The organism is Paraburkholderia sp. BR14312 (assembly GCF_040948675.1).
GTDB lineage: Bacteria > Pseudomonadota > Gammaproteobacteria > Burkholderiales > Burkholderiaceae > Paraburkholderia > Paraburkholderia nodosa_A.
The window spans coordinates 110,771-335,913 of record NZ_JBFPKI010000004.1 but is presented as its reverse complement, the minus strand read 5'-3'; the positions used below and the strand labels follow the sequence as shown (position 1 = coordinate 335,913).

The 225,143-nt window shown below is 64.7% G+C and carries 205 protein-coding genes, 9 tRNA genes and 1 riboswitch (2 of these 215 running past the window's edge); of the genes, 86 read left to right on the top strand and 128 right to left on the bottom strand.

Annotated elements, in window-relative coordinates; all coding sequences use genetic code 11:
• A protein-coding gene (gene aceA / locus AB3X98_RS13625; RefSeq protein ID WP_342945852.1) for an isocitrate lyase crosses the window boundary here: on the top strand, positions 1–1,095 show its 3' portion. 213 nt of this gene lie to the left of the window's left edge; only the last 1,095 of its 1,308 coding nucleotides appear in the window; its start codon lies off the left edge, out of view; its stop codon occupies positions 1,093–1,095.
• Between the two features lie 244 nt (positions 1,096–1,339).
• Here aceA and AB3X98_RS13620 read toward each other — a convergent pair whose 3' ends face one another.
• Positions 1,340–1,774, bottom strand: a complete 435-nt coding sequence (locus tag AB3X98_RS13620; protein ID WP_069265593.1) for a universal stress protein — start codon at positions 1,772–1,774, stop codon at positions 1,340–1,342.
• A gap of 192 nt (positions 1,775–1,966) precedes the next feature.
• On the bottom strand, positions 1,967–2,869 hold the full coding sequence (locus tag AB3X98_RS13615) for a LysR family transcriptional regulator (protein ID WP_069265592.1): 903 nt from the start codon (positions 2,867–2,869) through the stop codon (positions 1,967–1,969).
• A gap of 165 nt (positions 2,870–3,034) precedes the next feature.
• Here AB3X98_RS13615 and AB3X98_RS13610 point away from each other — a divergent pair, with 165 nt between their 5' ends.
• On the top strand, positions 3,035–3,808 hold the full coding sequence (locus AB3X98_RS13610) for a haloacid dehalogenase type II (protein ID WP_368605055.1): 774 nt from the start codon (positions 3,035–3,037) through the stop codon (positions 3,806–3,808).
• A 68-nt stretch (positions 3,809–3,876) separates the two neighbouring features.
• Complete coding sequence (gene aceB / locus AB3X98_RS13605; RefSeq protein ID WP_368605054.1) at positions 3,877–5,469, top strand: malate synthase A; 1,593 nt, start codon at positions 3,877–3,879, stop codon at positions 5,467–5,469.
• Between the two features lie 94 nt (positions 5,470–5,563).
• Here the strand turns inward: aceB and AB3X98_RS13600 are convergent, their stop codons facing one another.
• Positions 5,564–5,971 (bottom strand): gamma-glutamylcyclotransferase, encoded by a 408-nt coding sequence (locus AB3X98_RS13600; protein ID WP_069265589.1) that lies wholly within the window; start codon positions 5,969–5,971, stop codon positions 5,564–5,566.
• 153 nt (positions 5,972–6,124) lie between these two features.
• Between AB3X98_RS13600 and AB3X98_RS13595 the strand changes: the two genes are divergently transcribed.
• Complete coding sequence (locus AB3X98_RS13595; RefSeq protein ID WP_368605053.1) at positions 6,125–7,018, top strand: helix-turn-helix domain-containing protein; 894 nt, start codon at positions 6,125–6,127, stop codon at positions 7,016–7,018.
• A gap of 18 nt (positions 7,019–7,036) precedes the next feature.
• Here AB3X98_RS13595 and AB3X98_RS13590 read toward each other — a convergent pair whose 3' ends face one another.
• The 9 genes from AB3X98_RS13590 to gltX form a co-directional block, all read right to left on the bottom strand.
• A complete protein-coding gene (locus AB3X98_RS13590) occupies positions 7,037–7,501 on the bottom strand; it encodes a GNAT family N-acetyltransferase (RefSeq protein WP_028204095.1) in 465 nt (154 codons plus the stop codon).
• Positions 7,502–7,667: 166 nt separating this feature from the next.
• A tRNA-Asp gene (locus AB3X98_RS13585) sits at positions 7,668–7,744 on the bottom strand.
• An 80-nt stretch (positions 7,745–7,824) separates the two neighbouring features.
• Positions 7,825–7,900, bottom strand: a tRNA-Glu gene (locus tag AB3X98_RS13580).
• A gap of 82 nt (positions 7,901–7,982) precedes the next feature.
• Positions 7,983–8,059, bottom strand: a tRNA-Asp gene (locus AB3X98_RS13575).
• 99 nt (positions 8,060–8,158) lie between these two features.
• Positions 8,159–8,234, bottom strand: a tRNA-Glu gene (locus tag AB3X98_RS13570).
• A gap of 71 nt (positions 8,235–8,305) precedes the next feature.
• A tRNA-Asp gene (locus AB3X98_RS13565) sits at positions 8,306–8,382 on the bottom strand.
• 75 nt (positions 8,383–8,457) lie between these two features.
• Positions 8,458–8,533: transfer RNA gene (locus AB3X98_RS13560), tRNA-Glu, on the bottom strand.
• A gap of 55 nt (positions 8,534–8,588) precedes the next feature.
• A tRNA-Ala gene (locus tag AB3X98_RS13555) sits at positions 8,589–8,664 on the bottom strand.
• A gap of 245 nt (positions 8,665–8,909) precedes the next feature.
• Positions 8,910–10,331, bottom strand: a complete 1,422-nt coding sequence (gltX, locus tag AB3X98_RS13550; RefSeq protein WP_368605052.1) for a glutamate--tRNA ligase — start codon at positions 10,329–10,331, stop codon at positions 8,910–8,912.
• 477 nt (positions 10,332–10,808) lie between these two features.
• Between gltX and AB3X98_RS13545 the strand changes: the two genes are divergently transcribed.
• A complete protein-coding gene (locus AB3X98_RS13545; RefSeq protein WP_368605051.1) occupies positions 10,809–11,753 on the top strand; it encodes a patatin-like phospholipase family protein in 945 nt (314 codons plus the stop codon).
• Between the two features lie 99 nt (positions 11,754–11,852).
• Here the strand turns inward: AB3X98_RS13545 and AB3X98_RS13540 are convergent, their stop codons facing one another.
• The 5 genes from AB3X98_RS13540 to AB3X98_RS13520 form a co-directional block, all read right to left on the bottom strand.
• Complete coding sequence (locus tag AB3X98_RS13540) at positions 11,853–12,563, bottom strand: C40 family peptidase (RefSeq protein ID WP_342945859.1); 711 nt, start codon at positions 12,561–12,563, stop codon at positions 11,853–11,855.
• A gap of 160 nt (positions 12,564–12,723) precedes the next feature.
• Positions 12,724–14,343, bottom strand: coding sequence for an ABC transporter ATP-binding protein (locus AB3X98_RS13535; protein ID WP_368605049.1), 1,620 nt, complete (start codon positions 14,341–14,343; stop codon positions 12,724–12,726).
• Positions 14,340–15,413, bottom strand: coding sequence for an ABC transporter permease (locus tag AB3X98_RS13530; RefSeq protein ID WP_368605066.1), 1,074 nt, complete (start codon positions 15,411–15,413; stop codon positions 14,340–14,342). Before AB3X98_RS13530 ends, AB3X98_RS13535 begins: the two co-directional genes overlap by 4 nt.
• Before the next feature lie 34 nt (positions 15,414–15,447).
• Positions 15,448–16,485 (bottom strand): microcin C ABC transporter permease YejB, encoded by a 1,038-nt coding sequence (locus AB3X98_RS13525; protein WP_028204101.1) that lies wholly within the window; start codon positions 16,483–16,485, stop codon positions 15,448–15,450.
• A 29-nt stretch (positions 16,486–16,514) separates the two neighbouring features.
• Positions 16,515–18,344 carry an extracellular solute-binding protein gene (locus AB3X98_RS13520; protein WP_368605048.1) on the bottom strand — a complete coding sequence of 610 codons (1,830 nt, stop codon included), beginning with the start codon at positions 18,342–18,344 and terminating at the stop codon, positions 16,515–16,517.
• A 201-nt stretch (positions 18,345–18,545) separates the two neighbouring features.
• On the opposite strand from AB3X98_RS13520, the gene fabI reads away from it, so the two are divergent.
• On the top strand, positions 18,546–19,334 hold the full coding sequence (gene fabI / locus AB3X98_RS13515; RefSeq protein WP_254339172.1) for an enoyl-ACP reductase FabI: 789 nt from the start codon (positions 18,546–18,548) through the stop codon (positions 19,332–19,334).
• A 147-nt stretch (positions 19,335–19,481) separates the two neighbouring features.
• Here the strand turns inward: fabI and AB3X98_RS13510 are convergent, their stop codons facing one another.
• The 7 genes from AB3X98_RS13510 to cysS all read right to left on the bottom strand — a co-directional run bounded on the left by AB3X98_RS13510 (position 19,482) and on the right by cysS (position 27,182).
• Entirely contained in the window at positions 19,482–19,859 is a 378-nt protein-coding gene (locus AB3X98_RS13510) for a hypothetical protein (RefSeq protein WP_368605047.1), read from the bottom strand.
• 415 nt (positions 19,860–20,274) lie between these two features.
• Positions 20,275–20,368, bottom strand: a tRNA-Ser gene (locus tag AB3X98_RS13505).
• Positions 20,369–20,592: 224 nt separating this feature from the next.
• Positions 20,593–21,843, bottom strand: a complete 1,251-nt coding sequence (locus AB3X98_RS13500; RefSeq protein ID WP_069265579.1) for an aspartate kinase — start codon at positions 21,841–21,843, stop codon at positions 20,593–20,595.
• Positions 21,844–22,280: 437 nt separating this feature from the next.
• On the bottom strand, positions 22,281–23,711 hold the full coding sequence (gene tilS, locus AB3X98_RS13495; RefSeq protein WP_368605046.1) for a tRNA lysidine(34) synthetase TilS: 1,431 nt from the start codon (positions 23,709–23,711) through the stop codon (positions 22,281–22,283).
• Between the two features lie 41 nt (positions 23,712–23,752).
• Positions 23,753–24,724 carry an acetyl-CoA carboxylase carboxyltransferase subunit alpha gene (locus AB3X98_RS13490; protein ID WP_028204107.1) on the bottom strand — a complete coding sequence of 324 codons (972 nt, stop codon included), beginning with the start codon at positions 24,722–24,724 and terminating at the stop codon, positions 23,753–23,755.
• A gap of 128 nt (positions 24,725–24,852) precedes the next feature.
• Positions 24,853–25,737 (bottom strand): DNA-3-methyladenine glycosylase, encoded by an 885-nt coding sequence (locus AB3X98_RS13485; RefSeq protein WP_368610263.1) that lies wholly within the window; start codon positions 25,735–25,737, stop codon positions 24,853–24,855.
• A 47-nt stretch (positions 25,738–25,784) separates the two neighbouring features.
• Positions 25,785–27,182, bottom strand: coding sequence for a cysteine--tRNA ligase (gene cysS / locus AB3X98_RS13480; RefSeq protein WP_069265576.1), 1,398 nt, complete (start codon positions 27,180–27,182; stop codon positions 25,785–25,787).
• A gap of 274 nt (positions 27,183–27,456) precedes the next feature.
• On the opposite strand from cysS, the gene AB3X98_RS13475 reads away from it, so the two are divergent.
• The 4 genes from AB3X98_RS13475 to AB3X98_RS13460 all read left to right on the top strand — a co-directional run bounded on the left by AB3X98_RS13475 (position 27,457) and on the right by AB3X98_RS13460 (position 30,296).
• On the top strand, positions 27,457–28,167 hold the full coding sequence (locus AB3X98_RS13475; RefSeq protein WP_069265575.1) for a M48 family metallopeptidase: 711 nt from the start codon (positions 27,457–27,459) through the stop codon (positions 28,165–28,167).
• A 58-nt stretch (positions 28,168–28,225) separates the two neighbouring features.
• Entirely contained in the window at positions 28,226–28,810 is a 585-nt protein-coding gene (locus tag AB3X98_RS13470; RefSeq protein ID WP_069265574.1) for a peptidylprolyl isomerase, read from the top strand.
• A gap of 160 nt (positions 28,811–28,970) precedes the next feature.
• Positions 28,971–29,465, top strand: a complete 495-nt coding sequence (locus tag AB3X98_RS13465) for a peptidylprolyl isomerase (protein WP_069265573.1) — start codon at positions 28,971–28,973, stop codon at positions 29,463–29,465.
• A gap of 33 nt (positions 29,466–29,498) precedes the next feature.
• Entirely contained in the window at positions 29,499–30,296 is a 798-nt protein-coding gene (locus AB3X98_RS13460; protein ID WP_069265572.1) for a UDP-2,3-diacylglucosamine diphosphatase, read from the top strand.
• Positions 30,297–30,351: 55 nt separating this feature from the next.
• Here AB3X98_RS13460 and cysE read toward each other — a convergent pair whose 3' ends face one another.
• Both cysE and AB3X98_RS13450 read right to left on the bottom strand, forming a co-directional pair.
• Positions 30,352–31,176 carry a serine O-acetyltransferase gene (cysE, locus tag AB3X98_RS13455; RefSeq protein ID WP_069265571.1) on the bottom strand — a complete coding sequence of 275 codons (825 nt, stop codon included), beginning with the start codon at positions 31,174–31,176 and terminating at the stop codon, positions 30,352–30,354.
• A 218-nt stretch (positions 31,177–31,394) separates the two neighbouring features.
• Positions 31,395–32,201 (bottom strand): RNA methyltransferase, encoded by an 807-nt coding sequence (locus tag AB3X98_RS13450; RefSeq protein ID WP_141710715.1) that lies wholly within the window; start codon positions 32,199–32,201, stop codon positions 31,395–31,397.
• Positions 32,202–32,683: 482 nt separating this feature from the next.
• Between AB3X98_RS13450 and AB3X98_RS13445 the strand changes: the two genes are divergently transcribed.
• The 4 genes from AB3X98_RS13445 (at position 32,684) to AB3X98_RS13430 (ending at position 39,169) form a co-directional block, all read left to right on the top strand.
• A complete protein-coding gene (locus AB3X98_RS13445; RefSeq protein WP_266227414.1) occupies positions 32,684–33,484 on the top strand; it encodes an inositol monophosphatase family protein in 801 nt (266 codons plus the stop codon).
• Between the two features lie 155 nt (positions 33,485–33,639).
• Positions 33,640–34,938, top strand: coding sequence for a lysophospholipid transporter LplT (gene lplT, locus AB3X98_RS13440; protein ID WP_368605044.1), 1,299 nt, complete (start codon positions 33,640–33,642; stop codon positions 34,936–34,938).
• Between the two features lie 96 nt (positions 34,939–35,034).
• The gene (gene mutS, locus AB3X98_RS13435) at positions 35,035–37,719 is read left to right on the top strand and encodes a DNA mismatch repair protein MutS (RefSeq protein ID WP_368605043.1); all 2,685 of its coding nucleotides are present in this window, start codon (positions 35,035–35,037) and stop codon (positions 37,717–37,719) included.
• Entirely contained in the window at positions 37,685–39,169 is a 1,485-nt protein-coding gene (locus AB3X98_RS13430) for a hypothetical protein (RefSeq protein ID WP_368605042.1), read from the top strand. The genes mutS and AB3X98_RS13430 overlap by 35 nt, the downstream gene beginning before the upstream one ends.
• A gap of 7 nt (positions 39,170–39,176) precedes the next feature.
• Here the strand turns inward: AB3X98_RS13430 and AB3X98_RS13425 are convergent, their stop codons facing one another.
• On the bottom strand, positions 39,177–39,722 hold the full coding sequence (locus tag AB3X98_RS13425; protein ID WP_069265565.1) for a peptidylprolyl isomerase: 546 nt from the start codon (positions 39,720–39,722) through the stop codon (positions 39,177–39,179).
• 32 nt (positions 39,723–39,754) lie between these two features.
• On the opposite strand from AB3X98_RS13425, the gene AB3X98_RS13420 reads away from it, so the two are divergent.
• Positions 39,755–40,987: a cupin domain-containing protein gene (locus tag AB3X98_RS13420; RefSeq protein ID WP_368605041.1), complete on the top strand. Its 1,233-nt coding sequence runs from the start codon at positions 39,755–39,757 to the stop codon at positions 40,985–40,987.
• A 674-nt stretch (positions 40,988–41,661) separates the two neighbouring features.
• On the opposite strand, the gene AB3X98_RS13415 is transcribed toward AB3X98_RS13420, so the two are convergent.
• The 3 genes from AB3X98_RS13415 to AB3X98_RS13405 all read right to left on the bottom strand — a co-directional run bounded on the left by AB3X98_RS13415 (position 41,662) and on the right by AB3X98_RS13405 (position 45,166).
• Entirely contained in the window at positions 41,662–43,932 is a 2,271-nt protein-coding gene (locus tag AB3X98_RS13415) for an ATP-dependent DNA helicase (RefSeq protein ID WP_069265563.1), read from the bottom strand.
• A 76-nt stretch (positions 43,933–44,008) separates the two neighbouring features.
• Positions 44,009–44,242 (bottom strand): DUF465 domain-containing protein, encoded by a 234-nt coding sequence (locus AB3X98_RS13410; protein ID WP_028204122.1) that lies wholly within the window; start codon positions 44,240–44,242, stop codon positions 44,009–44,011.
• A gap of 87 nt (positions 44,243–44,329) precedes the next feature.
• Positions 44,330–45,166, bottom strand: coding sequence for a colicin transporter (locus AB3X98_RS13405; protein ID WP_368605040.1), 837 nt, complete (start codon positions 45,164–45,166; stop codon positions 44,330–44,332).
• Positions 45,167–45,532: 366 nt separating this feature from the next.
• Between AB3X98_RS13405 and AB3X98_RS13400 the strand changes: the two genes are divergently transcribed.
• Positions 45,533–47,884, top strand: a complete 2,352-nt coding sequence (locus AB3X98_RS13400; protein WP_368605039.1) for a Tex family protein — start codon at positions 45,533–45,535, stop codon at positions 47,882–47,884.
• 65 nt (positions 47,885–47,949) lie between these two features.
• Here the strand turns inward: AB3X98_RS13400 and AB3X98_RS13395 are convergent, their stop codons facing one another.
• From AB3X98_RS13395 to ndk, 17 genes are all read right to left on the bottom strand, one after another.
• Positions 47,950–49,836, bottom strand: a complete 1,887-nt coding sequence (locus AB3X98_RS13395) for a potassium transporter Kup (RefSeq protein ID WP_342945873.1) — start codon at positions 49,834–49,836, stop codon at positions 47,950–47,952.
• Positions 49,837–50,098: 262 nt separating this feature from the next.
• Positions 50,099–50,668 carry a phosphoribosyltransferase gene (locus AB3X98_RS13390; protein WP_028204126.1) on the bottom strand — a complete coding sequence of 190 codons (570 nt, stop codon included), beginning with the start codon at positions 50,666–50,668 and terminating at the stop codon, positions 50,099–50,101.
• Positions 50,669–50,691: 23 nt separating this feature from the next.
• Positions 50,692–52,038: an adenylosuccinate synthase gene (locus AB3X98_RS13385; RefSeq protein ID WP_069265559.1), complete on the bottom strand. Its 1,347-nt coding sequence runs from the start codon at positions 52,036–52,038 to the stop codon at positions 50,692–50,694.
• Between the two features lie 180 nt (positions 52,039–52,218).
• The gene (locus AB3X98_RS13380) at positions 52,219–53,370 is read right to left on the bottom strand and encodes an ATP phosphoribosyltransferase regulatory subunit (protein WP_368605038.1); all 1,152 of its coding nucleotides are present in this window, start codon (positions 53,368–53,370) and stop codon (positions 52,219–52,221) included.
• A 121-nt stretch (positions 53,371–53,491) separates the two neighbouring features.
• Positions 53,492–53,683: a DUF2065 domain-containing protein gene (locus tag AB3X98_RS13375; protein WP_368605037.1), complete on the bottom strand. Its 192-nt coding sequence runs from the start codon at positions 53,681–53,683 to the stop codon at positions 53,492–53,494.
• A 47-nt stretch (positions 53,684–53,730) separates the two neighbouring features.
• On the bottom strand, positions 53,731–54,645 hold the full coding sequence (hflC, locus tag AB3X98_RS13370) for a protease modulator HflC (protein WP_368605036.1): 915 nt from the start codon (positions 54,643–54,645) through the stop codon (positions 53,731–53,733).
• Between the two features lie 13 nt (positions 54,646–54,658).
• Entirely contained in the window at positions 54,659–56,134 is a 1,476-nt protein-coding gene (hflK, locus tag AB3X98_RS13365; RefSeq protein WP_368605035.1) for an FtsH protease activity modulator HflK, read from the bottom strand.
• A 98-nt stretch (positions 56,135–56,232) separates the two neighbouring features.
• Complete coding sequence (gene hflX / locus AB3X98_RS13360; protein WP_083245311.1) at positions 56,233–57,417, bottom strand: GTPase HflX; 1,185 nt, start codon at positions 57,415–57,417, stop codon at positions 56,233–56,235.
• Positions 57,418–57,476: 59 nt separating this feature from the next.
• Positions 57,477–57,713: an RNA chaperone Hfq gene (gene hfq, locus AB3X98_RS13355; RefSeq protein WP_027793540.1), complete on the bottom strand. Its 237-nt coding sequence runs from the start codon at positions 57,711–57,713 to the stop codon at positions 57,477–57,479.
• Between the two features lie 162 nt (positions 57,714–57,875).
• Positions 57,876–59,213 carry a ribosome biogenesis GTPase Der gene (gene der / locus AB3X98_RS13350; protein ID WP_324160615.1) on the bottom strand — a complete coding sequence of 446 codons (1,338 nt, stop codon included), beginning with the start codon at positions 59,211–59,213 and terminating at the stop codon, positions 57,876–57,878.
• 332 nt (positions 59,214–59,545) lie between these two features.
• Complete coding sequence (bamB, locus tag AB3X98_RS13345) at positions 59,546–60,691, bottom strand: outer membrane protein assembly factor BamB (protein ID WP_368605034.1); 1,146 nt, start codon at positions 60,689–60,691, stop codon at positions 59,546–59,548.
• An 87-nt stretch (positions 60,692–60,778) separates the two neighbouring features.
• A complete protein-coding gene (locus AB3X98_RS13340; protein ID WP_028204134.1) occupies positions 60,779–61,408 on the bottom strand; it encodes a tetratricopeptide repeat protein in 630 nt (209 codons plus the stop codon).
• Positions 61,409–61,487: 79 nt separating this feature from the next.
• Complete coding sequence (gene hisS, locus AB3X98_RS13335; protein ID WP_342945877.1) at positions 61,488–62,825, bottom strand: histidine--tRNA ligase; 1,338 nt, start codon at positions 62,823–62,825, stop codon at positions 61,488–61,490.
• A gap of 96 nt (positions 62,826–62,921) precedes the next feature.
• Complete coding sequence (gene ispG, locus AB3X98_RS13330) at positions 62,922–64,241, bottom strand: flavodoxin-dependent (E)-4-hydroxy-3-methylbut-2-enyl-diphosphate synthase (protein ID WP_368605032.1); 1,320 nt, start codon at positions 64,239–64,241, stop codon at positions 62,922–62,924.
• Positions 64,242–64,353: 112 nt separating this feature from the next.
• Positions 64,354–65,544 carry a helix-turn-helix domain-containing protein gene (locus AB3X98_RS13325; protein WP_368605031.1) on the bottom strand — a complete coding sequence of 397 codons (1,191 nt, stop codon included), beginning with the start codon at positions 65,542–65,544 and terminating at the stop codon, positions 64,354–64,356.
• A gap of 200 nt (positions 65,545–65,744) precedes the next feature.
• Positions 65,745–66,908: a 23S rRNA (adenine(2503)-C(2))-methyltransferase RlmN gene (gene rlmN, locus AB3X98_RS13320; protein WP_368605030.1), complete on the bottom strand. Its 1,164-nt coding sequence runs from the start codon at positions 66,906–66,908 to the stop codon at positions 65,745–65,747.
• A gap of 147 nt (positions 66,909–67,055) precedes the next feature.
• Positions 67,056–67,481, bottom strand: coding sequence for a nucleoside-diphosphate kinase (gene ndk / locus AB3X98_RS13315; RefSeq protein ID WP_069265550.1), 426 nt, complete (start codon positions 67,479–67,481; stop codon positions 67,056–67,058).
• A 303-nt stretch (positions 67,482–67,784) separates the two neighbouring features.
• Here ndk and AB3X98_RS13310 point away from each other — a divergent pair, with 303 nt between their 5' ends.
• On the top strand, positions 67,785–68,483 hold the full coding sequence (locus AB3X98_RS13310) for a Bax inhibitor-1/YccA family protein (RefSeq protein WP_042264929.1): 699 nt from the start codon (positions 67,785–67,787) through the stop codon (positions 68,481–68,483).
• A 122-nt stretch (positions 68,484–68,605) separates the two neighbouring features.
• Here the strand turns inward: AB3X98_RS13310 and AB3X98_RS13305 are convergent, their stop codons facing one another.
• From AB3X98_RS13305 to AB3X98_RS13260, 10 genes are all read right to left on the bottom strand, one after another.
• Entirely contained in the window at positions 68,606–69,382 is a 777-nt protein-coding gene (locus AB3X98_RS13305; RefSeq protein WP_069265549.1) for an MBL fold metallo-hydrolase, read from the bottom strand.
• 11 nt (positions 69,383–69,393) lie between these two features.
• Positions 69,394–70,533, bottom strand: a complete 1,140-nt coding sequence (gene bamC / locus AB3X98_RS13300) for an outer membrane protein assembly factor BamC (RefSeq protein ID WP_069265548.1) — start codon at positions 70,531–70,533, stop codon at positions 69,394–69,396.
• A 135-nt stretch (positions 70,534–70,668) separates the two neighbouring features.
• Positions 70,669–71,574, bottom strand: coding sequence for a 4-hydroxy-tetrahydrodipicolinate synthase (gene dapA / locus AB3X98_RS13295; RefSeq protein WP_342945878.1), 906 nt, complete (start codon positions 71,572–71,574; stop codon positions 70,669–70,671).
• Between the two features lie 44 nt (positions 71,575–71,618).
• Complete coding sequence (locus AB3X98_RS13290) at positions 71,619–72,251, bottom strand: methyltransferase domain-containing protein (protein ID WP_342945879.1); 633 nt, start codon at positions 72,249–72,251, stop codon at positions 71,619–71,621.
• Between the two features lie 8 nt (positions 72,252–72,259).
• Complete coding sequence (locus AB3X98_RS13285; protein ID WP_069265546.1) at positions 72,260–73,462, bottom strand: tryptophan--tRNA ligase; 1,203 nt, start codon at positions 73,460–73,462, stop codon at positions 72,260–72,262.
• Between the two features lie 4 nt (positions 73,463–73,466).
• Positions 73,467–74,132, bottom strand: coding sequence for a site-2 protease family protein (locus AB3X98_RS13280; RefSeq protein ID WP_069265545.1), 666 nt, complete (start codon positions 74,130–74,132; stop codon positions 73,467–73,469).
• Positions 74,133–74,203: 71 nt separating this feature from the next.
• Complete coding sequence (locus AB3X98_RS13275; protein ID WP_254315176.1) at positions 74,204–74,842, bottom strand: L-threonylcarbamoyladenylate synthase; 639 nt, start codon at positions 74,840–74,842, stop codon at positions 74,204–74,206.
• 178 nt (positions 74,843–75,020) lie between these two features.
• Complete coding sequence (locus AB3X98_RS13270) at positions 75,021–75,851, bottom strand: 3',5'-nucleoside bisphosphate phosphatase (RefSeq protein WP_368605029.1); 831 nt, start codon at positions 75,849–75,851, stop codon at positions 75,021–75,023.
• A gap of 103 nt (positions 75,852–75,954) precedes the next feature.
• The gene (locus tag AB3X98_RS13265; RefSeq protein WP_368605028.1) at positions 75,955–76,854 is read right to left on the bottom strand and encodes an alpha/beta fold hydrolase; all 900 of its coding nucleotides are present in this window, start codon (positions 76,852–76,854) and stop codon (positions 75,955–75,957) included.
• Positions 76,855–76,915: 61 nt separating this feature from the next.
• Positions 76,916–77,836: a ferritin-like domain-containing protein gene (locus tag AB3X98_RS13260; protein ID WP_368605027.1), complete on the bottom strand. Its 921-nt coding sequence runs from the start codon at positions 77,834–77,836 to the stop codon at positions 76,916–76,918.
• Positions 77,837–78,024: 188 nt separating this feature from the next.
• Between AB3X98_RS13260 and AB3X98_RS13255 the strand changes: the two genes are divergently transcribed.
• The 3 genes from AB3X98_RS13255 (at position 78,025) to AB3X98_RS13245 (ending at position 80,134) form a co-directional block, all read left to right on the top strand.
• The gene (locus tag AB3X98_RS13255) at positions 78,025–78,549 is read left to right on the top strand and encodes a gamma carbonic anhydrase family protein (protein WP_069265541.1); all 525 of its coding nucleotides are present in this window, start codon (positions 78,025–78,027) and stop codon (positions 78,547–78,549) included.
• A gap of 66 nt (positions 78,550–78,615) precedes the next feature.
• Entirely contained in the window at positions 78,616–79,578 is a 963-nt protein-coding gene (gene hslO, locus AB3X98_RS13250) for an Hsp33 family molecular chaperone HslO (RefSeq protein ID WP_368605025.1), read from the top strand.
• 196 nt (positions 79,579–79,774) lie between these two features.
• Positions 79,775–80,134 (top strand): hypothetical protein, encoded by a 360-nt coding sequence (locus AB3X98_RS13245; RefSeq protein WP_368605065.1) that lies wholly within the window; start codon positions 79,775–79,777, stop codon positions 80,132–80,134.
• A gap of 96 nt (positions 80,135–80,230) precedes the next feature.
• On the opposite strand, the gene ftsB is transcribed toward AB3X98_RS13245, so the two are convergent.
• The 9 genes from ftsB to AB3X98_RS13200 all read right to left on the bottom strand — a co-directional run bounded on the left by ftsB (position 80,231) and on the right by AB3X98_RS13200 (position 91,341).
• Positions 80,231–80,653 (bottom strand): cell division protein FtsB, encoded by a 423-nt coding sequence (gene ftsB / locus AB3X98_RS13240; protein ID WP_069265540.1) that lies wholly within the window; start codon positions 80,651–80,653, stop codon positions 80,231–80,233.
• Positions 80,654–80,754: 101 nt separating this feature from the next.
• Positions 80,755–82,038 (bottom strand): phosphopyruvate hydratase, encoded by a 1,284-nt coding sequence (eno, locus tag AB3X98_RS13235; protein WP_368605024.1) that lies wholly within the window; start codon positions 82,036–82,038, stop codon positions 80,755–80,757.
• 279 nt (positions 82,039–82,317) lie between these two features.
• A complete protein-coding gene (gene kdsA / locus AB3X98_RS13230; RefSeq protein ID WP_069265539.1) occupies positions 82,318–83,172 on the bottom strand; it encodes a 3-deoxy-8-phosphooctulonate synthase in 855 nt (284 codons plus the stop codon).
• Positions 83,169–84,830, bottom strand: coding sequence for a CTP synthase (locus tag AB3X98_RS13225; RefSeq protein ID WP_069265538.1), 1,662 nt, complete (start codon positions 84,828–84,830; stop codon positions 83,169–83,171). The genes kdsA and AB3X98_RS13225 overlap by 4 nt, the downstream gene beginning before the upstream one ends.
• 139 nt (positions 84,831–84,969) lie before the next feature.
• Positions 84,970–85,773 carry an alpha/beta fold hydrolase gene (locus tag AB3X98_RS13220; RefSeq protein ID WP_069265537.1) on the bottom strand — a complete coding sequence of 268 codons (804 nt, stop codon included), beginning with the start codon at positions 85,771–85,773 and terminating at the stop codon, positions 84,970–84,972.
• Between the two features lie 71 nt (positions 85,774–85,844).
• Positions 85,845–88,463: a ComEC/Rec2 family competence protein gene (locus AB3X98_RS13215; RefSeq protein ID WP_368610262.1), complete on the bottom strand. Its 2,619-nt coding sequence runs from the start codon at positions 88,461–88,463 to the stop codon at positions 85,845–85,847.
• Between the two features lie 90 nt (positions 88,464–88,553).
• On the bottom strand, positions 88,554–89,342 hold the full coding sequence (locus tag AB3X98_RS13210; RefSeq protein WP_368605022.1) for a TatD family hydrolase: 789 nt from the start codon (positions 89,340–89,342) through the stop codon (positions 88,554–88,556).
• A gap of 21 nt (positions 89,343–89,363) precedes the next feature.
• On the bottom strand, positions 89,364–90,095 hold the full coding sequence (gene lolD, locus AB3X98_RS13205) for a lipoprotein-releasing ABC transporter ATP-binding protein LolD (RefSeq protein WP_069265534.1): 732 nt from the start codon (positions 90,093–90,095) through the stop codon (positions 89,364–89,366).
• A complete protein-coding gene (locus AB3X98_RS13200; protein WP_069265533.1) occupies positions 90,088–91,341 on the bottom strand; it encodes a lipoprotein-releasing ABC transporter permease subunit in 1,254 nt (417 codons plus the stop codon). Before AB3X98_RS13200 ends, lolD begins: the two co-directional genes overlap by 8 nt.
• Before the next feature lie 319 nt (positions 91,342–91,660).
• On the opposite strand from AB3X98_RS13200, the gene AB3X98_RS13195 reads away from it, so the two are divergent.
• The 5 genes from AB3X98_RS13195 to AB3X98_RS13175 all read left to right on the top strand — a co-directional run bounded on the left by AB3X98_RS13195 (position 91,661) and on the right by AB3X98_RS13175 (position 98,543).
• Positions 91,661–92,788 (top strand): regulator, encoded by a 1,128-nt coding sequence (locus AB3X98_RS13195; RefSeq protein ID WP_368610261.1) that lies wholly within the window; start codon positions 91,661–91,663, stop codon positions 92,786–92,788.
• Positions 92,789–92,821: 33 nt separating this feature from the next.
• The gene (gene recJ / locus AB3X98_RS13190) at positions 92,822–94,528 is read left to right on the top strand and encodes a single-stranded-DNA-specific exonuclease RecJ (RefSeq protein ID WP_368605020.1); all 1,707 of its coding nucleotides are present in this window, start codon (positions 92,822–92,824) and stop codon (positions 94,526–94,528) included.
• A 118-nt stretch (positions 94,529–94,646) separates the two neighbouring features.
• A protein-coding gene (gene prfB / locus AB3X98_RS13185; protein WP_342945887.1) for a peptide chain release factor 2 occupies positions 94,647–95,751 on the top strand; the annotation gives its coding sequence in 2 pieces (ribosomal slippage) (positions 94,647–94,727 and positions 94,729–95,751; 1,104 coding nt in all).
• Positions 95,752–95,962: 211 nt separating this feature from the next.
• Positions 95,963–97,498 (top strand): lysine--tRNA ligase, encoded by a 1,536-nt coding sequence (lysS, locus tag AB3X98_RS13180; RefSeq protein WP_069265728.1) that lies wholly within the window; start codon positions 95,963–95,965, stop codon positions 97,496–97,498.
• 304 nt (positions 97,499–97,802) lie between these two features.
• Positions 97,803–98,543 carry a glycine zipper 2TM domain-containing protein gene (locus tag AB3X98_RS13175; protein ID WP_368605019.1) on the top strand — a complete coding sequence of 247 codons (741 nt, stop codon included), beginning with the start codon at positions 97,803–97,805 and terminating at the stop codon, positions 98,541–98,543.
• Between the two features lie 90 nt (positions 98,544–98,633).
• On the opposite strand, the gene iscX is transcribed toward AB3X98_RS13175, so the two are convergent.
• The 12 genes from iscX to AB3X98_RS13115 form a co-directional block, all read right to left on the bottom strand.
• Entirely contained in the window at positions 98,634–98,831 is a 198-nt protein-coding gene (gene iscX, locus AB3X98_RS13170) for a Fe-S cluster assembly protein IscX (RefSeq protein WP_028204168.1), read from the bottom strand.
• Positions 98,832–98,861: 30 nt separating this feature from the next.
• A complete protein-coding gene (gene fdx, locus AB3X98_RS13165; protein WP_069265529.1) occupies positions 98,862–99,203 on the bottom strand; it encodes an ISC system 2Fe-2S type ferredoxin in 342 nt (113 codons plus the stop codon).
• 184 nt (positions 99,204–99,387) lie between these two features.
• Positions 99,388–101,259 carry a Fe-S protein assembly chaperone HscA gene (hscA, locus tag AB3X98_RS13160; RefSeq protein WP_368605018.1) on the bottom strand — a complete coding sequence of 624 codons (1,872 nt, stop codon included), beginning with the start codon at positions 101,257–101,259 and terminating at the stop codon, positions 99,388–99,390.
• A gap of 64 nt (positions 101,260–101,323) precedes the next feature.
• On the bottom strand, positions 101,324–101,872 hold the full coding sequence (hscB, locus tag AB3X98_RS13155) for a Fe-S protein assembly co-chaperone HscB (protein WP_342945891.1): 549 nt from the start codon (positions 101,870–101,872) through the stop codon (positions 101,324–101,326).
• A gap of 105 nt (positions 101,873–101,977) precedes the next feature.
• Positions 101,978–102,301, bottom strand: coding sequence for an iron-sulfur cluster assembly protein IscA (gene iscA, locus AB3X98_RS13150; protein WP_028210067.1), 324 nt, complete (start codon positions 102,299–102,301; stop codon positions 101,978–101,980).
• A 150-nt stretch (positions 102,302–102,451) separates the two neighbouring features.
• A complete protein-coding gene (gene iscU / locus AB3X98_RS13145) occupies positions 102,452–102,856 on the bottom strand; it encodes a Fe-S cluster assembly scaffold IscU (RefSeq protein WP_028216879.1) in 405 nt (134 codons plus the stop codon).
• A 109-nt stretch (positions 102,857–102,965) separates the two neighbouring features.
• On the bottom strand, positions 102,966–104,189 hold the full coding sequence (locus AB3X98_RS13140; protein ID WP_069265526.1) for an IscS subfamily cysteine desulfurase: 1,224 nt from the start codon (positions 104,187–104,189) through the stop codon (positions 102,966–102,968).
• Between the two features lie 78 nt (positions 104,190–104,267).
• Positions 104,268–104,801 carry a Fe-S cluster assembly transcriptional regulator IscR gene (gene iscR, locus AB3X98_RS13135; protein WP_069265525.1) on the bottom strand — a complete coding sequence of 178 codons (534 nt, stop codon included), beginning with the start codon at positions 104,799–104,801 and terminating at the stop codon, positions 104,268–104,270.
• A gap of 155 nt (positions 104,802–104,956) precedes the next feature.
• A complete protein-coding gene (locus tag AB3X98_RS13130; protein WP_069265524.1) occupies positions 104,957–105,439 on the bottom strand; it encodes a low molecular weight protein-tyrosine-phosphatase in 483 nt (160 codons plus the stop codon).
• Positions 105,440–105,546: 107 nt separating this feature from the next.
• Positions 105,547–105,777 carry a hypothetical protein gene (locus tag AB3X98_RS13125; protein WP_069265523.1) on the bottom strand — a complete coding sequence of 77 codons (231 nt, stop codon included), beginning with the start codon at positions 105,775–105,777 and terminating at the stop codon, positions 105,547–105,549.
• A gap of 159 nt (positions 105,778–105,936) precedes the next feature.
• A complete protein-coding gene (locus AB3X98_RS13120) occupies positions 105,937–107,373 on the bottom strand; it encodes a lactate utilization protein B (protein WP_368605017.1) in 1,437 nt (478 codons plus the stop codon).
• A gap of 102 nt (positions 107,374–107,475) precedes the next feature.
• Complete coding sequence (locus AB3X98_RS13115; protein WP_368605016.1) at positions 107,476–108,198, bottom strand: (Fe-S)-binding protein; 723 nt, start codon at positions 108,196–108,198, stop codon at positions 107,476–107,478.
• 190 nt (positions 108,199–108,388) lie between these two features.
• On the opposite strand from AB3X98_RS13115, the gene AB3X98_RS13110 reads away from it, so the two are divergent.
• Entirely contained in the window at positions 108,389–109,189 is an 801-nt protein-coding gene (locus tag AB3X98_RS13110) for an IclR family transcriptional regulator (RefSeq protein WP_028210073.1), read from the top strand.
• Between the two features lie 163 nt (positions 109,190–109,352).
• On the opposite strand, the gene pbpG is transcribed toward AB3X98_RS13110, so the two are convergent.
• Positions 109,353–110,537, bottom strand: a complete 1,185-nt coding sequence (gene pbpG, locus AB3X98_RS13105) for a D-alanyl-D-alanine endopeptidase (RefSeq protein WP_069265520.1) — start codon at positions 110,535–110,537, stop codon at positions 109,353–109,355.
• Between the two features lie 714 nt (positions 110,538–111,251).
• Here pbpG and AB3X98_RS13100 point away from each other — a divergent pair.
• Positions 111,252–111,830 carry a phasin family protein gene (locus tag AB3X98_RS13100; RefSeq protein WP_069265519.1) on the top strand — a complete coding sequence of 193 codons (579 nt, stop codon included), beginning with the start codon at positions 111,252–111,254 and terminating at the stop codon, positions 111,828–111,830.
• 231 nt (positions 111,831–112,061) lie between these two features.
• Here the strand turns inward: AB3X98_RS13100 and lpdA are convergent, their stop codons facing one another.
• The 3 genes from lpdA to aceE form a co-directional block, all read right to left on the bottom strand.
• The gene (gene lpdA, locus AB3X98_RS13095) at positions 112,062–113,858 is read right to left on the bottom strand and encodes a dihydrolipoyl dehydrogenase (RefSeq protein ID WP_368610260.1); all 1,797 of its coding nucleotides are present in this window, start codon (positions 113,856–113,858) and stop codon (positions 112,062–112,064) included.
• Between the two features lie 95 nt (positions 113,859–113,953).
• The gene (aceF, locus tag AB3X98_RS13090; protein WP_368610259.1) at positions 113,954–115,624 is read right to left on the bottom strand and encodes a dihydrolipoyllysine-residue acetyltransferase; all 1,671 of its coding nucleotides are present in this window, start codon (positions 115,622–115,624) and stop codon (positions 113,954–113,956) included.
• Positions 115,625–115,702: 78 nt separating this feature from the next.
• On the bottom strand, positions 115,703–118,399 hold the full coding sequence (gene aceE, locus AB3X98_RS13085) for a pyruvate dehydrogenase (acetyl-transferring), homodimeric type (RefSeq protein WP_368606273.1): 2,697 nt from the start codon (positions 118,397–118,399) through the stop codon (positions 115,703–115,705).
• Positions 118,400–118,694: 295 nt separating this feature from the next.
• Between aceE and fixL the strand changes: the two genes are divergently transcribed.
• From fixL to AB3X98_RS13065, 4 genes are all read left to right on the top strand, one after another.
• Positions 118,695–121,208 (top strand): oxygen sensor histidine kinase FixL, encoded by a 2,514-nt coding sequence (gene fixL, locus AB3X98_RS13080; protein ID WP_368606274.1) that lies wholly within the window; start codon positions 118,695–118,697, stop codon positions 121,206–121,208.
• Entirely contained in the window at positions 121,205–121,852 is a 648-nt protein-coding gene (gene fixJ / locus AB3X98_RS13075; RefSeq protein ID WP_042264842.1) for an oxygen response regulator transcription factor FixJ, read from the top strand. The genes fixL and fixJ overlap by 4 nt, the downstream gene beginning before the upstream one ends.
• 217 nt (positions 121,853–122,069) lie before the next feature.
• Positions 122,070–122,924: a bifunctional methylenetetrahydrofolate dehydrogenase/methenyltetrahydrofolate cyclohydrolase FolD gene (gene folD, locus AB3X98_RS13070; protein ID WP_342945898.1), complete on the top strand. Its 855-nt coding sequence runs from the start codon at positions 122,070–122,072 to the stop codon at positions 122,922–122,924.
• A gap of 246 nt (positions 122,925–123,170) precedes the next feature.
• Complete coding sequence (locus AB3X98_RS13065) at positions 123,171–125,270, top strand: M3 family metallopeptidase (RefSeq protein ID WP_368606275.1); 2,100 nt, start codon at positions 123,171–123,173, stop codon at positions 125,268–125,270.
• An 83-nt stretch (positions 125,271–125,353) separates the two neighbouring features.
• Here AB3X98_RS13065 and AB3X98_RS13060 read toward each other — a convergent pair whose 3' ends face one another.
• Together AB3X98_RS13060 and dinB are read right to left on the bottom strand one after the other, a co-directional pair.
• Positions 125,354–126,640, bottom strand: coding sequence for an amidohydrolase family protein (locus AB3X98_RS13060; protein ID WP_368606276.1), 1,287 nt, complete (start codon positions 126,638–126,640; stop codon positions 125,354–125,356).
• A gap of 112 nt (positions 126,641–126,752) precedes the next feature.
• On the bottom strand, positions 126,753–127,931 hold the full coding sequence (gene dinB / locus AB3X98_RS13055; RefSeq protein WP_368606277.1) for a DNA polymerase IV: 1,179 nt from the start codon (positions 127,929–127,931) through the stop codon (positions 126,753–126,755).
• A 165-nt stretch (positions 127,932–128,096) separates the two neighbouring features.
• On the opposite strand from dinB, the gene AB3X98_RS13050 reads away from it, so the two are divergent.
• Positions 128,097–128,804, top strand: coding sequence for an aspartate/glutamate racemase family protein (locus AB3X98_RS13050; RefSeq protein WP_368606278.1), 708 nt, complete (start codon positions 128,097–128,099; stop codon positions 128,802–128,804).
• A 97-nt stretch (positions 128,805–128,901) separates the two neighbouring features.
• Here AB3X98_RS13050 and AB3X98_RS13045 read toward each other — a convergent pair.
• Both AB3X98_RS13045 and AB3X98_RS13040 read right to left on the bottom strand, forming a co-directional pair.
• Positions 128,902–128,978: transfer RNA gene (locus AB3X98_RS13045), tRNA-Met, on the bottom strand.
• Between the two features lie 135 nt (positions 128,979–129,113).
• Complete coding sequence (locus AB3X98_RS13040; protein WP_368606279.1) at positions 129,114–129,656, bottom strand: PadR family transcriptional regulator; 543 nt, start codon at positions 129,654–129,656, stop codon at positions 129,114–129,116.
• A gap of 186 nt (positions 129,657–129,842) precedes the next feature.
• Between AB3X98_RS13040 and AB3X98_RS13035 the strand changes: the two genes are divergently transcribed.
• A complete protein-coding gene (locus AB3X98_RS13035) occupies positions 129,843–130,844 on the top strand; it encodes an NAD(P)H-dependent flavin oxidoreductase (RefSeq protein WP_368606280.1) in 1,002 nt (333 codons plus the stop codon).
• Between the two features lie 61 nt (positions 130,845–130,905).
• Here the strand turns inward: AB3X98_RS13035 and AB3X98_RS13030 are convergent, their stop codons facing one another.
• Positions 130,906–131,526, bottom strand: coding sequence for a 2-hydroxychromene-2-carboxylate isomerase (locus tag AB3X98_RS13030; RefSeq protein WP_368606281.1), 621 nt, complete (start codon positions 131,524–131,526; stop codon positions 130,906–130,908).
• 100 nt (positions 131,527–131,626) lie between these two features.
• On the opposite strand from AB3X98_RS13030, the gene AB3X98_RS13025 reads away from it, so the two are divergent.
• Together AB3X98_RS13025 and xth are read left to right on the top strand one after the other, a co-directional pair.
• The gene (locus AB3X98_RS13025) at positions 131,627–132,355 is read left to right on the top strand and encodes an SDR family oxidoreductase (RefSeq protein ID WP_368606282.1); all 729 of its coding nucleotides are present in this window, start codon (positions 131,627–131,629) and stop codon (positions 132,353–132,355) included.
• Between the two features lie 83 nt (positions 132,356–132,438).
• Complete coding sequence (gene xth / locus AB3X98_RS13020) at positions 132,439–133,224, top strand: exodeoxyribonuclease III (protein WP_368606283.1); 786 nt, start codon at positions 132,439–132,441, stop codon at positions 133,222–133,224.
• Positions 133,225–133,233: 9 nt separating this feature from the next.
• Here the strand turns inward: xth and AB3X98_RS13015 are convergent, their stop codons facing one another.
• The 4 genes from AB3X98_RS13015 to glnA all read right to left on the bottom strand — a co-directional run bounded on the left by AB3X98_RS13015 (position 133,234) and on the right by glnA (position 139,871).
• Positions 133,234–135,327 (bottom strand): prolyl oligopeptidase family protein, encoded by a 2,094-nt coding sequence (locus AB3X98_RS13015; protein ID WP_368606284.1) that lies wholly within the window; start codon positions 135,325–135,327, stop codon positions 133,234–133,236.
• A gap of 117 nt (positions 135,328–135,444) precedes the next feature.
• Entirely contained in the window at positions 135,445–137,016 is a 1,572-nt protein-coding gene (gene ntrC / locus AB3X98_RS13010; protein ID WP_368606285.1) for a nitrogen regulation protein NR(I), read from the bottom strand.
• Between the two features lie 66 nt (positions 137,017–137,082).
• The gene (gene glnL / locus AB3X98_RS13005; RefSeq protein WP_069268150.1) at positions 137,083–138,225 is read right to left on the bottom strand and encodes a nitrogen regulation protein NR(II); all 1,143 of its coding nucleotides are present in this window, start codon (positions 138,223–138,225) and stop codon (positions 137,083–137,085) included.
• Positions 138,226–138,455: 230 nt separating this feature from the next.
• Positions 138,456–139,871, bottom strand: coding sequence for a type I glutamate--ammonia ligase (gene glnA / locus AB3X98_RS13000; protein WP_042264808.1), 1,416 nt, complete (start codon positions 139,869–139,871; stop codon positions 138,456–138,458).
• Positions 139,872–140,336: 465 nt separating this feature from the next.
• Between glnA and AB3X98_RS12995 the strand changes: the two genes are divergently transcribed.
• Entirely contained in the window at positions 140,337–140,801 is a 465-nt protein-coding gene (locus AB3X98_RS12995) for a rhodanese-like domain-containing protein (RefSeq protein ID WP_133181498.1), read from the top strand.
• A gap of 114 nt (positions 140,802–140,915) precedes the next feature.
• On the opposite strand, the gene AB3X98_RS12990 is transcribed toward AB3X98_RS12995, so the two are convergent.
• From AB3X98_RS12990 to hrpA, 5 genes are all read right to left on the bottom strand, one after another.
• Positions 140,916–141,773 carry a molybdopterin-binding protein gene (locus AB3X98_RS12990; RefSeq protein ID WP_342945910.1) on the bottom strand — a complete coding sequence of 286 codons (858 nt, stop codon included), beginning with the start codon at positions 141,771–141,773 and terminating at the stop codon, positions 140,916–140,918.
• A gap of 35 nt (positions 141,774–141,808) precedes the next feature.
• Positions 141,809–142,642 (bottom strand): EI24 domain-containing protein, encoded by an 834-nt coding sequence (locus AB3X98_RS12985; protein ID WP_069268153.1) that lies wholly within the window; start codon positions 142,640–142,642, stop codon positions 141,809–141,811.
• Positions 142,643–142,780: 138 nt separating this feature from the next.
• Complete coding sequence (locus AB3X98_RS12980; RefSeq protein WP_342945911.1) at positions 142,781–143,839, bottom strand: sterol desaturase family protein; 1,059 nt, start codon at positions 143,837–143,839, stop codon at positions 142,781–142,783.
• A gap of 17 nt (positions 143,840–143,856) precedes the next feature.
• Positions 143,857–144,882: a beta-propeller fold lactonase family protein gene (locus AB3X98_RS12975; RefSeq protein ID WP_368606286.1), complete on the bottom strand. Its 1,026-nt coding sequence runs from the start codon at positions 144,880–144,882 to the stop codon at positions 143,857–143,859.
• Positions 144,883–145,028: 146 nt separating this feature from the next.
• A complete protein-coding gene (gene hrpA / locus AB3X98_RS12970) occupies positions 145,029–149,639 on the bottom strand; it encodes an ATP-dependent RNA helicase HrpA (RefSeq protein WP_368606287.1) in 4,611 nt (1,536 codons plus the stop codon).
• Between the two features lie 23 nt (positions 149,640–149,662).
• Here hrpA and argA point away from each other — a divergent pair, with 23 nt between their 5' ends.
• The 3 genes from argA (at position 149,663) to proP (ending at position 153,483) form a co-directional block, all read left to right on the top strand.
• Entirely contained in the window at positions 149,663–151,054 is a 1,392-nt protein-coding gene (gene argA, locus AB3X98_RS12965) for an amino-acid N-acetyltransferase (RefSeq protein WP_069268156.1), read from the top strand.
• A gap of 42 nt (positions 151,055–151,096) precedes the next feature.
• A complete protein-coding gene (locus AB3X98_RS12960) occupies positions 151,097–151,372 on the top strand; it encodes an oxidative damage protection protein (RefSeq protein ID WP_069268157.1) in 276 nt (91 codons plus the stop codon).
• A 644-nt stretch (positions 151,373–152,016) separates the two neighbouring features.
• Positions 152,017–153,483: a glycine betaine/L-proline transporter ProP gene (gene proP / locus AB3X98_RS12955; RefSeq protein WP_141710863.1), complete on the top strand. Its 1,467-nt coding sequence runs from the start codon at positions 152,017–152,019 to the stop codon at positions 153,481–153,483.
• A gap of 68 nt (positions 153,484–153,551) precedes the next feature.
• Here proP and AB3X98_RS12950 read toward each other — a convergent pair whose 3' ends face one another.
• The 5 genes from AB3X98_RS12950 to AB3X98_RS12930 all read right to left on the bottom strand — a co-directional run bounded on the left by AB3X98_RS12950 (position 153,552) and on the right by AB3X98_RS12930 (position 157,277).
• Positions 153,552–154,040, bottom strand: a complete 489-nt coding sequence (locus AB3X98_RS12950) for a metallophosphoesterase (RefSeq protein ID WP_368606288.1) — start codon at positions 154,038–154,040, stop codon at positions 153,552–153,554.
• A 41-nt stretch (positions 154,041–154,081) separates the two neighbouring features.
• Entirely contained in the window at positions 154,082–154,456 is a 375-nt protein-coding gene (locus AB3X98_RS12945; RefSeq protein WP_368606289.1) for a cupin domain-containing protein, read from the bottom strand.
• Between the two features lie 10 nt (positions 154,457–154,466).
• Positions 154,467–155,870 (bottom strand): FAD-containing oxidoreductase, encoded by a 1,404-nt coding sequence (locus AB3X98_RS12940; RefSeq protein WP_368606290.1) that lies wholly within the window; start codon positions 155,868–155,870, stop codon positions 154,467–154,469.
• Positions 155,871–156,213: 343 nt separating this feature from the next.
• Complete coding sequence (locus tag AB3X98_RS12935) at positions 156,214–156,423, bottom strand: hypothetical protein (RefSeq protein WP_069268200.1); 210 nt, start codon at positions 156,421–156,423, stop codon at positions 156,214–156,216.
• 239 nt (positions 156,424–156,662) lie between these two features.
• Positions 156,663–157,277, bottom strand: coding sequence for a glutathione S-transferase family protein (locus tag AB3X98_RS12930; protein WP_069268160.1), 615 nt, complete (start codon positions 157,275–157,277; stop codon positions 156,663–156,665).
• Positions 157,278–157,707: 430 nt separating this feature from the next.
• On the opposite strand from AB3X98_RS12930, the gene AB3X98_RS12925 reads away from it, so the two are divergent.
• The 10 genes from AB3X98_RS12925 (at position 157,708) to AB3X98_RS12880 (ending at position 167,059) form a co-directional block, all read left to right on the top strand.
• A complete protein-coding gene (locus AB3X98_RS12925) occupies positions 157,708–157,956 on the top strand; it encodes a hypothetical protein (protein ID WP_069268161.1) in 249 nt (82 codons plus the stop codon).
• A 486-nt stretch (positions 157,957–158,442) separates the two neighbouring features.
• Positions 158,443–158,715: a hypothetical protein gene (locus AB3X98_RS12920; protein ID WP_368610258.1), complete on the top strand. Its 273-nt coding sequence runs from the start codon at positions 158,443–158,445 to the stop codon at positions 158,713–158,715.
• Between the two features lie 423 nt (positions 158,716–159,138).
• Positions 159,139–159,381: a hypothetical protein gene (locus AB3X98_RS12915; protein ID WP_342945919.1), complete on the top strand. Its 243-nt coding sequence runs from the start codon at positions 159,139–159,141 to the stop codon at positions 159,379–159,381.
• Between the two features lie 346 nt (positions 159,382–159,727).
• Entirely contained in the window at positions 159,728–160,795 is a 1,068-nt protein-coding gene (locus AB3X98_RS12910; RefSeq protein ID WP_368606292.1) for a LacI family DNA-binding transcriptional regulator, read from the top strand.
• Between the two features lie 188 nt (positions 160,796–160,983).
• On the top strand, positions 160,984–162,027 hold the full coding sequence (locus AB3X98_RS12905; RefSeq protein WP_069268201.1) for an ABC transporter substrate-binding protein: 1,044 nt from the start codon (positions 160,984–160,986) through the stop codon (positions 162,025–162,027).
• Positions 162,028–162,047: 20 nt separating this feature from the next.
• Complete coding sequence (locus AB3X98_RS12900) at positions 162,048–162,872, top strand: ABC transporter permease (RefSeq protein ID WP_069268164.1); 825 nt, start codon at positions 162,048–162,050, stop codon at positions 162,870–162,872.
• Positions 162,873–162,942: 70 nt separating this feature from the next.
• Positions 162,943–163,845: an ABC transporter permease gene (locus tag AB3X98_RS12895; RefSeq protein ID WP_342946010.1), complete on the top strand. Its 903-nt coding sequence runs from the start codon at positions 162,943–162,945 to the stop codon at positions 163,843–163,845.
• Positions 163,842–164,882 carry an ABC transporter ATP-binding protein gene (locus AB3X98_RS12890; protein ID WP_368606293.1) on the top strand — a complete coding sequence of 347 codons (1,041 nt, stop codon included), beginning with the start codon at positions 163,842–163,844 and terminating at the stop codon, positions 164,880–164,882. Before AB3X98_RS12895 ends, AB3X98_RS12890 begins: the two co-directional genes overlap by 4 nt.
• A gap of 22 nt (positions 164,883–164,904) precedes the next feature.
• The gene (locus AB3X98_RS12885; RefSeq protein WP_368606294.1) at positions 164,905–165,732 is read left to right on the top strand and encodes a phosphodiesterase; all 828 of its coding nucleotides are present in this window, start codon (positions 164,905–164,907) and stop codon (positions 165,730–165,732) included.
• 112 nt (positions 165,733–165,844) lie between these two features.
• On the top strand, positions 165,845–167,059 hold the full coding sequence (locus AB3X98_RS12880) for an MFS transporter (RefSeq protein WP_368606295.1): 1,215 nt from the start codon (positions 165,845–165,847) through the stop codon (positions 167,057–167,059).
• 16 nt (positions 167,060–167,075) lie between these two features.
• Here the strand turns inward: AB3X98_RS12880 and AB3X98_RS12875 are convergent, their stop codons facing one another.
• Entirely contained in the window at positions 167,076–167,618 is a 543-nt protein-coding gene (locus tag AB3X98_RS12875; RefSeq protein WP_256094991.1) for a bacterioferritin, read from the bottom strand.
• A gap of 56 nt (positions 167,619–167,674) precedes the next feature.
• Complete coding sequence (locus tag AB3X98_RS12870; RefSeq protein ID WP_028204224.1) at positions 167,675–167,836, bottom strand: DUF1328 family protein; 162 nt, start codon at positions 167,834–167,836, stop codon at positions 167,675–167,677.
• Between the two features lie 170 nt (positions 167,837–168,006).
• Between AB3X98_RS12870 and AB3X98_RS12865 the strand changes: the two genes are divergently transcribed.
• Positions 168,007–168,144, top strand: coding sequence for an entericidin A/B family lipoprotein (locus AB3X98_RS12865; RefSeq protein WP_042264962.1), 138 nt, complete (start codon positions 168,007–168,009; stop codon positions 168,142–168,144).
• Between the two features lie 183 nt (positions 168,145–168,327).
• On the opposite strand, the gene AB3X98_RS12860 is transcribed toward AB3X98_RS12865, so the two are convergent.
• Entirely contained in the window at positions 168,328–169,206 is an 879-nt protein-coding gene (locus tag AB3X98_RS12860) for an EamA family transporter (protein ID WP_069268204.1), read from the bottom strand.
• Between the two features lie 798 nt (positions 169,207–170,004).
• On the opposite strand from AB3X98_RS12860, the gene AB3X98_RS12855 reads away from it, so the two are divergent.
• The 5 genes from AB3X98_RS12855 (at position 170,005) to AB3X98_RS12835 (ending at position 175,647) form a co-directional block, all read left to right on the top strand.
• Positions 170,005–170,412, top strand: a complete 408-nt coding sequence (locus tag AB3X98_RS12855) for a GreA/GreB family elongation factor (RefSeq protein WP_069268168.1) — start codon at positions 170,005–170,007, stop codon at positions 170,410–170,412.
• Positions 170,413–170,509: 97 nt separating this feature from the next.
• A riboswitch (TPP riboswitch) is annotated at positions 170,510–170,639 on the top strand.
• 104 nt (positions 170,640–170,743) lie between these two features.
• Positions 170,744–172,675 carry a phosphomethylpyrimidine synthase ThiC gene (gene thiC / locus AB3X98_RS12850; RefSeq protein ID WP_069268169.1) on the top strand — a complete coding sequence of 644 codons (1,932 nt, stop codon included), beginning with the start codon at positions 170,744–170,746 and terminating at the stop codon, positions 172,673–172,675.
• 212 nt (positions 172,676–172,887) lie between these two features.
• Positions 172,888–173,109: a glycine zipper 2TM domain-containing protein gene (locus AB3X98_RS12845; RefSeq protein ID WP_368606296.1), complete on the top strand. Its 222-nt coding sequence runs from the start codon at positions 172,888–172,890 to the stop codon at positions 173,107–173,109.
• Between the two features lie 318 nt (positions 173,110–173,427).
• Positions 173,428–173,817: a hypothetical protein gene (locus tag AB3X98_RS12840; RefSeq protein ID WP_342945926.1), complete on the top strand. Its 390-nt coding sequence runs from the start codon at positions 173,428–173,430 to the stop codon at positions 173,815–173,817.
• A 231-nt stretch (positions 173,818–174,048) separates the two neighbouring features.
• Positions 174,049–175,647, top strand: a complete 1,599-nt coding sequence (locus AB3X98_RS12835; protein WP_368606297.1) for an L-lactate permease — start codon at positions 174,049–174,051, stop codon at positions 175,645–175,647.
• A gap of 110 nt (positions 175,648–175,757) precedes the next feature.
• Here AB3X98_RS12835 and bamC (AB3X98_RS12830) read toward each other — a convergent pair whose 3' ends face one another.
• On the bottom strand, positions 175,758–176,996 hold the full coding sequence (gene bamC / locus AB3X98_RS12830; protein WP_069268172.1) for an outer membrane protein assembly factor BamC: 1,239 nt from the start codon (positions 176,994–176,996) through the stop codon (positions 175,758–175,760).
• 386 nt (positions 176,997–177,382) lie between these two features.
• On the opposite strand from bamC (AB3X98_RS12830), the gene AB3X98_RS12825 reads away from it, so the two are divergent.
• Entirely contained in the window at positions 177,383–177,856 is a 474-nt protein-coding gene (locus AB3X98_RS12825; RefSeq protein WP_342945928.1) for a DUF2844 domain-containing protein, read from the top strand.
• The gene (locus AB3X98_RS12820; RefSeq protein ID WP_368610257.1) at positions 177,853–179,133 is read left to right on the top strand and encodes a DUF3443 domain-containing protein; all 1,281 of its coding nucleotides are present in this window, start codon (positions 177,853–177,855) and stop codon (positions 179,131–179,133) included. Before AB3X98_RS12825 ends, AB3X98_RS12820 begins: the two co-directional genes overlap by 4 nt.
• A gap of 131 nt (positions 179,134–179,264) precedes the next feature.
• Here AB3X98_RS12820 and AB3X98_RS12815 read toward each other — a convergent pair whose 3' ends face one another.
• Entirely contained in the window at positions 179,265–179,843 is a 579-nt protein-coding gene (locus AB3X98_RS12815; RefSeq protein ID WP_368605957.1) for a hypothetical protein, read from the bottom strand.
• Between the two features lie 120 nt (positions 179,844–179,963).
• Here AB3X98_RS12815 and AB3X98_RS12810 point away from each other — a divergent pair, with 120 nt between their 5' ends.
• Together AB3X98_RS12810 and AB3X98_RS12805 are read left to right on the top strand one after the other, a co-directional pair.
• Entirely contained in the window at positions 179,964–181,697 is a 1,734-nt protein-coding gene (locus AB3X98_RS12810; protein WP_368605956.1) for a VRR-NUC domain-containing protein, read from the top strand.
• The gene (locus tag AB3X98_RS12805) at positions 181,694–183,985 is read left to right on the top strand and encodes an ATP-dependent DNA helicase (protein WP_368605955.1); all 2,292 of its coding nucleotides are present in this window, start codon (positions 181,694–181,696) and stop codon (positions 183,983–183,985) included. The genes AB3X98_RS12810 and AB3X98_RS12805 overlap by 4 nt, the downstream gene beginning before the upstream one ends.
• Positions 183,986–184,057: 72 nt before the next feature.
• Here AB3X98_RS12805 and AB3X98_RS12800 read toward each other — a convergent pair whose 3' ends face one another.
• The 6 genes from AB3X98_RS12800 to xylA all read right to left on the bottom strand — a co-directional run bounded on the left by AB3X98_RS12800 (position 184,058) and on the right by xylA (position 194,377).
• Positions 184,058–186,907 (bottom strand): AAA family ATPase, encoded by a 2,850-nt coding sequence (locus AB3X98_RS12800; protein WP_368605954.1) that lies wholly within the window; start codon positions 186,905–186,907, stop codon positions 184,058–184,060.
• Between the two features lie 487 nt (positions 186,908–187,394).
• Positions 187,395–188,594: a sugar ABC transporter permease gene (locus AB3X98_RS12795; RefSeq protein WP_069268179.1), complete on the bottom strand. Its 1,200-nt coding sequence runs from the start codon at positions 188,592–188,594 to the stop codon at positions 187,395–187,397.
• A complete protein-coding gene (gene xylG / locus AB3X98_RS12790; protein ID WP_368610256.1) occupies positions 188,591–190,144 on the bottom strand; it encodes a D-xylose ABC transporter ATP-binding protein in 1,554 nt (517 codons plus the stop codon). The genes AB3X98_RS12795 and xylG overlap by 4 nt, the downstream gene beginning before the upstream one ends.
• Before the next feature lie 93 nt (positions 190,145–190,237).
• On the bottom strand, positions 190,238–191,266 hold the full coding sequence (gene xylF / locus AB3X98_RS12785) for a D-xylose ABC transporter substrate-binding protein (protein ID WP_069268207.1): 1,029 nt from the start codon (positions 191,264–191,266) through the stop codon (positions 190,238–190,240).
• Between the two features lie 195 nt (positions 191,267–191,461).
• The gene (gene xylB, locus AB3X98_RS12780; protein ID WP_368605951.1) at positions 191,462–192,952 is read right to left on the bottom strand and encodes a xylulokinase; all 1,491 of its coding nucleotides are present in this window, start codon (positions 192,950–192,952) and stop codon (positions 191,462–191,464) included.
• Between the two features lie 102 nt (positions 192,953–193,054).
• Positions 193,055–194,377, bottom strand: coding sequence for a xylose isomerase (gene xylA / locus AB3X98_RS12775; RefSeq protein ID WP_368605950.1), 1,323 nt, complete (start codon positions 194,375–194,377; stop codon positions 193,055–193,057).
• Between the two features lie 310 nt (positions 194,378–194,687).
• Here xylA and AB3X98_RS12770 point away from each other — a divergent pair, with 310 nt between their 5' ends.
• Both AB3X98_RS12770 and AB3X98_RS12765 read left to right on the top strand, forming a co-directional pair.
• Complete coding sequence (locus AB3X98_RS12770) at positions 194,688–195,899, top strand: DNA-binding transcriptional regulator (RefSeq protein ID WP_069268209.1); 1,212 nt, start codon at positions 194,688–194,690, stop codon at positions 195,897–195,899.
• Between the two features lie 58 nt (positions 195,900–195,957).
• The gene (locus tag AB3X98_RS12765) at positions 195,958–197,058 is read left to right on the top strand and encodes an aldose epimerase family protein (protein WP_368605949.1); all 1,101 of its coding nucleotides are present in this window, start codon (positions 195,958–195,960) and stop codon (positions 197,056–197,058) included.
• A 16-nt stretch (positions 197,059–197,074) separates the two neighbouring features.
• On the opposite strand, the gene AB3X98_RS12760 is transcribed toward AB3X98_RS12765, so the two are convergent.
• From AB3X98_RS12760 to AB3X98_RS12750, 3 genes are all read right to left on the bottom strand, one after another.
• Complete coding sequence (locus tag AB3X98_RS12760; RefSeq protein ID WP_368605948.1) at positions 197,075–197,935, bottom strand: 3-hydroxybutyryl-CoA dehydrogenase; 861 nt, start codon at positions 197,933–197,935, stop codon at positions 197,075–197,077.
• A gap of 186 nt (positions 197,936–198,121) precedes the next feature.
• Complete coding sequence (locus AB3X98_RS12755; protein ID WP_069268183.1) at positions 198,122–198,442, bottom strand: DUF190 domain-containing protein; 321 nt, start codon at positions 198,440–198,442, stop codon at positions 198,122–198,124.
• A 108-nt stretch (positions 198,443–198,550) separates the two neighbouring features.
• Positions 198,551–199,120 carry an acyloxyacyl hydrolase gene (locus tag AB3X98_RS12750; RefSeq protein WP_069268184.1) on the bottom strand — a complete coding sequence of 190 codons (570 nt, stop codon included), beginning with the start codon at positions 199,118–199,120 and terminating at the stop codon, positions 198,551–198,553.
• Between the two features lie 636 nt (positions 199,121–199,756).
• Here AB3X98_RS12750 and AB3X98_RS12745 point away from each other — a divergent pair.
• A complete protein-coding gene (locus tag AB3X98_RS12745) occupies positions 199,757–201,160 on the top strand; it encodes an MFS transporter (protein WP_368605947.1) in 1,404 nt (467 codons plus the stop codon).
• Positions 201,161–201,251: 91 nt separating this feature from the next.
• Here the strand turns inward: AB3X98_RS12745 and AB3X98_RS12740 are convergent, their stop codons facing one another.
• Entirely contained in the window at positions 201,252–202,190 is a 939-nt protein-coding gene (locus AB3X98_RS12740) for a DMT family transporter (RefSeq protein WP_368605946.1), read from the bottom strand.
• Between the two features lie 464 nt (positions 202,191–202,654).
• On the opposite strand from AB3X98_RS12740, the gene AB3X98_RS12735 reads away from it, so the two are divergent.
• On the top strand, positions 202,655–204,013 hold the full coding sequence (locus tag AB3X98_RS12735) for a tyrosine-type recombinase/integrase (protein WP_368605945.1): 1,359 nt from the start codon (positions 202,655–202,657) through the stop codon (positions 204,011–204,013).
• Positions 204,014–204,225: 212 nt separating this feature from the next.
• A complete protein-coding gene (locus AB3X98_RS12730; protein ID WP_368605944.1) occupies positions 204,226–205,374 on the top strand; it encodes a hypothetical protein in 1,149 nt (382 codons plus the stop codon).
• A 22-nt stretch (positions 205,375–205,396) separates the two neighbouring features.
• Here the strand turns inward: AB3X98_RS12730 and AB3X98_RS12725 are convergent, their stop codons facing one another.
• The 11 genes from AB3X98_RS12725 to AB3X98_RS12675 form a co-directional block, all read right to left on the bottom strand.
• Entirely contained in the window at positions 205,397–206,104 is a 708-nt protein-coding gene (locus AB3X98_RS12725; RefSeq protein WP_368605943.1) for an HK97 family phage prohead protease, read from the bottom strand.
• Positions 206,101–206,637, bottom strand: a complete 537-nt coding sequence (locus AB3X98_RS12720) for a phage terminase small subunit P27 family (protein WP_368605942.1) — start codon at positions 206,635–206,637, stop codon at positions 206,101–206,103. The genes AB3X98_RS12725 and AB3X98_RS12720 overlap by 4 nt, the downstream gene beginning before the upstream one ends.
• A 118-nt stretch (positions 206,638–206,755) precedes the next feature.
• A complete protein-coding gene (locus AB3X98_RS12715) occupies positions 206,756–206,998 on the bottom strand; it encodes a hypothetical protein (protein ID WP_368605941.1) in 243 nt (80 codons plus the stop codon).
• A gap of 110 nt (positions 206,999–207,108) precedes the next feature.
• The gene (locus AB3X98_RS12710) at positions 207,109–207,417 is read right to left on the bottom strand and encodes a hypothetical protein (protein ID WP_368605940.1); all 309 of its coding nucleotides are present in this window, start codon (positions 207,415–207,417) and stop codon (positions 207,109–207,111) included.
• 26 nt (positions 207,418–207,443) lie between these two features.
• Positions 207,444–208,466 (bottom strand): phage major capsid protein, encoded by a 1,023-nt coding sequence (locus AB3X98_RS12705; protein WP_368605939.1) that lies wholly within the window; start codon positions 208,464–208,466, stop codon positions 207,444–207,446.
• A gap of 130 nt (positions 208,467–208,596) precedes the next feature.
• Entirely contained in the window at positions 208,597–208,917 is a 321-nt protein-coding gene (locus AB3X98_RS12700) for a hypothetical protein (RefSeq protein ID WP_368605938.1), read from the bottom strand.
• 289 nt (positions 208,918–209,206) lie between these two features.
• Positions 209,207–210,610, bottom strand: a complete 1,404-nt coding sequence (locus AB3X98_RS12695) for a VapE domain-containing protein (RefSeq protein WP_368605937.1) — start codon at positions 210,608–210,610, stop codon at positions 209,207–209,209.
• On the bottom strand, positions 210,603–210,818 hold the full coding sequence (locus tag AB3X98_RS12690; protein ID WP_368605936.1) for a KOW motif-containing protein: 216 nt from the start codon (positions 210,816–210,818) through the stop codon (positions 210,603–210,605). The genes AB3X98_RS12695 and AB3X98_RS12690 overlap by 8 nt, the downstream gene beginning before the upstream one ends.
• Positions 210,819–210,828: 10 nt before the next feature.
• Positions 210,829–211,068, bottom strand: coding sequence for a helix-turn-helix transcriptional regulator (locus AB3X98_RS12685; RefSeq protein WP_368605935.1), 240 nt, complete (start codon positions 211,066–211,068; stop codon positions 210,829–210,831).
• Positions 211,069–211,185: 117 nt separating this feature from the next.
• Positions 211,186–211,704 carry a hypothetical protein gene (locus AB3X98_RS12680; protein ID WP_368605934.1) on the bottom strand — a complete coding sequence of 173 codons (519 nt, stop codon included), beginning with the start codon at positions 211,702–211,704 and terminating at the stop codon, positions 211,186–211,188.
• 562 nt (positions 211,705–212,266) lie between these two features.
• Positions 212,267–212,806: a DNA-binding protein gene (locus AB3X98_RS12675; RefSeq protein WP_368605933.1), complete on the bottom strand. Its 540-nt coding sequence runs from the start codon at positions 212,804–212,806 to the stop codon at positions 212,267–212,269.
• Between the two features lie 166 nt (positions 212,807–212,972).
• On the opposite strand from AB3X98_RS12675, the gene AB3X98_RS12670 reads away from it, so the two are divergent.
• The 21 genes from AB3X98_RS12670 (at position 212,973) to AB3X98_RS12570 (ending at position 224,178) form a co-directional block, all read left to right on the top strand.
• Positions 212,973–213,311, top strand: coding sequence for a helix-turn-helix domain-containing protein (locus AB3X98_RS12670; protein ID WP_368605932.1), 339 nt, complete (start codon positions 212,973–212,975; stop codon positions 213,309–213,311).
• 118 nt (positions 213,312–213,429) lie between these two features.
• On the top strand, positions 213,430–213,906 hold the full coding sequence (locus AB3X98_RS12665) for a hypothetical protein (RefSeq protein ID WP_368610255.1): 477 nt from the start codon (positions 213,430–213,432) through the stop codon (positions 213,904–213,906).
• Positions 213,903–216,047, top strand: coding sequence for a Mu transposase C-terminal domain-containing protein (locus tag AB3X98_RS12660; protein WP_368605930.1), 2,145 nt, complete (start codon positions 213,903–213,905; stop codon positions 216,045–216,047). The genes AB3X98_RS12665 and AB3X98_RS12660 overlap by 4 nt, the downstream gene beginning before the upstream one ends.
• A gap of 17 nt (positions 216,048–216,064) precedes the next feature.
• A complete protein-coding gene (locus AB3X98_RS12655) occupies positions 216,065–216,811 on the top strand; it encodes an AAA family ATPase (protein ID WP_368605929.1) in 747 nt (248 codons plus the stop codon).
• A gap of 3 nt (positions 216,812–216,814) precedes the next feature.
• Complete coding sequence (locus AB3X98_RS12650; protein ID WP_368605928.1) at positions 216,815–217,441, top strand: hypothetical protein; 627 nt, start codon at positions 216,815–216,817, stop codon at positions 217,439–217,441.
• The gene (locus AB3X98_RS12645) at positions 217,428–217,763 is read left to right on the top strand and encodes a hypothetical protein (RefSeq protein WP_368605927.1); all 336 of its coding nucleotides are present in this window, start codon (positions 217,428–217,430) and stop codon (positions 217,761–217,763) included. Before AB3X98_RS12650 ends, AB3X98_RS12645 begins: the two co-directional genes overlap by 14 nt.
• Complete coding sequence (locus tag AB3X98_RS12640; RefSeq protein WP_368605926.1) at positions 217,753–218,061, top strand: hypothetical protein; 309 nt, start codon at positions 217,753–217,755, stop codon at positions 218,059–218,061. The genes AB3X98_RS12645 and AB3X98_RS12640 overlap by 11 nt, the downstream gene beginning before the upstream one ends.
• A 56-nt stretch (positions 218,062–218,117) precedes the next feature.
• Entirely contained in the window at positions 218,118–218,702 is a 585-nt protein-coding gene (locus AB3X98_RS12635; protein WP_368605925.1) for a hypothetical protein, read from the top strand.
• 27 nt (positions 218,703–218,729) lie between these two features.
• Positions 218,730–219,347: a DUF3164 family protein gene (locus AB3X98_RS12630; protein WP_368605924.1), complete on the top strand. Its 618-nt coding sequence runs from the start codon at positions 218,730–218,732 to the stop codon at positions 219,345–219,347.
• Positions 219,348–219,364: 17 nt separating this feature from the next.
• Positions 219,365–219,670: a hypothetical protein gene (locus AB3X98_RS12625; RefSeq protein WP_368605923.1), complete on the top strand. Its 306-nt coding sequence runs from the start codon at positions 219,365–219,367 to the stop codon at positions 219,668–219,670.
• Position 219,671: 1 nt separating this feature from the next.
• A complete protein-coding gene (locus AB3X98_RS12620) occupies positions 219,672–219,947 on the top strand; it encodes a hypothetical protein (RefSeq protein WP_368605922.1) in 276 nt (91 codons plus the stop codon).
• Between the two features lie 146 nt (positions 219,948–220,093).
• Positions 220,094–220,438 (top strand): phage protein GemA/Gp16 family protein, encoded by a 345-nt coding sequence (locus AB3X98_RS12615; protein ID WP_368610254.1) that lies wholly within the window; start codon positions 220,094–220,096, stop codon positions 220,436–220,438.
• The gene (locus AB3X98_RS12610) at positions 220,435–220,869 is read left to right on the top strand and encodes a Mor transcription activator family protein (RefSeq protein ID WP_368605920.1); all 435 of its coding nucleotides are present in this window, start codon (positions 220,435–220,437) and stop codon (positions 220,867–220,869) included. The genes AB3X98_RS12615 and AB3X98_RS12610 overlap by 4 nt, the downstream gene beginning before the upstream one ends.
• An 80-nt stretch (positions 220,870–220,949) precedes the next feature.
• The gene (locus AB3X98_RS12605) at positions 220,950–221,105 is read left to right on the top strand and encodes a hypothetical protein (protein ID WP_368605919.1); all 156 of its coding nucleotides are present in this window, start codon (positions 220,950–220,952) and stop codon (positions 221,103–221,105) included.
• A gap of 153 nt (positions 221,106–221,258) precedes the next feature.
• Positions 221,259–221,780, top strand: coding sequence for a glycoside hydrolase family 104 protein (locus AB3X98_RS12600; protein ID WP_368605918.1), 522 nt, complete (start codon positions 221,259–221,261; stop codon positions 221,778–221,780).
• Between the two features lie 13 nt (positions 221,781–221,793).
• Complete coding sequence (locus AB3X98_RS12595) at positions 221,794–222,012, top strand: hypothetical protein (protein ID WP_368605917.1); 219 nt, start codon at positions 221,794–221,796, stop codon at positions 222,010–222,012.
• A 60-nt stretch (positions 222,013–222,072) separates the two neighbouring features.
• Positions 222,073–222,672 carry a hypothetical protein gene (locus tag AB3X98_RS12590; protein WP_368605916.1) on the top strand — a complete coding sequence of 200 codons (600 nt, stop codon included), beginning with the start codon at positions 222,073–222,075 and terminating at the stop codon, positions 222,670–222,672.
• A gap of 11 nt (positions 222,673–222,683) precedes the next feature.
• On the top strand, positions 222,684–222,923 hold the full coding sequence (locus tag AB3X98_RS12585) for a TraR/DksA C4-type zinc finger protein (RefSeq protein WP_368605915.1): 240 nt from the start codon (positions 222,684–222,686) through the stop codon (positions 222,921–222,923).
• Positions 222,907–223,206 (top strand): hypothetical protein, encoded by a 300-nt coding sequence (locus AB3X98_RS12580; RefSeq protein ID WP_368605914.1) that lies wholly within the window; start codon positions 222,907–222,909, stop codon positions 223,204–223,206. Before AB3X98_RS12585 ends, AB3X98_RS12580 begins: the two co-directional genes overlap by 17 nt.
• A complete protein-coding gene (locus AB3X98_RS12575; protein ID WP_368605913.1) occupies positions 223,203–223,673 on the top strand; it encodes a hypothetical protein in 471 nt (156 codons plus the stop codon). Before AB3X98_RS12580 ends, AB3X98_RS12575 begins: the two co-directional genes overlap by 4 nt.
• A gap of 7 nt (positions 223,674–223,680) precedes the next feature.
• Entirely contained in the window at positions 223,681–224,178 is a 498-nt protein-coding gene (locus AB3X98_RS12570; protein ID WP_368605912.1) for a DUF1804 family protein, read from the top strand.
• A gap of 119 nt (positions 224,179–224,297) precedes the next feature.
• Here the strand turns inward: AB3X98_RS12570 and AB3X98_RS12565 are convergent, their stop codons facing one another.
• The gene (locus AB3X98_RS12565; RefSeq protein WP_368605911.1) at positions 224,298–224,534 is read right to left on the bottom strand and encodes a hypothetical protein; all 237 of its coding nucleotides are present in this window, start codon (positions 224,532–224,534) and stop codon (positions 224,298–224,300) included.
• 61 nt (positions 224,535–224,595) lie between these two features.
• Between AB3X98_RS12565 and AB3X98_RS12560 the strand changes: the two genes are divergently transcribed.
• Positions 224,596–225,143, top strand: partial view of a hypothetical protein gene (locus AB3X98_RS12560; protein ID WP_368605910.1) — the beginning only. Its footprint extends 1,225 nt past the window's final position; 548 of the gene's 1,773 nt are visible here — the first part of the coding sequence; its start codon is at positions 224,596–224,598; its stop codon lies beyond the right edge, outside the window.

Genomic DNA, 225,143 nt, shown 5'->3' with positions numbered 1-225,143 from the left:
GGCAACCAGGCCATGCAGCAAGTGAAGGCCGGTCTCAAGGCGATCTATCTCTCGGGCTGGCAGGTCGCGGGCGACGCCAACCTCGCCGGCGAAATGTACCCGGACCAGTCGCTCTACCCGGCCAACTCGGTGCCGCAGGTGGTCAAGCGCATCAACAACACGCTCACGCGCGCCGACCAGATCCAGTGGTCCGAAGGCAAGAATCCCGGCGACGAAGGCTACGTGGATTACTTCCAGCCGATCGTGGCCGACGCAGAAGCCGGCTTCGGCGGCGTGCTCAACGCGTTCGAACTGATGAAGGCGATGATCGAAGCGGGCGCCGCGGGCGTGCACTTCGAAGACCAGCTCGCCTCGGTGAAGAAGTGCGGCCACATGGGCGGCAAGGTGCTCGTGCCGACGCGCGAGAACGTCGCGAAGCTCACGGCCGCGCGTCTGGCCGCCGACGTCTGCGGCGTGCCGACCGTGCTGCTCGCCCGCACCGACGCGGAAGCCGCCGACCTCGTGACCTCGGACATCGACGATAACGACCGCCCGTTCCTCACCGGCGAGCGCACCGTCGAAGGCTTCTTCCGCACGAAGAACGGCCTCGAGCAGGCCATCTCGCGCGGTCTCGCCTACGCGCCGTACGCCGACATGATCTGGTGCGAAACGGGCAAGCCGGATCTGGAGTTCGCGAAGAAGTTCGCGGAAGCGATCCACAAGCAGTTCCCGGGCAAGCTGCTCTCGTACAACTGCTCGCCGTCGTTCAACTGGAAGAAGAACCTCGACGACGCGACGATCGCCCGCTTCCAGCGCGAGCTGGGCGCCATGGGCTACAAATTCCAGTTCATCACGCTCGCGGGCTTCCACTCGCTCAACTACTCGATGTTCAACCTTGCGCACGGCTACGCACGCCAGAACATGAGCGCGTTCGTGGAACTCCAGCAGGCGGAGTTCGCCGCCGCCGAGAAGGGCTTCACCGCCGTGAAGCATCAGCGCGAAGTGGGCACCGGCTACTTCGACGCCGTGACGCAGACGGTCGAGCGCGAAGCGTCGACCACGGCGCTGCACGGCTCGACGGAAGACGAACAGTTCTTCGACAAGAAGGTGGCGTAAGACCACCGGCAGCAACGGCGGCACGAGCCGCCGCGCTCGAACAGGCGGCCGGCACGCGTACCTTGGCGGGGCGCGCCGGCCGCCTGGCGACGCGGCACGAGCGCATGCCGCAGGGCGTTCAGGGAGGAAGCGGTCGAGGACACCGGCCGCGCGTGCTGGACAGAATCCGGCCCGTGGCTCGCTCAGCCAACGCAGCGGGCGAGCATGGCCTCGTGCTTCATCGCGAAACCTGGAAAAGCGCCAGCTAGCGATAAACGATCACCGGAATCTTCGTATGCGTAAGCACGCGCTGCGTCTCGCTGCCGATCAGCAGGCTGCCCAGCCCGCGACGCCCGTGCGAGGCCATGAAGATGACATCGCAGCCGCCCGCTTCGGCGGCTTCGATGATGCCGAGATACGGCGAGGGATGCACGCTCGTGCGGCTGTCGCAGACCACGCCCGCGCTACGCGCCGCCGCCTCGATTTCGTCCAGATGCACTCGCGCCTCTCGCTCACTGCGCGTCTGGAAGTCACCGGGCGGTTCGATCACCACGTCGGCGTAAGGCGAGTACGGATATTGCGGCAGGCATGCGTAGGCCGTGACGCGCGCGCCCACTGTGCGCGCGAGATCGATCGCGCCGTTGATCGCTTTCTTCGACAGTTCCGAGCCGTCCGTCGGAACGAGGATGTGCTTGAACATGGCGCCCTCCGTGGTCTATCGGATTACGGGCAAGGCTAGAATCAAAGTCAAGGTTCGAAACGGGGGGCAAAGACTCAGCAGGCGTCTCGCGCGGGCGAGCGCCTGGGCCCTCAGGGTCGATTGTAGTGCGCGATAAATCGCTGCAAGCCATGCGTGCGGGTCATCCCGGATATCGGAAACGCGCACTGCGCCCTATCCCCAGTAACCGGGTTGACCGTAGGTATGCTTGAGATAGTCGAGAAAGAGGCGCACGCGCAGCGGCAGATGGCGGCGCTGCGGAAACACGGCGTGAATGCCGATGGGCGGCGCGGCGAATGCGTCGAGCACGCTCACGAGCCGGCCCGCCGCGATGTCCTCGCCGACTTCCCACCACGAGCGCCACGCCAGACCGTGGCCCGCGAGACACCACTCATGCAGCACGGCGCCGTCCGAGCATTCCATCGTGCCCGCCACGCGGATCGACACCACTTTGCCGTCCTGCTGGAACGCCCAGCCGCGCTGCTGGTTCAGGCTCGCGCCGAAAGCGAGACAGTTATGGCGCGCGAGGTCGGCGGGCGTTTCGGGCTCGCCGCGGCGCGACAGATACGCGGGCGCCGCCACGCACACGCGGCGGTTCTCGCCGAGCTTGAGCGACACGAGAGACGAATCGGGCAATTCGCCGAGGCGCACGGCGCAGTCGAAACCTTCGTTGACGAGATCGACGAGCCGGTCCGAAAGATCGAGCGCGATGCTCACGTCCGGATGCGCAACCGTGAAATCGGGCACGAGCGGCGCGACATGGCGACGCCCAAAACCAGCCGGCGCGGACACGCGCAGGTGCCCGCTCGCCTTCACGCCGCCCTCGGACACACTCGCCTCGGCGTTCTGCATGTCGTGAATGATGCGCTGGCAGTCCTCGAGAAACGCCGATCCTTCGAACGTGAGCGTAATGCGCCGCGTGGTGCGCACGAGCAGTTTCACGCCGAGGCGCTCTTCCAGCGCATCGATGCGCCGGCCGATGATGGCGGGCGCCACGCCCTCGGCCTGGGCGGCGGCGGACAGGCTACCCTTGGCGGCCACGGTGACGAAAGTCTCGATCTGTTTGAAGCGGTCCATCGGTGGAGGCTGCGCGCACTGGGCGACAGAAACAGTGGAAAAGAGAAGGCAGGTCGACAGATTAGGTGGGTAAAAGTAAAAGATCAAGTGATCAATCCCGTCTTTTTCAGTGATACGACTCATGAATACAATCGACCTCGACCTCTGAAGATGGAGTGCAAGGCTATGTCGGCCACAACGACACCCTCAACGACACGATTTCCCAAGGCAGTTGTTTTCGACGCGTACGGCACGCTTTTCGACGTGCATTCGGTCGTCGCTGCCGCCGAGCAGATGTTCCCCGGCCAGGGCGAGGCGCTCTCGCAGCTGTGGCGCCTGAAGCAGATCGAGTACACGCAGTTGCGCACGCTCTCCGACCCGGCCGGCGCGCGCTATCGCCCGTTCTGGGACATCACGCTCGACGCCCTGCGCTACGCCGCGCGCCGCCTGAACCTGTCGCTCACGGGCGCGGGCGAAAAGCGTCTCATGGACGAATACGCCTGCCTGTCGGCTTTCCCCGACGTGCTGCCCGTGCTGCGCCGCCTGCGTGAGCCACGCGAAGACGGCACGCGCATGGGCCTGGCGATCCTCTCGAATGGCAACCCGCAGATGCTCGACATCGCGGTGAAGAGCGCCGGCATGAGCGGCCTCTTCGACCACGTGCTGTCGGTCGATGCCGTGCGCGCCTACAAGCCGGCCGCCGCCGCGTATGCGCTCGGCTCGGCCGCCTTCGACGCCGCGCCACGCGACCTCGTGTTCGTGTCGTCGAACGGCTGGGACGCCGCGGGCGCCGGCTGGTTCGGCTACACCACGTTCTGGATCAATCGCCAGCGCTTGCCCGCCGAAGAGCTCGGCGTGGCGCCGCATGGCACCGGCAGCGGCATGACAGAACTCGCCGCCTTTCTCGAAACCGCTGCGCCCGAGCCGCAAAGCCGCCCTCGCCCCAGCCCGGGCGCGTGACAGACACGCCGCTCGCCGCAGCCACAACAACCACACATTCACAATCTGACCGACCAAGGAGCAAGCAAATGGCGAACACGTTGCAACTGCCGCAAGGCATGCAGATCACGGCTGACATCCGGCCCGGCTTCGAAACGATCCTCACGCCCGAAGCGCTCGAACTCGTCGCGAAGCTGCACCGCGCATTCGAGCCGCGCCGCCAGGAACTGCTGAAGGCACGCGTCGAGCGCACCAAGCGCCTCGACGCCGGCGAGCGCCCCGACTTTCTTGCCGACACGAAATCGATCCGCGAAGGCGACTGGAAGATCGCGGCGCTGCCGAAGGATCTCGAATGCCGCCGCGTGGAAATCACGGGCCCGGTCGAGCGCAAGATGATCATCAACGCGCTGAACTCGGGCGCCGACTCGTACATGACTGACTTCGAGGACTCGAACGCGCCGAACTGGGAAAACCAGATCGTCGGCCAGCTCAACCTGAAGGACGCAGTGCGCCGCACGATTTCGCTCGAACAGAACGGCAAGACCTACCAGCTCAACGACAAGACCGCCACGCTGATCGTGCGTCCGCGCGGCTGGCACCTCGACGAGAAGCACGTGACGGTGGACGGTCAGCGTGTGTCGGGCGGCATCTTCGACTTCGCGCTCTATCTCTTCCACAACGCGAAGGAACTGATTTCGCGCGGCAGCGGCCCGTACTTCTATCTGCCGAAGATGGAAAGCCACCTCGAAGCGCGTCTGTGGAACGACATCTTCGTCGCGGCGCAGGAAGGTGTGGGCATCCCGCGCGGCACGATCCGGGCGACGGTGCTGGTCGAGACGATCCTCGCCGCGTTCGAGATGGACGAAATCCTCTATGAACTGCGCGAGCACAGCTCGGGCCTGAACGCCGGCCGCTGGGACTACATCTTCTCGGCGATCAAGAAGTTCAAGAACGACAAGGACTTCTGTCTTGCCGACCGCGCGCAGATCACGATGACTGTGCCGTTCATGCGCGCCTACGCGCTCGAACTGCTCAAGACCTGCCATAAGCGCAACGCACCGGCGATCGGCGGCATGAGCGCACTCATCCCGATCAAGAACGACGCGGCCGCCAACGACAAGGCCATGGGCGGCGTGCGTTCGGACAAGGCGCGTGACGCGACCGATGGCTACGACGGCGGCTGGGTTGCGCACCCGGGCCTCGTGCCCATCGCGATGGAAGAGTTCGTGAAGGTGCTCGGCGACAAGCCGAACCAGATCGGCAAGCAGCGCGCGGACGTGAACGTCACGGGCAAGGATCTGCTCGACTTCCGTCCGGAAGCGCCGATCACCGAGACGGGCCTGCGCAACAACATCAACGTGGGCATCCACTACCTCGGCTCGTGGCTCGCGGGCAATGGCTGCGTGCCGATCCACAACCTGATGGAAGACGCCGCGACCGCCGAAATCTCGCGCTCGCAGGTGTGGCAGTGGATCCGCTCGCCCAAGGGCAAGCTCGAAGACGGCCGCAAGGTCACGGCCGAACTCGTGCGCGAACTGATCCCGCAGGAGCTGGACAAGGTGAAGGCGTCGGTCGGCGGCGACACGAAGCCGTATGAGCGCGCAGCGCAGATCTTCGAACAGATGTCGACGTCGGAAAGCTTCGTCGAGTTCCTGACGCTGCCGCTGTACGAAGAGATCTAATCGTTCGGTACGTCTAACGAATCGCCGACGAATAAGGCCCGGCGGGTGTGAGCCCGCCGGGCCTTGGTGTTTTCACGCGCCGCGTCTTGAGTTGTCAGCGCCCGCGCCGATGCGCGACCCAGTCGCCGCCTGCGATCTCGGGGCGTCCGGCAATGGCGGCCGACGCGACCGGATAGTAGAGGCAAGCGATGCGTTCGCCCTGCACCTCGATATCCACTTCCTGCGAAACGAACAAGTTGTCGACGCCCGGATACACCTGCTCGATTTCGTCGAGCACGGCGAGGAGCGCGTCGTCAATCTCGTAGACGTCGCCGACGACCGTCGATTGCGCATTCGCCGACCCGGCCACCATCCCGGGATAACTGCCGAAGTCGAAGAGCCGGCCGGCGAGCGTGGCGAGACCGAGGTGACGCGGGCGCGCGATCGCGTTGCGATCGGCCGCGAGGTTGATGTCGTTGATCTCGCCCGCGCGCAGCGTGCCGTAGACGAACACGTATTTCATGGCTTTTCTCTCCTTCAGGGCGGCTCGCGCCACACGAGCACGCTGTCGATTCGTCCACATTATGCCCGGCCGCGAATGGCGTGCGGTCAAGGCCCTCGAGCGCGAGACGTCTACAATGGGCGCACAGTTGCCAAACCCGTCGCCCTGCCCGTCATGCCCGAGGATCTGCCCCGCTTCGCATCCAGCGATGCACGCAACGATTCGCTGCCGCGCGCCGAACTCGTCGATATCCCGCCCGAGTTCGCGCCGACGCCCACGCATCCGATCCGCGTACGCTCGCGTCCCATGCCGTCGGGTGTGTGCATCGCGCAGCACACGCATGCGTGGGCGCAGCTTGCCTACTCGTCGCGCGGCGTGCTGCGTATGGCGACGCCCGGCACGACGTGGATGGTGCCGCCCTCGCGCGCGATCTGGGTGCCGCCTCACATCACACACGAAGTGGCGATCGTCGAGGACGCGTTCCTGCGCACGCTCTACGTAGACGAATCGGTGATTCCGCCCGGCCTCGACGCGTGTCGCGTGGTCGAAGTCTCAGGCCTGCTGCGCGAGACGATCGCAGCACTCGACGAGCGCGGCATTCCCACCGCGCGTGAGCGCCTGCTCGGCGCGCTGGCGCTCGACGAGATCACGCGCTCGGCGCCGCTGCCGCTCGACGTGCCGATGCCCGACGAAAAGCGCCTGCGCGCGTTATGCGAAGCGCTGATCGCCGATCCGGCGGGACCCGGCTCGCTCGAATACTGGGCCGCACACGTGGGCGCGAGCACGCGCACGATCGCGCGGCTCTTCCGGCAGGAACTGGGGGTGAGCTTTTCGCAGTGGCGCCAGCAGGCGATTCTCGCGCGCGCGATCCCGCTGCTCAATCAGGGACGCCCGATGGCCGTCGTGGCGCAGGAACTCGGCTACCGGAGCCAGAGTGCGTTTTCGGCGATGTTTCGCCGTGCCTTCGGCGAGAGCCCGCGCGCCTTCATCGCGCGCGGCACGGGTGACCGCGATGCGGACGAACCGGAAGATTCCGTGGCCGCCGGGCGCGACGACGACACGCGTTAAGTGGGAAAGCGGCCAGGCTCAGACGAGCCGCGTCATATGGCGAATCGAGCCCAGGCGCGCAAGCCTCGGACCCGCCACGCGATAACCCATGCGCAAGTAAAGTCGCGCGGCCGGATTGTCGACGAACACGCGCAGTTGCAGCTCGCGCAGGCCGCGCTCGCGGGCCCACTGGTGCGAGATATCGAGCAGGAACGTGCCGGCGCCATTGCCGCGATACCCCTGGGCGATCTGCACATCGCGAATGTGCAGCGAGTCGCCCTCCTGCGTCACGCGCAGCACGCCAATCGCCTCGCCATCGAGTTCGAGAATGAAGTTCTCCGACTCGCGATAGCTCGCCAGAAAGAGATCGCCGCGCCAGACGAGGTGATGCCGCAGATAGTAGCCACCCATGTTATTGCGCGTGAGCGTCTCCGCGAACTCGAAATCGTCCATGGTGGCGCGGCGCAGCTGAAACGGCGACGGGATGTCGTTCGGTGCGAACATGTCGGCAAGCGAGGAAACCAGGTTTCGACAACGCTACGATAACGCGCGGCCGCCGGCAATCGCAGATTGTCCGTACGGCAAACGAAATGAAGGATGGGGATGGAAGCGCGAGAAACGTCTGTGGAAAAAGAAAAAGCCCGTTGGACGTATCCAACGGGCTTCGTTCTGGCGGAGCGGACGGGACTCGAACCCGCGACCCCCGGCGTGACAGGCCGGTATTCTAACCGACTGAACTACCGCTCCAGCTTGCTGCTCACCGGCGGGCGTCGGTCGATTCCCGCTGGCGGCGTCGCCGCATGACTCTTTGGCGCCGCATTTTGATTTGGCGTCCCCTAGGGGATTCGAACCCCTGTACTCACCGTGAAAGGGTGATGTCCTAGGCCTCTAGACGAAGGGGACAACACGGGTATAAGCGCAGGCTTACACCTTTGAACTGCAGCGGTTCGCCATTGCCGAAGCAACGACGGAACAGCTTTGAAACTGGCGGAGCGGACGGGACTCGAACCCGCGACCCCCGGCGTGACAGGCCGGTATTCTAACCGACTGAACTACCGCTCCAGCTTACTGCTCACACCGGCGGGCGTCGGTCGATTCCCGCTGGCGGCGTCGCCACACTGCTCGCTCGCAGTGCTACTTCTTTGGCGCCGCATTTTGATTTGGCGTCCCCTAGGGGATTCGAACCCCTGTACTCACCGTGAAAGGGTGATGTCCTAGGCCTCTAGACGAAGGGGACAACACGGGCTTTCGCCTGTAATCGTCACTTTAACTAAAAAGCCCGCTCACAGTTTCTGAACGGGCTCGATCTGGCGGAGCGGACGGGACTCGAACCCGCGACCCCCGGCGTGACAGGCCGGTATTCTAACCGACTGAACTACCGCTCCAGTTCGACACAGTCAGATGGATGTCGGTTGATTTCCACCTGATGCTACGCCAATCTCATTGACGACGCTCATGTCTGGCGTCCCCTAGGGGATTCGAACCCCTGTACTCACCGTGAAAGGGTGATGTCCTAGGCCTCTAGACGAAGGGGACATGATCTTTTCAGATAATGCCTTTACCGCACTCTACTGCTTACTGCATGTTCTGTTGGTGGAGGTAAGCGGGATCGAACCGCTGACCTCTTGCATGCCATGCAAGCGCTCTCCCAGCTGAGCTATACCCCCTTGCAGAACAGAAGCGAGATTTTAAACATCAATTTCGCTTTCGTCAAGAGCTTTTGAATCGTTTTTTGAAGCGCTTCGAGGTTTCCTTGAAACATCGTTGCCCGATTCTGCGGCTCTTTGCGTGAGATTTGCTGCTTATTTGCCGCTTGTTTGCGACTCTCTCGCGCTCCGTATTCAACGGAGCCCGAATACTACAAGAACTGCCGCCCGGGCGCTAGGGTCCGGGCGAATATTCTTCAAAATTTTTAGTTTGCAGCCGAAATGCCCTTCTCGAGGCGGCTCACCACCGCATCGCGGCCGAACAGCACGAGCACCGCTTCGACCGAAGGCGTATGCGTCGTCCCTGCCACGAGCAGGCGGGCCGGCATCGCGAGCTGGGGCATCTTGAGCTTGTGTGTGGCAAGCGTCGCCTTCAGCGCTGCCGAGACGCCCTCCTTCGTCCACTCCGCGCCCTTGAGCGCGACGACGAGATCGGCGAGCGCGGGGCGTACGGCTTCCGTGATGTGCTGTGCGAGCGCTTCGGCTTCCGGCTGCGGCTCGCGGTAGAACATCATCGCGCTCTCGGCGATCTCCTTGATCGTGTTCGCACGGTCCTTGAAAAGCGCGACCACGCCTTCGAGCGACGGCCCCTTGGCGAGCGCCGCCTCGTCCACGCCGAGGGCAGCGAAGAACGGCTTCGAGAGCGCGGCGAGGCGCGCGTTGTCCACTTCCTTCAGGTAGTGGTTGTTGAGCCAGTTGAGCTTGTTGTGGTCGTATTGCGCGGGCGACTTGCCGAGATGCTCGAGATCGAACCACTCCACGAACTGCTCGCACGTGAACACTTCGGCGTCGCCGTGCGACCAACCCAGACGTGCGAGATAGTTGAGGACCGCTTCCGGCAGATAGCCCGCATCGCGATAACCCATCACGCTCATCGCGCCGTGGCGCTTGCTCATCTTTTCGCCCTGCTCGTTGAGCACGGTAGGCAGGTGCGCGTAGACCGGCGGCTCGCCGCCGAGCGCGCGCAGGATGTTGATCTGGCGCGGCGTGTTATTCACGTGATCGTCGCCGCGAATCACGTGCGTGATCTTCATGTCGAGATCGTCCACGACCACGCAGAAGTTGTAGGTCGGCGTGCCGTCCGGGCGCGCGATCACGAGGTCGTCGAGCTCTTCGTTCGAGATCTCCACGCGGCCCTTGACGGCGTCGTCCCATGCCACCACGCCCGTGAGCGGGTTGCGAAAGCGCAGCACCGGCTGCACCCCCGCCGGCGGCGTGGGCAGCACCTTGCCCGGCTCCGGGCGCCACGTGCCGTCGTAGCGCGGCTTCTCGCCGGCCGCGCGCTGACGCTCGCGCAGCGCGTCGAGCTCTTCGGTCGACATGTAGCACGGGTACACGAGGCCCTGCTCCTGCATCTGCCTGAGCACTTCGCGATAACGGTCCATGCGCTGCATCTGGTAGAACGGACCTTCGTCGAAATTCAGGCCGAGCCATTCCATGCCTTCGAGGATCGCATCGACCGATTCCGACGTCGAACGCTCGAGATCGGTATCTTCGATCCGCAGCACGAAGACGCCCTTGTTGTGGCGCGCGAACGCCCACGGGTAGAGCGCGGAACGGATATTGCCGAGATGGATGAAGCCGGTCGGGCTCGGCGCGAAGCGGGTACGGACGACAGAGGTAGTCATGGGCGATTACTCGAAGACGATGCCATCCGGAGCGCGGCGCTGGCAACAAAAGCAGCGACGGCGGCGGACGGCCGGGGTTCGCGGCGCGTTCGGCCCGCGCGGCTAGCGCGGGAGCGCCGGGGGCGCGCGCAGCCTCGCGCACACGAACGGGAATCCGGAAAATTAGAGACGGGATTATACCCGCCATGCACCGCTTCGGCCTGGGGGGCGAGGCCCGGGGTGCGCGTGCGGGCGCCCGTTTCTCTCATGCAAACGTGCATGCGCTCGCAAACCGTCGAGCGCGTTGTCATCTGGCGTCACATCGCGTTACATGCACGCCTGCTAAACCGGCCGCGCTTTGCCTTATGATGTCGGCGCGCCGCCACCACGATGCGGCGTCGCGCGCGCAAACACAGCTACTCGGCCGCCCGCGCGAGCAGACCGGGGTACCGCGTCGTTCCTTGCCGGACACGCACGCGGACCGCATGGAGAACCTTCTTGAAGCAGTCATCGCCCTCATTGAGCCGCCGGCACTTTTCGCTTGCGGCCGCCTCCTCCGTCCTGGCCGCCTGCACGACCGCGGGCACGCAAACCGCCAGTGTCCCGCCGCCCGTCACCACCGTGCCCCCGCCGCCCGTCGCCAGGCCGCAGCGCCCGGTTCGCGTGGGCCTCGCGCTCGGCGGCGGCGCGGCGCGTGGCTTTGCGCATATCGGCGTGATCAAGGCGCTCGAGGCGCGCAACGTGCAAGTCGACTTCGTGGTCGGCACGAGCGCGGGCTCAGTCGTCGCGGCGCTCTACGCCTCGGGCATGAACGGTTTCGCGCTCAACAAGCTCGCGCTGACGATGGACGAAGCCTCGATCAGCGACTGGGCGATGCCGTTTCGCACGCGCGGCCTCCTGCAGGGCGTGGCGCTCCAGAACTATCTGAACACCACGCTGCACGACCGGCCCATCGAGAAGATGGCGAAGCCGCTCGGCGTCGTCTCGACCGACCTGCGCACGGGCCAGCCTATCCTGTTCCAGCGCGGCAACACGGGCATTGCCGTGCGCGCATCGTGCAGCATTCCGTCGATTTTCGAGCCGGTGAAGATTGCGGGCCACGAATACGTGGACGGCGGCCTCGTGAGCCCGGTGCCGGCCTCGTTCGCACGCAAGATGGGCGCCGACTTCGTGATCGCCGTGGACATCTCGGCGCGCCCTGAAACGGCCTCGACGCTGAGCCAGTTCGACGTGCTGATGCAGACCTTCACGATCATGGGCCAGACGATCAAGTCCTACGAACTCGACAAGTATGCCGACATCGTGATCCGCCCGAATCTCAACGCGATGTCGTCCAGCGACTTCACTCAGCGCAACGCGGCGATTCTCGCGGGCGAGGAAGCGGCGGCGCGCATTATGCCGGAACTCGAGCGCAAGCTCGCTGCAGCGCGCCTGACGGCCTGATCGCTTGACCTGAGCGCCCCTTCAGCGGGCGCACGGGCGCAAAAAACGCAAAAGCCTGCTTCGCAAGAAGCAGGCTTTTTGTTCGCTACAAAACCCCGATCAGTTGCCGCCGTTGCCCTCGAACTGCGCGCTCACGCGCTTGAGGTTTTGCTGCTGATCCGCCGTGAACGACGTTTCGATGCGGCGTGCACCGGTGAAGCGCTTTTCCCAGTATCCGTCGTCGAGGTCGTCGACGCGGATCGTGCTGCCGGTAGACGGCGAATGCACGAACTTGTTGTCGCCGATGTAGATGCCGACGTGGGAGAACGTGCGGCGCATCGTGTTGAAGAACACGAGGTCGCCCGGCTTCAGGTTGCTCATGCTGACCTTCTCGCCCACGCGGCTCATTTCCTCGGCGCGGCGCGGCAGCGACATGCCGAGCGTGTCCTGGAACACGTAGCGCACGAAGCCGCTGCAGTCGAGGCCGGAGTCGGGCGTGTTGCCGCCCCAGCGGTAACGCACACCAATCATGTTAAGTGCGCCGACAACGACGTCGCCGGCTTTGCCGGCCATGCCGGACAGGAACGCCTTGGCGCCGCCTTCGGTCGGGGCCGGAGCCGCCGCCGGGGTCGCCTGGTTGGCATTCTGGAGGGCGTTCTGAACTGCTGGGATGGACTGCGGATTCGCCGAATTGCTCGGCGAAAATGAGGCATTCTGGCTAAAGCTGCTTACTTCGTCGGCGAACGCGCCGGGAGCTGCGGCCATCAGTACGCCGATGAACATCCCGGCGACGACGCGCGTGCAAGCCTGGGTCAAGTATCGGTGCTGCATTGGTCGGTAGAAATTGCCCGTAAATCAGGGAGTTAGTGGAAAAGTTTGGACGATACTAGCCAGTAAGTATTTGTGTGTCAAAACAAATAGAAAAATTCAATCGCGACATTCACCTCATTGGTGAATTTCACCGAAATTCGCTCTAAAGTTCCGCCAAAGCCTAGCGATCGAATGCAGCTTTCAACAATTTTCGGGTGTAAGGATGGGCGGGTCTGTCGAAGAGATTCGCGACCTCTCCCGACTCGACGATCGCCCCGTCCTGCATCACCACCACCCGGTGCGCCATTGCGCCGATCACCGCCAGGTCGTGGCTGATGAACACGTAGCCCAGGTTGTACTTGCGTTGCAAATCCGTCAACAATCTCAACACCTGTTGCTGGATTGACACGTCGAGCGCGCTGGTCGGTTCGTCGAGCACGATCACGCGAGGCTCCAGCACCAGCGTGCGCGCGATGGCGATACGCTGGCGTTGGCCACCCGAAAACTCGTGCGGGTATCGGTGCAAAGCGGTGCGATCGAGGCCCACTTCGCGCAGCACGCCGACAACGCGCTTGCGCCGCTCCTCGATAGAAAGATCGGGCCGATGCAGCGCGAGCCCCTCCCCCACGATGCGCTCGATGGTTTGACGCGGAGAAAGCGAACTGAACGGGTCCTGAAAGACAACCTGCAGATGCGAGCGCAACGACAGCCTGTCGCGGCCCGTGTAGCTCGCGATGGGCCGCCCCTGGAACTCGACGATACCGCCCGCCGTTCGCTGCAGCCCCAACATCGCCATCGCAAGCGTCGTTTTTCCCGATCCGGACTCGCCGACGATGCCAAGCGTCTCACCCTGGCGCACCGCAAGGTTCGCGTCGTTCACGGCGCGATAACGCCCCTTTTGCCACCAGCCGCGAAAACCCGGCAACTTCGTTGCGAAGTCGACGACCACGTCCTTCGCCTGCAGGAGAACCGGCGCGATCGGCAGGACGGGCAGCACGTGGCGCTCGGGACGGCTCGCGATGAGCCGTTGCGTGTACGGATGTTGCGGCGCCTCGAAAATCTGCTCGACGCTGCCCGACTCCACGAGCCTGCCCTTCTCCATCACGGCCACGCGCTGCGCGAAGCGGCGCACGAGGTTCAGGTCGTGCGTGATGAGCAAGACCGACATGCCGCGCCGTGCCGCCTCCTCGCGCTGCAGCTCGAGCAGCAGATCGACGATCTGGCCGCGGATCGTCACGTCGAGCGCCGTGGTCGGCTCGTCGGCGAGCAACAGACGCGGACGGCACGCGAGCGCCATCGCGATCATCACGCGCTGGCGCTGGCCGCCCGAGAGCTGATGCGGATAACTCGACACGCGCCGCCGCGCCTCGGTAATGCCCGTGCGCTCGAGCAGTCCCACCGCCTGCTCGTAGGCCGCTTTCTTCGAGACGCCGTCGTGCAGCACGATGGTTTCCGCGATCTGTTCGCCGATCGTGTAGAGCGGATTGAGCGCCGTCATCGGTTCCTGGAAGATCATCGCGACGTCGTTGCCGCGCAGACCGCGCATCGCGCGTTCGCTCTTCGCGAGCAGATCGTCGCCGTCGAGGCGGATGCTTCCACTGATCTGCGCGTCCTGCAGCAGGCGCAGTACCGCGAGCGCGGTGACGGTCTTGCCCGAGCCCGACTCGCCGACGAGCGCCACGCGCTCGCCGCGCCCGATCGCGAGCGTGACATCATCGACGGCGAGCGTCTCGTCGAAGCGCACGCTCAGGTGCTCGATCGAGAGGAGCGGCGCGGCGGCGTCCTGAGGCACGGCGCTCACTGGTTGCCTCCGGCCTTCATGGCGTCGGAAATACGCGTATCGAGCGCGTTGCGTAGCGCGTCGCCGATGAACGTGAGCAGCAGCAGCGTCGCCACGAGCACACCGAAAGTCGAGAGCGCGATCCACCATGCGTCGAGATTGCGCTTGCCCTGTGCGAGCAACTCGCCGAGGCTCGGCGTGGGTGCGGGCACGCCAAGGCCCAGGAAGTCGAGACTCGTGAGTGCGAGAATCGCGCCGCTCATGCGAAACGGCAGGAACGTGATGACCGGCGTGAGGCTGTTGGGCAGCACGTGATGCCAGATGATCTGCCAGTTCGACAGGCCCATTGCGCGCGCGGCGAGCACATAGTCCTGGTTGCGATTGCGCAGGAATTCCGCGCGCACATAGTCGGACAAACCGATCCAGCCGAACAGCGAAAGCAGCACGATCAGCAGCACGAAGCCCGGCTCGAAGATCGCCGCGAAAATGATCAGCAGATAAAGCTCGGGTAGCGAACTCCAGATCTCGATGAGACGCTGTCCGAAGATATCGACCTTGCCGCCGAAGTACCCTTGCACCGCGCCCGCCAGCACGCCGAGCAGCGTGCCGATGGCAGTCAGCACGAGCGCGAACTCCACCGACACGCGAAAGCCGTACAGCAAGCGGGCGAACAGGTCGCGGCCGCTCTCGTCGGTGCCGAGCCAGTTCTGGCGCGACGGCGGCGCGGGGTTCGGCACTTTCGCGAAGTAGTTGAGTGTGTCGTAGTAGTACGGATTCGGCGGATAGATCGCGAAGTTGCCCGGCGCGTCGAAGCGGTGGCGAATGTACGGATCGAGGTAGTCGGCAGGCGTCGGGAAATCGCCGCCGAACGCGGTTTCCGGATGGTCCTTGAACAGCGGGAAATACAGGTGCCCGTCGTAGCGCACGACAAGCGGCTTGTCGTTGCACCAGAGCGGACCCGCGAGACTCGCCGCAAACGCGACAAGAAACACGATCAGGCTCCAGTAGCCCAGGCGCTGCTGCTTGAAGCGCAGCCACACGCGACGGGCGGGCGTGGGCGACTTGAAGGCGCGCACGCTCTCGGTACGCAGTTCGGGTTCAGCGCCAGCGCGGACTCGGTTCAACTCAGCGCTCCAGTTGTTCGAATTGGATGCGGGGATCGACCCACACGTAGCACAGATCGGAAATCAGTTTGGTTAGCAGTCCGATCAACGTGAAGAGGTACAGCGTGCCGAGCACGACCGGATAGTCGCGCCGCACGACGGATTCGTACGAAAGCAGGCCGAGCCCGTCGAGCGAGAAAAGCGTTTCGATCAGCAGGCTGCCGGTGAAGAACGCGCCGATGAACGCCGCCGGGAACCCCACCACGAGCGGCAGCAGCGCGTTGCGAAAGACGTGCTTCCAGAGCACGGTGCGCTCCGAGAGCCCTTTCGCGCGCGCGGTCAGCACGTATTGGCGGCGAATCTCTTCGAGAAAGGCGTTCTTGGTCAGCATGGTCGTGACGGCGAAACTGCCCACGACCGACGCCGTCACGGGCAGCGTGATGTGCCAGAGATAGTCGAGAATCTTGCCGCCGAGCGAGAGCGTGTCCCAGTTGTCAGACGTGAGATTGCGCAGCGGGAAAAGCTGCAGGAACGAGCCGCCGCCGAACAGCACGAGCAACAGCACGCCCAGCACGAAGCCCGGAATGGCGTAACCGACGAGCACGACGAGACTCGTCACGAGGTCGAACCGCGAGCCGTTGCGCACCGCCTTCGCGATGCCCAACGGCACCGATATCAGATAAGTGAGAAAGAAGGTCCAGAGGCCGATGCTGATCGACACCGGCAGCTTGGAAATGATCAGCGACCACACGCTCTGGTGATGGAAATAGCTCTGTCCGAGATCGAAGCGCGCAAAGCGCCCGAGCATCAGGAAATAGCGTTGCAGCGGCGGCTTGTCGAAGCCGTAAAGCTGCTTGAGCTGCGCGATCTGCTGCGCGTCCACGCCCGAATGCGCGCGCATGCCGAACGGCATGCCCTGCTCCGCGCCCCGCCGCAATTCGCGCACCGCCTGTTCGACGGGACCGCCCGGCACGAACTGGATCACGCCGAAGGTCAGCGTAAGCACGCCGAGCAGCGTCGGGATCATCAGCAGCAGGCGTTTGACGATGTAGCTCCACATGATTTCGATGCTTTCCGTCGTGTCCGTCGTTAATGACCCGTCGCCTGTGGCGCGGACTGCGGCTTGAACCACCACGTCGAGATGATCCAGTCGTTCGCGCCATAGTACAGCGGCAACTTCGCCGGATAGGCCAGCGTGTTCTTGAACGCCACCCGGTGCGTCGCGCTGTACCACTGCGGCACCACATAGTAGCCGTGCATCAGCACCCGGTCGAGCGCATGCGTGGCGTCGAGCAGTTGCTGGAGCGTCTGCGCCCGCGTGAGCGCCTTGAGGATCGCGTCGACGGCCGGCGACTTCAGGCCCAGCAGATTGCCCGAGCCCGGCTCGTCGGCGGCCTTGCTGCCGAAGCGATCGACCTGCTCCGCGCCCGGCACCTGGACGTCGGGGAACTTGATGGTCGTCATGTCGAAGTCGAAGGCGTCGAGCCGCTTCTGGTAGAGCGCGAAATCGACCGAGCGATAGTTCACCTGGATGCCAAGGCGCCTGAGCGCCTGCGTGTACTGCGCCATGATCGGCGCCCACTGCGCCGAAGCGCTCGTGTCGTCGAGCACCTCGAACGTGAACGGCTCGCCCTTCGCGTTGCGCAGCGCGCCGTCGCGATAGGTCCAGCCGGCTTCGGCGAGCAGCGCACGCGCCTTGAGCAGATTTGCTCGCAGCGAGCCCGGCGGGGTCGTATCGGGCTGCGAGGGCGGCGGCCCGAACACGGCGGGATCGAGCGACTTGCGCCACGGCTCGAGCAAGGCAAGTTCGCCAGGCGATGGCAGCCCCTTTGCCTGCAGTTGCGTGTTCGCGAACCAGCTGTCGATGCGACGGTACTGGCTATAGAACAGCATGCGGTTGAGCCACGGGAAGTCGAGCGCGAGATCGAGGGCGCGGCGCACGCGCACGTCCTGGAACACGGGCCTGCGCAGATTCATGACGAAGCCCTGCATGCCGGTGCCGTTGTGCTGCGGGAACTCGCGCTTGATGAGCTCGCCGCTGTCGAAGCGCTTGCCGACATCGCGCCGCACCCAGTTGCGCGCGACGTATTCGACGAGCGCGTCGTACTCGCCTGCCTTGAAGGCCTCGAGGCGTGCCACGTCATCCGAATAGAGCTTGTAGGTAACACGCTCGAAGTTGTTGGTGCCCACGCGCACCGGCAGGTCCTTGCCCCAGTAGTTGGGGTCGAGCTTGTAGGTGATCGTGCGACCGTTCGAGTAGCGGTCGATCACATACGGGCCGCTGCCGATCGGCTGCTCGAACGCGAGCTGATCGAAGGCGACGCGGCTGCCGTCCGGGCGCAAGCCCCACTTGTGCGAGAACACCGGCATGCCGCCCGCGATGAGCGGCAGCTCGCGGTTGTTACTGCGGAACTCGAAGCGGATCGTCGCGGGATCGACCACCACCGCGCGCGTGATCTCGCTGAAATACGCCTGCATGGAGGGCGCGGCCTGGCGGCTCTTGAGCGTGTCGAGCGAGAACTTCACGTCTTCGGCAGTCACCGGGTCGCCGTTCGAGAAGCGCGCCTTCGGGTTGATGTGGAAGGTCACCGAAAGCGCGTCGGGCGCGATGCGGATGTCGTCGGCGAGCAAACCATAGGCCGAGGCCACTTCGTCGAGGCTCCCCGTCGTGAGGCTCTCCAACAGCATGCCGAGCCCCGGGGCCGCGTTGCCGCGTAGCGTGAACGGGTTGAACTTGTCGAAACTCGTGAGGCGGTCGGGATTGGCGAGGACGAGCGTGCCGCCCTTGGGCGCATCCGGATTCACGTAGTCGAAGTGCGGGAATCCTTGCGGATATTTGGGCTCGCCGTACTGCGCAATGGCGTAGACCGCGTGCGCGCTCGGCATGGCCAGCAGCCCGCATCCGAGCGCAAGACACATCGCCGCCAGCCTTTTGGCAAGTGCGAACCGAACCGCAGGAACGGTTGCCCCAAGCGCGCCGAGCGCCGTCCTGCCTCGCGTTCCTGTCGTCATAGATCGGTAATTGTCCAGGCTGCCTTGTCAGTTGTGAGAGAATTCTACCCAAACCACGCGGCGCCGCCCCCACAGGCGCTGGCGCATTGACCTGATTTAGGAGAATTCATGGGCTTCCTCGCTGGCAAACGTATCCTGTTGACCGGCCTGCTGTCGAACCGTTCGATCGCGTACGGCATCGCGCAGGCGTGCAAGCGCGAAGGCGCGGAACTGGCGTTCACATACGTCGGCGACCGCTTCAAGGACCGTATCACCGAGTTCGCGCAGGAGTTCGGCAGCGACCTCGTGTTCCCCTGCGATGTGGCCGACGACGCGCAAATCGAAGCGCTCTTCACGGACCTCAAGCAACACTGGGATACGCTCGACGGCCTCGTCCACTCGATCGGCTTCGCGCCGCGCGAGGCGATTGCGGGTGACTTCCTCGACGGCATGACGCGCGAGAACTTCCGCATTGCGCACGACATTTCGGCATACAGCTTCCCCGCGCTTGCCAAGGCCGCCAAGCCGATGCTCGCCCAGAACGCTTCGCTGCTGACGCTGACCTATCTCGGCGCAGAGCGCGCGATCCCGAACTACAACACCATGGGCGTCGCGAAAGCCGCACTCGAAGCGAGCGTGCGTTATCTCGCGGTGGCGCTCGGTGCGCAAGGCGTGCGCGTGAACGGCATCTCCGCCGGCCCGATCAAGACGCTCGCGGCAAGCGGTATCAAGGGCTTTGGCAAGATTCTCGACTTCGTCGCACAGAACGCCCCGCTGCAGCGTAACGTGACCATCGAGCAGGTCGGCAATTCCGCCGCGTTCCTGCTCTCCGATCTGGCAGCGGGCGTGACCGCCGAGATCATGCACGTCGACTCCGGCTTCAACGCGGTGGTTGGCGGCATGGCCGGCCTCGAGTAAGCCTCTCTTCGCGTTGCGCGCGCATCGTTGCGCGCGCAACGGCAAGAATGCAAAAGCCGCCCACTGGGCGGCTTTTCTTTTGGCGTGGCGTTCGATGCGCGATGCGCGCCGTGTCACGCGCACCACGCCGGCAAAGAGCCTCGCGGCTTAGTGCCAGTGTCCCGGAGGACCGCCGTGGTCGCGGTCGTAGTGGTCGCGGTCGTAGTGGCCGCGGTCGTAGTGTCCGCGGCCCGGGCCGTCATAGCCGCCGTGATGACGATACCAGTCGTCGCGCCCCCAGTAGCGGCGGCCGTCCCAGTAACGGTCACCGTGCCAGCCGATGACGATGGCCGGTGGCGCGGCATAAACAGGAGCCGGCTGATAGACGACCGGCGGCGGAGGCGGCGCGTAGACCGGTTGCGGAGCGACATAAACCGGGGCCGGAATACCGATGTTGACACCAACGCTCACGCCAGCCATAGCAACGCTCGATGCGCCGATAGCCACGCCCCCGAGCAGCATTGCAACAACACGTGGGAACTTCATGGACTCACCTTTCGGATTTGATGTTTTGTTCAAGCCAATATAACGCACGGCTTTCGCCCGCGTATTTCAAACTTGTAATAACTGATGCACGAACCTGGCCTGCGTTCGATGTCGTTACGTCTCGTTACACTGGGCGGCGGATGGCCAACAGCGCCGGGCAGAATAGCATCGCTTGCGCCGGTGTGCAGAAGACTTCGCACGACTCGCGAACCCCAGTCCATTTATCGGCGCCTCAATGCAAAACCTTTGCACTCCAGGGCGCCATCGCAATTTGCCTGGCATTCCTGACGATTCTTGCAGTGCTTCTTCCACTGCCTTCGAGCGACGACTTATTGCCTCCTCACATCGAGCAATTTGCGACCCAAAAAACAAAAACCCCGCAAGCCGAGACTTGCGGGGTTTCCACCGCCATTACTGGCGGAGACGGAGGGATTCGAACCCTCGATCCAGGTTTTGGCCCAGATGCTCCCTTAGCAGGGGAGTGCCTTCGACCTCTCGGCCACGTCTCCCAAAAACTTCGTTCGCGCCAGGGAGGCAGCGCAACGAAGCCAAGATAATAGCGGGTTAGCGCCTTCCGGTCAATTCATATGACGCTTTTTTGCAAAGTTTTTTCTGCAAGCGCACAACGAACCTCGGGCGCGGCATCGTGCATCGGAATCGAGCGGAAAAACCGCGTCACATCCTCGTCACACAACACAAACGCGGCGCAATGGCCGCGCAAACACGGCACGGTTTACGCGTGCTCGAGGTCGAACGCCTTGTGCAGCGCGCGCACTGCCAGCTCCATGTACTTCTCGTCGATCAGTACCGAAATCTTGATCTCCGAGGTCGAGATCATCTGGATGTTGATGCCCTCTTCCGAAAGCGTGCGGAACATCTTGCTCGCCACGCCCACGTGCGAACGCATGCCCACGCCGACCACCGAAACCTTCGACACCTTCGCGTCGCCGAGCACCTGCTCCGCGCTCACGTGACCCTTCACCTGGTTGTTCAGCACATCGATGGCGCGCTGATAGTCGCCGCGCGGCACCGTGAACGTGAAGTCGGTCTTGCCGGCCACGCTCTGGTTCTGGATGATCATGTCGACGTCGATGTTAGCGTCCGCCACCGGGCCGAGGATCTGATACGCGATACCGGGCTTGTCGGGCACGCCCATCACGATGATGCGGGCCTCGTCGCGCTGGAACGCGATACCCGAGATGACTGCTTTTTCCATGGTCTCGTCTTCTTCAAAAGTAATCAGGGTGCCCGAGGACATCTCCTCGTCGAGGTTCATCATCGGGTCGGTCAGGCTGGAGAGCACACGCGTCTTCACCTGATACTTGCCCGCGAATTCCACCGAGCGGATCTGCAGCACTTTCGAGCCGAGGCTGGCCATTTCCAGCATCTCTTCGAACGTAATGCGGTCGAGACGGCGTGCGTCGTCGACCACACGCGGGTCGGTCGTGTAGACGCCGTCGACGTCCGTATAGATCAGGCATTCGTCGGCCTTCAGCGCCGCTGCGACTGCAACTGCCGACGTGTCCGAGCCGCCGCGCCCGAGCGTGGTGATGTGGCCTTCCGGGTCGATGCCCTGGAAGCCCGTGATCACGACCACCTTGCCTTCGTCGAGATCGGCCAGCACGCGCTCGCCGTCGATGTCGTTGATGCGGGCCTTGGTGAACGAGCTGTCGGTTTTGACCGGCACTTGCCAGCCGGTGTAGCTGATGGCGTCGACGCCTGCTTCCTGCAGGGCGATCGACAAAAGACCGACGCTCACCTGCTCACCGGTCGACGCAATCATGTCGAGCTCGCGCGGGCTGGGCTGCGGCGAAATTTCTTTCGCGAGACCGAGCAGACGATTGGTTTCGCCGGACATCGCCGAAGGCACGACGACCATCTTGTGGCCGGCCTTGTGCCATTTGGCGACGCGCTTGGCGACGTTCTTGATGCGCTCGACCGAGCCCATCGAGGTGCCGCCGTATTTGTGTACGATGAGTGCCATTGTCGTTCTGAACTGGAGATGTTACCGCGCTGGCGCACTGAAGAACCGGGCCGCCCGGACGCCTTGGGGCCACGGCGGCGGCTTCAGCGCGTGCAGCACGCGCGGGGTTTTGCCTCAGGGGCGCGAAGGCCGGCGCATCGTGTCGACGCGCGCTGGTGCCTTGCACTCGCGCCCTGCCCGCATGCCGCTACGACGTCCCTGCAACCGTCGGATACCGCTCGAAGGAAAAATCGCGCCTTCACGAGACACGCCGCTTTTGACGGCGTCCGCGAACGCGAAAAAGCGGGCTGGACAAACGACTTACACTACCCGATTGACGCCGAAATTACAAGACAGGACACGCTCGCAGAGGCCGAAAGAGGCCTGTGTGGCAAGGATTTGCGGGGGAACGATCGCCACGCCCGTCGGCGAATTAATCGATGACGTCGGACGCGACTTCAGGCGATCAGCACATCCTTGCGCCATTCGATGCGTCGCCAGGCCGCGTCAGGCTCGCCGGGCGTCGCGCCGAACGCCGACCGGTTCACGCCGATACGGGGCACGAACAGCAGCGTCTCGCCCACATAGAGCAACGGCACGTCGCGCTCCCATGCCGGCACGCCGCGCGTCTGGAACAGGTTCTTGAGCGTGCGGCTCACGTGCGCGGCTTCGTCGCGCAAGCGCTCGCCGCCGCTGCGCTCGCGCGCGACAAGCGGCGCGCTCGCGAGCACGTGCTCGGGAACGGCATCGGCATCGTCGGGAGCGGCGGGCGCGAAAACGTAGGTCCCGCGCCATGACGGCAGCCGCCAGACTTCCTCGCCGCGCCAGTTCAACGACATGGGCGCGCGTGCATGAGCGGCGCCCTCGCCTGCGCGTTCGTCGCGCGCCCGCATGGCTTCCCACGAAACGATGCCGCGATATGCGCGCAAGCGATGTCCGGCGTGATCGACGCGCAACGCATGGCCATTCGGGTCATCGCGCGCAACCTCGCGCAACTGCCGCAACAGATCCGCAAGCCGCGCGGTCGACGCCGCCGGCAGGCCAAGCGAGCGCATCCAGTAACGCAGCACATTGAGGGCGCGTGTATCGTCGAGCGCGAGCAGCGCGGCATGTGAAAGCGCGCGGTCGCCCTCGCGTCCGACGTCGCGCAAATCGATGCGCGCGAGATCGTCGAGCAGACGCTGCGAAGCAGCTGCATGCGCCGCCGTGCGCGCGAGCGCATCGCGATAGCCAGGAAAATGAGCCGAGAGCGCCGGCATCACGTCGTGACGCAAGGCGTTGCGCGCGTAGCGCGTGTCGTCGTTCGATTCGTCGTCGATCCAGTGCAGGCCGTGCGCGCGCGCATAGCGCTCCAGTTGCATGCGCAACAGCGCGAGCAGCGGCCGCATGCGCGCCACGCCATTCGCGCTCGCACGTGCCGGCGCCATCGCTGCGAGCCCCGCGAGCCCGGCGCCGCGCAGCAACTGCAGCAGCACCGTCTCCGCCTGATCGTCCGCATGCTGCGCGAGCCAGAGCGCCTGCACGCCGTGCGCCGCGCACATCGCGTCGAGCGCGCGGTAGCGCGCGTCGCGGGCAGCCGCCTCGACGCCGGCCGCGTCGTCGCGCGCCAACTCTACGCGCCTCGCGTCGAACGTCACGCCGTACGCGCGCGCGGTTACCTCGCAATGGGCAAGCCATGCGTCGGCGTTCGGGCTCAGGCCGTGATGCACATGCAGTGCGACGAGACGCTGTGCGCCCGCCGCCCGCACCGCGGCGTCCAGCAGCACGGACGAGTCGAGCCCGCCGCTATACGCGATCGCGATGCGTGCGTCGTCGGCAAGCGTGGAAAGCACAACGCCGAGCGCATCGAGAACGATGCGCCCGGCGTCGGATTCGGGATGGTCGGTCACAGCACGACCGCAGACGTCGAGGAACGTTGACGTCGCGCGCCTTATGCGCCCGGCGTCGTTTCCTTGAACTTGCCGTAGGCCATCAGGCGCTCGAAACGGCGCTGCTTCAGATCGGCGATGCTCATGCCCTGGAACTGGCGCAGCGAGTCGGCGAGCGCGCGGCGCAGCAGCGCGGCCATGCCCTTCGGGTCCCGATGCGCGCCGCCGAGCGGCTCGTTCACGATCTTGTCGATGAGGCCCAGCGCCTTGAGACGGTGCGCCGTGAGGCCCAGCGCTTCCGCAGCTTCCGGCGCCTTCGCAGCGCTCTTCCAGAGAATCGACGCGCAGCCTTCCGGCGAAATCACCGAGTAGGTCGAGAACTGCAGCATCATGACGGTATCGGCCACGGCCACAGCGAGCGCGCCGCCCGAACCGCCTTCGCCGATGATCGTCGTGATGATCGGCGTCTTGAGTTCGGCCATCACATAGAGATTGCGGCCAATGGCTTCCGACTGGCCGCGCTCTTCCGCGCCGATGCCCGGGTACGCGCCCGGCGTGTCGACGAACGTGAAGATGGGCAGGCCAAATTTTTCGGCGAGACGCATCAGGCGTTCGGCCTTGCGATAGCCTTCCGGGCGCGGCATGCCGAAGTTGCGCGCGGCGCGCTCCTTCGTGTCACGGCCCTTCTGGTGGCCGATCACCATGCAGGCCTGGCCATTGAAGCGCGCGAGGCCGCCGACGACGGAAAGGTCGTCCGCGAACGAGCGGTCGCCATGGAGTTCGTGAAAATCGGTAAAAAGCTCGTGCACGTAATCGAGCGTGTACGGACGCTGCGGATGACGCGCGATCTGCGAAACCTGCCACGGGCTCAGGTTCGCATAGAGGTCCTTCGTGAGTTGCTGGCTCTTCTTCGACAGCCGCTCGATTTCTTCCGAAATATCGACGGCCGAATCGTCCTGAACGAAGCGCAGTTCTTCGATCTTCGCTTCCAGTTCAGCGATCGGCTGTTCGAAATCCAGAAACGTGGTCTTCATGTGTGGGAATCCTTCACTTTGCGGCAGCGCGTATTCTAACCGCGCCAGCCCGCGCCGAAATCGGCTCAGAACTATCGATTTCTTCGATCGATAGCATTTTTCTCAGACGCTGACGACAGCCCCGGGCCTCACGACGGCTCGAGGCTGCGCCACATATACCAGGTCGCGACGGTACGCCACGGCTCCCAGTTGGCCGCGACTTCGCGCGCTTCGCTGCGCGTGACCGGCTCGCCACTGAAATAGTTGACGCTGATCGCGCGGATCAGGCCCAGATCGTCGAGCGGCAGCACATTCGGGCGTGCGAGATTGAAGATCAGGAACATCTCGGCGGTCCAGCGGCCAATGCCGCGAATCGCCGTGAGCTCCGCGATCACGTCTTCGTCCTCCATCGACGTCCACTTGCCGACGTGCAGCGCACCCGAGACGAAATGCTGCGCGAGATCGAGGATGTATTCCGTCTTGCGTTTCGAGAGGCCACACGCGGCGAGCTTCTCGTGACCGAGTTTCAGGAACTGCTGCGGCATGAGCTTCGGGCATGCGGCTTCCACACGCTGCCACAGCGCCTGCGCCGCCGCCGTCGAAATCTGCTGGCCGACCACCGAGCGTGCGAGCGTGACGAACGGATCGTCGCGGCTCAACAAATGCACGGGACCGAACTTCGGGATCAGCTTCTTGAGAATGCGGTCGCGCTTGACGAGGTCCGCGCACGCCTTGTCCCAATAGTCGGGACGCTGCACTTCGAATTCGAGATCGCCCAGCGCGTTCGCCGCGGGCTCCACGGCTTCGAGTGCCGCCGGACCATTGGAGAGCGCAGCCTCGATTGCCGCGCCGTCGAGCACTTCGTGCGAGCCGGACGCGCCGTTGGTTTTCCCGCGCGCCGTCTTCGCAGCCGGCCTTGTCGCTGCCTTGCCGCCCGCTCCATTGAGCGCACGCTTTGCACCTGCGGGTGCGCCCGCAGTTCCGCCCGTTAGCGACGCAGACCGCCTGGTCTGCGTCTTCGTGGCCGTTGCCATCCTGCCTCCTGCCTCGCGAATCGATCAGTGGAAACTGGACAGCCCGCTTACACGCGGCGCCACTCGGTCAACCCGCCCGGTTTGTCTTCGAGCGCGACACCGGCTTCGAGCAGTTCGGCCCGAATCCGGTCCGCCTCCGCATATTGCTTCGCCTGCTTGGCCGCCGTGCGCGCCGCGATCTTCGCTTCGATCGCTGCCACGTCGAGCGCGCCTGCATCTTGTGCGCCCGCGGCCTGTTGCAGGAACACGCGCGGCTCGCGCACGAGCAGCCCGATCACACGTGCGAGACGCTGCAACTGACGCGCGAGCATGGCGTCGCGCGTACGGTTCACCTCGCTCGCGAGTTCGAACAGCACGGCGATCGCCACCGGCGTGTTGAAATCGTCGTTCATTGCCGCACGAAAACGTTGCGCGTACGGCTCGTTCCAGTCAAGCTCGCCCGCGTCCGGCGTCACGTCTTTCAACGCCGTGTAAAGACGGGTGAGCGCGTTGCGCGCGTCGTCGAGATGCGCGTCGCTGTGATTCAGCGGCGAGCGGTAATGCGCGCGCGCCATGAAGAAGCGCACCACTTCGGCATCGTACTTCGCCAGCACTTCGCGGATCGTGAAGAAGTTGCCGAGCGACTTCGACATCTTCTCGTTGTCGATATTCACGAAGCCGTTATGCATCCACGTATTGACGAACGTCTTGCCGGTCGCGCCTTCGCTCTGCGCAATCTCGTTCTCATGGTGCGGAAACTGCAGGTCCTGACCGCCGCCGTGAATGTCGAAGTGCTCGCCGAGCAACGTGCAGCCCATCGCCGAGCATTCGATATGCCAGCCCGGACGCCCGCGTCCATATTTCGAATCCCAGCTCGTGTCGGCCGGCTCTTGCGGTTTTGCCTGTTTCCAGAGCACGAAGTCAAGCGGATCCTGCTTGGCATCGTTCGTCGCCACACGTTCGCCCGCGCGCAGGTCTTCGATCGACTTGCCGGAGAGCGCGCCATAGTTCGCGAACTTGCGCACCGCGTAGTTCACGTCGCCGTCCGCGCCCTGGTACGCGTAGCCGTTGCGCTCGAGCTTGCCGATCATGTCGAGCATCTGCGGAATGTACTGCGTCGCGCGCGGCTCGTGATCGGGACGCTCGATGCCGAGCGCGTCCGCGTCTTCGTGCAGCGCTGCGATGAAACGGTCGGTGAGCTGCTTGATCGTCTCGCCGTTTTCTACCGCACGACGAATGATCTTGTCGTCGATATCGGTAATGTTGCGCACATAGGTCACGTTGTAGCCGAGCGCGCGCAGCCAGCGTTGCACGATATCGAACACCACCATCACACGCGCATGCCCGACATGACAATAGTCGTACACCGTCATCCCGCAGACGTACATACGCACGACGCCGGGCTCGAGTGGCACGAAATTTTGCTTGTCACGCGCGAGCGTGTTGTAGATGCGCAGTGATTCCATAAAGGCGATGGATACGTGGGTCGAAAGAAATCCGCGGCGGCGCCGACCGCAGCCAGCGGGTGATGCCCGCATTGCTCAGGCTGCTGTCTGTCGGCGACCGGACTGCAACCAGGTTGCTATCGGGGCGGAGACGACCACGAGTGGCGTTAGAAAGCCCGGCGACTCGCGCAGCGCGCCCGGAATACGAATGAAACGGGCGAGGGACAAAGCGCGCGACGAAACGCACAGACCTTTTGTTAGAATGGCTCGGAGTATAACACCGCGACCTCACCCTATGAAACCTTCCAGCGGCCGCGCGCCCCGTGCTGCGACCCTTGCCGCGTCGGCTCTCTCGAGCGTCGCGATCGTGCTGTGCAGTGTCAGCATCGCGCATGCCGCGCCTCCGGCGACCTCCGACGCCACGCCCGGCGCCGACGCCGCGATCAGCCAGCACGACTGGGCTGGCGCGCTCAGCCAGCTCGACGCGCGCATCAAGACGAACCCGCGCGACGTGCAGGCGAAGTTCAAGCGCGCGACCATTCTCGCGCGCCTGAACCGCGACGACGACGCGATCGAGGCGTTCACCGAACTCACGCAGCTCTACCCCGAATTGCCCGAGCCTTACAACAATCTCGCGGCGCTTTACGCGAAGCATGGCCGCTACGACGAGGCGCGCGTCGCGCTCGAAACCGCGGTGAAGGCAAACCCGTCGTACGGACTCGCGTGGGAAAATCTCGGCGACCTTTACCTGCGTCTGGCCGACGCGTCATACCGTCGCGCGCAAACGCTTGGCCATGCAAGCGGCACCACGCAGCAGCGCCAGGCCGACATCGCGAAGATCATCTCGCCGCCGCCCGCGCAAAAGAAGTCGGCCGCGGCAGCGGCAGAAAGCGCATCGGCAGCGAGCCCGTCGGCCATCGTGCCCGCGCTCAGCAACCCGGCGTACCAGTTCGGCGGCTCGACGGGATCGCTCGCGATGCCGCCTTTCGTGGCGCCGTCGAACTAACATCTGGCGCGCAGCGTGCGCGCCGCGACACGTTTTTCCCGCACTTCCGAGGATACTCATGAAATGGTTGATGTTGGCGCTCGGCAGCGCCGCCCTGATCGCGAACGCACCCGCCTTTGCACAAAACGGCCAGCCGGCCGCCGCGCATCCGCAAGTGCTCTTCAAGACCAGTGAAGGCGACATTCGCGTCGAGCTCTATCCGGAGAAAGCGCCGAAGACCGTCGACAATTTCCTGCAGTACGTGAAGGCTGGCCAGTACAACGGCACGATCTTTCATCGCGTCATTCGCGGCTTCATGATCCAGGGCGGCGGCTACACGCAAAGCTTCGTCGAGAAACCCACGCGCGCGCCGATCGCGCTCGAAAGCAGGAATGGCCTGAAGAACCTCACGGGCACGATCGCGATGGCGCGCACGAGCGACCCGAATTCGGCCACCGCCCAGTTCTTCATCAACACGGTGGATAACGCCGGCCTCGACTATCCGAACCCGGACGGCAACGGCTATGCCGTGTTCGGCAAGGTCACGCAAGGCATGGACGTCGTGAAGAAGATCGAAGCGGCGCCCACCACCTCGCGCGGCCCGATGTCCGATGTGCCGCAAAAGGAAATCGTGATCGAGTCGGCGACCGTCGTCGGCAAGTAAGCACGCCGGCAACACGCCAGTTAATCATCGACTAACCGGGCGGCAGCGCCGCCCTCACCCGTCGCACGTCGCGGCGCCGGCACACGCGTTGGGCAACACGCCCCGCCTCTTGCCGATGCAGCGACGTTCATTCCCCCCGCCACAGGCAAAGGATTCCATCATGGTCGAACTGCACACGAACCACGGCGTCATCAAGCTCGAACTGAACGCCGAGAAGGCCCCGAAGACGGTCGCCAACTTCCTCAACTATGTGAAGAGCGGCCACTATGACGGCACGGTGTTTCACCGCGTCATCGACGGGTTCATGATCCAGGGCGGCGGCTTCGACGCCGGCATGAAGCAAAAGCCGACCGAAGCGCCGATCGAAAACGAAGCGAACAACGGCCTGAAGAACGAGCGCGGCTCCATCGCCATGGCGCGCACCAACGACCCGCACTCGGCGTCGGCGCAGTTCTTCATCAACGTCGCCGACAACGACTTCCTGAACCACTCGTCGCCGACGCCGCAAGGCTGGGGCTACGCCGTGTTCGGCAAGGTCGTGGAAGGCCTCGAAGTGGTCGACAAGATCAAGAAGGTCAAGACGGGCTCGAAGGGCTTCCATCAGGACGTGCCGGTCGACGACGTCGTGATCGAGAAGGCTGTCGTCGTCGAATAAGCTTCGTACAACTCTCACGCACACCCTTCATCGATGCTGCAGGAAAAGGCTTTACGACACGCTGCCGCGGGCGTGCCCGGCGAGGGCAAGCGCCCCCACGCGGCTCGTCCGTTTCTGTTCATTTCCGATGTGCATCTGAATGAAGGGATTCCGCGTACGGTCGCCGCGTTCGAGCGCTTCATCCGGGTCACGGCCGATCAGGCCGACTCGGTATTCATACTCGGCGACCTCTTCGAATACTGGATCGGTGACGACATGCTCACCGATCCGTTCCCCGCGCGCATGGCTGCGCTGATGCATACGCTCTCCGAGCGCGGCATCGCGCTCTACATCATGCACGGCAACCGCGACTTTCTGATGGGCAAGCGCTTCATGAAAGCCGCGGGCGCGATCTGGCTGCCCGACCCCATCGCGATCACCGCGTTCGGCACGCGCCTCGCACTCGCGCACGGCGACGCGATGTGCACCGACGATCACGGCTATCAGGTCTTCCGCAAGCTCGCGCGCAACCGGCTCGTGCAGCTGCTGTTTCTTGCCTGGCCGTTTCGCTGGCGGCGAGCGATCGCCGAGCGCGCGCGTCGCGCGAGCGAAAGCAAACGCAGCGGCCCGCGCCTGCCGAAGTACGACGTCACGGTCAAAGGCGTTGCGGCGCTCTTCAAGCGTGCGCGCGCGAACACCATCGTGCACGGCCACACGCACCGGCCGGCGCGCCACCAGGAGCCCGGCGGCACACGTTGGGTCTTGCCCGACTGGGATCTCGATCACGGCAAGCCGCGTGGCGGCTATCTGCGCGTGGATGCCGAAGGCTTCAGGGTCTTGCCGCTGGACTGAGGTGCGCCGCCTTTACTTTTAGCGCTTGCTCTTAGCGCCCTCCTGGCGCCACGTCTCAAACGCGCGCAGGCGCCTTCTCCTCCTCGCGGCTCGACGCTTCGGTTTGCGGGCCGACGCATTCGAGCCCCTCGGATAGACGCCGCAATTCGGCGAGCGCCGCATCGGCGCCATGGAGCGCCTCGAGTCGCGCGCCGAGACGCTCGAGCGCGACGACGATCGCATCGACGCGCTGCGTCTGCGTAGCCGCGTGGTCGATCAGGCCGTGGATCGCGAGCGAAACCGGGTCGTCGGCATTGGGCGTGATGCCATAGGCGCAAAAGCCCTCTCGCGCCGAGGCCGGTTTGGCCTGCACCGGCGCGGTCTTCGCGGGCGCGACGACGCGTGCGGGGTTGCCTACCGCCGTAGCCCCTTCCGGCACCGGCTTCACGACCACGGCGTTCGAGCCGATTTTCGCCCCGGCGCCCACCGTGAAGCCGCCGAGCACCTTTGCGCCAGCACCGACGATCACGCCCGGCCCCAGCGTCGGGTGGCGCTTCGCGCCGCGCGTGAGCGACGTGCCGCCGAGCGTCACGCCCTGGTAGATCGTGCAGTCGTCGCCGACCTCGGCCGTCTCGCCGATCACCACGCCCATGCCGTGATCGATGAACACGCGCCTGCCGACGGTCGCGCCCGGATGGATCTCGATGCCCGTCAGAAAACGCGCGATCTGCGAAATGTAGCGCGCGAGCCAGCGGCGCCTGGCGAGCCAGCACGCATGCGCGAAGCGATGCAGCACGAGCGCGTGCAGACCCGGATAACAGGTCAGGACCTCCCACGCGCTGCGGGCGGCGGGATCGCGCTCGCGGATCGTGGCAATGTCTTCCCGAAGTCTCTTGAACATGGCTGTCACGCTAAAAACGGATGAAACATGGGAATGGCGGCCGCGCGACGCCGCAGCGTGCGTGCAAGCGACGCAACGGCTATTGCAGCCGCGCGCATTTGCTTATGATTTTTTCGCCGGTTTTCAGCCGATTGTAGGCGCAAAGCCGATTCGAGGTCGGAAGCCCCCGTCGGCGGCAAGGTTTGCGCCGGCGCGCGCAGCCGCGCCGACACAGAGGATCAGCGGATCTCGCCCTTGCCGTCGCCTTTGCCCTTGAGCAGGAGGATGTGCTTGGCGATGCCACGCACGATATTGACCTCCTCGCGCTCGAGCCCCGAGCGGGCGAAGAGCCGCCGCAGCCGCGACATCAGCTTCTTCGGATTGGCGGGGTCGAGAAACTCGAGCGCGATGAGCGCGTTCTCGAGGTGCACGTACATGCGCTCGATGTCGTCGCTCGTCGCGAGCGGCGACCCGGCCGGAAGCGGGGCGGCGCCGCCCGCACCGCCAGCCGCCGGCAGCGCGGCGGCGGGTGCGCTCTCCCCGAGGTACGCGAGGCGCAGCTCGTAGGCGAGCACCTGAACCGCCTGGGCAAGATTGAGCGAGCTATAGGCGGGATTGGCCGGAATATGCGCAAGCGCGCTGCAGCGCTCGACGTCGTCGTTCGACAGGCCCGTGCGTTCGTTGCCGAACACGAGCGCGATGTCGCCGCCGTGCACCGCCTGGCGGCAGGCGTCCTGCACCGCCTCGCGCGGCGCTGCGGGCGGCGGCCCGTACTCGCGCGTGCGCGCTGTGAGCGCGAGCGACCATTGCACGCCCGCCAGCGCATCGGCAAGCGTCGGCACGATGTGGGCGGCCGCGAGCACGTCGTCGGCGCCGCTCGCCATGGCAATGGCTTCCGGGTCGCAGTGGACCTGCGGCACGCGCGGCGCCACCAGCACGAGGCGCGAGAATCCCATGGTCTTCAGCGCGCGCGCGGCCGCGCCGACGTTGCCGGGGTGGCTCGGCTCGACGAGCACGAAGCGGGTAGACGTGAAGCCACCGCGCAGCGGCTCGTGGGCGTCGCCGCAAGCCGGCGCCGCAGCGTGGGGAGTTGCGTGGGAATCGGGTGAATCGGGGTGCGCCAAGATGGTTCTCTAACCGCGAAAAGGAGATTGAAATGTCTATGTTAGCGCGCCCGGCGCCGCGGCGATGTGGGCTCATGCGCTTCCTGCCGCGAACGTCATATCCATAGAAATCCCGATATCCCGCCCGAGAGAAGCCATGGAATCGCCGATACTCGGGTAAAATGGCGGTTTCGCGCGCGTCGGGCGAATCGTGCAGCCGTGTTGCTGACCGCCAGGCGCCCGGCAAGTCGCTGGCCAACAGCGCCGCCGCGCCCCGCTCTTATCCAATTCGTCTCCGTTGACGGGACAGGTTCCGCAGGTCCATTCGAGGCCCGCGCCCTGTCCAATCGTTAGACGCTTTTATCTTTTGCACCACCGGCGCGCGTCCAGCCTTCGCGAGCGCCGGACAACAAGGATCCTGGCTCATGCATCCCATGCTCAACATCGCTGTCAAGGCCGCGCGCCGCGCCGGACAGATCATCAACCGCGCGTCGCTCGACCTCGACCTCGTGCAGGTCGCGAAGAAGCAGCACAACGATTTCGTCACGGAAGTCGACAAGGCGGCTGAAGCCGCCATCATCGAAACGCTCAAGACCGCCTACCCCGACCACGCCATCCTTGCCGAGGAATCGGGCCAGTCGGAGAACGAGTCCGAATACCAGTGGATCATCGATCCGCTCGACGGCACCACCAACTTCATCCACGGCTTCCAGTACTACTGCGTCTCGATCGCGCTCGCACACAAGGGCCTCGTCACGCAGGCCGTGGTCTATGACCCGACGCGCAACGATCTCTTCACCGCATCGCGCGGCCGCGGCGCGTTCCTGAACGACCGCCGCATCCGCGTGGGCCGCCGCGACCGTCTCGCCGACGGCCTGATCGGCACCGGCTTCCCGTTCCGCGAAAAGGACGGCCTCGACAGCTACTGCGAACTGTTCGCCGAAATGACCAACGCGTGCGCGGGCCTGCGCCGCCCGGGCGCGGCCGCGCTCGATCTGGCCAACGTCGCCGCCGGCCGCATGGACGGCTTCTTCGAGCAGGGCCTCAACCCGTGGGATGTCGCCGCAGGCGGCCTGCTCGTGACGGAAGCCGGCGGCCTGATCGGCAACTACACGGGCGACTCGGACTTCCTGCACATGGGCGAAGTCGTCGCGGGCAACCCGAAGATCTACGCGCAGATGGTGCCGATCCTCTCGAAGTACACGCGCGTGCCCAAGGCGGCGTAAGCGCCCGTGCGCGTCGCGGTGCACGCCTGGCTCCGCCGCGATGCGTGCAAAGCGCACGCCAGGTCACGCCTGACCCACGCATGCGCATCGAGCGGCTTCGGCCGCTTTTTTGTTTCGCCCGCCGCCCTGCTGCAAGAGGACCACGCACGCATCCGATGAAAAAAGGCTTCTACACGATCATCGCCGCGCAGTTCGTGTCGTCGCTCGCCGACAACGCGCTCCTCATCGCGGCGATTGCGCTGCTCACGGTGATTGCTTCGCCCGCCTGGGTGACGCCACTGCTGCAGATCTTTTTCACGATCTCGTACGTACTGCTCGCGCCTTTCGTGGGTGCGTTTGCCGACGCCCTGCAAAAGCGCCACGTCATGTTCGTCTCGAACGCGCTCAAGGCGTGCGGCTGTCTGCTGATGATCGCGGGCGTGCATCCGATGATCGCGTATGGCGTGGTCGGCTTCGGCGCGGCGGCTTACTCGCCTGCAAAGTACGGAATCCTGACGGAATTGCTGCCGGCCGAAAAGCTCATCGCCGCCAATGCGTGGCTCGAATCGGCCACGGTGCTTTCCACCATCGTCGGCACGATGATGGGCGGCGCACTCGTTTCCACTTACGCCGACCGTTTCGTCACGCGCCATCCGTGGCCGGCGATCCATTCGGCCGCCGACCTCGCGATGCTCGCCGTCATGGTCACGTATGTGATCGCCGCGATCATCAACATCGGCATTCCCGACACGGGCGCGCGCTACGAGAACCGGCTCAGGGAACCGGCTCGTCTCATGGGCGATTTCACGCATAGCTTCAACGTGCTCTGGACCGACAAGCTCGCGCAGATCGCACTCTGGGTCACGACCCTGATGTGGGGCGCGGCGGTCACGCTGCAACTGCTCGTGCTCAAGTGGGCCGACGTGAATCTCGGACTCTCGCTCTCGAAAGCCGCCGTGATGCAGGGCGTGACCGGACTCGGCATCGCGCTCGGCGCGGGCGCGGCAGCCGCATGGGTGTCGCTGCGCGCCTCGTTGCGCGTGCTGCCCGTAGGCGTACTGTGCGGCGCGGTGGCGATCGGCATGGCGTTCTACAGCAAAGGCCTCTTTCCGCAAGGCGTTGGCGTGCGCTTCGGCACGTTCATCGTGCCCTTCTACCTGCTTTTCGCCTACCCGCTGATGGTGCTGCTCGGCGTGCTCGCCGGTTTCTTCATCGTGCCGATGAACGCCCTGCTCCAGCATCGCGGCGCGACGCTGCTTTCGGCGGGCCACTCGATCGCGGTGCAGAATTTCAACCAGAATCTCGCGGTGCTGCTCATGCTCGGCGCGTATGCGCTGCTGCTCACCGCGAAGGTCCCCGTGCAGTGGATCATCGTCGTGTTCGGCCTGTTCGTTTCCACGATGATCTGGCTCGCCATGCGGCACAGTGCGGCAAACGCGCGCACCGTGGACATGCAGGCGCTGGTCGACGAATGACGGGAGCCACTGTGACGGCGTTAGCCGAAAGGCTGGCTTTACATGCAATCGGCGCGCGTTAAACTCACGCCCTGAACCCCTAGCAAGACACCGAGGATGGCTACACACACCGCAGGCGCAGCCGACATCGCGCAACATACCCCCATGATGCAGCAGTATCTGCGCATCAAGGCCGACCATCCGGGCACGCTCGTGTTCTACCGCATGGGCGACTTCTACGAGCTCTTCTTCGAAGACGCCGAGAAGGCCGCGCGCCTGCTCGACCTCACGCTCACGCAGCGCGGGGCATCTGCGGGCAATCCGATCAAGATGGCGGGCGTGCCGCATCACGCGGTCGAGCAATATCTCGCGAAGCTCGTGAAGCTGGGCGAGTCGGTGGCGATCTGCGAACAGATCGGCGACCCCGCCACCTCCAAGGGTCCGGTCGAGCGCAAGGTCGTGCGCGTGGTGACGCCCGGCACGCTGACCGACGCCGCCCTCCTTTCCGACAAGAACGACGTCTACCTGATGGCCGTGTGCCCCGGCCACAACCGGCGCGGCGTGACCGTCAACGTGGGCCTCGCGTGGCTCAATCTCGCCAGCGGCGCCTTGCGTCTCGCGGAAGTCGCGCCGGAACAGGTCGCCACGGCGTTCGAGCGCATTCGGCCTGCCGAAATCCTCGTCGCGGAAATGCCGGCGGAAACCGCTGCCTGGGCGCCGCCCGCCGGTTCGGGCGCGCTCACACGCGTGCCGGCCTGGCACTTCGACGTCGGCTCGGGCAAGCAACGCCTGTGCGACCAGCTCGACGTGGCAAGCCTCGACGGCTTCGGCGCGCAGACGCTCACGAGCGCATGCGGCGCGGCGGGCGCGCTGCTGCTCTACGCGGCGGCCACACAAGGCCAGCAACTGCGCCACGTGCGCAGCCTGAAGGTCGAAGCCGAATCGGAATACATCGGACTCGATCCGGCCACGCGCCGCAACCTCGAACTCACGGAAACGCTGCGCGGCACCGAATCGCCCACGCTCTGCTCGCTGCTCGACACGTGCAGCACGGCCATGGGCAGCCGCTTGCTGCGTCACTGGTTGCATCACCCGCCGCGCGAAGCCGCGATTGCGCAAATGCGCCAGCAGGCCATCGGCGCCTTGCTCGAGGCGCCGCCACACGCGAGCGTCGATATCTTGCGCAGCGTCATGCGCCAGATCGCCGACGTCGAGCGCATTACCGGGCGCCTTGCGCTGCTTTCCGCGCGCCCGCGCGATCTGTCCAGCCTGCGCGACACCTTTGCCGCACTGCCCGCGCTGCGCGAACAGGTCGCAGCCGCAAGCGGCGCGGCCACGTCGCTCGCGCATATTGCCGAGGCGCTCGAACCGCCCGCCGAGTGCGCGGCGCTCCTGCAGCGCGCGGTCGCGCCGGAACCGGCGGCGATGGTGCGCGACGGCGGCGTGATCGCACGCGGCTACGATGCGGATCTCGACGAACTGCGCGACATCTCCGAGAACTGCGGTCAGTTCCTGCTCGACCTCGAAACGCGCGAGCGTACGCGCACCGGCATCGGCAATCTGCGCGTCGAGTACAACAAGGTGCACGGCTTCTATATCGAAGTCACACGCGGCCAGACCGACAAGGTTCCCGACGACTATCGCCGTCGCCAGACGCTCAAGAACGCCGAGCGCTATATCACGCCGGAACTGAAGACGTTCGAAGACAAGGCGCTGTCGGCGCAGGAACGCGCGCTTTCGCGCGAAAAGGCGCTCTACGACGCGCTGCTGCAGTCGCTGCTGCCATTCATTCCCGATTGCCAGCGTGTGGCTGCCGCACTCGCGGAACTCGACCTGCTTGCTGCATTCGCGGAACGCGCCCGCGCGCTCGACTGGAATGCGCCCACGTTTGCGCAGGCGCCCGGCATCGAGATCGAGCAAGGCCGCCATCCCGTGGTCGAAGCGCAGGTCGAGCAGTTCATCGCCAACGACTGCCTGCTTTCGGCCGAGCGCAAGCTGCTGCTCATCACCGGCCCGAACATGGGCGGTAAATCGACTTTCATGCGACAGACCGCGCTCATCGCCCTGCTCGCTTACGTGGGCAGCTACGTGCCGGCAAAGCGCGCGAGCTTCGGGCCGATCGACCGCATCTTCACGCGCATCGGCGCCGCCGACGACCTCGCGGGCGGCCGCTCGACCTTCATGGTCGAGATGACCGAAGCCGCGGCCATTCTCAACGACGCCACGCCGCAAAGCCTCGTGCTCATGGACGAGATCGGGCGCGGCACATCGACGTTCGACGGCCTCGCGCTCGCGTGGGCCATCGCGCGGCATCTGCTCGCGCACAACGGTTGCCACACGCTCTTCGCCACGCACTACTTCGAGCTCACGCAACTGCCGGCCGAATTTGCGCAGGCGGCGAACGTGCATCTTTCGGCAGTCGAGCATGGCCACGGCATCGTGTTCCTGCACGCGGTGCAGGAAGGCCCGGCGAACCAGAGCTACGGCCTGCAGGTCGCACAGCTCGCGGGGGTGCCTGCCGCCGTGATCCGCGCCGCGCGCAAGCATCTCGTGCATCTCGAGCAGCAATCGGCGGGGCAGCCCACGCCGCAACTCGACCTGTTCGCCGCCCCCGCCGCCGAATACGACGACGAGGCGCCCTTCGTGGAGGATCGCGCCGTGCCGGTCGAAGAGGATCGTGGCGCGTCGCTCGTCGCTCAGCGGCTGCGCGAACTCGATCCGAACGAACTGCGCCCGCGTGACGCGCTCGACCTGTTGTACGAACTGCATGAGCTGGTCACAGCGCCGGACGCCAAGCGCTGAGCGTCGCCTCGCGACGCTGCCGCGGCCGCCGCAACCGGCGGGCCGCGGCAGTCGCCGCTCGCGCTATCTGAAAATCATGCGCCGTGCGTCGTGCACGTTGATGCTGGCTGCGTCACTGGGTTCATCGCTCGCGGCGTTCGCGCAAGCACCGCGCTATGCCTTCGCGGTCGTGGCGAACGCGCTCACCTCGCAGTCCGAGGAAGCGTCGGCGCAGCGGCTCATCGACGCCATCGGACGCGATCCGCAAATCGCGTTCATGGTCTACGACGGCAATCTCAAAGGCGCACGCGAAACCTGTGCCGACCATCTTTACGAGCAGCGTCACGACCTGCTCGATGCGTCACGTGCGCCGCTCGTGTTCGTACCCGGCGAACGCGACTGGGTCACCTGCGGCATGAACGGCTCGGGCGCCTACGATCCCGCTGAGCGGCTCGACTTCCTGCGCCAGAACTTCTTCTCCGATCCCAACGCGCTCGGCCAAACTCCCTTGACGCTCACGCGCGAGAGCGAAGTCTCGCGCTTCCGGCCGTACCGGGAAAATGTGCGCTGGCAGCTCGGCGACACCGTGTTCATCGGGTTGAACGTGCCGGACGGCAACAATCACTATCTCAATGCGGGTGGACGCAACGGCGAGTTCGAAGATCGCGTGATCGCCAACGGCTTCTGGCTCGAACATGCAGCCGAGTATGCGAAGCGCCGCAACGCGCGCGCGATCGTCATCTTCATGCAAGGCAACGCGATGCCCGAGCATTACGAGCGTCCCGACCGCTTCGCGTGGCTGCGCTTTCACCGCGCACCGCGCGACGGCTATCTCGAGCTGCGCCGCAGCCTCGTGAAGCTCGCCGAGATTTTCCGCGGCCAGATCATCGTCGTGAATACCGACGACTCGAAGCTCGCACATGGCTTCACGATCGATCAGCCGCTGCGCAACGACAAGGGCGCAAAGATAGAAAACGTCACGCGCATCGCGTTCTCACTGCGCGATCCGCTTACGCAATGGCTGCAGGTGGACGCCGACATGGCGCGCCGCACGCCGCTGCGGGTGAGCGTGCACGATGTGCCGAAGCATCTACCGCTGTTGCCCGTGCAGCCGTCGCCGTTCACGCCAGGCGCGGGTTCGTCGCCCGCGATGCCGGAAATGCCTGAAGTGTCGTCAATGCCGGATGTGACCGAGATTCCCGGCATGCCGCAGTCGCCTGACGTCGCGCCCGCGACGCCTGGCGCGTCGGGAACTGCCGTGCCTCCCGCCTTGCCGCCGTCCGGCAACGGCGTGCTGGTGCCGGCGTGGCCCACGCAGGGTGGCCAGAATGGCTTAAACGGTCGGAATGATGCGAATGGCCAGAACGGCCTGGGTGGTGCAAACAGCGGTGAAAACAGCAGCGGCAATGGCCTGCCGCCAGTCCAGCTGCAGCCGCCCGGCGCACCGGCGTCAGGCGGCTTCGCGCATTGAGCGGCGATTAGTGCAGGGTGGGTTTCGAGGCGCCTTCGTCGCCGTCGTCTTCTTCGTCTTCGTCGATGATTTCGAGGCCGTCCGCGCCATGCGCGTGCTCATGCTCGATTTCGTCTTCGGTGGCGGTGCGCACTTCCTTGACCGTCAGCGCGAAACGCAGCGCCATGCCCGCTAGCGGATGGTTGCCGTCGAGCACGACCTTGTCTTCGGCAACATCCGTGACCGTATAGATGAGCGTGTCGAGATCTTCGTCGCCTTCTTCGGGCGTACCTTCGAACTGCATGCCGACTTCGAGTGGCTCGGGGAAGCGGTTGCGCGGCTCGATCTTCACGAGCTCGGGATCGTATTCCCCGAAAGCGTCCTGCGGATCAAGCTGGATCTGGGTCTCGAAGCCCGGCTCCTGCCCGTCCAGCACTTCCTCGATCTTGGGGAACGTGCCATCATAGCCGCCGTGCAGATAGACCATCGGCTCGTCGCTTTCCTCGATCAGATTGCCCTGCGCATCCGATAGCTTGTAAGCGACCGACACGACGGTGTCCTTTGCAATTTTCATTCGATCCTCCAGATTACAGACCACATTATACGATGCCGAAGCGGTCCCCAGACCACCCGGTGGACGCGCGCAAGCGGCGCGCCTCCCTCCCCCCGGCATGCCCCGCGCCCGATGTTGCCACGCCGCTTCTGGGCGGCCTGACACCGGCGCAGTTCATGCGCAAATACTGGCAGAAAAAGCCACTGTTGATCCGCCAGGCGATTCCCGACATCGAAGCGCCGCTCTCGCGCGAAGCCCTCTTCGCGCTGGCAGACAACGACGATGTCGAATCGCGTCTCATCACACATTTTCGTCGCCGCTGGGCGCTCGAACACGGCCCGTTCTCGCCGGACGAACTGCCTACGCCGAAGACCCGCCAGTGGACGCTCCTCGTGCAGGGCGCCGACCTGCACGACGACCGCGCGCGTGCCCTCCTCGAGCGCTTTCGCTTCGCGCCCGACGCGCGGCTCGACGACCTCATGATCTCGTACGCATCGGACGGCGGCGGTGTCGGCCCGCACTTCGATTCGTATGACGTCTTCCTGCTGCAGGTGCACGGCAAGCGCCGCTGGCGCATTGGCGCACAGCGCGACCTCTCGCTGCAGGAAGGCCTGCCGCTGAAGATTCTCGCGAACTTCCAGCCTGAAGAGGAGTGGGTGCTGGAGCCGGGCGACATGCTCTACCTGCCGCCGCACATCGCGCACGACGGCATCGCTGAAGGCGAATGCATGACCTGCTCGATCGGCTTTCGTTCTCCTTCCACGAACGAATTGACGAGCCAGTTTCTTTACTGGCTTGCCGAGCGCGGCGCCGATAACGGCAACGGCAAGGACACGCTGTACCGCGACCCCGACCAGCCGGCCGTGGCGCACCCGGCGCAGCTTCCTGCGGCACTCGTAGAGCGAGTTGGCGGCGTGCTTGCTAAAGTGCGCTGGAGCGACGCCGACGTCTCCTCGTTCGTGGGCTCGTGGCTGTCGGAACCGAAAGCCAATGTAGTATTCGACACCCCCGAAAAACCGCTCGACGAAGCCCGTTTCGTTGCGCAAGCGGCAAAAAACGGGATAACACTCGACCGCAGGACAATCCTGCTTTACGATTCGCGGTCGTATTACCTGAATGGGGAACAGTACTTGCTCAAAGAGGCGAGAAAGTGGCTGCCGGCACTGGCCGACAGGCGCTCTATGGACGGGAAACGCTTTGTAACACTCTCACACGATTCGTGTGTGACAGCGTTGCTACACGAGTGGTATCGTGCGGGCTGGATTCGGACCGGGGTGCTTGCCTAAGCGCTTCGGACTGTTATACCGTACTAAAATAGTGCTTGTATGAGAAAGACAACGTATTGTCCCCGGATTTGTCGACGGTCGATACGAAAGTGCCTATAATTTCCGGCCAGGCCGTAGGGAAGATTCACGCTCTTGCAGTGCGTCTCCACCAGCGGCTCAGGTCGGTGTTGGGGCACATTTACCGGTATTATTTTGCGCTGTTGCTTACCTTTAACCATAAAAGGACGTGATCATGAAGAAATCCCTCCTCGTAGCATCCCTGCTGGCAGCTGTTGCACTCGCTGCGTGCAACAAGAGCAGCGACCAAGCTGCTGCGCCGGCTAGCGATGCTGCTGCTGCTTCGGCACCGGCTGCTGCTGCTTCGGATTCGGCAGCTGCTGCTTCGGGCGCTGCTGCTGCTGCGAGCGACGCTGCTGCTTCGGCTACCGCCGCTGCTTCGGACGCTGGCGCTGCTGCTTCGGACGCAGGCGCTTCGGCTCCGGCTGCTGCTTCGGGCGCAAGCCAGTAAGTTGCGTTCGCGCGACGCTCACCCGGGACCTCGGTCCCAGTGGGCACCGCAGCGAATCGCCGTACGGTCTGCTGCTTGCGTCAAACGCGCTTCAGACATACGGCGGGCAAGCAAAAAAGCCACGAACTCACGTTCGTGGCTTTTTGTTATGCGGCGCGCATGAAGCTCAATGCGCTTCGCCAGGCTCCCCTGCCTGCTCGTTCTTCTCTTCGAAGAACGCCTGCACGACTTCGATCTCCCGGGTCCGCTTGAACGGCGGCAGACTTTGCCAGATACGTCGCCCATACGGCTTGTCGACGAGACGGGTGTCGCAAATCATCAACACACCGCGGTCAGTTTCCGCGCGAATCAATCGCCCCGCACCCTGCTTGAGCGTGATCACCGCCTGCGGGAGCTGGTGGACCGCGAACGGGCTCAGACCTTTCTTCGCCAGCGCGTCAAGGCGCGCCGCCAGCACCGGATCGTCGGGCGGCGCGAACGGCAGCTTGTCGATGACCACGAGCGAGAGCGCGTCGCCGCGCACGTCGACCCCTTCCCAGAAGCTCTGGCTGCCCACGAGGATCGCATTGCCATAGGCGCGGAAGCGCTCGAGCAGCTCCGTGCGGCTCGCGTCGCCCTGCACGAGCAGCGGCGTATTCCATCCACGCGCCTCGATCGTGTCGCGCAGCTTCTGGGCAATACGGTCGACGGCACGCAACGTCGTGCATAGCATGAAGACACCGCCGCCCGACGCCTCGATCGCAGGCAACGCCGCCTCGAACACGGCGTCGGTGAACTGCGGCGACGACGGCTGCGGCATGTTGCGCGGCACGTAAAGCAGCCCTTGCGTGGGATAGTCGAACGGGCTCGGCAGCGTCATCGAACGGCGCGAACTCAGGCCCATTTGCGCCGCGTAGTGCGTAAAGTCGCCACGCACCGAAAGCGTGGCCGACGTGAAGACCCACGTGCGCGGCACACCGGCGCGCTGCTTCGCGAAGATCGGCGCCACGGAGAGCGGGGTTTCGTGCAACTGCACCGTGTGCGAGAACACCTCGACCCAGCGGACCTTCTCGTCCGCGTCGTCGGTCGCGTGAGCGTTATCGCCTTGTCCGTCCGCGTCGGCCTCGTGCGTTTCGCGCGCTGGCGGGACGCCCTGCGGCGCGGTCCAGCCCGCGAGGATGCCCTGCAGCTCCCGCGCGCGGCGCAGGCAGGCACCAATCGATTCGGCGCGCTCGGCCTGCCCGGCGAGTGCCGTGGCAAGCGTGCCCAGTTCGGTCTGCAGCGCGTCGAGCGCATCGAAGAGCGGGTGATCCTCGGGCAACTGCGTAATCGACAGGCGCAGCGAGTCTTCCTTGAACGCGAGCCGCACGTCGCGCGCAGCACGCTCCAGCGCCGCGCCGAGCTTGACCCACTCCACCGCGTCGCGCGCGTGGCTCAGGCCTTCGGCTACGCAATCGCGCGCGAGCTCGAGGAACTGCGCCGTCGAGAGCGTTTCGCCGAAAAAGAGCGTCGCCGTTTCGGGCAGCTGGTGCGCTTCGTCGAAGATGATCGTATTCGCGCTCGGCAGCAGTTCGGCCATGCCGGTGTCACGCAGCATGATGTCGGCGAAGAACAGATGGTGATTGACCACCACGATATCGGCCTGCTGCGCCTCGCGGCGCGCCTGCATCACGAAGCAGTCCTTGTAATGCGGGCACTCCTGGCCAAGACAGTTATCGCGCGTCGATGTGACCATCGACCAGACGGCCGCCGTCTCGGGCACGCTCGCGAGCTCGGCCTTGTCGCCCGAGCGCGTGATCTTCGCGAAGCGCACGATTTCCTGCAGATACGCGGTTTCCTGGCGCGACGGCAGCCGGCCGTTGTCGGCCGTGCGCTGCAGATAGTAGTGGCACAGATAGTTGGCGCGGCCCTTGAGCATCGCCACGCTCACGGGCACCGCGAGGGCGTCGCGCACCGTGGGGATGTCGCGCGCGAAGAGCTGGTCCTGCAAATGCTTCGTGCCCGTCGAGACGACCACCTTGCCGCCCCACAGCATGGCCGGCACGAGGTACGCATAGGTCTTGCCCGTGCCCGTGCCCGCCTCGACGATCAGCGTGTTGTCGCCGTTTTCGGCTGTGGCGCGCGCCGCTTCCCCGGCGGCGGGCTGCGCCGGCGCACCACGTTCGACCCGGCGCGCCGGGCGCGACTGAAGTTCGAACGCCGCAGGATCGGGCAGGGATTGCGCGGCGGCTTCCATCGCGGCCGCGACCGCGCGCGCCATTTCGATCTGCGCAGCGCGTGGGCGATAGCCGTCGATCTCGCGGGCGAGCAAGCCGTCGGCCGCGAAGAGCTCCTCGAGCTCGGCGGCGCGGCGTGCGCTCAACATGGGTGCAGCGGCTGTTTGCGCCGCGCGCGCGTCGGCCTCCGGCGCGCCGCCTTCGCGCGCGGGCCGGGAACGGGAAACGGTCGTTGAATTCAAGGCAAGCGGTTCCTGCTCGGTCCGGAACGGCGCAACGCGCCGACTGCCGCGCCCCGGCGCCTGCCAGGACCCGGAATCAGGCGTGCCCGTCCGAAGTCTTCGTTGAATCGGGGTCCAGCTGCAGTTGCAGCAGGAGGATGTTGTCCTTGACCTTGAGCTTGCGCTTCTTCAGCCTCTGCAGTTCGAGATCGTCATAGTCCGGGGTGTCGGACATCCTGTCTATCAGGCGGTCCAGATCGCCATGTTCCGATTCCAGTTGCAGAATGCGGTCACGAAGGACCTCGGTCTTGACTTCACGATGCTCGCGCATGCTCGCCTCCTCGACATATGCGGCGCGCGCTTGCGAAGGACGACGCGCCTGAGGTTGCAGTCCGGCTGAAAAAGCGTGCTACTCGTGCTACTGGTCCTGCTGTTCTTCCTGCTGCTGTTTTTCCTGCTGCTTCTGCTGTTCTTCTTGTTGCTGCTTTTGCTGCGCCTTCTCGGCCGCCTGTTTCTGACGCTCGGCGACATCGGCCTTGTGCTTCGCCGCGTCTTCCTGCTTCTGCTGGTAGCGCTGGGCCTTGTCGGCGCGCTCCTGAGCCTTTTGTTCGCCCTGGCGGCGCGCTTCGTCAAGCTGGTTCTGGTAGTTCGCCTGCTTCTGGTCGTACGCCGCCTGGTTCGCGTTGCGCTGCGATTGCTCGCCCTGACGCTGTGCCTGGGCCAGCGCATGCTGCCGCTGCTTTTCCTGATACGCCTGCTCGTTCGCCGCACGCTGCGGCGCTTCGGCCTGGCGCTGCGCCTGATCGAGCGCGTGTTGCTGCTGCTTCTGTTCGTACGCCTGCGCGCTGGCCGCTTCGTTGGCGGCGCGCTGCGGCGCATTGGCTGCGTCCTGCGCGCGCTGCAAGGCGGCCTGCTGGTCGCGCTGCTGCGCATGCGCGGCACGCTTTTCGTCGTCGAGCGCCAGTTGCTCGCGGCGGATATCGGCCTGCACGACACGCATCTTGTCGCGCGCCTTGCCGATGCAATGATTCACGAAGAACGTGCTGTAGCAGTTGTGCTGCGCGACTGCAAACTGATAGTCGTTCTCCGCGGTACGACGGTCCAGCACCTGCTGCCGCGCGTCGAAGTCGCTCTGCTGCGACTGTTGCGCGCCGGCGGCCCCAGCCGCGTCGGACGCTGCGAGCGGCGCGTCGCCCGAAGGCGCCGGCTGCACCGGCGCCGTTGCCGCACCTTGCTGCTGCAGCGGCCCTGTCACCCCGACCGCCTGCGCGAGGGCCGGAACGCTCGCACCGAGGCTCAACGCGACGGCACAAATTGCCCCAAGAGCGGGGAACCGCCGCATGACGCCATGAGGCGTGCGAAACCGGGCAAGGGGCAAATCAGGGGAGAAGCGGGAGGTCGTCAACGTCTTCTGTGGGCAGCGGAACATGGAGGAAATTCTAACACCCCCCGGGTTGAGCGCTCGGCCATTTATGGCAAAATGCCCCGCTCCACCGGCCGGCGCAGGCACCCGGCGACGTGCCTTTTCGCACACCGGGCGCCCCGGGCGCTCGAGCCCGCACCGGCCGCCGGACCGCAAACCCGGACCGCAATCCGATCCTCGCAGGAATATCCAGACCCTATGACGGAAACCGTAGCACTCAAGATCGTCCAGCGTATCGCCACTGAACTGAGCGTGCAGCCGCGCCAGGTCGCAGCCGCCGTGCAGCTTCTCGACGAAGGCTCGACCGTTCCGTTCATCGCCCGTTACCGCAAGGAAGTCACGGGCAATCTCGACGATACGCAACTGCGTACGCTCGAAGAGCGCCTGCTTTATCTGCGCGAACTCGAAGACCGCCGCGCGGCGATCCTCGCGAGCATCGAGGAACAAGGCAAGCTCACCGACGAATTGCGCAGCGCCATCGAAGCGGCCGACAGCAAGCAGGTGCTCGAAGACCTCTATCTGCCCTACAAGCCCAAGCGCCGCACGCGCGCGCAGATCGCGCGCGAAGCCGGCCTGCAGCCGCTCGCCGAGGCGCTGCTCGCGAACCCGCTGCTCGACCCGCAAACGGAAGCCGCACAGTACGTCGACGCCGAAAAGGGTGTCGCCGACGTCAAGGCTGCGCTCGACGGCGCGCGCGACATCCTCTCCGAGCAGTTCGGCGAAACGGCCGAGCTGCTGGGCAAGCTGCGTGACTGGCTGCACAACCAGGGCGTGGTGATGTCGAGCGTGGTCGAGGGCAAGGAAAACGAGGAAGGCGAGAAGTTCCGCGACTACTACGACTATTCCGAGACCATCAAGACCGTGCCGTCGCACCGCGCGCTCGCGCTGTTCCGCGGCCGCAACGCCGGTGTGCTGATGGTCAAGCTCGGCCTTGGCGGCGAGCTGGATGCGCAGGTGCCGCATCCGGGCGAAGCGATGATCGCGCGCCACTTCGGCATCGCGAACCAGAATCGCCCGGCCGACAAATGGCTATCCGATGTCTGCCGCTGGTGCTGGCGCGTGAAGGTGCAGCCGCATATCGAAAACGAGCTGCTCACCCACCTGCGCGAGCAGGCGGAAAACGAAGCGATTCGCGTGTTCGCGCGCAATCTCAAGGATCTGCTGCTTGCCGCGCCGGCCGGCCCCAAGGCCGTGATCGGCCTCGATCCGGGCTTGCGCACGGGCGTGAAGGTCGCAGTGGTCGACCGCACGGGCAAGCTGCTCGCCACCGACACGATCTACCCGCACGAGCCGCGCCGCGACTGGGACGGCTCGCTCGCTAAGCTCGCGCGCATCGCCGCGCAGACGCAAGCGGAACTCATCAGCATCGGCAACGGCACGGCCTCGCGTGAAACCGACAAGCTCGCGAGCGAGCTGATTTCGAAGCATCCCGAACTGAAGCTGCAGAAGATCGTGGTTTCCGAAGCCGGTGCTTCGGTTTATTCGGCATCCGAACTGGCTGCAAAGGAATTCCCCGAGCTCGACGTGTCGCTGCGCGGGGCGATTTCCATCGCGCGCCGTCTGCAGGACCCGCTCGCCGAACTCGTGAAGATCGAGCCGAAAGCGATTGGCGTGGGGCAGTACCAGCACGACGTGAACCAGCGCGAACTCGCACGCTCACTCGACGCCGTGGTCGAGGACTGCGTGAACGCTGTGGGTGTCGACGCGAACACGGCCTCCGTCGCCCTGCTAGCGCGCGTGTCGGGCCTGAACTCGACGCTCGCGCGCAATATCGTCGATTACCGCGATGCGAACGGCCCGTTCCCCTCGCGCGAGCATCTGAAGAAGGTGCCGCGTCTGGGCGACAAGACCTTCGAGCAGGCCGCCGGTTTCCTGCGCATCAACGGCGGCGACAATCCGCTCGATCGCTCGTCGGTGCACCCGGAAGCGTACCCCGTCGTCGAACGCATGCTCGCGAAGATCAAGCGTACGATCGGCGACGTGCTCGGCAGCCGCGAAGCGCTTTCGGGCCTCGCGCCCACCGAGTTCGTGGATGAACGTTTCGGTCTGCCGACGGTGCGCGACATCCTGAGCGAACTGGAAAAGCCGGGCCGCGATCCGCGCCCCGAGTTCAAGACGGCGACGTTCCGCGACGGCGTCGAAAAGGTGTCCGACCTCGTGCCGGGCATGCTGCTCGAAGGCGTCGTGACGAATGTGGCCGCGTTCGGCGCATTCATCGACGTGGGCGTGCATCAGGACGGGCTCGTGCACGTCTCGGCCATGTCGACGAAGTTCATCAAGGACCCGCACGAAGTCGTCAAGGCCGGCCAGGTCGTGAAGGTGAAGGTGCTCGACGTCGACGTGAAGCGTCAGCGTATCGCGCTCACGATGCGCCTGGACGACGACCCCGCGAGCGCCGGCGCGTCGCGCAGCGGCGGCAGCGCGGGCCAGTCGGGCAACCGCGACAATCGCGGCGGCGGCAATCGCGATAACCGCGGCGGCCAGCGTTCGCGCGATGCCGAACCGGCAGGCGCGATGGCGGCGGCATTCGCGAAGCTCAAGCAACGCTGATGTCCGCATGACGCAACAAAAAAAAGGCACCCCGGGTGCCTTTTTTACTGGTCGAATCGACGCGGTCAGATTTCGATCTTCGTCCCGAGTTCGACCACACGGTTCGCAGGAATACTGAAGAAGTCGGTGGGCTTCGCGGCATTCTGATGCATCCACGCGAAGACACGCTCGCGGAAAATCGACATGCCCGGAAGCTGCGTCGGCACGACCGTCTCGCGTGCGAGGAAGAACGACGTGTCCATCATCTCGAACATCATGTTGTGCGTGCGCGAAATTTCGTCGAGCACGGCCTGCACGTCAGGCGTTTCGTTGAAGCCGTAATCGGCCTTCACGAGATAGAGCCCGCCGCCGATATCCTTGACCGTCACGCGCTCTGCGTCGCCCACATACGGAATGTCGCGAATCACGAACGTGAGGAAGATCGTGCGTTCGTGAAGGACCTTGTTGTGCTTGAGGTTGTGCAGCAGGCTCACCGGCACGAGCGATTCGCTGCCAGTGAGATAGATCGCCGTGCCCGAAACGCGATGCGGCGGGTGCGCGAGCAGCCCCTGCAGGAAAGGCATGAGCGGAATGCCGTCGGCGGCCGTGCGATCCTTCACGATCATGCGGCCCTTGAACCAGGTCATCAGCAGGAAGAACAGCAGCGCGCCGATGCCGAGCGGCAGCCAGCCGCCCTCCTCGACCTTCAGCAGGTTCGCGCCGAAGAAGCCCAGATCGACGGCTAGCAGCACCGTGATGATGCAGGTGACGAGCGCCTTGTTCCACTTCCACACTTTCGTCATCACGACGGCAACGAGCACCGTGGTGATCACCATCGTCGCGGTCACGGCGATACCGTATGCGGCCGCCAGATTGTCCGAACTCTTGAAGGCGACCACGATGCACAGAATGATGAAGAGCAGCATCCAGTTCACGACCGGCACGTAGATCTGGCCGATGGCGAGGTCCGACGTGTGCAGCACTTTCATGCGCGGCACGTAGCCAAGCAGAATGGCCTGGCTCGTCAGGGAATACGCGCCGGAGATCACGGCCTGCGAAGCGATCACGGTCGCCACCGTGGAAAGCACGACGAGCGGCAGCAAGGCCCATTGCGGCGCGAGCAGGAAGAACGGATTCGCGATCGCGCGATGGTCCTGCATCAGCAGCGCGCCCTGCCCAAAGTAGTTGAGCACGAGCGAGGGCATCACGAGCGCGTACCAGGCAAAGCGAATCGGCTTCGCGCCGAAGTGGCCCATGTCGGCGTAGAGCGCTTCCGCGCCGGTCAGCACCAGCACGACCGAGCCGAGCACCACGTAGGCCTGCAGCATGTGCGCGCCCATGAAACTGACCGCGTAATACGGACTGAGCGCCGCGATGACGCCAGGCGCCTGGACGATGCGCGAGACGCCGAGCACACCGATGGTGATGAACCAGAGCACCATGATCGGGCCGAACAGGCGGCCCACCAGCGCAGTGCCGTGCCGCTGGATCCAGAACAGCAGGATCAGGATCACCATCGTGAACGGCAGCACCAGATGCGAGAGCTTGGGCGCGGCGATTTCGAGGCCTTCCACCGCCGACATGACCGAGATCGCCGGCGTGATGACGGCATCGCCGTAGAACATGCACGCGCCGAAGATCCCCAAGGCCGTGAGCAGCGCAGCGGACCTGCTCTTGCGGCTGAACGAGCGCATGGCGAGCGCCATGAGCGCGAGCACGCCGCCCTCGCCGTTGTTGTCGGCGCGCATCACAAAAAGGACATATTTGACGCTCACGACGATCACGATCGCCCAGAACAGCAGGGAAATGACGCCGAGAATGGAAGTGTCGTTGAGCGGAATGCCGTGCGATGGGCTGAACGCCTCTTTCAGCGAATACAGCGGGCTCGTGCCGATGTCGCCGAACACCACGCCGATGGCCGCTACGGCGAGAGTAGGTAGCGGCTGCTTGGCCACGTGTGTGCTAGTTGTCATATACGCGGTAATCCGTTGCGAGGCGGAAAAAACGAGCGCTATTCTAAACCGGGCTGCGGCGGAAACCGAGCGGTCGTCGCGGCACTGCGACATCCCCCGATCCCCGCGCAGTTTAGCACCGGCCCCAGATGCCGTCTGCCCGCCTGCGCCGCCGCAGGCGAATCGGTGGGCGACGCACAAAAAAAAACGGAGCCATGAAGGCTCCGTCGTTGGATCTGGCCGCCGCGGGTATGGGAACCCTGGCGGCGGCACAACCCCTGCTTTACTTCTGCGCGTCTTGCGCTCGCTGCAGACCACGCTTGATCCACGCACTGAGATTGTGCGGGCGCACCGTATCCCATTCCTCGAACGGCTGGTGGATCCACGGATTGGTCGGCAGATGCTGGACGAAATAGTCCGGCGTCACCTTCGAGCAGCCTTTGTACCAGAGCACCGCCGAGCGCACGCCGGTCACAGCCGGGTAGCGCTCCTTGAGGTGCTCCTGCACGCGTGCGAGCGTGACGCCCGAGTCGACGAGATCGTCGACGAGCAGCACGTTGCCTTCCAGGTGGCCGCGCGTCATCGTGATGTACTGCGCGATGTCGAGCTCGCCCTGCTCCGTGCCGGCGGCTTCGCGGTACGAGCTGGTCGCGAGGATTGCCAGCGGCAGGTCATAGATGCGCGAGAGCTGGTCGCCCACGCGCAGACCGCCGCGCGCGAGACACAGGATCTGGTCGAACTTCCAGCGCGACTCGTGCACCTTGAGCGCGAGCAATTCGATCAGCCGGTGATACTCGTCCCAGCCGACCCACAGGTTCTTTTCGTCGTTGCGCGGGTCCATCATTTGAATCATTTTTGCTTCTGCCTTCTTACCACTTAGACCTTGAACGGATGACGCAGCAGGATCGTTTCGTCGCGATCCGGGCCGGTCGAAACCATGTCGATCGGCACACCGGCGACTTCCTGCACGCGCGTGAGATACGCCTGCGCGCTCTTCGGCAGCGCGTCGAACTGCGTGATGCCGATGGTGCTTTCGTTCCAGCCTTCAAACGTTTCGTAGACCGGCTCGCATGCGGCCACCTGCGAGGCGCCGCGCGGGAGAATGTCCACGTCCTGGCCAGCCACCTTGTAGCCGACGCAGAGCTTAACTTCGTCGAGACCGTCGAGCACGTCGAGCTTCGTGATGCACAGACCCGTCACGCCGTTGATCTGGATCGAGCGGCGCAGCGCGGCGGCGTCGAGCCAGCCGGTGCGGCGCGGACGGCCGGTGACCGAACCGAATTCCTTGCCGACCTTCGCGAGAGTGAGGCCCACTTCTTCCTGGCGATCGGCGTTGTCGGCGTCGTACAGTTCGCTCGGGAACGGGCCCGAACCGACGCGCGTGCAGTACGCCTTGGTGATGCCGAGCACGTAGTTGAGCTTTTGCGGACCCACGCCCGCGCCAGCGGACGCCGCACCCGCGACGCAGTTGCTCGACGTGACGAACGGATAGGTGCCGTGGTCGATGTCGAGCAGCGTGCCTTGCGCGCCTTCGAACAGCAGGTTGCCGCCTTCGTGGTTCACGTCATACAGACGACGCGAGACGTCCGTGACCATCGGCTTCAGACGATCGGCGTACGAGAGCATCGTGTCGAGGGTTTGCTGATAGTCGACGGCCGGCGCGCCCAGGTACTGCGTAAGCACGAAGTTGTGGTAGTCGAGGTTCTCGCGCAGGCGCTCGGCGAAGGTTTCCGGCTCGAACAGGTCCTGCACGCGCAGACCGCGGCGTGCCACCTTGTCTTCGTAGGCCGGACCGATGCCGCGACCCGTCGTACCGATCTTCGCGGCGCCGCGCCTGGCTTCGCGCGCCTGGTCGATGGCGATGTGGTACGGCAGGATGAGCGTGGTGGCTTCGGAGATGAACAGACGCTTCTGGACGTCGATGCCCGCATCTTCGAGCTCGCCGATTTCCTTGAAGAGCGCTTCGGGCGAAAGCACCACGCCGTTGCCGATGTAGCAGGCGACGCCGGCGCGCATGATGCCCGACGGGATCAGCCGGAGAATGGTCTTCTTGCCGCCGATGATGAGCGTATGGCCGGCGTTGTGACCGCCCTGGAAACGCACCACGCCTTGCGCGTGATCCGTCAGCCAGTCGACGATCTTGCCCTTGCCCTCATCGCCCCATTGGGTGCCCACGACGACGACATTGCGCCCCGGGGTTACATTCACTGCGCTGGCAGACATGGTGTTTCGTTAGCTGGTTAAAAACGTATTCTACCTGGGTTCAGCGGCAAGGCCGCCTTTTTTTCCCGAAATTCGCGGAATTTCCTTTTGCACTCAACGGCATGCGCGATGCGAAGCGTGCTTTGGCGCGCTCGCGCGCAGGCTTGCCGGGCGGCGCGAACGGCCGCCCCGAGTGCGGTATCAGGCGTGCTTTTCGACGACCCAGACGCCGTCGCGCTCGACGAGCACGCGGTCGCAGGCGAACTCGTCCATGTCGTGCTCGTGACCCGGCAGCGCCTGGATCACGACCTCGCCTGTATCGCGCAGCGCGGCGACGGCGCTGCGCAGCGCCTCGTCATGGCGCCACGGCGCGAGGATCGCGCTGCTGCGCGCCTCGACCGGTGAAATACGCGCCACTTCGCGCAAATCAAGTGAGAAGCCCGTTGCCGCGCGGGCACGCCCATACACTTCGCCCACCTTGTCGTAACGGCCGCCGCGGGCGACGGCGTTCGGCACACCGTCCACGTAGGCCGAGAACATCACGCCGCTGTGGTACGCGTAGCCGCCGAGATCCGCAAGGTCGATCATCAGCTCCGCACCCTCGATCTCGCGCACGAGGAACGCGAGGTCGTCGAGCGCACGAGCAATGCCCGGCAGCGCCGGCAGACGCGTGCGCGCCTCGTCGATCACGCTCTCGTCGCCGTAAAGCGACGGCAGCGCTCGCAAGGCGTCGCGCGTGGCAGCGCCGAGGTTTTGCGTGAGTTCCGCGAGACGCGGCACGTCCTTGCCAGCGAGCGCTTCATACAAAGCATCGCCAAGCGCGGCCGCAGCGGGATCCGCTTCGAAGATCGCCGCGAGCACACCTGCGTGCGAAAGGTCGAGGCGCACCTTCGCGAGGCCCGCGAGGCGCAGCGCATCGAGCATCAGCTGCTGGATTTCGAGGTCCGCTTCGAGGCCCGCGTGGCCGTAGATTTCCGCGCCGGTCTGGATCTGTTCGCGCGTGGCGTGCAGACCGCGCGGCAGCGTATGCAGCACGTTGCCGGCGTAGCACAGGCGCGTCACGCCCTGGCGGTTCAGGAGGTGCGCGTCGATGCGCGCGACCTGCGGCGTCATGTCGGCGCGCAGGCCGAGCGTGCGGCCCGAGAGCTGATCGACGAGCTTGAACGTGCGCAGGTTCAGGTCGCGCCCGCTGCCCACGAGCAGCGACTCGAGATACTCGAGCAACGGCGGCATGACCATCTCGTAGCCATAGGCGCGGAAACGGTCCAGCAGGCGACGGCGCAGCTCTTCGATCTTGCGCGCTTCGGACGGCAGCACGTCCGCAATATTCTCGGGGAGTAACCAGGTCGACATCGGTTGAGTCCTACCACAATGAGGGCCGCGCGCGGCCAAACGCCACGCGGCCCGATATTTCGGAATCCGTCAAAAACGCCAATCGCACACCGCCTCTGAGGGCGACTGCGGCACGAGGCCGTCAGGTCGCCAGCATCAGCAGGACGAGGCCGAGCCCCATCACGATGAGCCCACCGATCCTGATGTGATGCGGCGGCCGCTCCGCGATTTTACGGAATGTGTCACGCCACGCCGTCGGAAAGACGAACGGGAACATGCCCTCGATAATCAGCATCAGCGCGATCGCGAGCAAGAAGGAGCCAGCTATGTCCATGCGAAGAAATACGCCGCGCAGTGCGCGGCGCGTGTGTCTCGTTTTGTCTAGTGTTTGCGCGGGGTGGCGGAAGCGGGAGCGTTATCCCCGCTATTCGCGCCGCCGTTCGGACCACGCATGAAGCGGAAGAAGTCGCTCGACGAATCGACCACGATGACGTCGCCGGGCCGGAAGCTCTCGCGGTACGCGAGCATGCTCTGATAGAACCGGTAGAAGTCCGGGTCGCGCCCGAACGCCTCCGCGGCAATCGCGGCGGCCCGGCCGTCACCTTCGCCCTTGATCGCTTGCGCCTGAGCGTAGGCATCGGCCAGCACGCCCTGCTGCTTGCGCTGCGCGTCGTCCTTGATCTGCTGCGCTTCGGCCGCGCCCTTCTCGCGAATCTCGGCAGCAGCCTGCTCGCGTGCGGCGCTCATGCGTTTGAAGACCGTCTGCGCCAGCTCCGGCGGGTAATCGACGCGCGTGAGTTCGATGGCGATCACGTCGATGCCGAGCGGCGCCGCGGTTTGCCTCAGCGCGTCGCGCGCGCCGCTGGCGATGGCTTCCTGCTGCGCGAGCGCCTCGGTGAGCGTGACTTTCGAAATCGCGTCGCCAAGCGCGTCGCGCGACAGCGAGGCGAGACGATCGGAAAGCGTCTGCGCATCGCCCCTGGTCGCCGCGAAGAGCTTGATTGGATCGGCAATGCGATAACGCACGACCGGGTTCACGAGCAGCTCGGTCTTGTCCGAGGTCGTGTAGCGGTCGGCGTCGGGCGCATCGAACGCCTGAATGCGCGTGTCGATGAACGTGACGGTCTGGAACGGCGGCGGCAGCTTCACATGCAGCCCCGGACCGGCGAGCGTGGCATTGGCCCCGCCCGACGAAGAAATGATGGCGACGTGGCGCGGATCGACCATGAAGACGGCCGACGACGCAACCAGCACGACAACCACGACGGCAACAACGAGCGCAATGATCTTGTTCATATTGGCGCGCCCCTTATTGCACGTCGCTTTCGCGGCCGCGCGAGCGGAACGCATCGCGCGAACGGAAGGCGTCGCTCGCGGCGGCTGCCGCGTCGCTGGCCGTAGTTGCGGGAGCCGCGCCCTGCTGCTGCGCATCTTGCTGCTGGGCACCCGGTTGAGGCCCTGCCTGTGCACCCTGCTGTGGCTCGCTGCCGGCTGCCGGCGCGGAAGCCGCATTGGCGTCCGAAGCCGCGCCTGCCGTTGCCGCACCGGCGCCCGAGGCCGCAGCCGCACCCGTTGCGCCCGCCGCCACGGCGGCGCGCTGACGCGTCGTATCGACGAGCTTGTCGAGCGGCAGATAAATCACGTTGTTGCCCGACTTGCTGTCGACGAACACCTTCGTCGCATTCGAATAGATGTGTTGCATCGTCTCGAGATACATGCGCTCGCGAATCACAGCTGGCGCCTTCGCATACTGTTCGTAGACCTGCGTGAAGCGTTGCGCGTCGCCCTGCGCCTGCGAAACCACGCGCTCGCTATAAGCCTTCGCGTCGTCGACGAGACGCGCTGCCTCGGCCTGCGCGCGCGGCAGGAGCTGGTCGGCATAGGCCTGCGCCTCGCGCTTCGCGCGGTCGCGGTCCTGGCGCGCCTTGGCTTCGTCGTCGAGCGCGGCCTGCACCTGATCGGGCGCCGAGACGCTCTGGATCGCGACGCCGGTCACGCCGAGGCCCGTCTTGTACTCGTCGAGCGAGTGCTGGATCGTATCGGCAAGCTGGGCGCGAATCGGCTCGCGGTCCGCGTACAGCATGTCGTTCGTGCTGCGCGCGCCCACCACGGTGCGCACCGCCGCCTGAGCAGCCTGCGTGACGGTGAGGTCGGGATCGACGCTGCGGAACAGATAGTCGGTCGGCTGCTTGACCTGGTACTGCACGGTCAGGCGCACGTTGAGAATGTCGCCGTCATGCGTGATGACTGCAGCGTCCTTGACGTTTGCCGGACGCACGAGGTTGCTGCGGCCGATCTCGACGGTGCGGATCTGCCCGACATTGACGATTTCGTGAGTCTGGAACGGATACGGCATACGCCAGTGGACGCCCTGGCCAACCGTGTGGCGATACTGGCCGAACTGCAGCACGACGCCGGCCTGGCCTTCCTGCACGACGAAGACGCCGCTGCCCACGTAGATCGCAATGAGCACGCCGAGAACGATACCCACGCCGATGCGCGCGCCATGACCATTGTCCGGGCGCGGTCCGAAGCCGCCCGGGCCCTTGCCCTTGCGGCCGAAGAAAGCGGACACGCGGCGGTTGAAGTCGCGCCACATTTCGTCGAGATCCGGCGGACCGTCGCCCTTGTCGCCGTTGCCACCCTTGTTGCCGTTATTGCCCGACGGGCGGCGCCCGTCGTCAGAACGCTGGCCATTGCCGTCGCCTCGACCCCAACGCGGGTCGTTCAACGAGAAAATGGCGCGCGCGCGCTGCCAGCCAGTCCGCTTGTTGTAATCGTTCACCTGTGTTCGTTCACCAGAGTAGACAGCGGGTCAATTGCGTGCGAATTCCGTCGGGGCCGCTGGGCCGGCCTTGCGTGCAAGACAGTGCCGGGCGCGCCTCAGCGCTCGTGTTCAGGTTCCCAGTGAGGTTCTTCCTGTACCGCGCTCCAGTCTGCGGCCAGGGACTGCGGCGCATCGGCAAGCGGCTCGGCAGTCGCGATTTCGGCGATGACGGAGCGCAGCGCATCCAGTCCGACACCTGTGCGGGCGCTCAAAAAGACGCGCGAAATATTACCATATTCATCACGCTCGACCGTTCCGCCGCGGGCCGCCAGTTCCGGCACGGCGTCGATCTTGTTGAAGACCAGCACCTGACGGATCGTGTCCGCACCGATATCGTGCAGCACGCCGTTCACCTGATCGATCTGATCGAGGCGCACGGCGCTCGACGCGTCCACCACGTGCAGAAGCAGATCGGCCTGCACCGTTTCCTGCAGCGTCGCGCGAAACGCGGCGACGAGCTGGTGAGGCAGTTCGCGGATGAACCCGACCGTATCGGACAGCACGATCTGCCCCACTGCGTCGCCGAGCCAGACGCGCCGCGAAGTCGTGTCGAGCGTCGCAAACAGCTGGTCGGCGGCGTAGGCCTGCGCCTTCGTGAGCGCATTGAAGAGCGTGGACTTGCCCGCGTTCGTATAGCCTACGAGCGACACCGACATCGTGCGGTTGCGCTCGCGCTGACGCCGCTGCGTGCCGTGCTGGCGACGCAGCTTCGCAAGCTTGCCTTGCAGCATCTTGATGCGTTCGCCGATGAGCCGGCGGTCGGTTTCGAGCTGCGTTTCACCCGGACCGCGCAGGCCGATACCGCCCTTCTGGCGCTCAAGGTGAGTCCAGGCGCGCACGAGGCGCGTGGCGAGGTATTGCAGCTGCGCGAGTTCGACCTGCAGCTTGCCTTCGTGGCTACGGGCGCGCTGGGCGAAGATATCTAGAATGAGGCTCGTGCGATCGACCACGCGGCGATTGAGCGCGCGCTCCAGATTACGTTGCTGGGCGGGCGACAGCGCGTGATTGAAGATGACGATTTCGATGTCGTTCGCCTCACAGGCGAGACGCAGTTCCTCGGCCTTGCCGCTGCCGATGAACATGGCGGCGTCGGGGCTGGAGCGTCGCCCGGTGAGCGTGACAGCGGGAGTGGCGCCCGCGCTTTTGGCGAGCAGGCTGAGTTCTTCGAGACTGGCTTCGAACTCGGTCTTGCCGAAGTCGATGCCGACGAGTGCGGCGTTGATCAAATTAGAGGATGTCAAAATGAAAGCGGCCGGACCAGAGCAGCCTGCGAAGCGCCCCGGGCCGGCCGCGTCATGGGTCAGGACGCTTCCGTATCCGGGTGGAAGTTCACCGGACGGGCCGGAACCACCGTGGAGATGGCGTGCTTGTAAACCATTTGCGTAACCGTATTACGGAGCAACACGACGTACTGGTCGAACGATTCGATGTTCCCTTGAAGCTTGATGCCGTTGACCAGATAGATCGAAACAGGCACGTGCTCCTTGCGCAGCGCGTTCAGAAACGGGTCTTGTAACAATTGCCCTTTGTTGCTCATAGCAAACTCCGTATTTTTTTGCAGGTTTAACTTATATTGGGATGAAGAAAAAGAAATCCACCACCAATCGCTACACTATAGCCGATTCTCGTTCCCCCGCGCGGTTCCTGGCGGTTCGGCCAGGAGGCCTTTGCGGGGTAGCGAACGCTATTCAGCAACAGCCTAGTTTTTCTCTGTATAGGGATTCGTCGAGGAGCGAAACTCTATGCGCAATGGAGTGCCGGTGAGCGAGAAAGTTTCCCGGAAGCGATTCTCCAGATAGCGCTTGTAGGTCTCCGTCACGGCGTCGAGTGCGTTGCCGTGAATGACGATGATGGGCGGGTTCTGTCCCCCTTGGTGCGCGTAGCGCAGCTTCGGACGCACCGGGCCGCGGCGGCGCGGCTGCTGGAACTCCACAGCTTCGATGAGCGCGCGCGTGAGCTTCGGCGTCGGCAGCTTCGCCATGGCGGCGGCGTACGCGTCGTCGACCGAGCGCATCAGCGGGCCGATGCCGAACTTTTCAGTCGCCGAGATGAAGCGCATTTCCGCGAAGTCGAGGAACTTCAGCTTGCGCTGAAGGTGGTGCTTGGTGCGCTCGCGCGCGTGGTCGTCCATGCCGTCCCACTTGTTCACGCCCACCACGAGCGCGCGGCCCTGTTCCACCACGAAGCCCGCGATATGCGCGTCCTGGTCCGAGATTTCCTGCTGCGCATCGAGCAGCAGAATCACCACGTTGGCATCGGCGATCGACTGCAGCGTCTTCACCACCGAGAACTTTTCGATCGCTTCGAACACCTTGCCGCGGCGGCGTAGACCCGCCGTGTCGATCAGCGTGTACTTCTTGCCGTTGCGCTCGAAGTCCACATAGATCGAATCGCGCGTCGTGCCCGGCATGTCGAACGCGATTACGCGGTCTTCGCCGATCAGCGTGTTGACGAGCGTCGACTTGCCCACGTTCGGGCGGCCGACAATCGCGATCTTGACGCCGTGCTTCGCGGCGTCCTCTTCGCTCTCCTCGGGCTGGTCGGCGTACGCTTTTTCGAGCGCCTCATTGATCATTTCCGTCACGCCGTCGCCGTGCGCCGCGGAAATCGCGCGCGGGTCGCCGAGACCGAGTTCGTAGAAGTCGGCGGCCACAGCGCTGTACTTCATGCCTTCGGCCTTGTTGACGACGAGGAAGATCGGCCGGCCGGTCTTGCGCAGGTAGTCGGCGATGTGCTTGTCCTGCGGCGCGAGGCCATTGCGGCCGTCGCAGATGAACACGACGATATCGGCCTCTTCCACGGCCTGGCGCGTCTGGCGCGCCATCTCGTGCAGGATGCCGTCCTTCGCGACGGGCTCGAAGCCGCCGGTATCGACCACGAGATACGGGCGATCGCCCGTGCGCCCTTCACCGTAGTGACGGTCGCGCGTGAGGCCGGGCAGGTCGGCCACCAGCGCATCGCGCGAGCGCGTGAGCCGGTTGAACAGCGTGGATTTCCCCACATTGGGGCGCCCAACGAGGGCGATTACGGGTTTCATCTGATCTTTTCTACAGTAAGGCGCAGCGCCGGAGAGTCCGGCGCGCTGCGCGGCAAGTCCCGCGCCTGCGGGGCTGCATCAGTTGCAAATTATCACGAAATTCACGAGCCGGGCCGCGGCCCAGCGCCGAAAGCGCGGCGCGGCCGGGGCGGGACGCCGCGCGAACGCCGGGTGGCGCAACGGTGAACGGCGGGGTCGTGGACGCCGCTGTCCCAAAATGCGCATGGCCGGCTTGAGCCGGCCAGCGGGCGAGGCATCGGAACCCGGCGGCTCCAGCGCCTCTTGCGTCTGCTCGGTGCGCCGCTCGTGAGGCGCACCGCCGCAGACGACGCTTAATGCGGACGCAGACCGTACAGGTCGCCGTCCTTCGTCTGGACAACCAGCGTATTGCCAGCGAGCACCGGCGCGGCCATGATCGGGCTGCCGTCGGTCTTCACGCGCGAGACGAAGCTGCCGTCGTCGAGCGAGAGGAAATGCACGTAGCCCTGATAGTCGCCGAGCACGACCGCATGGCCCAGCAATGCGGGCACGCTCACATCGCGGCTCTTGAGCTTTTCGTTCGTCCAGGTCGGCTCGCCCGTCGACACGCTGAAGGCCCTCACGACCGACCAGTCGTCGCCGCCCACCACCGTGCTTTCATCCTGAGCGATGCCGGTCGTGCTCGAGAACGGCTTTTGCCACATCGGACGACCCGAATTGGCGTCGAAGCAACCCAGCTGACCCTGGAACGTGACTGCGCAGGTCGTCGCGCCGACCAGCGTGGGCGGACCGCTCACGTCATTGATGCGCTCGACTTCCGTCACGCCCTTCGGATACGAAACCGGCGTTTCCCAGAAAGCGTCCCCGCTTTGCAGGTTGATCGCCGCGAACGAGCCGCCCGGGAAACCGGCCAGCACGGCCTGTTCGCCCGCGAACGTCATGCCCGCCGAAACGCGCAGGTTCAGCGGCACGGCGCGGTTGCGGTAGATCCACTTCTGCTCGCCCGTCTGGCCGTTGAAGGCGACGATCTGGCCGTCGATCGTGCGCACGACCACGAGGCCGTTGCCGACGAGCGGCGGCGAGATGATTTCGCCCGGCGCCTTGGCTTGCCACGAGAGCTTGCCGTTCGAGTCGAGCACATAGACGTCGCCCTTCAGGCCGCCGACGGCCGTGAGATTGCCGTCGCTGCCCACGCCCGCCGAGAGGTCGTCCTTAAGCTTGGTGCGCCAGACGTCCTTGCCCGATGCGGCGTCGATTTTCGCGACCGAGCCGTTTTCGCCCGCCGCATAGACGGCGTCGCCCACGGCGACCGGCGCGAACAGATAGCGCCCCGCCTTGCCGACACTCGACTTCCACACCTGCTGGACGTCCAGCGCCGGCTTGAATTCGGTCAGCGGCACCGGCACGCGGCGCACGTCTTTCGTCGATGAGCAGGCTGCGAGAGCCAGGACGGTCATCGCCAGAGCGACGGGCACAACGGTTCGTTTCAGCAGATTCATCGGTGAACGACGCATGAATGAAGTTGGTTTGAATGGTTTCGCAACGCTGCGCGCAAGCCCGGCACGCTTCGCAATTTAGCCAGCGACTCAGCCGCCGAGCGCATCCAGCTTGAACTGGATCAGCTGACGCTCGGAAGCGTCGCTCTTCGGCAGGCTGTCGAGGGCCAGCTTGTAGGCCGCGCGCGCGTCGTCACGCTTGCCGGCCGCAGCCAGCAGATCGCCGCGGCCGTCTGCCACGATGCCCTTGAACGGACCCGAATCGGGTTGCGGAATCAGCGCGAGGCCCTGATCGTAGGCCTTTTCGTCGAGCAGGAGCGATGCGAGACGCAGCTTCGCGATCTGGCGGAATTCGTCGTCCTTCGCGTGGTCGGCGGCCCATTGCAGCTGCGCCTTCGCGCCAGCCGTGTCGCCCGCCATATAGAGCGCCTTGGCCACGCCGAGCGCCGTCATCTGCGCGTACGCCGTGCCGCCGAAGCGATCTTCCATGTCCGACGCCACGCGCGTGAGCATGGCCTTGTCGCTGCTGTTCGCGGCCTGCTGCACCTGGTCGTACAGCACGGCGGCCTCGGCCGCCTGGCGGCGCTGCCAGAAGTTCCAGCCGTTCCACGCTGCGAGCGCGAGCAGAACGATCAGCACGACCCACGTAGCGGCGTTACCCCACTGCCCCCACCATGCCTTGAAGCTCTCGATCGATTCCTGTTCGTCGTGGTAACTCATCGCGTAGCGATTCCTCGTTTATTCTGAAGCCTGTTTTCGAATGCGCAGCGACCTGGGCAGCCCCACCGGGGCGGCCCTGTTAATCGTCGCCGTCTTCGGCGGATGCAACCATCGCATTGATCAGATATTCGGTCAAGTCCTCAAGCGCTACCGTTTGTTGCTCGCTGCGGGCCTCCGCGGCCGTGCCGCGCAGCGCCTTCACACCGGCCTCGCCTCTCGCCACTTCGTCCTCGCCGAGTACCACGGCAAAGGCCGCGCCGCTGGCATCCGCGCGCTTCATCTGCGACTTGAAGCTCGCGCTCTGACCGTCGGCGCTGCAATGCAAGATAACGTCGAGGCCCGTATCGCGCAGACGCTCCGCCACGATGAACGCCTTCTCACGCGCGGCTTCGCCCTGGTGGACAACGTAGACATCGCAACCATCTTCTTCCGGCACGAGGTCTTCTTCCTTGAGCAGTTCGAGAATGCGCTCGATGCCCATCGCCCAGCCGCAAGCCGCCGTCGGCTTGCCGCCCAGCTGCTCGATCAGCGGATCGTAACGGCCGCCCGCCGCGACGGTGCCCTGCGCGCCGAGCTTGTCGGTCACCCACTCGAACACGGTCAGATTGTAGTAATCGAGACCACGAACGAGACGCGGGTTGATCTTGAACGGAATGTTGTTCGACTTGAGAATGCGCTGCAGCCCTTCGAAGTGCGCGAGCGAGTCTTCGCCGAGGAAGTCGATCAACTTCGGCGCCTTGTCCGCGATCTCCTGCAGCGCGGGATTCTTCGTGTCGAGCACGCGCAGCGGGTTCGTGTAAAGGCGGCGCTTGCCGTCTTCGTCGAGCAGATCGACGTGCTGCTCGAGATACTTGATGAGCTCGACGCGATGCGCCGCACGCTCTTCGGCCACGCCGAGCGAGTTGATCTCGAGCTTGATGCCGGTGAGGCCGAGATCGTCCCAGAGGCGTTGACACATCAGGATGATTTCAGCGTCCGCATCGGGGCCCGCGAAACCGAGCGCCTCGACGCCCACCTGATGGAACTGGCGATAGCGGCCGCGCTGCGGACGCTCGTGACGGAACATCGGGCCGATGTACCACAGGCGCTTCGGACCGTCGTAGAGCATGTTGTGCTCGATCGACGCGCGCACGGCAGCCGCCGTGCCTTCCGGACGCAGCGTGAGGTTCTCGCCGTTGAGCGCGTCGGTGAAGCTGTACATCTCCTTCTCGACGATGTCGGTCACTTCGCCGATGCCGCGCGTGAAGAGTTGCGTATGTTCGACGATCGGCGTGCGGATATTTTGATAGCCGTACGAACGAAGCAGCGACTTCACCGTGGTTTCGAAGAATTCCCACAGCCCTGCCTCCTGCGGCAGGATGTCGTTCATGCCCTTCACGCCCGAGAGCTTTTCGGGCTTGCGTTTTTGTTCAGTCATTGCGTTGCGAATTGGCTTTATGCGGTTGTGCGTATCGAGCGACGAGCGGGCTACAAGCGAACTACATGCGAACTACAAGCGGATCGACCGCCTTGCTCAGTTCGTCGCCTCGGCCTTGCCGTACTTGCGCGCGACGTAGTCGCTCACGATCTGCTGGAATTCTTCGGCGATGTGCTCGCCGCGCAGCGTCTTCACCTTCTCGCCGTCGATGAAAACCGGCGCCGCGGGGTTCTCGCCCGAGCCCGGCAGGCTGATGCCGATGTTCGCGTGCTTCGACTCGCCCGGACCGTTCACGATGCAGCCCATCACGGCGACGTTCATCGTCTCGACGCCCGGATACTCGTCGCGCCACAACGGCATCTGCGCACGCAGATAGCCCTGGATCTGCGAAGCCAGCTCCTGGAACAGCGTGCTGGTCGTGCGGCCGCAGCCGGGGCATGCGATGACCATCGGTGTGAACGAGCGCAGGCCCATGGTCTGCAGGATTTCCTGGCCGACCACGACTTCGCCCGTACGCGCACCGCCCGGTTCCGGCGTGAGCGAGATGCGGATGGTGTCGCCGATGCCCTGCTGGAGCAGCACGGAAAGCGCCGCCGTCGAAGCGACGATGCCCTTCGAGCCCATGCCCGCTTCCGTGAGGCCCAGGTGCAGCGCGAAATCGCAACGCTTCGCGAGTTCCTGGTAGACGGCGATCAGGTCCTGCACGCCGCTCACCTTGCACGACAGGATGATCTTGTCGCGACCGAGGCCGAGTTCGACCGCGCGTTCCGCCGAGCCGATGGCCGACTGGATGAGCGCTTCGTACATCACGCTTTGCGCTTCCCACGGCTCCTTGCGCGCGCCGTTCTCGTCCATCATGCGCGCGAGCAGATCCTGGTCGAGGCTGCCCCAGTTCACGCCGATACGCACCGGCTTGTCGTACTTGATGGCCGCTTCGATCATCTGCGCGTACTGCGTGTCGCGCTTCGCGCCCTGGCCCACGTTGCCCGGGTTGATGCGGTACTTCGACAGCGACTCTGCGCAGGCGGGATAGTCGCGCAGCAGCAGATGGCCGTTGTAATGGAAGTCGCCGACGAGCGGCACCATCACGCCCATGCGGTCGAGCTGTTCGCGGATATGCGGGACGGCCGCCGCCGCTTCCGGCGTGTTGACCGTGATACGCACGAGCTCCGAACCCGCCTGCGCGAGTTCCTTGATCTGGATCGCGGTGCCGATGGGATCCGCGGTGTCGGTGTTGGTCATCGACTGCACGCGCACCGGCGCGTCGCCGCCGATCGTCACCAGCTGTCCGCCCCAGCGCACATGCACGGCATGCGACTTGCGGCGCGGCGCGTGGCCGCCGAGAACCGGCTCGTTCGAGCAGATCTGACTGTTGCTGGTAGAGGATTGCGTTTCGCTTAGCATCGAAAAACCCATTTACGCCTCACGCGCACTAGCGCCGGCTAGCCGGCGGCGGCACTGCGTGAATTGAAAAAGCGTCGCGGCCGGCAATGAGACTTGCCAGGCCGCGACGCATGCCATGTCCTGATCAGGGCAGCACGAAGCGCGCGACATTGCCACGCGCCGACGCGTATTTCGACGTGTCGACCGGCTGGCCGTCGATGGTCATCGACTCGATGCCGGCCTTGTTGCCCACGGTGACCTTGAGCGGCTCGGTGCCGCTGATCTCACGCGCGTCGCTGCCGTGGATCATGCCCGAGAACACTTCCTTCCCATCCTTCTGGCGCACGCTGACCCAGGTGTCCTGCGTCACGCGGATCGCGAACGTCGAGGTGTCAGCGCCGTTGTCGGCTGCCGCGCTCTGCGCTGCCGCTGCGGCCGGCGCGCTCGCCGCCTGGGCGCGCGCAGCGCTGGCCGCGTTGGCGACGGCCGCCGCCGGCGCAGCGCTTGCAGCCGCGGGCTTCGCGGCCTGCGGTGCCGGTGGCGTCGCTTGCGGCGCGGGTTGCGCAGCTTGAGGCGCCGGTTGCGCAGCTTGCGGTGCGCTCGCCGCAGCGCCTTGATCGGGCGCCGCGTTGGCGTTGTCGCCTGCATCGTTTGCGTCAGCCGTCTGCGGCGCTGCGGACTGATCCGCGCCCTGCGCGTCCGATGCATCCGCGCTGCCGGTTGCAACACCCTGCTGGACCGTCGGCGACGATGCGCCCGTCTGCACGCTCGCGCCGTTGGCCATCGCCTTCAGGCGCGCAAACCACGCCGACGATTCGCCGCTGTTCGTGTGCCACATGGAGATGGCAAGCACCGCGATCACGATGATCGCCACGCCCCACAACCACGAGGCGCGGCGGCGCGGAGCCCGTGCGCCGCTGCCGCCGAGCGAAAGCGAAACGCGGCCGCGCGGCAGATCGGAGCCCGCCGAAGCCGGCATCGACAGATCCGGCTGCGCCATGCCGCGCTCGCGGCGCAGCGCCTGCGTGAACGGCGCGGAATCCGTACCGAGCAGCTTCGCGTAGGCGCGCACCACGCCGAGCGCGAACGTCGTGTCCGGCAGATGGCTGATATCGCCCGCTTCGAGTTCGCGCAGCTTCGACACCGACACCTTCAGGCGCGCCGAGACGTCTTCGATCGCCCAACCCTTGGCCTCGCGCAGTTGCGCAAGACGCGCGCCGGCTGCGGCCAGCGTGTCGGGCACTGCCTGCACCGGCGAAGGTGTGGCGCCCGGCGCCGAACGACCTGCGTTGCTGTCAGTTCCGTCTGTCCCGAAAGGGTGCTGCGGCTCGCTCATCCCAAAGTCCTTGCGTCGATTCTTTTCAATACTGCAACCGGTTGGCGCGTCCCGCCCCGCCTCTACCCGATTCGCAGACCGTTTATAACAAAATGCGCGGCCAGTGTGCCGCTTCCGATCGCTTCTGCAACGTTTCTTTTACTACTGCCGACGGCCGCGCGTTTCCCCCGCACGCCGCCGTCGGCCCTCCTGATGCCGGTTCAGTGCTGAACCGGCCGTACTTCGATGACCTTGCCCGCGGCCCGGCCCGTGCGCTCAGCAAGGCGCGTGCGGTCCTTCACCTCGCCGGCGAGTTGCCCGCAGGCCGCGTCGATGTCGTCGCCGCGCGTCTTGCGCACGGTCCTGACGACGCCCGCATCCATCAGAATCTGCGCGAAGCGCTTGATCTGGTCCGATTTCGAGCGCAGCAAGCCCGACTCGGGGAACGGATTGAACGGGATCAGATTGAACTTGCACGGCACGTCACGCGTCACGGCGAGCAACTGGCGTGCGTGCTCTTCCGTGTCGTTGACGCCGTCGAGCATGCAGTACTCGAACGTGATGAAATCGCGCGGCGCGACATCCAGATAACGCTGGCAGGCCGCCATCAACTCACGAAGCGGGTACTTGCGGTTGAGCGGCACCAGTTCGTCTCGCAGCGCGTCGTTCGGTGCATGCAAGGAAACGGCGAGCGCCACGGGCAGTTCGGCCCCGAGACGATCCATCATCGGCACGACGCCCGACGTGGAAAGCGTGACGCGCCGGCGCGACAGGCCGTAGGCGTTGTCGTCGAGCATCAGGCGCATGGCGGGCACGACCGCGTCGTAGTTCAGGAGCGGCTCGCCCATACCCATCATCACGACGTTCGTGATGACGCGCTCGCCCTTGCCGTCACCGCCGGTCGCCCGGCCTCCAGCCTCGCCCAGAAGCGAGGCGCGCAGGGCGAATTCCGCCATGCGCAACTGGCCGATGATCTCGGCGGTGGTGAGATTGCGTGAAAAACCTTGCTTGCCGGTGGAGCAAAACCGGCAATTGACCGCGCATCCCGCCTGCGAGGACACGCACAGCGTGCCGCGGTTGTCTTCGGGGATGAACACGGTTTCGACCGCGTTGCCGTTGCCGACGTCCACGAGCCACTTGCGCGTGCCGTCGGAGGAAACGTTGTCGCTGATGATGCCGGGCATGCCGATGGTGGCGCGCCCTTTGAGCTTCTCGCGCAGCGATTTGGCCAGATCCGTCATGCCGTCGAAGTCGGCGGCGTTGTACTGATGGATCCAGCGCTGAAGCTGTTTGGCGCGAAACGGCTTCTCGCCCAGGCTCTCGCAATAGGCGACGAGCCCTTGGGCGTCGAGATCGAGAAGGTTGACGGTGGAACTGCTCGTCATGTCGAATCCTGCCATTTCAGTGCGAGAGCGCGCTCACCGCCCGCGCTGCCCGGCTGCCTGCGCATTTGCGCGGCATCGGGAACTGGACGGTGAGCGTCATCGCCGTTCGCGACCCTATGCTACTACTGCAGTCAGCTCGCGCCGTGCTTAGCGCGAGTAGACGTTGACTTGCGGGAAGAAGAACGCGATTTCCACGGCTGCCGTTTCAGCGGCGTCCGAGCCGTGCACGGCGTTCGCGTCGATGCTGTCGGCGAAGTCGGCGCGGATCGTGCCCTTCTCAGCCTTCTTCGGATCGGTTGCGCCCATCAGATCGCGGTGCTTCAGGATAGCGTTCTCGCCTTCCAGAACCTGGATCACGACCGGACCCGAGATCATGAAATCGACGAGGTCCTTGAAGAACGGGCGCGCTGCGTGAACAGCATAGAACTTCTCAGCGTCGGCGCGCGAGAGGTGAACCATGCGGGAGGCAATGATCTTCAGGCCAGCGTTTTCGAAGCGGCTGTAGATCTGGCCGATCACGTTCTTCGCCACTGCGTCCGGCTTGATAATCGACAGGGTGCGTTCGATCGCCATAAAAACTCCAGAAAATTAAGAGGTTACAGATTCAAATGAATCCGCAATTGTAGCATGTTCCCATGTATGATTGCGATTGAACCCTCATACCCCGGCAAACCGAGGCAAATGAGCGCAAGCCGGTCACATTCACTGCGCCGCCGTACCATTCAGAAAGGCTTAAGATTGGCGGCATACGCTGTGCAAAGATAACGGAAACTGTGTGGCAACCCGTTGAAACTCTGGGTCGGCGCACTTATCTTATGGGGGAGCGGACCGCGCATCTGCGCGCCCTCACCCACGCGTCTCACGCAAGGAGAAAGCATGAACGAGTATCCCTATAACTTCGGCCGCGGCGGCAGCGTCACCTCGGCGGAGACCCGCAACCGCGTACTGCGCAACACCTACTGGCTGCTCGCGCTGTCGATGGTGCCGACGGTGCTCGGGGCGTGGGTGGGCGTCGCGACCGGCTTCTCGCTTTTTGCGGCTACCAGCCCGGCCATGAGCCTGCTCGCGTTCTTCGCGATCGCCTTCGGCTTCATGTTCGCCATCGAGCGCACGAAAAACAGCTCGGTGGGCGTGTTCGTGCTGCTCGGCTTCACGTTCTTCATGGGCCTGATGCTCTCGCGCCTGCTGTCGTTCGTCCTCGGCTTTTCGAACGGCCCGCAGCTCATCATGCTCGCGTTCGGCGGCACCGGCATCATTTTCACCGCCATGGCCACCATCGCCACGGTGAGCAAGCGCGACTTCTCGGGCCTCGGCAAGTGGCTCTTCATGGGCGTGATCGTGATCCTGCTGGCCGGCGTCGCGAACATGTTCCTGCAGCTGCCCGCGCTGATGCTCACGGTTTCGGTGCTCGCCATCGCGATCTTCTCCGCCTATATGCTGTTCGACGTACAGCGCGTCGTGAACGGCGGCGAGACGAACTACATCTCGGCCACGCTCGCGATCTATCTGGACCTCTACAACGTGTTCACGAACCTGCTCGCCATCCTCGGCATCTTCGGCGGCAACCGTAACTAAAGCGCAACTAGCTCCGACGCGGCCGGATCGAAAGATTCCGGCCGCAGAAAGCAAAAGCCCATGATTTTCGTCATGGGCTTTTTTTTCGTCTATTCGTTCTGGCTGCCTCTCGGGCGCGGGATTCAGAGCGCGATCCAGTCGAAACCCTCGGCTTGCGAAGCGACCCCGATTTGAGTCGCGGCATTTCCCAGAACCGCGGCCATCGCCGCACGCGCAAGCTCCGGTGTGTTGTTCTGCTGGCTCAGGTGCGCAGCGATCAAATGGCGCAGCTTCGCGCGGTCGAGCCCCGCGAGGATGCCGCCGGCCGCCTCGTTGTTCAGGTGACCATGCGACCCACCGATACGCGCCTTGAGCGAAGCCGGATAGCGGCTCGTCGCGAGCATTTCGAGGTCGTGGTTGCATTCGAGCACCAGTGCGTCACAACCGCTCAGCACATTGCCGATATGCGAGGTCGACTCGCCGACGTCGGTCAGTACGCCAAGCCGGCTCGCGCCGTCGCTGAACACGAACTGGAGCGGCTCGCGCGCGTCGTGCGGCACCGTGTAGGGCAACACGCCGAGTTCGCCGATCTCGACCGTCTCGTCGCCCCACAACACGTTGAGTTCGATGCCTGCGGCGTCGTCGGCGCCCACGGCCTGCGCCGTGCCCCAACTCATGTAGAGCGGAATCGACCAGCGGCGCGCCAGCGTGAGCGCGCTGCCGATGTGATCGCTGTGTTCGTGGGTGATGAGAATCGCGGTAAGCGAGTCGGCGGCGAGGCCCGCGCGGGCGAGGCGCCGCTCGACTTCTTTCGCTGAGAATCCGCAGTCGAGCAGCACGCGCGTGGGCGTCGTGCCGCTGCCTGCTTCTACGACCAGTGCGTTGCCCTCGCTGCCGCTGCCGAGGCTCGCAAATCGCATCTCAGCGCACGTCAGTTCAGCTGCGCGTGGAGCGCGGAGACGATACGCTGGGCGTCCGACGAGGTGTCGATACGGCCGGTCTGATCGACCACGGCGACCTGGGTCGAATTACCCGACGAGCGTACGGCCACGCGGTATTCCGGCCCCTGATCCTTCGTGGCCTTCTTCGGGTTGTAGAAAAGCTTGCCGAGCAGGCCGTCACCCTTGAGCTCCTGCATCGAATCGGCGTAGCGCACGTAGTAGAGGCCCTTCTCGCGGTCGCGGTTGTCGACTGTGAAGTTCGTGCGGTCGAGCGCGAGGCCCACGCGCAGCCATGCGGTGTCGAACGCTTCGGGCAGATCGAGCGTCGTGCCGTCAGGACCGGCGGCGATCTTGACGCCAGCCGTCGACGGGCGCGCGTCGGTCAGCAGTTGCTTGGACTGCGCGTCGGTCAGGCCGAACTTCTGCATGATCTTGGCGAGGAAAGCGGCTTCGAGCGCCGGGTCGCGCGGACGCTCGACCCATTTCGACCCCGTCTTGTCCTGCCCCGTCAGCACTTCTTCCATCGCGTTATGCGTGACGGAAATGTCCGTTTGACCGTCCGGGCCACGCGAAACCAGCACGCGGAAGCGGTCGCGCGTGCCCGACGAGTACGCGAAGTCGATCACGCGGCCGATCGTACGGCGGAACCAGTCGTCCGGAATGTTGGCGCGGTTCTCGGCCCAGTCGGTCGTCATGATGCCCGTGGACGGCGAATCGGTCGTCAGCGTGAAGCCATTTTCCGTCCAGAATTCCTGCAGCTGCGGCCAGACGTCGTCAGGCGAGCGGCCGTCCACCACGAGCCAGCGGCGGTCGCCGTCGCGCTCCACGTGCATACCGAACGGGTCCTGCGCATCCGGCACGCCGAGCGTGGCGTTGCCGGCCGGCATGACCGTGCGCTGAGCTGAGCCGCCCAGCGTGATCGTGGGCGGCGGCGCGACGTACTTCTGGTCGTTTGGCGCCGACGACAGATCCTGCGGCACATTCAGCGGCGGCGCGGTCGGCGTGTCCTTGTAGTTGACGCGATCGGACGCGAACATGTCGTTCAGCGACTCGCAGCCTGCGAGCGAGCCGAGGGCAAGCGCCAGCACCGCCATGCGGGTTGCGTGGAGGGAAAAAGCGGAACGTTTCATGTGGGCCTTCGTGATACGGGAACGCTAAGCCTTGCTCTGCGAGACGGTGGGCCGAGGTCGGTCCGAAGTCTTTCAGTGATTGGGCGGCTGGGCCGTGGCGGCGTCGGTTGATAAATCGGCGGCTGGCTGACCGGATCAGCCAGCCAGACCGGCTTCGCGCAGCGCGGCACGCACCACGTCGTGGTAGCGCGCGTCGAGCGGCGTGAGCGGCAGTCGGATGCCGCCTTCGATGCGGCCGAGTTCCTGCAGCGCCCACTTCACCGGAATCGGATTCGATTCGATGAACAGGTTCTTGTGAAGCGACAACAACTTCATATGGATCTCACGCGCCGTTTTCGCGTCGCCGGCGAGCGCAGCCTTGCACAGGTCGCTCATCTGGCGCGGCGCAACGTTCGCGGTCACCGAAATATTGCCGTGGCCGCCAAGCAGCATCAGCGCGATCGCCGTGGGATCGTCGCCGCTGAAGATCTTGAAGCCTTTCGGCGCATGCTTGATGAGGTGCGCGGCGCGGTCGATGTTACCCGTCGCTTCCTTCACCGCGATGATGCCCGGCACTTCGGCCAGACGCAGGATGGTTTCGCTCGCCATGTCCGCGACCGTACGGCCCGGCACGTTGTAGAGAATGACCGGCAGGTCCACGTCCTCCGCGATTTTCGCGAAGTGGCGGTACATGCCTTCCTGGGTCGGCTTGTTGTAATAGGGCACGACCTGGAGCGACGCCTGTGCGCCCACTTCCTTCGCGTGCTTCGTGAGTTCGACGGCCTCGGCGGTGGAATTGCCGCCGGCGCCCGCGATGATCGGCATACGGCCGGCAGCGTGCTCGACCGCCGTCTTGATCATCAGGATGTGTTCTTCGACGTCCAGCGTGGCGGACTCCCCGCTCGTACCGACGACGACGAGGGCATCCGTCCCCTCTTCCACGTGCCAGTCGATCAACTTGCGGAATGCCGGCAGGTCGAGACTGCCATCCTCGTGCATGGGGGTGACGATCGCGGGAATGCTGCCTTGCAGCGTAATGCCGTCCTGAGTGCCGTTAGCCATGAAACGCCAGAAAAATGAGTCGGTTAAACCGCGATTGTAGCGGATTAGCCGGTCAGATCGTAACGCGTTACGGGTAGGCCCTGGTTCTCAGGTACATTACCAGCGCTTTCGGGGGACACTGAGGTCGTTTTTTCCCGTACCGCGCAGATGCGCTGAACATACGCTTCACGCGGCTGCGAAAGAAATCCGTCCTGATAGGCGACTACCCGCAGCGCAGGCGTACAGACGGCCAATAACTCGCCGGGAGCGAGCAGGAAAGCGGGGTTCGATGGCTTTCCCACCGTCTCGTTGCCCTGAGCGAAGGTTTCGTAGATCAGGATGCCGCCCGGCGCCAGTGCCTCGATGAGACGGGGCATGAGCGGGCGATGCAGGTAGTTCGTGACGACCACGGCGGCAAAGCGGGCGTCCGGCGCGAGCGGCCATGGCGCGCCTTCGAGGTCGCACTCTAGCGTCGCGACGCCCGCTACGTCCTGCAGCGTGGCAAGCGCGGCGGCGTCGCGATCGAGCGCCGTCACCGGGTGGCCCTGACCAGCCAGCCAGCGCGTGTGCCGCCCGGCGCCGGAGGCGACGTCGAGCACCGTGCCACCGGGCGCGATGAGATGCGCCCAGCGGCGCACCCAGCGCGAGGGCTCGGAGAGCCCGTGGGCCGGCGCACCGGCGGCAGGCGTCGACGTCATCGGCTCGATCAGCTGTACGAGAGGCCCATGGCCTCACGCACGTCGCGCATCGTCTCGTTGGCAAACTTGCGCGCCTTGTCGCAGCCGTCCGCGACGATTGCACGCAGCAGCGACGGATCGTCCATGTACTTCTGCGCGCGCTCGAGCATGGGCTGCTGCTCGCGCAGGATGCCCTCGATCACGGGCTGCTTGCACTCCAGACAACCGATGCCGGCCGAACGGCAGCCCTTCTGCACCCAGTCGTGCGTCTGCTCGTCCGTGTAGACCTGGTGGAGCTGCCACACCGGGCACTTGTCCGGATCGCCCGGATCGGTGCGGCGCACGCGCGCGGGGTCGGTCGGCATGGTGCGGACCTTCTTCGTGATCGACTCGGCGTCTTCGCGCAGGCCAATGGTGTTGCCGTACGACTTCGACATCTTCTGGCCGTCGAGACCCGGCATGCGCGAGGCTTCCGTGAGCAGCACCTGCGGCTCCGGCAGGATGATCTTGCGCGAGCCTTCGAGGTAGCCAAAAAGACGCTCGCGATCGCTCATCGAGAGGCTTTGCGACTCCGAGAGCATCGCGCGGGCCTGTTCGAGCGCCTCTTCATTGCCTTCCTGCTGATAGGCGTTGCGCAGCTCGTGGTAGAGCTTCGAGCGCTTGCCGCCCAGCTTCTTCGCCGCATCGTTGGCCTTCTCTTCGAAGCCCGGTTCGCGGCCGTACATGTAGTTGAAGCGGCGCGCCATTTCTCGCGCCATCTCGACGTGCGGCACCTGGTCCTCGCCCACCGGCACGAGCGACGCGCGGTACAGCAGGATGTCGGCCGCCATCAGCACCGGGTAGCCGAGGAAGCCATAAGTACCGAGGTCTTTGTCGCGCAGCTTCTCGATCTGTTCCTTGTAGGTCGGCACGCGTTCGAGCCACGACAGCGGCGTGCTCATGCCGAGCAGCAGCGAGAGCTCGGCGTGCTCGGGCACACGGCTCTGGATGAAAAGCGTGGCCTGGTTCGGGTCGATGCCCGAAGCGAGCCAGTCGATCAGCACGTCCCAGACGTTCTTCTCGATGACATCCGGCGTTTCGTAGTGCGTGGTGAGCGCATGCCAGTCGACCACGCAGAAGAAGCACGGATACTCGGACTGCAGGCGCACCCAGTTTTTCAGCACGCCGTGATAGTGGCCGAGGTGCAGCGACCCGGTGGGCCGCATGCCGGAGAAGATACGGTCTGGGAACATGATGTTATGAAAAGAGCGACACAAGAGGGGTAAGGATGGCTGTGACCGCGTCGTAACCTAGACTTACGAGCGGGCGCAGCCAGAATCGCGTGAAGATGCCACTCACGAGCAACCCCATCACGATGATGAAACCATAGGGCTCGATACGGGCGAGCGCAATGCTCGCGCGAGTGGGCAGGAGTGCCCCGAGCACGCGGCCGCCGTCGAGCGGCGGCAGCGGAAAGAGGTTCAGCACGCCGAGCACGAGATTCACGCCCACGCCGGCGGCGGCCATGCGCGTGAAGAACGGCTCGTTCACGCCGAGCACCGCGAGTCCCACGCCGAACACGCCCCATACGATGGCCTGCACGAAGTTGCACAGCGGCCCGGCCGCCGCGACCCACAGCGTGCCCCAGCGCGGATTGCGCAGATTGCTGAACGCGATCGGGACCGGCTTCGCGTAACCGAATACGAACGCGCCGTTGGTCAGGAAATAGAGCACGAGCGGCATCGCGATCGTACCGATCGGATCGATGTGGCGCATCGGGTTGAACGAAACGCGGCCGAGCACATACGCGGTGTTGTCGCCGAGCATGCGCGCGACGTAACCGTGCGCGGCCTCGTGCAGCGTGATCGCGAAGATCACGGGCAAGGCGTAGACGACGATCGTCTGAATCAGATTGGCTTCCATGGCGGGCTATTGTATCAATGCGTCAATGCGCTCAGGCCACGGTCATGCCGCGTTCATCCGCGCCTGTCTCATCACGCCTCTTCTTCTTCGATGCCGAACGGCGCCAGCGAACCCCGCCCCGGCCGCACGAGCACAGGCTCCTCGCCAGTGAGATCGATCACGGTGGACGGCTCGCACGGGCACGCCCCGCCGTCGATCACGAGATCGAGCTGTTTCTCGAGACGCTCCCGAATCTCCTCGGGGTCGTTGAGCGGTTCGGTGTCGGGCGGCAGGATCAGCGTGGTGGCAAGCAGCGGCTCGCCCAGTTCTTCGAGGATCGCGAGCGGAATCGGATGACCGGGCACGCGCAGGCCGATCGTCTTGCGCGACGGATGCGAAAGGCGCCGGGGCACTTCCTTCGTCGCCACCAGCACGAACACATACGGCCCCGGCGTCACCGACTTGATGAGCCGGTATTGGCGGTTGTCCACCATGGCGAAGTTCGCGAGTTCGGACAGGTCCCGCACCATCAGCGAGAGCAGCGCCTTTTCGTCGAGCCCGCGGATGCGGCGCAGGCGCTCGGCGGCGTGCTTGTCGTCGATGCGGGCGGCGAGCGCGTAGCTCGAATCGGTCGGCAATGCGATCACACCGCCGTCACGGATGATCTCCACCGCCTGCTTGACGAGACGCGGCTGCGGGTTTTCCGGGTGAAGCCGAAAGAACTGGGACATGGCAGTAATCAGCTGACGAATGCAATGAAAACAGCGGGCGATGAAAACAGCGGGACGGTGCGCGAAAACGGCGGACGACTGCACGTAGTACCACAAAGCGACGACAAGGCGGGATTGACCGGCGCGAAACGCCTTGCGGCAAATGGGCGGAGTCAGTGGGCCGCGCGCCGTGCGCGGCCTACAGCCATCGCTCCCAGACAGGCTTGAGACCGGAAGGCAAAGGCGGCAGCGTGCCCGGCTTGATCGCGTCGGGCCCGGGCGCATGGAAGTCCGAGCCGCGCGACGCCTCGAAGCCAAAGCGCCTCGCAACGGCCGCGTACTCGGCGTACTGGTCGGGCGTATGGCTGCCGGTAACGACTTCGATGGCCTTGCCGCCCAGATCGATGAATTCGCCGAAGAGCGTGTCGAATTCGAGTTGCGTGTAAGCGTAGCGGCCCGGATGCGCGATGATCGCCTCGCCGCCCGCCGCCTTGATCCACGCTACGGCGTCGGCGAGCCTGGCCCAGCGGTGCGCGATGTAACCGGGCTTGCCTTCGCCGAGCCAGCGCGAAAACGCGTCCTGGGTGTTCTGCGCCCGGCCGCTTTCGACGAGAAAGCGCGCGAAGTGAGTGCGCGAGACCAGGTCGGGATTCGAGACGTACTGGAACGCGCCTTCGTACGCGTCGGGAATGCCGAGTTCGCCGAGCCGCTCGCCAATGGCTTCGGCGCGTGCCGCGCGGCCGTCACGCGTGCGCGCGAGGCCGTCGACGAGCGCAGCGCACTCCGGATCCACATGCAAGCCGACGATGTGTACCGTGCGCGACGCCCAGGTGACCGAAATCTCGACGCCGTTCAGATAGCGCATGCCGAGCGCCTCGGCCGCGTTGCGCGCTTCGCGCTGGCCGCCGAGCACGTCGTGATCGGTGAGCGCCCACAAGCCCACGCCACCCGCTTTCGCCAGCTGCGCGACGGCGGCTGGGGCCAGTTGCCCGTCGGAGACAGTGGAGTGACAGTGGAGATCGGCGTTCATTGGATGCGGGAAAAGGATGAACGTCCATTTTACTGCAACGCAGTGAAGTCGTCGGGCGGCGCCTCGCGCCTGGCGGGCCGCCCGAATAAGCGCGCGATGTGCTTTACGCTCCTGCGCAGAAGGCCTCGATCAGGCGCGCGACCTCTTCCGGCTGGTCGTGATGCACCATGTGCCCCGCCCCGTCGACGATACGCTCGCGCCAGTCGGGAAATGCCTCGAAGCGCTTCTTGAATTCGCCGATGGGCACCGCCCCCGCGAGCCGCACAAGCGTTTCGGAACTGGCCGCTTCGACGTGCAGCACCCTTGCGCTCACCTGCGACCAGATCGCCATCACCTCGTCGAGCTGGTACAGCAGCGGACCGCGCATCTTGTGCGCCGGATCGCCGAGCAGCACATAACCGCCCTCGCCGTCCGGCTTCGACCAGTGTTCCGCGAGAAAGCGCGCACGCGGTGCGATCAGACGCGGATTGGTCTTCACGAGCCGCGCGGCCACCTCGTCGAGCGACGCGTACGTGCGCAGTTGCGGCGGCGTGCGCACTTCGTCGAGCCACTCGCGCATGCGGCCCGGCGCCTGTCTCGGTGACGGCGCCGGCATGCCGAAACCCTCCAGGTCGACCACGCGGCGCACACGCTCGGGCCGCACGCCCGCATAGAGGCACACGATGTTCGCGCCGAGACTGTGTCCGACGAGATCCACCTTGCCTTCGGGCGCGTAGTGGGCAAGCAGCGCGTCGAGATCGGCGAGGTAGTCGGGGAACCAGTAGTGACTGCCCTGTCCTTGCGCAACGGGCCAGTCGGAGAGGCCGAAGCCGCGCAGGTCGGGAGCGATGACCTGCCAGTCACCGCCGCGTGCATCGAGCGCATCGACGACGAACTGGAACGACGCCGCCACGTCCATCCAGCCGTGCAGCATGAACAGCACGGGCGCGCTCTCGGCGCCCCAGCGGCGCACGTGCAGCCGGATGCCATTGACGTTGACGAATTCGGACCGGGATTGATTCATCTGCGTTGCCGCAAAAAAGAATGGTCGTTCGATTATATAGCCGCCGGGCGTTCGCGGTACGTCATTCGTTCGAGTGACGCCCCGCTGACTGCTTCGAGGCGGACTGTTCCGCGGCGTCCTGGGCCGCCAGCGTGTCCAGTTCGGCTTCGTCGAAACCCGCCGAGCGGCGCGCCTCGAAGTTGAACGGACCGCGCATGCGCGGCGCGTGGTACTGCTGCGCGAGCGCGAGCCATGCCGCGTGCGGGTCGAGCGCGCGTGCCTCGCAAAGGTGGCGGAACCAATGGTTGCCGATGCGTACGTGCCCCACTTCGTCGCGCAGGATGATGTCGAGGATCGCGGCCGATTCGTCGTCGCCAGCCTGCTTCAGGCGCGCGCGGATGGGCGGCGAGGCGTCGAGCCCGCGCGCCTCCAGCACACGCGGCACGAGCGCCATGCGCGCGAGCACGTCGGCGCTGGTGCGCTCGCACATCTCCCACAGGCCGTTGTGCGCGGGGAAGTCGCCGTATGCGTGGTCATAGTCGGCGAGCCGCGCACGCAGCAGCGAGAAGTGATACGCCTCTTCCGCCGCGACCCTGAGCCAGTCGGCGTAGAACGCGTCGGGCATGGCGGGGAAGCGCCAGACCGCGTCGAGCGCGAGATTGATCGCGTTGAATTCGATGTGGGCCAGCGCGTGCAGCAGCACGACGCGGCCCTGTGGCGTGCTCATGCTGCGGCGCTGCAGTTCGCGCGGTTCGACGAGCGGCGGCTCGGCCGGGCGGCCAGGCAAGCCGTCCGGCGTCGGGATGACGCGCTGCGGCTCCCACCGAGGCGCAGCGGCCTGCGCCTGACTCTGCGCGTGCAGCGCGCGCACCGCATCGGCCTTGGCGACCGGGACGCATTCGCGCAGCGCGGCGAGCGCGGCGAGGCGCCAGCAGTCGGGCTCGGCATCGGTTGGTCTTGAGAGATCAGCACTTGCGCTGACGGCGGAAAAAGCGGAATTCATCGGCAGAAGAAACAGGGACCGAAAAGCGGAAATACAAGGCTCGGGCGCGGGCGCCCGAAAAGCGCCCCGAGCGGACCGCGCACGCAACCGTTTACAATACGCGATTCACCTGCCTGGCGTCGTCCTCACCCGTTGCGCGTCGCCCGCAGACCGGCAGCAGCCCCGAAAGACATAGGAGACTCAACACCGTGGCCATCTACAAGCTTGGCGAAGCTGCACCGACCATTCACGAAAGCGTGTTCGTCGCGGACAACGCGACCGTCATCGGCAAGGTCGAACTGGCCGAAGACGCGAGCGTCTGGTTCGGCGCGACGCTGCGCGGCGACAACGAGCCGATCACCGTCGGCGCGCGCAGCAACGTTCAGGAAGGCGCGGTGCTCCACACGGACCCCGGCTACCCGCTCACGCTCGAAGCGAACGTGACCGTGGGCCATCAGGCCATGCTGCACGGCTGTACCGTGAAGGAAGGCGCACTGATCGGCATTCAGGCCGTGGTCTTGAATGGCGCGGTGATCGGCCGCAACTGTCTGGTTGGCGCGGGTGCGGTGGTCACCGAAGGCAAGGTGTTCCCGGACAACTCGCTGATTCTCGGCGCGCCGGCCAAAGTCGTGCGTGAGCTGACCGAGGCCGACATTGCCGGCCTCAAGCGCAACGCGGATGTCTACGCGCAGCGCCGCGAATATTTCAAGGCGCAGCTCGTGCGCATCGGCTGAGAGCGACAAGCTCTTGCCGTGTGCGGCGCGGGCCGCGCCGCCCCGATTGAAACGAAGGAAAAGATTGTGAACGACCAGTTGCAAAAATTCATGTTCAGCGCCGCGCCGGTACGCGGCGAGATCGTCTCGCTGAACAACACGTGGCAGGAAGTGCTCAAGCGCCGCGAGTATCCGACGCCCGTGCGCACCGTGCTCGGCGAGATGATGGCAGCGTGCGCGCTGCTCTCGGCGAATCTCAAGTTCGACGGCACGCTGATCATGCAGATCTTCGGCGACGGCCCCGTGAAGATGCTGGTCGTACAGTGCGGCTCGGATCTGACGATGCGCGCGACCGCGCGCCTCGGCGAAGACTTCACGGGCGAAAATGCCCTGCCGCTCGGCGAAGAACTCACGTTCGCCGACCTCGTGAATCCGGACGGCCAGGGCCGCTGCGTAATCACGCTCGACCCCGCGAAAAAGCAGCCGGGCCAGCAGCCCTACCAGGGCATCGTGCCGCTGAATGGCGAAGACGGCCCGCTCAAGTCGATTGCCGCCGTGCTCGAGCATTACATGCATCACTCGGAACAGCTCGACTCGCGCCTTTGGCTCGCCGCCAACGACGACCGTGCAGTCGGCATGCTGCTCCAGAAGCTGCCGGGCGACGGCGGGATCGTGCCGCACCAGGGCGAGCACGACCTCGATACGTGGGAGCGCGTCTGCACGCTCGGCGGCACGCTCACGCGCGACGAAATGCTCAAGGAAGACGGCGAGACATTGTTCCGCCGCCTCTTCTGGCAGGAGAACGTGCGTCACTTCGAGCCGCTGGCGCCGCGCTTCCAGTGTTCGTGCTCGCGCGAGAAAGTGGGCGCGATGCTCAAGATGCTGGGCCGCGAGGAAGTCGACGGCGTGATCGAGGAACGCGGTCATGTCGAGATTCATTGCGACTACTGCAATCAGCGCTATGAGTTCGACCCTGTGGATGTCGCGCAACTTTTTGCCGTGACTGGGCTCTCAGAAAGCGTGAGCCCCGCTGCGGAGCGTCGCCACTAAGGCAAACGGGTGCAAACTGCGGCGCAACGCGTGTTGCGTCGCCGCCCTGCGTAGCGGCACATAGACAGGCGCGGGGACCGGATCGAAATGCGGACCTGCCCTCATCTCAAGTTACTTAGGCGTCCGACAGATGGAGAGAAGCATGATCAAGAACAAACGCTTCGTACGTCCCATCGTATCTCCGTTACGCGAGTGCATGCCGCGCGTGAGCGCGTTGCTCGTACTCACGACGCTCGGCGCGGCCGTTGCGTCGACGAGCGGCTGCATGATGGACCCGCCGGGCCCGTCGCCGATCTACAGCCGGCTGCCGCCGGCGCAGTCGGGCATCCCGGCCGCCGCGCCCGTGCTCACGCCCGACGAGAAAGCGCGCTACGACGCGATCGACCGTCAGGCGCTCGCCGAACAGGACAACGCCATGGCCGCGGAAGCTGCCGCACAAGCCTGGTCGCGCGCGTATGCGCCGCCGGTCACCGTCTACGGCAGCTATTACAGCGGCGGTTGGGGGCACGGCTGGGGTACGGGGATTGGCTACGGCTATCCGGGCTGGGGCTGGTAATCGCGGGCTTCGCGACGTGAACGCTCAGAACGATAAAAGGCGCAGCTCAATGCCGCGCCTTTTGCTTGTCTTAACTGCTCATCGCAAGCGAACCGCTCAACCCGCCTTCTTCGCTTCCTTCCCATGCCCGTGCTTCTTCTCGGGCACACGCGAAACGGGGTTCGGCACCACCCTCACCGGCGCCGCCGACATCTCGCCGCGCGTCGAGGTGTTCGACGAACCGCTCGGCGTAACCGGCGGCGACTGGTTCGGCGAGACGAACTGCACGAACACCTCGCTGTCCTTCACCATGCCCATCTCATAGCGAGCACGCTCCTCGACGGCAGCCGTGCCGTTCTGCAGATCCTGCACTTCGCCCGCAATGCGTTCGTTGCGCAGTTTCTCGTCGTCGTTCTGCTTTTGCTGCTGCGCGAGTTGCTGCTGCAGTTCGTGGACACGCAGCCAACCACCATGGCCCCACCAGAGCGGATACTGGATCAGCACGAGCAGGATGATCAGAACGACAGTGACAAGCCGCATGAAAGGTGCCGGATAAATACACGCCGCCCTGCGCTATACGCAGGGCGGCGGAGAGAGATGACGAAGGGTGACAGCAAGGCTGCTGCCGGCGCTGGGTCCGCTTAGCGGAGGTTATAGAACGCCGACTTGCCCGGGTAGCTGGCGATATCACCGAGATCTTCCTCGATGCGCAGCAGCTGGTTGTACTTCGAGATGCGGTCGCTGCGCGAGAGCGAACCGGTCTTGATCTGACCCGCGTTCAGGCCCACGGCGATGTCGGCGATCGTCGAGTCTTCGGTTTCGCCCGAACGGTGCGAGATCACGGCCGTGTAGCCGGCGCGCTTGGCCATTTCGATTGCCGCGAAGGTTTCCGTCAGCGTGCCGATCTGGTTGATCTTGATGAGGATCGAGTTGGCGATGCCCTTCTCGATGCCTTCCTTCAGGATGCGCGTGTTGGTCACGAACAGGTCGTCGCCCACGAGTTGGACCTTCTTGCCGAGCTTGTCGGTCAGGAGCTTCCAGCCGGCCCAGTCGGACTCGTGCATGCCGTCTTCGATCGAGACGATCGGGAACTTGTCGGCGAGCGTCGCGAGGTAGTCGGCGAATTCGGCCGACGACAGTTGCAGGCCTTCGCCCGCGAGCTGGTACTTGCCGTCGTGGTAGAACTCGCTCGCTGCGCAGTCGAGCGCGAGCAGGACGTCTTCACCGGCGCGGTAGCCGGCCTTCTCGATGGCTTGCAGGATGGTCGAAAGGCACTCGTCGTTGCTGCCGAAGTTCGGTGCGAAGCCGCCTTCGTCGCCCACTGCCGTGCTCATGCCGCGATCCGAGAGGATCTTCTTGAGCGCGTGGAACACTCCCGCGCCGCAACGCAGCGCTTCGCGGAAGGTCGGCTGGCTCACCGGCACGATCATGAATTCCTGGATGTCGAGGCTGTTGTTCGCGTGCGCGCCGCCGTTGACGATGTTCATCATCGGGACCGGCAGTTGCATTGCGCCCGAGCCGCCGAAGTAGCGGTACAGCGGCAGGCCGGCTTCCTCAGCGGCGGCCTTCGCGACGGCCATCGACACGGCCAGCATGGCGTTCGCGCCGAGGCGCGACTTGTTGTCGGTGCCGTCGAGCTCGAGCAGGGTCTTGTCGAGGAAGGCTTGTTCCGACGCGTCGAGGCCCATGATCGCCTCGGAGATTTCGGTGTTGATGTGCTCGACGGCCTTCAGCACGCCCTTGCCGTTGTAGCGGCCGGCTTCGCCGTCGCGCAGTTCGATCGCTTCGCGCGAGCCCGTGGATGCGCCCGACGGCACTGCCGCGCGGCCCATCGTGCCCGATTCGAGGAGCACGTCGCATTCGACGGTGGGATTGCCGCGCGAATCCAGAATCTCGCGACCGATGATATCTACGATTGCACTCATGGTTTCCTCAGGAAATGACAGTAATTCTTGCGCGAGCTGCGCCGCCTGCTGCATCGCCCCGCGAGGCACAGTTTCTATGCTCGTTCGGGGGCACACCGTCACATGGGACAGGCTGCGCGCTCGCCAGGTTCAACTTGCCGCAGCGCAACGCCCACGTTCCCGTGACCGATGCGCTGCCACGCTGCCTTGTACATCGAGCGCGGTGCGGTGCGCCGCGCTGCTCCTCCATCGCGCCGCTCATGCAATCGAAGCGGCGCGCCGTACTACGTAATTTCCAGCTCAGCTGAAGTCGTTCTCGAGGAACGGCGTGCGCTTGACCGCCTGGTCGAGCGTCACGAGGGTTTCGAGCAGGTCGGCCATGCGGTTCAGCGGCACGGCGTTCGGGCCGTCGGACTTCGCCTGCGCGGGGTTCGGGTGCGTCTCCATGAAGAGACCCGCCACGCCCGTGGCCACGGCCGCGCGAGCGAGCACCGGCACGAATTCGCGCTGCCCACCCGAGCTCGTGCCCTGCCCGCCCGGCAGCTGCACCGAGTGGGTCACGTCCATCACGACCGGCGCACCCGTCTCGCGCATGATAGCGAGCGAGCGCATGTCCGAGACGAGGTTGTTGTAACCGAACGAAACACCGCGTTCGCAGGCGAAGAAGCGGTCTTCGGAAAGACCCGCCTCACGCGCGGCTTCGCGAGCCTTGTCGATCACGTTCTTCATGTCGTGCGGCGCGAGGAACTGGCCTTTCTTGATGTTCACAGGCTTGCCCGAGCGCGCACACGCGTGGATGAAGTCGGTCTGGCGGCACAGGAACGCGGGCGTTTGCAGCACGTCCACGACCGAAGCCACGGGTCCGATCTCTTCTTCGGTGTGCACATCGGTCAGCACCGGCAAGCCGAGCTGACGCTTCACTTCGGAAAGGATGCGCAGGCCCTCGTCCATCCCGAGGCCGCGAAACGACTTGCCGCTCGAACGATTGGCCTTGTCGTAAGACGACTTGTAGATGAACGGAATGCCGAGCTTCGACGTGATTTCCTTCAGGCGCCCAGCCGTGTCGATCGTCATCTGTTCGGACTCGACGACACAGGTGCCTGCGATCAGGAAGAACGGCTTGTCGAGGCCTACCTCGAAACCGCACAGATTCATGCTTTCTCCTCGGCGCGCGCCTCGTGGTGCGCGACTGCCGCTTCGACATACGCCTTGAAGAGCGGATGGCCGTCACGCGGCGTGGACGTGAATTCCGGGTGGAACTGGACGCCGACGAACCACGGGTGCATGTCGCGCGGCAGTTCCATCATTTCCGGCAGGTCTTCAGTCGGCGTACGGGCGCTGATGATAAGGCCGCCGGCTTCGAGCTTGGGCACGTAGCCGTTATTGACTTCATAACGGTGACGGTGACGCTCGTTCACGTCCTTGCCGTAGATTTCTGCCGCGAGCGTGCCGGGCTTGATCGGGCAACGCTGCGAACCGAGGCGCATCGTGCCGCCGAGGTCCGAGTCTTCGGTGCGCTTCTCGACCTTGCCTTCGCGGTCGGCCCATTCGGTGATGAGCGCGACGACGCGGTCGGGCGTGTCCGGATCGAATTCCGTGCTGTTCGCGTGCTTCAGGCCCACCACGTCGCGCGCGAATTCGATGACGGCGAGCTGCATGCCGAGGCAGATGCCGAGGTACGGCACCTTCGCTTCGCGGGCGTACTGGATGGCCTTGATCTTGCCTTCGGTGCCGCGACGGCCGAAGCCGCCCGGCACGAGGATCGCGTCGAGATGCTTGAGGCTCTCGACACCTTCTTCGTCGATCTGCTCGGAGTCGATGTACTCGATGTTCACCTTCGCCGAGGTCTTGATCGACGCGTGGCGCAGCGCTTCGATGAGCGACTTGTACGACTCGGTCAGGTCGACGTACTTGCCGACCATGCCGATCGTGACTTCGTGCTTCGGATGCTCGAGCTTTTCGACCATTTCCGCCCAGATCGACAGATCGGCGGGCTTGGCGGAGAGCTTCAGTTCGTCGCAGACGATCGAGTCGAGGCCCTGGTCGTGCAGCATCTGCGGGATCTTGTAGATGCTGTCGGCGTCCCACACCGAGATCACGGCGTCTTCGGGTACGTTCGAGAACATCGAGATCTTCGAGCGCTCGTCGTCCGGAATGCGGCGGTCGGCGCGGCACAGCAGCACGTTCGGATAGATACCGATTTCGCGCAGCTTCTGCACGCTGTGCTGCGTGGGCTTGGTCTTGAGCTCACCCGCCGTGGCGATGAACGGCACCAGCGTGAGGTGCACGAAGCACGCGCTATTGCGGCCAAGGCGCAGGCTCATCTGGCGCGCGGCCTCGAGGAACGGCAGCGACTCGATGTCGCCCACCGTGCCGCCCACTTCGACGATCGCGACATCCGGCTCGCCGCACGTCGCCGATGCGGCGCCGCGTTCGATGAATGCCTGGATTTCGTTCGTGATGTGCGGAATGACCTGCACGGTCTTGCCCAGATAGTCGCCGCGGCGTTCCTTGCGGATCACCGATTCGTAGATCTGGCCCGTGGTGAAGTTGTTGGCCTTGCGCATCTTCGTGGTAATGAAGCGCTCATAGTGGCCAAGGTCGAGGTCGGTTTCCGCTCCGTCTTCCGTCACGAACACTTCGCCGTGCTGAAACGGGCTCATCGTGCCGGGGTCGACGTTGATGTAGGGATCGAGCTTGAGGAGGGTGACTTTCAGACCGCGCGATTCGAGGATCGCGGCGAGGGAGGCGGCGGCAATACCCTTGCCAAGGGAGGAAACTACGCCGCCGGTGACGAAAACATATTTGGTCATCGCTGGATGCTCGCGGGAAAAACGGATTATACCTGAAAGCAAGGGCTAACCCTGAATTTTGAGCGAGCGGAAACGATGCGCGACACGTAGCCCCACGCTCTACCCTGCCCTGCGAGCAACCGCGCTGAAAACCGGCCGCTCAGGCTCCGTTTTCCATGGCGTAAAGCATGCGCTGTACCGCGCGCGCGGTCTCGATCGGACGCTCCATCGGATACAGATGACTGCCCTCGATCCACTCGAAGCGCTCGCCGGCGATGCGCCGTGTTGCCGCAAGCCCGACCTGGCGCACTTCACGCGACTGCGTGCCCGCGACGAAGCTCACCGGCACGGGCGAGCCGTGCACGAGCCTCGGGCCTAAGGTGTGAGGCAGCGTGCGGTAAATCATGTACTCGGTCTGGCGGTCGAAGGCGAGCGTGCGACCGCCGTCGACCGAGGTCTGAGGAATGCCGAAGTCGACATAGTCGGAAAGCACGCGCTCGTCCCAGCGCGCGAATGCCGCCTTCGAATGGAAATGCCGCCAGGCCTCGTCGCGGCTCGCCCAGTTCGTGCGGCGCGTGCGCGTGGCGACGGCAGGCGACAGGCGCTCGTCGAGCCCGGTCCACTGCGAGACCCGCAACATGCTGCTGCGCCAGCCCGCGATCACCGGCGAATCGAGCATCACGACGCCCTTGACCCATTGCGGCTTTTTCAGCGCGGCCATCAGCGAGAGATAGCCGCCGAGCGAATGGCCGACGAGCCACACGGGCTCCTCGTAGGTGCGGCCGATGTCGTCGAGCAGTTGCTCGACGAGATGCGGCCAGTCGCGGGTGACGGGAAAGCGCGCGTCGTGCCCGATGCGCTCGATGTAGCGCAACTCGTAGTTGTCGCCCAGTTCGGCGAAGAACGTGCGGTACGTCGAGGCCGGAAAGCCGTTCGCGTGCGAGAAATGGATGACGTTTTTCAAAGGCGGCGTGTCTCTCTATTTTGTTGATCTCTCTCGTCATTCGCGCTTTCGTTCACCCTGCTATCGGCGCGTCAGTCCTGCGTCGGCGGGTCCATCCAGTAGCGCCGCTGCGTGTCGCGAAAGCGCTCGACGGCAAGTGCGCCGGGCCGCGCCTCGACGCGCGCGGCGCCGTCCGCGTCGCTGCGCGCGAGCACGATGTCGCGGGCCGCGTAGCGCGCGTAGACGCCCGGATGTGGGTGATGAAAGCGGTTCAGATAGCCTACCTGAAATATCGCGACGAGCGGCCAGACAGAATCGAGGAACGGTTCAGTCGACGAGGAGCGGCTGCCGTGATGCGGCACGACCAGCACCTGGGCGCGCAGCCGCTCGGGGTCGCGCGCGACCAGCGTGTGCTCGACGCCCGCTTCGATGTCGGCGGCGATCAGCGCGGAGACCCGACCGTCTTGTGCCTCGGGCGCAACGCTTGCCGCCGTCGTCACCCGCAGGACGCAGCAATGCGCATTGGGTTTGCCCGCGAGCGGCCCGGGGTCGGGCCAGAGCACCTCGAAGTCGACGCCGTCCCACCGCCAGCGCTGGCCGGCGGCGCACCGCACGGTCTGCGCGCCCCTTGTGCGTGCGCTCGCCCACAGCGGATGCGCGGGCAGGATGCCCGCCACAAATGCCTCGACGTCGACACCGTCGAACACGGCTTGCGCGCCGCCCGAATGATCGGAGTCGTCGTGGCTGATCATCAGCGCATCGAGGCGCCCTATGCCATGCGCCTGCAGATACGGCACGACGATGCGCTCGCCTGCCTGCGTCGACTCGGGGCCCGGGCCCGCGTCGAACAGCAGGCGATGCCGGGCCGTCTCGACCAGCACCGAGGTGCCTTGGCCGATGTCGAGCGCCGTGAGCCGGAAAGCGCCCGGCGGCGGCCCCGTGGGCGCAGGCACCAGTAACGGCAGCCATGTGAACGGCGCGATCCAGCGCATTGGCCAACCGCGTGGCGCAAGCCACCAGACGACGCCCACTGCAGCGCACGCGAGCGGCCACGCTCCGGGTTGCGGCAGCCGCAAAACCGCCCACGGCAGGCCCTCCAGCGCGCTCAGCGCCACAACCAGCCAGTCGAGGCAGATATGCGCCGCGCGCAGCGCGAGGGCGTCGACCGGCGCGGGCATCGCGGCGCTCGCGATCACGAGCGGCGCGACGAGCATGCTCACCCAGGGAATCGCAAAGGCATTGGCCAGTGGGCCGATGAGCGGTATTTGCGCGAACCAGTACGCAGTGAGGGGCGCGAGCGCCAGGGTCACGGCCCACTGCACGCGGGCGCTATCGCCAAGGCGTGACGCAAGACGTCGCATCGCCCCACGCCAGTCATCAGGCGGAAGCGCCATGGCGGCAAGACGTCGAACCGCGCCTTCGCGCGCAGCAGGCCCTGCGAATGGATCGGTTCGGTCATGCAGCGGATCGGCGGCGTCCGCGGCAGCATTCTGCGGCGCGTCCCTGTGCAAGCGCGGCACGCCACTCGCCGCGAAGAGGATCGCCCCGACCGCGCAAAACGAAAGCCAGAATCCGGCTGCGGTCACCGCCCACGGATCGCGCAACAGCACGAGCCCGAGCGCCCACGCCAACACATGCGAGCGCGCGAGCTCGCGCCCGGCGAACAGCGCGAGCGCGACGACCACCAGCATCCAGAGCGCGCGCTGCACCGGCACATTGAAGCCGGCGAGCGCCGCATAGACGCCCGCCGCGAGCAACGCGCCCGCAACGGCCACCTTTTGCGCCGGCACGATGAGTGGCGCATCGACGCCGCGCCAGCGCGCGCGCCGCCACAGTGCGCCCGCGACCCACCCGGCGAGCCCCGCGACGAACGCGAGATGCAGCCCGGAGATCGCCACCAGGTGGCTCGTGCCCGTATTGCGCATGAGACGCCTGTCCGCGTCGCTGATCGCGTCCTGTGCGCCGGTGGCGAGCGCGATGACGATGCCGCGATGCGGCGCGTCGCCGAGCACTGCGTCGATGCGCGCACGCAGCGCGGCGCGCGCCCGCTCGATGCCCACGCCTACGCCGGTGGCGTCGACGGGCAGACGCACCGCATGCCCGGGATCGCTCACGTACCCGGTGGCGCGCACGCCGCGCGCGAGCAGCGCGGCCTGCGTGTCGCGCAGGCGGAAGTTGCCGTTGCCGTGCGGGCGTTTGAGCCGCACGGCAAGGCGCCAGCGTGCGCCGGGCACGAGCGGCGGCAGCGGCGCCTCGCGCGCCACCCACGATAGTTGAATCAAATGCGGCAGCGCCGTGGCAGCCTTGTGCGTTTCCCAGGATTCGACACGAAAGAGGAAGCTTGCGCCGTTCGCTCCGTAGGAAGGCAAGCTGGAGATATAGCCGCTGATGGCGATGTTGCGCGCCTGCCAGGCAGCGGGAAGCGCCTCAGCAAGCCGTGTTTCTGCACGCCACGCCGCATAGCCAAAGCCCGCGCATGCGGCCGCAAACCACACCGCCGCCCAGCCGCTGGCCATGCGCCAGCGTCGCCCGCAAGACAAGCCGACATGAGATTCATCCACCGGTGCCGCGCCGCGCAACGCCCATGCCGCCCACGTGGCCCCGAGCACGGTTGCCAGAACCAGCGCGACCCACGCCCCCCACCCCGGCAACGCCGCCTGTCGCTGCAAGACAATCACGCCCAGCGCAAACCCGCACCACATCGCCCGCATCCCGCCTCCTCGCAACGAGGGGGCTGAATGCACAAACCGTGTCAGTCGCGCCGCGCAAAATGCGCGCTGTGCACGCCACCCTGGAAACGATTATGCAGACGAAAGCGCGAGCCGCGGCAGCGCAGCCGCCGCGTTAGCCGTCGTGCCAAGTGCGAGTTCGTCGGGACTCAAGCCCCGCAAGCCTGCGAGCACGGCGCCGATGCGAGGCACCTGGTCAGGCGTGTTGCGCGCGCGGTAAAGCCAGGCGGGCGAGATGTCCGGCGCATCGGTTTCCATGACGATGGCCTCGAGCGGCAACTGCTGCGCGAGCCTGCGGATCTGCAGCGCGCGCTCGAACGTCACATTGCCGCCGAAGCCCAGATGCATCCCTTGATCGATGAACGCACGCGCCTGCTGGAAGCTGCCGTTGAACGCATGCGCGATGCCGCTTTTCACGCCGTTGCGGCGCAGCCCCTTGAGCACCTGGTCCTGCGACTTGCGCACATGGCAGATCGCCGGCAAGCCGAACTCACGCGCAAGGCGCAACTGGGCATCGTAGAAGTGCTGTTGCCGGGCGTCGTCGAGGCCCGGCACGAAGTAATCGAGCCCGATCTCGCCGATGCCGACGAAGCGCGGATCATCGAGACTCGCCTCGATCTCGCGGCGCAGCACTTCAAGGTCTTCGTCACGCGCCTGCGGCGTATAGAGCGGATGAATGCCGAGCGCGTAGACGGCGCCCTCGGTGCGGTGCGCGAGCGCGCGCACCACGTCGAAGTTCTCGCGCGCCACCGCCGGGATCACGATGCGCGACACACCCGCCGCGCGCGCCGCCGACGCGACCGCGTCGCGGTCCGCGTCGAACTCGGCGGCATCGAGATGGCAGTGCGTGTCGATCCACATGGCGCTCGCTCGCGGGAAGGCTCAGACCGGTACGACCGGTTCCTCGTGCAACATGCCGTCGCGCAGGCGCACGATGCGGTCGCAGCGCGCCGCCAGATCGGGATCATGTGTGACGATCACGAAGCTCGTATCGAACTGGTCGGAGAGTTCGAGCATCAGGTTGAAGACGTTATCCGCTGTCGCGCCGTCGAGGTTGCCCGTGGGCTCGTCGGCGAGCACGCATGCGGGCTTCGTCACGAGCGCACGCGCAATGGCCACGCGCTGGCGCTCGCCGCCCGACAGCTCGCCCGGCCGGTTGCGCGCGCGATGCGAGAGGCCCACGCGATCGAGGATCTGCATCGCCTCGGCACGCGCGTCTTCCTGCGTCATGCGGCGAATACGCAACGGCATCGCCACGTTGTCGAGCGCCGAAAACTCCGGCAGCAGATGGTGGAACTGATAGACGAAGCCCAGCGCCCGATTGCGCAGTTCGTTGCGCTCGCGCTCTGACAGCTCGGTGAACGGCTTGCCGAGCACCGAGACCTTGCCCGCGCCCGGCTCGTCGAGTCCGCCGAGCACGTGCAGCAGCGTGCTCTTGCCCGAGCCCGACGCGCCCACCACAGCGAGCTTCTCGCCGCGCTTCACTTTCAGATCGGTGTCGTGCAGCACCTGCACTGCAAGCTGGCCCTGGCCAAACACCTTCGAGACGCCGTGCGCTTCGAGCACGTACGGATAATCGCCAGCCGCGGCGATCAGCGATTGACGGTCATTCATAGCGCAGCGCCTCCGCGGGACGAACCTTGGCCGCGCGCCAGCTCGGATAGAGCGTGGCGAGCGCGGACAGCACGAAGGCGATCACGCCGATGCGGATCACGTCGGAAGCCACGAGTTCGGAAGGCAGCTCGCTGATGAAATAAACCGAAGGCGGCAGGAATTGAATGCCGAGCAGATGCTCGATCGCCGGCACGCTCCATGGAATGCTCCACGCGATCAGGCAGCCGAGCGCAATGCCGATGGCCGTGCCCACGAAGCCGATCGTCACGCCCTGCACGACGAAGATCTTCATGATCGAGCCCGGCTGCGCGCCGAGGGTGCGCAGGATCGCGATATCGGCCTGCTTGTTGGTGACGGTCATGACGAGAGACGAAACGAGGTTGAACGCCGCGACCGCGATGATGAGCGTGAGAATGATGAACATCATGCGTTTTTCGATCTGCACGGCCGAGAACCAGGTCTTGTTCTGCTGCGTCCAGTCGCGGATATAGAGGTCGCCCGAGAGCGTATGCACGAGCTGGCGCGCCACCGCCGGCGCGCGCTGCATGTCCTTCAAGCGCAGGCGCACGCCGCTTGGCGCGCCTAAGCGATAAAGCACTTCGGCGTCGCGGATGTTGGTGAGTGCGAGCGTGCTGTCGTACTCGTAATGGCCCGACTCGAATACGCCCATCACCGTGAACTGCTTCAAGCGCGGCAGCATGCCGGCCGGCGTGATCGAACCCTCGGGCGCGACCAGCGTGACCTTGTCGCCCACCGTCACGCCCAGGTTCACAGCGAGATCGGCGCCGAGCACGATGCCGAAGCTGCCGGGCGTAAGGTCGTTCAGGCTGCCCGCCTTCATTTCCCGGCCGATGTCCGAAACCTGCGGCTCCTCGGAAGGTTCGATGCCGCGCAGCGCAACGCCGTTCACGCTGTCGCCGCGCGTGAGCAGCGCCTGGGCGTCCACGTAAGGCGCCGCGCCAATGACTTCAGGATTGGTCTTCGCTTCTTTCGCGGTGAGCTGCCAGTCGGGCATCGTGCCCGTCGGCGAAAAAATCTCGATGTGCGCAAGCACGGAAAGCATGCGGTCGCGCACGTCGCGCTGGAAGCCGTTCATCACCGAAAGCACGACGATCAGTGCCGCGACGCCGAGCGCGATGCCCGACATCGATATGAGCGCGATGAACGAGATGAACCCGTTGCCGGTCGTGCGTTTGCCGGCGCGGGTGTAGCGCCAGCCTATCTGCCATTCGTAGGGAAGTTTCAAGCGAATCCTTTTGCGTCTTCGTTGCGCTCCGGCGCCGTATCGACCCTGGGGCCAGTGCGCCGGACGGCCGGAGAATATCGTGCCGGGTCGGGCGGCGATCAACCGCGAAGTTTGCCACACTGGCGGCGGGTCACGGATATTCGACGGAGTTCCCCGTGAACTTTCCCGCGTGAGAACCGCAGCCCCCGTGAGGCGTTTGCCCGCCCTCTGCTTCGAGCCGCAATTCGCCCACAAGTGCCGCAGCACCAGCATAACGGGTCGAGGCGATGCCGTTGCGGCACGCCCGAGGGCCGCCCGGCGCACGTAGCGCCGAAGTACAATGCGCACCATCATGCCCGCCGACCGACTCCATTTCCTCGTCCCCTTTGCCTTGCCGTCCGCCGCGGCCGCCTCCACCGCGCTCGCGGGCCTCGAATACCCGGCGCTCGCGAAACTGGTTGCGCGCGCGACACTCGGCGAGCAGGTGATCGGCGAGGACTTCCAGCGTACGCTGCCGCACGAGCGCTGGGTCGCGCGCCAGTTCGGCGCGCTCGGTCCGGCGAGCGCGAACCGCGCAAACTCCGCGCCGGCCGCCGACGACGAAGCGCCGCTTGCGCCTTACATGCTGCTCGCCGATGGCGGCACGCCCGGCGACGCCACCTGGGCGTGCGTGCAGCCCGTGCACGTGCGCATCGCGCACGATCATCTGGTGCTGATCGACCCCGCCTCGCTCGAACTCGCCGACGCCGACGCCGCCACGCTCTACACTGTCGCCCGCCCGCTGATCGAAGAACTGGGCGTGCGCATCGAGGCGCCGACGCCGCAGCGCTGGTATCTCTCGTCGGAAGCGTTCGGCACGCTCGCGGGCGCGTCGCCCTTGCGCGCGAGCGGCCGCAACATCGAGATCTGGCTGCCGCACGAGGCCCATTCGGGCCAGCGTTCGCGCGCCTGGATGAAGGTGCAGAACGAAGTGCAGATGGCATGGTTCGAGCATCCCGTGAACGAGGCCCGCGAAGCGCGCGGTCTGCCCGCTGTCAATTCGATCTGGTTCCACGCCCAGGGCGCACTGCGCACCGTCACGAGCCCCTATGCGCGCGTGCGCTCCGATGCGGCCGCCACGCGCGGTCTGGCGCTCGCCGCGAAGGCGCAAGTCGATGCCGCGCCCGCGAACTTTGCCGCGCTCGCAGCCGCGCTCAACAACGGTTCGGGCACGGGAGCGACGCTCGTCGAGCTCGATCCGTTCTCGGCGGCCTTCATCCAGCAGGACTGGGGCCGCTGGAACGCCGCGTTCGCTCAACTTGAGCGCGACTGGTTCGCGCCGGCGCTCACGGCGCTGCAAACGGGCGCGCTCGCCGCGCTCGATCTCACGCTATGCGGCGACACGGGCTCGGTCACGCTGTCCATCACGCGCGGCGATTTGCGCAAGTTCTGGCGACGCCGCCTGTTCGCGTCGCTCTTTATCGAATGATTCCCGAATGACTTCTTTTTTCCGCGCTCACGCATGACCCGAATCGTCACCCGCGCCTGCTCGCCCGCCGACACCGAAGCGCTCGTGCGCCACGGCCTGCATCCGGTGCTCGCGCGCCTCTATGCCTCGCGCGGCGTTTGCCAGCCCGACGAGATCGAAACCGGCCTCGCGCGCCTCATCCCGCCCACCGGCATGAAGGGCCTCGACGAGGCCGCCGAACTGCTCGCCGACGCGCTCGAAGCCGAGTGCCGCATGCTCGTGGTCGCCGACTACGACTGTGACGGCGCGACGGCCTGCGCCGTGGCCGTGCGCGGCCTGCGCATGTTCGGCGCGCAGATCGACTATCTGGTGCCGAACCGCTTCGAGTATGGCTACGGCCTCACGCCCGAGATCGTCGCACTCGCCGCGCAACGCAAGGGCGGTCCACCCGACGTCCTGATCACGGTGGACAACGGCATCGCCAGCGTGGAAGGCGTCGAAGCCGCGAACGAACTCGGCATCGAGGTGCTCGTCACCGACCACCACTTGCCCGGCGACACGCTCCCCGACGCGCGCGCCATCGTCAACCCGAACCAGCCGGGCTGCGAGTTTCCGAGCAAGTGCATCGCGGGCGTGGGCGTGATGTTCTACACGCTGCTCGCGCTGCGTGCGGAGCTGCGCAGGCGCGGCGCGTTCAGCGACGGCAAGCCCGAGCCGCGTCTCGACGGCCTGCTCGATCTCGTCGCGCTCGGCACCGTCGCCGACGTCGTGAAGCTCGACTGCAACAACCGCGTGCTCGTCGCGCAAGGCTTGCAGCGCGTGCGCAACGGCCGCATGCAGCCGGGCATCGCCGCGCTCTTTCGCGCGGCGGGCCGCGACGCGAAAACCGCGTCGGGCTTCGACTTCGGCTTCGCGCTCGGCCCCCGCCTGAACGCGGCCGGCCGGCTCTCGGACATGTCGCTCGGCATCGAGTGCCTGACCACCGACGACGTGGGCCGCGCCTGGGAGCTTGCGCAGCAGCTCGACGGCATGAACCGCGAACGCCGCGAGATCGAAGCCGGCATGCAGCAGCAGGCGCTCGCCGATCTCGCCGACGTCGAACCGCAAGGCAAGGCCACGCTCACGCTGTTCAACGAAAGCTGGCACCAGGGTGTGATCGGCATCGTCGCGGGACGGCTCAAGGAGCGCTTTCACCGCCCCTCGTTCACCTTCGCGCCTGCCGACGACGACGGCGAGCTCGTGAAGGGCTCGGGCCGTTCGATCCCCGGTTTCCATCTGCGCGACGCGGTCGATCTGATCAGCAAGCGCGAGCCCGGTCTGATCCAGAAGTTCGGCGGCCACGCGATGGCCGCGGGCATGACGATCGCCGCTGCCGACGTGCCGCGCTTTGCCGCCGCCTTCGAGCGCGTGGGCCGCGAGTGGCTCACCGAAGAGGCGCTCGCGCGCACCGTCGAAACCGACGGCGATCTCGAAGACGCCTACTTCACGCCCGATTTCGTCGAGATGCTCGATGCCGCCGTGTGGGGCCAGGGCTTCCCGGCGCCCGTGTTTTCGGGGGAATTCGAGGTGGCCTCGCAGGCGCTCGTGAAGGACAAGCACCTCAAACTGCAACTGCTGCGCGGGCGCCAGCGCTTTAACGCGATCTGGTTCAACCACACCGAATCGCTGCCGCAGCACACCACGGTCGCCTACCGGCTCGTGCGCGACACCTGGAATGGCGTGTCGCGCGTGCAGCTCGTGGTGGAGCACGCTGCGCTCTGAGCCCACGCTGAACTGCACTTGCGCTGAATAGCGCGGGCCGCCCGAAGCGCCCGCGCCGCCCTTGATCCGGGTCCAATCGGCTATAATTCAATGTTTTACACGCCGGATCACGATACAAATGGAAGCGGAACGTCTCAACGCGATCGAAGCCCTTTTGGCGGACCTGCGCACGCGCGCGGGCGAGCTACGGGGGTATCTTTGACTACGACGTAAAAGCCCGACGGCTCGTCGAAGTCAACAGCGAACTCGAAGACCCCAACGTCTGGAACGACTCCAAACACGCCCAGGGTCTCGGCAAGGAAAAGAAGCTGCTCGAGGGCGTGGTGCACGTGCTCGACGGCATCGAGAACGACACGCGCGACACGCAGGATCTCTTCGAGATGGCCCGCGAAGAAGGCGATGAAGACACGCTCGTCGCCATCGAAACCGACGCTCACGCGATCGAAGCGCGCGTAGCCGACGTCGAGTTCCGCCGCATGTTCGCGAATCCAGCCGATCCGAACAACGCGTTCATCGACATCCAGGCCGGCGCCGGCGGCACCGAGGCCTGCGACTGGGCGTCCATGCTGCTGCGCCAGTACGTGCGCTACTGCGAACGCAAGGGCTTCAAGACCGAAGTGCTCGAAGAGTCCGAAGGCGACGTGGCCGGTATCAAGAGCGCGACGATCAAGGTCGAAGGCGAATACGCCTACGGCTTCCTGCGGACCGAAACCGGCATTCACCGCCTCGTGCGCAAGTCGCCGTTCGACTCGTCGGGCGGGCGTCATACGTCGTTCTCGTCGGTGTTCGTGTATCCGGAGATCGACGACTCGTTCGAGATCGAAGTCAATCCGGCCGATCTGCGCATCGACACGTACCGCGCTTCGGGCGCGGGCGGTCAGCACATCAACAAGACCGACTCCGCCGTGCGTATCACGCACGTTCCGTCGGGCATCGTCGTGCAGTGCCAGAACGACCGCTCGCAGCACCGCAACCGCGCCGAAGCCATGGCCATGCTGAAGTCGCGCCTGTACGAAGCCGAGATGCGCAAGCGCCAGTCGGAACAGGACAAGCTCGAAGCGGGCAAGTCGGACGTGGGCTGGGGCCACCAGATCCGCTCCTACGTGCTCGACAACAGCCGCATCAAGGATCTGCGCACCAACGTCGAAATCAGCAACACCAAGGCCGTGCTCGACGGCGATCTCGACGCCTTCATCAGCGCGAGCCTGAAACAGGGCGTGTAAGCTTGCCGCACGCTACGGGCGCAGCAGTTCACCGCATGCCGCCCTCTCCTGCTGCGCCGCCCGCTTCGAGCGCGAGGCGTGCGACGCGCAGCAGGAACCGAAGTCCGCTTATCTGCGTGCGATGCGCGCCGTGTCCCGCGAAGGACCATGCCGGGGCCGCAGCCCCGAAAACTCGCCGAAACACCTGCGAATCAAAGAACTCCGAGCCATCATGACCGAACCGACCCAGCAGAACGCGCCCAGCGCCGCGCCCGAACTCGACGACAACCAGATCATCGCCGAGCGCCGCGAGAAACTGCGCGCGCTGCGCGAGGCAGGCGTCGCCTATCCGAACGACTTCCGCCCGACCCATCACGCCGCCGACCTGGCGCGCGATTACGCCGACACCGACAAGGACGCGCTCGAGGCCAATCCGCTCGAAGTGGCGATCGCCGGCCGCATGATGCTCAAGCGCGTGATGGGCAAGGCGAGCTTTGCCACGGTGCGCGACGGCTCGGGCCAGATCCAGTTCTTCATCACGCCCGCCGACGTGGGCGAGGCCACCTACGACGCGTTCAAGAAGTGGGACCTCGGTGACATCGTCGCGGCAAAGGGCGTGCTGTTCCGCACCAACAAGGGCGAGCTTTCGGTGCGCTGCACGGAATTGCGTCTGCTCTCGAAGGCGCTGCGCCCGCTGCCCGACAAGTTCCACGGCCTCGCCGACCAGGAAATGCGCTATCGCCAGCGCTATGTCGACCTGATCGTCACGCCGGAAGCGCGTCAGACCTTCCAGGCGCGCACCAAGGCGATTTCCTCGGTGCGCCGCTTCATGGCCGACTCGGGCTTCATGGAAGTCGAAACGCCGATGCTGCACCCGATCCCGGGCGGCGCGGCCGCCAAGCCGTTCGTCACGCACCACAACGCGCTCGACATGCAGATGTTCATGCGCATCGCGCCCGAGCTGTATCTGAAGCGCCTGATCGTGGGCGGCTTCGAACGCGTGTTCGAGATCAACCGGAACTTCCGTAACGAAGGCGTTTCGCCGCGTCACAATCCGGAATTCACGATGATGGAGTTCTACGCCGCGTACACCGACTACGCATGGCTCATGGACTTCACCGAGCAGCTGATCCGCCAGGCCGCCATCGACGCGAGCGGCACCGCCGTGCTGACGTATCAGGGTCGTGAACTCGACCTCTCGAAGCCGTTCCATCGCTTGACGATCGTGCAGGCGATCCAGAAGTACGCGCCGCAATACACGAACGAGCAACTTGCCGACGCCGTCTTCCTGCGCACGGAACTCAAGAAGTTCGGCGTGGACGCGAACCAGCCGGCCTTCCTGAACGCAGGCGTGGGCTCGCTGCAACTGGCGCTCTTCGAAGAGACGGCCGAGTCGCAGCTGTGGGAACCGACCTACATCATCGACTACCCCGTCGAAGTCTCGCCGCTCGCGCGCGCCTCGGACACGCTGCCGGGCATCACCGAGCGCTTCGAACTGTTCATCACGGGCCGCGAGATCGCCAACGGCTTCTCGGAGCTGAACGATCCGGAAGACCAGGCCGCGCGCTTCAAGAAGCAGGTCGAGCAAAAGGACGCCGGCGACGAAGAAGCGATGTTCTATGACGCCGATTACATCCGCGCGCTCGAATACGGCATGCCTCCGACGGGCGGCTGCGGCATCGGCATCGACCGTCTGATCATGCTGCTCACGGACAGCGCAAGCATCCGCGACGTGATCCTCTTCCCGCACCTGCGCCGCGAAGACTAAGCAGACCCTCGCCTGACATGACGGGGCGCATGCGGTTGACACCGTATGCGCCCCGTTTCTTTCGGGCCTTTCAGCGCATGCGTTTGTAACCATCGGTAAAATCTGCCGGCGAGCGCAGCGGCCCGGACGGGTACGACGATTGCACCCTCGTGGAAAACCGCGCTGCGCAACGCTGCCCGACGCCCACGCCCTCGGCGTCGGCCCGGACCCATCGCGAGGGTTACAAAATGAAACGCTCACAGACCTGGATTGGCTCAAACTGGTTCTTACAAGAGAGCCAACTCTGCCAAAGACGGAGCCTGTCATGAACACAACCGATCCGACCACACCGAAACGCCGCCTCCATCCGCTGATCGCAACCGCGGCGGCAGCCGTCATCGTCGCGAGCCTTGCGGCCACAGCGGCCATCACCGGCGTTTTCCCGAAAGCTTCCAGCACCGCCGAACAGAGCGGCCAGGTTCAGACGGGTCAGACGGCCATGACGGCTTCACAGCCGCAGGTGGTCGACTCGACGAAGCCGGTGCAGGCCTCGCAATATGCGCAGAACGGGCAGAATGCGCCCGCCGAGCCGCAAGAGGCGCCGGCACAGCCTGAACAGCAGGCGGCCGTGCCCGTCGCCCCGGCGCAGCAGCAGTATGGTCAGCAGCCTGCCCAGCCGGCGCAACCTGTGCAGCAGCAATACGCCCAGGAAGCGCCGCCGGCCCACCCCGCTTGTTCGACGTGTGGCACGGTCGTCGCGATTTCCGAGGTCAAGCATGAAGGCCACGGCACCGGTATCGGCGCAGTCGGCGGCGCGGTGGCCGGTGGCGTGGTCGGCAACCAGTTTGGCTCGGGTAACGGCCGCACGGCCATGACGCTGCTCGGTGCACTGGGTGGCGGCTTCGCCGGCAACTCGGTCGAAAAACACCTGCGCAGCACGACCAGTTATTCGGTGCGCGTGCGCATGGAGAACGGCAAGATGCGCTACTTCACGTATCACGAAGCGCCGCCGTTCCAGCAAGGCGAGCGCGTGCGTGTGGAGAACGGCACGCTGGTCGCGGGATGATTACACTCACGCTGGCCGCGCAATAAAAAAGGCGATTTGCCGCACTGGCAAATCGCCTTTTTCTCGTCTGCCTGCCGGGCGTACCGGGAATCAGTAGTCCGCGTCTTCGATCCACGCGGCCTGGATCGCTTCGAGAATCTTCTCGTTCGAGCGCTCGGGGTCGTCGTCGAAACCGTCGAGCTGGGTGATCCAGCGGTGCAGATCGGTGAAGCGCACGTACTGCGGATCCACTTCGGGATGGGTGTCCGTCAAGGCCATCGCGATGTCCTGCGTATCGGTCCATTTCATGGCTGCGCGCTCCTCCTGGTGTTCAGTGGCTCAGTGGTTTTCTTTCGCGTGGTTGATCGAGTAACGCGGAATCTCGACCACCAGGTCGTCGTTCTCCGGCACGATGGCCTGACACGACAGCCGCGACGTCGGCTCGAGGCCCCACGCCTTGTCGAGGAGATCGTCTTCGTCTTCCTCGGAAGGCACGAGCGCATCGAAACCTTCGCGCACGATCACGTGGCAGGTCGTGCAGGCGCACGACTTTTCGCATGCGTGCTCGATTTCGATACCGTGTTCGAGCAGCGCGTCGCACACGCTCTCACCCGGTTTGGCGTCGATGACCGCGCCTTCAGGGCACAGTTCGACATGGGGCAGCACCACGATTTGAGGCATTGTGATTTCCGTATCCAATAACTTTCATATCGGGCGCATGCCCCGCCTCCGACGGCGGCATGTGCCCATTCTACTGTCGGTGCGCACTCTGCCACATCGGGAAAGCACGCACGCGTGCGCCGTTTGCTAACGACGCATTCGCCTTTAAGCTGTTGAGGCTGTAGGCCCGCTCTTAACCGCGCACTTAGCCGATCTCGTCGAGCTTCTTGCCCGCCAGCGCGCGCTTGATGCCCTTGTCCATCCGGCGCGCGGCAAACTCGTCGGTGCCTTCGGACAGCGCCTTGGTGGCGGCTTCGATCGCGCCCGCGTCCTCGCCCTGCGCGACTTGTGCGAGCGCGGCGATCAGCGCATCGACTTGCGCGCGCTCGGCTTCGTCGAGCAGTTCGCCGTCAGCGCCCAAAGCGGCGTTCGTCGCTTCGATGATGCGTTGCGCCTCGACCTGCGCCTCGCGCAGCGCGCGGGCGCGCATGTCGACTTCGGCGGTCTTGAAGCTGTCTTCGAGCATGCGGGCCACGTCGTCGTCGGCAAGGCCGTACGACGGCTTCACCACCACCGATGCTTCCACGCCCGAGAGCTGCTCACGCGCGAACACGGACAAGAGACCGTCCGCATCCACCTGGTAAGTCACGCGAATGCGCGCCGCGCCCGCCGCCATCGGCGGAATGCCGCGCAGCTCGAAACGGGCGAGCGAGCGGCAGTCGGCGACGAGCTCGCGCTCGCCCTGCACGACGTGAATCGCCATGGCCGTCTGGCCGTCCTTGAAGGTCGTGAAGTCCTGCGCACGCGCGACCGGAATGGTCGAATTGCGCGGGATGATCTTCTCGACGAGGCCACCCATCGTCTCCACGCCGAGCGACAGCGGAATGACGTCGAGCAGCAGCCAGTCGTCTTCGCCGCCGCGGTTGCCCGCCAGCAGGTCGGCCTGGATCGCAGCGCCCAGCGCGACGACCTGATCGGGGTCCAGATTCGTGAGCGGCGCCTGGCCGAAGTGCTGCTCCACGGCGCGGCGAATCACGGGCATGCGCGTCGCGCCGCCGACCAGCACCACGCCCTTCACGTCCTTCGCGGCCACCTTCGCGTCGCGCAGCGCCTTCTTCGTCGGCGTGAGCGTGCGCTGCACGAGCGCTTGTGTGAGCGCTTCGAAGCGCGGCTCGTCGATCGTCAGCGCGATCTGCCGGCCGCTCGACAGGGTCGCCTCTATGCGCGCGTCGGGCGCGGACGAGAGCGCTTCCTTCGCATCGCGCACGCGGTCGAGCAACAGGCGCACGTCTTCGGGCGCGAGCGCCGCGCGCTCGATGCCGGACTGCTCCAGCGCCCAGGCAAAGAGCGCATGGTCGAAATCGTCGCCGCCGAGCGCCGAATCGCCGCCGGCCGCCAGCACTTCGAACACGCCCTTCGTGAGCTTGAGGATCGACAGGTCGAAGGTGCCGCCGCCGAGGTCGTAGACCGCGTAGAGGCCTTCGGCGCCGTTGTCGAGCCCGTACGCGATCGCCGCCGCGGTCGGCTCGTTGAGCAGACGCAGCACGTTCAGGCCGGCGAGACGCGCGGCGTCCTTGGTCGCCTGGCGCTGCGCTTCGTCGAAATACGCCGGCACCGTGATGACGGCGCCGACGAGTTCGTCGCCGAGCGTGTCTTCGGCGCGCTGGCGCAGCGTCGCGAGAATTTCCGCCGAGACTTCGACGGGGCTCTTCACGCCGTCGATCGTCTGGATTTGCACCATGCCCGGCGCGTCGACGAAGTCGTACGGCGCGTTGGCCGCGCCTTCGACCTCGGACTTGCCGCGGCCCATGAAGCGCTTGACCGACACGATCGTGTTACGCGGGTCGGTCGCGGCTTGCGCCTTCGCCGTGCGGCCGATGCGGCGGCCGCCGTTCACGAGATAGCGCACGACCGAGGGCAGCAGCACGTGCCCGTCTTCGTCGGGCAGCACGTCGGGCACGCCGCTGCGCACCGCGGCGACCAGCGAGTTCGTCGTGCCGAGGTCGATGCCGACGGCGAGTCGCCGCTGATGCGGCGCCGGCGCCATGCCGGGTTCGGAGATTTGCAGTAAGGCCATCTGTGTGATCTGCTTTTTAACCTGATGGGCGCCAGGCGCCCGATATGCGTTTGCGCGCCCGGTTTCAGCCTTCGAGCCGCTCGATCTGCGAGTCGATTTCGCCCGCCACGCGCTCGATGAACATGAGCTGGCGCACCGCCTCGGCTGCGGGCTGATTCGAGCCGCTGTCGAGCAGCGCCGCGAGCTTCGTGAAGCGCACGCGTTCGTCGTCGCGCAGCTCGCCCGCGAGTGCATCGAGCGCATCGATGTTCTTCGCGCCGACCGCGTCTTCGATCGCCTCGCGCCACTCCATCTGCTGCATGAGGAACGCAGGCTCCATCGCTGTGTTGTTCTCCGCGCCAACGTCGATGCCGCGCAGATGCAGCAGATACTTCGCGCGCTTGAGCGGATCGCGCAGCGTCTGATACGCCTCGTTCGTACGCGTGGCCCATTGCATGGCGATGCGCTTTTGCGCTTCGCCGGCCGCGGCGAAGCGGTCGGGATGCACCTGCGCCTGCACCGTGCGGTAGGCATGGTCGAGCGCGTTCGCATCGATCGCGAACTGCTCGGGCAGGCCGAACAGCACGAAGTGGCTGTCGGAGAGCGACCGGGAAGGCGTGGAAGGCGTGTTCATCGGCTGGAACGTTCTTGTGGAGCTGTGAAGGGCTGAGAGGGCCAACCAGCGGCCGTCAAAATCAAAAAGGCGGCACAGGCCGCCTTTTCACCGCTCGACGCGGGCTCAAACGCGGAAGGACTCGCCGCAGCCGCACTCGTCCTTCACGTTCGGGTTGTTGAACCGGAAGCCCTCGTTCAGGCCTTCACGCACGAAGTCGAGCTGCGTGCCGTCGATATAGGCGAGACTCTTCGGGTCGACGATGACCTTCACGCCGTGGCTCTCGAAGACGTTGTCCTCGGGCGCGAGTTCGTCGACGTACTCGAGCTTGTACGCGAGGCCCGAGCAGCCCGTGGTGCGCACGCCAAGACGCAGGCCCACGCCCTTGCCGCGACGGGTCAGGTACTTTTGCACGTGCTGTGCCGCTTTTTCAGTCAACGTAATTGCCATAGCATCTTCGCCGCGCCTCGCGCCGCCAGTTGGGCTCTCGCCTTCCCTCGCGTCGCGACGCAACCCTGCTGCATCCAGAATCGTTAGTCCAGAGCACCGAACTTTCCGGTCCGGCGCCGTCCTGCATCTACTACGCCGCAGCGCTGCGCTTTACGCCGCGTCGGCCTTCGCTTCGGTCGTGTGACGCTGGCGATAGTCGGCAACCGCTGCCTTGATCGCGTCTTCCGCGAGAATCGAGCAGTGGATCTTCACCGGCGGCAGCGCCAGTTCTTCGGCGATCTGCGTGTTCTTGATGTCGAGCGCCTGGTCGAGCGTCTTGCCCTTCACCCACTCGGTCACGAGCGAACTCGACGCGATCGCCGAGCCGCAGCCGTAGGTCTTGAACTTCGCGTCTTCGATCACGCCGTCCGCGCCCACGCGGATCTGCAGCTTCATCACGTCGCCGCACGCCGGCGCGCCGACCATACCGGTGCCCACTGCGTCGTCGTCCTTGGCGAACGAGCCGACGTTACGCGGGTTTTCGTAGTGGTCCAGAACCTTGTCGCTATATGCCATGATCACACTCCTTCAATTCGTGTTTGCCGCGCTGCACGCAGTTGACTGATAGTTGACTGCTCTTGCGCTGCGGACGGGTCGTTGTTCGCTGCTGACTTCGCCGCCTGGCTCAGTGCGCTGCCCACTGGATGGTCGACAGATCGATGCCGTCCTGATGCATTTCCCACAGCGGCGAAAGCTCGCGCAGCTTGGCGATCTTCGTCTTCAGCAGGTTGATCACGTAATCCACGTCCTGCTCCGTCGTGAAGCGGCCCACCGTGAAGCGGATCGAGCTGTGCGCCAGTTCGTCGTTGCGGCCGAGCGCGCGCAGCACGTACGACGGCTCGAGCGATGCGGACGTGCACGCCGAACCCGACGACACCGCCACGTCCTTCACCGCCATGATCAGCGACTCGCCTTCGACGAAGTTGAAGCTGATATTCAGGTTGTGCGGGACACGCTGTTCCATGTCGCCGTTCACGTAGGTTTCTTCGATTTCCTTCAGGCCGCGCAGGAGCTTGTCGCGCAGCATGCGCACGCGCTCGTTTTCCGTGGCCATCTCTTCACGCGCGATGCGGAAGGCTTCGCCCATGCCGACGATCTGGTGCGTGGCCAGCGTGCCCGAGCGCATGCCGCGCTCGTGGCCGCCGCCGTGCATCTGCGCTTCGATGCGCACGCGCGGCTTGCGGCGCACGTACAGCGCGCCGATGCCCTTCGGGCCGTAAGTCTTGTGCGCCGAGAACGACATCAGGTCGACCTTGAGCTTTTGCAGGTCGATGGGCGCCTTGCCCGTGGATTGCGCAGCGTCGACGTGGAAAATGATGCCCTTTTCGCGGCAGATTTCGCCGATCGTCGCGATGTCCTGGATCACGCCGATCTCGTTGTTCACGTGCATGACGGAAACGAGGATCGTGTCGGGGCGCAGTGCGGCCTTGAACGCTTCGAGGTCGATCAGGCCGTCGTCCTTGACGTCCAGATACGTGACTTCGTAGCCTTCGCGCTCGAGTTCGCGGCAGGTGTCGAGCACGGCCTTGTGCTCGGTCTTCACCGTGATGATGTGCTTACCCTTGCTCTTGTAGAAGTGCGCGGCGCCCTTGATCGCGAGGTTGTCCGATTCGGTCGCGCCGGAGGTCCAGATGATTTCGCGCGGGTCGGCGTTGACGAGCGCGGCGACCTGCTCGCGCGCCTCTTCGACGGCGCGCTCCGCATCCCAGCCATAGGCGTGACTGCGCGACGCCGGATTGCCGAACTGCTCGCGCAGATACGGAATCATCTTGTCCACCACGCGCGGGTCGACGGGGGTCGTCGCGCTGTAGTCCATGTAAATGGGCAGGTGGGGAATGTCGTTATTCATCTATCGCTCCGGGGAATCTTGTGTGCTGCGCTGTACTGTGTATTGCCAACTGCGGCTTTCTGGCGGCGCTCGAAGGACTTACGAGCCAGCCATGTTGAAGATCGAGTTCGGACCCAGCGGCATCGCCCTGACCGGCTCCACCGCCGGCGCCTCGGTCCGGCGATCGCGCAGGACGGCGGGCGCGGCGCCTTCGCGGGCGCGCTGCTTGTCCACCAGATCCTTGAGCGACACCGAATCGAGGTACTCGACCATTTTCTGGTTCAGCGTCGACCAGAGTTCGTGCGTCATGCAGTGGCCGTCGTGCTGCTTGGTGCCCTCGCAGGCTCCCTTGCCGCCGCACTGGGTGGCGTCGAGCGGCTCGTCCACGGCGATGATGATGTCCGCGACCGTGACGTCCTCCGCGCGGCGCGCGAGGTTGTACCCGCCGCCCGGCCCACGGACCGATTCGACGATTTCATGACGGCGCAGCTTGCCGAACAGCTGTTCGAGGTACGACAGCGAGATGTGCTGCCGCTGGCTGATACCCGCAAGCGTCACCGGGCCCTGCTCCTGGCGCAGTGCCAGGTCAATCATCGCCGTGACGGCGAAACGGCCTTTGGTGGTGAGTCTCATGATGTATGGGAACCGCAATTCTCGACAATTTTCGTCAAGTATAAATACATGACTAGTTTAGTCAAGTATCAACGTCGCGATCTGGGTTATTAGGTGCGCAGCGAATCGCAAAAAATGGCGCGATTTCCACGTTCGGCGGATTCGCGCCGCTCATCTCAATCCGCCAGTTGCGGACGCAAGGCGGCGAGCAGGCCCGCGCAGGCGGCCTCGCATTGATCGAGCACCATTTCGAAGCCCGCGTCGCCGCCGAAATAGGGATCGACCACCACGCGCGTTTCCGCCTGCGGCGCGAATTCCATCAGCAGGCGGATCTTGTCGCGCTCGCTCGCCGGGCAGACGCCCTGAAGCGCGGTGACGTTGGCGTCGTCCATCGCCACGATCAGGTCGAAACGGCGAAAATCGTCGGCGGCGATCTGCCTGGCGCGCAACGCCGCGAGCGCGTAGCCGCGCAGACCGCCCGCGCGCTGGGCGCGCTCGTCCGGCGCCTCGCCGATATGCCAGTCACCCGTGCCTGCCGAATCGATCTCGACGCGCCCGGCCAGCCCCGCCTCGTCGACGAGACGCAGCATCACGGCCTCGGCCGTGGGCGAGCGGCAGATATTGCCAAGACAAACGAAGCAGACGGAAACCTTTTTCATTCGTGGGGGCTGGGCAGCGAGAGGCGTTCAGCGCGCGACGGCGAATCTCAAATTATACAAAGCGCACGAGGTACACGCTGCGCGGCGCGTTGGCGCCAGCGCGATCCTCAGATCGCGTTCGAGCGCGGCAGCGTCGCGATGCCGTTCATCGCCTTCACCGGCGTCTTGCCTTCGCTGCCCACGAGACCATAAGACACGGCGCGCGCGAGTTCTGCCGTAACCTGATCGGCGGCGAGCGGCATTTGCTGCTCGGCGGTCTTCCATGCATGGATCCATGCGATCACCGCGAGCGGCACGATCAGCGCCAGCGGCCAGTACACCGTTATTTTCTTTCTCATGATGCGACTCTCTATCGACTGTGAAGCGACAGGTGCGGACGCACTATCGCCAGTCGAGATGATATAGAGAGTCGCAATCAGGAAAAACCCGGTCCGGACGAACACACTGTTGCGCCAGCTTAAATAGTCGGCAACCTGGACTTGACCGATCTGGGAGTGTCAGGCCTGTTCGGGGCGCCTTGTCGTGTCCAGATGCGTGTGCCGTGCCGCGTACAACTCGCGAAACGTGCGCCCGACCGGTGCGGGAATGTCGCGCCCGTTGGTCCAGCCGCGCGCGAATGGCAGCTTGCGAATGAGCCTTGTCTGCCCGCCCATGCGCTCGAGTATCCGCACCCCGAGTTTGGTGAGCAGCGCGTACGCGGTTGGGTGTAGCGCGAGCCAGCCCCAGGCTGCCAGCGCCGCGCGCTCGCGCCACGGACGCAGATGCCGCTCCGTCTGCTTCTCGCGCAGTTTGCGCAGCAGGTCCGAAAGCGGGATGCCCACCGGGCAGACGCTATTGCATTCGCCACACAGCGTAGCGGCCTGCGGCAGATCGAGTGTCTTTTCGATGCCGACGTAGCTTGGCGTGAGCACAGAGCCCATCGGACCGGGGTAGACCCAGCCATACGCGTGGCCGCCCACCTTCTGATAGACCGGGCAGTGGTTCATACACGCCCCGCAACGGATGCAGCGCAGCATCTCCTGAAATTCGCCGCCGATCAGGCCGGTGCGGCCGCCGTCCACGAGCACGACGTACATGTGCTCGGGGCCGTCCTGGTCCTCGGGTCCACGCGGGCCCGTGAGAACCGAGAAGTAGTTCGACGTGGCCTGCCCCGTTGCCGAACGCGGCAACAGACGCATCGCGGTGGCGAGGTCTTCGAGCGTAGGCAGCACCTTCTCGATGCCCGTCACCGCCACATGCACGCGCGGCATCACGGTGCACATGCCCTCGTTGCCCTCGTTGGTGACCAGCACGACCGAGCCGGTTTCCGCGATGACGAAGTTACCGCCCGTCACGCCCATATCCGCCGAGAGAAAATGCGGGCGCAGGACTTCGCGCGCCTCGCGGGTCATGTCGGGGATTTCGGTCAGGCGCGGCTTGTCGTGCGTCTTCGCGAAGAGATCGGCGATCTCGTCCTTGTCCTTGTGGACGACGGGCGCAATGATGTGGCTCGGCGGCTCGTTGTCGTTGATCTGCAGGATGTACTCGCCCAGATCGGTCTCGATGGACTGCACACCCATCTCCGCGAGCACCGTATTGAGCCGCATCTCCTCCGAGACCATCGACTTGGTCTTGATGACCTTGCGCACGTCGTGGCGCCGCGCGATGTCCGCGACCAGCTTCGCCGCATCTTGCGCCGTTTCCGCGTACAGGACGGTCACGCCGCGCCGCGTCGCCTCGGTCTCGAACTGCTCGAGCCAAACGTCGAGATTTTCGAGTGCACGGTTGCGCCGCGCCTTGAGTGCCGCGCGCGTGGCGGGGAAATCGATCGCGGTGATCGCCTCGGCGCGCGCCGAGACGAACTTGGTCGAGAGCTTCTTGAGGTTGTGCTGCAGACGCTGATCGGCCAGCTTCTGACCGGCGCGCGCCTTGAACTGCATCGATTGGACTTGCATGGCGTGAGGGCGAGGTTGAGCGATGTTCGGCGAGGTCTGGGGCTGACTTTTGCGTCTAGATACACATGCCGTGCGAAACGAGCGGCGGCAGCCGGCGGCGCATCAGACGTCGCCGGCCAGTACTTGCGCAATGTGCAGCACGCGCGTGGCGGTGTCGCCGGTGCGGCGCAAACGCCCTTCGATATTCAACATGCAGCCGAGATCGCCGAGCACCACCGCGCCGGTGCCGCTCGCCTGAACATTCGCGCATTTCTCGTCTGCAATGGCCGTCGAGATGTCGCCATACTTCACCGCAAAGGTGCCGCCGAAGCCGCAGCAGTGCTCGCAGTCCTTCATCTCGCGCACTTCGATGCCGCGCTGGGCGAGCAGCGCGCGCGGCTGCGCCTTGACCCCAAGTTCACGCAGCCCCGAACACGAGTCGTGATAGGTCACCGGTCCGCTGAACTCCCCTTGCGGCAGCGTGACCTTTGCGACGTTCACGAGGAAATCCGTGAGCTCGTAGACGCGCTCGCGCAACTTGCCATAGCGCGCCATCAATTCCGGGTCGTCGCGAAACAGATCGCCGTAGTGCACGCGGATCATCCCGCCGCACGAACCCGAAGGGACGACGAGATAGTCGAACTGCTCGAATTCGCGCAGCGTCTTTTCCGCGAGATCGCGCGCAATGGCGCGCTCGCCGGAGTTGTAGGCCGGCTGGCCGCAGCAGGTTTGCGCGGACGGCACGACCACTTCATAGCCCGCCTCTTCGAGCAATTTGAGCGTCGAAAAACCAATTTCCGGACGCATCGTGTCGATGAGGCAGGTGACGAACAAGCCGACTCGCATGGGGACTCCTCGTGAAAACCGTCCCCGATTATCCGCTGTTTCGCCGCCGGGACCAACGCCGGTCGGCATCGCCCTCGCCGGCCGCCCGCGATGCCGCAGTGCAGCGCGAGCCTTGGTCCTGGCGCTTACTTTTTTCACAATACGAGATACAATGCATTTTCCGCCTCACGCGTCAAACGAATCTGAACTCATGAGCGACACCCATCCAGATCCGAAGACCTCGATTCAGGTGATCGAGCGCATGATGCGCCTGCTGGACGCGCTGGCCGCGCACAGCGACCCTGTCAGCCTGAAGGAGCTTGCGCAGCGCACCGAACTGCATCCTTCGACTGCGCACCGCATCCTGAACGATATGGTGAGTTGCCGTCTCGTCGACCGCTCCGATCCCGGCACTTACCGGCTCGGCATGCGGTTGCTCGAACTCGGCAACCTCGTGAAAGCGCGGCTTTCGGTACGTGACGCGGCGCTTACGCCGATGCGCGAACTGCACCGTCTCACGGGCCAGACCGTCAACCTCTCCGTGCGTCAGGGCGACGAGATCGTCTATATCGAACGCGCCTATTCGGAGCGTTCGGGCATGCAGGTGGTACGCGCCATTGGCGGCCGGGCTCCGCTGCACCTCACTTCGGTCGGCAAGCTCTTTCTTGCCGCCGACGAAGCGAACCGCGTGCGCGCGTACGCCACACGCACCGGCCTGTCGGGCCACACGCGCAACAGCATTACCGACCTCGGACGCCTCGAGCGCGAACTCGCTCACGTACGCCAGCAATTCTGCGCACGTGATAACGAAGAGCTCGAACTGGGCGTGCGCTGCATCGCTGCCGGCATCTACGACGACACCGGCAAGCTGGTGGCAGGTCTTTCGCTCTCGGCGCCCGCGGATCGCCTGCAGGATTCGTGGCTCGGCCAGTTGAGCAAGACGGCGCTGACGATTTCAGAGTCGCTCGGCTATCACCCGGAGCCTGCTGAAGGCAACGCGCAGCCCGCCTGAAGGCAGGGCGCAGCAGAATCGGGAAGAGCGCAGGCGTGCCCTCCGCTTTTTTTTGGCTTGCCGCGTGCCTCACGTATCGACATCGGACGAACGGCACGCACCAGAAAGCAAAACGCCCCGCAGTTGCGGGGCGTTTGTCGAGTAATTCCGAAAAAGCTGAGATCTAGGTCCCAGCGCCGCCTGCGTCGGCGCTCGTAATGCGCGGCTGCTGGTCGGCGCCGCCATTGTCGAGCCACGTGCGCACGCGCGTTGCATCCGCGAAGCGCGAGTACTTGCCGCTCGAATCGAGCAGGACCATGATCACCGGACGGTTGTGAATCGTCGTCTGCATGACGAGGCACTCACCCGCTTCGTTGATGAAGCCCGTCTTCTGCAGGCCGATGTCCCACGATGCATTGCGCACCAGCGCATTCGTGCTGTTGTAGGCAAGATTGCGCTTGCCCGTGAACACGTCGTAGCTGCGATCGGTCGAGAACTGGCGAATCATCGGGTACTGGTACGCCGCGTTCACCATCTTCACGAGGTCACGCGCGGTCGAGACGTTGCGGCTCGTAAGCCCCGTCGAATTCTCGAAGTGCGTATCGGTCATGCCGAGTTGCTTCGCCTTCGCGTTCATTGCCGCGATGAATGCCGGACGACCGCCCGGGTAATAGCGCGAGAGAGCCGCTGCCGCGCGGTTTTCCGACGCCATCAGCGCGATATGCAGCATGTCCTCGCGCGAGAGCACCGAGCCCACCGAAAGACGCGAGCCCGTGTTCTTCTCGTAGTCGCGGTCTTCGTCCGTGACTTCGATCGGTTCCGAGAGCGACGCCTTCGAGTCGAGCACGACCATCGCGGTCATGAGCTTCGAGATCGAGGCGATCGGCACGACGGCGTGCGAGTTCTTGTCGAACAGCGGCTCGAGGGTGTTCTGGTCGACCACGTACCCCACGCCCGAGCGCAGCATCAGCGAGTCGGGCGAATCGTGCAAACCGAACGCCTGACCGACGCTCGGCTGGCGCGGTTCGAACGCGACACGGCGCACCGCCGAGTGGTGGCGACCGTTCATCGTATAAGTGACGCGGCGTTTCCTGGCCACCGGACGCGCATCGTCTTCCTTGGCGGCGACGGTACGGGTTGCGCCCGCCTTCTTGCTGGCCCTGGCCGTTTCCGGCTCGGCCTTTGCAACCTTCTTGCTGGCTTTATTCACCTTGGCCGTTTTGGCCGGTGCAGCGTCTTGCGACGCAGCAAAGGCGCCCTCAGGCGCCACGAGCGTCGCACCGATCGCGACGGATACAGCAACCGACAATGCGGTGCTGATAACCGACGACGGCATCAGTGAGAACGACAGGAGCTTGTCGGATTTCATTGGTGTTCTTGATGGAGCGGCGGGATCGTTCGCCAAGTGTAGTAAAACCACGAAAAATTCGCAAATTGAAGCACTTATAGGCGCTCATTAAACCGAAGTATGACCTTCGATTGAGCAGGCCAATGCACTTCCCGCATTCGATGGAGTCAGACAATTGCCAAGCCACTCCTCTCGCCGCGACGCCGCTTGCTGAAAACGTTTGCGGCAGACGCAAAATGCGCTTGCTGCGTTAACGGCGTTCGTCGTAGGAACTTGAACTGAGGAAAAAACAGGTGAGATTTGTCTGACTACCAGTGCCGCCGTGCCGCGCGACGCGCGTTCGACCGCAATGGATCATTAACGTTCCATCCAGGAATTCGGTGGACGCACCCAGGTGAAATCCTATAGGCGCTGTCACGCGATCCATGCCGCATCTTGCCAGAACCCGCCTTTGCGCGCTTGCCCCCCCCTGCACGCAGCCTCCCCCAACTCGCAGCGAACCCCGCGCAACGGGGCATTGGCGCGTTGTCGCGGTTGCGCCATGCGTCGGGCATAAGTGATTGTTTAATAATAAATTATCGACATTGTGCGACGCACCAAAAAGCCTTGACTTTCTTCTGGGGCATCCTAAAATCGAATCAATGTTGCGACGCACAAAGCGAGTGACAGAGCACCAGCGCCGTGCCACTTACTTCAGGCGACCCACGAAGGCCGCCGACATACAGGAGCGTAAACATGAGTCTGCTGACCCCTGAGCAATTCGCCGCTGCCCAGAAAGCCAACCTCGAAACGCTGTTCGGCCTCACCGGCAAGGCATTCGAAGGCGTGGAAAAGCTCGTCGAATTGAATCTTCAGGCCGTCCGCTCGAATCTGGCGGAATCGCAGGAACAGGCCCAGCGCGCACTGTCGGTGAAGGACGCGCAGGAATTCCTGGCCCTGCAAACGAGCTATGCCCAGCCGCTGACCGAAAAGCTGCTGTCGTACGGCCGTCATGTGTATGAAATCGCCTCGGCCACCCAGGCTGAGTTCGCGAAGGTCGCCGAAGCCCACTACGAAGAGCAGAACCGCAAGGTTCAATCGCTCGTCGACAACGTCGCGAAGAATGCGCCGGCCGGCTCGGAAACCGCAGTCGCCGTGATCAAGTCGGCCATCAACGCCGCCAACACGACCTACGAAACGGTCCACAAGGCGACGAAGCAAGCCGTGGAAATGGCGGAAAGCAACTTCAACGCCGCCACCGCTGCTGCGAGCAAGGCTGCGGCCCAGGCGTCGCGCTCGGCTGCCGCTTCGGCCTCGGCCAAGAAGACGGTCTGAAGGTTGTAGCTTGATCCGGTGCGTGCGCTGAAGCAGCGGCGCACCGGGCGCCGGGCCTGAACGCTCCGGCATGCCGCCCGGCATGTCACTTACCCGGTCGCCGACCGGGAATCTTTTTTACGCTCCGGCGCCTCTCGTAGCACATACCGCAGGACCCAAAAGCAAACGGCGCACCCCTCACGGAGTGCGCCGTTTCTTCATGCGCGCCGCAACGAGCCGCGCGGCACGAACTTACTTCTTCTTCTGCGGCGGCAGGTCGGTACAAACGCCTTCGTACAGCTCGGCGGCCATGCCGATCGACTCGCCCAGCGTCGGGTGCGGGTGAATCGTCTTGCCGATGTCGGTCGCATCCGCGCCCATTTCCACCGCGAGGCAGACTTCGCTGATGAGGTCGCCCGCGTTCAGGCCGACGATGCCGCCGCCGATCACGCGATGCGTCTCTTCGTCGAAGATCAGCTTCGTGAAGCCCTCGTCGCGGCCGTTGGCGATCGCGCGGCCCGAAGCGGCCCACGGGAACACCGCCTTGCCGTACTTGATGCCTTCGGCCTTGCACTGGTCTTCGGTCTTGCCGGCCCACGCCACTTCCGGATCGGTGTAAGCCACCGAAGGAATCTGCAGCGCGTCGAAGTACGCCTTCTCGCCGTGCGCCGCTTCCGCCGCCACGTGGCCTTCATGCACGGCCTTGTGCGCGAGCATCGGCTGGCCGACCACGTCGCCGATCGCGAAGATGTGCGGCACGTTGGTGCGCATCTGCTTGTCGACTTCGATGAAGCCGCGATCCGTCACCGCTACGCCCGCCTTGTCCGCGCCGATCTTCTTGCCGTTGGGCGAGCGGCCCACGGCGACCAGCACGAGGTCGTAGCGTTGCGGCTCGGCCGGCGCCTTTTCGCCCTCGAACGACACATAGATGCCGTCGTCCTTCGCCTCGGCGTTCGTGGTTTTGGTCTTGAGCATGACGTTCGCGAAGCGCTTCGCGTTGTACTTCTCCCAGACCTTCACGAGATCGCGGTCCGCGCCGGCCATCAGGCCGTCGAGCATTTCCACGACGTCGATCTGCGCGCCGAGCGTCGCGTAGACGGTGGCCATTTCCAGACCGATGATGCCGCCGCCGATCACCAGCATCTTCTGCGGAATCTGACGCAGTTCCAGCGCGCCGGTCGAATCGACCACGCGCGGATCTTCCGGCATGAACGGCAGTTTCACGGCCTGCGAACCCGCAGCGATGATCGCCTGCTTGAACTTGACGATCTTCTTGCCGTTCTCGCCCACCACTTCCATGTGGTTCGGATCGAGGAACGCGCCCACGCCCGTCACGACTTCGACCTTGCGCGCCTTCGCCATGCCGGCGAGGCCGCCCGTCAGCTTCTTGACGACGCCCGACTTGAAGTCGCGCAACTTGTCCAGGTCGATTTGCGGCTTGCCGAACGTGATGCCGTGCGAGCCGAGCGCTTCAGCTTCGTCGATCACGAGCGCCGTGTGCAGCAGCGCCTTCGACGGAATGCAGCCCACGTTCAGGCACACGCCGCCGAGCGTCGAATAACGCTCGACCAGCACGGTCTTCATGCCGAGGTCGGCGGAGCGGAACGCCGCCGAGTAGCCGCCGGGGCCTGCGCCGAGCACGAGCATGTCGCATTCGACATCGGCGCTGCCGCTGAAGCTGCCGGCTTGCGGGGCCGCGGTTTTCGAAACTTCTGCGGTCCTCGGTGCTTCAGCCGCCTTCGGTGCTTCGGCAGCCTTGGGCGCTTCAGCCTTGGGCGCTTCAGCCTTCGGAGCCGGCGCCGCTGCGCCTTCCGACGCCTCGACCAGCGCGATCACCGTGCCCTGCGAAGCCTTGTCGCCCGCTTTGATCTTCACTTCCTTAACGGTGCCCGCGACGTCGCTGGGCACTTCCATCGTGGCCTTGTCCGACTCGAGCGAGAGCAGCGTCTGCTCCTTCTCGATGACATCGCCCGCCTTGATATTGACTTCGATGACGTCGATGTCCTTGAAGTCGCCGATATCCGGCACTTTCACTTCGACGAGACTCATGGTGTCCCCTACCCCTAAAGGATGACCGGCCGCGCCTGCCGCAGCGCGCACGTCGTGGACGTGCGGCGCGTTAGCGCGTGCCGGTCAAATCGGTTTTACAGAATCACGCGGCGGAAATCGCCGAGGATCGAAGCGAGGTACGCGTTGAAGCGCGCGGCCGCTGCACCGTCGATCACGCGGTGATCGTACGAGAGCGACAGCGGCAGCGTGAGGCGCGGCACGAACTGCTTGCCGTCCCACACCGGCTTCATCGCGCTCTTCGACAGGCCGAGGATCGCCACTTCCGGTGCGTTGATGATCGGCGTGAAATGCGTGCCGCCGATGCCGCCGAGCGACGAAATCGAGAAGCAGCCGCCTTGCATCTGGTCCGGCTTGAGCTTGCCTTCGCGCGCGAGCTTCGAGAGCTCGGCCATTTCCTTGGCAATGTCGACGAGGCCCTTCTTGTCCGCGTCGCGGATCACCGGAACGACGAGGCCGTTCGGCGTGTCGGCGGCAAAACCGATGTGGTAGTACTGCTTGAAGACGAGGTTGTCGCCGTCGAGGCTCGCATTGAACGCCGGGAACTTCTTGAGCGCCGCGACGCAGGCCTTGATGACGAACGCGAGCATCGTGAACTTCACGCCCGCCTTCTCGTTTTCCTTGTTCAACTGCACGCGCAGCGCTTCGAGGTCGGTGATGTCCGCTTCGTCGTTGTTCGTGACGTGCGGGATCATGACCCAGTTGCGGTGCAGGTTCGCGCCGGAGATCTTCTTGATGCGCGACAGCGGCTGCGTGTCGATCGGGCCGAACTTCGTGAAGTCGACCTTCGGCCACGGCAGCAGGTTCAGGCCCGCGCCGCCCGCAGCCGGTGCGGCTGCGGCGCCGGCCGGCGCTGCGAGCGCGCCCGTCATCACGCCCTTCACGAACGCGGTGACGTCGTCCTGGGTGATGCGGCCCTTCGGACCCGTACCCGTGACACGGGCAACGTCCACGCCGAGTTCGCGCGCGAACTTGCGCACGGACGGCGAGGCATGGCTCGGACGGCTCGAGCCGCCTTCGCCTGCCGGAATGATCGGCGCCTGCGCGAGTGCCGAAGGCGCTGCGGCGGCAGCCTTGGCCGGCGCTTGCTGGGGCGCGTCCGACGGCTCTTCGACGTGCTTCGCAGCCGGTGCGGCGGCGGGTGCCACGGCGCCTTCTGCTTCGACGACGACGATCTCGGTGCCTTCCGACACGTTGTCACCGACCTTGACCTTGATTTCCTTGACGACGCCGGCCACGGGGCTCGGCACGTCCATCGTCGCCTTGTCCGATTCGAGCGTGACGAGCGACTGCTCCTTCTCGACGCGGTCGCCGACCTTCACGCCGATCTCGATGACCGGTACGTCCTTGTAGTCGCCGATGTCGGGGACCTTGACCGACTGCACGCCGCCGCTTGCGGCGGGCGCTGCAGCGGGGGCCGGCGCAGCCGCCTGCGCGGGCGCGGCGGCAGGAGCGGCCTTCTCTGCCTTCGCGGCGGGCGCGGGAGCGGCGGGCGCAGCGCCTGCACCGGCGCCGTCCAGCACCAGCACGAGCGAGCCTTCCGACACGTTATCGCCGACCTTGACCTTCACTTCCTTGACCGTGCCCGACGCCGGGCTCGGCACGTCCATGGTCGCCTTGTCCGACTCGAGCGTGATGAGGGACTGCTCTTTTTCGACGGTATCGCCCGCCTTCACCAGCACCTCGATCACAGGAATGTCCTTGTAATCGCCGATGTCCGGCACCTTGACTTCGATCGCTTGACTCATTGTTAGTGTCTCCGGGGCCGCATACGACACGCCTCCCCGTTTCGGGGAGGCGCACATGCCATGCACAGGGGTGATGGGTTAGACGGTCATCGGGTTGGGTTTGGACGGATCGAGGTTGTACTTGGCGATCGCCTCGCCAACCACCTTGCGCTCGATCTTGCCTTCGTCTGCGAGCGCGTTGAGCGCTGCAACCGTGGTCCAGTAACGATCGACTTCGAAGAAGTGACGCAGCTTCTCACGCGTGTCCGAACGGCCGAAGCCGTCGGTGCCGAGCACCACGAACTTGCGCGGCACCAGACCGCGGATCTGGTCGACCAGCGCACGCACGTAGTCGGTCGAAGCGATGATCGGACCTTGCGTGTCCTTGAGCAGCTTCTCGACGTGCGATTCGCGGCGCGGCTCGCTCGGGTGCAGCAGGTTCCAGCGCTCGACTTCATGACCTTCGCGAGCGAGTTCGGTGAAGCTCGGCACGCTCCAGAGATCGGCTTCGACGCCCCAGTCGTTCTTCAGCAGGTCAGCGGCCGCGATCACTTCGTTGAAGATCGTGCCCGCGCCCATCAGCTGAACGCGCGGCGCCTTGGCGTTCGCGTCGGCCTTGCGGAACGAGTACATGCCCTTGATGATGTCGGCCGCCACGCTCTCGCCCTGCGGAATCGCCGGGTGCTCGTAGTTCTCGTTCATCACCGTGACGTAATAGAACACGTCTTCCTGGTCCTGCACCATGCGGCGCAGACCGTCCTGCATGATGACCGCGAGTTCATAGCCGAACGTCGGGTCGTAGCTCACGCAGTTCGGCACCGAAGCCGCCCACAGGAGCGAGTGGCCGTCTTCGTGCTGCAGACCTTCGCCGTTGAGCGTCGTACGGCCCGCCGTGCCGCCCAGCAGGAAGCCGCGCGAGCGCATGTCGCCTGCGGCCCAGGCCAGGTCGCCGATACGCTGGAAGCCGAACATCGAGTAGAAGATGTAGAACGGGATCATGATCTCGCCGTGCGTCGAGTACGACGTCGCAGCTGCGATCCAGTCCGACATGCCGCCGGCTTCGTTGATGCCTTCCTGCAGGATCTGACCGGTTTCCGATTCCTTGTAGAACATCAGCTGGTCGGAATCTTCCGGCACGTACTTCTGGCCTTGCTGATTCCAGATACCGATCTGGCGGAACAGGCCTTCCATACCGAACGTACGCGACTCGTCCGGCACGATCGGCACGACGCGCTTGCCGAGCGCCTTGTCCTTCAGCAGGATGTTCAGGATCCGCACGAACGCCATCGTCGTGGAGATCTCGCGGCCTTCGCCCGTGCCCTTGAGCAGCGGCTCGAATGCGTCGAGCGCCGGCACCGGCAGCGACTCGGCCTTCTGGCGGCGAGCCGGGAGGTAACCGCCGAGATCCATGCGCTTCTGGCGCATGTACTCGAGTTCCTTCGAGCCTTCCTCGAACGTGAGGTACGGCACGTCGACGATCTGCTCGTCCGTGATCGGCAAGCGGAACTGGTCGCGGAACTTCTTGAGCTGATCCACCTGCATCTTCTTCTGCTGGTGGGTGATGTTCATGGCCTGGCCGGCTTCGCCCATGCCATAGCCCTTGATCGTCTTCGCGAGGATGACGGTCGGCTGGCCCTTCGAGTTCGAAGCTTCGTGGAACGCCGCGTAGATCTTGTGCGGGTCGTGGCCGCCGCGGTTCAGATTCCAGATGTCGTCGTCGGACCAGTCGGCGACCAGCGCCTTCAGTTCCGGCGTGTTGAAGAAGTGCTCGCGCACGAACGCGCCCGACTCCGACTTGTACGTCTGGTACTCGCCGTCGACCACTTCCATCATGCGGCGCATCAGCGCGCCCGACTTGTCGCGTGCGAAGAGCGCGTCCCAGCGGCTGCCCCAGATGACCTTGACGACGTTCCAGCCGGCGCCGCGGAACTCGCTTTCGAGTTCCTGGATGATCTTGCCGTTACCGCGCACCGGGCCGTCGAGGCGCTGCAGGTTGCAGTTGATGACGAACACGAGGTTGTCCAGACGCTCGCGGCCGGCCATGCCGATCGCGCCGAGCGATTCCGGCTCGTCCGTTTCGCCGTCGCCGAGGAAGGCCCAGACCTTGCGGCCGTCGGTCCTGGCAATGCCGCGCGCCTGCAGGTACTTCATGAAGCGCGCCTGGTAGATCGCCATGATCGGGCCGAGACCCATCGAGACGGTCGGGAACTGCCAGAAGTCCGGCATGAGCCACGGGTGCGGGTACGACGAGATGCCCTCGCCGCCCACTTCCTGGCGGAAGTTGTCGAGCTGCTTTTCGGTCAGGCGGCCGAGCAGGAACGCGCGCGAGTAGACGCCCGGCGACGAGTGGCCCTGCACGAACACGAGGTCGCCGCCATGCTCGGCGGAAGGCGCGCGCCAGAAGTGGTTGTAGCCGACGTCATAGAGCGTGGCCGCCGATGCGAACGAAGCGATGTGGCCGCCCACGTTCGTGTGCTTGCCCGCGCGCAGCACCATGGCCATGGCGTTCCAGCGCGTGTACGAGCGGATGCGGTGTTCGATATCCTGGTCGCCCGGGTTCCTGGCCTGGTTGGCGACGGGGATCGTGTTGATGTACGGCGTGTTCGCCGAGAACGGCAGATGCTCGCCGTGCACACGGGCGAATTCGATCTGCTTTTCGATCAGGTAGTGGGCGCGATCAGGGCCGACAGTCGAAATGACGCCGTCCAGCGCTTCAAGCCATTCGGCGGTTTCCTGGGGATCCTCGTCCTTGTCGGCGGCAACGTACTTGAGGACTTCGTCGGGTACAGCGGACATGCTCGTCTCCTGAATATAGGGGAACGCTGTTGATCGGACCATGCGGGCGGCAACGCTTAAGACGTGACCGGGCCAACCGCAGCAGCTTCGGGGCGATTGTAATGACCCCCCTGACCATCGCGCAACAAAATTTTCGAATTGCGAGATGCGATTTTATAATGCGAAAAATTGCTGCAGCGCACGCTTAATCGTTCGCGCCCTTGAGCCGATAACGGCCAGTTTGCACCTGTTTATCGGCGATTTACGGCTTTTTTCGCGGCATTTCCGTGTCTTACGCTGAGCTACAATCCTTGCCATGTTGACCGAACGGCTTTTCGCACGCTCGGCGCGGCCGCCCGGAACGCCCGGCGAGTCGTCGCCGTCTCGCTGGCACCACGGACCCTGGTGGTCGAATTCCTATTTGCTGACGCCACTCCTGTCGATCCTCGTGTTCCTGATCGTCATGAGCCTGATCTTGTGGAGCCTGAACCGCCGCGAGCAACAGCAGCAGGAAGACACGCTCTATCGCAACGTCGCATGGGCCCAGCAACAGATCCGGCTATCCATGACAGGCGCGCAGGAGCAGCTGCAGGCGCTCGCTCGCGACCTCGCCGCGGGCCACAGCGATCCGCAGTATTTCCAGACGTCCACCACGGACATCATGCAGGGCCATCCGGAGATCCTCTATCTCAACTGGTACACGAGCCAGGAGGCGCCGCGCTGGCCCAACACGGCGATGCCGGTCTTCGGCCAGCGCCTCGCGAAGCCCAACGACGCGCAAATGGACGAGGCCGTGAAGGCCGCTTTCGCCGAGGCGCGCGCCACGCGCCGCCAGGTGTATTCGCCGCTTATTTACGACGACGTCGGTAACGGCTACATCACGCTGCAAACGCCGGTATACCGCGATCGTGAATTTCTTGGGTCGATCGCGGCCGTGTTTTCGGTCGAAGGCATCCTGAAGCACGACATCCCATCTGAGCTGTCGGCCAAGTACAAGATTTCGATCCTCGACGCGAACAACCGCGAGCTCGCGACCACCTCGACGCGGCCGCGCCTGCCGCGCGACGTCTATTACGACCTGCCGCTCGATCCGCCCGGCCAGGGCGTGTCGGTACGCGTGTACTCGTATCCGCAGATGACCAACTTCACGAACAACACGCTCGTGTGGCTGGTCGCGGGGCTGTCGTGTTTCGTGCTGTGGAGCCTCTGGAGCCTCTGGAAGCACACGCGCCAGCGCTTCGAGGCGCAGCAGGCACTTTACGCGGAGGCGTTCTTCCGCCGCGCGATGGAAAACTCGGTGCTGATCGGCATGCGCGTGCTCGACATGCACGGCCGCATCACGCACGTGAACCCGGCGTTCTGCCGCATGACCGGCTGGGACGAAAGCGACCTCGTGGGTAAGAACGCACCGTTCCCCTACTGGCCGCGCGATGCCTACCCCGAAATGCAGCGCCAGCTCGACATGACGCTGCGTGGCAAGGCGCCCTCCTCGGGGTTCGAACTGCGCGTGCGCCGCAAGGACGGCTCGCAGTTCCATGCGCGCCTCTATGTCTCGCCGCTCATCGACAGCTCGGGCCGCCAGACTGGCTGGATGTCGTCGATGACCGACATCACGGAGCCCAAGCGCGCACGCGAAGAACTCGCCGCCGCGCACGAGCGCTTCACCACCGTGCTCGAAAGCCTCGACGCCGCCGTCTCGGTGCTCGCCGCCGACGAAGCCGAACTGTTGTTTGCGAACCGCTACTACCGCCACCTCTTCGGCATCCGCCCGGACGGCCATCTGGAACTCGCGGGCGGCGGCGGCTTCGATTCGGCGAGCGCCTCTTCCGATTCGATCGACATGGTCGACGCCTTCGCCGGCCTGCCCGCCACCGCGCTCACCGAGAGCACGGCGGACGCGCAGGAGGTCTATGTCGAGAGCATCCAGAAGTGGTTCGAAGTGCGCCGTCAGTACATCCAGTGGGTGGACGGCCACCTCGCGCAGATGCAGATCGCGACCGACATCACCACGCGCAAGCAGGCGCAGGAACTGGCTCGCCAGCAGGACGAAAAGCTCCAGTTCACGAGCCGCCTGATGACGATGGGCGAAATGGCCTCGTCGCTGGCGCACGAGCTGAACCAGCCGCTCGCCGCGATCAACAACTATGCCTCGGGCACCGTCGCGCTCGTGAAGTCGGGCCGTGCCGCGCCCGACAACCTGCTGCCCGTGCTCGAGAAAACGGCGCAGCAAGCCGTGCGCGCGGGCATGATCATCAAGCGCATCCGCGAGTTTGTGAAACGCTCCGAGCCCAAGCGGCAGGCCACGCGCGTAGCCGACATCGTCGCCGACGCGGTGGGCCTCGCCGAGATCGAGGCGCGCAAGCGCCGCATCCGCATCGTGACCGACATGCGCTCGCGCATGCCCGTGATCTACGTCGATCCGGTGCTGATCGAACAGGTGCTCGTCAACCTCTTGAAGAACGCCGCGGAAGCCATGGCCGAAGCGCGCCCGAATGCGATCGACCCGGTGATCCGCGTGATCGTGAAGCGCGAAGGCGGCAACGTCTGCATCAGCGTGGTCGATCAGGGCCCCGGCGTCGACGAAGCCACGGCCGAGCGTCTCTTCGAACCCTTCTACAGCACCAAGTCGGACGGCATGGGCATGGGCCTGAACATCTGCCGTTCCATCATCGAATCGCACCGCGGGCGTCTCTGGGTGGTCAACAACGTCGAATCCGACGGCCACATCAGCGGCGCAACGTTCCATTGCAGTCTGCCTATCGGCGAATCGGACACCCCCTCGCGGAACACCGACGAACCGACTCCACAAACCGTTACGGGAGAGCCATGAACAGCCCAGTCACCACCCAGGAAACCGTCTTTGTTGTCGATGACGACGAGGCCGTACGAGATTCCCTGCGTTGGCTCCTCGAAGCGAACGGCTACCGCGTCCAGTGTTTCAACAGCGCGGAGGAGTTCCTCGAGGCGTACCAGCCGGCGCAACAAGCCGGGCAGATCGCCTGCATGATTCTGGACGTGCGCATGCAAGGCATGAGCGGCCTCGAACTGCAGGAACGTCTGATCGCCGAAAACGCCTCGCTGCCGATCATCTTCGTGACGGGCCACGGCGACGTGCCGATGGCCGTTTCGACCATGAAGAAGGGCGCGATGGACTTCATCGAGAAGCCCTTCGACGAAGCCGAGCTGCGCAAGCTGGTGGAGCGCATGCTCGACAAGGCGCGCAACGAAAGCACCAACGTGCAGCAACAGCGCGCGGCCGCCGAACGCCTCGGCAAGCTCACGGCGCGCGAGCACCAGGTGCTCGAGCGCATCATCGCGGGCCGCCTGAACAAGCAGATCGCCGACGACCTCGGGATCAGCATCAAGACGGTGGAGGCGCACCGCGCCAACATCATGGAGAAGCTCAACGTCAACACGGTCGCCGACCTGCTGCGACTCGCGCTCTCCAACAAGCCGCAACAAGCGCAGCAGTAAGCACGTCTTTCTCCGGCAGCATGCATGCGCACCCACGGCGCGCGCATGCTGCCGCCGGCGTCTCGCCGCGACCCTCTTTCCACCCCCCATCGTCCGTTCAGGCAGGAGCACGGCCGCTGCGCGGGTATAATATCGGCCTTCGAATGGCGCCCGCCCACGCGCGCCAGCGCTCGCGCCCACACGAGCCCGCATAGCCCACTCTCGACCCCGACCGACCATGACTGCCACTATCATCGACGGCAACGCCCTCTCCAGGAAACTGCGCGCGCAAGTCGCTACGCGCGCCGCCGCCCTCACCGCCCGCGGCCATCAGCCGGGACTCGCCGTCGTGCTGGTCGGCGACAATCCGGCAAGCGAGGTCTACGTGCGCAACAAGGTCAAGGCCTGCGAGGACAACGGCCTCTACTCGTCGTACGACCGCTATCCCGACTCGCTTTCCGAAGCCGACCTGCTCAAGCGCATCGACGAGTTGAACCGCGACCCGAAAATCAACGGCATTCTCGTGCAGTTGCCGCTGCCGAAGCACATCGACAGCCACAAGGTGATCGAGGCCATCGCGCCCGAGAAGGACGTGGACGGCTTTCACGTCGCCAACGCGGGCGCGCTCATGACGGGCCAGCCGCTCTTTCGCCCCTGCACGCCCTATGGCGTGATGAAGATGTTCGAGGAATACGAGATCCCGCTCGAAGGCGCGAACGCCGTGGTGATCGGCCGCTCGAACATCGTCGGCAAGCCGATGGCGCTCCTGCTGCTCGAAAAGGGCGCGACGGTCACGATCTGCCACAGCAAGACGCGCGACCTCGCGAAGCACACGCGCGACGCCGATATCGTGGTCGCAGCGGTGGGCAAGCGCAACGTGCTGAGCGCCGACATGGTCAAGCCCGGGGCGACCGTGATCGACGTGGGCATGAACCGCGACGACAACGGCAAGCTCTGCGGCGACGTCGATTTCGCGGGCCTGAAGGATGTGGCCGGCTTCATCACGCCGGTGCCGGGCGGCGTCGGCCCGATGACCATCACGATGCTCCTCGTGAACACGATCGAAGCGGCGGAGCGCGCGGCAGGCGCGTAAGCAGCACGCGTCGACGAGTCGCGGCATGACGTTCCCGAAGCGGCCCACCACGGGCCGCTTTCTTTTTGCGGCGCCGCCCGCCTGAACGAGTGCAGCCGCGATTGCGGCACCGCCCCCCGACATCTGTTAATTTGCTCGGATAACCCGGTTGGAAAGCGCGCCTGGCGCCCCAATACTCTGGCTATCGGGCGCGCGCATGCCGCGCCCCGGTCCCCTAACCCGCGACAGACAGGAACAGGAAGCATCATGGCTACTACCCCCTCCGACAATCCGCTCCTCGACTTCACCGGACTGCCGCGCTTTGGCGAAATCCGCCCCGAACACGTGACGCCCGCGCTCGACGTCCTGCTCGCGAACGCGAAGGCCGCGGTCGAGCGCGCCGCGCAACCCATGACGCCCGCGCAATGGAGCGACGTGGTCGAGCCGGTCGAGCGCGCCAGCGAGCCGCTTTCGCGCGCCTGGGGCGTGGTCGGCCACCTGAACGCCGTCGCCGACACGCCGGAGCTGCGCGCCGCCCACGGCGAGAACCTGCCGCGCGTGACCGAATTCTGGTCGAGCGTCGGCCAGAATCTCGAGCTCTTCAAGAAGTACAAGGCCATTACGAATCACAACTCGTTCGAGCTGCTCTCGGGCGAGCGTAAGAAGATCCTCGACAATTCGCTGCGCGACTTCCGCCTCTCCGGGGCGGAACTGCCCGAAGACCAGAAGCCGCGCTTCGCCGAACTGCAGGAGCGCCAGGCCGCGCTCGCCAAAGCCTTCTCCGACCACGTGCTCGACGCGACCAATGGCTACGCGTTCTACGCCACGACTGAAGCCGATCTCGCGGGCCTGCCCGAGGACGTGATCGCCGCCGCGCGCGAAGCCGCCGAGCGCGAAAACAAGGAAGGCTGGAAGTTCACGCTGCACTTCCCCTCGTACTTCCCGGTGCTGCAGTACTCGGAAAACCGCGCGATGCGCGAGACGATGTACCGCGCCTACGTCACGCGCGCGTCCGAGCTTGGCCCCGTCTACGGCAGCGGCAAGGCCGAATGGGACAACACCGCGATCATCGAGGAGCAACTGAAGCTGCGCGCCGAAGAAGCGAAGATGCTCGGCTACAACAACTTCGCCGAAGTCTCGCTCACGCCGAAGATGGCGGAAACGCCGGCTCAGGTGATGAGCTTCCTCGAAGACCTCGCCACGCGCGCGCGCCCGCACGCCGAAAAGGACTGGGAAGAGCTGCGCGAGTTCGCCGCGAGTGAACTGGGCCTCACGCAGATCGAGCCGTGGGACATGGCATTCGCCGCCGAGCGTCTGCGCCAGAAGCGCTACTCGTTCTCGGAAAATGAAGTGAAGCAGTACTTCCCGGAAGACTTCGTGCTGCAGGGCCTCTTCAAGGTCACGGAAACGCTCTTTGGCGTGCGCATCCGCCCTGACAGCGCGCCGGTGTGGAATCCCGATGTGCGTTTCTTCCGCGTGGAAAACGCGGACGGCACGCTTGTCGCGCAGTTTTATCTCGACCTCTATGCACGCGAAGGCAAGCGCGGCGGCGCATGGATGGACGACGCCCGCTCGCGCCGCAAGCTCGAAGGCAACGACGTGCAAACGCCCGTCGCGTATCTCACGTGCAACTTCTCGGCGCCGGTCGGCGGCCGCCCCGCGTGCTTCACGCACGACGAAGTCATTACGCTCTTCCACGAGTTCGGTCACGGCCTGCACCACATGCTCACGCGTGTGGACGAACTGGGCGTGTCGGGCATCAACGGCGTGGAGTGGGATGCCGTCGAATTGCCCTCGCAGTTCATGGAAAACTTCTGCTGGGAATGGGACGTAGTGCGCGAAATGAGCTCGCACGTCGAAACCGCCAAGCCGCTGCCGCGCGAACTCTTCGACAAGATGCTCGCCGCGAAGAACTTCCAGAGCGGTCTCGGCACGCTGCGCCAGATCGTGTTCTCGATGTTCGACATGGCGCTGCACGTGGACTTCGACGCTTCGAAGGGCAAGAGCGCGAACGACCTCGCACGCGAGATCAACGAGCGCTACCACGTCATTCCGCAGGCATCGTTCTCGCGCTGGCCGAACACGTTCAGCCACATCTTCGCGGGCGGCTACGCGGCCGGCTATTACAGCTACAAGTGGGCCGAAGTGCTTTCCGCCGATGCCTATGCGGCCTTCGAGGAAGCCGCGCAGGCCGCGAAGTCGAGCGTGCTCGACGAAGCGACCGGCACGCGCTACCGCAAGGAAATTCTGGAAGTGGGCGGCAGCCGCCCGGCGATGGAATCGTTCAAGGCCTTCCGCGGCCGCGAGCCGAACATCGACGCGCTGCTGCGCCACAACGGCATGGAGCAGCCGCCGGCACAGCAGTGAACGCGTGACTCGCTCGTAAGCGATCCGAACTAAAACCGCGCATGGGTGTGGAACCCATACGCGGTTTTTTATTGCCCCGCGTTTTATCGATACAGCCTGAAATCGACGCTTGGCGGCCGACCTTCGAGTGCAAGCGCCGCGCGCTGCGCGGGTTGCCGGCTCACCACCCTGCCCCGGCTCACGACCGCGAGCCGCGCCGCGCGCAGCCGGATCGCCTCGATGGGATCGCGCGCGTCGAGCACCACGAGATTCGCCGCGCAACCGGGCGCCACACCGTAGCCTTCGAGGCCGAGGATCGTCGCGGCATTCACGGTCACCGCGTCGAACGAGGCGCGCGAGGCCTCGGTGCCCGTCATTTGCGCGACGTGCAGGCCCATGTGCGCGACTTCGAGCATGTCGCCCGAGCCGAAGCTGTACCACGGGTCCATCACGCAGTCATGGCCGAACGCGACGGTCACGCCTGCCGCCATCAACTCAGGCACGCGCGTCATGCCGCGGCGCTTCGGATAGGTATCGGCGCGCCCTTGCAGCGTGATATTGATGAGCGGATTCGCGATCGCCGCGACACCCGACTCGCGCATGAGCGGGATCAGCTTGCTCACGTAGTAGTTGTCCATCGAATGCATCGACGTGAGATGCGAGCCGGCCACGCGCCCATGCAGGCCCAGCCGGTGCGTTTGCGCCGCGAGCGTTTCGATGTGGCGCGAGAGCGGGTCGTCGGATTCGTCGCAATGCATGTCCACGTGCAGGCCCTTGTCGGCGGCGAACTCGCAGAGCAGGCGCACCGATTCGGCGCCGTCGGCCATCGTGCGCTCGAAGTGGGGAATGCCGCCCACCACGTCCACCCCCATCGCGATCGCGCGCTTGAGATTGTCGAATGCACCGGGGCTGCGCAATACGCCATCCTGCGGAAACGCCACGAGTTGGAGATCGAGATACGACGCGACGCAGCGCTTCACTTCGAGCAGCGCTTCGACCGCGAGCAGCCGTGCATCGCACACGTCGACGTGCGAGCGTATCGCGAGAAGCCCGCGCGCGACAGCCCAGTCGCAGTACTGCAGCGCGCGCTCGACGAGCGCCTCCTGCGTGAGATGCGGCTTGAGCTCGCCCCACAGCGCGATGCCCTCCAGCAGCGTGCCCGATGCATTCACGCGCGGCAGGCCGTACGAGAGCGTGGCGTCCATGTGGAAATGCGCATCGACGAACGGCGCACTCACGAGCGCACCCGCGGCGTCGATCTCCTCGCGCGCCGCGGTCGCGATGTGCGGCTCCACCGCGGTAATGCGCCCCGCCTCGATGCCGATATCCACCGTGGGATACCCGGCGGGATGCGCATGCGCGAGCACCGCGCGGCGAATGATCAGGTCCATCTGCGGCTCCTTGTTCTGGCGTGGTGGCGTGGCACTTTCGTTTCGGCTCGCGTCGATTCTATCGGCGCCAGAATGGCGCCGCCAGCGGCGTGGCCCCCTCCACGCGAAGGCGTCACACGAGCGCGTTCGGGCCATCGTCTTCCGCTGGGTCGTCGTCGAAAAGCGCGAACTGCCCGCGCAACGCCGGGCTCTCCTCTTCGAGCCGCACGCCCACGCCGAGCAGCCGCACCGCCAGCTTGCGTCGCGCGAGCCCCTTTTCGAGCATCAGCAGCAGGGTGCGCACATCGGTGGAACTGGCCACACACTCGACCGTCGTGCGCTGGAAGTCGGCGAAGCGGATCTTCACGAAGAGCTTGCGCACGGCGTGCGCGCAACCCGCGCGTTCGATGCGCGCGTCGAGCTGCACTGCAAGACGCTTCAGCTCCTCGCTGCACGCTTCGAGCGTGAGCAGATCGTCCACGTAGGTCGTCTCGACGCTCACCGACTTGCGCTCCTGATCGGCGCGCACGGGCCGGTCGTCCAGGCCGCGCGCGAGTTCGTAGAGCCGCTTGCCGAACACGCCGAAATGCCGATGCAGATCGAACAGCGACCATGTGCGCAGGTGCGCGCACGTGGTGAGCCCGAGGTTTTCGAGCTTCGCTGCCGTGACCTTGCCGACGCCGTGAATCTTGCGTACGGGCAGTGCAGCGATGAAGGCATCGACTTCAGGCGGACGCACGACGAAGAGGCCATCGGGCTTGTTCCAGTCCGAGGCGATCTTGGCGATGAACTTGTTCGGCGCGACACCGGCCGATACCGTCACGCCCACGGTTTCGCGCACGCGCGCGCGTATTTCCTCGGCGATCAGCGTGGCGCTGCCTTTGCAGCGCGAGGCGCGGGTGACGTCGAGATAGGCTTCGTCGAGCGAGAGCGGTTCGACGTCGGGCGTGTAGTCCCGGTAGATCGCCATGATCGCGCGCGAGGCGGTGCGGTACTTCTCCATCGCCGTGGGCAGGATCAAGAGCTCGGGACACTTGCGCATGGCGAGCGCCGAGGACATCGCCGAATGAATGCCGAAGCGCCGCGCCTCGTAGTTGCAGGTGGCGACCACGCCGCGCTGGTCGGGCCGGCCGCCCACCGCGAGCGGACGGCCGCGCAACGAGGGGTCGTCGCGCATTTCGACCGACGCATAGAAGCAGTCGCAGTCGCAGTCGCAATGGATGATCTTGCGAGCGGCGGCGGCAAGTGCGGCGGCGGTGCGCCCCGGGTCGGGTGCCGGCGGCGGCGCGAGGTCGGAAGAAGGCGAGGTCACGGTCCCGATACTGTACAAAAACACAGTATTATTTTCAAGACAAGTGTCCGCGCCCTTTGTCGGCTCCCGTACCGCTTCGGATCGGCCGGACCGTCTCTGGACTGCTGGCTGCGCGGGCCTATACTCGTGCGGACTGAACAGGCCACGAGCGTGAGGAACGAATCGATGAAGACAATCGGGGTGATTGGGGGGATGAGTTGGGAATCGTCGGCCGAGTATTACCGGCTGCTGAACCGCCACGCCAAGGCGCGTCTGGGCGGCCATCACAACGCGCGCAGCCTGATGGTGACCGTAGACTTCGCGCAGGTCGAAGCGCTCCAGCGCGCGGGCGACTGGGACGCGCTAGGCGTGCAGATGGCCGAGGCCGCGCAACAGCTCGAATGCGGGGGCGCCGAGATCGTGCTGCTCGCGACGAACACGATGCACCGCGTGCGCGCGGCAATCGAGGCGACGATTTCGATCCCCTTCCTGCATATCGCGGACCCGACCGGCCAGGCGTTGCGCGCCGCGGGCTTCACGCGCGCGGGCCTGCTCGGCACGCGCTACACGATGGAACAGGACTTCTACGTGGGACGACTGCGCGAGGCGCACGGCATCGAAGCGATCGTGCCGAACGAACACGATCGCGCGGACGTGCATCGGATCATCTACGACGAGCTGTGTCACGGCAACGTCGAGGCGCAGTCGCGGCGCGTGTATCAGCGCGTGATCGATGACCTCGCGGCACGCGGCGCGCAGGCGGTCATTCTCGGCTGCACGGAAATCACGCTGCTCATCGGGCAGAACGATTCTGCCCTGCCGGTGTTCGACACGACCGCGTTGCACGCGCAGGCTGCGGTGGATTGGGCGATTGGAAGCGAGGCAGGTGCTTAGCGCTATGACGCTCGTGGCTGCTTCGAGATGCAGAAAACAAAAAACCCGCTTGGAGCGGGTTCATTGATTGGCACGAGGCCTTGCTGCTTCAGACGTTTGGTTGCGGGGGTAGGATTTGAACCTACGACCTTCGGGTTATGAGCCCGACGAGCTGCCAGACTGCTCCACCCCGCGTCCGTCAGAGAAAAGAATTATAGGGTGCACGCGCTTCTGCGTCAAGAGTCTTTTTCACATGACTGAAACATGGCGCGTTCGGACACCGTCGGCAAGCAAACGCGACACGAGAATTCCTTCGGACAACCTGGCACATCACTGTGCCTGCACAGGTTCCACCAGCGTGCGCACCTCTTCCGCCCAGGCGAGCCACATCTCCTGCGTATGAATGCCCGCCTTGAGGATCGCGTACTGCAACTGCTGCCCGCGCGTGAGCGACGCCGCGCCGAAATCGCGCTGCTCGATCTCCCGATACGTCGCGAGCCGTGCACGATTTTCTTCGATGAGCCGCGCGAGTTCCTCGGCGAGGCCAAGCGGCCCGATCACGGCATCGGCGCGCAGCTTGAGCAGAAACACGTTGCGCGAGTCGAGGTCGAGCGCGGTCTCGCGCACCCAGCGCGCCACCTCATCCCGCCCGACCGGCAATACGCAATACACCTTCTTGCGCGACGCGGCGGCCGTCTCGTCCTCGATGACCGACACCCATCCCGCGTCGACCATGCGGCCCAACTCGCGATAGATCTGCTGATGGGTGGCGTGCCAGAAGTAGCCGATTGCGCGATCGAAGCGGCGCGCGAGGTCGTAGCCCGACGAAGGCTTTTCCAGCAAGGCGATGAGGATGGCATGCGGCGTCGACATGCGGCGATTCTAAACCACGCCTCGCCCGATACCGGATCTGTTGCGGATCGAATTTTCCCGCTATGCAACTGGTTGCATAGTTTCGACGGCTTTGCTATGTTTGAGCCTGCCAGCCGGCGCGCACGCCGGCGCATCGAATCACGCGAGGGCAGCCGCACCCGGCGCCCCCCAGTCTAGGAGATATGGATGTCCCTGCCCGCCGTGCTGCGCCGCGGCCTGTCGATTCCGGTCGTCGGCTCGCCCCTCTTCATCATTTCGAATCCCGATCTCGTGATCGCCCAGTGCAAGGCGGGCGTCGTCGGCTCGTTCCCCGCGCTCAACGCACGGCCGGAGCACGTGCTGGGCGAATGGCTCGACCGCATCACCAACGAGCTCGCCGAGTACAACGCGAAGCATCCGGACGCCCCGGCGGCACCTTTCGCGGTCAACCAGATCGTGCACAAGTCGAACGACCGCCTCGAGCACGACCTTGGCGTGTGCGCCCAATACAAGGTGCCGATCGTCATCACGTCGCTTGGCGCGCGCGAAGAGGTCAACCACGCGATCCACGCATGGGGCGGCATCGTGCTGCACGACGTGATCAACAACACGTTCGCGAAGAAGGCCATCGAGAAAGGCGCGGACGGCCTGATCGCCGTGGCCGCCGGCGCAGGCGGCCATGCGGGCACACTCTCGCCGTTCGCCCTCATCCACGAAATTCGCGAATGGTTCGACGGCCCGCTGCTGCTGTCGGGCGCGATCGGCAACGGCAACGCGATTCTCGCGGCGCAGGCGGCGGGCGCCGATCTCGCCTATATCGGCTCGGCGTTCATCGCCACGCATGAAGCGAATGCCGTCGACGCCTACAAGCAGATGATCGTCGAAGGGAGCGCGGGCGATATCGTGTACTCGAATCTCTTCACGGGCGTGCACGGCAACTATCTGCGCCAGAGCATCGTGGCGAGCGGTCTCGATCCGGAGGCGCTGCCGCAGTCGGATCCGTCGGCGATGAATTTCGGCTCGACCCGCGTGAAGCCGTGGAAGGACATCTGGGGCTCGGGCCAAGGCATCGGCGCGGTAAAGAGCATCGTGCCTGCGGCTGAACTCATCGCGCGTTTGAAGCGCGAATACGAGGCGGCGCGCGCGCGTCTCGGTGTGGTGAGCGCGCCGCTAGCCGAGCAACAATCCGTAGAACAAGCCGCGCTCTGATGCGCAGCGCGAGGCGGGAGCGATCATGCCGCATCCGCCTCGCCTCGTGATGCAACGCCTTTTACGCGTGCGACTTCACGCGCGCGATCTCCTCTTCGACGTCGCGCAATTGGTCCTTGCCGAAGTACATTTCCTCGCCGACGAAGAACGTCGGCGAACCAAATGCGCCGCGCTCGAACGCCGACTGCGTGTTCGCAAGCAGCGCGGCTTTCACATCGGCGTCCTGAATCGCCGTTTCGAATGCCGTGGCATCGAGGCCGTCCGCCTCCAGCGCCGCGCGGATCACGGCGGGGTCGTCCATCTCGAGGCCCTCTTCCCACATGTGCGCGAACATGCGGTCCACGTAGCGCTCGAACGTGCCGAAGCGCTGCGCCGCAATCGCGCCGCGCATGATCTGCAATGTATTCACCGGGAAGTGCGGATTGGGCCGATAAGCGCTCAGCCCATGCCGCTCAATGAAGCGCCGCATCTCGAGCATCATGAACTTGCGCTTGTTTTCGATGTCCGCGAACGCCTCGGCCGGCGAGCGATTGCCGCTCAGCTTGAACAGGCCGCCAAGCAGGATCGGCACATACTCGAAACGCACCTGCCGGCGCGCTTCGATGCCGCCGATCACCTTGTGGCACAGGTAAGCGTTAGGACTGCCGAAGTCGAACAGAAACTGCACCTTGATGTCAGCCATCGAGTCTCCCTTATGTGAATTCGCGCACCTTTGCCCGAGCGCGCCGACGTCCTAAGATACCTGAAACCGGGCCGCTGCAATCGACAGTGAGACAAGCACCATGACGCAAAAGAAAGCCGTACTGGTAATCGGCGCAGGCGATGCCACCGGAGGCGCCATCGCGCGCCGCTTCGCACGCGAGGGCTACATTGCGTGCGTGACGCGCCGCAATGCCGACAAGCTCGCGCCGCTCGTCGCACAGATCGAAGCCGAGGGCGGCGAAGCGCACGCCTTCGGCTCGGACGCGCGCAAGGAAGAGGACATGATCGCGCTCTTCTCGGAGATCGAAACGCGCATCGCGCCGATCGAGGTGGCGATCTTCAATATCGGCGCGAACGTGCGCTTCGGCATTACCGAAACCACGGCGCGCGTCTATCAGAAAGTCTGGGAAATGGCCTGCTTCGCCGGGTTTTTGATGGGTCGCGAAGCCGCAAAAGTGATGCTGCCGCGCGAGCGCGGTTCGATCTTCTTCACGGGCGCGACCGCGAGCCTGCGCGGGCGCGAAGGCTTCGCGGCGTTCGCGGGCGCGAAGCACGCGCTGCGCGCCCTCGCCCAGTCGATGGCGCGCGAACTCGGGCCGCAGGGCATTCACGTCGGGCAGATCATTGTCGATGGCGCGATCGATACCGAGTTCATCCGCGAGAATTTTCCCGAGCGCTACAAGCTCAAGGAACGCGACGGCATCCTGAACCCGGAGCACATCGCCGACGCCTACTGGACGCTGCACCAGCAGCCGCGCGATGCGTGGACACACGAACTCGATCTGCGGCCGTGGCTCGAGCAATGGTGAGGCAACTGTTGCCCGCCTGGCGAAGCAGGCGATAATGGCGGCCAAGTGCACCGAATGCACACCGTCACCCTATCGAGCCTCACATGAAAATCGCAACGTGGAACGTCAACTCCCTCAAGGTCCGTCTGCAGCACGTCATCGACTGGCTCAACGAGAGCAAGACCGACGTGCTCTGCCTCCAGGAACTCAAGCTCACCGACGACAAGTTCCCGCGTGCCGAACTCGAGGCGCACGGCTATCGCAGCTGGTTCGCGGGCCAGAAGACCTATAACGGCGTGGGCATCCTCGTGCGCGAGGGCCTGTTCGTCGACGAGGCCACGGTCGTGCGCAACATTCCGGGCTTCGAAGATCCACAGCAGCGCGTGATCGCCACGACCATCGGCGACGTGCGCGTGGTGAGCGCGTATTTCCCCAACGGCCAGGCGCCCGGCACCGAAAAGTTCGCGTACAAGCTGCAATGGCTCGACGCCATGCACGACTGGCTCGCGCAGGAGATGCAGCGCTACCCGAAACTCGCGCTGCTCGGCGACTACAACATCGCGCCCGAAGACCGCGACGTGCACGATCCGAAGGCCTGGGAAGGCCAGAACCTCGTCTCGCCCGAAGAGCGCGCGCAGTTTCGCCGCCTGATCGAACTGGGTTTCGTCGATGCGTTCCGCCAGTTCGAGCAGCCCGAAAAGCTCTTCACGTGGTGGGACTATCGCATGTTCGCGTTTCGCCGCAATGCGGGCTTGCGCATCGACCATATCCTGCTCTCGCCCGCGCTTGCCGGGCACCTCACCGCGTGTGAAGTCGACAAGGTGCCGCGCAAATGGGAACAACCGTCCGATCACACGCCGGTGATCGCCACGCTCGATATCGCGGGCTAAACGCGCGCCTTACCAGTTCCCTGCGAGCGTAGTCCACAGAAAGCGATAAACGAGCGCGTCATACTCCGCGCGCTCGAGCGAATCGCTGCCGGGGCCGTGGCCGCCTTCGGTGTTCTCCAGATACCAGACATTCGCATGCCCCTGCTGCTCCATGCGCGCGACCATCTTGCGCGCGTGTGAGGGGTGCACGCGGTCGTCGCTCGTCGAAGTCGTGAACAGCGACGGCGGATACACGACACCGGGCTTCACATGGTGGTAAGGCGAATAGGCGGCCAACGCACGCGACTCTTCGGCATCCTCAGGATCGCCATATTCGTCGATCCATGACGCACCCGCATGCAGCAGCGGGTAGCGCAGCATGTCGAGCAGCGGCACCTCACACACCACGGCGCCGAACAGCTCGGGGCGCTGCACCATGCACGCGCCCACGAGGAGCCCGCCATTGCTGCCGCCCTTGATGCCCAGTTGCGCGGCGCTCGTGTAGCCTTCGGCGATCAACTGCTCAGCCACCGCGATGAAGTCGTCGAACGAGCGCTGGCGATGCTCGCGCTGCGCCTCGACGTGCCAGGCGGTGCCGTACTCGCCGCCGCCGCGGATGTGCGCGATCGCCACCACGCCACCCTGCTCCAGCCAGCCAATGCCCGAGCCGACGAGGTATTGCGGCGTGAGCGCGATGGCGAAGCCGCCGTAGCCCGTGAGCAGGCACGGCGACGCCTTGCGCGACTCGCCTTCGAGTACGGCCTTCGGGCCGATCACGGTAAACGGGACGCTCGTGCCGTCCGCCGAGCGCGCGTGCGAGCGGACCACCGCGAGCGGGCCGGAATCGAACTGTGTGGGCCAGCGGTCGAGCAATTCCCACTGCTGGAGATCGGTTTGCGCGAGATCGGCGAGCCAGTATTCGGGCGGCAGCAAGTAGTCGTCGACATCGACGAATACCTCGTCGTTGAGCGTGTCTTCGATGGGCGAGACATCCACCTGCGAACTCGCACGCGCAGGAAACACGCGCGACTCCCATCGCCATGCGCCATCGTCCTGCTGCGGCTGCCATAGCATCGTGCGGCTTTCCACATCATCGAGCCAGGAGACGATCAAGACGTTGAGCGTATTGGTCCAGTCGCACGCCGACGTAACCGGCGTGGGCGTGAAGAGCGTCGTGAACGCGCGATCGCCCGCGAGGAAAGCGTCTTCGCGGATCACGAGCAACGCACCGCCCTTGTACGTCACGCCCGCAACGCTCCAGTCGAGGCGCGGCTCGAGCAGCAGCCAGCCGTGCCACGCGCCGACCGAGACATGCGTAGGCACGTCGTACACCTGCCAGTCGCCGCGCTCATCGAGACGATAGGTGTATGAATCGAAGAAGTCGACACTGCGCACCACGTCGTGACGCTTCTCGACCGGATCGTAGTCGCCCTCCACGCTGATGTCGTCGAACTCGCCGCTGAACACCACGGGTGCGTCGGCGAGCGCGGTGCCGCGCGTCCAGCGGCGCACCTCGCGCGGATAGCCCGAGCGCGTGAGCATCTTCTTGCCGCTCTTGCCGCCCGCGTCCCATCCCAGGTACACGGTATCGCGATCGATCCACGAAATGATGTGCTTGCCTTCCTTCGCGATGGCGAAACCATCGCCGAGGAATTCGCGCTTCACGATGTCGAACTCGCGCACGATGACCGCATCGGAGCCGCCATCGGAAAGCTGGATCAGCGCGCGGTCGCCGTCAGGGTAGAGGATGTCGATGCCGGCGCACACCCATGGCATGCCTTCTTTCGCGCCGAGCGCGTCGAAGTCGATGAGCGTTTGCCACTGCGGCTCGTGGGCGCGCCAGTCGGCCCAAAGCGCGCGGCGCCACAGGCCCTTGGGATTGTCTTCGTCCTCCCAGAGATCGTAGGCCCATTCCTGCCAGCGGCTCGGGATCACGGGCCGCTCGCGCGGCAGGTAGGCCTGCGCGAGGCGCTTCTCGAGCGCCTCGAAGCGCGCACCACCTTGCCACGCGGCGCGCGTGCGCGCGTTCTGCGATTCGACCCAGGCCATGACGGCAGGGTCGTCGAGTGATTCGAGCGAAAGGAACGGATCGGCCTCGGTGGGCCAGGGAGAAGTCACGGGCATGATCGGTCGTCGACAGGAAAACAGCGTCGATTATGCCCTGTGTGCGCGCCGATGCACTGCGCGCCGGGCCGGCTCGCGTGACGCGAGACCGGCCCGGTGCCACAAGCTAGTACGCGCTCATTCCAGATTGAGTTCCTGGATCTTGCGCGTGATGGTGTTGCGGCCGATACCAAGACGCTCGGCCGCCTCGACCTTGCGCCCGCGCGTGAAGTCGAGCGCCTCTCGGATCACGGCGGCTTCGAAGCGGCGCGAGAGTTCGTCCATGACGTCGGCGCTGTTTTCGCGCAACAGACGCGCGACTTCCGTGCGCAGACCGCTCTCCCACACGCTCAGCGCCGAGACTGCGGCAACGGCGCCGTTGGACGCACCGAACGCGGGCGTGCCGAACACCACGCCGCCGATCACGCCGGGCAAGCCCGCGCCGGCCACGGCGCCCGCAACCGGCGAAACGCCGCCCGCGCCATTGGCCGCCGCGCCCACTTCGGAGGCGGCCGAAGCATCGGCGAGATGCACCACCGCTCCCGCGGAGCCGTGCGCAGGCACGAGGTCAGGCGGCAGATCCTTGATCTCGATGGTCTGCGCGGGCGCCATCACGGTGAGCCAGTTCGCGAGATTCTCGAGCTGACGCACATTGCCGGGAAACGGTAGCGACGACATCCACGCGAGCGCCTCGTCCGACACGCGCTTGGGCTCCACGCCCAGCTCGCGCGCGCTCTTCTGGAGAAAGTGGCGCGTGAGCAGCGGAATGTCCTCGCTGCGTTCGCGCAGCGCAGGCAAACGCAGCCGAATCACGTTGAGCCGGTGATACAAGTCCTCACGGAACAGCCCCTGGCGCACACGCGTTTCGAGGTTCTGGTGCGTCGCGGCGATCACGCGCACGTTCGCACGCAGCGGGTTGTGCCCGCCCACGCGGTAGAACTGCCCATCGGAGAGCACACGCAAGAGGCGCGTTTGCAGGTCGAACGGCATGTCGCCGATTTCGTCGAGGAACAGCGTGCCGTTCTCGGCCTGCTCGAAGCGGCCCTGGCGCATGGCCTGCGCGCCGGTGAACGCACCGCGCTCGTGGCCGAACAGTTCGGATTCCAGAAGATCCTTCGGGATCGCCGCAGTGTTCAGCGCGATGAACGGACCGTTCGCGCGTGGGCTATGTCGGTGCAAGGCGCGCGCGACAAGCTCCTTTCCGGTGCCAGACTCGCCGGTGATGAGCACGGTGGCCGCCGAATGCGAAAGCCGCCCGATGGCGCGAAACATGTCCTGCATGGCCGGCGCCTGGCCGAGCATCTCGGGCGCTTCGGCGGGACGCTCGTCCCACTGCTGCTCGCCCCGCATGCTTTCGTCCACGGCGCGGCGAATCAGCTCGACGGCCTTGTCGACGTCGAACGGCTTGGCGAGATACTCGAACGCGCCGCCCTGAAATGCGGCAACGGCGCTGTCGAGGTCGGAGAACGCCGTCATGATGATGACGGGCAAGCCCGGCACGCGCTCACGCACGGTTTGCAGCAGCTCGAGGCCCGAGCCGCCCGGCATGCGGATGTCGGAGACGAGCACCTGCGGGCTGTCGTGATCGAGCGCGCTCGCGGCTTCGCGCACGTTCGAAAAGCTTCGGGTAGCGAAGTTCTCGCGGGCAAGGGCCTTTTCTAGCACCCAGCGTATCGATTGGTCGTCGTCTACTATCCAGATCGGCTTCATAAGTTCGTTCAGAAGTCCTGGTGGCGTGCGGTATCGGTAAATCTCAATTCAGGTCTAGCTATCGATTCAACTTTCAAGCGGCAGCAGTATCTGAAACTCGGTGTGTCCCGGCCGGCTATCCACTTCGATCAATCCGTCGTGCTGCTGGACGAACGTCTGCGCGAGCGTGAGGCCGAGACCGCTGCCATCCTCGCGTCCGGAGACGAGCGGATAGAAGATGCGGTCGCGAATCTCCTCGGGAATGCCGGGTCCGTTGTCAGTGATATGCAAGTCCAGTGCCAGCTTGCACAAGCGTTTGGAAATCGTGACCTTGCGCGCAATGCGCGTGCGCAATTCAATGCGCGCGTCGCCCTGCGAAATGCGTTCGCGCAGCGCCTGCGCCGCGTTGCGCACGATGTTCAGCAGTGCCTGGATCAACTGCTCCTTGTCGCCGCGCAGGTCGGGCACGCTCACGTCGTAGTCGCGCTCGATGGTGAGGCCGCGCGGGAACTCCGCGAGGATCACGGCGCGCACGCGCTCGCATACTTCGTGAATGTTCACGTCGCCGACGATATGCGGATGCCGGTGCGGCTCCAGCAACCGGTCGACGAGCGTCTGCAGGCGGTCCGACTCCTTGATGATCACCTGCGTGTACTCGCGCAGCTCGTCGCGCTCCAGCGCACCGAGCTCGAATTCGAGCAACTGCGCCGCGCCGCGAATACCGCCGAGCGGATTCTTGATCTCGTGCGCGAGATTGCGGATCAGATGCTTGTTCACGGCCGTGAGGTCGTGAATACGCTCCTCGCGGTCGCTGCGCAGATGCCGCTCGTTCTCGAAGAGTTCGAGCAGCACGTAATCGGGCGTGCTTTCGAGAAAGCCCACGACCACATGCACGTTCAGCGGCTCGCGTCCGGGGCGTTCCAGCGAAGCGTCGAGCCGCGTCGCGTGAAAGCGATGCTCGGCGATCGACGCGATCGTCGAAAGCAGCTCGTCCGCATTCGAGAAGAGATCGGACCACCCCATCTGCGCGAGCTGACGGCGCGACAGATCGAGCATCGCCTCCGCCGACGGATTCGCGAAGGCAACGCGCAATGTGCGCTTGTCGAGCACGAGCACGACCGTGGGCAGCGCCTCGAAGCCGGGCAGCAGGCCCGACTCGACGAGCGGCGCGTCGTCGGAGAGCGGTTCGGCGTGGCCCTTTCTTGCCCTGATCAGATTCTTGAGCACCATGTTTCAGGCCGGACGCCATGCGGCGCGCCAGCAACGGTCCTGGTCGTTAGTTCTGGTCAATGCGCTGGTCAACTAGCGGGTCGATACGTCTCGTCGACGAGCGACAGGCGTCCCAACGAAAAAGGGACGGCACCGCCGTCCCTTGGAGACCCAACGCGCACGCGTCCTGCGAGTCGAAGAAACTGAACCGGCGCTTCGCTGTGTAGCAGGCAGCGAAGCGCCATCGCCAATTACAGCGAGTAGTACAGTTCGAACTCGACCGGGTGCGTCGTCATACGCACGCGTTGCAGTTCGCTTTCCTTCAGCGCGAGGTACGCGTCGATCATGCCGTCGGTGAACACACCACCGCGCGTCAGGAACTCGCGATCCTTGTCGAGCGCTTCGAGAGCCTGGTCGAGGCCGGCGCAGACGGTCGGGATCTTTGCATCCTCTTCCGGCGGCAGGTCGTACAGGTTCTTGTCGGCGGCTTCGCCCGGATGGATCTTGTTCTGCACGCCGTCCAGACCTGCCATCATCAGTGCCGAGAAGCACAGGTACGGGTTGGCGAGCGGATCCGGGAAGCGCGTTTCGATACGGCGGCCCTTCGGGTTCGACACGTGCGGAATACGGATCGATGCCGAACGATTGCGTGCCGAGTAAGCGAGCTTGACCGGCGCTTCGAAGTGCGGCACGAGACGCTTGTACGAGTTCGTACCCGGGTTCGTGATGGCGTTCAGCGCGCGAGCGTGCTTGATGATGCCGCCGATGTAGAACAGCGCGAATTCCGACAGACCAGCGTAGCCGTTGCCCGCGAACAGGTTCTGGCCGTCCTTCCAGATCGACTGGTGAACGTGCATGCCCGAACCGTTGTCGCCGACGACCGGCTTCGGCATGAACGTCGCCGTCTTGCCGTACGTGTGCGCGACGTTGTGGACGATGTACTTCAGTTGCTGCGTCCAGTCCGCGCGCTGAACCAGCGTCGAGAACTTCGTGCCGATTTCGTTCTGGCCCTGGCCCGCCACTTCGTGGTGGTGCACTTCGACCGGAATGCCGATCTGCTCGAGCAGCAGACACATTTCCGAGCGGATGTCCTGGAACGTGTCGACCGGTGCGACCGGGAAGTAGCCGCCCTTCGTGCCCGGACGGTGACCCGTGTTGCCGCCTTCGATTTCGCGGCCCGACGACCACGGTGCTTCATCCGAGCCGATCTTCACGAAGCAGCCCGATTGATCCGTGTTCCACTGGACCGAATCGAAAATGAAGAATTCCGGCTCCGGACCGAAGAAGGCGGTGTCGCCGAGGCCCGTGCTCTTCAGGTAGGCTTCAGCGCGCTTGGCGAGCGAACGCGGGTCGCGCTCGTAGCCCTTGCCGTCGGCCGGCTCGACCACGTCGCAGGTCAGCACGAGCGTCGATTCTTCGTAGAACGGGTCGATGAAGGCCGTGTTCGGGTCCGGCACGAGCAACATGTCCGAGGCTTCGATGCCCTTCCAGCCGGCGATCGACGAACCGTCAAACGCATGACCCGACTCGAACTTGTCTTCGTCGAATGCCGACAGCGGAACCGAAACGTGCTGCTCCTTGCCGCGCGTGTCCGTGAAGCGGAAGTCGACAAACTTGACGTCTTCGTCCTTGACGAGTTGCATGACGTCGGCCACGGATTTACTCATAACCTATTCTCCTGATTAACGATTTCGGCGAACGCTGCCGCCGTCCCAATCTTGTTTGATCCCCGCCGGCCGCCTCTTTCCCGGGTCTGCCCTGCTGCCCTGGCTGGCCGGCTGCGAATCGATCGAGACGTATAAAGCAGCTTCCGTGCCATGCATGCGCCAACGTGGCGCAAATCCCTTTCGCGACACGCACTTGGGGTCAAAAATCGTGCGCCGCGCTTTTACGGAGCCGCCACCGTGGCGGCTCATCGGCACCAAATTCGTGCAATCCCGAATTTGGCGCGCGAATCTCTCTTCATTATGGTGCAAAACACCTCGCATGCACCATTTCAATGCAACCCGCCCTTTGTGCCGCCCCATCCATCGCGCACGTCCGGTTTCACCTTGTCCGGACCGTCCAGCCCGCTCCGTCCCTACGCGCTAGAATGGTTTTTTGGTCCAACGCGAAACAGGAGATCCGTTGTCATGAGTACGCTCGAACAGTTGTACGCCCAGGCCGAGAAACGCCGCGTCGAGAATCAGCTGCCCTACGCGGGCGCGGTGTCGCCCGCAGAGGCATTCGAGCTTCTGCAGCTCGACCCGCGTGCGCGCCTCGTCGACGTGCGCACACGCGCTGAACTCGACTGGGTCGGCCGTCCCGTCGTGGGCGACGGCCAGTATTCGCATGTCGAATGGACCCGCTATCCGGGCGGCGTGCCCAACGCCGAGTTCCTCACCCAGCTCAAGAGCGCCGTGGAAGCCGACGCGCCAGTGCTGTTCCTGTGCCGCAGCGCCGCGCGCTCCAAGCTCGCCGCCATCGAGGCCGCCAAGGCCGGCTTCACGAAGGCCTATGACCTGCTCGAAGGCTTCGAAGGCGACAAGGACGGCCAGGGGCACCGCAAGACCGTTACGGGCTGGTGCTTCCGCGGCCTGCCGTGGATCGGCGCCTGACACCCTGAAACTGCCCCGCTCCAACCCAACGGGCCACTCTGAGCGCCCCGTGTGACATGCCGATGATGCGCCGCCTGCCCTCCCGCCGCACGCGGCCCATCTTCACACGCTGATTCAAAAACCGGCGCGCGGCGCGCTGCGGCGTTCGCGATCGGGCGTCCCCTCGCCCGGCGCCGCCGGCTCGACCACATCGCCGCCCAGCTCGTGCACGCCTTCGCGCAGCTTCACGAAGGCGGCCGCCACGGCCTCGGGCTCGCCCTTCACGCCCAGATCGATGTGCCGGCGCGCATAAATGCCGCCGCGCTCCGCATCGCCCACGCTCGGCAGGCTAAACACCCGCACGCCCGGAAAATCGCGCTCGATGCGCTCCATGAGCGGCGTGAGCGTCGACTCCGGCAGCTCGAACACGAGCAGCGACTTCTCGGCGTGCGGCGTCTGGTGATGCAGGTGCGCGTACTTCGTGTCGAGCACCCATTCGATCATCGGCCAGGCCATCACGGGAAAACCGGGCACGAAGTAATGATCGCGAATCGAAAAACCCGGAATCTTGTTGTAGCCGTTCGGGATGATCTCGCAGCCCTGCGGGAACGTGCCCATCTGGAAGCGGTGCAGATTCTCTGGCGACTGGTAATTCACGGGATCGGCGCCCGTGTGCATGTCGCGGATGCGCTCGCGGATCGCCACCTCGGCGTCAGGGTGCAACGCGAGCGGCACGCCCAGCGCCGCAGCGGCGCACTGGCGCGTGTGGTCGTCCGGCGTCGCGCCGATGCCGCCCGTCGAGAACACGATGTCGCCCGAAGCGAACGAGCGCCGCAGCGTCTCGGTGATGCGCTCGGGATCGTCGCCCACGTACTGGGCCCACTCGAGCGAGAGGCCGCGCGCGCCGAGCAGTTCGATGACCTTCGGCAGATGCTTGTCGGAGCGGCGCCCCGAGAGAATCTCGTCGCCGATGATGATGACGCCAAATGCCATGGGCCGCCTCGTTGGATTGTCTTGATGATTGAGCGTTAGTGCACGATCGTCACGTCGCCGGACGCCTGCTGCACATCGTGGGCACGCATGCGCTGCAGCGCCCGCAGGCAGTAGTGACCGAACCAGAGCGCCGTGAACACCAGAATGAACGCATAGATCCAGATGGTCACCGCCGCCAGTACCGGGAAGAACAGCAGCAGCCACGCGGACACGGCCCAGATGGCCGTGGGCAGCGAGCCGAGCAGTCCGCTCACCACGCCGATCACGAGCAGCGGCAGCCGATGGCTGCGCACCAGCGTGCGGCGCTCTTCGACGGTTGCGTGTAGCGCGAGCGCATCGTAGGTCATCACCCGATACGTGAGCCAGCCCCACAACAGCGGCGGAATCAGCGCGAAGAACGGCGGAATGAGCCACAGCGGCAGCGTCACGATCATCACGATCAGGCAGACGAGCGTCGTGACGAGCGAATAGAACAGGCTGCCGTACCAACTGCCCCCGTGCCGCATCTCGAGCGTCCCGTACTGGCGCTTCGACAGATGGCGGATCACGCGCGGCATCGAAATCGCGACGATCAGCAGCAGCACCGTGATCACGATGAGCGGAATCGTCAGGATGATGACGAGAAACGGCGCGATCGTCGCGCGCAGCCAGCCGAAACCGAGCGCGTCGAACAGATGATAGAGGTAGGCCGTCGAGGACCAGTTCGCGAGCGCGCCGCGCATCAGGTCGAGCAGCGGCTGCCAGAACACGTAGAGCACAGCGCCCCACACCGCCGCCGCCACGAGAAATGGCACGAAGGTGAGCAGCAGCATGGCGGGATGGAACACGCTCGCGAGCGCGCGTCCGAACGAGCGCAACAGGTCATTCATGCGAGCGGAATACGGCGAAAAGGACGGGTGGAGAACACGGCGTCGGCGAAATCGGTGCGACCAAGCCGACAGCATAAACCACCGCGCGCATGGCGGGTAAGACGGGTGCGAGCAAGTGCAAGGACGCCGTGGCGGCGCTCAGGTCACGGTGGCGTCGTCGCGCGCCTCGGCCGGCGTGGCGGCGGCGGCGTGCGAACGCGAACGCAGGCGCCGCGCGATGCGGGTGAACGCATAACCCTGCTGCGCCCAGAAACCCTCGCCATAGCTCACGCCTTCGAGCTGATCGCGAATGCCCGTGGGCTCGATCTCGCGATTGAACGACGCGCTGCCGAACATCATGTCCCACCAGGGGAACAGCACGCCGAAGTTGCAGCCATAGTGGGTGCCTTCGTGGCCATAGCCGACGGCGTGATGGCGGCGGTGAAAGCGCGGGCTCACCAGCAGCCGTTCGCCGAGCCAGCCGAAATGCACGCGAATGTTGGCGTGCTGCACGCTCTGCACGAAGTTCGTGAGCGCGACGAGCACCACGAATTGCGCGGGCGGCACGCCGATGACGAGTGCCACGGCGGCGAACATGCACGACTGCCCGATCACGTCGAGCAGGTGGTTGCGGTCATCGCACCAGAGCGACATCTTGCGCTGGCTGTGGTGCACGGCGTGCAGCTCCCACCAGACGCCGTAGCGATGCGAAAGCCGGTGGTACCAGTAGCTGAAGAAGTCGAGCACCACGAGATAGATCGCGAACGCCACGAGCGGCTGCGTGCTCACGCCCGGCCAGAGATTGTCGAGGTCCACCGTCTTCACGCCCATGAGCCGCAGCGCGCTCTGCGCACGATCGAAGAACGGCTGCATCGTGAAGAAAAACAGCAGGTTCAGAATGCCGAGGCGCGTGACCCACGTGTAGAGCGCGTCGACGCCCACGCCCTTGCGGTCGCGCCACTTCTCCGCGGGCACGAGCGCTTCGAGCGGGCGCAGCAGCGCGTACATCAGGCCCACTTCGAGCAGACCCACGATCACCCAGTACAGTGCGTCGTAGGTGTCTTCGTCCACGTCCATCATGCCGACGCGGAAGAGCAGCGGCTGAATGACGTCGATGTAGAGGAGCGTTTGCAGCCAGGAGACGAGGTCGTCTGCCGACGCGATCACGGACTGCCCCGCGTGCGCGACGAAGGCCAGTAACGACGCCACCGTATCCATGCGCGCGCCCCGTTGCCTTAAGCTCCGTTCGGCGCCGTAACGGGCGCGCGATCGTAGAAGTAGATGCCATGCGGCGAGCGGCCCACGGCGATGGTTTTGATGAGCTTCCTGGTTTGCATGTCGATGAGGCCAATGTGCTTCGCGAAACGGAACGTCACCCACAGATAGCGCTTGTCGGCGGTCAGCTCCATGTCGTCGGGGCCGGGCATCAGGCCGCTGATCTCGCCGGTCTTTTCGAGCGTGTCCTCGTCGATGATGCTGATGACGTTCGCCACGCGGCTCGACACCAGCACGTGGTGGCCGTCCACGAGCGAGCGGAAGTTGTGCGCGGCCTTGCCCACCTGGATCGTCTTGACGATCTTCTGGTTGCGCCAGTCCACCACCGCCACGTAGTCGGCGCCCGTCATGCCGACGAGCAGGTACTTGTCGCCGGGCGTGAGCCACAGGCCAGCCGGCGCGGCGCCGACCTTCATCTTCCAGAGCACCTTCTGCGTCGGCAGATCGACCGCGGCGATTTCGCCGGAAACCTGCAGCGAAACGAACACGGTGCGGCTGTCGTTCGTGAACGCCAGGTGGCTCGGCATGGCCGAGAGCGGCAGGCGTTTGGCGAGCGTGATGTTGCTGCCGCCCGCGTAGTTGTAGATGTCGAGGCGGTCGAGGCGCAGGCCCGTGGTCACGAACCACTTGCGGTCGGGCGAGAAGCCGAGCTGGTACGGGTCTTCGACGTTTTCGACCCAGCGCTGCGGCTTGCCGGTCTTCGGATCGACGAACAGGAGGTTGTTCGACACCGAGTTCGCGACGATCAGCGAGGTGTTGTCCGGCGTGGGAAAGAGGTGGTGCGGTTCCTTGCCCGTGGGCACGGTGCCGACGACTTCGTGCGTCTTGTCGTCGATGAGGCTCAACGTGGCTTCGCCCGAATTCAGGACGATGATGTTATTCGCGTAAGCGGCCGTGGAGGCGAAAGTGGCAACCGTCGCTGCGCAAGCGAGCGCAAACGTTGCGGCCTTGGCGGCGACGCGGCTAAAGGTGTTGTTGTTCGGCATGAAGAATCGTTCCCGGGCAGATTCGTGATTGTAGAACGTCTACCCGCAAGCAAGGTTGACGTAAAGCCCTTGAAATATGCAAGGGGCGCAATTGAGCGCCCCTTTTTCGAACAATTTTGAAGAACTGTTATGGCCCGCAATGCGCTTTATCGCTGCATCGATTCCCATACCTTGTGGAGGCGCTTGACCGAGACCGGCATCGGTGTGCGCAATTCCTGCGCGAAGAGCGAGATGCGCAGCTCTTCGAGCAGCCAGCGGAATTCCGAAAGACGCGGATCGAACACGCCCCCGCGCTGCGAGAGCGCGCGCTGATACTGCTGCGCGAGTGGCTGGAATTCGGCGGCCTGGCGCGCGTCGCGCGCGGGGTCGGCGCGCAGCTTGTCGATGCGCAGCGCGACGCCCTTCAGGTAGCGCGGGAAATGCACGAGCTGTGCATAGGGCGTCTCCAGAATGAAGCGCTTGCTGATGAGCGCGTCGACCTGCGCCTGCATGTCCGCGGCCGGCGCGCCAAAGGCCTTGGCCTGCACGAGCTTCTTCGCCAACGATGCGTATTCCGCGAGGATCTGCCCGACCAGCCGCGCGATTTCCTGCGCGAGCAGCGAAAGGCGTCCGCGGCCTTCATCCTTGCGTGCGTGGAAGCTCGCGTCGTCGTCGGGCAGCGGGTCTTGCAGGCAGGCGCGATCGAGCGCGAGTTCGACCAGCTGGTCGCGCAGCTCCTCCTGCGTGGCGCGCGCCATGAACTGCATCGCCATCTCGCGCAGGCCCGGCAGGTTCCTCTCCAGGTAGCGGATCGGCTCGCGCAACTGCAGCGCGAAGAGCCGGCGCAGCCCCGCGCGATGGATGCGCGCGGCCTCCTCCGGCGAATCGAACACCTCGACGTCGCAATGCGTGCCGCGATCGACGAGCGCGGGATAGCCGAACAGCGTTTGTCCGCCGCGGCGGATTTCCAGCAGCTCGGGCAGCTTGCCGAAATTCCACGTCGTGAGGTTTTCGTAGAGCGCCGTGGCAGGTGCGGCGTCGCCCAGCGTGGGCGTATGTGGTGCATTGCTCTTTTGCGGCGCGTTGTTGCTTGCGATGCGCTCGCCCGGAGCGTTCTGTGGTGCTTCACCGCCCTGCGCATGCGTTTCCAGCGCCGCGAGCGCCGTCGCGCTCGCGAGCTTCTGGAATTGCTGCTGCGCCTGCGCGCCGAGTTCGGCGCGCAGTTGCGCGAGGTTGCGGCCCATCGCGAGCTGGCGGCCGTGCTCGTCGACCACCTTGAAGTTCATGAAGAGGTGCGCAGGCAGCGTCTCCAGCTTGAAGTCGGCCGACTTCAGGGCGATCTGCTTTTGCTCGCGCACGTCGGCGATGAGCGCTTCCAGCAGGCCGCCCGCGCCGAAACGCTCGCCGCCCACGCGCTCCGCGAAGCCGGCCGCGTACTCGGGCAGCGGCACGCAGTGGCGGCGCAGCTTCTGCGGCAGCGACTTCAGCAGCAGTTGCGCCTTCTCCTTGAGCATGCCCGGCACGAGCCATTCGCAGCGGCGCGCATCGACCTGGTTGAGCGCGTAGAGCGGCACCGCGAGCGTCACGCCGTCGCGCGGCGAGCCCGGCTCGAAGTGATACGTGAGCGCCATCGCCACGCCCGACATCGTCATGCGCTTCGGGAACAGCTCGGTCGTCACGCCTGCCGCCTCATGGCGCATCAGGTCGTCGCGAGAGAGGTACAACAGACGCAGCTTGTCCTCGGGCTCGCCGCCCTTCCTCACCTCGTCGCGATACCAGCGCTCGAACGACGCGCCCGAGTAAATGCCTTCCGGAATCGCCTGATCGTAGAAGCCGTAGATCAGCTCATCGTCGACCAGCACATCCTGGCGGCGCGACTTGTGTTCCAGTTGCTCGATATCGGCGAGCAGCTTGCGGTTGTGCGCGAAGAACGCGAGCTTCGTGTCGAACTCGCCCTCCACGAGCGCGCCGCGAATGAAGAGTTCGCGGGCGCGCGCCGGGTCCTGCTTGCCGAACGCCACGCGCCTGCGTTGATACACCGGCAGGCCATACAGCACCCCGCGCTCGAACGCGCTCACCTGCGCCGCGCGTTTTTCCCAATGCGGCTCGGAGAGCGACTTCTTTAACAAGTGCGCGCCGACCTTCTCCAGCCACTCGGGCTCGATCTTCGCGATGCAGCGCGCGTAGAGGCGGCTCGTTTCGACGAGTTCGGCGGCCACCACCCAGCGCCCCGCCTTCTTCACGAGCGCCGAGCCCGGCCACAGATGGAATTTGATGCCGCGCGCGCCGAGGTAATGCGGGTCGTCGTCGGCCTTCAGACCGATATTGCCGAGCAGGCCCGTGAGCAGCGCGTGATGGATCTGCTCGTAGGTCGCGTCGGCTTCGTTGATGCGCCAGCCATGCTCGCGCACCACGGTCAGCAATTGCGAATGCACGTCGCGCCATTCGCGCAGACGCAAGTGCGACAGAAAATTCGCGCGGCACGCATCGAGCAGTTGCCGGTTGGACTTCTTGTGCGCGACGGCCTCTTCGAACCAGGCCCAGATCTTGAGCCACTGCAGGAATTCGGAGCGCTCGTCGGCAAAACGGCGATGCGCCTGGTCCGCCTGCTCCTGCGCCTCGATCGGTCGGTCGCGCGGATCCTGCACCGACAGCGCGCTCGCGATGATGAGCACTTCGCGCAGCGCCTGCTCGTCGCGTGCGCCGAGAATCATGCGTCCCACACGCGGATCGAGCGGCAGGCGCGCGAGTTCGCGGCCGAGCGGCGTGAGCGCGTTGTCGTCGTCCACGGCGCCGAGTTCGTTGAGCAGCTGATAGCCGTCGGCGATCGCGCGGCCCGGCGGCGGCTCGATGAACGGGAACGTCTCGATCGCCGTGAGATGCAGCGACTTCATGCGCAGAATCACGGCGGCAAGCGACGAGCGCAGGATTTCCGGATCAGAGAAGCGCGGCCGTGCGATGAAATCCGCTTCCTCGTAAAGCCGGATGCAGATGCCGTCCGCGACCCGCCCGCAACGGCCCGCGCGCTGGTTCGCCGCCGCCTGCGCAATCGCCTCGATCTGCAGCTGCTCGACCTTGTTGCGATACGAATAGCGCTTCACGCGCGCGAGGCCCGTATCGACCACGTAGCGGATGCCTGGCACCGTGAGCGACGTTTCGGCCACATTGGTCGCGAGCACAATGCGGCGCGCATTCGACGGCTTGAAGACGCGCTCCTGCTCCTGCGCGGACAGCCGCGCGAATAGCGGCAGGATTTCCGTGTGCGGCGGATGATGCTTGCGTAGTGCTTCCGCGGCGTCGCGAATCTCGCGCTCGCCGGGCAGGAACACGAGCACGTCGCCCGAGCCCTCGCGGCAGAGTTCGTCGACGGCATCGACGATGGCTTCCATCAGGTCGCGATCGGTGTCGCGCTGCGACTTCGCACCTTTTTCGCGGCCCGTCGTGCCCTGCGCGTTCTTCACCGCCGGGCTGTCTTCCTGCACCGGGCGATAGCGCACTTCGACCGGATACAGCCGGCCGCTCACCTCGATCACCGGCGCGGGCTTTTCCTCGCTGCCGAAGTGGCGCGCGAAGCGATCGGCGTCGATGGTCGCCGACGTCACGATCAGCTTGAGGTCGGGCCGGCGCGGCAGAATCTCTTTCAGATAGCCGAGCAGGAAGTCGATGTTCAGGCTACGCTCGTGCGCCTCGTCGATGATGATCGTGTCATAGGCCTTGAGCAGCGGATCGGTTTGCGTCTCCGCGAGCAAGATGCCGTCGGTCATGAGCTTGACCGAGGCGCCCGGCGAGAGATTGTCGGTGAAGCGCACCTTGTAGCCGACCACTTCGCCGAACGGCGTATTGAGTTCGTCGGCGATGCGCCGCGCCGTGGCCGAGGCCGCAATCCGGCGCGGCTGCGTATGGCCGATCAAACCCGTGCCGCCCGCGCCGAGGCCGCGACCCAGCGCGAGCGCGATCTTCGGCAACTGCGTGGTCTTGCCCGAGCCCGTTTCGCCGCTCACGATCACGACCTGATTCTGTGCGATCGCACGCGCGATCTCTTCGCGGCGGCCGGAGACCGGCAGCGCTTCGGGGAACGTGATGGGCGGAACCTTGTTCGGCTCGATGTGCGCGCGTGGTGCACGCGGCGGACGTTCCTGGCGTTCGGCGCGCGGCGCGCGATCACGTTCGCCTTCACTGCCGGGGCGCGGCGCGTGTTCGGATTTCGGCTTGGCGGATCGCTGCGGATTCGGCGGGTTCTGCGGCTTCGCCTGCTTCGGAGGAGGTTGCTGCGCGCGCGACGGTTGATTGCGCGGCGCCTCGGCGCGCGCCTCGCGCGATTCGTTCGGGCGATCTCGTGGCTCGTTTCGCTGCGCCGGGCGTCGATCGTCCCGCGCCTCGCGTCGCCTGGCGGGCTGAGCGGCGCTGCGCTGCGCACGCGGTTCGCCTCGCGATGGCGATTGTGACGGCGACTGCGGCGCGGGTTTCGTTTCGTTTCCCTGCTCAGGCTGCTGATGCAGTTCCTGATCCGGCTGCTGATCCGGTCGCTGTTCCGCGCGCGGCGGCGTCTGCTGTTGCGCCTGTGGTTGCTTCTGCTCCGCACGCTTGTCCTGCACGCGCGCGCCGCCCAACGCGCCGCCGCCCATCAGCGCGGCAAGCTTGTCCGTCGACGCGAGCTTTTGCCCGTCGCCATACTTCTGCGCCGCGCCTTTCGCTTTCGCGCCGTCCTGCGCCGTTTCCTTCCCGGCCGGGGTGTTGCTGCCCTGCGCCGAGGCAGGTCTTTTGGGTACATTCGACATGGGGGCGCATTATAATCCCGGGCATGAATTCCCAAACCGACCTCGTCCCCGCTACTGCCAGCGCGCCGGCCTCCGCCGCCGCTGCGGATTCCGACTCGCAGATCATGGCGCAGCACGCGCAGTTCGTCGACTGGATGCGATCGGTCGCGCCCTACATCCACGCGTTCCAGGGCAAGACGTTCGTCGTCGGTTTCGGCGGCGAGGTCGTGCACCAGAACCTGCTCAACGCGCTCGTCGCCGACATCGCGCTCTTGCAGGCCATGGGCATCCAGATCGTGCTCGTGCACGGTTCGCGCCCGCAGGTCGAGGAGCAGATGAGCCTGCACGGCGTCGAGTCCGAGTTCTCGCACGGCATGCGCATCACCAATGCCCGCGCGCTCGAATCGGCGAAGGAAGCGGCCGGTGAAGTGCGTCTCGACATCGAGGCCGCGATCAGTCAGGGTCTGCCGAACACGCCGATGGCGCACGCGCACATCAGCGTGGTGTCGGGCAACTTCGTGACGGCGCGGCCGGTCGGCATTCTCGACGGCGTGGATTTCCAGCACACGGGCGTCGTGCGCAAGATCGACGCCGATTCGATCCGCCACTCGCTCGCGAGCCGCAAGCTCGTGCTGCTCTCGCCGCTCGGTTTTTCGCCCACGGGCGAGGCGTTCAATCTGTCGATGGAAGACGTCGCCTCGGCGGCAGCCATCGCGCTGCGCGCCGACAAGATCGTCTTCCTTACGGAAACGCAGGGCCTGATCGACGAGGAAGGCGAGCTGATCCGCGAAATGTCGCTCGACGACGCCTACAAGCTGCAAGAAGGCGGCACGGTGCTCGGCGACGAGGGCTTCTATCTGAAGCACTCCATTCGCGCGTGCCGCGGCGGCGTGGGGCGTGCGCACATCATTCCCTACGCGCTCGACGGCGGCTTGCTGCTCGAACTGTTCCTGCACGACGGCGTGGGCACCATGATCTCGTACGAGAATCTGGAAAGCCTGCGCGAAGCCACGCCTGACGACGTCGGCGGCATTCTCACGCTGATCGAGCCGCTCGAAACCGACGGCACGCTCGTGCGGCGCGGGCGTCACCAGATCGAGCGCGACATCGACCACTTCTCGGTGATCGAGCACGATGGCGTGCTGTTCGGCTGCGCGGCGCTTTACGCGTACTCGCAGGAGCGTATCGGCGAAATGGCGTGCCTCACGGTCTCTCCCGAAGCACAAGGCTCCGGCGACGGCGAACGTCTCTTGCGCCGCATCGAGCAGCGTGCACGGGCGCGCGGTCTCACACGCATCTTCGTGCTCACCACGCGCACCGAACACTGGTTCCTGAAGCGCGGCTTCGTCAAGGCAACGGTCGACGACCTGCCCGAAGACCGCCGCCGCCTCTATAACTGGCAGCGCAAATCGCTCGTGCTGATGAAACAGCTCTGAGCGCGCCGCCACCCACACATACGACTACAGGAGAAGCACAGCATGGCCCGTATGATCCAATGCGCGAAGCTCGGCAAGGAAGCCGAAGGTCTCGACTTTCCGCCGCTGCCGGGCGAGCTCGGCAAGCGCATCTACGAAAGCGTCTCGAAAGAGGCATGGCAGCAGTGGCTCAAGCAGCAGACCATGCTCATCAATGAAAACCGCCTGAACATGGCCGATCCGCGCGCGCGCCAGTACCTGATGAAGCAGACCGAGAAGTTCTTCTTCGGCGAAGGCGCCGACCAGGCTTCGGGCTACGTGCCGCCGACCGAAGGCTAAGGCCTCGCGATGCGCACCGGGATCCGTCCCTGAGCCGCATCACGCAACCGGTTGCCCTGCAAAACCGCGCCCCCGGCGCGGTTTTTTTATGCGCTTCATGCGCATTCCAGGGCGCGGAAACGGTTCCATCGAAACGGCGCAATCCCCCGCCGCGTGGGGCTTCCAGTCCGCGCCCCGAATCCCCGCAGATACTTGGGTTTGCGCGATCTTCCGTTATCGTGCTAACATGTGGCCTCGTTCAACAGGCATTAGCCATCAATTGCATTCGGCACGGCGCCCAAAAACGCCATCATTCCGAATGCGCATATGACAAAAGGAACGCTCCGCCACGCGGGCTTCTTTTTCGTTTCAGTGGCGCTTTGACCAGGCAATCCGAGGCACCTCGTGCCGGTCCAGCGTCCTCATGCGCCCTGCTCCCCATCCACGGCCACGCAGGCGCAACGTTAAACACAATTTGTCCGAGTGTCGTTTCGCGACACTTCAGCATTGCTTTCGTGCGCCGCTCGCCTTGCGCGATGCACCATCGGCCCGCCTTCGTCGCTGACGCAACGTGGCGTGCCGTGCGCGAAATGTCGCCGCTATCGCGAAACGGTACTCTCCGGCAACCGTGGCGGGCCCTCATGGGTTCGTCGCAGTCATTGGAGATGCAGACCTTGACCGCTTCCACTTCCGGCGCGTCGGCCCAGACCGACCTTACCCTCGACGACATCACGATCGTCGACAAAAGCCTCCTCAAACGCGCCGTCGGCGCCATGGCGCTCGGCAACGCCATGGAATGGTTCGACTTCGGCGTGTACAGCTACATCGCCGTCACGCTCGGCCAGGTGTTCTTCCCGTCGAGCAGCCCCTCGGCGCAGCTCATCGCCACGTTCGGCACATTCGCGGCCGCGTTCGTCGTGCGCCCGATCGGCGGCATGGTGTTCGGGCCGCTCGGCGACCGCATCGGCCGCCAGCGCGTGCTCGCGATGACGATGATCATGATGGCCTGCGGCACCTTCGCCATCGGCCTGATTCCCTCGTACAAGTCGATCGGCATTGCCGCGCCGGCGCTTCTGCTCGTGGCGCGCCTCGTTCAGGGTTTCTCGACCGGCGGCGAATACGGCGGCGCGGCGACCTTCATCGCCGAATTCGCCACCGACAAGCGCCGCGGCTTCATGGGCAGCTTCCTCGAGTTCGGCACGCTGATCGGCTACGTGTTCGGCGCGGGCACGGTTGCCGTGCTGACCGCCGTGCTCTCGCACCAGCAACTGCTCGACTGGGGCTGGCGCGTGCCGTTCATGATCGCGGGCCCGCTCGGCCTCGTCGGTCTCTATATCCGCATGAAGCTCGAGGAAACGCCGGCGTTCAAGCGCGAAGCGGAACTGCGCGAGGCCGAAGAGCACACGCGCCCCAAGCTCACGCTGCATTCGCTCCTCACACAGCATCTGCGCCCCTTCCTGCTGTGCGTGGGTCTGGTGCTGATCTTCAACGTGACCGACTACATGGCGCTGTCGTACCTGCCGAGCTACCTCTCGGCGACGCTGCACTTCAACGAGACGCACGGCCTCTTTCTCGTGCTGATCGTGATGGTGCTGATGATGCCGATGACGCTCGCGTTCGGCCGCCTGTCCGACGCCGTGGGCCGCAAGCCCGTGATGCTCGCGGGCTGCGTGGGCCTGATCCTGCTGTCGATCCCGTCGCTCACGCTGATCCAGACGGGCGCCCTCGTGCCGGTATTTTTCGGTCTCCTGATCCTCGGCGCGCTGCTCTCGTGCTTCACGGGCGTGATGCCTTCGGCCCTGCCGGCGCTGTTCCCGACCGCGATCCGCTACGGCGCGCTCGCCATCGGCTTCAACGTCTCGGTGTCGCTGTTCGGCGGTACCACGCCGCTCGTGGCGGCATGGCTCGTCCAGCACACGCAGAACCTCATGATGCCCGCGTACTACCTGATGGGCGCAGCCGTGATCGGCATCATTTCGGTGCTGGCGCTGCATGAAACGGCGCGCCGCCCGCTGCCGGGCTCGGCGCCGAGCGTGAGCACCAGGGCGGAAGCACACGCGGTGCTGCGCGGTGTGCGTCTCGCGCGCGAACTCGACGAGGAATACGCCGTCGCCAACGCCGTGCGCGCCTGATAGGGCACCACTGAAACGCAAAAAGGCCAGCTTCGTGCTGGCCTTTTTTCTTGCGCGCTCGCTTGAGCCTATTCGACGAGATTGACGTGCTCGACGTCCAATGCGCCGTCGTCGCCGATCGTCAGCATCGCTGCCGAGATCGGCAATTTGAAACGGCGCGGCCCCGCGCTGCCGGGGTTCACGTACAGCACGCCCTCGCGCGTTTCGAGCATGGGCTTGTGCGAATGCCCGCTCACGACCACAGCAATGCCTTCGCCAGCAGGATCGCCCTGCAGGTCAGGTAGTTCGTGGACCACCGCAAGCCGGACCCCAGCGAACGCGACGGTCGTTTGCGCTGGCAACGCCTCGGCCCACGCGCCATGATCGTTGTTGCCGCGCACGGCGGTGAGCGGCGCGATGGCCGCGAGCGTGTCGAGCACGCGCTGATCGCAGATGTCGCCCGCATGCACGATGGCGTCCGCGCCCTCGACGAAGGCGAGTAGCTCCGGACGCAGCAGATTGTGCGTGTCGGAAACCAGTGCAACACGTAGCGGAGGTAGCGGATGTTTCGCGGACATGACGTTGCGTTTCGGTTGAATCCTGCCGATTATCGCCGCGCTCACGCCTCGCCGTCGCCTTCCTCAGGCGCTGCGCCGACGTACACCGCGAGCCAGACGCTCGGCACGGTCGGATCGGTCCATGACACGCGATGACGGCAGTGCGCCGGGATGTGCACATAGTCGCCGGGCAGCAGGCGTCGCGGCGGCTGCGCCGTGTCCTCGAATTCCAGCGTCGCCGCGCCGGCGAGAAGCGCCACCCATTCCTCGCGCGCATCGTCGTACCAGAACCCCGGCGGGCTCGCCTGGCCCGTGGAGACGATGCGCTCGATCAGCACCCCGTCACGCGAAACGAGCGTGTCGAAGCGCTCATCCTCGGCATTTGCGTCGATGCCTGCGAAGAGATTGCCGAATGCAACCGTGTTCGGTTCGTTCATGCCAATGCGCTCATTCGAGAGGTTTCAGGCCGTCGAGCAAGGTCGGCACCAGCTCGCTCACGGTCGGGTGGATGTGCATCGCGTATTGCAGCGTCGTATAGGGGGCGTCGGCCGTCATCGTGTCGATGAACGTGTGGATCGCCTCGTCGCCCTCGATACCGAAGATCGCTGCGCCGAGAATACGTTGCGTTGGCGGGTCCACCAGCGCTTTCATGAAGCCGTCCGTCTCGCCGCGTTCGCGCGCGCGGCCCACGCGCGACATCGGCATGGTGGCGATGAGCGCGGGTTTGCCGCGCTCGCGCACTTCGCGCTCACTCATGCCGACGCGCGCGAGCGGCGGATCGACGAACACCGCGTAGGCGGGAATGCGTGTGTCGGCGCTGCGCGCTTTGCCGTCCAGCAAATTCGCCGCGACGATCTGAAAGTCGTCGTATGACGTGTGCGTGAACGCGCCGCGGCCATTCACGTCGCCGAGCGCCCAGATGCCCTCTACGCGCGTGCGCAACTGGCCGTCCACGGCGATGAGCCCGTGGGCGTCGCGCTCGATGCCAGCGGCCTCCAGCCCCAGATCGTCCGTGTTCGGCAGGCGCCCGGTCGCAAAGAGCAGGTGCGAAACGTCGAGCGGACCGCTGTCGAGCGCGATGCGCACGCCCGCCCGGCCATCGAGCGGCGCAACGCTGCGCGGCTCTGCGCCGAAGCGAAACTCCACGCCTTCGCGTGCGAGCACGTCCTGGACCGCGCGCGAATAATCCTCGTCCTCGCGTGCGAGGACGCGCTGCCCGCGCACGAGCACCGTCACGCGGCTGCCGAAGCGGCGGAACATCTGCGCGAATTCGAGCGCCACGTAGCTGCCGCCGCAGATCGCCAGATGCTCGGGGAGTTGCGCGAGCGCGAGCAGCGTCGAGTTAGTCTCGTAGCGGATCGTCTCGACGCCGGGAATGGCAGGAATCAGCGCGCGTGTGCCCGTGTTGATGAAGATCTCGGGCGCTTCGAGATCGACCTGCGCGCCGTCGTGCGCAGCCACGCGCACCGTGTGGGCGCCCGTGAAGCGCGCGTGACCCTTGAACACGGTGACGTTCGGCGCATGGCGCAGCCACTGCTCGACGCCGTCGCGCGACGCCCCGATGATGCGCTCCTTGCGCGCCTTCACGAACGCGAGATCGACGCGCACGTCGCCGGGCTGCGCGCCCGTGCCGATTTGCACGCCGAAGTCCGCCGCGTGGCGCGCAACATGAGCGGCACGCGCACAGGCGACGTAGGCCTTGGTCGGCGTGCAGCCGACGTTCACGCAGGTCCCGCCGAATGACGCGCGCTCGATCACCGCGGTCTTGCGGCCGCTCTTGCCAAGCCGCACCGCGAGAGGCGGCCCGCTTTGCCCCGTGCCGATCACGATCGCATCGAAACGTTGTGCCATGCCGCTCTCCTTTGCCGTTGACGCGAGTTGAGCCGCGAGTCGCGAAAGGCGGCCGATCGCGCCATCTTACGCGCGACGAATAGCCACCGCCCGCAGCGTGATTGTGCGAATCGGGTACGCATTGGCACGTATTGCGAAGGGGGCGCAGGGGCAAAAAAAGAGCCGCCTCGCACGTCGAGGCGGCTCACAGGGTGACGTCGCAACAGCAAACGGGCGAAGCCGCTGCGCGTCAGGGGGATCGGCGAACTTCGGACACGCTTGCGTCAGGCGTTCGGTGAAGCCGTGACTGGATATTCAATCGTTGAAGTTGAGGAAGCTCCGCGTGCGTGCAATCAGCACACAATCAGTGCACACAATCGGTGGCCGCACATTCTCCGTGGCCCGCGTTCCAGAGTTCGCGCGAGCGCAGGAATGCGGCGCGCGCGCCGCGCGTCGCCATCATCAGGCCGATTTGCCCCATGTTGAAGTCGTGCGACACCATCAGCTGCATCAGGTCCACCATCGGCAGGACCAATGCTGGCTGATATAACTGTCGTTCGATAAAGGATTTCATGACCGCTCCCGCTGCATGCCCCGCGTCCTCCTGACGCAAGGTCATTCCATGGTTGTCATTCTAGGAATGCGGCGTGCGTGGATAAATGGGCCGCCAGCGAAGTCACTTGTCGAGAATCGCAAACAATCGACCCGAATGTGGAAACAAGGGTTGCGGCGGCGGGGTCCGCCGTGTTCGCCGGGCATCGCGCGCGGCCGCGCCACGCGGCTTTGGGCGAATCCCGGCCCTGCGGACGCGCTTCAGTCGAGGGGCGTGGCGACGAATTCCGGCAGTGTCTCGGCACGTGCGGAAAGCGCGGCAATCGCCGGATATCGGGCGGGATCAGCGCAGCCGGGCAGCATGTACTGGTTGAAACGCCACGCAACGGCCGCGGTGATGTCGGCCTGCGTGATGCGGCCCGCGCACAGCCAGCCGTCGCGACCCGCAACGAGTTGGTCGAGTACGGTCCAGGCCGCGTGCATCTGGGCGTTCACGCGCTCGAACCACGGCTCGTGCTGGCGCTCGGCGGGGCGCAACTGGCGTTCATAGACCTGCTGCACCGTCTTTTCCATGGCCGCGAGCGCGAAACCGTTCACGCGCAGCGCGAAGGTCCGCTCCTGCGCCTCCTCCGGCATGAGGCGCCGCGCGGCGGGCACTTTGCGGTCCAGATAGTCGAGGATCAGCGTCGAGTCGATCAACTGGGTGCCGTCGTCGTCGACGAAGGTCGGCGCCTTCACGACGGGATTGATCCGAGCAAATTCGTCGTACTGCCGAAATACCGAAATGCTGCGGTGCTCGAACTCGAGCCCCAGCACATGGAGCGAAATCGCGACGCGACGCACGTAGGGGGAGTCCATCATACCGATCAACTGCATGGGTTCACCTCGAACAGTAAAAAGGGATCGGACGTCGATCTTGCAGGAAGCCCCATCGCATTTCAAGCCACGTTGAGCATCCCGGAACGGCGCCACGGCAACGCGGTCGTTGTGCAAAAACACACCGTGTCGATGTGCCACGTCCGGCTCGCCGCACTGCAGGGCTACATTTGTTAGCAGACGTCGAATCTGACGCGTCGCGGCATTGTTGCGCCGCAGCGCTTCACCCAGCGTACCGGCGCCTTTTTACCGTGCCGCGCAGCTCAAGGCGCCGCGCCGTGCGGGGTGCAAGCAAAGGATGCCGAAGCATTAGGCAGACCGCATGAAAACGGTTCTTGTGCGCCGCATGTGCTGCAGTGCATCGCCGGGAAACTCCTGGATTCGGACGCCGAACGGCTGAGATAGTCTCAATGCACAAGGAGACGGAATCATGAGACAAGCATTCAACGTTGGTGTTGTCATCGTCCTCGCACTCCTCCTCGCGAATCGTGCCATGACACGTGTGCAGGCTCACGAGGCTGGCTCGCTTACCTGTGCCCAGGGCTCCGCACTCGTCAAGGCCGAAGCCCTCGTGCGCGGATTCGGCGAACACGGTGCGAGCGCCCAGAGCGAAAACTTCCTCTCTTCCTGTCTCGTTTCAGGCCAGGGTCAAGTCGGCGACCTGATCGCCCACGACTGAGCGCCAATGACTGAGCGCCCTGCGCGCCGCGAGCGCCCAGCCGCGTTTCGCGGCGTGGGCGCGGTTTAACGGCGCGACACGTGGTACCACGCTCGCTCGCGGCCCCACCGCGGGAGCGCGCTCATGACCAACCCGCCGAACGCCGTTCAGCATTCGGCTGGACAGGGTCACACGCCCGCCACTGCGGACCTCGATGTCCGCGGCCGCCCCGATTACCGACCCGAAGCCAATACCTGGCTGCCCGACACCTTCGCCCTTGACCTCAGGTGCGACAAGTCGTCGACTTGCGCTGATCCCGTAAGTTCACGCGCATCCGCGCCACCCGAAGTCGATACCTCCGCAGGCACCGCTCAGTCGCTCCCGCTCGTTGACGCAGGCGCGGGCGGTTCCACAGCGTCAAGCAAACCCGGCGCGCCGGGACGCACCGCTGCGGGTTGCCAATTCCCCGGGTTGGCGGCGAGAATGCTCGCGGACCACGGAGAATCTATGAAAGGTTGCATCCTGTTGTTTGGAGTCAGCATGCTGGCGGCGTGCACATCGGTAACGGCCGTCAATTCGAGACAGGATGGGCATCTCACCGTCACGAGCCGCGCGCGCTGGGAGCTTGTTTCGTGGAACCACGTGCGCGCAGTCGGGCTCAGCGAAGCCGAGGACTACTGCGAAAAACGGAAGAAGCAGTTGCACACGGTCGAGATCCACAGCGAAGGCGTGCGCGGCGTGACGTCCCAGACAGTAGAAGTCATCTTCGACTGCATCTGAGGGGGACCGCATAGTCTTCTCGCGCATCCGCGTCAAACGGGCGTTGCAGCCCGTTAGCGCGCTGTTGCAGACCAGATTGCTCGAGATGGCGCAATAGTTTGTTGTCGTTCACCCTGATACCCAAATCGCATGACCGCGCTAAACTGACGATACATTTTGTTACGTTTAGGGCCGCGTCATGTTGACCGCATTCTTTATCGCCTGCCCCTTCGGCATCGCGGCATTGTTCGGGTTCGCAAGGCTGATCAATCCTCTCACCGGGAAGATCGGTAGTCGTTGATTGCGCAAGCGCCCGGTTGCGGCGCACGCCCGACTAATCCTCGCGCCGCCATTCTGCGCGGCTGCCTCGGGCTTTTCCCGCCCTATCCTGTTTTTTCTCTTCGGTGTAGCCAGATCCCTTCGTGCGCCCGCACGGATTTAGCCATGCAAATGAAAAACCCGCGAAGCCTGAAGCTATCGCGGGTTTCGGGAATCCAGCGGCATTCGCTGGAACAACAACATCTGGTGCCGGGGACCGGACTCGAACCGGCAAGCCGTAAGGCGGCGGATTTTCGTCACACCACGTCTTTCGACGCCGCGCGCCATGCATGGGCGCGCGTTCGTGCGCTGGACTATGCCTTCACCGTCGCTGAGCGCCGCGTAATCTCACGCCGCGCCTCGCCTTAGGCGCCCCCCGTCTAGTCTCTACACCTTCCTGACCACCGCTTTGCGCGGCAGCCGGCTTGGCTCGGCGTTGCCTCGGCGCCTCGCGCGCGACGCGCTTCCAGGCCCAGGGGTTTCGCCGAATTTGAGGGGTTCTGCACCGGCCGTTTCCGGTCGGGCACTCAATCGTTTCTTAAGTCCGCTATGTTTACCAATTTCATCACCCCGGCAGGGCGGACGCGATTCTACCATTGCCCGGCGCGCCTCCCAAAGGCGGGACGGGGGACCGCATCCGTCATCTGCCGGTCATACGCATTTTTCATAATCGGCCCCATCGAAAACGTTTACATACGACGCCGGGGCCGATCGCATGACGCCAACCATCAAGGATGTCGCCGCACACGCCGGATTCTCGATCGCCACCGTGTCGCGCGCGATCAATGCGCCTCATACAGTCAACCCCGTCACGCTCGCGCGGGTGCGCGAAGCAATCGACGCGCTGAAGTTCCGCCCGAACCCGCTCGGCCGCCAGTTGCGCGGCGAGCGCACGCGTCTGATCGGCGTGGTGCTGCCCACGCTCGCCAATCCGGTGTTCGCCGAGTGCCTGCAGGGCATCGACGAACTCGCCGCGGCGCAGGGCTTTCGCCTCATGCTGATGACCACGCAGTACGACGCCGAACGCGAGCGTCATGCGATCGAGACGTTGCGCGCGCAACGTGTCGAGGGGCTGATCCTGACCGTCGCCGACGCCGACACCCATCCCCTGCTCGACGAACTCGACGCGGACGGCCCGCTCTACGTGCTGATGCACAACGACACGAAACGGCGCCCTTCCGTGTCGGTGGACAACCACCAGGCCGCCTGCGACGGCGTGCGCATGCTCATCGCGCACGGCCATCGCCGCATCCTCATGCTGGCCGGCACGCTCGCCGCCTCCGACCGCGCGCGCCAGCGCCATGCAGGCTATGCCCTCGCAATGCAGCAGGCCGGCCTCACGCCCGCGCCGGCCCTCGAAGTCGATTTCAACGCGCAAGAGCTTGCGCCTTCGGCGCTCGCACATCTGACGAGCGGGCCCGCGCGGCCCACGGCCCTCTTCTGCAGCAACGACCTGCTGGCCATGGTCGTGATGCGCGGACTGCGCCGCGCCCGCCTGCGCGTGCCGCAGGACATGTCGATTCTCGGCTTCGACGGCCTCGCGATGAGCGAACTGCTCGCGCCGCCGCTTGCGAGCATCGGCACGCCGAACCGCGACATCGGCTGCGAAGCGTGGCAATGCCTGATGGCGCGCATCGGCGGCCAGTATGCGGGGCCACTCGCCAATACGCTGCCGCACACCTTGCGCACCGGCGGCACCATCGCGGCGATTGCGCACGCGCCGCTCGGCGCGCGTGGGAGCGCGATCGATCGCGGCCTCGAACTCGGCGGCGCGCTCTCGTGAGTCAGTGGCGCGTCTGAGGAACAAACCGAACCAGCCGAACAATCCGGGGCCGTGCACGCACGCGGCCCTCATCCACCAGAACGCTCTCGCAACCGACCTGGAGACCTGCCTTGACCAGCCGACTCGCCTTTGCCGGCCCGCTTTCGCTTGTGCCCGTGCGCGCCGTCCTGCGCACGCTAGCCGCACCCGTGCGGCGCCTGACCCGCTTCGCCCGCTCCTCCCGCGCGCTGCCGCTCGCCGCGAGCGCCGCCGCCCTCGTAGCCGGATTTGCCGCGCCACTGACGGCGCAGGCCGATCAGACCGCCATCTGCTACAACTGTCCGCCCGAATGGGCCGACTGGGCGAGCCAGATTCAGGCTATCCAGAAAGAGACCGGGATTCGCGTGCCGTTCGACAACAAGAACTCCGGCCAATCCATCGCACAACTGATGGCCGAGCAGAAGAGCCCGGTCGCCGATGTCGTTTATCTCGGCGTGTCATCGGCATTCCAGGCGAAGGACAAGGGCGTGATCACGCCGTACAAGCCCGCGCACTGGAACGACATTCCCGCCGACCTGAAGGACCCGCAAGGCTACTGGTTCGCCATCCACTCGGGCACGCTCGGCTTCTTCGTCAACAAGGACGCGCTCGAAGGCAAGCCGGTGCCGCGTTCGTGGGCCGATCTCCTCAAGCCCGAGTACAAGGGCATGGTCGGGTACCTCGATCCGTCGAGCGCCTTCGTGGGTTATGCGGGCGCGGTAGCCGTGAATCTCGCGTTGGGCGGCACGCTCGACAACTTCCAGCCCGCTTTCGAATGGTTCGGCAAGCTCAAGGCCAACCAGCCGATCGTGCCGAAGCAGACCGCCTACGCGCGCGTGCTGTCGGGTGAGATTCCGATCCTGCTCGACTACGACTTCGACGCCTACCGCGCCAGGTACAAGGACCACGCAAACGTCGAGTTCGTGATCCCCAAGGAAGGCACGATTTCGGTGCCCTACGTGATGAGCCTCGTGAAGAACGGCCCGCACGAAGCGAACGGCAAGAAGGTGCTCGACTTCGTGCTGTCCGACGAAGGCCAGAAGCTCTGGGCCAATGCCTACCTGCGCCCGGTGCGCGCAAGCGCGCTCTCGCCGGAAGCGGCTTCGAAGTTCCTGTCCGCGAGCGATTATGCACGCGCAAAACCCGTGGACTTCGCGAAGATGGCGGCGCAGCAGCAGGCGTTCGGCGAGCGCTATCTGCAGATCATGCACTGATACCCCGGCCGATCACTTCCATGCATGACCTCACTTTTCCGCTGCGCTGGCGTGTGGCGCTCATCGCGCCCGCGCTCGCGGTGTTCCTCGCCTTCTGGCTGCTGCCGATGATCGCACTCGTGCAGGTGAGCGCCGACGGACACTTCTTCGAGACTTATCGCGCACTCCTGACGAATGGCCGTTACATGAGGAGCCTTGGCGCGACCATTGCGCTCTCGGCCGCCGTGACCGCGGCAACGCTCGTGATCTCGACGATCTGCGGCCTTCTGCTCGCACGGCGCACATTCGCCGGGCGCCGCGCGCTCGTCGCGCTGCTCACGTTTCCGCTGGCCTTTCCTGGCGTGGTGGTCGGCTTCATGGTGATCATGCTCGCCGGCCGCCAGGGGCTCATCGGCGCGCTCTCGCTGCGGCTCACCGGCGAGCGCTGGGTGTTCGCGTACTCGATGGCGGGACTCTTCGCGGGCTATCTGTACTTTTCGATTCCGCGGGTGATCGTGACCGTGATGGCCTGCGCAAGCCAGCTCGACGGCTCGCTCGAAGAGGCCGCGCGATCGCTTGGCGCGTCGTCGTGGCGCGTGTTGTGCGATGTGATCCTGCCCGCGCTCGCGCCCGGCCTCGTCGCCGCAGGAGCGATCTGCTTCGCGACCGCGATGGGCGCGTTCGGCACGGCCTTCACGCTCGCCACCGACATCGACGTCCTGCCGATGACGATCTATACCGAGTTCACGCTCAACGCGAACATGGTCACCGCAGCCGGCCTCTCGATCGTGCTCGGTCTCGTGACGTGGGCGGTGCTCACGCTCGCGCGCAGCGTGACGGGCGCGGCCGTCGCGGCCACGGCATGAGCACGCTGTGGTTTTCGAGGACTCCAGAATGAATTCGGTCGTCAATCCCGCCGCAACGGCTGCGCAAGACATGCACGAAGCGCCCGGCCAGCCGCCCGCCGCGCGGCGGCGCTTCGCCCGGCCCTCGGTGCGCGCATGGATTGCGTGCGCGCAATGGCTCGTCACGCTCGCCACCTGCGCATTTCTCATCGTGCCCGTGGTGATGTCGATCGTCGCGGGGCTTACCGTCAACTATTTTCGCGGCGTCGCGAGCGGCCTTACGCTGCGCTGGCTCGACCAGGTCTGGGCGCAGTATCACGCGAGCGTCTTTCTCTCGCTCGAAGTGGCGGCCGCCACGCTCGTCATCACGCTCGTGACCGGCGTGCCCGCGGGCTATGCGCTCGCGCGCAGCCGCACGCGCCTCTCGCGCCTGATCGAGGAATTGCTCGTGCTGCCCGTTGCCCTGCCCGGCCTCGCTTCGGCGCTCGCCCTGCTCGTGGTGTACGGCGGCTTCAGCACCTTTCGCATGAGCGCGGCATTCATCGTGGTCGGCCACGTGGTGTTCACGCTGCCGTTCATGGTGCGGCCCGTGGCAGCCGTGTGCGCGTCGGCGGACCTGCGCACGCTCGAAGAAGGCGCGGCGAGCCTCGGTGCGAGCTTCTGGCAGCGCTTCACGACCATCGTGCTGCCCAATGCACGGCCCGGCATCGTGGCGGGCGCGCTCGCGGTGCTCACGCTTTCGATCGGCGAATTCAATCTCACCTGGATGTTGCACACGCCCGACACCAAAACGCTGCCAGTCGGCCTCGCGGACACTTACGCGTCGCTGCGCATCGAAGTGGGCAGCGCCTACACGATCCTCTTCTTCGTCATGACGATGCCGCTGCTCGTGGCGATGCAATGGCTCGGCGTGGACGTGCCCGGCGCCTCGGGAAAGCCCTCTGGCAAGCAGCGCCTCGCAGGCCAGCAAAATAGCGACAAGGATTCCGAATGAAACTCGAACCGATCCCGATTATGCTCACGCGCTGCGCGAAGACGTTTCGCGGCACGCGCGTGCTCGAACCGCTCGACCTCGCGATCGGCGCCGGCGAAACGCTCGTGCTGCTCGGCCCTTCGGGCTGCGGCAAGACCACCACGCTGCGCATGATCGCGGGTCTGGAGACGCCCGACGCCGGCGGCCGCGTGGCCTTTGGCGACGAAGACGTGACCGCGCTGCCGATCGAGCGGCGCAAGGTCGGTATGGTGTTCCAGAACTACGCCCTCTTTCCGAACCTCGACGTGCGCGGCAACATCGGCTATGGCCTAAAAATCCAGCGCGTTCCCGCCGCCGACGCGCGCGCACGCGTGGACGAATTGCTCGCGATGATGCGTCTCGAAGCGCACGCGACCAAGCCCATCAACCAGCTTTCGGGCGGCCAGCGCCAGCGCGTGGCGCTCGCACGCGCGCTCGCACCACGCCCGCGTGTACTGCTGCTGGACGAGCCGCTCACCGCGCTCGATGCGCGCCTGCGCGACACCTTGCGCAGCGAGATGAACGCGCTGTTGCGCGAGCTGGGCGTGACGACGGTCTACGTCACGCACGATCAAGCCGAGGCGATGGAGCTGGGCGACCGCATCGTCGTGATGAGCGCAGGCCGCATCGAGCAGATCGGCACGCCGCGCGAGATCTATTTCCGGCCTGCGAGCCGTGCGGTCGCGCAGTTCGTCGGCACGCTCAACCGGATCGCCGGAGAATGGCAAGGTGGCATGCTGCGCACGAGCGGCGGCGCCGTGCCGGCCGGCCCGTACCAGACCAGCGGTGCCGCCGAGCTGTATTTCCGCCCCGAAGACGCCACGCTCGCCGAGCCTGTCGGCGCGCAGCTACGCGGCGTGATCGAGCAGGCGACCTTTCTCGGCGAGCGCACGCGGCTCACGATCGGCGGCGCGGCGCCCGATGCCCTGCTCGTCGACGTGGCGGGCCGCGTCGAGCTGGCGCGCGGCACGCCGGTCGGCATTTCGATTGCCCCTGAAGCGCTCATCGCGCTCGCGTAATTCTTACTCAATGAGGACTACCATGCTGCTCGCCCAGATCAGCGACCTGCACATCAAGCCACCGGGCGCGCTCGCCTATCGCCGCGTCGATACGGCCGCGAGCCTCGCACGCACCATCGCGCGGTTGAACGCGCTCACGCCGCGCCCCGACGCGGTGCTCATGACCGGCGACCTCGTCGACCAGGGCTCGGTCGAGGAATACCGGCACCTCAAATCGCTGCTCGACACGCTCGAGATTCCGTACTGGCTCCTGATCGGCAACCACGACGCGCGCGAGCCGCTGCGCGAAGTATTCGCCGATCGGCCCGAACTGCGCGAAGGCGGCGAGTTCATCCAGTACGCCGTTGACCTCGGCGCGCTGCGCGTGATCGCGCTCGACTCCATGCAGCCGGGGCAAAGCGCGGGCACACTCTGCGCGACGCGCCTCGCGTGGCTCGCGCAGCAGCTCGATGCGGCGCGCGGCAAGCCCGTGATCGTCGCACTCCATCACCCGCCGTTCGACTGCGGCATCGGCCACATGGATGCGATTCGGCTCGACGACAGTGCCGCGCAGGCGCTCGAAGCGCTCGTGGCGCACCATCCCAACGTCGAGCGCGTGCTGTGCGGCCACGTGCACCGGCCCATGTTCGTGCGCTTCGGCGGCACGATCGCTGCGGCCGTGCCGGCGCCGGCCCACCAGGTCACACTCGACCTCGCACCCGATGCGCCCTCCACGTTCACGCTGGAGCCGCCCGCCTTCGCGCTGCATCGCTACGATCCGCGGGGCGGGATCGTCACGCATCATGGCTACGTCGATCCATTCGACGGACCGTATCCGTTCTACGAGCCCACGGGCGAGCTGATTGCCTGAAAGCGCGACAGGCGGCGCGCTCCCGGGCCGCCAGCGCGATTGTGCGCGCTCCGGTATGATCGGCACGCTCGAAGCCTGCCTTTCGCATCACCGGGCGCCGCCCGCATCGCACATGTCCACACCTGATTCCGCAACCGCTGGCGCAAGCCAGTCGCTGCGCGGCCTGCTGCTCCTGCTCGCGACCATCGCGGGCGTCACGGTCGCGAACATCTACTTCAACCAGCCGCTGCTCGACGATTTCCGCCAGAGCTTCCCGGCCGGCGCCGCGTGGATCGGCGCCGTGCCGGCCGGCACCCAGCTCGGCTACGCAGCGGGCATGCTGCTGCTCGCGCCGCTCGGCGACCGCTACGACCGCCGCCGCATCATCCTGCTGCAAACCGCCGGCCTGTGCGTCGCGCTGCTCGTCGCGGCCACGGCGCCCTCGCTTGCCGTGCTGGTCGGCGCGAGCCTCGCGATCGGCATCCTCTCCACCATCGCGCAGCAGGCCGTGCCGTTTTCCGCGGAACTCGCGCCGCCCGAGGCGCGCGGCCACGCGGTGGGCACGGTGATGAGCGGCCTCTTGCTCGGCATCCTGCTCGCGCGTACGGCGGCCGGTTTCGTCGGTCAGTACTTCGGCTGGCGCGCGGTATTCGGCGCGTCGATCGTCGCGCTGCTCGTGCTCGCGCTCGTCATCGTGAAAAAGTTGCCGAAGAGCCAGCCGACCTCGACGCTCGGCTACGGCAAGCTGCTCGGCTCGATGTGGCATCTCGTGCTGGAGCTGCCCGGACTGCGTGAAGCATCGGCGACCGGCGCCTGCCTCTTCGCGGCGTTCAGCCTCTTCTGGCCCGTGCTCACGCTGCTGCTCGCGGGCGAGCCGTTCCATCTCGGGCCGCAGGCGGCGGGCCTGTTCGGCATCGTCGGTGCGGCGGGCGCGCTGGCCGCGCCGATGGCGGGCCGCTCCGCCGACAAGCGCGGGCCGCGCGCGGTCATCACGATGTCGATCGCGCTGATGGCGCTCGCGTTCGTGATCTTCGCATTCTCCGGCACGAGCCTGATTGGCCTCGTAATCGGCGTGATCGTGCTCGACGTGGGCGTGCAGGCCGCGCAGATCTCGAATCAGTCGCGCATCTACGCGCTGCGCCCCGAGGCGCGCAGCCGCGTGAATACGGTGTTCATGGTCTGCTACTTCATTGGCGGCGCGACCGGTTCCGCCGTGGGCGTAACCGCGTGGCACGCATTCGGCTGGATCGGCGTGTGCGCGGCGGGCATCGCATTCACGGCGCTCGCCGGCTGGATTCACCATGCAACGCGCCCGCGCATGGGCGCGGGCGCGCAGACTTCTTCCTGAGGGCTAGCGTCAGGCGTTATTTGCTCGCATACAGCAAATCGGTCATATCGTCGGCGTGCTCTTCCTCCGTCGCGAGGATTTCCTCGAAGATGCGTCGCGTCGTGGTGTCGTCATGACCGAGATAATTGATGATCGCGCGATAGCTCTCGATGGCGATGCGCTCCGCGATCAGATTCTCGCGGATCATGTCCTTCAGGTCGACCCCTTCCTTGTATTCCGAGTGCGAGCGCTCGAGCAGCGTTGCCGGCGAGAAGTCTGGCTCGCCGCCTAGCTGCACGATCCGGGCCGCGAGCATATCGGCGTGCTGCTGCTCCTCGGTCGCGTGCTGGAGAAACTCGGCCGCCACCGACTCGGACTCGATGCCCTTCGCCATGAAATGGTGCCGCTTGTAGCGCAGCACGCACACGAGCTCTGTGGCGAGCGAATCGTTGAGCAACTTGAGCACGGTCTCGCGATTCGCGGGGTAGTCCGACGTGACCGGCCCCTGGTCGAGATTGCGGCGCGCCTCATCGCGTACGCGCTTGAGATCGAACTCAAACGAAGCGTGTGTCTTCGACATCTGACTCTCCTTCGAACATGACATGCATGAGTGGGATTGGGTTTCGCATGCGCGCGTCATCGGTGCATCACGCCTAGCAGCAACGTGACGACGAAGACCACGAGGAAGATATAGAACAGGATCTTGGCGATTTCGGCCGCGCCCGCAGCGATTCCCGTGAAGCCGAACACGGCGGCGATGATCGCGATGATGAAAAACACGATGGCGTAGTGAAGCATGGCGTAGTCCTCCTTGTGGGCGGATGTGCTGCGCTATGTCGCGCCTGCGTCAGCGCTAGCGCAAGCCGCGGACCCGACGCCTGCGCACACGCAGACGCATGGCGGCACAAATGACCGGGCACGAGACATGCTGGAGAGTGATCTCCTTTGACACCGTGGAGGACTTCCTCATGAAACGCCTGATTGCCCTCTTTCTCGTTACCGCATCGCTGGCAGCGCTCTCGGCCTGCAACACGATGGCGGGTGCCGGCGAGGACGTTTCCGCAGGCGGCCACGCCCTCACGAATTCGGCGGAAAAGGCAAAATAGTGTCCGGCAAACGGTAAAGGCGCCGGAATGACGGCTAACGCGTGCGCGTAGCTCGTACGTACGCTACCGGCATCGATCACCGGTGAACGACGAAGTCGCGGCCGCTGTGCGCCTCGCATGCGCAGCGACCGCGCACGCAACGCGGCGCGACGACGCGAGGCGCGTCGCGAAGGCAGGATGAACTCAGGCAGTGCGGCGGCGGTCGTCGAACAGGAACGACAGACCCACGCTGCCGAGAATCAGCACGGTCGCGACAACGGTTGCGCTCGTGACCGGCTCGCCGAGCAGCAGCGCGCCGAGTGCGACGGCAACAACGGGATTCACGTACATGCAACTGCTCGCGACGAGCGGGCTGGTATGGCGGATCAGGTAGCCATAAGCGACGTAGGCCGCCATCGTGCCGATGAAAAGCAGGTAGAGAAACGCCACGAGCGGCAGGAAATGCAGCTCGCCCATGCGTTCGCCGCTGATCCACGCGACCGTCGTCGAAATGGCGCCGCCCAGGCCGATCTGCAGCGCCGTCGCGACGAAGAGATCGGTCGGCAACGTGAGCTTGCCTGCCAGATGCGCGCCGATTGCCCAGAAGAGCGCGCCGCACAGAATCGCGAGGCTGCCGCCCGCCGAGCCGGCCGCGGCGCCGCCGTGGCTCAGGATGGCGATGCCGACGAGGCCGAGCGCGACCGCGGCCCATTCGGCCTTTGCCACGCGCCGCCCGGTGACCGCCGAGATCACGGTCGCAAAGAGCGGCACCGTGGCGACCATCACGGCCGCCTTGCCGGTGCCCACGGTACGCATGCCGTAGGCGAGCATGCCGCTCGACAGGCCCACGAGCAGCGTGCCCACCACGCCCGCGTTGCGCACTTCGAGCAGCGTTGGCATGACGGGCCGCCGGCGCATGGCGAAGACGAACAGGCCGATCCCGGCGAGCAGATTGCGCAAGCCGGAAAGCAGGAGCGGCGGGAAAGAATCGAGCGCGACTTTCACGCCGAGATACGTCGAGCCCCAAACGAAGTAGACGACGGCGAGCGAGAGCGCAACGCGCCCGGTGCGCGATTGCGGCAGCCGTACGGCACGCGCGAAACGCCATAGCGCAGCTGCGACCTGCTGGGCCCCGGCGAATAAAGATTGAGTGTTCACGTGGAAAGGCAAACGGGGAGGCATCGTCAATTCACCGCGGCAGGTGAAAGGCAGGACCGCGGGCGCCCCGGCAGCAAGGTGGCGGGACGTGTGAAGCTCGACGGCATGGTGCAGATGCGCAAAAACGCGAAAAAAGACGGAGTACGAAGGACACCCGGGACGGGCGAAGCGCATTATGCAACAACGCCGGGTGTTGCGGATGCTTTCAGGATGCTTTATGCGCAGCGATTCGTTGCGTGCGCGTCACAGTGTGAGCGGCGCAAGCGAGGACCGTGGATCGCGCACCAAATTGCCGTGTAACGGCCGCGTTGCGCCGCGCTGGGAAGACCGTGCTAGCATGACAAAACCTTTCGCTTAACTTTCACCAACCGGATTTCATACACGCCGCTCGCCATGCTTTCGCTCGTTTCGCGTCCCGTATTCGCCTTGCCGCCGCGTCATTTGCGCGGCGCGTCGGCACGCGTACGCGCCGAGCGCGAGCGAACCGCGCCGTGGCCTCTCGACACCCGAGCGCGCGCCCTAGCTACTCTCTCCGCTCCGCTTTACGCCGCCCGGCGTCCGCACTGAACCGCCTCCCCAACCCATCGGAGCCGGTCGGTCGGGCTCCGGGCCGATCCGTTACACCGCCGTTACGCCCCGCTGCGGCCCGCGCCCGATTGCGCGAATTCGCTCCCAGCCCTCGCCGTTACCTCGAATCTTTTCTGGATCGCAAGGAAGACTGCCATGTCGAAGAAAATCCGTTACTTCACCGAACTCGATGTCGCCCGCCTCGAAAAATGCGCCGCCGAACCCGGCGCCGCACCCGCGCGCCAGGCCATGCTCGACGAACTCCTCGAACACGCCGTGATCGTGGAATCGCGCGACATGGCCGCCAACGTCGTGACGATGAACTCGCAGGTCACGCTCGTGGACGAGCGTAACGGCGCATCCCTCACGTACACCGTCGTCTATCCGCATGAGGCGAACGTCGACGCCGGGCGCCTGAACGTGTTCTCACCCGCGGGTCTCGCGCTCCTCGGCGCGAAACGCGGCAACGCCGTGCGCTTCACGACGCCGGGCGGCGCGGTCGAAACCCTGAAGATCGAGCGCATCCTGTTTCAGCCGGAAGCTTCGAAGGATTTCACGCTGTAAGCTCGGCCCATACTACACATCGCGACACCCCGCGCCTGGCACATCGCGCGCGAGATGGCACTTGCCAGATCGTCGCAGCGCGGTGTATCGTTTGGCCTTGCTTACGCGGGGGTCCTGCGTCATGCGCCGCATCGAACGAAAGTCGTGCAGCGTATTTCGCGGGTGAGAAATACCCTTTGAACCTGATCTGGATAATGCCAGCGCAGGGAAGCGTCCGGACTTCGCAACATCGCTCAGCGCCTCACCTCATCACAGCGAAGTCCGTCCACGTTCCGTCTCGTCTCCTGCTAAGCCGCTGTTCCCACTTTGCTTTGCATGGAGAGAGAGACGCATGAACGCGAATCCGAAGTTCATTTCCGCCAACGCGCACGTCGACGAAGCCGCGATCGCGCCGCTGCCCAATTCCCGCAAGATCTACGTGACCGGTTCGCAGCCCGATATCCGCGTGCCGATGCGCGAGATCACGCAGGCGGATACGCCCACGGGCTTCGGCGGCGAGAAGAATCCGCCGATCTACGTCTACGACACCTCGGGTCCGTACACCGACCCTGAAGCGAAGATCGACATTCGTGAGGGCCTGCCTGCGCTGCGTCAGGGCTGGATCGAAAAGCGCGGCGACACCGAAGCGCTGCCGGGCCTCTCCTCCGAATACGGCCGCGAGCGCGCCGCCGACCCAGCGACGGCCGAACTGCGCTTCCCCGGCCTGCACCGCACGCCGCGCCGCGCGAAGGCCGGCAAGAACGTCACGCAGATGCACTACGCGCGCCAGGGCATCATCACGCCGGAGATGGAATACATCGCGATTCGTGAGAACCAGCGCCGCGCCGAGTATCTGGAAAGCCTCAAGGCGAGTGGCCCGAACGGCGCGAAGCTCGCGGCGATGATGGGCCGCCAGCATCCGGGCCAGGCGTTCGGCGCAGCCGCTTTCGGCGAGAACGCGCTCAAGGCAATCACGCCCGAGTTCGTGCGCGACGAAATCGCGCGCGGCCGCGCGATCATTCCGGCGAACATCAACCACCCGGAAAGCGAGCCGATGATCATCGGCCGCAACTTCCTCGTGAAGATCAACGCGAACATCGGCAATTCGGCGGTCACTTCGTCGATCGGCGAAGAAGTCGACAAGATGACGTGGGCGATCCGCTGGGGCGGCGACACGGTCATGGACCTCTCGACCGGCAAGCACATTCACGAAACGCGCGAGTGGATCATCCGCAACTCGCCGGTGCCGATCGGCACGGTGCCGATCTACCAGGCGCTCGAAAAGGTCAACGGCAAAGCCGAAGACCTCACGTGGGAAATGTTCCGCGACACGCTCATCGAGCAGGCCGAGCAGGGCGTGGACTACTTCACGATTCACGCGGGCGTGCGCCTGCAATACGTGCCGCTCACCGCGAACCGCATGACGGGCATCGTCTCGCGCGGCGGCTCGATCATGGCCAAGTGGTGTCTCGCGCATCACAAGGAGTCCTTCATTTATGAGCATTTCGAAGAGATCTGCGAAATCATGAAGGCATACGACGTGAGCTTCTCGCTCGGCGACGGCCTGCGTCCCGGCTCGATCTACGACGCCAATGACGAAGCGCAGCTCGGCGAACTGAAGACGCTTGGCGAGCTCACGCAGATCGCGTGGAAGCACGACGTGCAGGTGATGATCGAAGGCCCGGGCCACGTGCCGATGCAGCTCATCAAGGAGAACATGGATCTCCAGCTCGACTGGTGCAAGGAAGCGCCCTTCTACACGCTCGGGCCGCTCACCACCGACATCGCGCCGGGCTATGACCATATCACCTCGGGCATCGGCGCTGCGATGATTGGCTGGTTCGGCACGGCCATGCTCTGCTATGTCACGCCGAAGGAACACCTGGGCCTGCCCAACAAGGACGACGTGAAGGAAGGCATCATCACGTACAAGCTCGCGGCGCATGCGGCCGATCTCGCGAAGGGTCACCCGGGCGCGCAGGTGCGCGACAACGCATTGTCGAAGGCCCGCTTCGAGTTCCGCTGGGAAGACCAGTTCAACCTCGGCCTCGATCCGGACAAGGCGCGCGAGTTCCACGACGAAACGCTGCCGAAGGACTCGGCCAAGGTCGCGCACTTCTGCTCGATGTGCGGTCCGCACTTCTGCTCGATGAAGATCACCCAGGACGTGCGCGACTTCGCGGCCAGGCAAGGCGTGAGCGACGACGAGGCCCTCAAGAAGGGTATGGAAGTGAAGGCGGTCGAGTTCATCAAGCAAGGCGCCGAAATCTATCAGCGCCAGTAAGCGCTGACTTCGGGCTGACTCAGGGCTCACTACGCCCCGGCGGGCGCTCGCCGCCCGCCGAAACATTTACTAACGATTCCCACAACTCTCTGACAAGCGCACACACCCTGATACGGGTCGCGTGGCTAGCATGAGGGTGTCGAAGGCGCAGTGTGCGTGCCAGCGCACGCCGCACCGCACACTCGAACGCATCATGCGTAGGGAGTCGAAAAATGAATACGCTCAAACGTGCACGCACGCTATTCACGGTGACGACACTGATCGCCGTGCTGGGCAGTCTTGGCGCTTGCGACAACATGTCGAGACGCGACCGCGATACGGTGATCGGCGCGGGCGTGGGTGGCGTGGCCGGCGCGGCGATCGGCGGCAATGCGCTCTCCACCGTGGGCGGCGCAGCGGTGGGTGGCGTGATCGGCAATCAGGTGGGCAAGTAAGCGTTAGCGCCAGTACGGATCGACGATGCGGCTGCACGACGGGCTGCACGATCGAAGCGACGGCACAGAACAGAAACGACACGACAGGCAACACGCCATCCACGGCGTGCATCAGGGAAGGATGCGCGGCGCAGACCCTCACGGGCTGCGCCGCGTTTGCTTGGGTCGCTGGCGTCGCGGCCGCAGGACTGCGCGAAATATTCGGTTAACGACGCATCGCGCAAAGCGTGTTCGCACGGCGTAAGCTCGAACGAATCAGACGGCCCGAGCCTGATGGCGATCATCCTGCGCGGCCGTTCGCCACTCGCGGAGCCCGCCATGAAACGTCCGTCTGTGCTTGTGATCGCCGCCGCGAGCGCGCTCCCCGCGCTTTCCGGCTGCTACTACTACGCCCCCTACGGCTACCCGCCCTACTACTACGGCACCGTGCCCGTCGCCGCCACACAGCAGGAAACCGCGGTCGTGCAAACGGCGCCGAACCCCGCGCCTGCCGCCGTGCCCGACGCGCAGTATCCGGGACCGCTCTATCCCTCGCCGCCGGTTGCGATCGCCGTGCCTGCGTGGCCGGCCTATCCAGCATATCCAGCGGTCTACCCCGCGACCTATCCCGCCTACTACCCTTACCCTGCGTACGGCTGGGGCTGGGGCGCGCCCGCCGTCTCTTTCGGCTTCGGCTATTGGGGCGGCGGCAGGCACTGGCATCACTGATGTTCACGCACCCAGCCACGCCGCGAACTGCGCCACAAAACGGTGCCGGACCGTACTTTCCCTCCTTGACGCTCCCGTCTCGTTATCTATCCTCCAAGTGGGCTAGCGGGGATTGAAGCACCGCCTTAACTCGGCCGCCTGGCCGGGCCCTGAACTCCACAGCCGACGACGCGCCCCGGCGCATGCTGCCGCACTGCTGCGCCGATAACGAACCAGCATAAAGGAGACGTGATGTTCCACCAGCTGTTGACCCCCATCGGCAATTCGCTGCTGTTTTCGTTTCTGATCGCCGTGCTGCCGATTCTCACCGTGCTCGCCCTGCTCGGCTGGGCGCGGCGGCCTGCATGGCAAGCCTCGCTCGCGGGGCTCGTGGTCGGTCTGATCGTCGCGATCGCCGGCTGGCAGTTTCCGGTCAATCTCGCGATCAGCTCGGTGCTCGCGGGCGTGGTGTTCGCACTCTGGCCGGTGATGTGGATCGTCGTCACGGCGATCCTGCTCTACAACATCGCGCTGCGCTCGGGCCGCTTCGCGGCGTTTCGCATGTGGTTGCTCGACAATCTGCCCAACGACCGGCGCATCGTGCTCGTCGTGGTCGGCTTCTCGTTCGGCGCGCTGTTCGAAGGGATTTCCGGCTTCGGCACGCCAATCGCCATCACGAGTTCGCTGCTCATCATGCTCGGCTTCCCGACGCTCGAGGCCCTGACCTTCACGCTCATCTTCAACACGGCGCCTGTTGCGTTCGGTGCGCTCGGCGTGCCGATCACGGTGCTCGGCGCGGTCACGCACCTGCCCGCCGATCTGCTCGGTCAAATGGTCGGCCGCCAGTTGCCGTTCTTCGCCTTGCTGCTGCCGTTCTATGTCATTGCGATCTACGCGGGCATGGGCGGCATGCTGCGCATCTGGCCGGTGCTGCTCGTCTCGGGCGGCAGCTTCGCCCTCACGCAGTTCATCACCGCCAACTTCATCAACTACAGCCTCACCGACGTGCTCTCGTCGCTCGTCTCGCTGATCCTCACCATCCTGTTCCTGCGCGTGTGGAAGCCCGCGCCCGATCCGCGCTTCGCCATCAAGGTCGATCGCGCGAAGGAAGCGCGCGGCACCGTGACGGGCGCGCAGGGCTGGTATCCGTGGATCATCGTCGCGGCCGTCGTGATCATCTGGACCGTCGCGCGGGTCTTCACGATCGGCGAGGTGAAGGTGCCGTGGCCGGGCCTCGACAAGGCCGTCTACATCACGCTCTACAACACGCCCTATGGCGCGATCTGGGACTTCCAGCCGCTCGCCACCGGCACGGCGATTCTCGTCGCGGCGATCATCACCGCGTTCGTCGTGCGCCTGAAGCCCGCCGATTTCGGCGTCGCGATCGTCGATACCTGGGTGCAGACGCGCATCGCCATCCTCACGGTCGCGACCATCGTCGGGCTCGCGTTCCTCATGAACTACTCGGGGCTCACCTATACGCTGGGTCTCGCGGTGTCTTCGGTCGGCGCGTTCTTCCCGCTCGTTTCGGCCTTCCTCGGCTGGGTCGCGGTGTTCCTTTCGGGCAGCGACACCTCGGGCAATGCGCTGTTCGGCAACCTCCAGGTGGTAGCCGCGAAACAGCTCAATCTCAACCCCATCCTGATGGCGGCGACCAACTCGTCGGGTGGCGTCATGGGCAAGATGATCTCGCCGCAAAACATCGCGACGGGCGTCGCCACCACGGACCTCAAGGGCCAGGAAGGCATTGTGTTCGCGAAGACGTTCAAGCACTCGATCCTGTTGACCGTGTTGCTCGGCATCCTCGTGTGGCTGCAGCAGAACGTGCTCACCTGGATGATTCCGCACTGAGTACGGCTCGCCCGCGGGCATGAAAAAACCCGCCTGCGCGGCGATGCGCAGGCGGGTTTTCTTTTGCGGCCTTGAGCCAGACAACGCTGGCTCGAGCGTGCGCGCAATGCTTAGTGCAGTTCGTCGACCACGAGGCTCATGATCTCCTGCGCCGGACGCGACGAGTCGATCTGGCCGCTGTCGTCCACGATCGCGACGCGCGTCTGGTTGTCCGTCACGGCGCGTACGTTGAGCTTGTACTGCTTCGCGGTCTTTTCCTTGCGGCCGTGGAAGATCTGGTTCCAGAAGCCCTGCTCGTCCGAGCTGTGGTCCTTCGGATCGACATAGCGCACGTAGTAGATGCCCTTCGTGCGGTCGCGATCGTCCACCGTGAAGTTGGCGCGGTCGAGCGCGATGCCCACGCGCACCCATGCGCGGTCGTACGGCTCACCGAGCGTGAGCTCCGACGAAGTGTACTGACCCGACGTGCCCTGCGCGTTCGACGAGCCGCTGCCCGATTGCTGGCCCACGGCCGCGACGTTCTGCGCGGCCATGGCGGCCGCAGCGGCGTCCGGAGCCTTCGACTTCGCGTCGGTGCCCTTGCTGTTGGCCTTGGCGTCGGCTTCGGCCGCGACCTGCGCGTCGGGCACGCCCGGCTTCGCGTTCGCGAGCGTCATCATGAGGCGCTTGAGGTACTCGGCTTCGAGCGCGGGATCGTTGGGCTTCGGCACCCACTTGCTGGTGTCGTTGTTGGTGCCCGAGAGCTGTTCGCTCAGACCCTTCTGGCTGATGAACACATAGGTGCCGCCGCTGGGCGACGTTTCGAGGCGCGTGCGGTACTTGTTGCGCTCGGCGGTCACATACGAGTTGCCCGTGGCCCACGAGAGCGTGTTGCGGATGAGGCCGTCGCTGATCTTCGGATGGGTTTCGTTCCAGTCCGTTTCCATCACGCCCTTGTCGCGCTGGTCGACCACGAGCAGAAAGCCTTGTTCCTGCCAGAAGCGGCGCACTTGCGCCCAGACCTGCTCGGGCGTGCGGCTGTCGATGACGAGCCAGCTTTCCGTGCCGTCACGCTGGATATGCATGCCCGGCACCTGCGGGACCACCTGGGCCTCGTCGGACTGCGGCGCGGCGGCCTGGGTCTGCTTGAGCGAGGACAGCGAGGTTTCGCCGCCCTGCGGCGCGAGCGAGCGCTGGTCGGACGCTTCGTCGAGCATGTTCGGCGGCACAGCGAGCGAGGACTGCTTCGCCTTGGCGTCACTACGGTAATCGATCTTGCCTGGCGTCGGCGAGCTGCAGCCGGCGACCAGCCCGCCCGCCATCAGAAGCGCGAGCGCGCGTGCGGCAAGACGTTGATGAAAATCACTCATGTTCGGGTAATCCCTTCGGCTACGCCACGGCCAGTTTCCGTGGATCAACCAAACATTTTACCGGTCCGGCGGCCCGCTGTGCAAAAACCACGGGGTGGCACGCAATCCAGGCCCGATATCCGCAGCGGCGACGCGCGCCGAACCGCGGTCGCGGCACGGCAGACCGACCGCGCCTTAACATTCATCCACATTCGATCCGGCGCGGCGAACCTACTGAAAAGCCGCCAATTTCCTTTTGGATCAACGCATTAACTCCTCCCCACGCGCAAACGCTGCTTTGCGCTGTGCCGCCCTCCCGGCCTGGGACGCTCGCAAGAACGACCCTGGTGCTAATTTCATCTCGAAATCTCAAAAAAGATTCGTAAATAGCAGGACCGGAGAGCGTCATGAAAACTTGCAGCCTCACCCAGGCGGGCCGCGCCGCAGCCTTCGCCTGCGCGCTCAATTGCCTCGGCTTCGCCGCCGCGCCGGCCCGGGCCGCGCTCGGCGACACCGCGACCGTACCGGCCGGCGCCGCCCAACGCAGCATCGGTGGCGGCGCCGGCCGCGTCGTCAGCTACGTCGACGACAACGGCACGACCATCAACGCCTATGTGGGCAGCGCGGCCGGGACGGTCTTCGCGTACACGTGGCAGGGGCCGGCTCAGCCCAACGTGGGGGCACTACTGGGCCGTTACGCAGCCGACTGGCGCAGCGCCGCCGCGGCGCTTCACGCCACGGGCCGCAACGGCCTGCACGCTGCGCGCGTGGACGGCGCTCAGGTCGTGGTCGAGACGGCCGGCCACATGCGCGCCTACGTGGGACGCGCGTGGCTGCCCGCCGCACTTCCCGCTGGCGTGAGCGTCGGGGATCTCCAATGAAGGCCCGCTCCCGGCGCCTCGCCCTCGTCGCCCCCCTCGCGCTCTTCTCGCTTTGCGCCGCGCTCACCGCGTGCGGTGGCGGCGATGCCGGAACCGCGTCCGCGAGCACAGGCGCCGCGGAACCCGCCAGCGCCCCAACTGCCTCGAGTGCGCCGTCGACCGCCGGCACGAGCCGCACGATTCCGCAATCGACCACGCCCAATGTCGTGGCCGTCACGGTGGGCCCGACACCCACCTCGACGCGCAACATGCTGATGACGAGCGTCACGGTCTGCGTGCCGGGCACCGCGGACTGCGCGAGCGTCGACAACGTCCAGGTCGATACCGGCTCCCAAGGCCTGCGCCTGCTCGCTTCGGCGCTGCCGGCGGGCTTCTCGCTGCCCCCCGTGCCAGCCGGTGCGGGGGTCGACGTCGCCGGCGAATGCGCCGTGTTCGGCACGGGCTACACGTGGGGCACAGTGCGCAGCGCCGACGTGAAGCTCGCGGGCGAGACTGCCGCTTCATTGCCGATCCAGTTGATCGCCGACCCGGCCGTGCCCGCGTCAGCGCCGGACGGCTGCGCCGGCAGCGGCCTCGCGATGAACAGCGCCGCCACGCTGCGCTCGAACGGCATTCTCGGAGTCGGGCCGTTCAGCGCCGATTGCGGCGTGTCCTGCGTCAGGGCGGCCGCCACGCCGTGGTACTACGCCTGCCGCGCGAGCGGCTGCACGGCGAGCGCGCAACCGCTTGCGCAACAAGTCAGCAACCCGGTGGCGGGCTTTGCCACCGACAACAACGGCGTGATCATCGACCTGCCGCCCCTGGCCGACAGCGGCGCGTCCGGGGTGAGGGGGTCGATGATCTTCGGCATCGGCACGCAGGCGAACAACGCGCTCGGCAGCGCGACGGTGCTGCGCGCGAACTCGGGCACCGGCTATGTGAAGACGACGACATCGGACGGCACGGTCTACTCGCTGAGCTACCTCGACACGGGCTCGAACGCGCTGTACTTCAACAGCCCGACGATGACGCGCTGCGGGTTCTGGTATTGCCCGAGTTCGCCGGTCAGCCTCGGTGCGACGATAGCCGGCATCGACGGTGTGGGCGCTTGCGTGACCTTCGCGGTCGCAAGCTCGACGACGCTGCTCGCCACCGGCAACTGGGCCTTCAGCAATCTCGCTGGCTACAACGGTCGCGCGTTCGGCTGGGGACTGCCGTTCTTCTTCGGGCGCCGCGTGTTCACGGCGATCGCCTTGCAGGACACACCTGCAGGCAGCGGACCATTCTTCGCGTTTTGAGCGCGCCGGCGATCACCGGAGTCTTATCAGCTACAAACGACGAAGGCCTCTTGCGAGGCCTTCATGAGCGCAGAATGCGCCAACGACGGGTGCGGCCGTAGCAACGCCACGGCGAGCAGCGTGCGTTCGTTTTAATCGTTGGCGGCGTTCGGGTCGGGCGTGGTCTTCGCGAGCTTAGGCGGCGCGAGCCAGCGGAACGTCGCGAGGCCCGACTCGTTGAAGGTGCACTCCGCGGCCGCCGGTGTGCCGACGGCCTTCTTGATACCAAGCTTTGCGACCAGCGCGGCGACCGGCGTGGTCGGCTTGCCCTCTGGCGTGCCGCCTTGGGCGACCGGAGCGGTGGGAACCGAAATCGTGCCGGGCAGCGCCGCCGCCTGCACCATCGGCGCCGTGACCGTGGGCGCCTCGTTGGCGCCCTGCGCCGTGGTGGACGCCGCCGCCGATGCCGCCGATGCGGCCGAGGCAGACGGCGCCGACGCGACCACGGCGGCCGAAGCCGCGCCGTTCTCGAGCTGCCCTTCGACCACCACACGGGCGCCACGATACGTCGTCGCGCTATGCGTGACCTTGAGGTCGCCGAGCGTCGTCTCGGCAAGGCGGCTACGCATCGCCTCTTCGCAGGCGCTGGTGTTGCGGTACTGCGCCGCGCATCCCGCGAGCAGGGTGACGGCGGCCGCGAGGCCGGCGAAGCATGCGTTACGTGTGTTCATCGCTCATCCGATTTTCAGGCTGCGGCAATTGTAGCGTACGGGGCGGGGAATCCCTGACGGCGCTCGCGCCCACCTGCGACCCTGCTATCATCGCTGCTGTATATCCGTACAGTGCCACGCGTGCTTCCCGACTCTCCCGATCCGTTCTATTACCTCGCGAACTTCGAGCGTGCGCTAGCGTGGCTCGACGCGCGCTGCGCCGACCTGTTCGACGACGCCGAGCGCCGCTTCGCCGACGAATTCGTGCAGGTGCCGCAAGCATCTCGCGCGCTCTTCGTGCGCATGCTGATGCGTAAGGGTCCCTATTTTCGCGCCAGCCGGCTCGCGTACGACGAGATCGGCTGCCCGCGCGCGGCTGCGGCACCGCTCGTCGCGGCGGGTTGGCTCGACGACGCGCCCGCACTCGATCTCGGCGCGCTCGCCGCGCTCGTGACGAAAGCCGAACTGCAAGCGCTCGCCGAGCGACTTGGCATCGCGCTCGAAGCTCGCGCCACGCGCGCGGCAACGCTCGAGGCGCTCGATGCACACTATGCCGCCGCGCCCGAACCGCGCGACTGGCGTGCGTGGTTCCCGGCTTCGTCCGACACTGTGCTTTTGTTCGCGAGCGCCCCGCTCTGCGAGCGCCTGCGCCTGATGTTCTTCGGCAACCTGCATCAGGACTGGTCGGAGTTCGTGCTCGCCGACCTCGGCGTCTTTCGCTACGAAAGCGTGCCCTTCGATCACGCCTCGCGTGCGTTCCAGCGACGCGAGGACATCGACGCGTATCTGGCGCTGCGCGATTGCCGCGACGGACTCGAGAGCGCCGCCGAGACCCAGGACTTCGACGCTGCCGGCGCCATCACCGCAACACTCGCAGCACTCGACGCGCTGGCCCCGCGCACGCACGCGAACGCCTGGCTGCGCGCTCGCCACGACAAGCTGCGTCACGCCGCGGGGCTCGCCGCCGAGCGCGCGGGCGAACCCGAACTCGCGTGGCGCGCTTATCTCGACTGCGCTCACCCTGAATCGCGTTACCGCCGCGTGCGTGTGCTCGAACAACTGAACCGACGCGAGGAAGCGCTGGCGCTCGCGCAGACCATTGCCGATGCGCCCGCGAACGAAGAGGAAGCGCAGCGCGCGGCGCGCACGCTCGGGCGTCTCGCGCGCACCCGGGCGAAGTCGAAGACGAGCGCCGGGCCGGGGTTCGCGCAGCTCGAACTCGCGCTGCCCGCGGCGCCTGGCCCACTGCGCGTCGAGGAAGCCACGCGCATCGAGCTCGCCACGCCGCAAGCGCCCGTGTTCTATGTCGAGAACACGCTGATCAACGCGCTCTTCGGCCTGCTCTGCTGGCCCGCGCTGTTCGCGCCGATGCCAGGCGCGTTCTTCCACCCGTTCCAGCGCGGCCCCGCCGACCTGCACGCCGCCGACTTCGTCGCACGACGTGCTTCGCAGTTCGAAACATGTCTCGCCGAACTCGAAACGCGCGCCTACCGCGAGTCGATTGTGCGCCGCTATGCGGAAAAATCCGGCATCCAGTCACCGTTCGTCGCGTGGCCCGCATTGAGCGACGAACTGCTCACGCTCGCCCTCGACTGCTTCCCCGCCGCTCATCTGCGCCTGTGGTTCGAGCGACTGCTGCGCGAACCCGTCGCGAACCGCTCGGGTCTGCCCGATCTCGTGCGCTTCTGGCCGCACGAGCGGCGCTACGAACTGATCGAGGTGAAAGGCCCCGGCGACCGCTTGCAGGACAACCAGCGCCGTTGGCTGGCCTATTGCGTGCAGCACTGCATGCCGGTTTCCGTATTGCAGGTGCGTTGGCCCAACCTGCCAGACGAAGCCGACGACAGCGCCGGCCAGGCGCTGCCCGCGCCATGAGCTACACGGTGGCCGTGCGCACGCTGTGCGAGTTCACCGCGAAGCGCGGCGACCTCGACTTGCGCTTCACGCCCTCGCCCGACGCAAGCGACGGCCGCGCCGGCCACGCCGCCATCGCCGCGCGGCGCCCGCCCGGCTACGAGACCGAGATCGCGCTTTCCGGCACGTTCGAATCGCTGAGCGTGCGCGGTCGCGCCGACGGCTACGATCCCGCGCGCCGCAGGCTCGAAGAATTCAAGACCTATCGCGGCGACCTCGATGCGATGCGCGAGAATCAGCGCGCGCTGCACTGGGCGCAGTTGCGCGTCTACGGCGCACTTCTCTGCGAAAAACTCGGCCTCGATGCGCTCGAACTCGCTTTGGTGTACTACGACATCGGTTCGGGGCGCGAGACGGCGCTCGTCGAGCATGCGAGCGCGCGGGAATTGCGCACCGCGTTCGAAACGCAATGTCGTCGCTTCGTTGCATGGGCCGAGCAGGAAAGCGCCCACCGCGCCGCACGCGATACCGCGCTTGCCACACTGTGCCTGCCGCATCCGCAGTTTCGACGCGGCCAGCGCGATCTTGCCGAAGCCGTCTGGCGCGCGGCGACGCAGGGACGCTGTCTGCTCGCGCAGGCGCCCACCGGCATCGGCAAGACCATCGGCACGCTCTTTCCGCAGTTGAAGGCTTGCCCGCGCGCGGCGATCGACAAGGTCGTATTTCTGAGCGCGAAAAGCTCTGGGCGTCAGTTGGCACTCGACGCGCTCGCTACGCTGACAAGCGCGCAAGACGAAGCAAGCGCCGAAGCGCATCGAACGCCCGTGCCCCTGCGCGTGCTCGAACTCGTCGCGCGCGAAAAGTCGTGCGAGCATCCCGAAGCGGCATGTCATGGCGAATCATGCCCGCTTGCGCGCGGCTTTTACGACCGTCTGCCGGCCGCGCGTGCGGCGGCGCTCGAGCGCGTGCGGCTCGATCGCGCGGCACTGCGCGAGGTGGCGAGCGAGCATGCCGTCTGCCCGTACTACCTTGGCCAGGAACTCGCGCGCTGGAGCGACGTGATCGTCGGCGACTACAACTACTGGTTCGACGCGAGCGCCATGCTCTTTATGCTCGCCGCGCACAACCAGTGGCGCGCGAGCGTGCTCGTGGACGAAGCCCACAACCTCCCCGAGCGCGCCCGCGCGATGTATTCGGCGGAACTCGTGCAAACGCGCATCGACGCCGTGCGCCGCGCCGCGAGCGCACCGCTCAAGCGCGCGCTCGCGCGCCTGCAGAAGCACTGGAACGCGCAGAACGCCGTGTTGCCCGGCGCCTGGCGCGCGAGCGACACCTTGCCCGAAGGCCTCGTCGCCGCGCTTGGCGACGTGATCGGGGCGATCGGCGACCAGCTCGCCGAACCCGCGCTCGTGCGCGATCCCGAACTCGAGCGCTTCTATTTCGACGCCCTGCACTTCACGCGCATTGCCGAACGCTTCGATACGCATTCACTCTTCGACGTCACGCCATTGGCGCATCAGAACGCGCGCCGCCCGCGTTCCACGATCGCCATCCGCAACATCGTGCCGGCGGATGCCTTGCGCCCGCGCATCGCCACGGCACACAGCATCACGCTCTTCTCGGCGACGCTCTCGCCCACGCATTACTACAGCGACATGCTCGGGCTGCCCGCCAACACGGTGAGCATCGACATCGACACGCCATTTCGCGCCGAGCAGCTCGACGTCCACATCGCCCGGCATATCTCGACGCGCTATAAGGACCGCGAACGTTCGCTCGAAGCGCTGGTCGGGCGCGTGGCCGCGCAATTTGTCGAACGCCCCGGCAACTATCTGTGCTTTTTCAGCAGCTACGACTATCTGCAGCAAGCCGCCGATGCGTTTGCGGCACGCCATCCGGAGGTGCAAGTCTGGCTCCAGTCGCGCACCATGGACGAAGCGGATCAGCAGGCCTTCGTCGCGCGCTTCGTGGAAGGCGGCTGCGGCATCGGTTTCGCGGTGCTGGGCGGCGCGTTCGGCGAGGGCATCGATCTGCCGGGCACACGTCTCATCGGCACGTTCATCGCGACGCTCGGCATGCCGCAGGTGAACGCCGTGAACGAGGCGATGCGCGCACGCATGGATACGCTCTACGGCGACGGCTTCGACTACACCTACCTGATTCCGGGCCTGCGCAAGGTCGTGCAGGCTGCCGGGCGCGTGATCCGCACCGAGCAGGATCGCGGTGTCGTACACCTGCTGGACGACCGCTTCGCACAGCCCGGCGTGCGCGCGCTGCTGCCCACGTGGTGGCGTATCGCCACGAGTTAATCTGGATTCCAGATCAATCGTAACGTAAAAAACTGGCGCACGTTTCGGTGCGCCAGCCGGTGCTCCACTCAATCAAACAGGCTTCGCCTTGCCCCCGCCCTTGCCGCTCTTCTTCGGAGGCGGGGGCGGTGGATCGCCTTCCATGTCGTCGGCGGCCATCTCGCTCGCGATTTCGTCGACAGGCGGTGCCGCCGTTTTCTTCTTCTTCGCCGGCTTGCTCTCCTTCACGTCGGGTGGCACAGCGATCTTACTGATCGTGACTCGGTCGTTCGTTTTGTCGTAGCCGATCTCGACGGTATCGCCCGACTGCAGCGCGTCGCCGAGTATCTCTTTGGCAAGGCGCGTTTCCACTTCCTGGCGAATCTGCCGCTTGAGTTCGCGCGCACCGAACTCCGGCTGATAGCCGGCCTCCACGAGATGATCGACGAGCGTCTGACCCATCAAGAGCGTGATGCCCTGCGCGGACGCCGTGCGCGTCACGCGCTCGAGCTGGATCTGCACGATCGCGCGGATGTTCTCGCGCGAGAGCGCGTGAAACACGATGATTTCATCGATGCGATTGAGGAACTCGGGCCGGAAGTGCCCCTTGAGCACCTTCATGAGTTCGGCACGGATCGTCTTGTCGTCGAGCCGCGACTTCTCCGGGCGCTCGAGGTTGTCCATGATGATCGACGCGCCCAGGTTGCTCGTGGCGATCAGAATCGTGTTGCTGAAGTCGACTACGCGACCTTTGCCGTCCGTTAAACGCCCGTCGTCGAACACCTGCAGCAGCACGTTGTAGACGTCCGCGTGCGCCTTCTCGATCTCGTCGAGCAGAATCACGCTGTACGGGCGGCGCCGCACGCGCTCGGTAAGCTGGCCACCCTCGTCGTAGCCCACGTAGCCCGGCGGCGCGCCGATGAGCCGCGCCACCGCATGACGCTCCATGTACTCGCTCATGTCGATGCGGATGATCGCCTGCTCGTCGCCGAACACGGTTTCCGCCAGCGCCTTCGCAAGCTCGGTCTTGCCTACGCCGGTCGGCCCGAGGAACAGGAAGGTCGCGATCGGCCGGTTCGACTGACCGAGTCCGGCGCGCGAAAGACGTACGGCGTCGCTTACGGCGACCACGGCATCTTCCTGGCCTACCACGCGTTCGCGCAGCGTCTCTTCCATCTTGAGCAGCTTCTGGCGCTCTTCCTGGGTGAGATCCGCGACCGGAATGCCAGTGAGCCGCGACACGACCTCGGCAATCGACGCCACCGTGACTTCGAGCGTTTCCGAACCCGTCTTGCGCTGCCACGCCTCAGTCAGCTCTTCGAGCTTTGCCTGCTTCTCGTTGATGCGCTCCTCGAAACCCTTAGCCTCGTCGAAGCGCTTGCGCGACGCCGCGTAGTCCTGCTCGCGTTTGAGTTGCGCGATCTCCGCTTCGAGTTCCTGCATCTCGGCGGGACGCGACGTCGAACCGATCCGCACGCGCGCGGCTGCCTGGTCGATGAGATCGATCGCCTTGTCCGGCAAGAAGCGTGACGTGATGTAGCGATCCGACAATTCGGCCGCGGCCACGAAGGCGTCGTCGGCGAAGGTCACCTGATGGTGGGCTTCGAGCTTGTCGCGCAAACCGCGCAGGATCACGATGGTTTGCTCGACCGTGGGCTCCGGCACGAGCACGGGCTGAAAGCGCCGTTCGAGTGCCGCGTCTTTCTCGATGTACTTTTGATACTCGTTCAGCGTCGTGGCACCAATGAGGCTCAACTCGCCGCGCGCCAGCGCGGGCTTCAGCACGTTGGCAATATCGAGTCCGCCTTCGCCGCCGCCCTGCCCCGCGCCAACGATCGTGTGCAGTTCGTCGATGAAGAGGATCAACTCGTCGTGTTTCGCGGTCACTTCGTCGATCAGCTGCTTCGCGCGCTCCTCGAACTCGCCGCGGTACTTCGCGCCCGCGACCATCGAATTGATGTTCACCTCCACGAGCCGCTTGCCGCGCAGCACCTCCGGCACGTCGCCATTGACGATGCGCTGTGCGAGCCCTTCCACGATGGCGGTCTTGCCCACGCCCGGCTCGCCGATCAGCACCGGGTTGTTCTTCTTGCGCCGCGCGAGCACTTCGATCGTGCTCTCGATTTCCTGCGCGCGGCCCAGCACCGGATCGAGCTTGCCTTGCCGTGCCATGGCTGTCAGGTCCCGGCCGAACTTGTCGAGCGTGGGCGTGCCCGTAGGCGCATCGACGCGGCCATCTTCCGCGCCCTTGCCCACGACCTTCACGACCTTCTGGCGCAGCGCCTCGGGCGTCACGCCGTACTTCTTGAGCAGCGCGCCCGCAATGCTGTCGGGCACCGCGGCGAGTCCGATCAGCAGATGCTCGGGGCCGACGTACGAGTGACCGAGATCGCGCGAGGCCTGAAACGCGAACTGAAACGCTTTTTTCAGGCGCGGCGAAATCGTCATCTTGTCGATGGGCGCGTCGGGTGAAGCCGTGCCCTTTTGCGCGTGCTGATCGATATAGCCTTTGATGTCCTGCGGCGAGAGCTTCAACTCCTTCAGGAGTGCGGCGCAAACATCGGTGTCCGCCAGGACGTACAGCAGGTGTTCCGTGTCGAGTTCATTGCGCTGCAGTTCATGGGCTTTCTCCGCGGCGCGCTGCAGGATTTCGAGCGTCTGCTCGCTGAATGCATCGGTCGCATCGACGGATTCGCGCGGCACCTCGGCGGCGAGGTCGTGCCCCTCGTCGTCGTGCTCGTCATCGCCGCCTTGTCCACCGAAAAAGCGCGACAGGCCACTGCCGCCCAGCAGCGAATCGAACGGGTTGAGCATGCTTTGGTGACGCATCAGTTGGCGGTAGTCGTAGTCGCAGATCGACATGGACTTGCGCTGCCCGTTTTGCACGACAGTCACGCGCGCGACTGCAGGCCGGGAGTTACAAATTTCGCAAAGAGTGGGCATGGTCGGCTTGTCTCCGGAGGTTCGGAATCGCGCCGCCGAAGTTGGCAAAACGCTGGCACAACCTCGCGGCATGATTCGGTGCAACGCGAGCGCTCATGCAGCGGTTGCACCAGCAAAGCGACAAATCGGCGAGCACGCGCTGAACACGACGACGCGGTGCTGTGGCTGACGATGACCTTGCGGACGGCATGAATCGCACCTATCGCGTGCGCATGCCGCCCTGCACAGGTGCAAACGATTGTGGCAGGAAACGATCGCCGGCGCGTCGAACATGCGCCGCTCGGTGCGAGATGCTTGAGCGGCCACAGCAAAGAAAAAGGGCGGGACATGAGTCCCGCCCTGAGAGCGCGCTCGGCGCGCGCGAGGAGAGCAACTGCGCGTGGCAGTCATCCGCAAAAATTACGCCGCGGTGTCACGCGCGATGCAAGAACACGGTCATGATTTTCATGGCGCCAGCAGGTTTGCAATCGTGTGCGCCACGCGTTGCTCAGCGGCGGTTCGAGCCCGACACCACGTCGATCCACACGGCAAGCACGAGAATGCCGCCCTTCACAATCATCTGCCAATACGCGTCCACGTCGAGCATCGACATGCCGTTGTCGAGGCTCGCCATCACGAGTGCGCCGATCAGCGCGCCATACACGGTGCCGGAACCGCCGCGCATCGACGTGCCGCCGATAAAGCAGGCCGCAATCGCGTCGAGTTCGCCCATCGTGCCCGCCGAGGGCGAACCCGCCGCGAGACGCGCCGTATTGACGATACCCGCGAAGGCACACATGAGACCCATGAGCGCGAAAATGACAAGCTTCACGCGGTTCGTGTTCACGCCCGAAAGACGCGTGGCTTCGAGGTTCGAGCCCACCGCGTAGATACGCCGGCCGAACACGGTTTGCGTGGCGATCCATGTGAAGATACCGAGCAGCGCGAGCAGCAGCAGCACGGGCACCGGTATGCCGCCATAGCTGTCGAGCATCAGCACGAAGGCAAGCAGGATCGCACCCGCGCCGACGATCTTCACGCCGTCTTGCCAGAGTGGGACGACGCTCAGCTGATAGCGCCTGCGGTTCGCACGCTGGCGCACCGTAAGCACGGCGAGCAGCACGAAGAGCGCGAGCGCCAGCACGTCGCCCGCCACGCGCGGCAAGTAGCCCTGGCCGAGAAACACGAAGTGATCGGACACCGGCGCGATGGTCGAGCCGCCCGTGATGCCGAGCAGCACGCCGCGAAACGCGAGCATGCCGCCGAGACCCACGATGAACGACGGCACGCGGCGGTACGTCGACCACCAGCCGTTGAAGAGTCCGACGAGCACGCCAAGCACGAGCACCGCCGGCACGGTCACGCCGATCGGCCAGCCGCGATTCACATCGAGAATCGCCGCGACGCCGCCGAGCAGGCCGAGCAGCGAGCCGACCGAAAGGTCGATCTCGCCCGCGATGATGACGAACACCATGCCGCACGCGAGCATGCCGGTAATCGACATCTGCCGCAGCAGGTTCGACACGTTGCGCGGCGTGACGAACGCGCCGTGCGTGAGCAGCGAAAAGAACAGCCAGATCACCGCCACTGCGAGCAGCAGCGCGAGGATCTTGTAGCGCGCAAAAAGTTGCTGGAAACGCATGGCGAAGCCATTACCGCCTTGCGGCAGGTCTTCGCGTGCGCCCTGGGTCGTGACGTCGGGGGTCATACTGCACTCGCTGTATCGGGTTGGGCGCGCACGCTCTGGATCGCTGCGCCGAGAATGTCTTCCTGCGTGAGGTCGTCATTGACGAAGTCGCCGCGCAACTCGCCCTCGCCGATCACGAGCACGCGGTCGCTGATGCCCAGCACTTCGGGCAATTCGGACGACACCATCACGATCGCCACGCCGCGTTTGGCCAACTGGAAGATCAGTTTGTAGATCTCGTACTTCGCGCCGACATCCACGCCGCGCGTCGGCTCGTCGAGGATCAGCACCTTGGGGTCGGTGAGCAGCATCTTGGTGAGCACCGCCTTCTGCTGATTGCCGCCCGAGAGGCTCGCAATCGACAGCATGGGGTTCGCCGCGCGCACCGAAAGGCGCTGCATCTCCGTGCGGATCGTATCGAGTTCGGCGGCCGTGTCGATGCGGCCGTGCCTCGAAAAGCGCTGCAGCACCGAGAGCGTGATGTTGTGGCCCACGCCCAGTTGCGGCACGATGCCGTGACGCTTGCGGTCCTCGGGCACCATGGCGATGCCCGCGTTGATCGCGTCGAGCGGCGAACGGATTTTCAGCGGCTTGCCATCGAGCAGGACCGTCGCGGTGCATGCGCCCGCATACGCACCGAAGATCGCCTGCATGGTTTCCGTGCGGCCCGCGCCGACGAGTCCGGCCACGCCGAGGATTTCGCCGCGACGCACCGAGAACGAGACGTCGTCCACGCGCTTGCGGCGCGGGTTCGTCACGTCGTAGCAGGTCACGTTGCGGGCCTCGAACACGACCTCGCCGATGTCATGCGCCTCGCGCGGAAAGAGATTGCGGATCTCACGCCCCACCATCTGCGCGATGATCCGATCGGTCGTGAGCGTCGCCATCGGCTCGGTGGCCACGTGCCGGCCGTCGCGAATCACGCTCACCGTGTCGCACACGGCCTCGACCTCGTCGAGCTTGTGCGAGATGTAGACGCACGCCACGCCGCGGCGCTTCAGGTCGCGCACGATGTCGAGCAGGATCTTCGTTTCCGCCGCCGTGAGCGAAGACGACGGCTCGTCGAGAATCAGCAGCTTCGCGCGCTTGTTCAGCGCCTTCGCGATCTCGATGAGCTGTTGATGGCCGCCGCCATAGTTCATCACCGGCTGCGCCACGTTGATGGCGTCGATGTTCAGCTCGCGCAGCAATTCGTCGGCGCGCTGGTACATCGCCGCGTAATTCATGCGCCCGCCCGGAAGCGTGATTTCGTTGCCGAGAAAGATGTTCTCGGCTACCGACAGCTCGGGCACGAGCATCAGTTCCTGGTGGATGATGACGATGCCCGCGCGTTCGGTGTCGCGCACGCTTTGCGCTTCGAGCGGCACGCCTTCCCAACGGATCTCGCCGCTCCAGGTGCCGTGCGGGTACACGCCCGAGAGCACTTTCATGAGCGTGGATTTGCCGGCGCCGTTCTCGCCGCACAGCCCCACGCATTCGCCGGGCCGCACGGTGAGGTCGATGCCGTCGAGCGCTTTCACGCCCGCAAAGGACTTGACGATGCCGCGCATCGTCAGCAAGGGTTCGGTCATACGCTGGTTACTCGCTGCGATGGCCCGCGCGCGACGCAGTGGCCACATTCGTGGCCACGCTCCTGGCGCGCGCGGGCCGTCAGGCCATAAGCGTTACTGGCTTGCCAGTTGCGCCTGCGTATAGAAGCCGTCCTTCACGACGACGTCCACGTTGCTCTTCGTGAGCAGCGTCGGCTGCAGCAGCACCGTATCGACCTTCTTCTTGCCGTTGTCGTACTGCGCGTTGTACGCCGGCTTCTGGCCCTTCGCCAGATCGACGGCGAGCTTCGCGGCTTCGCCCGCGATGAGCTTGAGCGGCTTGTAGACCGTCATGGTCTGCGTGCCCGCCACCACCCGCTTGACCGCTGCGAGGTCCGCGTCCTGGCCCGACACCGGCACCTTGCCCGCGAGATGCTGCGCGGCGAGCGCCTGGATCGCGCCGCCTGCCGTGCCGTCGTTCGAGGCGACGACTGCGTCGATCTTGTTGTTGTTCGCGGTGAGCGCGTCTTCCATGATGCGCAGCGCCGTCGACGCGCTCCACTCCGGCACCCACTGCTGGCCGACCAGTTTGATGTCGCCACGGTCGATGGCCGGCTTGAGGACCTTCAACTGTCCTTCACGCAGCATCTTCGCGTTGTTGTCGGTCGGCGCGCCGCCCAGCAGGAAGTAGTTGCCCTTCGGCTGTGCATCGTAGACGCCCTTCGCCTGTAGCTCGCCCACCTTCTCGTTGTCGAACGAGATGTACGCGTCGATGTCGGCGTCGAGGATCAGGCGGTCATACGAAACGACCTTGATGCCCGCCTTCTTCGCTTCGGCAACGACATTGGTGAGCGCCTTCGAGTTGAACGGCACGATCACGATCACATCCACGCCGCGCGAGATGAGGTTTTCGATCTGCGAGACCTGACGCTCTTCGCTCGCGTCCGCCGACTGCACCGACACCTTCGCGCCCATCTTTTCCGCGGCGGCGACGAAGTAGTCGCGGTCACGCGACCAGCGCTCGACACGCAGGTCGTCGATGCAGAAGCCGATCTCGGGATGATCCTTGCTCGCGTGCGCGAGCGGTGCAGCAAGCGACAGGCTCGCGAGCACGGCCCCGCATACGAGCGAACTCAGAACCGAACGACGTTTGGCGAAATTCATGTCTCCATACTCCTCTTGATGCCGGTGCGCAGGCGCGCGCGAACGCGTCGCCGCCGCGGCGATGGTTATCAGGGTGCTGCCGATGTAAATGCGGAACACACGCGAAACAGCACAGCGTGCGGTATAACCGTAGGACGACTAATCAGCTGCACGACTACACTGGCCGTGCAGTTTTTTCTTCGCCGGCGCCGCTAGTCAGGCGCCGGTGGCGAAAACCGGTTCGAGCGCGCGATACAGCGCGCTAAAGGTTGGACGGCGCGCCTCGCGATACCAGGCGTGGCGTGCGGCGTCAGGTTCGCGAATCGCCAGCACGGGCGGCTGCGGGCACACTTCGTCGAGCGGCGCGCCCGGTTCGAGCGCGAGATGCGCAAGGCGCGCGGCGCCAAGGGCCGGCCCCACCTCGCCGCCTGCGCGCAACGTGAGCGCGCGGCCGCTGATATCGGCGAGCATCTGCGTCCACCAGGCGCTGCGCGAGCCGCCGCCAATTACCGTGATCGTGTCCGGCACGAGCCCCGCCGCATGCAACGCATCCATGCCGTCGAGCAGCGCGAAGCCCACGCCTTCCAGCGTTGCGTTCGCCAGATCGGCGCGCGAGGTCTGCGGGGTCATACCGTAGAACACGCCCTTCGCGTTGACGTTGTTGTGCGGCGTGCGCTCGCCGCTCAGATACGGCAGGAACCACGGCCGGCGCGCGTCGCGCTCGGCGTTCGAGTTCGCTTCGGCGTCGGCGAGCAGCGCGGCGACGCTTTCGTAACGCGTCAACTGCGCCGTGAAGTCGAGGCAACTGGCCGCGTTGAGCATCACGGACATCAAGTGCCACGTGTGCGGCAACGCATGGCAGAAGCTGTGCACCGCGGAATCGGGATTGGCAAGAAAGCCGTCCGAAACTGCGAAATAGACACCGGAAGTGCCGAGCGAAAGCATCGCGTCGCCGGGCCGCACGATGCCCACGCCCACGGCGCCCGCCGCGTTATCGCCGCCACCCGCCACGACCGGGATTTCGCGCAGGCCGAATTGGCGCGCGAGTTCGGGCCGTAGCGTGCCGGTCACCTGGTTGCCTTCGAATACCTCCGGCATTTGGGCGCGCGTGAGGTCGCAGGCCGAGAGCAGCGTGTCGCTATAGTCGCGCTTCGCAATATCGAGCCACAGCGTGCCGGCGGCATCGGAGGGATCGGTGGCGAACACGCCCGTGAGCAGCCAGCGCAAATAGTCCTTCGGCAACAGCACGTGCGCGATGCGCGCGAAGATCTCAGGCTCGTGCTTGCGCACCCACAACAGCTTCGGCGCCGTGAAGCCCGGCATCGCGAGATTGCCCGCGATGGCGTGCAACTGCGGTACGGCGCGCTCCAGCTCGAGACATTCGGTATCCGAACGACCGTCGTTCCACAGTATGGCGGGACGCAGTACCTCGCCCTGCGCGTCGAGCAGCGTCGCGCCGTGCATCTGGCCGGTCAGGCCGAGCGCCTCGATGCGTGCGGGGTCGAAGCCGCGCCCGCGCGCCTCGTCGATGAGTGCGCGCAACGCGCTCTGCGTGGCGAGCCACCAGTCTCGCGGCGCCTGTTCGGACCAGCGCGGCTGCGGCCGGCTCACGGTGAGCGGCGCGCTCGCGCTGCCGAGCACATCGCCCGCGCGATCGAGCAGCACGGCCTTCACGCCCGACGTGCCGAGGTCGATACCGATGAACATGTCTCCGTCCTGATTTTTTGCGTCAGTTCGCCTTCAATCGCAAACGGCGCAATTGCGAATTTGACGGCGCGCGCTAATGATTTTTCGCGCGCCGTGGCACGGCTAGCGCTGGCCGTAGATGGCCTGGTTCACGACATTCTCGAGCCGCTCCTGCTGGCCGCTCGCGTGCTGCGGATTCATGCCGTGCGAGATTGCGTCGGCGGCGAGCGACGAGAGCGAATAGCCGCCGGCGAGAATCTTGCGGCCGAACTCGCTGTCCCAGCCCGCGTAACGCTGGCTGCGGAACTGCTCGAGCCGGTCGTTTTCCACGAGCGCCGCACCGCGCTCGAGCGCCAGCGCGAGCACGTCGATCGCACCCACGTGACCATAGAACATGTCTTCCGGATCGCTGCTCGCGCGGCGCACCTTCGCGTCGAAGTTCATGCCGCCCGTGGTAAAGCCGCCGTGGCGCAGGATCTCGTAGAACGCGAGCGTCAGTTCTTCGACGCTGTTCGGGAACTGGTCCGTATCCCAGCCGTTTTGCGGATCGCCGCGGTTCGCGTCGACGCTGCCGAACACACCCAGCGCGAACGCGGTGGCGATTTCGTGATGGAACGAGTGGCCTGCGAGCGTCGCGTGATTGGCCTCGATATTCACGCGGATTTCGTTTTGCAGACCGTATTGCGTGAGGAAGCCGTGCACCGTCGCAACGTCGTAGTCGTACTGGTGCTTGGTCGGCTCCTGCGGCTTCGGCTCGATCAGCAGCGTGCCGGTGAAGCCGGTGCGGTGCTTGTGCTCGACCACCATCGAAAGGAAGCGTGCGAACTGCTCGCGCTCGCGCTTGAGGTCGGTATTGAGCAGCGTGTCATAGCCTTCGCGGCCACCCCACAGGACGTAGTTCTCGCCGCGCAGCTTGCGCGTCGCGTCGAGCGCATGACATACCTGCGTGGCCGCGTAGGCGAAGACTTCGGGGTTGGGGTTGGTCGCGGCGCCGCCGGCGTAGCGCGGATTCGAAAACAGGTTGGCGGTGCCCCAGAGCAGTTTCACACCGCTCGCCTGCTGGCGCTCGCCGAGGTAGTCGACCATGCGCTTGAAGTTTTCCGTGTAGTCCTTCAGGTCCTTGCCTTCCGGAGCGACGTCGGTGTCGTGGAACGTGTAATAAGGCGTGCCTAGCTTCGAGAAAAACTCGAACGCCGCGTCGGCCTTCTGGTGCGCGCGTTCCATGGCGTCGCCGGGCTGCTGCCACGGGCGGTGAAACGCGCCCTGCCCGAAGATATCGTTGCCGGGCCAGACGAACGAATGCCAGTAGCACACGGCAATGCGCAGATGCTCCTCGAGCGTCTTGCCGAGCACCTTTTTGCTACGGTCGTAGTGATGGTACGCAAGCGGATTGTCCGACTGCGGGCCTTCGTATCGAATGGCGGGAATATGTTCGAAATACGACATGATGTCTCCAATGTTGTTGCAGCGCAGCGGCGCAGCGTGCATCCCTCTGTGTGACGCCATACTGCCCGCGACGCGCAAAGCGCGGCAATTGCGAAATTGCGTGAGACCTCTAACGTTTCCTGCCGACGGGCGCGACCGGCCTGCCCGCGAACCCGAATCTGGGCCTAAAATAACCGGACGCTTAAAATGACGCGCCGCAGGCGCCAGAGACATCGTAGCGCGGTGCACCTTGGCGCGCACCGCGCCCGAACTGGAGACATGGCGGTTTTCCGCCGGCGATCCGCGCCGGGCGAACAACCGCCGACCCGACATGACCCGTGCCCCCGCTTCCCAGACACCCCACCGGATCGCGCTGCTGTTCAACGCGAATAAGGTGTACGACCGCGAGATCATTGCGGGGATTGGCCACTATCTGCGCTCCACGCGCGTCGCATGGGACCTCTTTCTCGAGGAAGACTTCCGCTGTCGCCTCGCGGGCATCGAACGCTTCGACGGGGACGGCATCATCGCCGACTTCGACGACCCCGACGTGGCCGACGCCCTGCGCGGCTGCCCGCTGCCGGTGGTCGCCGTGGGCTCGTCATTCGAAGACGCCGCCCAGTACCCGGCCGACGTGCCCTATATCGCGACCGACAACCGCAAACTGGTCTCGCTGGCCTGGACGCATCTGATCGGTGCGGGCCTGCCGAACCTCGCGATGTACAGCCTGCCCGTCGCGCAGGAAAACCGCTGGGCGCAGGAGCGCGAACTGGCGTTCCAGGCGCTCGCCCGCGAAGAAGGCGTGCAGGCGCCGATCTACCGCGGCCAGGCCACCAGCGCCAGCGCCTGGAACCAGGCCATCGAGCAGTTGAGCGTCTGGCTGCACAGCCTGCCCAAGCCCGTGGGCGTGATCGCCGTGACCGACGCACGGGCGCGGCATTTGCTCCAGGCGTGTCTGATTCACGGCATTGCCGTGCCCGAGCAGGTGGCGATCATCGGCATCGACAACGATCCGCTCACCCGCACGCTCACGCGCATTCCGCTCTCGTCGGTCATCCAGGGCACGGAGGAAATGGGCAAGACCGCCGCGCACTTGTTGCACCAGATGCTGCGCGGTGCACGTTTTCCGGGCCAACGCATTCTGGTGCCGCCCGTCGGCATCAACGTGCTCGAATCGACCCGCCACGAACCGCTGTCGAGCCCGCATGTCATGCGTGCGCGCCACTTCATCCGCCAGTACGCCTGCCAGGGCATCAAGACCGAGCAGGTGGCCGACTATGTCGGCGTATCGCGCTCGTCGCTGGAAGACTATTTCCGGCGTGAACTGCAATGCACGGTCCACCAGGAAATCCTGCGCCACAAGCTCGACGCCGCCAAGGCGATGCTCGCGAGCCGCGACGCCTCGAGCGCGGAGGTGGCGATCCGCTGCGGATTCACGTCGCTGCAGTACATGTATGCCGTATTCCGGCGCGAACTGGGATGCACGCCGCGCGAATATCAGGACAGTGTCGCGAACGCTTCGGGCCCACGCCTGTCCACTTGATGAAGCGGCTTCGGCCATCCCGGACAAACACGCTTTCTTCATACGTTCCCTTCACCTCATGAACACTCTTGCTGCCCATCTGACTTCCGAACCGTGGGGCGCCCTGCCCGGCGGCGACGCCGTGCGGCTCTACACGCTGCGCAACGCGCAGGGCATGAAGGTGACAGTCAGCGACCTCGGCGCCACGCTCGTCTCATGGCTCGCGCCCGATCGCGCCGGCCGCCTCGCGGATATCCTGCTCGGCCACGACACGCCGGCGGACTATCTCGCCGCCACCACGTACATGGGCGGTCTGGTGGGACGCTGGGCCAACCGCATCGCCGGTGCGCATTTCACGCTGGACGGCATCGACTATCCGCTCGATCGCAACGAGAACGGCAATCTGCTGCACGGCGGCGCGAACGGCTTTCATCGGCAGATGTGGCAGGTGGAAGAGGATCGGGGCTCGCTGGTGCTGCGACTCGACTCACCCGAAGGCGACGGCGGCTTTCCGGGCAACGTGAGCGTGCAGGTGCGCTACACGCTCGACGACGACGGCACGCTGACGCTCGAATACGAGGGCGTGACCGATGCGCCTACGCCGCTCAATCTCACGAGCCACGGCTATTTCAACCTCTCCGGCGAGGCGAGCCCGGACATTCGCGGCCACGTGCTGACGATCGACGCGGACGCCTTCCTCGAAGTCGACCCGCAGTTGATTCCCGCGCGCATCGCCGACGTCTCGGGCAGCGCCTTCGACTTCCGCCATGGCGCGCCGCTCGGCGCGCGGCTCGACTGGCCGAACGCCCAGCTCGAGCGCGCACGCGGTTTCGACCACTGCTACGTGCTGCGCGCACCCGAGAGCACGGCAGGCACGCTGCACGCCGCGCCGGGGCGATGGCCGGTGCGGCCGGTGGCGCGCGTCTACGAGCCGGGCAGCGGACGCGAGCTTGCCGTCTCGACCGACCAGCGCGGCCTGCAGCTTTATACGGGGAATTATCTGGAGGGACAGCCGGGACGCCGGGGCGCGACGTGTGCGCGCTATGCGGGGCTGTGCCTCGAAGCGGGCGGCTTCCCGAACCAGATCAACATGGAAGCGCCCGCCTGTGACGAAGTGGTGCTGCGGCCCGGCAAGACCTATCGGCAGGTCACGCAATACCGCGTAAGCGTGCTTGCCTGAAGCCGGGCGCGAGGCCTTACGACACCTTGTCGTACTGATACACGCCGCGGCCGGTCTTGCGGCCGAGCCGGCCCGCCGCGACCATCTCGCGCAGCAGCGGGCACGCACGATACTTCGAGTCGCCGAAGTCCTTCAGAAACACGTCCATCACCGAAAGACACACGTCGAGGCCGATCAGGTCCGCCAGCGCGAGCGGGCCGATCGGATGATTGGCGCCGAGCTTCATGCCGGCGTCGATTTCCTCGGCGCTCGCAATGCCTTCCGCGAGCACGAAGAACGCTTCGTTGATCATCGGCACGAGAATGCGGTTCACCACGAAGCCCGGCGCGTTTTTCACGGCGATCGGCGTCTTCTCGAGGCGCAGCGCCATTTCGCGCACCGACTCGGCGACCTCCGGGCGCGTCTGCAGGCCGCGGATCACCTCGACGAGCGGCATCATCGGCACCGGGTTGAAGAAGTGCATGCCGATGAAGCGCGACGGGTCGGCGAGCGTGGTCGCGAGGGCCGTGATCGAGATCGACGAGGTGTTCGACGCGACGATCGCGTCGGGGCGGGCCGCCGCTTCGATCTGCTTGAGAATGCGCGTCTTGAGCTCGGCGTTCTCGGTCGCCGCCTCGATTACGAGATCGACGCTCGCGAGGCGCTGATAGTCGGTGGTCGTTTCGATGCGTGCGAGCGCGGCGTCGCGCGCGCCGGCTTCGAGCTTGCCCTTCGAGACGAGCCGCTCGAGGCTATGGGTGAGCGTGGCGACGCCCTTGGCGAGCGCCGCATCGGTGACGTCGATCATCACCGCCTTGAGCCCCGCCACCGCCACGGCCTGGGCGATGCCGTTGCCCATCGTGCCTGCGCCCACGATCCCTACCGATTCGATTGCCATGCCTCGTCCTCACTCCTTGTCTGCGACTCCGGCGTGTCGCTATGGAAAATGCCGGTCGTGCGGCGCAATGCGTGGTGCACCGCACCAATACCCACAGTGTAACGGGTTGCGGGAATCGACTAGCGCCCGCGTGACGGGGAGGACCTGCGGCGAAGCGCCTGCGCGGCGGCGTGAAGACCGTGCCGGTCAAGCGCCGGCGAGGCGGCCGTACTCGATTGGCGTGCGCGTATAGAAGAGTTCGACGCCGCCCGCTTCGAGCGTGACGAGGAGCGCGTCAATAGAGGGCTCGTCGGCGACGATCAGCACCACGGCGGGCTCGTCGGCCAGATCGAAGAAGTGGGCGGCGTGCATCTTTCCGTGGGCGTCGAGGCCTTCGTAGCCTTCCAGCACGGTGATACCGAAGACGCCCTGCGCACGCGCGGCGTCGATGATCCACGCGACCGCCGACTTGTGGCCCTTCTTGTGCTTGCGGCTCGTATAGAGCGTGAGTTGACTGCCTGCGGGCATGGGACCTCCATGCAGTCGGAAATCCAGTCATTGAGCGCCGCGCGACAGGCGGCATGCAAAAAAATTCTAGCACGCGTCCTGACAGACGCCGGGATGCCCGCTGGCACCCTAGAAGTTGTACTGGAAGTAGATCTGACTGAAGTTCGTACCGGGATTCGGCGCCTTGATATCCGCGTTCGACAAATGCTGGAAACGGAACCCGGCCTGATAGTTGCCGTGCTCGCCGAACTGCGCACCAACACCGACCATGTCGACGAACTGGAAGGACGTCGACGTCGCGCGATCGGGCGTCTGCCGGACGTGCGAGAGAAAGTGAAAGCCCACGCCCGCCTCGATGAAGGGCTTGAACCAGCCGCTGTCCTTGATGAAGCGAAAAACGGGCGTCACGCCGTATTCCCAGATATGCGAGTAAACGGCGTCCGGCGCATTCAGCTTCCAGTAGGCGACATGCGCTTCACCAACCAGCGTGAAGTGATACCCGCCGATGTGCCACCACTGCAGGCCCGGATCCCACACCAGGCCGAGGTCGAGCTTTTTCACGTCGTGGTCCGCTACGCCCGCTCCAAGCTGCACGCCAAACGTGTTGTCCGCCTGCGCGCCGGCGGCGCCGAGGGCGCACAGCGCGGTGAGCGCCCAACGCACTGCATGAGCGTGCCAGACGAATCTTCTTACTTTCATAGCTTTCCCCGATTCGATCGATTCAGCATGACGCCATGCATCGGGCACAACCACGATTCGCGCAGGTTCGGCACCCGCACAAATCCCATACGAAATGCACTACGCGCTTGTCACCTCGACAGAACAAATAGCATCACGCCCCAATGTTCACTAATGACTGGCGCACATATGAGAGCGAAGTTTAGCGTCGAAAAATCGAACACGCTCGCTGGCGAGCCAACAAATCGCCCCACTGCAAGGCCCTGTAGCTTCACAATGACTGACTGCCAGCTTTCAGTTTCGATTATTGAGGCGAATAAATTGTGCTGATCGATTATTGACGGAAGGATTTGCGAAATAGGACTCACCTCGTTAACGAATCCGTCTCAATTACGAGTTTTTGATTTACCGGGCATTCAGATCTCTGAATAACGATTTTCAGACTTGCTGGTCGTCCCGATATCCCCTGCGGAAAACCGGCATGGTGCCTGGACCCGGGTATTCCCGTACATCGCGGAATGCGCTGCGCAGCTGTACCCAAATTGAGGACAGACAGCGCGCAGGCGCCTCGCATAATCCGCGTGAATTGTGATCCGCGGCAAACAACAACGTCATAACCCTTGCCACGCTCACGTCCCGGTGCTTAGGAGGAGACACATGAGCCCAATCCCGCAAGGGCATGCTTCGCGCGTGCCGCAAACGTCCGCGCAGGCACAGTCAAACTGCGCAGCCGCCATCGAACAAGTCACGCGCAAGGTCTCGCGCCATTTGCTCGGCTTCCTGTTCCTGCTGTTCGTCGTCTCGTTCCTCGACCGCATCAACATCGGGTTCGCAGGCCTGACGATGATGAAGGACCTCGGCCTGTCGAGCACGCAGTTCGGCTTTGCCACCACCCTCTTCTACGTCGCCTATATCGCGTGCGGCATTCCGGGCAATCTGATGCTCGCGCGCGTCGGTGCGCGCCGCTGGATCAGCTTCATCATGATTGCGTGGGGCCTCGCCTCCACCGCGACGATGTTCGCCACCAACGCCACTACGCTCTACTGGCTGCGCATGCTGGTTGGCGTGACCGAGGCAGGCTTTCTGCCCGGCATGCTGCTCTATCTCACCTGCTGGTTCCCGAGCGCGTGGCGCGCCCGCGCCAACGCGCTCTTCATGATCGCGATGCCCGTGACGGCCGCGCTCGGCTCCGCGGTCTCGGGCTTCATCCTCAAACTCGACGGCCATGCGGGACTCGCCGGCTGGCAATGGCTGTTCGTGCTCGAAGGCATGCCGGCCGCACTGCTCGGCTGCGTGGCGTTCTTTTATCTTGACGACACGCCGCGCGCCGCGCGCTGGCTCAGCGCGCAAGAAAAACGCACGCTCGAAGCCGCGCTCGCCGAACCGGCCGACGCCCTCGCTGCGCCTACGGCGCAAGCAGCGAGCGAGCGCAGCCTCTGGCAGCAACTGCGCTCGCCCGTGGTCCTGCGCTTCGCGGCGGCGTACTTCTGCCTCGTCAATACGCTCGCGATGGTCGCAGTATGGGCACCGCTGATCGTGAAGGGCTTCAGCGCCGGTGCGAGCAACGTCACCGTGGGCCTCGTCGCGACGATTCCGCAGATCGTCACCATCGTCGCGATGATCGTGTGGGGGCGCCGCTCGGACCGCTGTCAGGAACGCAAATGGCACCTCGCCGCGCCCATGCTGCTTTCCGGGCTCGGCTGCGTGCTGACGGCGCAAGGCGGCGCGCCGCTCGTGCAGTTGCTTGGCGTGTGCCTCGCATCGGCGGGGTCGTACACGGCGATGTCGATCTTCTGGACCACGCCCGATCAGGCGTTCACGCCGCAGGCGCGCGCAGTGGGTATCGCCGTGATTAATGCGATCGGCAATATCAGCTCGGCGGCGAATCCGCTCGTGGTCGGCTGGCTCAAGGACGCGACGCACAGCTATGCCGCGGGGCTCATCTATTCCGCGGTGCTGCTCGTGCTGGGGGCGGTGATCGTCGCGACGTTGCCGATCGGGCGCGGTGGCCGCAGCGATCGGGAGAAGGAAGTGAAAGCCGTGCCTCGCGCGGCGGCTTGAGCGAACTTCAGAATGCAAATCGCGCGACGGTGAGCGTCACGCGATTACGTTGAACCGGCGCGCAAGGCAGTGCGTGGCGCGCCCTACGCTGCTAGCGTTCCGCGCCGGCGCCGCTGCGGCGCGCGGTGAATCCCGGCAAGCGCTTCACGAAGCCGGTGGCAAGCGCGGTGCCCACGAGAATCGCCGCGCACGCCTCGACCATGCCCATCGACACGCGCTCGCCGAGAAAGAGCGCGCCCCACAGAATGCCGAAAATCGGGATCACGAACGTCACCGTGATCGCGCGCGCCGGGCCCACCGCTGCGATCAGGCGGAAGAACAACAGATACGCGATGCCCGTGCACGCCACGCCAAGGCAGAGCACCGCGCCCCATGCATGCAGCGAGATGGGAGTAGCCGGCCAGCTTGCCACGGCGAACGGCGCGAGCACGAGCGTCGCGCCCGTCATCGTCCCGGCGGCGACCGTGAGCGGATCGACGCCCGTGAGATGGCGCTTCGTGTAGCTCGCGGCAACGCCATACAGCGCCGCAGCAACGAGCGCCGCGAAGGCGGCAAGCGCGGCGCTGGTGGATGATGCGCCGTCGCCGGCGTGCGTCACGACCTGATCCCACACCAGTGCGAGCACGCCCGCGAAGCCGATCGCGAGCCCGACCACGCGCAGGCCACTCAAACGATCCTTGAGCCACACATACGCGACGACCGCGCCCCACAGCGGCGTGGTCGCGTTGATCACGGACGTGACGCCCGCGGAGAGCGTGAGTTCGGCCCACGCGAAGAGGCAGAACGGCGCGGCCGAATTGAGGATGCCGACAATGAAAAGCGGCCACGCGCGTTCGCGCAGCGTGCCGAGCGCCTCGCGCGCGGGGCGGCGCGAAAACAGCACGAGCAGCAGGAACAGCGCGCCGATGCCGACGCGCAACGCCATCAGCGGCGCGACGCCGAAGTCGGTCACGCCGACGCGGATGAACAGAAACGACCCGCCCCACAGGGCGGCGAGGAGGACCAGTTGCGCGAGTTCGATCGGGTTCATGTGAGGTGGCGCTGAGTGAGCACAGGGTTGCGCGCGGGCGCGCGATTGCACGAATCACCGGCGCGAAGGTATGCGTATCGTAAGGCGAGCGGCACCCGCCGTATAACGAAGGATTCTCACCGATATGTGAGAAAAATTAACAGCCGGATCTTGCGGTCTCGTTCGTGTGCTGTGCTTCTCGTTTTCTTCGCGGCGCACAAAAGACAAAGCCCGCGCAATCTTTCGACTACGCGGGCTCTATTTCTGGTCGGGGCGAGAGGATTTGAACCTCCGACCACCTGCACCCCATTTAGTTAAGTGCTGTTTTCCGCATCTTCCCGAACCTTGCCGATCAGTGAAAAAAACGTCGTATAATCATTGGCTTATTTCGCCATTCTCTTTCCACGTCCTCCCGGATGTTCTCGACCAATCTTTCGAAAAGGTGTGGGTGATGGTGTGGGTGATTTTTCGAGCGGGACCAGATCATGACGACAGCAGCGAAGATGACGACCCTAGAACTGAAGGCGCTTAAGCCGGACGACGCGGGTAAAACAATGTGGGAACCGGGCGGACTTATGGGCAAGGTGCGCGCGTCGAAGGCGGGCGTCGTCACGATCGCCTGGAGTTTCCGATACAAAGTCAGCGGGAAACCCCGCGACCTGACGTGTGGCGTGTGGCCCCGCGATTCAATGCCATCTATCCGGGCGGCGCGCGACGCGGCGCGTGTGCAGCTTGATTCAGGCGTTGACCCGCTCGAAGCGAAGAAGGCGGCGAAGGTCGAGCGTCAGATCGAGATCGTCACGCGGATCGAGAAAGCCGAAGCGGTGCTGAACCGTCCGACCTTCGAAATGCGCTTTGGCGAGTGGGAGCGCGCCGCCCTTTTCAAACGAAAGGACAAGGGAGCGGAAACCCGGCGCGCGTTCGAAAAAGACATTTTTCCTGCAGTTGGCACGAAGGCAATCGAAGACGTGAAGCGCGCCGATCTTATGGCAGTTCTTGACGGGATCATTGCCCGCGGCGCGAACCGGCTTGCGAACCGATGCCTGGGCGACCTGAAGCAGATGTTGAACTGGTGCGTTGACCGCGAAATTCTCACCGTGAACGTGCTTGCGTCGATCACGAAGAAGAAGGTCGGAGGCGCGGAAGAAGAAAGCGACCGTGTGCTTTCCGACCGCGAGCTTCGCGCCCTGCCCGTCGCCCTGAAAAACGCGAACTTGAAAGACACGACGCAACACGCGATTTTGCTGATTATGGGAACCGCCGTGCGCGTCGGCGAAGTCATCCGGGCGAAGAAGTCACATATCGACCTTGACGCGCGCACATGGACTATTCCAAGCGGCAATTCGAAGAACAGCGACGCACACACGGTCTACTTGTCCGACTTCGCCGCGTATCATATGTGCCGCATGTTGGAGCTTTCCGATTCCGACGAATGGCTATTGCCCGCCCGCAAGCGCGACGGCACTGAAACACACGTTGACCTGAAGTCGATTTCGAAACAGGTCGGCGACCGTCAACTAAAGTTTTTCCACCGCCCCGCGCACGCCAAGCGTTCGGTCAAGTTCGCGAACGCGCTTATTCTCGTGCCCGACGCTGAGGAATCGTGGTCGCCGCATGACTTGCGGCGTACGGCGGCAACGCTCATGCAGAAGTGCGGTGTCTTGCCGGTCGTCATTGACGCGTGTCTGAACCATCGCGAGCAAAACAGGGTTAAACGCACGTATCAGCGATACGACTACGCCGACGAACAACGCGAAGCGTGGCGCTTGCTAGGCGACCGGCTCGAATTGCTGTTGCGGCGCGACGCTGACGACGTGACGATACTAGACACGCACGCAGCATGAAGGAAATCCGGCCTAGCGTCGGTTTTTATGAGGCAACACCTAGCCGGAATATCCGTCGTGCTCCTGCTCCCGAGGCGAAATAAAAAAGTTCTTCGCAGATTTCCGTCGAGAATGGGCAATACCAGCTAGAGTCGGGCGATGCCCTTCGCTCAGGTTGCACCAAGGGATGTGTGTTAGCCTTTCGTCTTCTCAGGTTCACACGACGACTCCAAATGGCCGTAACCGGGTTTATTGCTGAGTTATTTAGTCTGAAGCAACTTTACTTCATCTCCCTCAAAGGGCAGCAACTCTTAGGCGCACACATAAAGAGTCTCCCCGAAAGCGAGCGGGAGAATGATATATTTCCTGGGAAATATAGCCCGCAGATGAATGTTCCTCACTACCTTGACGCGAAATCTTTCATTCGCGCTCAATATGGATCGTACCTTCGGGAAACGATATTCGTGAGGCTTGTTTCGGCGCTTGAGGTACTATTCGTTGATAGTGCGACCACAATTTTTCTATCGGACAAAACCACACTCCGCGGAAAGAAAATTGAGTTGAGTTCAGATCTGCTATCCACGTTCTCAGATTTAGATCAACTGTGGGCAAAGATCATAAAGGATGAGTCTCGCAATCTAAACGGAAGAAGATTTCCTGACATCATCGATTATTATGAGAAGAAATTTGAAATCAGCCTCAAGAAATTCGAGTCGATTGATGTAATTGATGAGATTTTTGAGCGACGCCATCTCCTAGTTCATGCGCTTGGACACACAGATGAAATGTACAGGATGAAGCACGGATATCCACACGTAACCATTGGCGTTGACGAGAAGTACTTGCTCAAATGCTTTGGTCTACTTGAAGATTTTCATGGTTTTCTGCGTCGATCCGTTTATAAGCGAGTAAACAGAAGTAACTTCCTAGACGAATCATCCCGACACTATCAAGTTCGCCTCCGCATAGGTAAAATAACTTCAGACGCACGCGCACTCTTCGAACCTACGTTCGAAATAGAAACGAATAAAATGCGCTGCCGTCTTTCGGATATATTAAAGAACAAGAGCGACTCCGGCAATGAACTTGGTATGGTTCTCAGTGGCGGGCGATCTTTTGTTGGCAAGTATATTGAGCTAATAAAGAAAGCGGAGTACGAAAATAAACTTCGCCTGATGAGCCGGGATGTCATAAGCCGTGGACACAGGACAAAGCTAAGTAATGATACTTTGCATGAGATTTACAAGCTTTTGGGCCCCCGCCCTTGGAGGCCCAAGATAAGTGAAGAAATAGCCAAAAAAATCGGAGTTTCAAAAAGACAAGTAGGCTATGCGATCAACCTTATCTTGGACTACGAGGAGTATTTTCAAGACCGTACGTGAGACGTCAGCGTTAGGCTCAGTTCTAGAGCGTCACGACTCGCGAGCGCTTGATCGGCGTGTCGAGCTTGACCACACGCCCATACGTGCGGGCAACACGGCCACGCTTCGCTCGAACGCCTTCGAGAAAGGCTTCGACTTCGAGCTCGGCTTCGGACAGTTCAACGATCGAGCCCGCGGCGCGAGCCTTGTCGCCGACTGAAGTGATGATCGCGTCGCTATTGCACGGCACGGCCACGATCGACAATTCGAGCCATTCCCAACGCGTGAACTTCACGCCTCCGCGGGCGCCCTCGATCGGCTCCCAACTAATCGGTCTAAATCCAACGCTCACGGTCGTAAGCATGCCGGTCCTGACGCTCTCCCATGCGGATTCGCAGCGATCGACAAGCGAAGGCGGCGTCTCGGGGTTCGCGATGCGCGCGCGGAACTTCACGCCCTCGGAGGTCTTGCTGCCCAACACGACACTGCCAATAACCTGTTCGTGAGAATGCTGCATTAACAACGGTAGCGGCGTTCGAAACTCGCAACCCATCGGGTCGAGAATATCGCCCGCCCGATCGGTTTGCGGCGTGCTCGCAATGCCCGCGAGCTCGCGGCGGTCGTCATCGGCAGACTTGATGATGATCGACGCCAGCGCGCAGATCTTGTCGGCCTTCGTGTACTCACGGCGGCGGGCGTCAGCAGAACCGGCGAGCCATTCGGCACGGGTGCAGCGGTATTCGGTAGTCACTTGTCGTTCTCCTTCTTCGTGCGGCGGGTTGACGGCTTCTTCGGCACGGGGCGCGGCTTAACGGGCGGGCCGTCGAAGTAGCGCTCCGCTTGCGCGGCTTCTTCGGCTTCTTCGTCGCGGTCGCGGTATTCCCACGGTGGCCGGATCGCCGACGGCGCGCGCTTGGCGGCAACGTAGGCGTCAGACGATCGCATGCGGCTCGCCGGGTGAATGCGCAGCTTCCCGCCCAGTGACGCGATGCGCGCGGCGGCCTGACTCACGATCGCAGCGGCCGGGTTCGCATACTTGCGGCCGGTGCGATCGGTGAGTACGGCGCCCTCGGCGTCGAGTTGTGCACTGGCGAGCTCGTGCAGGTCGAGCGCTTCGCAATAGGCGATTAACACGGGCCTGTCGGACGCCTTGAAGTAGTCCAGGGCGAACGCGCCCGTGATCGCGCGAAAGAGGCGCTTCTTTCGCTCGGGCCAGCGTGAAGGGGGCGGTATTGCCCTCGCCGCTCGAAGGGTCACCACGTTGTCATGACGGGTTGAGCTCATGGTCTGGTCCGGGTGTCCCGGCCGAAAATACACTTCGATGGATATAAACCTGGGCGGGCGGTGTCCAGCGATCGCTTTTTTTTTTGAAAGACTCCCCCCGGTGCACGTCCCGGCTCCCTCACGCCGCGAGCTTGAGCTCGGCGGCGTGAGGGAGCACGAGCTCGTGTTGCTCGCCGAGCTCGTCACCGTCGCGCAGCCAGAAATAGATCGAGCGCTCGGTCGCGAGAACGTCTGCTACGGCCTTGCCGCGATCGGTCCGGGGGTCAGCCAGCAACATATCGGCGAAGTGGCGCGCAAGCGGCGTAACGCCTTCGGTAATGCCCCTGAGAATGTCGAGCACTTGCCATTCGAGCTCGTTCATACGGTCCTGCAACGCGCGATCGGCGGCGAACGCCTCGGCCGACTGCGCGCACCCACAACCGAGTTGATAGACGGATTCACACATGAGGTATCCCCTCGTGGGTTGCGCCCCTATGCGGGCACGGCGGGGTTATGCACGCACAGGGCGCGGGCGCCGCCGTCTTTCAACGACACGAGCACCATGAACACGGCGCCGCTATCGTTCTCGTCAATCGCAACGTTCGCAACGTTCAACCCTCGATCGCAACCGGGCGTGCCCATGATCACGCTCGCGATCGCGAACACTTCGGGCGACGTTCCGAAGCGGTCGCCGCTCGTGACGGCGCGCAACACATCGAGCTCGAAGCGGCTCATGCGTTCCATGTAACCGCGCATATCGATGCGGCGTTGCAGCGCGGGCAAGGTCAGTTCGTTGTGCATGTCGATCTCCCTTCTTAAAACGGGTGTTACTTCACCTTGGGCGCGGTGCGCGTTGTCGAGCTCCACGAGATGCCCGTGATTGCAGCGGCGACGCCAGTGCGCCCGGCTTGCCAGTCGAGTGCGCGTACGAACCGCGTGGCGGCGAGATTTTTTTGCCACAGGCTAATGGCCTCGGGGTCGCCCTGTTCGGCCGCGACGTGAACCAGTGTTTGATCGGCAACGCTCACCTGTCCGCCACCGTCGTACAGCACGATGCCGCTCGGATCGATCAGTGCGAGCACGTCATTCGGCACGCCTGACGCTGCGCATAGCGGCATGCCCGCGAGATAACCGCCGTTCACATGCACGTCGGCGCCTTGCAGACCATCGCCGAGCATGGAAAGGCGCGCGGCCGTGCTCGGAGAGCAGACCCATACAGAGCGCGACAGGTCGCCGCCGTAGGCGTCGAGCAGTGCGCTAATGTCCGCGCGCAGGGCCTCGCCGGTCGAGCCCGTGCTCGCGATCGTGGGGGCGCCGTACAGGATCGAGGCGGGCATACTCGCGCTTCCCGCGTTCGTGACATCGAACATGGCGCGGCCTTCGGCCGAATTGATCGAGGCACCAATGTCGTTCGCGATCTGGCGCACGAAGCGCTCGCCGAGCTCGGACGCGGCCTCGCGCGTGAAAAGGATGATTCCGGCGATCGAGTGATCGGCGCCCAGTCGCACGATCTCGAATTCGGCGCTCGCAACATCGATCGGTTGCGCCTCGGCGCGCCATGTCGCCTCGGGAGGCGTGCTCGTGACTAACACGGGCATGCCCGGCCGCGCGGCGCGAAACGGCGAGATTGTGTCAACGGCGCGGATGATCGAGCGCGACGGCACGGCGGCGATAAGCTCGGCGAATGAGGCTTCGTCGCCGATTGAACCCGTATCGATCGCCTGGCGCAGCAACGCCGCGGCCTTCGACTGTTCGCCCCATTGCGCAACGGCGACTTTAACCGCAGTCGTCTTGTCGCCCTTGCAGCGCACGAGCGCGGCCACGGCGCGCGCAATTTCGGAAGTGTGCATGTCGGCCCCTTGTCGATCGGTGAGGCGGCCCGCGGGTTGCGGGCCGGTCACCTTTAGGGTCGCCGATCTCGTGCCCGATTTGGTCCCGCCATGTTCCGCCATGTACCGGCATGTACCGGTCCCGCAGGGACTATTTCCAGCGGATGCCGAGACGATCGGCCGCGACTTCGTACAGGTCGAGGATTCGATAGGCGCCTTCGCGCCTCACGGTAAAGATCAGGGCGCCGCGCTTCTCACGTTGCCGGAAGCAGTCGGGCGCGCGGCCGATCAGCAGTTCAACGAAGCGCTCACGCGCCCACATGTCGCCATACACGAAGCCGTGATGATCCTCGCGGATCTGGCGCGCGAGCTCGCGGGCCTCGGCGTCAACCGCGGGCATGTGGCGCAGATCTTCACGGTTCACACGTTCGCCCATGTGCATGTTCTCCGGCGTTGCGAGTGCTTCGAGCATGTCAACTTCCCATTCAAAAAACGCGTCATTTGCGGCGATGGACCTTCCATGTTTTGGGGTAGTAAGGTCCATAGTTTTTCGTTATGCCAAACGTTCCCGCAACTTCCCGCAAGTTGTGCATGTCGGTGTGGGGCATGGACCCTTGGGGGTCATTTTCCGTATAGCACCCACACGCGCACGTATCCTCTATCTCCGTAAGTTTCTATGGAGCTTTGGGTCCATCAGGGTCCATCAATCGCGATAAGCCTTGCCAGTCATGGGTTTGAGAGGTGGACCCTACCCCACGACGTCAGGGTCCATCGGGGTCCATCGTTTCAGCGGTCGGCAGTCGCCAGACGTTGCCCGCCGTTAACGTCTTCAGGACATAACCGAACGACTTCAGCACGTTAGCGATATGGCGCATGTCGGTCGTGTCTTTCGAGGTATGCTTACGGCCGGTGACGCTCCAGAAAATGTCGCCGCCCTTCACGTCGCCAGTCTTCGGATTCAGTTCAAGGTACGTCGCGACGTGCTCGATCCACGGGTTTTTTACCGTGCGGCCCGTGACTTCCGACGCTGCGACGCCGAGAAGGTTAGGGTCTTTGATGTGCCAGTGATCGCCCGCGCGGAACGCCACGACAGCTTCGGCGAACAGTTGCGCACGGTCGGCAGCGAGCGCGTCGGTGTCGCACTTGCCAACTCCCACGGGCCAGAATCGGCGACCGCCCGTTTCGTCTTTGAGATACGTGCCTTCGCCGTCACGGTTGACCGTCGCCACGCAGACGAATTCGCGGCGTTTCACGACCGTTTCGCGGGCATAGGCGGGGCGAAAAACGTCTTCGGTGCGGGTCAGATAAGCCTTCATCGCGTCGGCTTCGTGCTTGCGCATTGACAAGCCCTCGGCGATTTCCTGAAACCATACGTTCGCCGTCGCTTCGCCGACGTGACGGGAGTCTTCGACATTCGGCATTGCGTCGGAATACCATTCGCCGCCGAGCACGCGGACAGTCGTGCTCTTGCCGCAGCCTTGCTCACCTTCGAGCACGAGCATGTGATCGACCTGACAACCGGGTTTGAGCGGGCGCGCGACTGCCGAGATCAGAAAGCGGCGTGACACTTCGCGCACGAACGGCGTGTCGGTGGCGTAGCAGTAACGAACCAACCACGAATCGAGACGCGGCACGCCATCCCACACGAGCGCGTCGAGCCAGTCGCGCAGCGGGTGAAAGCGATGACGCTCGGCGTGCGCATGAATCGCATCCGACGCGGCTTCTTTCGACGCCGACATATTGAAGCGGCGCCCGATATAGGCGCGAAGGTTCGTCGTGTCGGTGTCGGTCCAATAGAGCGAAGGCGACTCGCCCCACGGACGTTTGCCGCAGATCACAATGCGGCCGTTCATTTCGTTCACGCGCACCAGATCACACAAAGCCGGATCGGCGTCGAGCACGTCGAGCAATTGGTCCATCATCGAGCGCTTCACGTTACCGGCAGCGTTCAACAGGCGGCCACGTTTTTTAAACTTGGCGCGGGCGCCCTTCGTCTTATCAGGGTTAGCCGGTTCGCCCTTCGCCTGAATCGCGCGACGCTGCGCTTCAAGGTCGCCGATCTTCTTGTTGATCGCAGCGCCGACGACGGGCGAGTCGGCCGCGATTTCGGCGCGGATCGCGGCGAGTTCTTCTTCCGTCAGTTGCGAGGGCGCGCGGTCATTCATGCGTCACCCCCGCGCGGTCGAGATACGGCAGCGGCACAAGATCACGGTCGGGTTTGCCCTTCGCGCCCTTCGGCTTGTCGAATTCGACTTCGGCGAAGCCGTGCGCGCCGTGGTCCATCAGCACGCGAACGACCTTGCATTGACGACCCGCGTGCTGACCGTCAATGACCTTCACGCGTTCGTCCTGCATCGGGTGAGTGATCGCCATGACGCGCCCCTTAAGCCGTTGCGGCTTCGATGCGCGCGTCGATCCACGCGTCGATTTGCGATTCGATCCACGCGACGCGACCGCCGCCAATCGGCACGGGCTTCGGGAACGTGCCGTTCGCCATATCGCGATAGACGGTCGTCGTTCCCTTTCCCGTGCGCTTCTTCACTTCCGGCAAGCGGATCAGGCGTTCGCCGCGACCGTCCAACGCGACGTAACCACGGTCGGGGGGCAATTGATGAGCAGTCATTTTTCGATCCTTTCAGGAAAGACCCGGCGAGTGCCGGGAATGACCGCAGTGTGTGAAATCTGATCGTGTTGCGTAACGGCGAAAAACTCGCCGTTTTCCACCGTCTAGGGAAAACCCTTAGTCATCGGGATTATCGAGGTCGTCGTCGCGCCTATGCTCGATACCGTTGCGCATCCTTTGCTGCGCCCTTTCGATGGTGCGAATGTCTTTGCCGGTTTCGACGCTGACGCGTTCGCGCGCCGCGCTAACGGTCAGCGTCGGGTCGGCGATCATCAGCCGTCTCACGGCCACGTCGAGGTGCGCCTGTTCGAATGCCGAAGGCGTCAGGATTTCCTTGAGCTTCGGACCGGGCAGCCACGGCAGCGGGAAGGCAAAGCGCCACGACCAACCGCTGAGCACGTCTTCGATCTTCCGCCGCACTTCTTCAATGACATAGGCGGGCGAATTCTCGCCATAGATCGCGAAGCACCGCAGGACCATATGCGTATGTTCTTCGGACGTGCCGAGCGGCAAGCGCCCTTCGTTCACGGCGTCGAAGTATTCAGCGAAGTCGAATTCGAGCCAGTTATCCAGATCGTAATTCGCGCCCGCCACGAATCGCGGGTCGTCGCGATCGGCGTTCTTTGGTCTTCCCATACTGCCCCCACACGATCAGCGGGCATTATCTCAGACCTTCCCGCGCCCTTGTGGGGTAGTGCTCGATTTGTCACAGAACCAGAAATGCCAAGCGGCGGCGGAACTCCAATAGATACAGGGAGTTATGCCCCGCCGCGCGCACAGCCAGCAGCGCCTCGATTTTGCACTATCGAGCAGTTTGCGAGCGCTTTTCGCACACTTTATGTCACGGCTTTGCGCAGGAATGGGCACCCGTACGGCGGCATCCTGCACGGCGCTACTCTTTCGCTATGCGCCGAATTGGCGGCCGGGCGTTCGAAGCCTGTAACGACCTTGGGCCAGGCGGCGTCACTCGTGGTCTCCAGCTTCGGCAACACCTCTTCAATAAGGCTCATCAAGGTGTCGTAGTGAACTTTTCTCCGGGCGCGTAGCTTATGCATCTGGTCTTATATTCCGTCGGTGTATTCATCTGACGAATTCCATAGGCGTCAGTCATAAAGATAATGACGGATAGATAAGTGTCAACAAAGTGTTAGGACGTGTCATTTGACACTGTCTGACCATGTTATGCGAGCTGCATGGCTTACCCGACTTTGCGCAGCATGTCTTCGAGCTTCTCCCGGGACAGCCCCCCTTCCTCTCGAAAGTAACTGAATAGCAACGCGATCAGGGCGGCCTCCCGCTCGTCGCTGACTTCTAAGCGGTTGTTTCTAATCCAGTTTTTCACGCCCAGCGCGATCGCCTCAACAATTTCTGCATCTCCCATATCAGTCTTCCGAAGTAGCCGCCGAACCTTCTGACTGGCAATTTCATTAAGGACGACGGGGCGTTTACTCACGGGGCGCCCTGACTCCTGGTCGAAATACTCCTCCGGCACTTGATACATGCGCCGGGTTCCGCCGACGCCTTTCCGCTCTTCGAAATACCAGCCCTCACTCGTTGCACGCTCGATTATGCGAGCCTTCGTTGCGGGTAATCCTGGCAGGCGCAGCGTCGCGATTTGACTTGCAGATAAGAGTTCCCGTGTCGGCACACTTGCTCCTTGGAAAGTGTTCCCGCCATCGGCACACTTTTCCGAAGGCGAAACACTCTCAAATTCTTCTTTTTTATCAGTAGCTTGCATTAAATCTTCCGCTCAAAGCTCGCTCTATAGCTGGAATCCAAAGTATTCCCACATGGATACACTCTTGACGGCACACTTCGGAACGCTTAGACTCCGTTAGACCTGACGTATGGGACTAGCACCCTATTTAAAAACCGGTTCTCGACCGGTCTTTCTGGAGTCAACCATGCAGTGCTCTAAACGCGTCGTCCTACCTAAACCGGATGTCGACAACGCAGTTCCAAACCTTGGCCTGCACAAAGCGGACATCAAGGCTTTGATCGAGAAAGCCGGCGAAACCATGTCCGGCTTGGCCCGCGCCTACGGCATCCCAGAGTCAAACGTCCGAAACGCTCTTTGCCGCCCGGTGCTTTCCGGCGAAATTGCTATCGCCGAGTTCCTAAAGCTGCCGCCTCATGTCCTCTGGCCAGATCGCTGGACGACAGAGGGTCGCCGCATTCGGCCCCGCTACAAACAAAAGTATATCGGCCTCGGGCCGACTCTGAGTGTTAAGCGAACCGCATAGTTTTCTGGGCGGATTCTAGCCCACCGGGACACTTCTTAACCTTCTCAAACTGTAACAAAGGCATTTCGTGAGAAAGCACACTTCTGTCAAGCCGCAAAAGAAGTCGGAAGGTACGCAGATGGCACTGAACTTCGACGTTTTCGCGATCGACACTCCGACAGGGACGGTCGCAGTCGGTGGAGAGAACTTGTTTGACGCGGTCATCCGACAAGGCCTCGTTGAGGTAATGGAGAAAGCTACCGCGTCGGGGCTGTCGCGCAACCGTATCGCAGACCGTATCAGCGAAACGCTTGCACGCCCCGTGAGCAAGGCGCATCTCGACCTCTGGGCCGCTCCAAGCCAAGCGGAGCGCCGAGTACCAGTTGATGCGCTCATGGCAATCATGAGCGTGTGTGACGACTTTAGCCCGCTGGAACAGATCGCACATCAATTCGGCCGCAAGGTCCTCACTGCTGACGAGGCACTCTGCGCCGAATTCGGAGCGATGGCCGTGTTGGATCGCCACATCAGAGCAAAGCAAAGGTCCATCGAAGGCCAAATGGACGAGAAGCTGCTCGGACAGCTCATGCATCGAATCAAGCGGGCCTCTCGATGAACGCAATCAAATCTCGCTACAGCGCGAGCGAGCTGCTCTCGTTGAAGATTCCCGGCCTTCCAACGTCGAAGGGAAAACTTATCGCGAAAGCCGAGCGCGAAGCATGGCCATTCATTGAGACGACATGTGTGGGCGGCATCCGTCGAGAATACTCGCCACCTACCGGCGTTCTGACTGCGATTAAGGCAAGTGTTTTGCGCACTACGATTAGCCGGCCGGACGAAACCAGAGATCCGCCCGTCGGCGGCCAAGAACAGCTCGAATTGGTCGAAACGGATGTTCAGCGCTTACGCGCATCAGCTCGCAAGGGCATTCTGACGACCATCGACCGATTGATGGCGCAATGCCATGTGTCACGGGAAGCCGCGATGACAACGCTGCTCACGCAAGCGAAGGCCGGCAGGCTCGATGACCATCTTGTCATGATGCTAAGAGCCGCTCGCGATGAACGGGGCCGCAAAGGAGATGGCTTTCCGAGCATCCGTACGCTCAAGCGCTACCTCGGCCTCGCGAGAACCGGCTCGCTCGCGCCAAAGAAACCCCGCGCGGAGTTCTCGGTACCGGAATGGGCCGCTGCGTTCCTCGGCTTCTATCAGGTGCCGCAGAAGCCTTCAGTCGAGCATGCCTACAGCCAATTTCAGGCCGCGTATCGCATGCGTGATCGTGCGTGGGACTTCCCGTCGGTCCACCAGGTGCGACGCTTTCTGGGCAAGCTCGGCAATGTGTCGCGTGAGGTTGGTCGTATGGGGCCGCGCGAGCTGAAAAGTATCCGCCCGTTTATCCGCCGCACGTTCGATCAGCTGCAGCCGAACGACGTCTGGAGTGCGGACGGTCATGCGTTCGACGCCGAGGTCCAGCATCCACTGCACGGCCGGCCGTTCCGTCCTGAAATCACCGCTATCGTCGATATCGCGACGCGTCGGGTGGTCGGCTTCTCGATCGGTCTGGCCGAGTCCAGTCTTGCGGTGCTTGACGCGCTGACCAATGGGTCAACGACCAACGGCGTGCTGGCGATTTTCTACGTCGACCACGGCTCCGGATACGACAACGCGATGATCAAGGCCGAGGCGACCGGCATGCAGGGCCTGCTCGGGTTCGAGGTCGCGCATTCGCTGCCGTACAACTCGCAGGCGCGCGGTGTCATCGAACGCCTTCACCAGTCCCTCTGGATTCGTGCGGCTAAGGAATTGCCGAGCTTCATCGGAAGCGAGATGGACCGGCAAGCGAAGCTGGCCCATTTCAAGATAACCCGCACCGCGATCAGGAAAGGCGGAGCGATGCCTCTGATGGGATGGGACCTGTTCATGCGGTTCTGCCAGGAACAGATGGACAAATACAACGCGCGCCCGCACAGCACCTTGCCGAAGATCATCGACCCGGTCGACGGCAAGCGCCGCCACATGACGCCGGATGAAGCGCTTGAGGCGTTCCGTGCGAAGGGATGGGAGCCGGTCAAGCTGACGGCCGCCGAAACGCAGAGCGTGTTCCGGCCGCGTATCGAACGTACGGTGCGTCGGGGAGAAATCCAGCTCTTCAACAACCGTTACTTCAGCGGCTTGCTTGAAGAGTTTCACGAAGAGTTGGTGCACGTCGCGTATGACATTCACGACGCGAAACACGTGTGGGTACACCACCCGGATGGACGCTTCATCTGCAAGGCAGAGTTCGGTGCGAACGAACGGCACTACTTCCCAATGTCGTATGTCGAGCAGGCTCGCGAAAAGCGTGCGGACGCGCGTCTGAAGCGGCTCGATGTGCATCGCGAAGAGATCGAGGCCGAACGACGTGGCGCGCCAGCGTTGAGCGTTGAGACGCCAGAAGTGCTGACCATCCCAGGTTTCCGTGAGTTTTCGCGCGCCGAGTTGAATGCCCGCGTATTGGACGTGCAACCGGTCGATGTGATGCCAGAGCCGCAGCCAGCCATCGCGGTGCCCACTGCAACGATCATCGAAATACCCGAAACGGCCGAACAGCGCTTTTCCCGCTGGACAGCCCTTGATCAACGCGTCTCAAACGGCGAAACGATCGACAGCGCAGACGAGCTGAAGTGGTACGGGCTTTACCCGCAGAGCAAGGAATTCGCGGCGCAAAAGCGCCGCGCTGAAGAAACCGGCGAGCTGCAACTCGCCAGCTATCGATAACACTGACAGGGCAGATCATGACACAACACGAAGCGGGCCACAAACCCGTCGCAACCGGCATCGCGCAGATTACCAACCTCTCGCTGTGCGATATCGCCATCGAACGTGCCCTTTCGCGCAGCGACAACCTGCCAGGACTGACGTGCTTCTACGGACCATCGGGCTACGGCAAGAGCATGGCCGCGAACCACGTTGCCAACTCCCGCCGCGCACGCTACGTGCAGGCAAAGTCTGTCTGGACAAAGAAACACTTCCTGAAGGCCGTGCTGTTCGAGATGGGTATCAAGCCGTCCGGGACGATTCCCGAAATGGCCGATCAGGTCGCCGAGGAACTGGCGACAAGCGGCCGGCCGTTGATCATTGACGAGATGGATCACCTAGTCGACCGCAACGCCGTCGAGCTGGTGCGGGACCTGTACGAGTCGAGCCAGGCCGCGATCCTCATGATTGGCGAGGAAGGTTTGCCGTCAAAGCTGAAGAAGTGGGAGCGCATGCATGGGCGTGTGCTGGCATGGGTGCCGGCGCAACCGGTCACCCTTCCTGACGCCAGGCAGCTCACCGCCATGTATTGTCCGCGCGTCGAAGTCGCCGACGATCTGCTCGCACGCCTCGTCGAGCTGTCGCATGGGTCCGTGCGCCGCGTCTGCGTGAACCTTGAGCGCGTTCAGGAGGAAGCCATGCTGGCCGGCAAGGATGTCATGGACCTTGCGCACTGGGGCAAGCGCGAACTGTACACCGGCGAAGCGCCGAAGCGGAGGGCCTGAACGATGGCACGCAAACCTGCTCACCTCGAACTCGCAGGCGGCAAGGGTCCGCGCCAGCGTGTCTGGGAGGCGATTCGCCGCAGTCCGGGCGACTTCACTCCCTGCACCGTATCGCGATCGTCCCGTATTGAGTTGCCGACCGTGCGCTCGTATCTGCAAGCGCTCCAGCACGGCGGTTTCATCGTGCCAATCAGCGAGCAAAAGGCGCCTGGCGACGAAAAGCACTACCGGCTCGCGCGCGATGCCGGCGTCGAGGCCCCGCGCCTTGACCGCCAGGGCAGGCCCGTCGTGCAGTCACGCGGTAACGAGAACATGTGGCGCACGATGCGGATCATGGGCGAGTTCTCGCCGACCGAACTGGCGGTGCGTGCCTCAACGGCAGAAACGGAGGTCGCCGAGGCAACCGCGAAAGCCTATGTCAAATACCTTGCGAATGCTGGCTACCTGAATCTGGTCGACCCCGGCCACCCCTTCATCAAGGGCAAGGGCGCAAAGCAGGCCCGCTACCGCCTCGCTGCCGGGAAGTACACGGGACCACGGCCACCGATGATCCAGCGTACCAAATCCGTATATGACCCAAACCTCGGAAAAATCATGTGGCAGGAGGAACCCGACCATGACGCCTGCTAAGGACTGGCTTGACCTGCTACGCGAGGCTGTCTCGGTCAGCTCGCAGGCCCACACCGCGCGCAGGCTTGGCGTGTCCCGCACAACCGTCTCGCTGGTGCTCGCGCACAAGTATCCGGGTAAGACCGACCGCGTTGCCGCACGTGTGCTGCGTGAGTTTGGCCAGGTGAAGTGCACGCATACCGGACAGTCGATCGAGCTGACGGTATGCGTGTCCTACTCCAACCGACGCGCACCCTTGAACAACCCGCTCGAACTCAGTCACTGGCGCACGTGCCGCACGTGCCCCCTTCGCCCCGTTAAAGGAGACAAGCATGCTCAATAGGACTAACCCGATCCAACCGGCAAAGCCGCCGATCAACGATCAGATGCAGATTGGTGCGATGCGAATCGCGCTGACGATCGAGGAGTTGACCGCGCAGGGCTACGTCGTCATCGGTATCGAATACTCGTCGCATTCCCGCCCGACGATTCAGGTGCAGAACTCAGCGCTCTGCCACGAGCTGGTCGAGCGTGGAGAAGCAACGTACTACCGGACCGGTGCGGGAGAGAACGGCCGCTATCGCATCGGACAGTTCAAATCCGGCGACGTGCGGGTGCTCTGGATGGAAAGGGGTAACTAACAACGAAGCCGATTTCGATGCAACCTCAATTTCAATTTACAGATAAGGATTCCTACATGAATATCGAAAAAAAAATGACCCTCAAGAACCCGGATGCATTCGACAGCGTACCGGAACTGCGTCGCGAGTTGCATCAAGCAAACGAGACCCTGCTCAAGTACGCATGCGCATTGAACGAGCGCGACGAGCTTGGTAGTGCACTGAGTGGACTTATCCACCGCCTGCTCTGTCAGCACCTTCGCGACGACTACCGGGGTGTTGCGTCGCTCCTCGACGCGCACCTCAACGCCAGGCCGAAGCTACGAGAGGCAATCGAAGAAGCGAATGAGGCCGGCGAAATCGATCAGGTGCAGCGCTGGAGAGCATCGCAGGAGTCGAGGCCCATGCCTCCCTATAACGCCAGCAACGTCGAGCCGTGGGCTTTGTCGTCAGTGAACGAACTGCGCAAGGCCCTGGACGTAGCGAACCGGACAGGCATGAGCCTGGTGGCTGCGCTCGATAACGCAGAGGCCGCATTGACCAGCATAGCCCGCGACATGGCGGCGATCGTCGCCGCCCACCTTCGAAACGACAAGGATGGTGTGAGCCAAACCGCAAGTGAATTCGCTGGCAGGCACGCGATCGCCACCCGTCGCCATTGAACCCACCCAAACAGAAAAGAGCACGAAATGACTCAACACACTATTCAAGCAGGCTATGTCAAGGATGCGCGCGGCCGACTCGTTCCCGAATCGATGGTGAAGCCGATCGACCAGTTGCGCGACCAGACCATCCAGTCGCTGATTGATGAAGCCAAACAGCTGCAGGCGAAGCTCGTCGAGTTCAAGCATCGTGCATTTACCGATATCGCTGCGTTCGTTGACACGAGCAACGAGCAATACGGTGTCAAGGTCGGCGGCACGAAGGGCAACATTTCCCTCATCACGTTCGACGGCCGTTACAAGGTCGTTCGCCAGATCGCCGAGCACATCCAGTTCGACGAGCGACTGCAGGCGGCGAAGGAATTGATCGACGAGTGCATCCGCGAGTGGACCGAGGGCAGCAACGACAAGATCAAGGCCCTCATCAACGAGGCGTTCCAGGTCGACAAGGAAGGCAACGTGAACACCGGCCGCATTCTGGGCCTGCGTCGCCTTGCAATCGACGATCCGAAGTGGACTACGGCGATGCGCGCGATCGTCGACAGCATCCGTGTGACGGGCAGCAAGCCGTATGTGCGCCTCTATGAGCGCGACGAAGCGACGGAGGAATATCGCTCAATCAGTCTCGACCTCGCAGCCATCTAGAAAAACGGAGCGCGCACATGAACATCGCCCCGCTGTCTCAGCGCGTGCAGGCGAAGGTTGGCATCACCGGCCAGGTCCGTATGGCCTTGGGGTGCTGCCGGGAACTCACGGCGGCGCTGCATGAAGTCTTCGTCAACGGGCGTGGCGCTCCTGCGGACGTTGCGCACGCGATTGCAGGCGTCGAAATCATGTGCGCGCAGCTCCGCGACATCGTCGGTCACGCGAAGGTAGACCTCGAAACGGCCGAGCGCCTGCACACGCTGCAGGGCTGGATCGCCGATCTGGAAGAAAACGATGCAGCACAATCAGTAAAGAGGACTTGAAATGACAACACGAACCCCCGCACGGACCCGGACACGGATGCACAGTCGTGACATCGCCTGCATCCGGATCGGCTTCGAAGAGTACCTGCTCGATGCGGACAAGGCCATGCAGGTTCTTAAGCTCTTTCGTGAGGCGATCCGCTGCCAGAAGGACTTTAACGGGCGTCGCTTTCGATATGTCACCGGGAACCGACCGGAGCTGGAGATGACGCTCGTCGACCCGGATCACGTCGTGATGCCGAACGACGTCCCTGCCCTCGAATCGAGGATGCGTTGAGCCATGACTGACCTGTTCATCATTGTGGCGGGCGTCCTGTTTCTCGTCATCCTGTGCCGCAAGGAACTGCGGTGCGCATTCAGGGGACGGTGATGATTGCTAAATCGACCCTCGCGAAAATACACATCGCCAGACAGCAGCTCGGCATGGACGAAGGCAGCTACCGGGCGATGCTTCGCTCGGTCGGCGCCGTCGATTCGTCGAAGGATCTGGACCCGGCTGGCGCGGCGAAGGTGCTGCAGCACCTGGAGCGCTGTGGCTTCAAACCAAAAGGCGGCAGCCGCCGCCCACGCGTCGCGCTACCGCGCGCCGCGCAACTGCGCAAGATCGAGGCGATGCTCGCCGACGCAGGCCGGCCGTGGGAATACCTGGCCGGCATGGTCAAACGCATCTGCAAGGTCGATGCGATCGAGTTTTGTGACAGTGACATGCTGGGCAAGCTGATCGCGGCCCTGCAGCTCGATGCGAACAGACGGGGGAAACGGTCATGAAGCTGGAGAACGTTGCGCACCTGCTTCCCGACGCCATCAAGGTCGTGATCCGGCTCATCGGACTGCCTGCCTCGGTCAAGCTTGTCGAGCAGCTCGGTGGCACGACGTTCCCCGTGTCGCTTCGTCGCTCGCGCCTGGGCGAGATCCGCTACGAGGCCCTGTCGGAGGTAGTCGGCACCGACGCTGCAGATGCGCTCACGAAACACTTCGGAGGCGATACGCTATACATCCCCATGTGCAAGGTTGCGCTGCGCGAGCTGTTGCACCGCGAGATCCGTTCGGACTTCGACTCGATCACGCGCGAGCACAGTGCGCTTCACACTGTGGCCGAGCTGGCAAAGAAGTACCGCATCTCCGACCGGCAGATCTGGCGGATTCTCAAGAAGCACGACAATGAGGCGCTACCTTGCGAACAGGGCGCGCTGTTCTAAGCGTTAAAAACTCGGATACCCGTTAAAGTCCGGGTTGCGCTAGGATCAGGCTCATTACAACAACAAGGGAGGAATACTTTATGACTTTTGCCCTGATCGTTATGCTTCTTTTCTTCCCGATGGCCGTCAAGCGGATGATCGCAAGCGGCTACTCGCGCGAGGGCGCCGTCATCACGTGGCTGCTCTGTATCATCGTTGCATCGGGCCTCGGCTACGTCCTATTCGGGATAGTCTAGCCCTGCCAGCATCACCAGCAGCATCCCAAAATGCCCCGCCCTGTGCGGGGCGTTCTACTTGTACGGTACGTACTGACGCGTGGCAGCTGATACGCGCGGGCATAAACATAAAAAATGGTGGCATCCATCCAATGCATCCGATGAGGTGTCACAGTGCCACGAATCACGGCAGACCAGGCCGGCGGCCAGAACGTACTCGCGTTTCTGGACATGATCGCCGCGAGCGAGATCGACGCTTACACGCTCGCACATAGCGATGCCGGCTATAACGTTCTCGTTGGCTCACACGGGCCGGAAACAATCAACGGGCAGGCGATCGCACCGGACGTTCGCCTGTTCGGCAATTACAGCACCCATCCGGACATCCTGAACCCCGCACTCAATTCGACGGCGGCCGGTCGCTATCAGGAGCTGTACCACAACTATGTCGCCTACAAGGCGCTCCTCAATCTGCCTGACTTCAGCCCTGTGTCGCAAGATCTCATCGCCATCCAGCAGCTCCGCGAGCGGCGTGCGATCCCACTGATCCAGCAAGGGCAGATCACGACCGCCATCTACACGTGTTCGAACCTCTGGGCATCTCTGCCGGGCAACAGCTACGGCCAGCGTCAGAACACCATCGCGATGCTGATCGCTGCCTACAAGGCAGGCGGCGGCTCCGTGGCCGTCGCCTGAGGCGCAGACGGCAATGGCACTGCGCGATCTCATCTCCGGCCACGACGGCAAGCTCTCGCACTCGAAGCTCTGGCCCAACGTCGCGTCGGCCATCTCCACGGGCATGTTCATTTACCAGGGCATCACCGGCCGCTTGACGTTCGACGTCTGGCTGGTCTATCTCGGATGCGTCGGTGGCTATTCGGCTGTCATTCAGGCCATCGGCGCGTGGCGACCCCATCAGGATGGCTAATCCATGAATCCCATATCAGGTTACCTCAAGGCGCTCGCAGGCATCGCACTCGCAGTGATCGTGGCGATGGTACTGGCGAAGACCTACGACTTCGGTTTTCGAAACGCGCAGGCGATCGGCGACAGGAATCTCGCCGATTTCAAGCAGCAGCAGAACAGCGCGGCTGCATCGTCGGTGCGGGCCGCGTTCGCCGACTACGCGTCCGGTGTCGCTCGCGGTCAGGCTGCTGAGACGAAGTTCTTTATTGACCAGCAGGCCGATGACACACACGCGGCCGCACTGAAGGAGCATATCGATGAAGTCGCTCAACCGTACATTGCCGCATCACCCGTCGCTCACACCGCGCAGTCCGATTCATCTGGCATTCCTGTGTATCGCTGTGTGTTCTCTCGTGGTTTTGTGCGGTTGTGGAACGCAGCCGCAGGTGTCTCCGACGTTTCTGGCGACGCCCTGCAGGCAGGTTCCCATCCCGGCGTCCCTGCTCTCGGCACCGGAGCCGACGAAGCCGCTGATAGCGGGGTATCACAGCGAGACATCATCGACTGGCTCGTCGACTACGCCAACGTCAAGCGGACCGACGAAGCCAAACTGAGCGCGATCCGCAAGCTGCAGCCGCCGGCATCCACGCCCACTGCGACACCAGCATCGTCGGTCCAGTAGTGAGGCGATGCATGGATGACCTTGATCACGCGAGCGATATCGAAGAGCAGTTTCGTGCGCTAGCGATTGCGGCAATAGCGCGACCAGTTGCCGATGCTCCAGTTGATGGCCCGACGCATTGCGTGAACGAGTCCTGCGGCGTCGAGATACCGGAGGCGCGTCGCAAAGCGGCACCCGGATGCCGGTTCTGCATCGAGTGCCAAACGCGGCGCGAAACAAGATTACGGATGGGCTATGCAATTCACGCTTGATGGAACCACGATCGTTCTCGCGGTCGTCGGAGCGTTGTGGGCCGTGACGTGTGCTGCCTGCGGCATCTGGGTGGCCCGCGTGCAAAGCGACGCGAAGGAAGACCGCAAGGCAATCGCGCAGCTAGCAAAGGATCTCGCCGACTTCCGCGAGGCCGTGGCGAAAGGATACGCAAGCCGCGACGAAGTGAAGGACGAACGCGAAGAGACGCGCAAGCTGTTTGAGCAGATCGACGCAAAGATCAACGTATTGCAAGCCTACCTGATGAAGGCACACAAACCATGAGCGACACGAACACCACTGGCCAGATCGCACCCGAGCAACTGGCCGCCATCCTGAGTGCTGCCGCAAAGGCAGTACTCGCACAGCAGCAGGCGTCGTCGACCACGGCGACGGATGCTACGCCGGCGACCGCAGTAGTGGCACCGGCCGATCCCGCAGGCACGTCGACCGCTGCCGCAGCGGGCGCTGATGCTGCGCTTGCGCCCACTGCGCAGGCGCTTCCCGTCCCGCCCGCACCGACTATGCTTCAAGTGTCCGGGCAAGCGGGCGACGCGCAGGCCACTGATCCGGAACAGCTCGCGCTGCTCAAGAAGATCGACACGAACCTGACGGATCTGTCCACGCGCATCGTCACAATCGAAAAGACGGCGGTCCGCAATGGCGCGATCGCGGGCGGCGTGGCGGGTGGTGTATCGGGCGGTATTGTTGCGGCCGGCCTTGCATTCGCACGCGCGCACCTCGGCCTCTGATATTCACATGGCCTATCCGAAGGAAACGCGCGACAAGGTGAGGCGATCGTATGTATTCGATCGCCTCTCGCTGGAGATCGCCAGCTCGAAGCACGGCGTCGCGTACTCCACTGCGCGTCGCTGGAAGGAAGACGCGCTCGCGATGGGCGATGACTGGGATAAGGCGCAGGCCGCGCAGTTGATGGCAGGTGGTGGCATCGAGAGCGCCGCACGCCAGATGCTCGCCGGCCTGATCACCCAATACCAGGCAACCATTGCGGAGCTGGAGAAGGCCGAGATGAAGCCGGCTGACAAGGTGTCAATGCTGGCCAGTCTCGCCGATGCATACAACAAGACGATCAACGCATCAAAGCGCGTGCCGCCCGAGACGAACGAACTCGCGGTAGCGATGGGCGTGGTGCAACGCCTTGCTGCGTTCATCAAGGAGCGCTATCCCGAGCACATCGCCGCGTTTGCCGGGGTGCTCGGCCCGTTTGGTGATGAGCTGGCGACTGCTTATGGTTAAGGAAAATTCCGTGAAGAAACTGTATGCGCGATTTGTGCTGTGTCTGATTCGCCCAGCTATTGAGGCGGAGCGCCGTGAACGCGTTCCGCCCGTCGTTCCCATGAGACCGCCATTACCGCCTAGTGACTGGCTTCGTCCGGCGGAGCCAGCAGATAGGCCCTGATTGCTTCGAGGCCATTCCAGTACGCCTCACTTATGGGGTCCGGGAGTGCCAGGTCGCCGGTTTGCTGCAGGTGTGCGCCGAAATGCGTGAGTACGCTTTCCTTTTGAGGATGGTGGTCAATCAGTGCGCGAATGGCGCACGCGAGCGCCGTGACATGTCCCAACAGATAGTCCTGGCGTTCCTGATCATTCATGCAAATTTCTCCAGAGGTGGCACCAGGCGAAGTGCTGGTGTCTGTCAAGGGTAACAAAACGATGACGGCCACTAAATTTACGGAAAAGCAGTTTCGCGACGAACTCGCGGAACTGGCCGCGCAACTGCGCCGCGACATCGAGGCGCACGCGAGCGGCCTCGATCCGTCTCTCGAGGCTCGACTCGAACGCCGTCGACGCGTACTGCGGGACGGCGACTATCAGTTTTTCGCCTACACGTATTTCCCGCATCATATTCGTGGCAAACCGTCGCTGTTCCAGGCTCACTTCTGCAACCGCTTTCCGAAGCTGCTGCGCCAACCGGGCGGCACCCGCGAATGGTGGGTGGCACCTCGCGGCGAGGCCAAGTCGTCGATGTCGACGAAGATCGGGCCGGTTTACATCGTCGTGCAGGGGTTGCTCCAGCGCGAAGACATTCGCCGCGAAGTCGGATGGCAAGGCGAGGCACCGTCGTTCCTCGACTACCTGATCCTGCTCGGTGCGGAAACGTCGCTTCCGACCAAGCTGCTTGAGGTAGTTAAAACCGAGCTGACCGCCAATGCCGCGCTTGCGCTCGACTTCCCCGAGGTGTGCGGCAAGGGGCCGATGTG

What these genes read in the sequence shown, in the direction of transcription:
- AB3X98_RS13620 (WP_069265593.1), bottom strand. Translation starts at nt 1,774, where the DNA reads ATGTTCAAGCACATCCTCGTTCCGACGGACGGCTCGGAACTGTCGAAG.
- AB3X98_RS13615 (WP_069265592.1), bottom strand. Translation starts at nt 2,869, where the DNA reads ATGGACCGCTTCAAACAGATCGAGACTTTCGTCACCGTGGCCGCCAAG.
- AB3X98_RS13610 (WP_368605055.1), top strand. Translation starts at nt 3,035, where the DNA reads ATGTCGGCCACAACGACACCCTCAACGACACGATTTCCCAAGGCAGTT.
- aceB (WP_368605054.1), top strand. Translation starts at nt 3,877, where the DNA reads ATGGCGAACACGTTGCAACTGCCGCAAGGCATGCAGATCACGGCTGAC.
- AB3X98_RS13600 (WP_069265589.1), bottom strand. Translation starts at nt 5,971, where the DNA reads ATGAAATACGTGTTCGTCTACGGCACGCTGCGCGCGGGCGAGATCAAC.
- AB3X98_RS13595 (WP_368605053.1), top strand. Translation starts at nt 6,125, where the DNA reads ATGCCCGAGGATCTGCCCCGCTTCGCATCCAGCGATGCACGCAACGAT.
- AB3X98_RS13590 (WP_028204095.1), bottom strand. Translation starts at nt 7,501, where the DNA reads ATGTTCGCACCGAACGACATCCCGTCGCCGTTTCAGCTGCGCCGCGCC.
- gltX (WP_368605052.1), bottom strand. Translation starts at nt 10,331, where the DNA reads ATGACTACCTCTGTCGTCCGTACCCGCTTCGCGCCGAGCCCGACCGGC.
- AB3X98_RS13540 (WP_342945859.1), bottom strand. Translation starts at nt 12,563, where the DNA reads ATGCAGCACCGATACTTGACCCAGGCTTGCACGCGCGTCGTCGCCGGG.
- AB3X98_RS13525 (WP_028204101.1), bottom strand. Translation starts at nt 16,485, where the DNA reads ATGTGGAGCTACATCGTCAAACGCCTGCTGCTGATGATCCCGACGCTG.
- AB3X98_RS13520 (WP_368605048.1), bottom strand. Translation starts at nt 18,344, where the DNA reads ATGTGTCTTGCGCTCGGATGCGGGCTGCTGGCCATGCCGAGCGCGCAC.
- fabI (WP_254339172.1), top strand. Translation starts at nt 18,546, where the DNA reads ATGGGCTTCCTCGCTGGCAAACGTATCCTGTTGACCGGCCTGCTGTCG.
- AB3X98_RS13510 (WP_368605047.1), bottom strand. Translation starts at nt 19,859, where the DNA reads ATGAAGTTCCCACGTGTTGTTGCAATGCTGCTCGGGGGCGTGGCTATC.
- AB3X98_RS13500 (WP_069265579.1), bottom strand. Translation starts at nt 21,843, where the DNA reads ATGGCACTCATCGTACACAAATACGGCGGCACCTCGATGGGCTCGGTC.
- AB3X98_RS13490 (WP_028204107.1), bottom strand. Translation starts at nt 24,724, where the DNA reads ATGAAGACCACGTTTCTGGATTTCGAACAGCCGATCGCTGAACTGGAA.
- AB3X98_RS13485 (WP_368610263.1), bottom strand. Translation starts at nt 25,737, where the DNA reads ATGGCAACGGCCACGAAGACGCAGACCAGGCGGTCTGCGTCGCTAACG.
- cysS (WP_069265576.1), bottom strand. Translation starts at nt 27,182, where the DNA reads ATGGAATCACTGCGCATCTACAACACGCTCGCGCGTGACAAGCAAAAT.
- AB3X98_RS13475 (WP_069265575.1), top strand. Translation starts at nt 27,457, where the DNA reads ATGAAACCTTCCAGCGGCCGCGCGCCCCGTGCTGCGACCCTTGCCGCG.
- AB3X98_RS13470 (WP_069265574.1), top strand. Translation starts at nt 28,226, where the DNA reads ATGAAATGGTTGATGTTGGCGCTCGGCAGCGCCGCCCTGATCGCGAAC.
- AB3X98_RS13465 (WP_069265573.1), top strand. Translation starts at nt 28,971, where the DNA reads ATGGTCGAACTGCACACGAACCACGGCGTCATCAAGCTCGAACTGAAC.
- AB3X98_RS13460 (WP_069265572.1), top strand. Translation starts at nt 29,499, where the DNA reads ATGCTGCAGGAAAAGGCTTTACGACACGCTGCCGCGGGCGTGCCCGGC.
- cysE (WP_069265571.1), bottom strand. Translation starts at nt 31,176, where the DNA reads ATGTTCAAGAGACTTCGGGAAGACATTGCCACGATCCGCGAGCGCGAT.
- AB3X98_RS13445 (WP_266227414.1), top strand. Translation starts at nt 32,684, where the DNA reads ATGCATCCCATGCTCAACATCGCTGTCAAGGCCGCGCGCCGCGCCGGA.
- lplT (WP_368605044.1), top strand. Translation starts at nt 33,640, where the DNA reads ATGAAAAAAGGCTTCTACACGATCATCGCCGCGCAGTTCGTGTCGTCG.
- mutS (WP_368605043.1), top strand. Translation starts at nt 35,035, where the DNA reads ATGGCTACACACACCGCAGGCGCAGCCGACATCGCGCAACATACCCCC.
- AB3X98_RS13430 (WP_368605042.1), top strand. Translation starts at nt 37,685, where the DNA reads ATGAGCTGGTCACAGCGCCGGACGCCAAGCGCTGAGCGTCGCCTCGCG.
- AB3X98_RS13425 (WP_069265565.1), bottom strand. Translation starts at nt 39,722, where the DNA reads ATGAAAATTGCAAAGGACACCGTCGTGTCGGTCGCTTACAAGCTATCG.
- AB3X98_RS13420 (WP_368605041.1), top strand. Translation starts at nt 39,755, where the DNA reads ATGCCGAAGCGGTCCCCAGACCACCCGGTGGACGCGCGCAAGCGGCGC.
- AB3X98_RS13410 (WP_028204122.1), bottom strand. Translation starts at nt 44,242, where the DNA reads ATGCGCGAGCATCGTGAAGTCAAGACCGAGGTCCTTCGTGACCGCATT.
- AB3X98_RS13400 (WP_368605039.1), top strand. Translation starts at nt 45,533, where the DNA reads ATGACGGAAACCGTAGCACTCAAGATCGTCCAGCGTATCGCCACTGAA.
- AB3X98_RS13395 (WP_342945873.1), bottom strand. Translation starts at nt 49,836, where the DNA reads ATGACAACTAGCACACACGTGGCCAAGCAGCCGCTACCTACTCTCGCC.
- AB3X98_RS13390 (WP_028204126.1), bottom strand. Translation starts at nt 50,668, where the DNA reads ATGATTCAAATGATGGACCCGCGCAACGACGAAAAGAACCTGTGGGTC.
- AB3X98_RS13385 (WP_069265559.1), bottom strand. Translation starts at nt 52,038, where the DNA reads ATGTCTGCCAGCGCAGTGAATGTAACCCCGGGGCGCAATGTCGTCGTC.
- AB3X98_RS13380 (WP_368605038.1), bottom strand. Translation starts at nt 53,370, where the DNA reads ATGTCGACCTGGTTACTCCCCGAGAATATTGCGGACGTGCTGCCGTCC.
- AB3X98_RS13375 (WP_368605037.1), bottom strand. Translation starts at nt 53,683, where the DNA reads ATGGACATAGCTGGCTCCTTCTTGCTCGCGATCGCGCTGATGCTGATT.
- hflC (WP_368605036.1), bottom strand. Translation starts at nt 54,645, where the DNA reads ATGAACAAGATCATTGCGCTCGTTGTTGCCGTCGTGGTTGTCGTGCTG.
- hfq (WP_027793540.1), bottom strand. Translation starts at nt 57,713, where the DNA reads ATGAGCAACAAAGGGCAATTGTTACAAGACCCGTTTCTGAACGCGCTG.
- der (WP_324160615.1), bottom strand. Translation starts at nt 59,213, where the DNA reads ATGAAACCCGTAATCGCCCTCGTTGGGCGCCCCAATGTGGGGAAATCC.
- bamB (WP_368605034.1), bottom strand. Translation starts at nt 60,691, where the DNA reads ATGAATCTGCTGAAACGAACCGTTGTGCCCGTCGCTCTGGCGATGACC.
- AB3X98_RS13340 (WP_028204134.1), bottom strand. Translation starts at nt 61,408, where the DNA reads ATGAGTTACCACGACGAACAGGAATCGATCGAGAGCTTCAAGGCATGG.
- hisS (WP_342945877.1), bottom strand. Translation starts at nt 62,825, where the DNA reads ATGACTGAACAAAAACGCAAGCCCGAAAAGCTCTCGGGCGTGAAGGGC.
- ispG (WP_368605032.1), bottom strand. Translation starts at nt 64,241, where the DNA reads ATGGGTTTTTCGATGCTAAGCGAAACGCAATCCTCTACCAGCAACAGT.
- AB3X98_RS13325 (WP_368605031.1), bottom strand. Translation starts at nt 65,544, where the DNA reads ATGAGCGAGCCGCAGCACCCTTTCGGGACAGACGGAACTGACAGCAAC.
- rlmN (WP_368605030.1), bottom strand. Translation starts at nt 66,908, where the DNA reads ATGACGAGCAGTTCCACCGTCAACCTTCTCGATCTCGACGCCCAAGGG.
- ndk (WP_069265550.1), bottom strand. Translation starts at nt 67,481, where the DNA reads ATGGCGATCGAACGCACCCTGTCGATTATCAAGCCGGACGCAGTGGCG.
- AB3X98_RS13310 (WP_042264929.1), top strand. Translation starts at nt 67,785, where the DNA reads ATGAACGAGTATCCCTATAACTTCGGCCGCGGCGGCAGCGTCACCTCG.
- AB3X98_RS13305 (WP_069265549.1), bottom strand. Translation starts at nt 69,382, where the DNA reads ATGCGATTTGCGAGCCTCGGCAGCGGCAGCGAGGGCAACGCACTGGTC.
- bamC (WP_069265548.1), bottom strand. Translation starts at nt 70,533, where the DNA reads ATGAAACGTTCCGCTTTTTCCCTCCACGCAACCCGCATGGCGGTGCTG.
- dapA (WP_342945878.1), bottom strand. Translation starts at nt 71,574, where the DNA reads ATGGCTAACGGCACTCAGGACGGCATTACGCTGCAAGGCAGCATTCCC.
- AB3X98_RS13290 (WP_342945879.1), bottom strand. Translation starts at nt 72,251, where the DNA reads ATGACGTCGACGCCTGCCGCCGGTGCGCCGGCCCACGGGCTCTCCGAG.
- AB3X98_RS13285 (WP_069265546.1), bottom strand. Translation starts at nt 73,462, where the DNA reads ATGTTCCCAGACCGTATCTTCTCCGGCATGCGGCCCACCGGGTCGCTG.
- AB3X98_RS13280 (WP_069265545.1), bottom strand. Translation starts at nt 74,132, where the DNA reads ATGGAAGCCAATCTGATTCAGACGATCGTCGTCTACGCCTTGCCCGTG.
- AB3X98_RS13275 (WP_254315176.1), bottom strand. Translation starts at nt 74,842, where the DNA reads ATGTCCCAGTTCTTTCGGCTTCACCCGGAAAACCCGCAGCCGCGTCTC.
- AB3X98_RS13270 (WP_368605029.1), bottom strand. Translation starts at nt 75,851, where the DNA reads ATGAACGCCGATCTCCACTGTCACTCCACTGTCTCCGACGGGCAACTG.
- AB3X98_RS13265 (WP_368605028.1), bottom strand. Translation starts at nt 76,854, where the DNA reads ATGAATCAATCCCGGTCCGAATTCGTCAACGTCAATGGCATCCGGCTG.
- AB3X98_RS13260 (WP_368605027.1), bottom strand. Translation starts at nt 77,836, where the DNA reads ATGAATTCCGCTTTTTCCGCCGTCAGCGCAAGTGCTGATCTCTCAAGA.
- AB3X98_RS13245 (WP_368605065.1), top strand. Translation starts at nt 79,775, where the DNA reads ATGCCGCGCGTGAGCGCGTTGCTCGTACTCACGACGCTCGGCGCGGCC.
- ftsB (WP_069265540.1), bottom strand. Translation starts at nt 80,653, where the DNA reads ATGCGGCTTGTCACTGTCGTTCTGATCATCCTGCTCGTGCTGATCCAG.
- eno (WP_368605024.1), bottom strand. Translation starts at nt 82,038, where the DNA reads ATGAGTGCAATCGTAGATATCATCGGTCGCGAGATTCTGGATTCGCGC.
- kdsA (WP_069265539.1), bottom strand. Translation starts at nt 83,172, where the DNA reads ATGAATCTGTGCGGTTTCGAGGTAGGCCTCGACAAGCCGTTCTTCCTG.
- AB3X98_RS13225 (WP_069265538.1), bottom strand. Translation starts at nt 84,830, where the DNA reads ATGACCAAATATGTTTTCGTCACCGGCGGCGTAGTTTCCTCCCTTGGC.
- AB3X98_RS13215 (WP_368610262.1), bottom strand. Translation starts at nt 88,463, where the DNA reads ATGCGGGCGATGTGGTGCGGGTTTGCGCTGGGCGTGATTGTCTTGCAG.
- AB3X98_RS13210 (WP_368605022.1), bottom strand. Translation starts at nt 89,342, where the DNA reads ATGTGGATCGACACGCACTGCCATCTCGATGCCGCCGAGTTCGACGCG.
- lolD (WP_069265534.1), bottom strand. Translation starts at nt 90,095, where the DNA reads ATGAATGACCGTCAATCGCTGATCGCCGCGGCTGGCGATTATCCGTAC.
- AB3X98_RS13195 (WP_368610261.1), top strand. Translation starts at nt 91,661, where the DNA reads ATGCGCACCATCATGCCCGCCGACCGACTCCATTTCCTCGTCCCCTTT.
- recJ (WP_368605020.1), top strand. Translation starts at nt 92,822, where the DNA reads ATGACCCGAATCGTCACCCGCGCCTGCTCGCCCGCCGACACCGAAGCG.
- lysS (WP_069265728.1), top strand. Translation starts at nt 95,963, where the DNA reads ATGACCGAACCGACCCAGCAGAACGCGCCCAGCGCCGCGCCCGAACTC.
- AB3X98_RS13175 (WP_368605019.1), top strand. Translation starts at nt 97,803, where the DNA reads ATGAACACAACCGATCCGACCACACCGAAACGCCGCCTCCATCCGCTG.
- iscX (WP_028204168.1), bottom strand. Translation starts at nt 98,831, where the DNA reads ATGAAATGGACCGATACGCAGGACATCGCGATGGCCTTGACGGACACC.
- fdx (WP_069265529.1), bottom strand. Translation starts at nt 99,203, where the DNA reads ATGCCTCAAATCGTGGTGCTGCCCCATGTCGAACTGTGCCCTGAAGGC.
- hscA (WP_368605018.1), bottom strand. Translation starts at nt 101,259, where the DNA reads ATGGCCTTACTGCAAATCTCCGAACCCGGCATGGCGCCGGCGCCGCAT.
- hscB (WP_342945891.1), bottom strand. Translation starts at nt 101,872, where the DNA reads ATGAACACGCCTTCCACGCCTTCCCGGTCGCTCTCCGACAGCCACTTC.
- iscA (WP_028210067.1), bottom strand. Translation starts at nt 102,301, where the DNA reads ATGGCAATTACGTTGACTGAAAAAGCGGCACAGCACGTGCAAAAGTAC.
- iscU (WP_028216879.1), bottom strand. Translation starts at nt 102,856, where the DNA reads ATGGCATATAGCGACAAGGTTCTGGACCACTACGAAAACCCGCGTAAC.
- AB3X98_RS13140 (WP_069265526.1), bottom strand. Translation starts at nt 104,189, where the DNA reads ATGAATAACGACATTCCCCACCTGCCCATTTACATGGACTACAGCGCG.
- iscR (WP_069265525.1), bottom strand. Translation starts at nt 104,801, where the DNA reads ATGAGACTCACCACCAAAGGCCGTTTCGCCGTCACGGCGATGATTGAC.
- AB3X98_RS13130 (WP_069265524.1), bottom strand. Translation starts at nt 105,439, where the DNA reads ATGAAAAAGGTTTCCGTCTGCTTCGTTTGTCTTGGCAATATCTGCCGC.
- AB3X98_RS13125 (WP_069265523.1), bottom strand. Translation starts at nt 105,777, where the DNA reads ATGAGAAAGAAAATAACGGTGTACTGGCCGCTGGCGCTGATCGTGCCG.
- AB3X98_RS13120 (WP_368605017.1), bottom strand. Translation starts at nt 107,373, where the DNA reads ATGCAAGTCCAATCGATGCAGTTCAAGGCGCGCGCCGGTCAGAAGCTG.
- AB3X98_RS13115 (WP_368605016.1), bottom strand. Translation starts at nt 108,198, where the DNA reads ATGCGAGTCGGCTTGTTCGTCACCTGCCTCATCGACACGATGCGTCCG.
- AB3X98_RS13110 (WP_028210073.1), top strand. Translation starts at nt 108,389, where the DNA reads ATGAGCGACACCCATCCAGATCCGAAGACCTCGATTCAGGTGATCGAG.
- pbpG (WP_069265520.1), bottom strand. Translation starts at nt 110,537, where the DNA reads ATGAAATCCGACAAGCTCCTGTCGTTCTCACTGATGCCGTCGTCGGTT.
- AB3X98_RS13100 (WP_069265519.1), top strand. Translation starts at nt 111,252, where the DNA reads ATGAGTCTGCTGACCCCTGAGCAATTCGCCGCTGCCCAGAAAGCCAAC.
- lpdA (WP_368610260.1), bottom strand. Translation starts at nt 113,858, where the DNA reads ATGAGTCTCGTCGAAGTGAAAGTGCCGGATATCGGCGACTTCAAGGAC.
- aceF (WP_368610259.1), bottom strand. Translation starts at nt 115,624, where the DNA reads ATGAGTCAAGCGATCGAAGTCAAGGTGCCGGACATCGGCGATTACAAG.
- aceE (WP_368606273.1), bottom strand. Translation starts at nt 118,399, where the DNA reads ATGTCCGCTGTACCCGACGAAGTCCTCAAGTACGTTGCCGCCGACAAG.
- fixL (WP_368606274.1), top strand. Translation starts at nt 118,695, where the DNA reads ATGTTGACCGAACGGCTTTTCGCACGCTCGGCGCGGCCGCCCGGAACG.
- fixJ (WP_042264842.1), top strand. Translation starts at nt 121,205, where the DNA reads ATGAACAGCCCAGTCACCACCCAGGAAACCGTCTTTGTTGTCGATGAC.
- folD (WP_342945898.1), top strand. Translation starts at nt 122,070, where the DNA reads ATGACTGCCACTATCATCGACGGCAACGCCCTCTCCAGGAAACTGCGC.
- AB3X98_RS13065 (WP_368606275.1), top strand. Translation starts at nt 123,171, where the DNA reads ATGGCTACTACCCCCTCCGACAATCCGCTCCTCGACTTCACCGGACTG.
- AB3X98_RS13060 (WP_368606276.1), bottom strand. Translation starts at nt 126,640, where the DNA reads ATGGACCTGATCATTCGCCGCGCGGTGCTCGCGCATGCGCATCCCGCC.
- AB3X98_RS13050 (WP_368606278.1), top strand. Translation starts at nt 128,097, where the DNA reads ATGAAGACAATCGGGGTGATTGGGGGGATGAGTTGGGAATCGTCGGCC.
- AB3X98_RS13040 (WP_368606279.1), bottom strand. Translation starts at nt 129,656, where the DNA reads ATGTCGACGCCGCATGCCATCCTCATCGCCTTGCTGGAAAAGCCTTCG.
- AB3X98_RS13035 (WP_368606280.1), top strand. Translation starts at nt 129,843, where the DNA reads ATGTCCCTGCCCGCCGTGCTGCGCCGCGGCCTGTCGATTCCGGTCGTC.
- AB3X98_RS13030 (WP_368606281.1), bottom strand. Translation starts at nt 131,526, where the DNA reads ATGGCTGACATCAAGGTGCAGTTTCTGTTCGACTTCGGCAGTCCTAAC.
- AB3X98_RS13025 (WP_368606282.1), top strand. Translation starts at nt 131,627, where the DNA reads ATGACGCAAAAGAAAGCCGTACTGGTAATCGGCGCAGGCGATGCCACC.
- xth (WP_368606283.1), top strand. Translation starts at nt 132,439, where the DNA reads ATGAAAATCGCAACGTGGAACGTCAACTCCCTCAAGGTCCGTCTGCAG.
- AB3X98_RS13015 (WP_368606284.1), bottom strand. Translation starts at nt 135,327, where the DNA reads ATGCCCGTGACTTCTCCCTGGCCCACCGAGGCCGATCCGTTCCTTTCG.
- ntrC (WP_368606285.1), bottom strand. Translation starts at nt 137,016, where the DNA reads ATGAAGCCGATCTGGATAGTAGACGACGACCAATCGATACGCTGGGTG.
- glnL (WP_069268150.1), bottom strand. Translation starts at nt 138,225, where the DNA reads ATGGTGCTCAAGAATCTGATCAGGGCAAGAAAGGGCCACGCCGAACCG.
- glnA (WP_042264808.1), bottom strand. Translation starts at nt 139,871, where the DNA reads ATGAGTAAATCCGTGGCCGACGTCATGCAACTCGTCAAGGACGAAGAC.
- AB3X98_RS12995 (WP_133181498.1), top strand. Translation starts at nt 140,337, where the DNA reads ATGAGTACGCTCGAACAGTTGTACGCCCAGGCCGAGAAACGCCGCGTC.
- AB3X98_RS12990 (WP_342945910.1), bottom strand. Translation starts at nt 141,773, where the DNA reads ATGGCATTTGGCGTCATCATCATCGGCGACGAGATTCTCTCGGGGCGC.
- AB3X98_RS12985 (WP_069268153.1), bottom strand. Translation starts at nt 142,642, where the DNA reads ATGAATGACCTGTTGCGCTCGTTCGGACGCGCGCTCGCGAGCGTGTTC.
- AB3X98_RS12980 (WP_342945911.1), bottom strand. Translation starts at nt 143,839, where the DNA reads ATGGATACGGTGGCGTCGTTACTGGCCTTCGTCGCGCACGCGGGGCAG.
- AB3X98_RS12975 (WP_368606286.1), bottom strand. Translation starts at nt 144,882, where the DNA reads ATGCCGAACAACAACACCTTTAGCCGCGTCGCCGCCAAGGCCGCAACG.
- hrpA (WP_368606287.1), bottom strand. Translation starts at nt 149,639, where the DNA reads ATGTCGAATGTACCCAAAAGACCTGCCTCGGCGCAGGGCAGCAACACC.
- argA (WP_069268156.1), top strand. Translation starts at nt 149,663, where the DNA reads ATGAATTCCCAAACCGACCTCGTCCCCGCTACTGCCAGCGCGCCGGCC.
- AB3X98_RS12960 (WP_069268157.1), top strand. Translation starts at nt 151,097, where the DNA reads ATGGCCCGTATGATCCAATGCGCGAAGCTCGGCAAGGAAGCCGAAGGT.
- proP (WP_141710863.1), top strand. Translation starts at nt 152,017, where the DNA reads ATGCAGACCTTGACCGCTTCCACTTCCGGCGCGTCGGCCCAGACCGAC.
- AB3X98_RS12950 (WP_368606288.1), bottom strand. Translation starts at nt 154,040, where the DNA reads ATGTCCGCGAAACATCCGCTACCTCCGCTACGTGTTGCACTGGTTTCC.
- AB3X98_RS12945 (WP_368606289.1), bottom strand. Translation starts at nt 154,456, where the DNA reads ATGAACGAACCGAACACGGTTGCATTCGGCAATCTCTTCGCAGGCATC.
- AB3X98_RS12940 (WP_368606290.1), bottom strand. Translation starts at nt 155,870, where the DNA reads ATGGCACAACGTTTCGATGCGATCGTGATCGGCACGGGGCAAAGCGGG.
- AB3X98_RS12935 (WP_069268200.1), bottom strand. Translation starts at nt 156,423, where the DNA reads ATGAAATCCTTTATCGAACGACAGTTATATCAGCCAGCATTGGTCCTG.
- AB3X98_RS12930 (WP_069268160.1), bottom strand. Translation starts at nt 157,277, where the DNA reads ATGCAGTTGATCGGTATGATGGACTCCCCCTACGTGCGTCGCGTCGCG.
- AB3X98_RS12925 (WP_069268161.1), top strand. Translation starts at nt 157,708, where the DNA reads ATGAGACAAGCATTCAACGTTGGTGTTGTCATCGTCCTCGCACTCCTC.
- AB3X98_RS12920 (WP_368610258.1), top strand. Translation starts at nt 158,443, where the DNA reads ATGAAAGGTTGCATCCTGTTGTTTGGAGTCAGCATGCTGGCGGCGTGC.
- AB3X98_RS12915 (WP_342945919.1), top strand. Translation starts at nt 159,139, where the DNA reads ATGCAAATGAAAAACCCGCGAAGCCTGAAGCTATCGCGGGTTTCGGGA.
- AB3X98_RS12910 (WP_368606292.1), top strand. Translation starts at nt 159,728, where the DNA reads ATGACGCCAACCATCAAGGATGTCGCCGCACACGCCGGATTCTCGATC.
- AB3X98_RS12900 (WP_069268164.1), top strand. Translation starts at nt 162,048, where the DNA reads ATGCATGACCTCACTTTTCCGCTGCGCTGGCGTGTGGCGCTCATCGCG.
- AB3X98_RS12895 (WP_342946010.1), top strand. Translation starts at nt 162,943, where the DNA reads ATGCACGAAGCGCCCGGCCAGCCGCCCGCCGCGCGGCGGCGCTTCGCC.
- AB3X98_RS12890 (WP_368606293.1), top strand. Translation starts at nt 163,842, where the DNA reads ATGAAACTCGAACCGATCCCGATTATGCTCACGCGCTGCGCGAAGACG.
- AB3X98_RS12885 (WP_368606294.1), top strand. Translation starts at nt 164,905, where the DNA reads ATGCTGCTCGCCCAGATCAGCGACCTGCACATCAAGCCACCGGGCGCG.
- AB3X98_RS12880 (WP_368606295.1), top strand. Translation starts at nt 165,845, where the DNA reads ATGTCCACACCTGATTCCGCAACCGCTGGCGCAAGCCAGTCGCTGCGC.
- AB3X98_RS12875 (WP_256094991.1), bottom strand. Translation starts at nt 167,618, where the DNA reads ATGTCGAAGACACACGCTTCGTTTGAGTTCGATCTCAAGCGCGTACGC.
- AB3X98_RS12870 (WP_028204224.1), bottom strand. Translation starts at nt 167,836, where the DNA reads ATGCTTCACTACGCCATCGTGTTTTTCATCATCGCGATCATCGCCGCC.
- AB3X98_RS12865 (WP_042264962.1), top strand. Translation starts at nt 168,007, where the DNA reads ATGAAACGCCTGATTGCCCTCTTTCTCGTTACCGCATCGCTGGCAGCG.
- AB3X98_RS12855 (WP_069268168.1), top strand. Translation starts at nt 170,005, where the DNA reads ATGTCGAAGAAAATCCGTTACTTCACCGAACTCGATGTCGCCCGCCTC.
- thiC (WP_069268169.1), top strand. Translation starts at nt 170,744, where the DNA reads ATGAACGCGAATCCGAAGTTCATTTCCGCCAACGCGCACGTCGACGAA.
- AB3X98_RS12845 (WP_368606296.1), top strand. Translation starts at nt 172,888, where the DNA reads ATGAATACGCTCAAACGTGCACGCACGCTATTCACGGTGACGACACTG.
- AB3X98_RS12840 (WP_342945926.1), top strand. Translation starts at nt 173,428, where the DNA reads ATGAAACGTCCGTCTGTGCTTGTGATCGCCGCCGCGAGCGCGCTCCCC.
- AB3X98_RS12835 (WP_368606297.1), top strand. Translation starts at nt 174,049, where the DNA reads ATGTTCCACCAGCTGTTGACCCCCATCGGCAATTCGCTGCTGTTTTCG.
- bamC (WP_069268172.1), bottom strand. Translation starts at nt 176,996, where the DNA reads ATGAGTGATTTTCATCAACGTCTTGCCGCACGCGCGCTCGCGCTTCTG.
- AB3X98_RS12825 (WP_342945928.1), top strand. Translation starts at nt 177,383, where the DNA reads ATGAAAACTTGCAGCCTCACCCAGGCGGGCCGCGCCGCAGCCTTCGCC.
- AB3X98_RS12820 (WP_368610257.1), top strand. Translation starts at nt 177,853, where the DNA reads ATGAAGGCCCGCTCCCGGCGCCTCGCCCTCGTCGCCCCCCTCGCGCTC.
- AB3X98_RS12815 (WP_368605957.1), bottom strand. Translation starts at nt 179,843, where the DNA reads ATGAACACACGTAACGCATGCTTCGCCGGCCTCGCGGCCGCCGTCACC.
- AB3X98_RS12805 (WP_368605955.1), top strand. Translation starts at nt 181,694, where the DNA reads ATGAGCTACACGGTGGCCGTGCGCACGCTGTGCGAGTTCACCGCGAAG.
- AB3X98_RS12800 (WP_368605954.1), bottom strand. Translation starts at nt 186,907, where the DNA reads ATGCCCACTCTTTGCGAAATTTGTAACTCCCGGCCTGCAGTCGCGCGC.
- AB3X98_RS12795 (WP_069268179.1), bottom strand. Translation starts at nt 188,594, where the DNA reads ATGACCCCCGACGTCACGACCCAGGGCGCACGCGAAGACCTGCCGCAA.
- xylG (WP_368610256.1), bottom strand. Translation starts at nt 190,144, where the DNA reads ATGACCGAACCCTTGCTGACGATGCGCGGCATCGTCAAGTCCTTTGCG.
- xylF (WP_069268207.1), bottom strand. Translation starts at nt 191,266, where the DNA reads ATGAATTTCGCCAAACGTCGTTCGGTTCTGAGTTCGCTCGTATGCGGG.
- xylB (WP_368605951.1), bottom strand. Translation starts at nt 192,952, where the DNA reads ATGTTCATCGGTATCGACCTCGGCACGTCGGGCGTGAAGGCCGTGCTG.
- xylA (WP_368605950.1), bottom strand. Translation starts at nt 194,377, where the DNA reads ATGTCGTATTTCGAACATATTCCCGCCATTCGATACGAAGGCCCGCAG.
- AB3X98_RS12770 (WP_069268209.1), top strand. Translation starts at nt 194,688, where the DNA reads ATGACCCGTGCCCCCGCTTCCCAGACACCCCACCGGATCGCGCTGCTG.
- AB3X98_RS12765 (WP_368605949.1), top strand. Translation starts at nt 195,958, where the DNA reads ATGAACACTCTTGCTGCCCATCTGACTTCCGAACCGTGGGGCGCCCTG.
- AB3X98_RS12760 (WP_368605948.1), bottom strand. Translation starts at nt 197,935, where the DNA reads ATGGCAATCGAATCGGTAGGGATCGTGGGCGCAGGCACGATGGGCAAC.
- AB3X98_RS12755 (WP_069268183.1), bottom strand. Translation starts at nt 198,442, where the DNA reads ATGCCCGCAGGCAGTCAACTCACGCTCTATACGAGCCGCAAGCACAAG.
- AB3X98_RS12750 (WP_069268184.1), bottom strand. Translation starts at nt 199,120, where the DNA reads ATGAAAGTAAGAAGATTCGTCTGGCACGCTCATGCAGTGCGTTGGGCG.
- AB3X98_RS12745 (WP_368605947.1), top strand. Translation starts at nt 199,757, where the DNA reads ATGAGCCCAATCCCGCAAGGGCATGCTTCGCGCGTGCCGCAAACGTCC.
- AB3X98_RS12740 (WP_368605946.1), bottom strand. Translation starts at nt 202,190, where the DNA reads ATGAACCCGATCGAACTCGCGCAACTGGTCCTCCTCGCCGCCCTGTGG.
- AB3X98_RS12735 (WP_368605945.1), top strand. Translation starts at nt 202,655, where the DNA reads ATGACGACAGCAGCGAAGATGACGACCCTAGAACTGAAGGCGCTTAAG.
- AB3X98_RS12730 (WP_368605944.1), top strand. Translation starts at nt 204,226, where the DNA reads ATGGCCGTAACCGGGTTTATTGCTGAGTTATTTAGTCTGAAGCAACTT.
- AB3X98_RS12720 (WP_368605942.1), bottom strand. Translation starts at nt 206,637, where the DNA reads ATGAGCTCAACCCGTCATGACAACGTGGTGACCCTTCGAGCGGCGAGG.
- AB3X98_RS12715 (WP_368605941.1), bottom strand. Translation starts at nt 206,998, where the DNA reads ATGAACGAGCTCGAATGGCAAGTGCTCGACATTCTCAGGGGCATTACC.
- AB3X98_RS12710 (WP_368605940.1), bottom strand. Translation starts at nt 207,417, where the DNA reads ATGCACAACGAACTGACCTTGCCCGCGCTGCAACGCCGCATCGATATG.
- AB3X98_RS12705 (WP_368605939.1), bottom strand. Translation starts at nt 208,466, where the DNA reads ATGCACACTTCCGAAATTGCGCGCGCCGTGGCCGCGCTCGTGCGCTGC.
- AB3X98_RS12700 (WP_368605938.1), bottom strand. Translation starts at nt 208,917, where the DNA reads ATGCTCGAAGCACTCGCAACGCCGGAGAACATGCACATGGGCGAACGT.
- AB3X98_RS12695 (WP_368605937.1), bottom strand. Translation starts at nt 210,610, where the DNA reads ATGAATGACCGCGCGCCCTCGCAACTGACGGAAGAAGAACTCGCCGCG.
- AB3X98_RS12690 (WP_368605936.1), bottom strand. Translation starts at nt 210,818, where the DNA reads ATGGCGATCACTCACCCGATGCAGGACGAACGCGTGAAGGTCATTGAC.
- AB3X98_RS12685 (WP_368605935.1), bottom strand. Translation starts at nt 211,068, where the DNA reads ATGACTGCTCATCAATTGCCCCCCGACCGTGGTTACGTCGCGTTGGAC.
- AB3X98_RS12680 (WP_368605934.1), bottom strand. Translation starts at nt 211,704, where the DNA reads ATGGGAAGACCAAAGAACGCCGATCGCGACGACCCGCGATTCGTGGCG.
- AB3X98_RS12675 (WP_368605933.1), bottom strand. Translation starts at nt 212,806, where the DNA reads ATGCAAGCTACTGATAAAAAAGAAGAATTTGAGAGTGTTTCGCCTTCG.
- AB3X98_RS12670 (WP_368605932.1), top strand. Translation starts at nt 212,973, where the DNA reads ATGCAGTGCTCTAAACGCGTCGTCCTACCTAAACCGGATGTCGACAAC.
- AB3X98_RS12665 (WP_368610255.1), top strand. Translation starts at nt 213,430, where the DNA reads ATGGCACTGAACTTCGACGTTTTCGCGATCGACACTCCGACAGGGACG.
- AB3X98_RS12660 (WP_368605930.1), top strand. Translation starts at nt 213,903, where the DNA reads ATGAACGCAATCAAATCTCGCTACAGCGCGAGCGAGCTGCTCTCGTTG.
- AB3X98_RS12655 (WP_368605929.1), top strand. Translation starts at nt 216,065, where the DNA reads ATGACACAACACGAAGCGGGCCACAAACCCGTCGCAACCGGCATCGCG.
- AB3X98_RS12650 (WP_368605928.1), top strand. Translation starts at nt 216,815, where the DNA reads ATGGCACGCAAACCTGCTCACCTCGAACTCGCAGGCGGCAAGGGTCCG.
- AB3X98_RS12645 (WP_368605927.1), top strand. Translation starts at nt 217,428, where the DNA reads ATGACGCCTGCTAAGGACTGGCTTGACCTGCTACGCGAGGCTGTCTCG.
- AB3X98_RS12640 (WP_368605926.1), top strand. Translation starts at nt 217,753, where the DNA reads ATGCTCAATAGGACTAACCCGATCCAACCGGCAAAGCCGCCGATCAAC.
- AB3X98_RS12635 (WP_368605925.1), top strand. Translation starts at nt 218,118, where the DNA reads ATGAATATCGAAAAAAAAATGACCCTCAAGAACCCGGATGCATTCGAC.
- AB3X98_RS12630 (WP_368605924.1), top strand. Translation starts at nt 218,730, where the DNA reads ATGACTCAACACACTATTCAAGCAGGCTATGTCAAGGATGCGCGCGGC.
- AB3X98_RS12625 (WP_368605923.1), top strand. Translation starts at nt 219,365, where the DNA reads ATGAACATCGCCCCGCTGTCTCAGCGCGTGCAGGCGAAGGTTGGCATC.
- AB3X98_RS12620 (WP_368605922.1), top strand. Translation starts at nt 219,672, where the DNA reads ATGACAACACGAACCCCCGCACGGACCCGGACACGGATGCACAGTCGT.
- AB3X98_RS12615 (WP_368610254.1), top strand. Translation starts at nt 220,094, where the DNA reads ATGGACGAAGGCAGCTACCGGGCGATGCTTCGCTCGGTCGGCGCCGTC.
- AB3X98_RS12610 (WP_368605920.1), top strand. Translation starts at nt 220,435, where the DNA reads ATGAAGCTGGAGAACGTTGCGCACCTGCTTCCCGACGCCATCAAGGTC.
- AB3X98_RS12605 (WP_368605919.1), top strand. Translation starts at nt 220,950, where the DNA reads ATGACTTTTGCCCTGATCGTTATGCTTCTTTTCTTCCCGATGGCCGTC.
- AB3X98_RS12595 (WP_368605917.1), top strand. Translation starts at nt 221,794, where the DNA reads ATGGCACTGCGCGATCTCATCTCCGGCCACGACGGCAAGCTCTCGCAC.
- AB3X98_RS12585 (WP_368605915.1), top strand. Translation starts at nt 222,684, where the DNA reads ATGGATGACCTTGATCACGCGAGCGATATCGAAGAGCAGTTTCGTGCG.
- AB3X98_RS12580 (WP_368605914.1), top strand. Translation starts at nt 222,907, where the DNA reads ATGCAATTCACGCTTGATGGAACCACGATCGTTCTCGCGGTCGTCGGA.
- AB3X98_RS12575 (WP_368605913.1), top strand. Translation starts at nt 223,203, where the DNA reads ATGAGCGACACGAACACCACTGGCCAGATCGCACCCGAGCAACTGGCC.
- AB3X98_RS12570 (WP_368605912.1), top strand. Translation starts at nt 223,681, where the DNA reads ATGGCCTATCCGAAGGAAACGCGCGACAAGGTGAGGCGATCGTATGTA.
- AB3X98_RS12565 (WP_368605911.1), bottom strand. Translation starts at nt 224,534, where the DNA reads ATGAATGATCAGGAACGCCAGGACTATCTGTTGGGACATGTCACGGCG.